184 protein-coding genes, 2 tRNA genes, 3 rRNA genes and 3 pseudogenes (2 of these 192 running past the window's edge) are annotated in these 230,686 nt (G+C 60.5%); 90 read left to right on the forward strand and 102 right to left on the reverse strand.

Annotated features, from left to right (window positions below; translation table 11 throughout):
- A protein-coding gene (gene tal / locus CLAC_RS06095; RefSeq protein WP_053412144.1) for a transaldolase crosses the window boundary here: on the reverse strand, window positions 1-263 show its start. The gene continues 859 nt to the left of window position 1, outside the view; the window shows 263 of its 1,122 coding nt (coding positions 1-263); it begins with the start codon at window positions 261-263; the stop codon falls past the left edge of the window.
- A gap of 23 nt (window positions 264-286) precedes the next feature.
- Window positions 287-2,386, reverse strand: a complete 2,100-nt coding sequence (tkt, locus tag CLAC_RS06100; RefSeq protein WP_053412145.1) for a transketolase — start codon at window positions 2,384-2,386, stop codon at window positions 287-289.
- 300 nt (window positions 2,387-2,686) lie between these two features.
- Between tkt and CLAC_RS06105 the strand changes: the two genes are divergently transcribed.
- On the forward strand, window positions 2,687-3,604 hold the full coding sequence (locus CLAC_RS06105; protein ID WP_211255395.1) for a heme o synthase: 918 nt from the start codon (window positions 2,687-2,689) through the stop codon (window positions 3,602-3,604).
- 308 nt (window positions 3,605-3,912) lie between these two features.
- Here CLAC_RS06105 and CLAC_RS06110 read toward each other — a convergent pair whose 3' ends face one another.
- The 4 genes from CLAC_RS06110 to mptB all read right to left on the reverse strand — a co-directional run bounded on the left by CLAC_RS06110 (window position 3,913) and on the right by mptB (window position 8,593).
- Entirely contained in the window at window positions 3,913-4,929 is a 1,017-nt protein-coding gene (locus CLAC_RS06110) for a COX15/CtaA family protein (protein WP_053412146.1), read from the reverse strand.
- A gap of 75 nt (window positions 4,930-5,004) precedes the next feature.
- Window positions 5,005-5,817, reverse strand: coding sequence for an ABC-2 transporter permease (locus CLAC_RS06115; RefSeq protein WP_053412147.1), 813 nt, complete (start codon window positions 5,815-5,817; stop codon window positions 5,005-5,007).
- Window positions 5,818-6,780 (reverse strand): ABC transporter ATP-binding protein, encoded by a 963-nt coding sequence (locus CLAC_RS06120; protein WP_053412148.1) that lies wholly within the window; start codon window positions 6,778-6,780, stop codon window positions 5,818-5,820.
- A 25-nt stretch (window positions 6,781-6,805) separates the two neighbouring features.
- On the reverse strand, window positions 6,806-8,593 hold the full coding sequence (gene mptB / locus CLAC_RS06125; RefSeq protein WP_053412149.1) for a polyprenol phosphomannose-dependent alpha 1,6 mannosyltransferase MptB: 1,788 nt from the start codon (window positions 8,591-8,593) through the stop codon (window positions 6,806-6,808).
- A gap of 159 nt (window positions 8,594-8,752) precedes the next feature.
- On the opposite strand from mptB, the gene CLAC_RS06130 reads away from it, so the two are divergent.
- From CLAC_RS06130 to CLAC_RS06160, 7 genes are all read left to right on the forward strand, one after another.
- Complete coding sequence (locus CLAC_RS06130) at window positions 8,753-9,439, forward strand: helix-turn-helix transcriptional regulator (RefSeq protein ID WP_053412150.1); 687 nt, start codon at window positions 8,753-8,755, stop codon at window positions 9,437-9,439.
- Window positions 9,436-10,902 (forward strand): Fe-S cluster assembly protein SufB, encoded by a 1,467-nt coding sequence (gene sufB, locus CLAC_RS06135; RefSeq protein WP_053412151.1) that lies wholly within the window; start codon window positions 9,436-9,438, stop codon window positions 10,900-10,902. Before CLAC_RS06130 ends, sufB begins: the two co-directional genes overlap by 4 nt.
- A 5-nt stretch (window positions 10,903-10,907) precedes the next feature.
- Window positions 10,908-12,095, forward strand: a complete 1,188-nt coding sequence (gene sufD / locus CLAC_RS06140; RefSeq protein ID WP_053412152.1) for a Fe-S cluster assembly protein SufD — start codon at window positions 10,908-10,910, stop codon at window positions 12,093-12,095.
- A gap of 82 nt (window positions 12,096-12,177) precedes the next feature.
- Window positions 12,178-12,939 (forward strand): Fe-S cluster assembly ATPase SufC, encoded by a 762-nt coding sequence (gene sufC, locus CLAC_RS06145; RefSeq protein WP_053412153.1) that lies wholly within the window; start codon window positions 12,178-12,180, stop codon window positions 12,937-12,939.
- Window positions 12,932-14,188 (forward strand): cysteine desulfurase, encoded by a 1,257-nt coding sequence (locus tag CLAC_RS06150; RefSeq protein WP_053412154.1) that lies wholly within the window; start codon window positions 12,932-12,934, stop codon window positions 14,186-14,188. The genes sufC and CLAC_RS06150 overlap by 8 nt, the downstream gene beginning before the upstream one ends.
- A 46-nt stretch (window positions 14,189-14,234) precedes the next feature.
- Window positions 14,235-14,750, forward strand: a complete 516-nt coding sequence (sufU, locus tag CLAC_RS06155; RefSeq protein WP_053412155.1) for a Fe-S cluster assembly sulfur transfer protein SufU — start codon at window positions 14,235-14,237, stop codon at window positions 14,748-14,750.
- Entirely contained in the window at window positions 14,743-15,174 is a 432-nt protein-coding gene (locus CLAC_RS06160) for a metal-sulfur cluster assembly factor (RefSeq protein WP_053412156.1), read from the forward strand. Before sufU ends, CLAC_RS06160 begins: the two co-directional genes overlap by 8 nt.
- A gap of 98 nt (window positions 15,175-15,272) precedes the next feature.
- Here CLAC_RS06160 and CLAC_RS06165 read toward each other — a convergent pair whose 3' ends face one another.
- Both CLAC_RS06165 and CLAC_RS06170 read right to left on the reverse strand, forming a co-directional pair.
- Window positions 15,273-16,736: an amino acid permease gene (locus tag CLAC_RS06165; protein ID WP_053412157.1), complete on the reverse strand. Its 1,464-nt coding sequence runs from the start codon at window positions 16,734-16,736 to the stop codon at window positions 15,273-15,275.
- Window positions 16,737-16,815: 79 nt separating this feature from the next.
- Window positions 16,816-18,036 carry a lycopene cyclase family protein gene (locus tag CLAC_RS06170; RefSeq protein ID WP_053412158.1) on the reverse strand — a complete coding sequence of 407 codons (1,221 nt, stop codon included), beginning with the start codon at window positions 18,034-18,036 and terminating at the stop codon, window positions 16,816-16,818.
- Window positions 18,037-18,056: 20 nt separating this feature from the next.
- Between CLAC_RS06170 and CLAC_RS06175 the strand changes: the two genes are divergently transcribed.
- Window positions 18,057-19,688 (forward strand): ABC-F family ATP-binding cassette domain-containing protein, encoded by a 1,632-nt coding sequence (locus CLAC_RS06175; RefSeq protein WP_053413308.1) that lies wholly within the window; start codon window positions 18,057-18,059, stop codon window positions 19,686-19,688.
- Window positions 19,689-19,720: 32 nt separating this feature from the next.
- Here CLAC_RS06175 and CLAC_RS06180 read toward each other — a convergent pair whose 3' ends face one another.
- The 6 genes from CLAC_RS06180 to acnA form a co-directional block, all read right to left on the reverse strand.
- Window positions 19,721-20,464: a response regulator transcription factor gene (locus CLAC_RS06180; protein WP_082313164.1), complete on the reverse strand. Its 744-nt coding sequence runs from the start codon at window positions 20,462-20,464 to the stop codon at window positions 19,721-19,723.
- Window positions 20,464-22,713 (reverse strand): sensor histidine kinase, encoded by a 2,250-nt coding sequence (locus CLAC_RS06185; protein ID WP_245621815.1) that lies wholly within the window; start codon window positions 22,711-22,713, stop codon window positions 20,464-20,466. Before CLAC_RS06185 ends, CLAC_RS06180 begins: the two co-directional genes overlap by 1 nt.
- 34 nt (window positions 22,714-22,747) lie before the next feature.
- Window positions 22,748-23,515, reverse strand: a complete 768-nt coding sequence (locus tag CLAC_RS06190; protein ID WP_082313166.1) for a glutamine amidotransferase — start codon at window positions 23,513-23,515, stop codon at window positions 22,748-22,750.
- Window positions 23,508-24,263: a glutamine amidotransferase-related protein gene (locus CLAC_RS06195; protein ID WP_053412160.1), complete on the reverse strand. Its 756-nt coding sequence runs from the start codon at window positions 24,261-24,263 to the stop codon at window positions 23,508-23,510. The genes CLAC_RS06190 and CLAC_RS06195 overlap by 8 nt, the downstream gene beginning before the upstream one ends.
- Window positions 24,264-24,370: 107 nt before the next feature.
- Window positions 24,371-24,940: a TetR/AcrR family transcriptional regulator gene (locus CLAC_RS06200; protein ID WP_053412161.1), complete on the reverse strand. Its 570-nt coding sequence runs from the start codon at window positions 24,938-24,940 to the stop codon at window positions 24,371-24,373.
- Window positions 24,941-25,087: 147 nt separating this feature from the next.
- Complete coding sequence (gene acnA / locus CLAC_RS06205) at window positions 25,088-27,871, reverse strand: aconitate hydratase AcnA (protein ID WP_053413311.1); 2,784 nt, start codon at window positions 27,869-27,871, stop codon at window positions 25,088-25,090.
- A gap of 413 nt (window positions 27,872-28,284) precedes the next feature.
- On the opposite strand from acnA, the gene CLAC_RS06210 reads away from it, so the two are divergent.
- The 6 genes from CLAC_RS06210 (at window position 28,285) to CLAC_RS06235 (ending at window position 35,062) form a co-directional block, all read left to right on the forward strand.
- Entirely contained in the window at window positions 28,285-28,782 is a 498-nt protein-coding gene (locus CLAC_RS06210; protein WP_053412162.1) for an Rv1476 family membrane protein, read from the forward strand.
- Between the two features lie 485 nt (window positions 28,783-29,267).
- Window positions 29,268-30,938 carry a DIP1281 family NlpC/P60 protein gene (locus tag CLAC_RS06215; RefSeq protein WP_156324785.1) on the forward strand — a complete coding sequence of 557 codons (1,671 nt, stop codon included), beginning with the start codon at window positions 29,268-29,270 and terminating at the stop codon, window positions 30,936-30,938.
- 127 nt (window positions 30,939-31,065) lie between these two features.
- A complete protein-coding gene (locus CLAC_RS06220) occupies window positions 31,066-32,034 on the forward strand; it encodes an AAA family ATPase (RefSeq protein ID WP_156324877.1) in 969 nt (322 codons plus the stop codon).
- A 12-nt stretch (window positions 32,035-32,046) separates the two neighbouring features.
- Window positions 32,047-32,943: a DUF58 domain-containing protein gene (locus tag CLAC_RS06225; protein ID WP_082313168.1), complete on the forward strand. Its 897-nt coding sequence runs from the start codon at window positions 32,047-32,049 to the stop codon at window positions 32,941-32,943.
- 13 nt (window positions 32,944-32,956) lie between these two features.
- Window positions 32,957-33,949 carry a VWA domain-containing protein gene (locus CLAC_RS06230; RefSeq protein WP_053412164.1) on the forward strand — a complete coding sequence of 331 codons (993 nt, stop codon included), beginning with the start codon at window positions 32,957-32,959 and terminating at the stop codon, window positions 33,947-33,949.
- A gap of 48 nt (window positions 33,950-33,997) precedes the next feature.
- A complete protein-coding gene (locus CLAC_RS06235; protein WP_053412165.1) occupies window positions 33,998-35,062 on the forward strand; it encodes a ferrochelatase in 1,065 nt (354 codons plus the stop codon).
- Here the strand turns inward: CLAC_RS06235 and CLAC_RS06240 are convergent.
- A complete protein-coding gene (locus tag CLAC_RS06240) occupies window positions 35,059-35,889 on the reverse strand; it encodes a hypothetical protein (RefSeq protein ID WP_053412166.1) in 831 nt (276 codons plus the stop codon). The two genes, CLAC_RS06235 and CLAC_RS06240, sit on opposite strands and share 4 nt — an antisense overlap.
- A 35-nt stretch (window positions 35,890-35,924) precedes the next feature.
- Between CLAC_RS06240 and CLAC_RS06245 the strand changes: the two genes are divergently transcribed.
- Genes CLAC_RS06245 through CLAC_RS06255 form a run of 3 tightly spaced genes read left to right on the forward strand, consistent with a single transcriptional unit; the run spans window position 35,925 to window position 38,570 of the window.
- Entirely contained in the window at window positions 35,925-36,779 is an 855-nt protein-coding gene (locus CLAC_RS06245) for a DUF3097 domain-containing protein (protein ID WP_053412167.1), read from the forward strand.
- Window positions 36,780-36,794: 15 nt separating this feature from the next.
- A complete protein-coding gene (locus CLAC_RS06250; protein WP_053412168.1) occupies window positions 36,795-37,232 on the forward strand; it encodes an NfeD family protein in 438 nt (145 codons plus the stop codon).
- A 42-nt stretch (window positions 37,233-37,274) separates the two neighbouring features.
- Entirely contained in the window at window positions 37,275-38,570 is a 1,296-nt protein-coding gene (locus tag CLAC_RS06255) for an SPFH domain-containing protein (protein ID WP_082313170.1), read from the forward strand.
- A gap of 43 nt (window positions 38,571-38,613) precedes the next feature.
- Here CLAC_RS06255 and CLAC_RS06260 read toward each other — a convergent pair whose 3' ends face one another.
- A complete protein-coding gene (locus tag CLAC_RS06260) occupies window positions 38,614-39,186 on the reverse strand; it encodes a hypothetical protein (RefSeq protein WP_053412169.1) in 573 nt (190 codons plus the stop codon).
- A 16-nt stretch (window positions 39,187-39,202) separates the two neighbouring features.
- On the reverse strand, window positions 39,203-39,940 hold the full coding sequence (locus CLAC_RS06265) for a TVP38/TMEM64 family protein (RefSeq protein ID WP_245621816.1): 738 nt from the start codon (window positions 39,938-39,940) through the stop codon (window positions 39,203-39,205).
- 302 nt (window positions 39,941-40,242) lie between these two features.
- Here CLAC_RS06265 and CLAC_RS06270 point away from each other — a divergent pair, with 302 nt between their 5' ends.
- From CLAC_RS06270 to meaB, 3 genes are all read left to right on the forward strand, one after another.
- Complete coding sequence (locus CLAC_RS06270; protein WP_053412171.1) at window positions 40,243-42,135, forward strand: methylmalonyl-CoA mutase family protein; 1,893 nt, start codon at window positions 40,243-40,245, stop codon at window positions 42,133-42,135.
- Window positions 42,136-42,143: 8 nt separating this feature from the next.
- The gene (scpA, locus tag CLAC_RS06275; RefSeq protein WP_053412172.1) at window positions 42,144-44,363 is read left to right on the forward strand and encodes a methylmalonyl-CoA mutase; all 2,220 of its coding nucleotides are present in this window, start codon (window positions 42,144-42,146) and stop codon (window positions 44,361-44,363) included.
- A gap of 62 nt (window positions 44,364-44,425) precedes the next feature.
- Window positions 44,426-45,529 (forward strand): methylmalonyl Co-A mutase-associated GTPase MeaB, encoded by a 1,104-nt coding sequence (gene meaB, locus CLAC_RS06280; protein ID WP_053412173.1) that lies wholly within the window; start codon window positions 44,426-44,428, stop codon window positions 45,527-45,529.
- 145 nt (window positions 45,530-45,674) lie between these two features.
- Here meaB and CLAC_RS06285 read toward each other — a convergent pair whose 3' ends face one another.
- Window positions 45,675-46,010, reverse strand: coding sequence for an ArsR/SmtB family transcription factor (locus CLAC_RS06285; RefSeq protein WP_053412174.1), 336 nt, complete (start codon window positions 46,008-46,010; stop codon window positions 45,675-45,677).
- Between the two features lie 229 nt (window positions 46,011-46,239).
- Here CLAC_RS06285 and cls point away from each other — a divergent pair, with 229 nt between their 5' ends.
- Entirely contained in the window at window positions 46,240-47,736 is a 1,497-nt protein-coding gene (cls, locus tag CLAC_RS06290; RefSeq protein ID WP_156324786.1) for a cardiolipin synthase, read from the forward strand.
- Window positions 47,737-48,030: 294 nt separating this feature from the next.
- On the opposite strand, the gene CLAC_RS06295 is transcribed toward cls, so the two are convergent.
- Window positions 48,031-48,116 (reverse strand) — tRNA-Leu (locus tag CLAC_RS06295).
- A gap of 192 nt (window positions 48,117-48,308) precedes the next feature.
- Between CLAC_RS06295 and CLAC_RS06300 the strand changes: the two genes are divergently transcribed.
- The gene (locus CLAC_RS06300; RefSeq protein WP_053412176.1) at window positions 48,309-48,866 is read left to right on the forward strand and encodes a YbhB/YbcL family Raf kinase inhibitor-like protein; all 558 of its coding nucleotides are present in this window, start codon (window positions 48,309-48,311) and stop codon (window positions 48,864-48,866) included.
- Between the two features lie 35 nt (window positions 48,867-48,901).
- On the opposite strand, the gene CLAC_RS06305 is transcribed toward CLAC_RS06300, so the two are convergent.
- The 3 genes from CLAC_RS06305 to CLAC_RS06315 all read right to left on the reverse strand — a co-directional run bounded on the left by CLAC_RS06305 (window position 48,902) and on the right by CLAC_RS06315 (window position 52,218).
- Window positions 48,902-50,002: a quinone-dependent dihydroorotate dehydrogenase gene (locus CLAC_RS06305; protein ID WP_053412177.1), complete on the reverse strand. Its 1,101-nt coding sequence runs from the start codon at window positions 50,000-50,002 to the stop codon at window positions 48,902-48,904.
- Window positions 50,003-51,175 (reverse strand): YncE family protein, encoded by a 1,173-nt coding sequence (locus tag CLAC_RS06310; protein WP_211255341.1) that lies wholly within the window; start codon window positions 51,173-51,175, stop codon window positions 50,003-50,005. It abuts the gene before it with no gap.
- 107 nt (window positions 51,176-51,282) lie between these two features.
- Window positions 51,283-52,218, reverse strand: a complete 936-nt coding sequence (locus tag CLAC_RS06315; protein WP_053413314.1) for an aldo/keto reductase — start codon at window positions 52,216-52,218, stop codon at window positions 51,283-51,285.
- Between the two features lie 111 nt (window positions 52,219-52,329).
- Between CLAC_RS06315 and CLAC_RS06320 the strand changes: the two genes are divergently transcribed.
- The 4 genes from CLAC_RS06320 to metH all read left to right on the forward strand — a co-directional run bounded on the left by CLAC_RS06320 (window position 52,330) and on the right by metH (window position 58,697).
- On the forward strand, window positions 52,330-53,199 hold the full coding sequence (locus tag CLAC_RS06320; RefSeq protein ID WP_053412179.1) for an undecaprenyl-diphosphate phosphatase: 870 nt from the start codon (window positions 52,330-52,332) through the stop codon (window positions 53,197-53,199).
- Window positions 53,200-53,212: 13 nt separating this feature from the next.
- Window positions 53,213-54,544 carry a cysteine--1-D-myo-inosityl 2-amino-2-deoxy-alpha-D-glucopyranoside ligase gene (mshC, locus tag CLAC_RS06325; RefSeq protein WP_053412180.1) on the forward strand — a complete coding sequence of 444 codons (1,332 nt, stop codon included), beginning with the start codon at window positions 53,213-53,215 and terminating at the stop codon, window positions 54,542-54,544.
- Entirely contained in the window at window positions 54,541-54,975 is a 435-nt protein-coding gene (locus CLAC_RS06330; RefSeq protein ID WP_053412181.1) for a hypothetical protein, read from the forward strand. The genes mshC and CLAC_RS06330 overlap by 4 nt, the downstream gene beginning before the upstream one ends.
- A gap of 62 nt (window positions 54,976-55,037) precedes the next feature.
- A complete protein-coding gene (gene metH, locus CLAC_RS06335; RefSeq protein ID WP_053412182.1) occupies window positions 55,038-58,697 on the forward strand; it encodes a methionine synthase in 3,660 nt (1,219 codons plus the stop codon).
- Between the two features lie 112 nt (window positions 58,698-58,809).
- Here the strand turns inward: metH and CLAC_RS06340 are convergent, their stop codons facing one another.
- Complete coding sequence (locus CLAC_RS06340) at window positions 58,810-59,742, reverse strand: thioesterase family protein (protein WP_245621817.1); 933 nt, start codon at window positions 59,740-59,742, stop codon at window positions 58,810-58,812.
- A gap of 140 nt (window positions 59,743-59,882) precedes the next feature.
- On the opposite strand from CLAC_RS06340, the gene CLAC_RS06345 reads away from it, so the two are divergent.
- The 5 genes from CLAC_RS06345 (at window position 59,883) to CLAC_RS06365 (ending at window position 64,754) form a co-directional block, all read left to right on the forward strand.
- Window positions 59,883-60,602: an HAD family hydrolase gene (locus tag CLAC_RS06345; protein ID WP_082313176.1), complete on the forward strand. Its 720-nt coding sequence runs from the start codon at window positions 59,883-59,885 to the stop codon at window positions 60,600-60,602.
- Window positions 60,589-60,852, forward strand: coding sequence for a phosphoribosyl-ATP diphosphatase (locus CLAC_RS06350; RefSeq protein ID WP_053412184.1), 264 nt, complete (start codon window positions 60,589-60,591; stop codon window positions 60,850-60,852). Before CLAC_RS06345 ends, CLAC_RS06350 begins: the two co-directional genes overlap by 14 nt.
- Before the next feature lie 14 nt (window positions 60,853-60,866).
- On the forward strand, window positions 60,867-61,712 hold the full coding sequence (gene hisG, locus CLAC_RS06355; RefSeq protein WP_053412185.1) for an ATP phosphoribosyltransferase: 846 nt from the start codon (window positions 60,867-60,869) through the stop codon (window positions 61,710-61,712).
- A 228-nt stretch (window positions 61,713-61,940) separates the two neighbouring features.
- Entirely contained in the window at window positions 61,941-63,398 is a 1,458-nt protein-coding gene (aspA, locus tag CLAC_RS06360) for an aspartate ammonia-lyase (protein ID WP_053412186.1), read from the forward strand.
- A 42-nt stretch (window positions 63,399-63,440) separates the two neighbouring features.
- On the forward strand, window positions 63,441-64,754 hold the full coding sequence (locus CLAC_RS06365) for an anaerobic C4-dicarboxylate transporter (protein WP_053413316.1): 1,314 nt from the start codon (window positions 63,441-63,443) through the stop codon (window positions 64,752-64,754).
- Between the two features lie 210 nt (window positions 64,755-64,964).
- On the opposite strand, the gene CLAC_RS06370 is transcribed toward CLAC_RS06365, so the two are convergent.
- On the reverse strand, window positions 64,965-65,867 hold the full coding sequence (locus CLAC_RS06370; RefSeq protein WP_053412187.1) for a RecB family exonuclease: 903 nt from the start codon (window positions 65,865-65,867) through the stop codon (window positions 64,965-64,967).
- Window positions 65,868-65,923: 56 nt separating this feature from the next.
- On the opposite strand from CLAC_RS06370, the gene CLAC_RS06375 reads away from it, so the two are divergent.
- The 17 genes from CLAC_RS06375 to CLAC_RS06455 all read left to right on the forward strand — a co-directional run bounded on the left by CLAC_RS06375 (window position 65,924) and on the right by CLAC_RS06455 (window position 86,931).
- A complete protein-coding gene (locus tag CLAC_RS06375; RefSeq protein ID WP_053412188.1) occupies window positions 65,924-66,766 on the forward strand; it encodes a tRNA (adenine-N1)-methyltransferase in 843 nt (280 codons plus the stop codon).
- 132 nt (window positions 66,767-66,898) lie between these two features.
- Complete coding sequence (gene arc, locus CLAC_RS06380) at window positions 66,899-68,476, forward strand: proteasome ATPase (protein WP_053412189.1); 1,578 nt, start codon at window positions 66,899-66,901, stop codon at window positions 68,474-68,476.
- Complete coding sequence (dop, locus tag CLAC_RS06385; protein WP_082313178.1) at window positions 68,469-70,070, forward strand: depupylase/deamidase Dop; 1,602 nt, start codon at window positions 68,469-68,471, stop codon at window positions 70,068-70,070. Before arc ends, dop begins: the two co-directional genes overlap by 8 nt.
- Window positions 70,071-70,127: 57 nt before the next feature.
- Window positions 70,128-70,322 carry a ubiquitin-like protein Pup gene (locus CLAC_RS06390; RefSeq protein ID WP_053412190.1) on the forward strand — a complete coding sequence of 65 codons (195 nt, stop codon included), beginning with the start codon at window positions 70,128-70,130 and terminating at the stop codon, window positions 70,320-70,322.
- A gap of 3 nt (window positions 70,323-70,325) precedes the next feature.
- Window positions 70,326-71,816, forward strand: a complete 1,491-nt coding sequence (gene pafA, locus CLAC_RS06395; RefSeq protein ID WP_053412191.1) for a Pup--protein ligase — start codon at window positions 70,326-70,328, stop codon at window positions 71,814-71,816.
- 29 nt (window positions 71,817-71,845) lie between these two features.
- Window positions 71,846-72,901 carry a helix-turn-helix transcriptional regulator gene (locus CLAC_RS06400; protein WP_053412192.1) on the forward strand — a complete coding sequence of 352 codons (1,056 nt, stop codon included), beginning with the start codon at window positions 71,846-71,848 and terminating at the stop codon, window positions 72,899-72,901.
- On the forward strand, window positions 72,891-73,907 hold the full coding sequence (locus tag CLAC_RS06405; protein WP_053412193.1) for a WYL domain-containing protein: 1,017 nt from the start codon (window positions 72,891-72,893) through the stop codon (window positions 73,905-73,907). The genes CLAC_RS06400 and CLAC_RS06405 overlap by 11 nt, the downstream gene beginning before the upstream one ends.
- Before the next feature lie 29 nt (window positions 73,908-73,936).
- Window positions 73,937-74,275 carry a Sec-independent protein translocase subunit TatA gene (gene tatA / locus CLAC_RS06410; RefSeq protein ID WP_053412194.1) on the forward strand — a complete coding sequence of 113 codons (339 nt, stop codon included), beginning with the start codon at window positions 73,937-73,939 and terminating at the stop codon, window positions 74,273-74,275.
- A 99-nt stretch (window positions 74,276-74,374) separates the two neighbouring features.
- Window positions 74,375-75,487, forward strand: coding sequence for a twin-arginine translocase subunit TatC (tatC, locus tag CLAC_RS06415; RefSeq protein WP_053412195.1), 1,113 nt, complete (start codon window positions 74,375-74,377; stop codon window positions 75,485-75,487).
- Window positions 75,488-75,511: 24 nt separating this feature from the next.
- Window positions 75,512-78,277: a DEAD/DEAH box helicase gene (locus CLAC_RS06420; RefSeq protein ID WP_053412196.1), complete on the forward strand. Its 2,766-nt coding sequence runs from the start codon at window positions 75,512-75,514 to the stop codon at window positions 78,275-78,277.
- Between the two features lie 220 nt (window positions 78,278-78,497).
- A complete protein-coding gene (locus CLAC_RS06425; RefSeq protein WP_053412197.1) occupies window positions 78,498-80,228 on the forward strand; it encodes an AMP-binding protein in 1,731 nt (576 codons plus the stop codon).
- Between the two features lie 38 nt (window positions 80,229-80,266).
- Window positions 80,267-82,066: a GMC family oxidoreductase gene (locus CLAC_RS06430; RefSeq protein ID WP_053412198.1), complete on the forward strand. Its 1,800-nt coding sequence runs from the start codon at window positions 80,267-80,269 to the stop codon at window positions 82,064-82,066.
- A gap of 3 nt (window positions 82,067-82,069) precedes the next feature.
- Window positions 82,070-83,224: a M24 family metallopeptidase gene (locus tag CLAC_RS06435; protein WP_053412199.1), complete on the forward strand. Its 1,155-nt coding sequence runs from the start codon at window positions 82,070-82,072 to the stop codon at window positions 83,222-83,224.
- A 30-nt stretch (window positions 83,225-83,254) separates the two neighbouring features.
- The gene (locus CLAC_RS06440) at window positions 83,255-84,019 is read left to right on the forward strand and encodes an SDR family NAD(P)-dependent oxidoreductase (RefSeq protein WP_053412200.1); all 765 of its coding nucleotides are present in this window, start codon (window positions 83,255-83,257) and stop codon (window positions 84,017-84,019) included.
- Complete coding sequence (gene cbiT, locus CLAC_RS06445; RefSeq protein WP_245621818.1) at window positions 83,938-85,335, forward strand: precorrin-6Y C5,15-methyltransferase (decarboxylating) subunit CbiT; 1,398 nt, start codon at window positions 83,938-83,940, stop codon at window positions 85,333-85,335. Before CLAC_RS06440 ends, cbiT begins: the two co-directional genes overlap by 82 nt.
- A gap of 94 nt (window positions 85,336-85,429) precedes the next feature.
- Window positions 85,430-86,203: a precorrin-4 C(11)-methyltransferase gene (gene cobM, locus CLAC_RS06450; protein ID WP_053412202.1), complete on the forward strand. Its 774-nt coding sequence runs from the start codon at window positions 85,430-85,432 to the stop codon at window positions 86,201-86,203.
- Window positions 86,191-86,931: a cobalt-precorrin-6A reductase gene (locus CLAC_RS06455; RefSeq protein WP_053412203.1), complete on the forward strand. Its 741-nt coding sequence runs from the start codon at window positions 86,191-86,193 to the stop codon at window positions 86,929-86,931. The genes cobM and CLAC_RS06455 overlap by 13 nt, the downstream gene beginning before the upstream one ends.
- A gap of 63 nt (window positions 86,932-86,994) precedes the next feature.
- On the opposite strand, the gene cobJ is transcribed toward CLAC_RS06455, so the two are convergent.
- The 3 genes from cobJ to CLAC_RS06470 are packed head-to-tail and all read right to left on the reverse strand — an operon-like array spanning window position 86,995 to window position 90,470.
- Window positions 86,995-88,617, reverse strand: coding sequence for a precorrin-3B C(17)-methyltransferase (cobJ, locus tag CLAC_RS06460; protein ID WP_245621819.1), 1,623 nt, complete (start codon window positions 88,615-88,617; stop codon window positions 86,995-86,997).
- A complete protein-coding gene (locus CLAC_RS06465; RefSeq protein WP_053412204.1) occupies window positions 88,618-89,268 on the reverse strand; it encodes a precorrin-8X methylmutase in 651 nt (216 codons plus the stop codon). It abuts the gene before it with no gap.
- 26 nt (window positions 89,269-89,294) lie between these two features.
- Window positions 89,295-90,470 carry a precorrin-3B synthase gene (locus tag CLAC_RS06470; RefSeq protein WP_053413319.1) on the reverse strand — a complete coding sequence of 392 codons (1,176 nt, stop codon included), beginning with the start codon at window positions 90,468-90,470 and terminating at the stop codon, window positions 89,295-89,297.
- Between the two features lie 296 nt (window positions 90,471-90,766).
- Between CLAC_RS06470 and CLAC_RS06475 the strand changes: the two genes are divergently transcribed.
- From CLAC_RS06475 to CLAC_RS06500, 6 genes are all read left to right on the forward strand, one after another.
- On the forward strand, window positions 90,767-92,353 hold the full coding sequence (locus CLAC_RS06475) for a lipase family protein (RefSeq protein WP_053412205.1): 1,587 nt from the start codon (window positions 90,767-90,769) through the stop codon (window positions 92,351-92,353).
- Between the two features lie 442 nt (window positions 92,354-92,795).
- On the forward strand, window positions 92,796-94,085 hold the full coding sequence (locus CLAC_RS06480; protein ID WP_245621820.1) for a lipase family protein: 1,290 nt from the start codon (window positions 92,796-92,798) through the stop codon (window positions 94,083-94,085).
- 187 nt (window positions 94,086-94,272) lie between these two features.
- Window positions 94,273-97,920 (forward strand): cobaltochelatase subunit CobN, encoded by a 3,648-nt coding sequence (cobN, locus tag CLAC_RS06485; protein ID WP_053413320.1) that lies wholly within the window; start codon window positions 94,273-94,275, stop codon window positions 97,918-97,920.
- A 49-nt stretch (window positions 97,921-97,969) separates the two neighbouring features.
- The gene (locus tag CLAC_RS06490) at window positions 97,970-98,629 is read left to right on the forward strand and encodes an FxsA family protein (protein WP_053412207.1); all 660 of its coding nucleotides are present in this window, start codon (window positions 97,970-97,972) and stop codon (window positions 98,627-98,629) included.
- Window positions 98,630-98,631: 2 nt separating this feature from the next.
- Window positions 98,632-100,236 carry an apolipoprotein N-acyltransferase gene (gene lnt / locus CLAC_RS06495; RefSeq protein WP_053412208.1) on the forward strand — a complete coding sequence of 535 codons (1,605 nt, stop codon included), beginning with the start codon at window positions 98,632-98,634 and terminating at the stop codon, window positions 100,234-100,236.
- 12 nt (window positions 100,237-100,248) lie between these two features.
- A complete protein-coding gene (locus tag CLAC_RS06500; protein WP_053412209.1) occupies window positions 100,249-101,064 on the forward strand; it encodes a polyprenol monophosphomannose synthase in 816 nt (271 codons plus the stop codon).
- On the opposite strand, the gene CLAC_RS06505 is transcribed toward CLAC_RS06500, so the two are convergent.
- Together CLAC_RS06505 and CLAC_RS06510 are read right to left on the reverse strand one after the other, a co-directional pair.
- A complete protein-coding gene (locus CLAC_RS06505; protein WP_053412210.1) occupies window positions 101,030-101,986 on the reverse strand; it encodes a CPBP family intramembrane glutamic endopeptidase in 957 nt (318 codons plus the stop codon). The two genes, CLAC_RS06500 and CLAC_RS06505, sit on opposite strands and share 35 nt — an antisense overlap.
- 58 nt (window positions 101,987-102,044) lie before the next feature.
- Window positions 102,045-102,440, reverse strand: coding sequence for an RNA polymerase-binding protein RbpA (locus CLAC_RS06510; RefSeq protein ID WP_053412211.1), 396 nt, complete (start codon window positions 102,438-102,440; stop codon window positions 102,045-102,047).
- A 99-nt stretch (window positions 102,441-102,539) separates the two neighbouring features.
- On the opposite strand from CLAC_RS06510, the gene CLAC_RS06515 reads away from it, so the two are divergent.
- From CLAC_RS06515 to CLAC_RS06535, 5 genes are all read left to right on the forward strand, one after another.
- Window positions 102,540-102,902, forward strand: a complete 363-nt coding sequence (locus CLAC_RS06515; RefSeq protein ID WP_082313182.1) for a hypothetical protein — start codon at window positions 102,540-102,542, stop codon at window positions 102,900-102,902.
- A gap of 27 nt (window positions 102,903-102,929) precedes the next feature.
- Window positions 102,930-103,628 carry a YceI family protein gene (locus CLAC_RS06520; RefSeq protein ID WP_053412213.1) on the forward strand — a complete coding sequence of 233 codons (699 nt, stop codon included), beginning with the start codon at window positions 102,930-102,932 and terminating at the stop codon, window positions 103,626-103,628.
- Window positions 103,629-103,755: 127 nt separating this feature from the next.
- Window positions 103,756-103,977, forward strand: coding sequence for a hypothetical protein (locus tag CLAC_RS06525; protein ID WP_053412214.1), 222 nt, complete (start codon window positions 103,756-103,758; stop codon window positions 103,975-103,977).
- Window positions 103,978-104,387: 410 nt separating this feature from the next.
- Entirely contained in the window at window positions 104,388-105,743 is a 1,356-nt protein-coding gene (locus CLAC_RS06530; protein WP_053412215.1) for a hemolysin family protein, read from the forward strand.
- Between the two features lie 5 nt (window positions 105,744-105,748).
- Window positions 105,749-106,864, forward strand: a complete 1,116-nt coding sequence (locus CLAC_RS06535) for a hemolysin family protein (protein WP_053412216.1) — start codon at window positions 105,749-105,751, stop codon at window positions 106,862-106,864.
- Window positions 106,865-106,872: 8 nt separating this feature from the next.
- On the opposite strand, the gene tpx is transcribed toward CLAC_RS06535, so the two are convergent.
- Window positions 106,873-107,370, reverse strand: a complete 498-nt coding sequence (tpx, locus tag CLAC_RS06540; protein WP_053412217.1) for a thiol peroxidase — start codon at window positions 107,368-107,370, stop codon at window positions 106,873-106,875.
- A gap of 131 nt (window positions 107,371-107,501) precedes the next feature.
- Here tpx and CLAC_RS06545 point away from each other — a divergent pair, with 131 nt between their 5' ends.
- Entirely contained in the window at window positions 107,502-107,786 is a 285-nt protein-coding gene (locus CLAC_RS06545; RefSeq protein WP_082313184.1) for an Lrp/AsnC family transcriptional regulator, read from the forward strand.
- Between the two features lie 46 nt (window positions 107,787-107,832).
- Here the strand turns inward: CLAC_RS06545 and CLAC_RS06550 are convergent, their stop codons facing one another.
- Both CLAC_RS06550 and CLAC_RS06555 read right to left on the reverse strand, forming a co-directional pair.
- Complete coding sequence (locus CLAC_RS06550) at window positions 107,833-109,554, reverse strand: FAD-binding dehydrogenase (RefSeq protein ID WP_053412218.1); 1,722 nt, start codon at window positions 109,552-109,554, stop codon at window positions 107,833-107,835.
- A gap of 79 nt (window positions 109,555-109,633) precedes the next feature.
- A complete protein-coding gene (locus tag CLAC_RS06555) occupies window positions 109,634-110,965 on the reverse strand; it encodes a class I SAM-dependent methyltransferase (RefSeq protein ID WP_053412219.1) in 1,332 nt (443 codons plus the stop codon).
- A 224-nt stretch (window positions 110,966-111,189) separates the two neighbouring features.
- Between CLAC_RS06555 and CLAC_RS06560 the strand changes: the two genes are divergently transcribed.
- On the forward strand, window positions 111,190-112,605 hold the full coding sequence (locus CLAC_RS06560) for an NAD(P)/FAD-dependent oxidoreductase (RefSeq protein ID WP_053412220.1): 1,416 nt from the start codon (window positions 111,190-111,192) through the stop codon (window positions 112,603-112,605).
- A gap of 38 nt (window positions 112,606-112,643) precedes the next feature.
- Here the strand turns inward: CLAC_RS06560 and CLAC_RS06565 are convergent, their stop codons facing one another.
- Window positions 112,644-113,195, reverse strand: coding sequence for a PaaI family thioesterase (locus tag CLAC_RS06565; RefSeq protein WP_053412221.1), 552 nt, complete (start codon window positions 113,193-113,195; stop codon window positions 112,644-112,646).
- A 112-nt stretch (window positions 113,196-113,307) separates the two neighbouring features.
- On the opposite strand from CLAC_RS06565, the gene gndA reads away from it, so the two are divergent.
- The 7 genes from gndA (at window position 113,308) to CLAC_RS06600 (ending at window position 123,255) form a co-directional block, all read left to right on the forward strand.
- On the forward strand, window positions 113,308-114,759 hold the full coding sequence (gndA, locus tag CLAC_RS06570; protein WP_053412222.1) for an NADP-dependent phosphogluconate dehydrogenase: 1,452 nt from the start codon (window positions 113,308-113,310) through the stop codon (window positions 114,757-114,759).
- A 167-nt stretch (window positions 114,760-114,926) separates the two neighbouring features.
- On the forward strand, window positions 114,927-116,552 hold the full coding sequence (locus CLAC_RS06575; RefSeq protein WP_053412223.1) for a bifunctional hydroxymethylpyrimidine kinase/phosphomethylpyrimidine kinase: 1,626 nt from the start codon (window positions 114,927-114,929) through the stop codon (window positions 116,550-116,552).
- 62 nt (window positions 116,553-116,614) lie between these two features.
- Window positions 116,615-117,961, forward strand: coding sequence for a DEAD/DEAH box helicase (locus CLAC_RS06580; protein WP_053412224.1), 1,347 nt, complete (start codon window positions 116,615-116,617; stop codon window positions 117,959-117,961).
- 2 nt (window positions 117,962-117,963) lie between these two features.
- Window positions 117,964-119,349, forward strand: coding sequence for a hemolysin family protein (locus CLAC_RS06585; protein ID WP_053412225.1), 1,386 nt, complete (start codon window positions 117,964-117,966; stop codon window positions 119,347-119,349).
- Entirely contained in the window at window positions 119,346-120,632 is a 1,287-nt protein-coding gene (locus tag CLAC_RS06590; RefSeq protein ID WP_082313186.1) for a hemolysin family protein, read from the forward strand. Before CLAC_RS06585 ends, CLAC_RS06590 begins: the two co-directional genes overlap by 4 nt.
- Window positions 120,633-121,556: a hypothetical protein gene (locus CLAC_RS06595; RefSeq protein ID WP_053412226.1), complete on the forward strand. Its 924-nt coding sequence runs from the start codon at window positions 120,633-120,635 to the stop codon at window positions 121,554-121,556.
- 88 nt (window positions 121,557-121,644) lie between these two features.
- Window positions 121,645-123,255: a vWA domain-containing protein gene (locus tag CLAC_RS06600; RefSeq protein ID WP_053412227.1), complete on the forward strand. Its 1,611-nt coding sequence runs from the start codon at window positions 121,645-121,647 to the stop codon at window positions 123,253-123,255.
- Between the two features lie 133 nt (window positions 123,256-123,388).
- On the opposite strand, the gene CLAC_RS06605 is transcribed toward CLAC_RS06600, so the two are convergent.
- From CLAC_RS06605 to secA2, 5 genes are all read right to left on the reverse strand, one after another.
- The gene (locus CLAC_RS06605) at window positions 123,389-123,886 is read right to left on the reverse strand and encodes a MerR family transcriptional regulator (protein ID WP_245622023.1); all 498 of its coding nucleotides are present in this window, start codon (window positions 123,884-123,886) and stop codon (window positions 123,389-123,391) included.
- A gap of 381 nt (window positions 123,887-124,267) precedes the next feature.
- A complete protein-coding gene (locus CLAC_RS06610; RefSeq protein ID WP_156324787.1) occupies window positions 124,268-124,846 on the reverse strand; it encodes a bifunctional nuclease family protein in 579 nt (192 codons plus the stop codon).
- Window positions 124,847-124,849: 3 nt separating this feature from the next.
- The gene (gene ftsR / locus CLAC_RS06615) at window positions 124,850-125,608 is read right to left on the reverse strand and encodes a transcriptional regulator FtsR (RefSeq protein WP_053412229.1); all 759 of its coding nucleotides are present in this window, start codon (window positions 125,606-125,608) and stop codon (window positions 124,850-124,852) included.
- A gap of 126 nt (window positions 125,609-125,734) precedes the next feature.
- Entirely contained in the window at window positions 125,735-126,160 is a 426-nt protein-coding gene (gene odhI, locus CLAC_RS06620) for an oxoglutarate dehydrogenase inhibitor Odhl (RefSeq protein ID WP_053412230.1), read from the reverse strand.
- A gap of 256 nt (window positions 126,161-126,416) precedes the next feature.
- Complete coding sequence (gene secA2, locus CLAC_RS06625) at window positions 126,417-128,696, reverse strand: accessory Sec system translocase SecA2 (RefSeq protein WP_053412231.1); 2,280 nt, start codon at window positions 128,694-128,696, stop codon at window positions 126,417-126,419.
- Between the two features lie 167 nt (window positions 128,697-128,863).
- Here secA2 and rraA point away from each other — a divergent pair, with 167 nt between their 5' ends.
- The gene (gene rraA, locus CLAC_RS06630) at window positions 128,864-129,337 is read left to right on the forward strand and encodes a ribonuclease E activity regulator RraA (protein WP_053412232.1); all 474 of its coding nucleotides are present in this window, start codon (window positions 128,864-128,866) and stop codon (window positions 129,335-129,337) included.
- 6 nt (window positions 129,338-129,343) lie between these two features.
- On the opposite strand, the gene CLAC_RS06635 is transcribed toward rraA, so the two are convergent.
- The 4 genes from CLAC_RS06635 to CLAC_RS13140 all read right to left on the reverse strand — a co-directional run bounded on the left by CLAC_RS06635 (window position 129,344) and on the right by CLAC_RS13140 (window position 131,968).
- On the reverse strand, window positions 129,344-130,072 hold the full coding sequence (locus CLAC_RS06635; RefSeq protein ID WP_082313540.1) for a superoxide dismutase family protein: 729 nt from the start codon (window positions 130,070-130,072) through the stop codon (window positions 129,344-129,346).
- Between the two features lie 127 nt (window positions 130,073-130,199).
- Window positions 130,200-130,793 carry a DM13 domain-containing protein gene (locus tag CLAC_RS06640; protein ID WP_053412233.1) on the reverse strand — a complete coding sequence of 198 codons (594 nt, stop codon included), beginning with the start codon at window positions 130,791-130,793 and terminating at the stop codon, window positions 130,200-130,202.
- Between the two features lie 406 nt (window positions 130,794-131,199).
- Entirely contained in the window at window positions 131,200-131,592 is a 393-nt protein-coding gene (locus CLAC_RS06645; RefSeq protein WP_245621822.1) for an integrase core domain-containing protein, read from the reverse strand.
- Window positions 131,552-131,968 (reverse strand): IS3 family transposase, encoded by a 417-nt coding sequence (locus CLAC_RS13140; RefSeq protein ID WP_156324788.1) that lies wholly within the window; start codon window positions 131,966-131,968, stop codon window positions 131,552-131,554. The genes CLAC_RS06645 and CLAC_RS13140 overlap by 41 nt, the downstream gene beginning before the upstream one ends.
- A gap of 547 nt (window positions 131,969-132,515) precedes the next feature.
- Here CLAC_RS13140 and CLAC_RS12635 point away from each other — a divergent pair.
- Window positions 132,516-132,674, forward strand: a pseudogene (locus CLAC_RS12635) (IS1249 family transposase); the annotation flags it as partial.
- 275 nt (window positions 132,675-132,949) lie between these two features.
- On the opposite strand, the gene CLAC_RS06650 reads toward CLAC_RS12635, so the two are convergent.
- From CLAC_RS06650 to CLAC_RS06695, 9 genes and pseudogenes are all read right to left on the reverse strand, one after another.
- Window positions 132,950-134,359, reverse strand: a complete 1,410-nt coding sequence (locus tag CLAC_RS06650) for a hypothetical protein (RefSeq protein ID WP_156324789.1) — start codon at window positions 134,357-134,359, stop codon at window positions 132,950-132,952.
- Window positions 134,360-134,564: 205 nt separating this feature from the next.
- Window positions 134,565-135,790, reverse strand: a pseudogene (locus CLAC_RS06655) (IS3 family transposase).
- Between the two features lie 212 nt (window positions 135,791-136,002).
- Window positions 136,003-136,211: pseudogene (locus tag CLAC_RS13145) on the reverse strand (hypothetical protein).
- A 92-nt stretch (window positions 136,212-136,303) separates the two neighbouring features.
- A tRNA-Pro gene (locus CLAC_RS06670) sits at window positions 136,304-136,377 on the reverse strand.
- Between the two features lie 64 nt (window positions 136,378-136,441).
- Entirely contained in the window at window positions 136,442-137,401 is a 960-nt protein-coding gene (locus CLAC_RS06675; RefSeq protein ID WP_053412236.1) for a PASTA domain-containing protein, read from the reverse strand.
- 125 nt (window positions 137,402-137,526) lie between these two features.
- On the reverse strand, window positions 137,527-139,830 hold the full coding sequence (gene der / locus CLAC_RS06680) for a bifunctional cytidylate kinase/GTPase Der (protein ID WP_053413325.1): 2,304 nt from the start codon (window positions 139,828-139,830) through the stop codon (window positions 137,527-137,529).
- 69 nt (window positions 139,831-139,899) lie between these two features.
- The gene (locus CLAC_RS06685; RefSeq protein WP_053412237.1) at window positions 139,900-140,889 is read right to left on the reverse strand and encodes a pseudouridine synthase; all 990 of its coding nucleotides are present in this window, start codon (window positions 140,887-140,889) and stop codon (window positions 139,900-139,902) included.
- Window positions 140,890-141,204: 315 nt separating this feature from the next.
- Complete coding sequence (bioD, locus tag CLAC_RS06690; protein ID WP_053412238.1) at window positions 141,205-141,906, reverse strand: dethiobiotin synthase; 702 nt, start codon at window positions 141,904-141,906, stop codon at window positions 141,205-141,207.
- 33 nt (window positions 141,907-141,939) lie between these two features.
- Window positions 141,940-143,277 (reverse strand): adenosylmethionine--8-amino-7-oxononanoate transaminase, encoded by a 1,338-nt coding sequence (locus CLAC_RS06695; protein WP_082313192.1) that lies wholly within the window; start codon window positions 143,275-143,277, stop codon window positions 141,940-141,942.
- Window positions 143,278-143,476: 199 nt separating this feature from the next.
- Here CLAC_RS06695 and CLAC_RS06700 point away from each other — a divergent pair, with 199 nt between their 5' ends.
- Window positions 143,477-144,964, forward strand: coding sequence for a peptide MFS transporter (locus tag CLAC_RS06700; RefSeq protein ID WP_053412239.1), 1,488 nt, complete (start codon window positions 143,477-143,479; stop codon window positions 144,962-144,964).
- Window positions 144,965-145,019: 55 nt separating this feature from the next.
- On the opposite strand, the gene scpB is transcribed toward CLAC_RS06700, so the two are convergent.
- The 8 genes from scpB to CLAC_RS06740 all read right to left on the reverse strand — a co-directional run bounded on the left by scpB (window position 145,020) and on the right by CLAC_RS06740 (window position 154,949).
- The gene (gene scpB / locus CLAC_RS06705) at window positions 145,020-145,616 is read right to left on the reverse strand and encodes an SMC-Scp complex subunit ScpB (RefSeq protein ID WP_425388815.1); all 597 of its coding nucleotides are present in this window, start codon (window positions 145,614-145,616) and stop codon (window positions 145,020-145,022) included.
- 51 nt (window positions 145,617-145,667) lie between these two features.
- Window positions 145,668-146,477 (reverse strand): segregation and condensation protein A, encoded by an 810-nt coding sequence (locus tag CLAC_RS06710; protein ID WP_425388816.1) that lies wholly within the window; start codon window positions 146,475-146,477, stop codon window positions 145,668-145,670.
- Between the two features lie 147 nt (window positions 146,478-146,624).
- On the reverse strand, window positions 146,625-147,500 hold the full coding sequence (locus CLAC_RS06715) for a ParA family protein (RefSeq protein WP_156324878.1): 876 nt from the start codon (window positions 147,498-147,500) through the stop codon (window positions 146,625-146,627).
- A gap of 68 nt (window positions 147,501-147,568) precedes the next feature.
- The gene (locus CLAC_RS06720; RefSeq protein ID WP_053412241.1) at window positions 147,569-148,501 is read right to left on the reverse strand and encodes a site-specific tyrosine recombinase XerD; all 933 of its coding nucleotides are present in this window, start codon (window positions 148,499-148,501) and stop codon (window positions 147,569-147,571) included.
- Between the two features lie 22 nt (window positions 148,502-148,523).
- Complete coding sequence (locus CLAC_RS06725) at window positions 148,524-149,231, reverse strand: NUDIX domain-containing protein (RefSeq protein ID WP_053412242.1); 708 nt, start codon at window positions 149,229-149,231, stop codon at window positions 148,524-148,526.
- A gap of 56 nt (window positions 149,232-149,287) precedes the next feature.
- Entirely contained in the window at window positions 149,288-150,922 is a 1,635-nt protein-coding gene (locus CLAC_RS06730) for a CTP synthase (RefSeq protein WP_053412243.1), read from the reverse strand.
- A gap of 356 nt (window positions 150,923-151,278) precedes the next feature.
- Window positions 151,279-153,057, reverse strand: a complete 1,779-nt coding sequence (locus CLAC_RS06735) for an ABC transporter ATP-binding protein (protein ID WP_245621823.1) — start codon at window positions 153,055-153,057, stop codon at window positions 151,279-151,281.
- Between the two features lie 14 nt (window positions 153,058-153,071).
- Window positions 153,072-154,949, reverse strand: a complete 1,878-nt coding sequence (locus CLAC_RS06740) for an ABC transporter ATP-binding protein (RefSeq protein WP_053412245.1) — start codon at window positions 154,947-154,949, stop codon at window positions 153,072-153,074.
- A 292-nt stretch (window positions 154,950-155,241) separates the two neighbouring features.
- Here CLAC_RS06740 and CLAC_RS06745 point away from each other — a divergent pair, with 292 nt between their 5' ends.
- From CLAC_RS06745 to CLAC_RS06760, 4 genes are all read left to right on the forward strand, one after another.
- Entirely contained in the window at window positions 155,242-156,768 is a 1,527-nt protein-coding gene (locus CLAC_RS06745) for an ABC transporter substrate-binding protein (protein ID WP_053412246.1), read from the forward strand.
- Window positions 156,769-156,845: 77 nt separating this feature from the next.
- Window positions 156,846-157,691, forward strand: coding sequence for an ABC transporter permease (locus CLAC_RS06750; RefSeq protein ID WP_245621824.1), 846 nt, complete (start codon window positions 156,846-156,848; stop codon window positions 157,689-157,691).
- Window positions 157,688-158,515 carry an ABC transporter permease subunit gene (locus CLAC_RS06755; protein ID WP_053412247.1) on the forward strand — a complete coding sequence of 276 codons (828 nt, stop codon included), beginning with the start codon at window positions 157,688-157,690 and terminating at the stop codon, window positions 158,513-158,515. Before CLAC_RS06750 ends, CLAC_RS06755 begins: the two co-directional genes overlap by 4 nt.
- A complete protein-coding gene (locus CLAC_RS06760; RefSeq protein WP_053412248.1) occupies window positions 158,512-159,906 on the forward strand; it encodes an ABC transporter ATP-binding protein in 1,395 nt (464 codons plus the stop codon). The genes CLAC_RS06755 and CLAC_RS06760 overlap by 4 nt, the downstream gene beginning before the upstream one ends.
- Before the next feature lie 58 nt (window positions 159,907-159,964).
- Here the strand turns inward: CLAC_RS06760 and CLAC_RS06765 are convergent, their stop codons facing one another.
- Window positions 159,965-161,263, reverse strand: coding sequence for an MFS transporter (locus CLAC_RS06765; RefSeq protein WP_211255343.1), 1,299 nt, complete (start codon window positions 161,261-161,263; stop codon window positions 159,965-159,967).
- Window positions 161,260-162,921, reverse strand: a complete 1,662-nt coding sequence (locus CLAC_RS06770; protein ID WP_082313198.1) for a glycoside hydrolase family 1 protein — start codon at window positions 162,919-162,921, stop codon at window positions 161,260-161,262. The genes CLAC_RS06765 and CLAC_RS06770 overlap by 4 nt, the downstream gene beginning before the upstream one ends.
- A 136-nt stretch (window positions 162,922-163,057) precedes the next feature.
- Between CLAC_RS06770 and CLAC_RS06775 the strand changes: the two genes are divergently transcribed.
- The 3 genes from CLAC_RS06775 to CLAC_RS06780 all read left to right on the forward strand — a co-directional run bounded on the left by CLAC_RS06775 (window position 163,058) and on the right by CLAC_RS06780 (window position 166,859).
- Window positions 163,058-163,837: an LURP-one-related family protein gene (locus tag CLAC_RS06775; protein ID WP_169750328.1), complete on the forward strand. Its 780-nt coding sequence runs from the start codon at window positions 163,058-163,060 to the stop codon at window positions 163,835-163,837.
- A 113-nt stretch (window positions 163,838-163,950) separates the two neighbouring features.
- Window positions 163,951-164,169, forward strand: coding sequence for a restriction endonuclease (locus tag CLAC_RS13150; RefSeq protein ID WP_425388817.1), 219 nt, complete (start codon window positions 163,951-163,953; stop codon window positions 164,167-164,169).
- 263 nt (window positions 164,170-164,432) lie between these two features.
- Complete coding sequence (locus tag CLAC_RS06780) at window positions 164,433-166,859, forward strand: DUF262 domain-containing protein (RefSeq protein WP_053412251.1); 2,427 nt, start codon at window positions 164,433-164,435, stop codon at window positions 166,857-166,859.
- A gap of 134 nt (window positions 166,860-166,993) precedes the next feature.
- Here the strand turns inward: CLAC_RS06780 and CLAC_RS06785 are convergent, their stop codons facing one another.
- A complete protein-coding gene (locus tag CLAC_RS06785; RefSeq protein ID WP_053412252.1) occupies window positions 166,994-168,049 on the reverse strand; it encodes a ParA family protein in 1,056 nt (351 codons plus the stop codon).
- A gap of 299 nt (window positions 168,050-168,348) precedes the next feature.
- On the opposite strand from CLAC_RS06785, the gene CLAC_RS06790 reads away from it, so the two are divergent.
- Complete coding sequence (locus CLAC_RS06790) at window positions 168,349-169,620, forward strand: ATP-binding protein (protein WP_053412253.1); 1,272 nt, start codon at window positions 168,349-168,351, stop codon at window positions 169,618-169,620.
- 20 nt (window positions 169,621-169,640) lie between these two features.
- Here the strand turns inward: CLAC_RS06790 and CLAC_RS12320 are convergent, their stop codons facing one another.
- Both CLAC_RS12320 and CLAC_RS06795 read right to left on the reverse strand, forming a co-directional pair.
- Complete coding sequence (locus CLAC_RS12320; protein ID WP_245621825.1) at window positions 169,641-170,087, reverse strand: hypothetical protein; 447 nt, start codon at window positions 170,085-170,087, stop codon at window positions 169,641-169,643.
- Window positions 170,088-170,233: 146 nt separating this feature from the next.
- Window positions 170,234-175,192 carry a DEAD/DEAH box helicase gene (locus CLAC_RS06795; RefSeq protein WP_053412254.1) on the reverse strand — a complete coding sequence of 1,653 codons (4,959 nt, stop codon included), beginning with the start codon at window positions 175,190-175,192 and terminating at the stop codon, window positions 170,234-170,236.
- A gap of 262 nt (window positions 175,193-175,454) precedes the next feature.
- Between CLAC_RS06795 and CLAC_RS06800 the strand changes: the two genes are divergently transcribed.
- Window positions 175,455-176,732 carry an ATP-binding protein gene (locus CLAC_RS06800; protein WP_053412255.1) on the forward strand — a complete coding sequence of 426 codons (1,278 nt, stop codon included), beginning with the start codon at window positions 175,455-175,457 and terminating at the stop codon, window positions 176,730-176,732.
- Here the strand turns inward: CLAC_RS06800 and CLAC_RS06805 are convergent.
- From CLAC_RS06805 to CLAC_RS06880, 16 genes are all read right to left on the reverse strand, one after another.
- Complete coding sequence (locus tag CLAC_RS06805) at window positions 176,713-177,624, reverse strand: copper transporter (RefSeq protein ID WP_053412256.1); 912 nt, start codon at window positions 177,622-177,624, stop codon at window positions 176,713-176,715. The two genes, CLAC_RS06800 and CLAC_RS06805, sit on opposite strands and share 20 nt — an antisense overlap.
- A 23-nt stretch (window positions 177,625-177,647) precedes the next feature.
- The gene (steA, locus tag CLAC_RS06810) at window positions 177,648-178,832 is read right to left on the reverse strand and encodes a putative cytokinetic ring protein SteA (RefSeq protein WP_053413331.1); all 1,185 of its coding nucleotides are present in this window, start codon (window positions 178,830-178,832) and stop codon (window positions 177,648-177,650) included.
- 25 nt (window positions 178,833-178,857) lie between these two features.
- A complete protein-coding gene (gene recN, locus CLAC_RS06815; protein WP_053412257.1) occupies window positions 178,858-180,669 on the reverse strand; it encodes a DNA repair protein RecN in 1,812 nt (603 codons plus the stop codon).
- Between the two features lie 9 nt (window positions 180,670-180,678).
- Window positions 180,679-181,623 carry an NAD kinase gene (locus CLAC_RS06820; protein ID WP_053412258.1) on the reverse strand — a complete coding sequence of 315 codons (945 nt, stop codon included), beginning with the start codon at window positions 181,621-181,623 and terminating at the stop codon, window positions 180,679-180,681.
- Complete coding sequence (locus CLAC_RS06825) at window positions 181,620-182,462, reverse strand: TlyA family RNA methyltransferase (protein ID WP_053412259.1); 843 nt, start codon at window positions 182,460-182,462, stop codon at window positions 181,620-181,622. Before CLAC_RS06825 ends, CLAC_RS06820 begins: the two co-directional genes overlap by 4 nt.
- Window positions 182,463-182,660, reverse strand: a complete 198-nt coding sequence (locus CLAC_RS06830; protein ID WP_053412260.1) for a hypothetical protein — start codon at window positions 182,658-182,660, stop codon at window positions 182,463-182,465.
- Window positions 182,661-183,701 (reverse strand): HAD-IIA family hydrolase, encoded by a 1,041-nt coding sequence (locus tag CLAC_RS06835; protein ID WP_053412261.1) that lies wholly within the window; start codon window positions 183,699-183,701, stop codon window positions 182,661-182,663.
- A gap of 143 nt (window positions 183,702-183,844) precedes the next feature.
- Window positions 183,845-184,951 (reverse strand): tetratricopeptide repeat protein, encoded by a 1,107-nt coding sequence (locus CLAC_RS06840; RefSeq protein WP_053412262.1) that lies wholly within the window; start codon window positions 184,949-184,951, stop codon window positions 183,845-183,847.
- A 148-nt stretch (window positions 184,952-185,099) separates the two neighbouring features.
- Complete coding sequence (locus CLAC_RS06845; RefSeq protein ID WP_053412263.1) at window positions 185,100-185,960, reverse strand: ribonuclease H family protein; 861 nt, start codon at window positions 185,958-185,960, stop codon at window positions 185,100-185,102.
- A 99-nt stretch (window positions 185,961-186,059) separates the two neighbouring features.
- Window positions 186,060-186,818, reverse strand: a complete 759-nt coding sequence (locus tag CLAC_RS06850) for an iron ABC transporter ATP-binding protein (RefSeq protein ID WP_053412264.1) — start codon at window positions 186,816-186,818, stop codon at window positions 186,060-186,062.
- The gene (locus tag CLAC_RS06855; protein ID WP_053412265.1) at window positions 186,815-187,858 is read right to left on the reverse strand and encodes an iron chelate uptake ABC transporter family permease subunit; all 1,044 of its coding nucleotides are present in this window, start codon (window positions 187,856-187,858) and stop codon (window positions 186,815-186,817) included. Before CLAC_RS06855 ends, CLAC_RS06850 begins: the two co-directional genes overlap by 4 nt.
- Window positions 187,851-188,798, reverse strand: coding sequence for an ABC transporter permease (locus tag CLAC_RS06860; RefSeq protein WP_053412266.1), 948 nt, complete (start codon window positions 188,796-188,798; stop codon window positions 187,851-187,853). Before CLAC_RS06860 ends, CLAC_RS06855 begins: the two co-directional genes overlap by 8 nt.
- Window positions 188,799-188,841: 43 nt before the next feature.
- A complete protein-coding gene (locus CLAC_RS06865) occupies window positions 188,842-189,858 on the reverse strand; it encodes a siderophore ABC transporter substrate-binding protein (RefSeq protein ID WP_053412267.1) in 1,017 nt (338 codons plus the stop codon).
- 629 nt (window positions 189,859-190,487) lie between these two features.
- Window positions 190,488-190,604, reverse strand: a 5S ribosomal RNA gene (gene rrf / locus CLAC_RS06870).
- 99 nt (window positions 190,605-190,703) lie between these two features.
- Window positions 190,704-193,791, reverse strand: a 23S ribosomal RNA gene (locus CLAC_RS06875).
- Between the two features lie 381 nt (window positions 193,792-194,172).
- A 16S ribosomal RNA gene (locus CLAC_RS06880) occupies window positions 194,173-195,690 on the reverse strand.
- Together the 16S, 23S and 5S rRNA genes form the textbook arrangement of a ribosomal RNA operon.
- Before the next feature lie 167 nt (window positions 195,691-195,857).
- Here CLAC_RS06880 and CLAC_RS12640 point away from each other — a divergent pair.
- From CLAC_RS12640 to CLAC_RS13035, 5 genes are all read left to right on the forward strand, one after another.
- Window positions 195,858-196,271 carry a hypothetical protein gene (locus CLAC_RS12640; protein ID WP_156324791.1) on the forward strand — a complete coding sequence of 138 codons (414 nt, stop codon included), beginning with the start codon at window positions 195,858-195,860 and terminating at the stop codon, window positions 196,269-196,271.
- Between the two features lie 326 nt (window positions 196,272-196,597).
- A complete protein-coding gene (gene eat, locus CLAC_RS06885) occupies window positions 196,598-198,031 on the forward strand; it encodes an ethanolamine permease (RefSeq protein WP_053412268.1) in 1,434 nt (477 codons plus the stop codon).
- A 17-nt stretch (window positions 198,032-198,048) separates the two neighbouring features.
- Window positions 198,049-199,485, forward strand: coding sequence for an ethanolamine ammonia-lyase subunit EutB (gene eutB / locus CLAC_RS06890; protein WP_082313202.1), 1,437 nt, complete (start codon window positions 198,049-198,051; stop codon window positions 199,483-199,485).
- A gap of 89 nt (window positions 199,486-199,574) precedes the next feature.
- Window positions 199,575-200,354: an ethanolamine ammonia-lyase subunit EutC gene (gene eutC, locus CLAC_RS06895; protein WP_053413332.1), complete on the forward strand. Its 780-nt coding sequence runs from the start codon at window positions 199,575-199,577 to the stop codon at window positions 200,352-200,354.
- A gap of 447 nt (window positions 200,355-200,801) precedes the next feature.
- The gene (locus CLAC_RS13035; protein ID WP_082313204.1) at window positions 200,802-201,389 is read left to right on the forward strand and encodes a YdcF family protein; all 588 of its coding nucleotides are present in this window, start codon (window positions 200,802-200,804) and stop codon (window positions 201,387-201,389) included.
- Window positions 201,390-201,691: 302 nt separating this feature from the next.
- On the opposite strand, the gene tyrS is transcribed toward CLAC_RS13035, so the two are convergent.
- The 19 genes from tyrS to CLAC_RS06990 form a co-directional block, all read right to left on the reverse strand.
- A complete protein-coding gene (tyrS, locus tag CLAC_RS06900) occupies window positions 201,692-202,960 on the reverse strand; it encodes a tyrosine--tRNA ligase (RefSeq protein WP_053412269.1) in 1,269 nt (422 codons plus the stop codon).
- An 88-nt stretch (window positions 202,961-203,048) separates the two neighbouring features.
- Window positions 203,049-203,696 carry a DNA-3-methyladenine glycosylase gene (locus tag CLAC_RS06905; RefSeq protein WP_053412270.1) on the reverse strand — a complete coding sequence of 216 codons (648 nt, stop codon included), beginning with the start codon at window positions 203,694-203,696 and terminating at the stop codon, window positions 203,049-203,051.
- Window positions 203,696-203,869: a Trm112 family protein gene (locus CLAC_RS06910; RefSeq protein ID WP_053412271.1), complete on the reverse strand. Its 174-nt coding sequence runs from the start codon at window positions 203,867-203,869 to the stop codon at window positions 203,696-203,698. Before CLAC_RS06910 ends, CLAC_RS06905 begins: the two co-directional genes overlap by 1 nt.
- 40 nt (window positions 203,870-203,909) lie before the next feature.
- Entirely contained in the window at window positions 203,910-205,361 is a 1,452-nt protein-coding gene (argH, locus tag CLAC_RS06915) for an argininosuccinate lyase (RefSeq protein WP_053412272.1), read from the reverse strand.
- Between the two features lie 35 nt (window positions 205,362-205,396).
- Window positions 205,397-206,596, reverse strand: coding sequence for an argininosuccinate synthase (locus CLAC_RS06920; protein ID WP_053412273.1), 1,200 nt, complete (start codon window positions 206,594-206,596; stop codon window positions 205,397-205,399).
- A gap of 48 nt (window positions 206,597-206,644) precedes the next feature.
- The gene (locus CLAC_RS06925; RefSeq protein WP_053412274.1) at window positions 206,645-207,127 is read right to left on the reverse strand and encodes an arginine repressor; all 483 of its coding nucleotides are present in this window, start codon (window positions 207,125-207,127) and stop codon (window positions 206,645-206,647) included.
- Window positions 207,128-207,131: 4 nt separating this feature from the next.
- Window positions 207,132-208,085, reverse strand: coding sequence for an ornithine carbamoyltransferase (argF, locus tag CLAC_RS06930; protein WP_053412275.1), 954 nt, complete (start codon window positions 208,083-208,085; stop codon window positions 207,132-207,134).
- 37 nt (window positions 208,086-208,122) lie between these two features.
- Window positions 208,123-209,331, reverse strand: a complete 1,209-nt coding sequence (locus tag CLAC_RS06935; RefSeq protein ID WP_053412276.1) for an acetylornithine transaminase — start codon at window positions 209,329-209,331, stop codon at window positions 208,123-208,125.
- Window positions 209,332-209,422: 91 nt separating this feature from the next.
- Entirely contained in the window at window positions 209,423-210,316 is an 894-nt protein-coding gene (gene argB, locus CLAC_RS06940; RefSeq protein ID WP_053412277.1) for an acetylglutamate kinase, read from the reverse strand.
- Window positions 210,317-210,324: 8 nt separating this feature from the next.
- A complete protein-coding gene (argJ, locus tag CLAC_RS06945; RefSeq protein WP_053412278.1) occupies window positions 210,325-211,533 on the reverse strand; it encodes a bifunctional glutamate N-acetyltransferase/amino-acid acetyltransferase ArgJ in 1,209 nt (402 codons plus the stop codon).
- On the reverse strand, window positions 211,530-212,573 hold the full coding sequence (gene argC, locus CLAC_RS06950) for an N-acetyl-gamma-glutamyl-phosphate reductase (protein ID WP_053412279.1): 1,044 nt from the start codon (window positions 212,571-212,573) through the stop codon (window positions 211,530-211,532). The genes argJ and argC overlap by 4 nt, the downstream gene beginning before the upstream one ends.
- Before the next feature lie 112 nt (window positions 212,574-212,685).
- Complete coding sequence (locus CLAC_RS06955) at window positions 212,686-213,522, reverse strand: S1 family peptidase (protein ID WP_053412280.1); 837 nt, start codon at window positions 213,520-213,522, stop codon at window positions 212,686-212,688.
- Window positions 213,523-213,771: 249 nt separating this feature from the next.
- A complete protein-coding gene (pheT, locus tag CLAC_RS06960) occupies window positions 213,772-216,264 on the reverse strand; it encodes a phenylalanine--tRNA ligase subunit beta (RefSeq protein ID WP_053412281.1) in 2,493 nt (830 codons plus the stop codon).
- Between the two features lie 34 nt (window positions 216,265-216,298).
- Window positions 216,299-217,360: a phenylalanine--tRNA ligase subunit alpha gene (gene pheS, locus CLAC_RS06965; protein ID WP_053412282.1), complete on the reverse strand. Its 1,062-nt coding sequence runs from the start codon at window positions 217,358-217,360 to the stop codon at window positions 216,299-216,301.
- Between the two features lie 127 nt (window positions 217,361-217,487).
- Window positions 217,488-218,324 carry a TrmH family RNA methyltransferase gene (locus tag CLAC_RS06970; protein ID WP_053412283.1) on the reverse strand — a complete coding sequence of 279 codons (837 nt, stop codon included), beginning with the start codon at window positions 218,322-218,324 and terminating at the stop codon, window positions 217,488-217,490.
- A 176-nt stretch (window positions 218,325-218,500) separates the two neighbouring features.
- The gene (rplT, locus tag CLAC_RS06975; RefSeq protein WP_053412284.1) at window positions 218,501-218,878 is read right to left on the reverse strand and encodes a 50S ribosomal protein L20; all 378 of its coding nucleotides are present in this window, start codon (window positions 218,876-218,878) and stop codon (window positions 218,501-218,503) included.
- A 129-nt stretch (window positions 218,879-219,007) separates the two neighbouring features.
- On the reverse strand, window positions 219,008-219,202 hold the full coding sequence (gene rpmI, locus CLAC_RS06980) for a 50S ribosomal protein L35 (RefSeq protein WP_053412285.1): 195 nt from the start codon (window positions 219,200-219,202) through the stop codon (window positions 219,008-219,010).
- A 76-nt stretch (window positions 219,203-219,278) separates the two neighbouring features.
- Window positions 219,279-219,830, reverse strand: a complete 552-nt coding sequence (infC, locus tag CLAC_RS06985; RefSeq protein WP_205570533.1) for a translation initiation factor IF-3 — start codon at window positions 219,828-219,830, stop codon at window positions 219,279-219,281.
- Window positions 219,831-220,188: 358 nt separating this feature from the next.
- On the reverse strand, window positions 220,189-220,419 hold the full coding sequence (locus tag CLAC_RS06990) for a hypothetical protein (protein ID WP_053412286.1): 231 nt from the start codon (window positions 220,417-220,419) through the stop codon (window positions 220,189-220,191).
- Window positions 220,420-220,779: 360 nt separating this feature from the next.
- Between CLAC_RS06990 and CLAC_RS06995 the strand changes: the two genes are divergently transcribed.
- The gene (locus tag CLAC_RS06995; RefSeq protein ID WP_053412287.1) at window positions 220,780-222,279 is read left to right on the forward strand and encodes a DUF2339 domain-containing protein; all 1,500 of its coding nucleotides are present in this window, start codon (window positions 220,780-220,782) and stop codon (window positions 222,277-222,279) included.
- On the opposite strand, the gene uvrA is transcribed toward CLAC_RS06995, so the two are convergent.
- Window positions 222,253-225,111, reverse strand: a complete 2,859-nt coding sequence (gene uvrA / locus CLAC_RS07000) for an excinuclease ABC subunit UvrA (protein WP_053413334.1) — start codon at window positions 225,109-225,111, stop codon at window positions 222,253-222,255. The two genes, CLAC_RS06995 and uvrA, sit on opposite strands and share 27 nt — an antisense overlap.
- Window positions 225,112-225,215: 104 nt before the next feature.
- On the opposite strand from uvrA, the gene CLAC_RS07005 reads away from it, so the two are divergent.
- The 3 genes from CLAC_RS07005 to CLAC_RS07015 all read left to right on the forward strand — a co-directional run bounded on the left by CLAC_RS07005 (window position 225,216) and on the right by CLAC_RS07015 (window position 229,431).
- On the forward strand, window positions 225,216-225,935 hold the full coding sequence (locus tag CLAC_RS07005) for an MBL fold metallo-hydrolase (RefSeq protein WP_053412288.1): 720 nt from the start codon (window positions 225,216-225,218) through the stop codon (window positions 225,933-225,935).
- 138 nt (window positions 225,936-226,073) lie between these two features.
- Window positions 226,074-226,976, forward strand: coding sequence for a DoxX family protein (locus CLAC_RS07010; RefSeq protein WP_053412289.1), 903 nt, complete (start codon window positions 226,074-226,076; stop codon window positions 226,974-226,976).
- Between the two features lie 82 nt (window positions 226,977-227,058).
- Window positions 227,059-229,431 carry a HelD family protein gene (locus CLAC_RS07015; RefSeq protein WP_245621826.1) on the forward strand — a complete coding sequence of 791 codons (2,373 nt, stop codon included), beginning with the start codon at window positions 227,059-227,061 and terminating at the stop codon, window positions 229,429-229,431.
- Between the two features lie 178 nt (window positions 229,432-229,609).
- Here the strand turns inward: CLAC_RS07015 and CLAC_RS07020 are convergent, their stop codons facing one another.
- Complete coding sequence (locus CLAC_RS07020) at window positions 229,610-230,050, reverse strand: universal stress protein (RefSeq protein WP_053413336.1); 441 nt, start codon at window positions 230,048-230,050, stop codon at window positions 229,610-229,612.
- Between the two features lie 60 nt (window positions 230,051-230,110).
- A protein-coding gene (gene uvrB / locus CLAC_RS07025) for an excinuclease ABC subunit UvrB (protein WP_053412290.1) crosses the window boundary here: on the reverse strand, window positions 230,111-230,686 show its 3' end. 1,584 nt of this gene lie beyond the right edge of the window; only the last 576 of its 2,160 coding nucleotides appear in the window; its start codon lies beyond the right edge, outside the window; its stop codon occupies window positions 230,111-230,113.

Here is a 230,686-nt window from a genome sequence, read left to right on the forward strand (position 1 = left end):
TCGCGGACATCGTCGATGGCCATCGAGAAGACAGCCTCTGCCGGAGACGCGCCGGCGGCCGTAAGCTCCGCCAGCTGCGGGTCGTAGTCCTCGCCCGATGTCATGGCGGAGGAGAAAATCGCCGGGTTCGTCGTAACACCGACGACGTGGAGGTCCTCGATGAGGTTTTTCAGGTCGCCGGAGGACAGTCGCTGGCGCGACAGGTCGTCGAGCCATGCGGAGGTTCCGACTTCGGCGAGTTTTGCCATCGTAGAGTTAGCCATTGCGTTTTACCGCCTTCCTGCTACTACTTAGCAGCTTCGATCGATTCCTTCGCAGCAGCCACTACCGCATCGGCAGTGATGCCGAACTTCGCGAACAGCTCCTGGTAGGGAGCCGAAGCACCGAAGTGCTCGAGAGAGACAGCGCGGCCAGCATCGCCAATGTGGCGGTACCACGGCATCGCAACGCCGGCCTCGACGGAGACGCGGGCGCGGACCGACTTCGGCAGAACAGACTCGCGGTATGCCTCATCCTGCTGCTCGAACCAGTCGAGGCAGGGCACGGAGACGACTCGCGCGCTGACACCTTCACCGCGCAGCTTCTCGGCAGCCTCGACCGCCAGGTGAACCTCGGAGCCGGTACCCATCAGGATAACGTCCGGGGTTTCCTTCTCGCCGTCGGAAAGCACGTAGGCACCTCGACGAACGCCTTCGGAGGCCTTTTCCTTCGTGCCCTCCAGAACTGGGATGTTCTGCCGAGTAAGAGCAAGTGCCTTCGGGCCCTTGTCCGCTGCCAGGGCTGCGGCCCATGCTGCTGCGGTCTCATTCGCGTCGGCCGGGCGCAGGGTCGACATCTCCGGAATGGCGCGCAGCGAGGCGAGCTGTTCGACGGGCTGGTGGGTCGGGCCGTCCTCGCCGAGACCAATGGAGTCGTGAGTCCAGACGTAAATCGGGGACAGGCCCATCAGCGCCGCCAGGCGAACTGCCGGGCGCATGTAATCGGAGAAGATTAGGAAGGTTCCGCCGTACGGACGGGTGCCACCGTGGAGCATGATGCCGTTGAGAATCGAGCCCATAGCGTGCTCGCGAATCCCGAAGTGCAGGTTACGACCGTACGGGTCGGTGCTCCAGGTACCGGTGGTGATTGACTTCGGGCCGAAGGATGCCTCACCCTTCAGGACAGTGTTGTTCGAGCCGGCCAGGTCGGCCGAACCGCCCCACAGTTCGGGGAGAGCCTTGCCGAGGACCTGCAGCGCAGCCTCAGAGGCCTTACGAGTTGCAACACCCTTCGCGTCCGGCTCCCAGGTCGGCAGCTCCGCATCGAAGCCCTCGGGCAGCTCGCCAGCAGTCAGACGGTCCAGCAGGGTTTTCCGCTCCGGGTTGGCCTTGGCCCACTCGTCGAACTTCTGCTGCCACTGCGCGTGGGCCTGCTCACCGCGGGCGAGGAGCTCACGGGTGTGCTTTACGACCTCCTCATCCACGTCGAAGTGCTTGTCCGCCGCGAAGCCGAGGGCTTCCTTGATGCCGACGATTTCGTCTGCTCCGAGTGCGGAACCGTGCGAAGCGCCGGTGCCCATCTTCGTCGGGGACGGGTAGGCGATGACGGTGCGAACTCGAATGAAGGTCGGTCGCTCGGTGTCCTTCTTTGCCTCCTCGACTGCCGCCTCGAGTGCGGCGACGTCCTCGCCGCTTTCAACCTCGATGACCTGCCAGCCGTAAGAGCGGTAGCGGTCAGCCACATTCTCGGTGAAAGCGATGGTGGTGTCGTCCTCGATGGAGATGCCGTTGTCATCCCAGAAGACGATGAGATTGCCGAGCTGCTGGGTACCGGCCAGCGAGGATGCCTCAGCAGTCACGCCTTCCTCAATATCGCCGTCGGAGGCGATTACGTAGACGTAGTGATCGAAGGGGGACTCACCGGCCGGGGCCTCCGGGTCGAACAGGCCGCGCTCCCGTCGGGAAGCCATGGCGAATCCCACTGCGGAGGCCAGGCCCTGGCCAAGCGGGCCGGTGGTGATCTCGACACCGTCGGTGTGGCCGTACTCAGGGTGCCCCGGGGTCAGGGCACCCCAGGTACGCAGAGCCTTCAGGTCGTCTAGCTCGAGGCCGAAGCCGCCGAGGTAGAGCTGGATGTACTGGGTCAGAGAGGAGTGACCGCAGGAAAGAATGAAGCGGTCGCGCCCGATCCACTTGGTGTCCTTCGGATCGTGGCGCATCACGCGCTGGTACAACGTGTAGGCGAGGGGAGCCAGGCTCATCGCAGTACCGGGGTGACCGGAACCGGCTTTTTCGACGGCGTCGGCGGCGAGAACGCGAGCAGTATCAACTGCCTTGGTGTCCAGGTCCGACCAATCGGAAGGGTAGTTGCGCGCAACGCGTGCTTGGTGCTCAGTCGAAAGTGTCACGTGTATGACTCCTGTTTTCTCAATTGGAGAATTAAAGATCTCTTCCATACTAACGAGGTTTCGTCGCCGTATGCGGACGATTGCGATTCCGGACTCATTCGCGTGTCAGCCCCGGAAGGGTCGGCACCCCGGAAGCCCAATACACGGTGTGGGGTATAGGTGCCGTTATGATGAACGGTAAAATTATTGCCGACCCCTGAGAAAAAGTCGAAATGAATTGCCGGGAACTATTTGCGGCACTCATCCGATTGCTAGCTGTCCGGGGGTTTGTTCTTGTCACGTGAAAGGGACATTGTTTTGCTGGAAACAGTAAAGGCGTACATTGCACTGACGAAGCCTAGAGTCATTGAACTCTTGCTCGTTGCGGCAATTCCCGCGATGCTTCAGGCTGATCGTGGCAACGTTCATGTGGGACTAATCCTTCTGACGCTCATCGGCGGTTGGCTAGGTGCCGCATCGGCTCACACCTACAACATGGTCATCGACTACGACATCGACCAGAAGATGCGCCGCACTCGTCGCCGTCCACTGGCGCGACACAAGGTAACTAAACCTGCGGCCGCGACTTTTGCAACCGTTTTGATGGTCGTCTCGTTTTTGTGGCTGTGGCTGCTGTGCAATTCGCTTCTCGCCGCAGTTTTCGTCCTCATCACTATCGCGTTTTACATCTTCGTCTATACGCTTTGGCTTAAGCGACGCACTGATCAGAACGTAATCTGGGGCGGTGCCGCGGGCTGCATGCCAGTCGTTGTCGGCTGGGCAGTGATAACCGGAAACAACCCCGAGATTACCGGGCTCGCTCACTGGTGGCAGGCAGTTATCCTGTTCATGCTCATTTTCTTCTGGACGCCTCCGCACACCTGGGCTCTCGGTCTTCGCTACAAGGAGGACTACAAGGCGGCTGGCGTGCCCATGATGCCGGTGATTAAGCCCGCCATCGTCGTAACCAATCGCATCATCTGGTACACAGTTGCAACTGTTCTCACGACCCTCGCGCTGGTGCCGTTTGCGGGCTGGATTTACCTCGTCGGCGCAGTCGCCTCTGGTATCTGGTTCCTCTGGGGCGCAATCGATCTCCACCGCCACGTAAAGGCAGGCGGCAAGATTAAGCCAATGAAGTTATTCTTCATGTCGAACAATTACCTTTCGATTGTGTGCGTGGCACTGTCAGCTGATGCGATCCTCGGCCTGCAGACAGTCTCGAGCATGCTGTCTTAAAGCCGCTTTGAGGCCCATAGTTCAGGCTAGGAGCCTCAGGCTATCGCGCTTTCCTCCCAGCCTCCGGTTCACCTGCTGTTCCGGGGTTGTTTCATGCTTTACTACGCCGCCTGATTGGGAGAGCAGGAAACCTTGCTCGAACCCCAACGCCGGGGCGGGCGGATTGCTGGCCAGTACTCCACGGCCCAAATCACCCCTGCGCACTTACGGACTTGGATACAAAAATGGGACGCAGCCTTCAAGGGAAGTGCTACGCCCCGGCTGACGACAATCGCCACTAGGGGACTGCGTCGGTATCAGCCCGGCCCCTAGGCCTTGGCTGCAACAGGCTGCTGAGCATTGGCCTTGGATGCTATCTCAGCGTCGCCCGCAAGCGAGCCCGTAACCGTCGCAGAGCCGCCGACGTAGCGGTAACCGAGCTGGAAGAGGATTGCCGTTAGCGCCGTGCAAATGCCAGAGCCGGCTACGTGAACCGGAACGAGCGACTCTGGCACGCCGGACCAGTACTGAACCATGCCGACGCAGGCCTGAAGCAGAATGAAAACGATCAACGGCACGACAACGTTGCGTACCGACGAGAACGCTTCGGTCGCAAGCAAACCGAAGAGAAGTCCAACTACGAGACCGAGATAGAGGTACAGGGAGCCCGCGTGAATGTGCGCTAGATCAACAATCGGCAGCTGCAGGCGGTCAGTAGCTGTGACTGTGGCATCGCCCGCATGCGGGCCAGCGCCCGTGACCATCGTTCCAGTGATAAGCGTCATCGTCAGCGCGAGACCCGTCGCGCCAGAGAGCAACCTGAGGTAGCGAGGGTACATGCGGGTCGGAGTGCCGTCATCCGGCTCAGCGACCTTGACGAACAGCATTCCCGCGAGCCATACCAACACCATCGAGGGCAGGAAGTGCAGCGCTACGGCGTACCACTTCAAATCGACCCACACCGAGATGCCGCCGATGACAGCCTGGACGATGACACCCAGCCCATTGAGCAAGGCGAGGGTCTTAATCTCCTGACGACGCCCGGCACGAACTACTGACAGGTAGAGGGCCAGGGTTAGGGCGACCAGCACGAAAGTCAGCAGACGATTGCCGAACTCAATCACCTGGTGCAGCATTTCAGCTTCACCGGGGACCGGGACGAAGCTGCCGGGGTGGCACTGCGGCCACGAGGCGCAACCCAGGCCGGAACCGGTTACTCGGACAACGGAGCCGGTGACCGCGATAGCGGCCTGCGCAATGAGGACGGACAGGGCGTAGACCTTTTGTCGTCCAATTGGCGACACCGGCAAAAACGATAGGGGTAGAGTTCGATCCACATTGTTCACAAAGGAAAATTCTACCCTTTAAGAATGTAAATAGGGCTTGCCACTAATCCTGCTTGATGGCATGAGGCAGTGGGATTAGTCACTCTTCATATCGAATTGGAACCAGCGAGTCGCCAAAAACGCCGCAATGATGCCCCACCCGAGGAGCACCACAACGGCGGACCACGCCACGGTTACAGAAAGGGCGCTGGCGATGACATCGGCAAGCGCGACGGAGGGGAGCAGGGAGAGGAAGAATCCACCGAGACTACCTGTCTCGGGGCCCACACCAGCAAGTGTGGCGGTGCCGACGAATACGAACCAAACCAGATTCGCCAACCCCAGAATCATCTCAGCGCTCAAGGTACCGCCCATCAGCAGCCCCAGGGAGGTAAAAACGAAGGTGCCGAGCAGCATCCCGAAGTAGGCGAAAACCCACCCGCCGAATGAGAGCTGAGCGCCAAGTGCCAGCCCCACTGCGCTGAACAGGAGATACTGGAGCGTTACAGTGAAGCACACCGCCACGACCTTGCCAGCGATGATGCCCCATGGAGGAACGGCGGAGGCACCAATTCTCTTTAGCGCCCCGTAGCGGCGATCAAACCCCACCGCGATTGCCTGACCTGTAAAGCCTGCCGACATGACTGAGATCGCCAAAACCATGGGGAAGACGCGATCTAGAGGGTTGGGATCCGGCAGGATCGGAATGAGCGTAAATCCAATCAGCATCGCCAAGGGGATGATGATAGTCAGCAGCATCTGCTCGCCGTGCCGCCAGAAAAGTGCGGTTTCCAGTCGCGCCTGCGAGAAAATCAGTTTCGTCGTCTCGGCCCGCTGGGGCGCCGGCGCGAAGGTGCCGACCGGAAATCTCGACTCGCGCGCTTGCGAAGAACTTGCCGTCGTTGCCATCTAATTCCTCATCTCCCTGCCCGTAACGTCCAAGAACACGTCCTCCAGCGACCTGGAGTCCTGCGCCATTGACGTAATTAGAACGTCGGCTTCAGCGCAGGCATCGGCGAAAAGTGCAATGCCGCGAGGCGTCTGCTTCCCGCTCAGCTCGTAGACGCCACCCGAGTGCGGAGCTATACGCAGATCCATCTCCGCCTGCTCGAAGCGACGGTTGATCAATTGCACAGGTATTTCTCCGCGCACCGAAATCTTCATCCCGCGAGCATCACTTTGGCTTATTGGCCCGCTTGCCGACGTTATTTCCTCGGTGGGGCCGGCTGCCACGACCCGGCCTCGGTCGATGATTGCAACATCGTCCGCTAGTGATTCGGCCTCGTCCATCAGGTGAGTGGTCAGAACTACTGTGACACCGTCACGGCGCAGCGAAGACACGAGATCCCAGACGGCGAGCCGGGACTGCGCGTCGAGCCCTGCGGTGGGCTCGTCGAGGAAGATTAGTTCAGGCCGACCGACAAGGGCGCAGGCGAGCGAAAGGCGCTGCTGTTGCCCGCCGGAGAGTCGGCGATAGTTAGTCTTGCGGTGGCGCTGGAGTCCCACCACCTCCAAAAGCCAATCAACGTCGAGCGGATTCGCGGAGTAACTCGCGACCAGGTTTAGCATTTCGCCCACTCGGACACCGGGGTAGGCACCGCCTCCCTGGAGCATAATTCCGATTCGGCTGCGCAGCTCGGTGGTCTGAGTAACCGGGTCGAGCCCGAGGATCCGAATTTCACCGCCATCGGGCTTGATAAACCCCTCGCACATTTCCACGGTCGTGGTTTTGCCAGCGCCATTTGGCCCCAATAGCGCTAGAACGCGCCCGCGTTCGAGGGAGAGTGAAAGATCGGAGACGGCCTTTACGTCGCCGTAGCTCTTGCTGACGCTGCGCAGCAGGAGCGCCGGAGAATCTGCAGCTTTAATCACGATAGGAGAGTCTAACCTTAGAGTTTTAGTGAAGTCTAAAAACCTTCGAGCGCGTTGAATACGCGACGATGACAAACATAACCGCCACGAAAAACAGCAGCGCCACCAGATAAATCTGTGCAACCGTCGCCGGAGGCAGTCCGAGCCCGCGGGGGAGAATCACGAAGCTGAAAATAGCGGAGTATACGACTACCGCGGTACGGAACTGCCCCCTGTTCGCCCACGCGGACAGCGGAACAATCGCCCACAGCAGGTACCACGGATGAACTACGGGGAACAAAATGACCAGGGCGAACATAGACAGACCGTATCCGCCAAGCGGATGAATACGGCCCCGGAAGGTCGCCAGGAGCATGCGTAACATCCACAGGCCGACCAAAACGACGCCGATGCCTCTGGTGAATACCAACGCCGAATCGGAAATATCCCCCAGCCCCAAGAGGCGCCCGAAGAAACCCGAAACGATGCCGAGGAGCGTAGTCAACGACATCCAACTGCGAACCGTTGCTGCGCCGCCCTGGGCGGTAATCCAACCAAACCCGAGGCCAGTGCCGACCGACACCACCACCGCTGTTGTGGCCGCTACTGTCGCAGTGACTACCGCAGACTTGACGACGGCCACCCAGGACGAACCGAACTTGCGGGCCAACCACATACCAGCGAAACCGAGCGCAACAAATCCCGTCACCTTCACCATTCCGGCCAGCGAAATCAGAACAATACCCGCAATGTAGAAAGCCCAGGCGCGTCGCGGGGTGACGGAAGATCCGTCGGCAAGCGAATTGGAAGAGGAGTGCAGACGACCGGACTCCGGAAGACTGTCCGGTTTAGCGGCCTGCGCGGGGCCATGAATGGCTCGCAGGCACAGCTCCATTCCGCTGAGCAGCAGGGCAAGAAGAAGTGCCTCGTTGTGAATCCCACCGACCAGATGCAGCAGCACCAGCGGGTTGAGGATGCCGAGCCACAGGGTGAACTGAGGACTTACCCCACAGCGCCTGCCCAAATGCACCAGCGCCCATGCGACTACAAAAAGCGAGGCTATTGCGACGAACCGGTGCAGGAAAACCGACGCAATAACCCCATCACCTGTGAGCTTCGCGATTACCCAGGCGAAGGACAGGGCAGTAGGCCCATAGGGGCTGGGCGAGTGCGACCAGATAAGCGGAACCGAGCGCGCCAGAGGATCGTTCGGGCCCAGCAAGTCGACAGGCCCTGCGGAGTAGGGGTCCAGGCCCCGTTCTACGATTGCTGCCTGGGCTAGGTAGGAGTAAATGTCCTGGGTGAACAGGGGAGCAGTGAAGACTATGGGCAAAACCCACGCGGCAAACGCCCGCATCAGCATTGGGGTATTGACCGTGGTGACTCTCGAGCGGGCACCCGCGAACACGAAAGCGCCTACCCCCAGCCAGGCAGTCACCAGCATTCCTATGCCAACAAAAGTGACAATCGTCGACGCCACCAACATGCGCCCAAGGAATGACCCGAGCGGAGTCTCCCAGAAAGCGTTACCGACGACGGGGGTAGCCCCGGAGCCGATACCGGCAATGAGAATAAAAATTGAGCCGACCGTGCCGAGCCAACGCAGCCACGTAAACCTACGCAGCTCACGATAGTTGGCGCGATGACGCAGCGGCTGCTCGGTGCCTCGATGCAGCGAGGCCGATCTGGAACCAGCCAGGCCTACTCTCGGGAGAGCATCGCGCGCCCAGAACACGCCTTCGGACAGGAAGGCGCGCAGGGAAGATGGGCGGGACTGATTCACATCGTCAGATAGTACCGTTTCGACACGCCGAGAGGGCGTTCTAATCAGCATCGTTGCATTGATACTTAAATTCGTTGGACATTAAGGGCCAATTACGACACAATTATGTTGTCTAAAACAGCGATTCTCCGATGGGAAGTTTTCCGTCGCTGTCCAACTAGACACTCTCGTTAATTCCAGCAGTCCAGTCGCAGGAGGTGACTCACCCTCATGTCTGAGCCTCGGCTAGCAGCAAATGACGGTGATACTCGCCAGCGCATTCTTCAGCTGCTCTTGGAACACAATCCAGCATCGGCAACGCTGATCGCCGAAACGCTGGGCCTTTCAGCAGCAGGTGTCCGCCGGCACATCGACATTCTCGTCGACGAAGGCCTTGCAGAAACCGCTCCCGCCCCTTCAACCGGCCCACGTGGTAGGGGGCGGCCGGCGAAGTCCTATCGGCTCACCGACCGAGGTCGAGCCCGATTCGGCCACGCCTATGACCACCTGGCAACGGCGGCTCTCACAGCGCTTCGAGAAGCGGGCGGCGAAAAGGCAGTGACTGCCTTCGCCAAGCAGCGCATCGACGACATCCTCCACGGGATCACCCCGGTCGGGGATGCCGCCGAAACCCAGGATGTGGTCCGTGCGGTTGTCCAGGCCTTCCGGCGGGCCGGATATGCGGCGACTATTAACGAAAACACTGGCGGGGTGCAGATTTGCCAGCATCATTGCCCCATTAGTCACGTCGCCTCCGACTTCCCGGAGCTATGTGCAGCAGAGCATGAGGCCGTGAGTAAATTATTGGGACAGCACACCCAACCGTTAGCGACGATCGCCGACGGCAACGGAATCTGCACCACAAACATCCCATTGACCCCTGTAATCAAAGCGCCACAAGAAAGGAGCGGACAATGACCCTCGCCCATGAGAACTCCACCGACGTGGCTGAATCCACGAAGGCCGCCACTCCGCAGACCGACGAAGAAATTATCGAGTCCATCGGTGCCTACCAGTTCGGCTGGCACGACTCGGACGCTGCGGGTGCAGCCGCCACCCGTGGCCTGTCCGAAGCCGTCGTCCGCGATATCTCCGCAAAGAAGAACGAGCCGGAGTGGATGCTTCAGCGACGTCTGAAGGCCCTTGAGATCTTCGACCGTAAGCCGCTGCCGACCTGGGGCGCGGATCTTTCCGGGATCGATTTCGACAATATTAAATACTTCGTCCGCTCCACCGAGCAGCAGGCCCAGACCTGGGAGGACCTTCCGGAGGACATCAAGAACACCTACGACAAGCTGGGCATCCCCGAGGCCGAGAAGCAGCGTCTGGTCGCGGGTGTCGCAGCACAGTATGAGTCCGAGGTTGTTTACCACCAGATTCGCGAGGACCTAGAGTCTCAGGGTGTCATCTTTCTCGACACCGACACCGCCCTGAAGGAGCATCCGGAGCTGTTCAAGGAGTACTTCGGTACCGTCATCCCATCCGGTGACAACAAGTTCTCGGCGCTCAACACCGCCGTCTGGTCCGGCGGCTCGTTCATTTACGTCCCCAAGGGGGTCCACGTGGACATCCCTCTGCAGGCGTACTTCCGTATCAACACGGAAAACATGGGACAGTTCGAGCGCACCCTCATCATCGTCGACGAGGACGCCTACGTTCACTACGTCGAGGGCTGTACCGCTCCGATTTACAAGTCCGACTCGCTGCACTCCGCGGTCGTTGAGATCATCGTGAAAAAGGGCGGTCGCTGTCGCTATACCACAATTCAAAACTGGTCTAACAACGTCTACAACTTGGTCACCAAGCGCACGAAATGCGAAGAGGGTGCGACCATGGAGTGGGTCGACGGCAACATCGGTTCCAAGGTCACCATGAAATACCCGGCAGTGTGGATGACCGGCCCGCACGCTAAGGGCGAGGTTCTCTCCGTGGCAATGGCCGGCGAGGGCCAATTCCAGGACACCGGAGCGAAGATGGTTCACATGGCGCCGCACACCAGCTCCAACATCGTCTCCAAGTCCGTGGCCCGCAACGGCGGCCGCGCGGCCTACCGCGGCCTGGTCCAGGTCAACAAGGGAGCCAAGCACTCTCATTCCAACGTCGAGTGTGACGCTCTCCTCGTCGACAACAACTCCCGCTCTGATACCTACCCGTACGTGGATGTCCGCGAAGACGACGTCACGCTGGGCCACGAGGCAACCGTTTCCAAGGTCTCCGACGATCAGCTCTTCTACCTGATGAGCCGCGGTATTGAAGAGGACGACGCCATGGCGATGGTCGTACGCGGCTTCGTCGAACCCATCGCTAAGGAACTCCCGATGGAATACGCACTCGAGCTCAACCGCCTCATTGAACTGCAGATGGAAGGTTCGGTCGGTTAACCCCAATGACTACTACTCTCAACGAAAATCAAGCTGCCCATAACCGCCGTGTGCTCGCCAACAAGGGCGACATCTTCTCCTCGTTCAACGTCGAGGACTTCGCTATCCCGCACGGTCGCGACGAGGAATGGAAGTTCGCTCCACTGCGCAAAATGCGTGGTCTCCACAACGGCAAAGCCGGGGATCCGGTTGCAGCTAGCATTGCTGTCGACGCCGCAGGTCGCGAGGGCGTTAAGGTTGACGTCGTAAAGCGAGGCGACTCCAAGCTCGGCCGCGCTGGCGTGCCGACGGACCGTGTGGCGGCGCAGGCCTTCTCCGGCTTCGAGGACGCAACTGTGGTGACCTTTGAGAAGGACACGGCATCGGAGGAGCCGGTTGTCATCAACATCGACGGCCCGGGCGAGGACAAGGTTGCCTACGGCCACATCGTCATTGATGTCCAGAACCACGCTGAGGCAGTCTGCGTGCTGAACTACCGCGGCAGCGGCACCTTCGCCGACAACGTTGAATTCCTCGTCGGCGATGGCGCACGTCTGGCGGTCGTGACCATGATCAACTGGAACAACGACGCAGTACACGGCTCCGGACACCACGCCAAGATTGGCCGCGACGCGACTTTGCGCCACACCGTCGCTACCTTCGGTGGAGAGGTTGTCCGAGTTGTCCCGCGTGTAGCCTTCACCGCGCCGGGTGGAGACGCGGACCTGCTGGGCGTCTACTTCGCAGATGCCGGCCAGTACTTCGAAAACCGCCTGCTCGTCGACCACGCAGTTCCCAACTGCCGCTCCAATGTGATGTACAAGGGCGCGCTGCAGGGCGAGCCAAATGTCGCTCATCGTGAAGCTCGCACGGCTTGGGTCGGTGACGTCCTCATTCGCGCAGAGGCTAACGGTACCGACACCTACGAGCTGAACCGAAACCTGCTGCTGACCGAGGGGGCACGCGCTGACGCCGTGCCGAACCTCGAGATTGAAACCGGCGAGATTGCCGGAGCAGGCCACGCTGCGACTGTCGGCCGCTTTGACGAGGATCAGCTCTTCTACCTGCTTTCCCGCGGTATTCCGGAGCTTGCAGCCCGTCGCCTGGTCGTCCGTGGCTTTTTCAGCGAGGTCATTAACCAGGTTCCGGTCGCCTCCGTCCGCGAAAAGCTCGAGGAGCTCGTCGACGAAGAGCTCGACACCGCAGGCTTCTAACCCTTATATATCTCGACTCCAACGGGCCCGGCTAGCACGTCGGAACCGGGGGACTAACACCTAAAAAGGACTAGTTTTTACAATGAGCACTTTGGAAATCCGCAACCTGCACGCGCAGGTGCTGCCTACCGACGAGACCTCCAAGCCGAAGGAGATTCTCAAGGGTGTCAACCTGAAGATCAACTCGGGCGAGACCCACGCAGTCATGGGCCCGAACGGCTCTGGCAAGTCCACGCTGAGCTACACCATCGCTGGCCACCCGCGCTACGAAGTAACCGAGGGCGAAATCCTGCTCGACGGCGTTAACATCCTCGACATGGAGGTCGACGAGCGCGCCCGTGCCGGCCTATTTCTGGCCATGCAGTACCCGGTCGAGGTAACCGGCGTGTCCATGTCCAACTTCCTGCGCTCCGCGGCCACCGCGGTTCGTGGCGAGGCTCCGAAGTTGCGCCACTGGGTCAAGGAAGTCCGCGAGGCTATGTCCGACCTGGGCATCGATCCTTCCTTCTCCGAGCGCAGCGTCAACGAGGGTTTCTCCGGCGGTGAGAAGAAGCGCCACGAGATTCTCCAGCTCGACCTGCTGAAGCCGAAGTTCGCGATTCTCGACGAGACTGACTCCGGACTCGATGTCGATGCTCTGCGTGTCGTGTCCGAGGGCATCAACCGCTACCAGGATGAAAACAACGGCGGCATCCTGATCATCACCCACTACCAGCGCATCCTGAACTACGTGAAGCCGGACTTCGTCCACGTCTTCCACGACGGTCACTTCATCACCTCTGGTGGCCCGGAGCTGGCGGATGACCTGGAAGAGCACGGCTACGACAAGTACATCAATGCTTAATCGGGACAACCTGCTCAATCCGTCGCTCCGCGAGGATTTTCCGATCCTTTCCCGGACGGTACGAGAGGGCAAAAAGCTGGTCTACCTCGACTCTGGCGCTACTTCTCAGCGCCCGCAACAGGTCATCGATGCAGAGGTCGAGTTTCTGACTCACCACAACGCACCAGTCCACCGCGGCGCGTATCAAATCGCGGAGGAAGCTACCGACGCATACGAGGATGCTCGCGAAGCAATTGCTGGCTTCATCGGCGCGGACTTCGACGAGATTGTCTTCACCAAGAACGCCACCGAGGCTCTCAACATGGTGGCGTACACCCTCGGGGACGATCGCGCCGGCAAATACCAGATCGGCGAAGGCGACGAAATCGTCGTCACGGAGCTAGAACATCACGCCAACCTCGTTCCTTGGCAGGAGCTCGCACGCCGCACCGGTGCAACCCTGCGTTGGTACGGAGTAACCGATGACGGCCGCATCGATCTCGATTCTCTCGAGCTTAGCGACAAAACCAAGGTCGTGGCCTTTACGCACCAGTCCAACGTCACCGGCGCTGTCGCCGATGTCAAAGAGATGGTGCGCAGGGCTCACGCTGTCGGAGCGCTCATAGTACTCGACGCTTGCCAGTCCGTTCCCCACATGCCCATCGATGTCAAAGAACTTGACGTAGACTTCCTGGCATTCTCCGGCCATAAGATGCTGGGGCCAAGTGGCGTGGGTGCCCTCTACGGCCGCGCTGAGCTGCTCGATGCTCTGCCTCCGTTCCTGACCGGCGGCTCGATGATCGAGGTCGTCACCATGGAGCGCACCACCTTCGCCACTCCTCCGCAGCGCTTCGAAGCCGGTACCATGATGACCTCGCAGGTTGTCGGGCTTGGTGCCGCGGTTAAGTACCTGCAGGGCCTCGGCATGGACAACGTCGTCAAGCACGAGCACGAGCTGACCGCTCTGGCGCTGGAGAAGCTCCAGGAAATTCCGGGCGTATCCATCATCGGCCCGACAACGGCCAGCAACCGCGGTAGTGCCATCTCCTTCAAGGTTGAAGGCATCCATCCGCATGATCTAGGCCAGGTCCTCGACGACCAGGGCGTGTGCATCCGAGTGGGCCACCACTGCGCGTGGCCGATTCACCAGATTCTCAATGCCCAGTCGACTGCCCGCGCCTCCTTCTACGTCTACAACACGCCTGAGGAAGTGCAAGCGCTTGCCGACGCCATTCGCCACGCCCAGAAGTTCTTCGGTGTCGCGGAATAATTTAACGCTGGCAAATGTATTAAGGAAATGTAGAAAGGAGTAGGGCATGAAGCTCGAGCAAATGTACCAGGAAGTAATCCTGGATCATTACAAGCATCCGCAGCATTCGGGTTTGCGCGAACCGTTCAATACCGAGGTTCATCATGTCAATCCCTCCTGCGGCGATGAGCTCACTCTCCGCGTCACTCTCAGCGATGATCTCAAGGTTGTCGACGATGTTTCCTACCACGCCGTGGGATGCTCGATATCTCAGGCTTCGACGTCAGTGATGGCCGAGGAAATCGTTGGTAAACCGGTGGAAGAAGCCATGGAAAAGCTCGCTGAGTTCGAACGCATGGTCACCTCCCGCGGCAAGATTGAGGGCGATGAAGATCTCATTGGCGACGGCATCGCCTTTGCCGGCGTATCCAAGTACCCGGCCCGCGTCAAATGCGCGCTTTTGGGTTGGAAGGCGTTCCAAGCAGCGACTACGGAGGCGCTGGCTGACGCCGCGAACGGTTCAGGAGAAGGAACCGCGACAGTAACTATTCCATCCGACGAGGAAGGACACGACCATGACTGATCCCCTTTCCCCTGAGGAGACTTCGCCCGATCAGGTCGGTGCCGTTGCGGACCCGGAGGCGAATAATCAGTTGACGGTCCCGGAGCCGCCGGAGCAGACTGAGGCGGATAATCTCTTGGCTATCAAGGTCGAAGAGGCGATGTACGAGGTTGTCGACCCAGAGCTGGGTGTCAACGTCGTTGACCTGGGATTGGTCTACGATATCTGGATTGAAGAGGGCGATATCGCCTGCATCTTCATGACGCTGACTTCGCCTGCGTGTCCGTTGACGGATATGCTCACCGATCAGACCGCGGCCGAGGTGGCAAACGTTGAAGGTATCCGGGACTTCAAGTTGACCTGGGTTTGGTCGCCGGCTTGGGGCCCCCACATGATTACCGAAGATGGCCGAGACCAGATGCGCGCTCTTGGGTTCTCGGTCTAGGGCGTTCGAGTACGCTCTGCCGAGAGCGAGCACTAAAACTAAAAGGCCCGACCTGCGGGATGCTGCAGGTCGGGCCTTTTCATGCCTTCGACGGTGGTCTACTCGCGGCTCATATCGGCAGTGGCGGGGTCGACTGCCTTCGAACCGGTTAGCTGCTTGTGCACTAACCACAGCAGCAGGAATACGGGGATGCCCAGGTAGGGACTCAAGATGGCGAAGAGGTTTTCGCCGGTGCGAATCGGGTCGAGGGCCTGGCCCGCGACGACGAAGAAGCACATAAAAAGCGCCAAGACTGCGCCTGCTGGGAAGAAGTTCGCCTTGTAGGGCAGCGAGTCCAGCGGAATGTTTTGGGCCTTCAGGCACTTGCGGAAGCGATAGTGACTGTAGGAAATACCAATCCAGGTGATGAATCCCGCGAGTGCGGAAAGCGTCAGTAGGAAGGTGTAGGCGGCGCCGTCGCCGACCAGGGAGGTGATGAAGCCCGCCATGCCGACGATGGTCGTCGCGATGAGTGCACGCATCGGAATGCCGTGGCCGGAGAGTTTGCCGAAGTAGCGGGGCGCGTGTCCCTGCCGCGCCAGCGAGAAGAGCATGCGAGTGGACACATAGAGCCCGGAGTTGCCCGCGGAGAGCACGGAGGTGAGGATGACCGCGTTCATTAGGCCCGCGGCAATCGCGATGCCCGCCCGGTCGAAGACCAGGGTGAATGGGGAGACCGCGATGTTGTCCTCCGCGGAGTTCAGCAGGTTCGGATCGGTGTAGGCGATGAGGAAACCGATAACGGCAATAGCGCCGATGTAGAAGAGCAGAATACGCCAGAAGATGGTTCGGATCGCGCGCGGGATGGTGCGCTCCGGGTCCTCCGCTTCACCTGCAGCAACACCGACCATCTCAGTTCCCTGGAAAGAGTAGCCAGCGACAACGAACACTGCCAGTAGGCCAAGACCGCCGTCGACGAAGGGGGCATCGCCCGTGGTCCAGTTTTCGAAACCGGGGGAGGGGCCGCCGAGGATGCCGAAGATCATCGCAACGCCAAGGACGAGGAACACAATGACTGTGACGACTTTGATGGTCGCAAACCAGAACTCGCCCTCGCCGAATACGCGGGCGGATAGGGCGTTGAGCAGGAAGAGCACTGCCAAAAAGCCGGCGGACCAGACTATCGACGGCACGTCGGGGAACCAGTAGCGCATCACCAGCGCTGCGGCGACCAGCTCGGCTGCGACGGTAATTGCCCAGTTGAACCAGTAGTTCCAGCCCATCGCGAAGCCGAAGGAGTCTGAGACGTAGCGGCGGCCGTACTCCTGGAAGGATCCCGCCACGGGGAGGTATGCAGCCATTTCGCCGAGCGACTGCATAACCAGCCATACCATGATGCCGATGAGGGCATACGCTGCGAGGGCGCCACCCGGGCCCGCCTGCGAAATGGTCGCGCCGGAGGCGACGAATAGGCCGGTACCAATGGCACCGCCGATTGCAATCATATTGAGGTGACGAGCGCGCAGCCTGCGCTGCAGTTTATGCTCGTGCGAGGCCGTAGCCTCCTGAGTTGTCGAAGTCATTCATCAATCATAAAGTCTTCCACCTCGCGATTCATAAAGCCCCACAGGGGGTCTAGTTAAGGTTTTCACCAGGCCTCGTTTACTTCTCGCGTAACCTTCTCCATAAAGGTGCCCTCCAGGCGGCGCACCCCTGTAGGAAACCCAGAATCAACACCCCAAGCAACCTGGGATTCCGTTTCCATAGAGGAACCGCTACCCCCAGCATGGCTCTCATCGTCGCGCTCCACGTGGTACCCGTCAGGTAGGCAAAAATGTGCCGCTCGTGGAGACTGAAAAACGCGGCGAAGAACTCCAGCGTCTCTGCCCGGTTAAAGTGCAGCAGGGCAGCCAGCCCTCGCTCCCTCAGCCGCAGCAGCCAAATTCTGCTTACCGACGCCGCGAACACCTCCTGCTTTCCACACCGCGCTTCGCGCTCCAGGGCGGTAAGAAATGAGTCCACACCGTCTAAAACGGGCCCCACCGAGTACCCCGTTGCCGGGTGCATCCAACCTCCTGCGAAGCCAAATGACACATCAATTAGCGACTGCGCTGTGGGGCGGCGCAACCGGCATCGAGTTGCCAAGCACTGTGAGCGGTCTTTCATACTCAGCAGAGGGAAAGACACGACCTCCTCCTGTACGGCCGCCCGGGAATCGACGCCGAGGTCCTCTAAACGTCGTGACTGCCTTCGCCTCAGCAAATCCAACAGGTACTTCTCGTCCGCAGTTCTGCTGTCTTTCTTGAGCGGTACCGCTGTAGCGAGGATGGTCTCTTCGATGAGGAATCTCCCGCGCCCAAGCGGGATCCGGTAGGAAAAGCTAGCGGGACCCCTGTCATCGCCGACTTGCCGGAAATCCATAAGCACGGGCTCCGCGACACCCTCCGGTAGGTCGCCGACCTCAAAGATATGGCCTATAGCCAACTGCCGCGCCTGACCTTCCGGACCATAGGCGGCAGCCGCCTCGCCGGTGGCAGTCACCGCGGCCTTGCCAACGCAGTCCGCCGTCGTCGCCTTGCGCTTCACGACTTCGAACCCTCCGAGGTTCGCGAGGCAATCGTTGTCGATGACGCAGTACTTTCGGCCGAGTCGGACCGAGGCGCCGTCGGCAAGCACAACGGTGGGGAAGAAGTCCGCGGCGATCAGGCTCTGCGGTGCCCAACCGGGTATCTGGTGGGCCCATAGGCCGATGGTCGAGGGAAGCGTGCCCCCGGCCGGGTCGAAGGCGGTGACATCCCAGCCGCGGGCGGCCGCGCGGTGGGCCAGGATTCGGCCGGCGGGCCCCAGGCCGATGACGGTGGCGGAGAGGGGAGCAGAGATCATAAATGGTAGGCTACTCGTTCGTGATTGTTACCCATGACCTTGAAGTCCGCGTCGGCGCCCGCACTCTTCTCACCGCCGATGGCGAACACCTGCGTGTACAGCCGGGCGACCGCATTGGCCTGGTTGGACGCAATGGCGCGGGTAAGACGACAACCATGCGCATCCTCTCCGGGGAAAACGAACCCTACGGTGGCTCCGTCACCAGGTCCGGCCCCATCGGATACCTCCCGCAGGACTCCCGCGAGGGCAATATCGACCAGACTGCGCGCGACCGAGTGCTCTCGGCCCGCGGACTAGACCAGATTCGCCGCAGCATGGACCGACAGCAGGAAATCATGGAGACCACCCTGGATGACTCCAAGCGCGACGCCGCGATCCGGAAGTTTTCGCGACTCGAGGAGCGATACCACGACCTCGGCGGATACGAGGCAAACGCCGAAGCTGCGCGCATCTGTGACGCCCTCGGTCTGCCTGAGCGTGTATTGGACCAACCGCTGAAAACCCTCTCCGGAGGTCAGCGCCGCCGCGTTGAGCTGGCGCAGATCCTTTTTGCGGCCTCGGAAGGCTCGGGAAAGTCACAGACGACCCTGCTGCTGGACGAGCCGACCAACCACCTTGATGCCGATTCGATTACCTGGCTGCGCGATTTCCTGCGCAAGCACGAGGGCGGCCTGATTATGATCTCCCACGATGTCGAGTTGCTCGAAGCCGTGTGCAACAAGGTCTGGTTCCTCGACGCGGTCCGCGCCGAGGCGGACGTGTACAACATGGGATGGAAGAACTACCTCTCCGCGCGCGCGACCGACGAGGCCCGCCGACGCCGCGAATTCGCCAATGCGGAGAAGAAGGCCAGCGCACTGCGCAAGCAGGCCGAGAAGTTGGGTGCCAAGGCCACCAAGGCGAAGGCCGCCAAGCAGATGGTCGCTCGAGCCGACCGAATGATGAACAGCCTCGACGAGGTGCGTCTGGAAGACAAGGTCGCCCATATTTCCTTCCCGGAACCGGCGCCGTGCGGCAAGACCCCGCTCAACGCCAAGGGGCTGACCAAGATGTACGGCTCCCTCGAGGTGTTCGCCGGCGTCGACCTGGCAATCGACAAGGGCTCGCGCGTGGTCGTGCTTGGCTTCAACGGCGCAGGAAAGACGACTCTCCTGAAGCTGCTAGCCGGTGTCGAACGCACCGATGGAGAGGGCGGCATCGTCTCTGGGCACGGACTGAGGATCGGCTACTTCGCACAGGAGCACGACACCATCGATCCGGATAAGACCGTTTGGGAAAACACCGTCTACGCTTGCCCCGACGTCAACGAGCCGGAGCTGCGCAGCCTGCTCGGCGCGTTCATGTTCTCCGGCGACAAGCTGGAGCAACCCGCCGGAACACTCTCAGGCGGTGAGAAAACCCGCCTAGCACTGGCCACCCTGGTCAGCTCGCGTGCAAACGTGCTGCTTCTCGACGAGCCCACCAACAACCTGGACCCGATGTCCCGCGAGCAGGTGCTCGACGCACTGAAGACATACACGGGAGCCGTCGTCCTGGTCACGCACGACCCGGGAGCAGTAAAGGCCCTCGAACCGGAGCGCGTCATCGTGCTTCCCGACGGAACAGAGGACCTGTGGAGCGACGACTATATGGAAATCGTCGAGCTCGCCTAGTTTAAGCCTTAGCCGCAGCTTAAGAGCTTGCTCTACCCGACGTCCATCGGTCCCGGCAGGTAGCCATCCTGTTGGGCCAGGCGGTAGATTTCCGACTTGTTCAGGCTGTGCTCCGCACGGCCTGCCGCCGCGTATTTTGCCCGGATTCGACCTAGGTAATCGAGAACCGTGTTCGGGGTCAGACCCGTCATGGTGGCCACGCGCTTAGTAGGTTCGCCTGAGGCATAGAGCTCCAAAACCTCTCGCTGACGCTCGGACAGGTCAACCGAGTCCAATAACGGATCTGAGTCGACGACCGAGGCCCACTCAGTGGTCAGCGCCCCCTTGCCCGAAGCCGCCAGCCGCACCGCGGAGAGGATTGTCTCTGGTGACTCCGATTTTTGAACCACGCCCATGACTCCGGTGCGCACCGCCTTGCGCACCAGATAGGGGCTTTCGGCAGAGGAAAGAATGAGCACGTGATCGGTTACCAATTCCAGAGAAAGGACGTTTTGCGCCGGGTCGGACTGATCTGCCAGGCGAAGGTCGAGCACGACGGCATCGAGACGATCATCATTAGCGGTCGCAGCCAGCAGTTCCGGGACTGTCCCGAAGCACCCCACCAGATCCATGTCCTCGGCACTGCCAAGAAGAGCCTTTAATCCCTGAAGAGTCAGGGCGTGATCGTCGATTGCAGCGACGCGGAGTTTCCGCTCATCCTGGCCGCTGTTCACCGTAACGTCCGTATCGCCGACGCTTCCGATTTCCGCAGCCACGTCCTCAGTGAAATCTCGCATTAAATCTTCTCTCCAGCGCTATTAAACCTTTGGACCCCATTTTTATCCGAAATGGAAGCAAACGCACGCCTGCCGGGGGGAAGAAGTCGAATTGTGACCTGCCCCTCCTCCGCGTCATCAATAACTTGAAGGAACTCGGGGAGTAACTTTTGAACGGCCGCATCCTCGTCGATGAGCGGAAAGTCGCGCACATCGGACGTTGAGCTATTTCGAGGCTCGTGGCGCCGATCATCCATAAGGCGCACCTTAACCCCGCGGGCCCGAGCCTCCCAAACGCTCTGGTGCAGCGCCGGATTATTCAGGCGGGGGGAGCGCAGGACGTCCCGCAGCTTTCCCTCCGTCAGCCGGGCCCGCTGTTGCAGACGTTGCGTCGGAGTCTCCATAGCGTTTGCCGCCAGGAATACCGGGCCAACCTGATTTTCCAGCCACTCGTAGTTATTCTGCATGCTGCGCTCCAGCTCCTTGGCTGCAGCAGCCTCAAACAGGGCTCGGTTGTACTCCTGTATAGAGCCAGGAACATTACGTGTCAGGAAGCCGACCATAATCGCCGTGAGCACACCTGCGACTACAATTACCGACCTGACCAGGAGATCGATTCCGGTTACGTGATGGTTCGGAATCACCCCGAACACATGCAGCGACTGCACGAGAACAAACGCCATAGCCACCGACAAAACTGCGGCGAGGGGACGACCTCGAATAGCGAACATCGCTGCCAATAGCGCCACGATGTTGAAGTGCCACAGGTACGACCACTCAATCAAGTTGGGCATCGGCTGGAATACGCCGACAACAGCCAGCCAGACTAAAGCAGTGGAAACAAAAACTGTGCGTCCCAGCGGTAGTTGATCGTATCGTCCGAACATCAAAACAGCGGACAAAATAGCAAAGATGGCGAGGCTGATCTGCCCAGAGGGGAAAAGGAGCTGATCATTACTCGTCAGAACAATCACCATAATTGCCAATAGCGCAACATAGAACTGCCACGAGTAGACGATGGACATTCCCATCAAGTTGTAGACCGACGCCGCCTCAGGCATCTCCCGTTGTTCGACTTCGTCGGCAACTGGGGAGGTGTTACCTCGCCAGGACAGCACCGCCGTAGTACCTTGGCCCGGGGCCGACACGACTTTTGCTTCTCCACCGCGTAGGGAGTCGACGCGGCCCTTGACGCTCAGCCGCACACCGGCACGGTGCGGATCGATACTCTGGGCGTCAAATCCGATACCGTCATCCGTGAACCGGATGTGGACCTCACCCGGAAGAATATCCACGGAGCAGGACTTTTTCGCGTCGTCACCTGCGTGTTTCTGTGAATTCGTAGCTACCTCGGACACTGCAAGAAGCAGAGTGTTGGCAACCTCTCCCGGGATATACACCGGCTTAGACGGGTCGGCTAGGTTCACTGCGACTTCGGTATCATTCGAGACCTTAGTTACCTGCTCCGCTACACGACGGCCGAAGCGTGTTCCGTCGACATAGTCCCGGGGCGAAAAGAACTGTCCCGTCTGCGCATCGAGCGAGAAACTTACATTCATTCCCTTCCCGATAGCGCTGAGCGCCGCAAGGACGTAATCGTGCACGTAGGCGGTGAACGTGCCCATAGCCTCGCCTTGGACCCGGATTCGTTCGGCGCGTTCCGTGACTTTTCGTGACTGCGAATAGGTATCGTCAATCAGCTTCGCGACGGGCCGTGCGGAACCCGAAAAGATAACAAACGGAAAGGTATTGACGAGGTTAAAGCCGACGTCGGCAAGCATATCCAGCCAGAAGGTGTGGCCGAGGAACCAGGAATTCAAAACCGCGATGAGCCCAGGGACGAAAGCCATAATCGACAAGCTGATTCGCAGCGGGACAGTCATTGCGAAGGCGACCAGCGCAAGTCCCGCGAACGGACTGAACCAGAGTGCATTTCCGACGGGAGTGCGTTGTACATCGTCGTAAGTGAAAGCGAACGCTAGCAGGACCAGCATGATGTACATGGGGAACTGCAGCGCGGAGATAAGGGCCCTGCGGGTGTTTAGCGCAAAGGCAACCAGCAGCAAGACATCGCTCAGGACGAAGGCAAAAACGGATGCGAAAGGAAACCAGTGCGTGAAGAAAGCTGAAGGCGGAATGGATCGAAAGACCGATTCAATCTGCCACAGGAGACCAGTTATCGAAATGATTAGCGCACCGGCCCGCAAAACAGCCAACTCAATCGAGGGCATCATAGGGCTGCTGATGCGGGCCTTATCCGAACTACTCACCACAGACGGAAACCCCTCGAAATCTCTCAGTTAGTCAGACTCTTCTCGCGACATGAATCCGTGCAAAATTTCGCAGGATTTGGCCACTGCGCTTAACATCCAGACGTCGCGCAGCCTCCACTGCGGCACTATCCGAACCTGGTTGGTAATAACCTTGGTTCGAGTATATGCGCAGGCGCTGCGCGAAGGTGTCAGCATCCAGTTCCGGATGAAACTGTGTTGCGTAGGCATTGGCACCGATACGGAACATCTGAACGGGGCAATTGTCGCCCGTTGCTAGCAACGTTGCATCGGCCGGAAGCTGGTCAATTGCTTCCTTGTGTCCTACTATTCCGTGGAACGTCGTGGGCAGTCCTTCAAGTATCGGGTCGACCGTGCCTTCCGCAGTCTTCTTAATTGTGATGACGTCGGCCTCTTCACCGTGCCGACGAGATACCGAGCCGGAGCCAGCCATACCCAGTAGGCCAACCCCGTAACAGGCACCCAGAAATGGGAAGTCCCGATCGAGCACCTCCGCCAAAACATCGTCGAACCAGGACTCGACTCGCTTTTGAAGGCCGCTTTTAATCTCATCCGAGGAATTAAACGGGCCTCCGCCGACGATAATGCCGGAGTAATCATCCAGAGACAGTGCCGAAGGAAGGCCCTTTTCGAGTCGGATCTGGTGCAGCTTCGCAGGAGCGATACCGGCAGTTCCGGCGAAGGAGAGGTGCTCCGCGTGCGCCGCCACGTCCTCCCCCCTGGTGGACAGGAGCAAGAACGGCTTCGTCGAATCAGCACGGATAACCGCGGGGTCAGGCATTGTGAAACGCCTTCTCCCGCGCGTTGAAGATCTCTAACGCATAGTCGACAAATCGGGGAATTATAAGTGCGACCCCAGACAAGTCTGCGGCCTCAATCGTCCGCTTGATCTCCTCGACTTCCTCCGGCAGGAAATAGCCATCGTTGGCGTAAAAGGACATCCTTCGCAGAAGCCCAGCTGCGTTCATTTCGGGATGGAACTGAGTAACCCAGTTTCGAGAACCAATTGAATACATCTGAACCGGGCAGGTAGGACCACTCGCCAGCAGACTCGCGTGGCGGGGAAGAATTGCAACGGACTCCTTGTGCCCAGTCAATGCCCCAAAGCATGGAGGAAGTACTTGAGCGACGGGGTCCAATTGCGCGGCGTTGGTGAGCTCGACACGGGAAACGCCGGCCTTTTCACCAAAATCCCTATTTACTAGGCCGCCGAAAGTGAAAGCGGTATAGCTGGCTCCGTAGCAGGTAAATAGCGCTGGTACCGAACTGGTTAAGACCTGATATAGCAGGTCGTGCGAGTGCTTCTGCAAATCAGAATGCTCCAGGTCGGTGACATTAAAGGGACTGCCACCAACAAAGACACCCGCGTACTCGCCAAGATTCGGAAGGACAGTGTCCGGGCGCGCCACGGTGAGAAGATCTAACTCTTCCTTCTCCAGCCCCGAGGCTTCGAGGAAGTCGAGATATTCAGCCCGCCCTGCACCGTCTGCGGGGCGCAGCGCGACCAATAAGAACTTTCCCGTCTTCATAACTAGACAGCTTAGTCCATTTAGTCGCCATTTAACTAAATACGCTTTACGACGGCACTGAAAAACCCGCTGCGCAAGAAGCAGCAGCGGGCTAGGAGCGATAGCGATTATTTAGTGTTGCGACGAACGCTATCTTCGACAAGATCCAGGACAATATCCAATTCTTCAACAGAGCGGCCAGATGCTAACCGGACGATAATGCCATCCAGAATTAGCTCCAGAAACAACTGCATAGTTCGGACAGAGTAATCGCCTCGCAGGGAACCGCTTGACGACGTTTGAAGGAGCCTTTGCTGGACCGCTTCATCCAAACGGTCCTGGTGTTCAAGCCATTTGAATCGAAACTCCGCGTCCGAGCGAAGTTTTCGGGCAATCTCCAAACGAGTTCCCAGCCATTCGTGCTTGTCAGGGTGAGCGACGATGTCTCGCATCACCTCGACTAGTCCGGAACTTTCTGCGATCTCAGCCATGGAAGCCGCATCGTCCTCAGCGAGGGCGAGAAACAGCCCCTCTTTAGACCCGAAGTGATGGAATATCGCCCCGCGCGATTTCCCGGTGGCAGTTTCCAGACGCGAAACAGTTGCGCCCTCGTATCCGAACTCCGAAAAGCACTGCCTGGCTCCGTCGAGAATCTCGTGCCGCCGCAGTGCCAAAGCTTGGTCGCTGACTTTAGGCATAGAAACTCCCTACTCAAGTAACGCGCGCCTGCCCCCGATGCGAAAGGCCGGGGAACCGGTGTGCCCAGCGGAGAATTCTCCCCTAAGACGTTCGGCTCCCCGGCCTTGAAATCGCTGCAGAGGTCAGCGCACGTTTTCCAAGGAAACTTAGCCCTTGATCATGTTGCGCAGAACGAACTGCAGAATGCCGCCGTGACGGTAGTAGTCGGCCTCACCGGGGGTATCGATGCGGACAACAGCGTCGAAGTCGAAGGACTCGCCCGACTCCTTGGTGACGGTGACCTTGACGGTCTTCGGGGTGGTGCCGTTGTTCAGCTCCTCCAGACCCTCGATATCGAAGGTCTCAGTGCCGTCGATGCCCAGGGACTTCCAGGACTCGCCCTCCGGGAACTGCAGCGGAACGACGCCCATACCAATCAGGTTCGAACGGTGGATACGCTCGAAGGACTCAGCGAAGACAGCCTTGACGCCGAGCAACAGGGTTCCCTTAGCAGCCCAGTCACGAGACGAGCCGGTGCCGTACTCCTTACCACCGATGACGACCAGCGGGGTGCCGGCAGCCTTGTAGTTCTGAGCAGCATCGTAGATGAAGGACTGCGGGCCGCCCTCCTGGGTGAAGTCGCGGGTGTAGCCACCGGAAACGCCGTCAAGCAGCTGGTTCTGCAGGCGGATGTTAGCGAAGGTACCGCGGACCATAACCTCGTGGTTACCACGGCGAGCACCGAGGGAGTTGTAATCCTTGCGTGCGACGCCCATGGAATCGAGGTACTGAGCAGCAGGGGTGCCCGGCTTAATAGAGGATGCAGGGGAAATGTGGTCAGTGGTGACCGAGTCTCCCAGAGCAGCCAGGACACGGGCGCCCTTGATATCGGAGACAGCCTCCGGCTCCATGCCCATCTCATCGAAGTACGGTGCCTTGCGGATGTAGGAGGAAGCGTCGTCCCATGCGAAGGTCTTGCCCTCCGGAGTCGGCAGGTTCTGCCAACGCTCGTCGCCAGCGAAGACATCCTTGTAGTCCTCGTCGTACAGCTCGGAGGAGATGGAGGCCTGGATGGTCTCCTCGATTTCCTCAGTGGACGGCCAGATGTCCTTTAGGAAGACATCGTTGCCTTCGGCATCCTGACCAAGAGCGTCGGTCTCGAAGTCGAAGTCCATGGTGCCAGCAATCGCGTAAGCGATAACCAGAATCGGGGAAGCCAGGTAGTTCATCTTAACGTCGGGGGAGATGCGACCCTCGAAGTTACGGTTACCGGACAGGACTGCGGTAGCGGCCAGGTCAGCCTCGTTGATGGCGGCAGAAACCTCAGCGGGCAGCGGGCCGGAGTTACCGATACAGGTAGCACAGCCGAAACCGGCAAGGTAGAAGCCGAGGCCCTCGAGGTCCTTCCAGAGATCAGCACGCTTGAAGTAGCCGTTGACGACCTGGGAGCCCGGAGCACAAATGGTCTTGACCCACGGCTTTGCGGACAGGCCCTTTTCCAGTGCCTTGCGGGCCAGCAGGCCAGCGCCGACCATAACGGACGGGTTCGACGTATTGGTGCAGGAGGTGATCGAAGCGATCGCGACCATACCGTGGTCGAGGGTGTACTCGCCGCCCTTCGGGGAAGTGACGGTAATCGGGGAGGACGGACGGCCCTCAGCGCCCTCGGCTGCGGATTCACCGTTGCCCGGACGGGACTCGTTGTAGTCAGCAGCCAGCTCGGAATCAGCGGCGGAAGCCTTGACCGGCTCCTTGACCTCACCGTCAGAGTAGTTATGCAGATCCTTGCGGAACTGCTCCTTAGCGGACGACAGCTCGATGCGGTCCTGCGGACGCTTCGGGCCAGCAATGGAGGGAACGACGGTGGACAGATCCAGCTCGAGGTACTCGGAGTACTCAGCCTCCGGAGTGTTCTCGTCCAGCCACATGCCCTGAGCCTTGGCGTAAGCCTCGACGAGCTCCAGAGTCTTCTCATCACGGCCGGTCAGCGCCAGGTACTTGACGGTCTCCTGGTCGATCGGGAACATTGCGGCGGTCGAGCCGAATTCCGGCGACATGTTACCGATGGTGGCGCGGTTAGCCAGCGGGAGCTTCGCGACACCTGCGCCGTAGAATTCGACGAACTTGCCGACAACGCCGTGCTGGCGAAGCATATCGGTGACGGTAAGAACGACGTCGGTAGCGGTCACGCCCGGCTTGATATCGCCGGTCAGCTTAAAGCCGACAACGCGCGGAATCAGCATGGAAATCGGCTGGCCGAGCATTGCTGCCTCAGCCTCAATACCGCCGACACCCCAGCCCAGGACACCCAGGCCGTTTTCCATGGTGGTGTGAGAGTCAGTACCAACACAGGTGTCCGGGTAGGTCAGACCATCGTTGTCGAAGACAACGCGAGCCAAGTACTCGATGTTGACCTGGTGAACAATACCGGTTCCCGGAGGAACAACACGGAAGTTAGAGAATGCTCCGGTACCCCAACGCAGTAGCTTGTAGCGCTCTTCGTTGCGCTGGTACTCAATCTCGACGTTCTTAGCAAGGGCATCCTCGCTACCAAAAGCCTCGATGATGACGGAGTGGTCGATGACCATCTCAGCCGGGTTCAAGGGGTTAACCTGGTCCGGGTCGCCGCCCAGGGTCTTAACAGCCTCACGCATGGTGGCAAGGTCAACAACACAGGCAACACCGGTGAAGTCCTGCATGATGACGCGAGCAGGGGTGAACTGAATCTCGATCGACGGGTCGGCCGACGGAACCCAGTTCGCAATAGCCTTGATGTGATCCTCGGTGATGTTTGCGCCATCCTCGTTGCGCAGCAGGTTCTCGCCGAGAACCTTCAACGAGTAGGGCAGCTTCTCCATGCCAGGCACAGCGTCGAGGGCGAAGTAGTCGTAAGACTTACCGCCGACCTCAAGCTTGCGCTTTGCATTGAAGGAGTTCTTGCTTTCAGCCACAGTCAGCTCCATTTCTCTTCGGGTGAGTAAACGCCATGTTACGGAGAAATACCGGCACTCGAATTCGGCACTCCGATGGGCGCAGGTGCGAGCACGTCGCCCCCTAGTACTCCATTAAAGCAACGAACCACTAGTTTTGGCCCTTACGCGGCTCAACGCGCAGACCCGGAGGGCGTGTCCTCGTCCTTAGAAACCACCTTAACAGTACAAGCGTTCTGCAGGACACAACAGATTGCGGCGCGCCGACCTTTGCTACCCCCGTTTGCCAGAAAAACGGTGCAATATAAAGAGGCACGCTCGGAACTCCGCGTACACCCATGGCCCATAAGCCGACTCAAGCAATTCACGAAAGATGGGTTACGGATTCTAACCGAGCCTCCAGACCACCATCCGGAAGGCCCACACTTAAAGCAATGGCTAAGGAATACACGCTCGAAACAATGCCGCTTGACAAGGCTATTGAACTCCTACAGAACGAGGATGTTGTCACTTCTAACGGTCAGCTAAAAGACGCCCTACAGACGGTATTGAACGAACATCCAGCAGCTAAGAAGAGCGATATCAATATCCTCGCCTACGACAACTTCGACATAAATGCCGACTACTTTTCTATGGCGCGCCAGATAGCACACGACCTCGGCGGCACCGCGATCATCCGGACGCCCAATTTCGTCTCTGTCGCCTCCGAGGATTTTCCGCGCGCGGCTATAGCCGAGGGAGAACAAGACTACCTCGAGCATGTTCGAGAGCCGGTGGTATCACTCAACGCACTTTTGGACGACCTGGGCTCATATTCCGTGCCGTGGACGATTTACAGCCTTATCGTCGGCGCCGTCATAATCGCAATCTTTTTCGCGTTGACCGCCTACTGGATGAAAAGACCTGCGACCAAGATGACTGAAAGTCGATAGTTCCAGAAAAAGAAACGAGCCAAGTAGACCTCCGCGCCCCTGAATTTTAGGGGCAAATCCACTCGATGCCCGGTCAAGCAATGACGCTTGACCGGGCATTCTTGCGCATAATTTTAACAATGACCAAGTGGTAGCGACATGCCGAGAAAAGTCATAAGTGTGACATATTTCACACGATGAATTACGAAATCCAAATCCGCAGGCTGGGCGGTATAACGAATTGGTCACGAAGCGCTTCACTCGTGTTGAAACTGTTACTTATGTTTTATTAGGTGTTCATGGGCCGTAATGTTCTGCATGAAGTTAACTGAGGTCTCAAGTTACCTGGGTTGACTAATGAAAGAGCGCAATTGATCAACCGGCAGCATTAGAGGGCTCAGTCCCGAGATGTTTGCCGACACCGAAGAGACAGCGATGGGGAAGTCGTTGGCTCGACGGCGAGAGCAGTTGCGCGCCAATATAGACAGTTTTCTAGGAGTCAAGTGGTGTCGCGAAATCAGAAGTTCCGTGCATCCCATTGGACACGCCCCATCGCTGGCGTCATGATTGCGGGTCTCGTTGCGACCAACTCGCAGGTCGCCGCGGCGCAGCCAATTAATCCGAGCAATGCCCAGATTCGACAGGCCGAAGACGCAGCCGCGCACGCCACTAACGTTCTTCAGGCGCTGGTCGCCAATGTCACCCAACACGAGCGTCAAGTTTCAGACCTTGAACTCCGCATGGGCACGCTGCGTGAATCCGTTAACAAGGCAATGGTCGACCTTGAAGCTGCACGTAACGCCGCAGATCAGGCTCGCGCAGCTGTCGACGAGGCTCGAAACCAGCTTCACCGTGCTCACAGCGATCTCCGCAACGCGCAGAAGCAGTTTAATGAGCTAGCCCGTTCGATTATGCGCCAGGGATCTTCGCAGAGCACGTTCTTCGAAGGTGCACGCGATGTAGCAGAGGCGCTTAACCGCCAGGCAGCTATCCGTCGTGAGGCAGAGAAGCAGCAGAAGACGGTCGACAACATGGATAAGGCCCGCACTGAGGCTGCAAACCAGGAGTCGTCGCTACGGGATAAAAAGGCTCAGGCTGAATCGGCCGAAAACACCGCACAGCAGCGTCACACTGAAGCAGAGTCTGCTTACACGGACGCTAACCAAGAGCTGCAGAAAGAGCAGGAGCAGTACCAGAAGGCTCAGGTTGAACGTGAAGCTGCCAAAGCCGCATTGGAAGCAGCTCGAGGCGCTGTCAACGATCTGAACCAGAAGCGCGCCGAGTACGAATCCGACAAGGCCCGCAAGGAAGCCGAGGACGCTGCCGCTAAGAAGGCCGCTAACGAGGCCGCCGCGAAGGCGCGTCAGGAAGCGCAGACTCGCGCGTCCGAGTCGTCCTCTGATTCCGACACCGGTTCGAGTCAGTCCAGCAGCGCGCAGGCTGGCACAACTCAGTCCGGCACTGCGCAGTCCAGCGGTTCTCAGGGCTCTTCGGGCTCTTCCGACTCCTCCAGCAATAGCAGCTCCGCTCAGGGCTCCTCGTCGTCCTCGTCTTCGTCTTCCTCCGGAGCCGGCACCGAAAACTCCGAACAGTCCACGGGCTCAGCGGGTTCCACGGGATCGACCGGCTCGAGTAGCGAGGAAAACGCAGCGGAGGAGGAGTCGTCGGCAAGCTCCTCTAGCTCTGCGGCCGGTACCCCGGCGCAGACGGCAACCCCGAGCAACCCCGAAACAGGTCAGGCCTCCACGGGCTCCTCGAGCGCGAAGATCGAGGCAGTCATTTCCCGTGCAATGGGTCAGCTCGGCGTTCCGTACGCATGGGGCGGCGGCAACGCCAATGGTCCGACCAAGGGCATCCGTGACGGCGGTGTCGCCGACGCGCACGGAGACTACAACAAGGTTGGTTTCGACTGCTCAGGCCTGACTATCTACGCTTTCGCTGCAATTGGTATTGACCTTCCGCACTACACGGGCTACCAGTACCAGCGCGGCACGCACTACCCGGTGTCCCAGATGAAGCGCGGTGACCTGCTGTTCTGGGGACCCAACGGTCACGGGCATGTCGCCATTTACCTTGGCGATGGGCAGATGATTGAGGCTCCACAGTCCGGTTCTGTGGTCAAGATTTCGCCGGTCCGCTATAACGGAATGACGCCGAACGTCGTCCGACTGGTCTAGCCGAATTAGCTGCCTGCCGTTACCAATGGCCGCGATTGCCCATTGATTTTTTCTCCGGCTGGCAGCACTCTCATTTTCCAAAGAAGGTTCTCACGTGACTCACGCAAACGCTCCTGTCGACGCCGAAATGCACGCCACTGTGGAAAGGGCGTACGCCGAACTCGGCAAGGTAGTCGTCGGACAGGAGCACCTGTGCAAGCAGCTCTTCATCGCGATGCTCGCCGGGGGTCACGTCCTTCTTGAAGGAGTCCCGGGCGTTGCCAAAACACTCGCCGTATCCACCTTTGCCAAGGTCATGGGCGGGTCCTACTCGCGCATCCAGTTCACTCCGGACCTGGTTCCGTCCGACATTGTCGGCACGCGGATCTTCCGCCAGGACACCTCGGAGTTTCTCCTCGAGCACGGCCCTGTAATGGCCAATATCGTCCTCGCGGACGAAATCAACCGCGCCCCGGCCAAGGTGCAGTCCGCTCTGCTGGAAGTGATGGCGGAGCACCAGGTATCAATCGCTGGCAATACCAGTCCCGTGCCGGAGCCGTTCCTCGTCCTCGCAACTCAGAACCCCATTGAAAACCAGGGTGTTTACCCGCTTCCTGAGGCGCAGCGGGACCGATTCCTGTTCAAGATACTCGTGGGGTACCCGAGTCCCTCTGAAGAACGCGAAATTGTCTACCGAATGGGTGCCACGCCGCCAGTTGCGCAGCAGGTTCTCTCTCCCGAACAGGTTCGGGATATGCAGCGGGCCACTCGCGAAGTATTTGTGCACCACAGCCTAATTGACTACGTGGTCGCGGTCGTCGAGCTCACCCGATCTCCGTCGCGTGCAGATCTGAAAGACGTGGACCGCTGGCTAGCCTATGGCGCTTCGCCTCGCGCGACGCTCGGAACGATTGCGGCGGCACGCGCCCACGCTCTGTTCTCCGGCCGAGACTACGTCGTACCCAACGATGTAGTCTCGGTGCTCCCGGATGTTCTACGCCACCGACTGGTCCTTAGCTACGAGGGCCTTGCGGATGGCATAACCCCCGAGCACGTCATCGACCAGGTTCTGTCTCGCGTCCGGCTGCCGCAGTCCGCTGAGGAACAACAGTCTTAAAGAAGCAATCCCATGGCTAAAAGCAATCCCGCGCAGACGCAGAGTGCGGAGACTCCCGGCCAAGAGGCGACTGCAAGGGACCTAAAACGAGTCCTCGCCTACATCGAGTTGACTGTTCAGCGTCGGCTTAACGGCCTGCTCCGTGGAAATTTCCTTTCCTCCTACAATGGCCCCGGTTCGCAGCCCGATGCCGCGCGCGAGTACGTGATCGGTGACGACGTCCGAAGGATGGATTGGGCCGTCACTGCTCGAACTTCAGTCGCCCACGTTCGCACGGAGGAGGCTGAGCGCGAGCTCGAATGCTGGGTAGTAGCGGAACCCGCCGCCCGCCTCGCCACCGGGGTATCCGGCACCACCAAACGGCATTTGCTCACCGCAGCGACTGGAGCAGTCGCGATGCTCAACGACGCCCCTGGTTCGCGCACCGGCCTGATAGCCGGTCCTGTCCAGATAGCCCCAGGGGCGGGGCGTGCTCATAATCTGCAGCTGCTGCACCGCCTGGCAAATGCTCACGGGGAAAATACACTTGCTACGGATATAGACATCGCGATGACGCGTTCCCCACGTCCGGGATTGCTGGTCATAATTTCCGATTTTCTCGGACCACTAGATTGGGGCGACGCTCTCAAGGTAGCCGCAGCGCAGACTGACATTCTCGCCATCAGGTTGGTGGACCCGGCCGACGAGGAACTACCCGGCACGGGCCCCGTCGTGCTGGCTGACTCCGCTACCCGCAAGACTGTCGAGTTGAATATCAACACCGAGACTCGCAAACAATACGCAATGGAAGCGGCCAAGCACCACCGCAAGGTACTGGACCAGTTGCGCTCGGTGCGGGCTAAGGTAGTGACTCTGCGTACAGACGGGGACTGGGTCCTTGACTTCGCACGGCAAATAGGTAGGAACTAGCAGGTAGGCTTCGATGGATTTCCTGAATTCAATCTTTGCTCACCCCACCTGGCTGGCTGCTCTAGCTCTTCCCGCGTTGGGCGCCGTGTTCTATTGGCTGAGCACGCGTAACCGCGCGCGGCGGGCTATAGCTTTCGGCAACTTTGCCATCGTCGGAAAGCTCGCGTCGGGCGTGAGAGGTTGGGTGAGCCATGCGGCGGTCGCGCTCGCTCTAGTGTCCCTGACCCTAGTGATCATTGGTCTCGCTGGGCCTATCTCGGAGACGAAGGTAGCTCGGAACAGGGCGACCGTAATGATGGTTGTGGATGTCTCACTTTCCATGTCTGCGACCGACGTGACTCCAGATCGTATCTCCGCAGCGAAGGCTGCGGGACGCGAATTTATCGAGAATCTTCCAGACAATCTCAATATCGGGTTGGTGACTTTTTCGGGTCGCGCCCAAACTCCGGTGAGCCCAACCACGGACCACGACACCGTCATCCGTGCGCTCGACGGGGCCCAACTGGACCAGGCAACAGCTACCGGCGATGCGATTGCCGCAGCGTTGGACTCGATCAAGCAGCTGACCGAGTCCATTAAGGGAGAGGCAGAGGGCACACCGCCGGCGACAATAGTCCTGCTTTCCGACGGCAAGCAAACGGTCCCGCAGGAGTTGGACGATCCGCGCGGTGCTTTTACGGCCGCGGATGAGGCGGCGAAAGCTGGCATACCAATCAGCACTATCTCATTTGGTACGCAAGATGGCATCATCACCGTCCAGGGCGAACCGATTCCGGTACCGAACGACGATGAGTCCCTCCGCGAGATTGCGCGCAAGACCGAGGGACAGTTCTACAGTGCCGCTTCTCTTGAGCAACTTCGCGACGCCTACACTGCGCTCGAGGACGACATTGGATACGAACTAAAGAGGGCCGAGAACCCAAGGCCGTTTCTCATTGCGGCTTTCTTCGCGCTGACGGCGACTATCACAGCACACCTCGTCGCCAATCGCACAATTCCCCAGTAAAAGTCGGTCTCAGTGTCACTTAAGTATCGGGGGATAGACTCAGGCACTATGTCCTCCCAAAACTACGATGCGATTATGGTGCTGTCCTTTGGCGGCCCCGAGAAGATGGAAGATGTTCGCCCCTTCCTGGAAAACGTCACCCGTGGCCGCGGAATCCCACCCGAGCGGCTCGATGAGGTCGGGGAGCACTATTCCCACTTCAACGGAAAGTCCCCGCTCAACAACCTCAACCGGGAGATTATCCGCAACCTGGAGACCGCACTGAAGGTGAAGGGAATCGCTCTTCCCGTCTACTTCGGCAACCGCAATTGGCACCCGATGGCGGAGGACACCGCTTTGCAGATGGCGGCAGACGGCGTGAAAAATGCCCTCGTGTTCGCAACTAGCGCCTGGTCCGGCTATTCCGGTTGCCGCCAGTACCACGAGGACATCGCACGGATTCGCGAGCACCTAGGAGACAGTGCATTTAACCTCGAGAAACTCCGCGGTTTTCACGACCACCCCCTTTTCATCGGTGCCTATGTCGCCGCTGTCCGGCAATCTTTGGTGAAGATCCCGGCCGCACGCAGGGACCGCGCGCGCCTGGTATTTACCGCGCACTCGATTCCGGTCTCAGCGGATGAGGCCTCGGGGCCGGCAGATGCTGGCGGAAACCTCTATTCCCGTCAGGTCCACGAATCCGCGCGGCTTATTGCGGAGCAGCTCGGAATCGTTGACTACGACGTCGTCTGGCAGTCACGCTCGGGTCCCGCACACGTGCCGTGGCTGGAGCCGGATATCGTCGACCATGTGGAGGACCTCGTGGCCAGGGGAGTAGATGCGGCAGTGGTCTGCCCCGTGGGCTTCATTTCCGACCATGTCGAGGTGGCGTGGGATCTCGACTCGGAGCTTCAGGACGAGATGGCGCACCACGACATCGTCATCGAGCGCGTCGCTACGCCGGGCCCCACCCAGACGTTTACCGACATGATTGTCGAGCTCATCGAGGAAAAGCTGCGCGGCGCAACCCCACGACGGCTGGGAGAGGCACCACTACTCGGTAACTCCTGCAACGGTTCCCCCTGCGCGCTAGACTGTTGCGTCCCACAGCGTCCGCGGCAAGTGAACAGCTAGCGAGTCCAATCCCGGACCGCGTATTCGACAGCGCTCATCCTCGCCTGGCGTATCTTCTTCCACAGCGGGATGAGCTGGGGGTCGAATGCGCTGCCGCCGACGCCGGATTCGCTGCCCTGCGCAATCGCCAGGATAGAGGAGACCCGGTCCGCCCTCGCCAAAACGCCGAGCGCACGCCTCGGCACTGCGTCCGGGACAAAGGCCATGTCAAGGTGGTCGTCGAGCAACCCGACCATCAGTCGCGGGTCGGTCCTCCCGCTGGCCGCCGGAGAGTGCCCTTTCGGCAGCGCAGCAATTGTCGCTGCCGCCTCTCGTGCGGCATCCGCCAACTGCAGGTCAGCCTCGCCCGGACTCAGGTATGCCGGCTCCGGCAGGTGCCCCTCCAGAGTAAACCAGAGCCAAGAATCGTCTTCCTTCACTAGGACGTGGTGGAACCCGGGCTCCGCATCCGCGACCACGATTGCACCGCCCGCCGCCGCAGTGGCCGTCGCCGCTTCAGTTCCCGCCGTCAGAAGCGGGGCATCACCGGGACCGCCGAGTACCAGCCGCACCAGTGCCCGCGGGTCCTCCGCCCAGTCGCCGCCTTCTGTCGCCGCCTTCAGCAGGCGCATCATTTCGCTGAGCCCCAATGGTTTATCGACGTCCACGGCATCGGGTACAACGGCGTCGGCAAGCACGAGCGACCCGGGTGTCGAGGAGGGCCCACCAAGGCTTTTCAAGGCATCCGTGGTGTGGTCGTAGCCTTCGTTTCCGGTGAGCCAGGCACCCAGCCAGAGGGCGATGTGCTGGGTTGGGGTCCAGACTTGATCGAGAACTCGTCGTTGCATAGTCCACTCAGATTAACCTGTTAATCTCTAATCTCATGAGTTTCAACGACCCCTACCGCAATCAGGACGTACTCGGCGGAGCCCGCGGCCACCGCAGGCGCATTCCTCAGCCAGCTCCGGAAGTCGAGGCGCGCAATGGAGTCGTTGTGGAGGCCTCGTACGATGGATTCGTCGGTGCGATCATCGGGCTGGAGAAGACGTTCGACGGCTGGTGCGTCCGTCTGGAGGATCGCAGGGGCGTAGCCAGGCTTTTCCCGATGAATGAACGCGGATTCATGATCGACGGGAAGCCGGTAACCCTCGTGCGTCCTAAGGCAAAGCCTGTGCCGGCGTCAAAGAATCTTTCGGCGTCCGGTTCGCGCAAGGTGGAAAACGTGCAGGCCAAGGTTGCGCTGCCCAGCCGCATCTGGGTCGAAGGTGTCCACGACGCGGCGATTGTAGAGAAGGTATGGGGCCACGACCTGAGGGTTGAAGGAGTGGTCGTCGAGTATTTGGAGGGCCTGGATAACCTGGCGGAGAAGCTCGCGGAATTTCGTCCGGGCCCGCAGCGTCGCGTCGGGGTGCTGGCAGACCACCTGGTAGAAGGGTCAAAAGAATCCCGTATGACGCAGCAGCTCGGGCCACACGTGATGGTAACCGGGCATCCTTTCATCGACGTTTGGCAAGCGGTAAAACCGGCAGCGGTCGGGATTAAGGCGTGGCCGACGGTTCCCTATGGGGAGGATTGGAAGACCGGAATCTGCGAGCGCCTCGGCTGGGGCTCTGATCCAAAAGAAGGATGGCGAAGGGTCTACAGCGCGGTCCATACTTACCGCGATCTGGAATCGGATCTAATCGGGGCCGTAGAGCGACTAGTTGACTTCGTAACTGAGCCACACCTTCAGTACTAAAGGTAGGGTGGAGGCGTGATTCCTCTCCTGTGGCTCGGCGCATCTCTACTCTTGGCCCTCGGCGAAATTATCGTGGCGGATTTGTCACTGCTGATGTTGGCCGGAGGCGCACTCGCTGCGGCAGGGTCCAGCCAGCTCGGAGCGCCTCTTTGGGTGGATGTTGCCGTGTTCGCGGTAGTCTCCGTCGCCCTCGTGCTCACTGTCCGCCCTATGCTCCGGCGACGCATGGCCGTAGGGGACAAATCGAGCGAGCTGGAGTCACGTCCAGAGCTACTGCCGGGCAAAGACGCCGTTGTCATCGAGGATGTGTCAGCGTCGGCAGGCCTTATCAAGGTCGGCGGAGACCTCTGGAGTGCCCGCGCACTCGTTCCGGGTGAGAATTTCGCTGCGCAGCAGCGGGTCACAATCGTGGAGATTTCTGGAAACACAGCAGTCGTCGACAAGACAATTTAATCTACCAACCCAGCACGAACGAGACTAGAAACGAGGTTCCTCATGGCAGGATTATTCGTCCTCGGTGTCATCGTCCTAATCGTCATTGTCCTGGTGCTCAAGGCAATCGTCCTTGTTCCGCAGGGGGAGGCGGCTATCGTCGAAAGACTCGGCCGATACACCCAGACGCTAAACAGCGGTCTGAACTTCATCATTCCGATTATTGACCGCGTTCGTGAAAAGGTTGACACCCGCGAACGAATGGTGACCTTTCCTCCGCAAGCGGTGATTACGGAGGATAACCTGACCGTCGCAATCGATACCGTCGTGACCTTCCAGGTAAATGAGCCGGAGCGCGCGATTTATGGCATCGCCGACTACATCTTCGGCATCGAGCAGATTACTACGGCTACGCTACGCGACGTCGTCGGTGGCCTGACACTGGAAGAGACTTTGACATCGCGCGACTACATCAACCGTAGGCTGCGCGGCGAACTGGACGAGGCCACAGCAAAGTGGGGTCTGCGAATCGCCCGCGTGGAGCTGAAGGCCATCGAACCGCCGCCGTCGATTCAGCAGTCCATGGAAAAGCAGATGAAGGCCGACCGCGAAAAGCGCGCTATGATTCTGACGGCCGAAGGTACCCGGGAAGCGGAGATTAAGACCGCGGAAGGTCGAAAGCAGGCACAGATTCTCGCGGCAGAGGGCGACAAGCACGCAGCAATTCTGGCGGCGGAGGCTGAACGCCAGGCTACTATTCTCCGTGCCGAAGGTGCTCGCGCGGCGAAATACCTGGAGGCCCAGGGCGATGCCCGTGCAATCCAGAAGGTCAATGCCGCAGTCAAGGCTTCGCAGCTGACTCCCGAGCTTTTGGCCTGGCAGTACCTGGAGAAGCTCCCCGAGCTCGCCAACAAGGACGGCAACACCGTCTGGATGGTTCCCTCCCAGTTTGGCGACAGCCTGGAGGCATTCGCCCGGGCATTCGGACAAAAGGATGTCGACGGGGTGTTCCGCTACGAACCTCCAGCCGTCAGCCGGGAGACGAAGGAAGAGGCAGACCAGGGCCGCGACGAGGACTGGTTCGACATGTCGACTAACCCGGAGCTGGCCCGCGCCGTCGCTGCCGCAAACGAGGTGGCGAACCGCCCAATCGAAGACCCCATCACTGCGGCCGCGAATTCAAAGTCGGCCAAGCAGAAGCCGTCAGAGTCCGCTCCTGCGTCTCAGGCTCGAACCTCCAATCTCGACGACGACGTTGCAGAGATTGAGGCCGCCCAGCCTGCAGACAGCGACATCACGAGCCAGCTAACGGGCCAAAACGGCATCGTGCCCCAGCAACGAGACCCTCACCAGCAGTAACGCGAGCTAGCCACCCCGGCCCAAAGGCCGCGGGAGCGCTTTTTCAGAGTCTGCCGGAATCCTCGAGTAGGTGAACTACCAGGGACCACCCGGCCGATTCTGCATGCCAGCCGGCTGCGGCTAGCCGCTGGTTAATTGCCTGCTTCGAAATCCCCAATTCCTGCGCGGCCTCAACCTGGGTGTAGCCCGCACGCACGAGCTGAGTCGCCTCCCGGCCTTCGGGCGAGCGTCGCGAGATGACGTGGTGGAGCAGGGTAAATGCCGCCTCGATATCCTCGGCACAAGACTTCCCGCGAGGGTTATCGCTTCGGATGCGGGTTTTAACTGTTCCGGCCTTGCCGCCTTTTCCGACTACCGCGCGAGCCGCAACGGCTGCTTCTTCAACATCGCCGCGGGTACAAATCCCAATTCCAATCGCCCAATCGCCGGCGGACAACAAAGCGAGCACAAGGGTAGTGACTCCAACCGCAGTTTCTGGAGCAGCCTTCAGCTCTTCGATACCGGCGACCTCCACAGCGCCGACGCCGTCCAAGCCAGAAAGCGCTTGGGCTGACATGCGAACATGCTCAGCACGACGAGTGGATCGACCACGATAGCGAGCGAAAACTGCGAACATATCGTACAGTCTAGCCCTACTCCTTGACGTTTCGTTCAACGACACTGCGGGTCGCCTCGCTTGCCGACGAAGTGGCCTTTGGCTGTTCAACGACCGGGAATTTGGCATCGACAACAAGTCCCGCGATACCCAAGACAACAAGCAGTGCCGTTGCCACCGCGAAGCGGATATCGAACCCGGATAGCAGGGCGTCGCCAAGCAAAACTACGGCGAGGGTGTTCGGCGCGGAGCCGACGGCGGTCGCGAAGGTGTAGGGGGCGAGCCTGATTGAGGACAGGCCGCACGCGTAGTTAAGAAAAGAAAACGGCACGCCCGCGATCATTCGCAGCGAGAGGACTGTTAGCCAACCACGCTGCTCGAGACGATGATCTAGGTTTAGCAGACGTCGATTGGTCAGATACTGCCTAAACCAGTCCCGAGCGAGGAATCGGACCACCAACAGCGAGATTGCCGCCGCCAGGGTGGTTGCGGAAATTGCCAAGAGAAAACCGGCAATGGGACCGAATAAAAGCCCCGAAGCGAGAGTGAAAGCCGTGCGGGGAATGGGGAACTGCGTCAGAGCGACGTAAATGGCGAAGTAGACGAGAGGAAACCACGCGCCGGCGTCGTCCGACCATTGGCGGATTGTCTCCACAGTCGGAACGTCATAGAACAGCACCATGGCCAAGCCGCCTAATCCCAAGACGGCAATCAGCATCTTCTTGATCGGCGCAGACTTGTTTGACGCAGACGCTGCTGTTAGGTCACTCTTCACCCATTTGAGGTTACCGTCGAATACCGGATGCCGTATGACCTGCGGTTAGGCGTGGCGCGCCGGTCGCGCAGGCGTGGCGCGGAGAACACCACTAGCCATCTTCACTACGATGGGGAATAAGGTCGCTATGCCTTTCTTGTGCGAAAACTAGTGACCCTTATCGATTATTGGAGGAAGCCAACACTCCCGATGTTTCTGCAGGTGCTCACCGCAATCGAGTTTGTCGCAGCCGATTGCGAAGAGCGCCCATGGAGGGAAACTAGGCGAGCAAGGCTTAATACATGTAAGGGAGAAGGTCTGTCGTGACTGACCGAACGGCCCCCGAATCGCCTTCAACGCTGCCACCGAACTTCGAAGAGCTGCAATCTTCGTGGTACAAGGCCGTAGCAAAGGTGTTCGCTAGGGTACGCAAGCAAGACATCGCAGATGTACCACTTGACGTGTGGAAGCGTCTGATCAAGACCACCTACGACGGTGTTGAGGTTCGCCCGCTGTACACGCGCGCCGACGAGTCAGGGGAAGCACCGGCTCCGGGCCAGTTCCCGTTCACGCGCGGCGCTAAGGTGACCGACGACAACAACGATGGTTGGGGGGTTCGTGAAACCTTCGGTCGTCAGTACGCTGGCGAAGATGCCCTCGACACGAAGGTTGTTAACGAGACCCTGCTCTCCGCCCTGGAAAACGGCACCACGGATCTCCGCCTGGACTTCACAGGCTCGCTGTCCGCGGAGGATGTTCCTGCGCTGTTTAGCAACGTCTACGTCGATCTGGCCCCGATTGCGATTCACGCAGGTAAAGATCTCGGAGCAGTAGTCGAGGCCCTAGACGGCTACGTAGCTTCTGCTGCACCGGCTAATCCGGACAACGTCGCCATTGAGTACGGCGCGGCCCCGCTCACCTCTGCTTTCGCGGGCACCGATGACGTTTCCCTCGAGGAGGCTGTCGCACTGGCCACAAAGGCAGCCAAGCAGCGCGGCGATGTTCGTGCGCTTCTGGTTGACGGCGTAGCGCTTTCCAACCTTGGTGCAAGCAACATCCAAGAGATCGGCTACAGCCTCGCAGCAGGTGTCGCGTACCTGCGCGCTCTGACCGAGGCAGGTCTGTCGGTTGAGGAAGCCTTGGGGCAGATTTCCTTCCGCTTCGCAGCTACGGACGACCAGTTCGACACGATTGCAAAATTCCGCGCAGCCCGCACTCTGTGGGCCCGCGTTGCCGAGGTCCTCGGAGCCCCCGAGGCTGGCCGCGTCCCAATGCACGCCGTTACCGCTCCGGTGATGTTTAGCCAGCGTGACCCGTGGGTTAACATGCTGCGCGTCACCGTTGCAGCTTTTGCTGCGGGCGTCGGCGGAGCTACCTCCGTTGAGGTTCTCCCATTCGACTACGCCATCGAGGGCGGTCAGCCGAACGTTTCCCAGACTTTCAAGACCCGCATTGCTCGTAACACCAACCTCCTGCTGATTGAGGAGTCCCACCTGGGTTACGTCGCAGACCCGGCGGGCGGCTCTTACTTCATCGAGGAGCTGACCACTGAGCTGTGTGACAAGGCTTGGGAGATCTTCACCAAGGCCGAGGGTGCTGGCGGGTTCGCAGAGCACCAGTCTGAGATTCAGGCGGCGCTCGACGCAACCTGGGAGGCGCGTCGTGCGGATATTGCACACCGTCGCACTAAGGTCACCGCGATCAACGAGTTCCCGAACCTGCTGGAGGCTCCTCTCGCGCCGGAGTCCCGCGGCACCAACGACAAGGTTCGGCGATGGGCGAGCGACTTCGAGGCGCTGCGTAACCGCTCCGATGATTTCCTCGCTGAAAACGGCCGCCGCCCGCTGATTGGTATGCTGCCGCTCGGCCCGCTGGCAAAGCACAACATCCGTACCGGTTTCACCTCTAACCTGCTGGCATCCGGCGGTATTGAGGTCGTCAACCCGGGCCAGGTCGTCCCCGGCGAACAGACATTCACCGAAGCAGTCAAGGCTTCCCCGATTGTCGTGCTGTGCGCGGCCGACGGCGAGTACGCAGCCTCCGGCGCCGCCGCTGTAGAGGCTGCCCGCGCTGCAGGCGCTAAGGAAGTCCTGGTCGCCGGCTCTGAGAAGAGCTTCGCCGATGCCGAGGAGGGCGCACGCCCCGACGGCTACCTCAACATGAATATCGACGCCGTCGCAGAACTGTCCCGACTGCTCAATGAACTGGGAGCGTGAAAGAAGAAATGACCACTATCCCAAATTTCGCTGAAATCTCCCGCACCACCGACGACGCAGCAGCTGCCACAAACAAGGCTGCCGCTGTAGAGGCCGGGGAAGTCTGGACCATCCCGGAGGGCATTGATGTCAAGCGTGTCTATGAACGTGCCGACCGCGACTCTGCAGCATCCGAGGGGCACCCTGTTGATTCCTTCCCAGGTATCGCACCGTTCATGCGTGGACCGTACCCGACGATGTACACCAACCAGCCGTGGACGATTCGCCAGTACGCCGGCTTCTCCACTGCGGCTGAGTCCAACGCCTTCTACCGCCGTAACCTAGCCGCTGGCCAGAAGGGTCTGTCGGTTGCATTCGACCTGGCTACCCACCGCGGCTACGATTCCGATAACCCTCGCGTAACCGGTGATGTCGGTATGGCCGGTGTGGCTATCGACTCCATCTACGACATGCGCGAGCTCTTCCAGGGCATTGACCTGGGTGGTGTCTCCGTGTCCATGACCATGAACGGCGCCGTTCTGCCGATTCTGGCCATGTACATTGTGACCGCAGAGGAGCAGGGCGTCGCGCCGGAACAGCTGCGCGGTACGATCCAGAACGACATCCTCAAGGAGTTCATGGTTCGTAACACGTACATCTACCCGCCGAAGCCGTCTATGCGAATCATCTCCTCGATTTTCGAGTTCACCTCGGCACGCATGCCGCTGTTCAACTCGATTTCGATCTCCGGCTACCACATCCAGGAAGCCGGTGCGACCGCAGACCTCGAGCTCGCCTACACGCTTGCCGACGGCGTGGAGTACATCCGCGCGGGTATTGATGCGGGCCTGGATGTCGACAAGTTCGCTCCGCGACTGTCGTTCTTCTGGGGCATTTCGATGAACACGTTTACCGAGATCGCCAAGCTGCGCGCCGGCCGTATCCTCTGGTCCGAGCTGGTGGGCAAGTTCGCGCCGAAGAACCCGAAGTCTCAGTCTTTGCGTACGCACTCGCAGACCTCCGGCTGGTCCCTGACCGCCCAGGACGTCTACAACAACGTTGCGCGTACCTGCATCGAGGCTATGGCCGCGACCCAGGGCCACACCCAGTCGCTGCACACCAACGCCCTCGACGAGGCACTAGCGCTGCCGACCGACTTCTCCGCGCGTATTGCTCGTAACACTCAGCTGCTGCTGCAGCAGGAATCCAACACTACGCGTCCGGTCGACCCATGGGCGGGTTCTTACTACATCGAGTGGCTGACCAACGAGCTGGTTAAGCGTGCCCGTAAACACATCGAAGAGGTCGAAGAGGCCGGCGGCATGGCTCAGGCAACCATCGAGGGTATTCCGAAACTGCGCATCGAGGAGGCCGCCGCCCGTACTCAGGCGCGTATCGACTCCGGCCGACAGGCGCTCATCGGCGTCAACAAGTACCAGGTCGAGGAAGATGAGGCCATTGAGGTCCTCAAGGTCGAGAACTCCCGCGTCCGCCAGGAGCAGATCGACAAGCTCCACCGCCTGCGCCACGAGCGCGACGAGGAAGAAGTCCAGCGTTGCCTCGCTGCGCTGACCGATGCCTGCCGCAACCCCGGTGACCCGGGCGATCTGGACAAGAACCTGCTGAAGCTGGCCGTCGATTGTGCCCGCGCGATGGCCTCTATCGGCGAGATTTCCGATGCCATGGAAGAGGTCTTCGGTCGTCACCAGGCCGAGATTCGCACCCTGTCCGGTGTTTACAAGGACGAAGTAGGCAAGGAGGGTACCGTGTCCAACGTTTCCAAGGCCATCGCGATGGCTGACAAGTTTGAGGAGCAGGAAGGTCGCCGTCCGCGTATCTACCTGGCCAAGATGGGCCAGGACGGTCACGACCGCGGCCAGAAGGTTATCGCTTCCGCCTACGCTGACCTCGGCATGGACGTCGACGTGGGACCGCTGTTCCAGACCCCGGAGGAGGCCGCCAAGTCAGCTGTCGACTCCGACGTCCACGTCGTGGGCGTGTCCTCGCTGGCCGCTGGCCACCTGACGCTCGTTCCCGCACTGCGCGACGAACTGAAGAAGCTGGGCCGTGAGGACATCATGATTGTCGTCGGCGGTGTCATCCCGCCGGGCGATTTCCAGGAACTCTACGATTTCGGCGCCGCGGCGATTTACCCGCCGGGTACCGTCATCGCTGATGCGGCAATCGACATGCTGGAGAAGCTCTCCGCTGAACTCGGCATCGACGTTTCCGTCTCGGAAGAGTCCTAAACACCTTTTCTAACGCGCCGCGCCGAGAACATCGGCGTGGCGCGTTGCCGAAAGAAGTAGCAATGAACGACTTTCTTGAAGAAAATCTAGGCACACTGGTTACCACCGCTGGAACCGTCATCGACGGCAAGACCGCGGTCGCCCCCGAGGTGATTCGCAAAGCCCGTCGCCGAATCGATGTCGACGACCTTTTCGATGGCGTCCGCGCCGGTAATCGAACGAAACTCGCACGCGCCATTACGCTGCTCGAGTCATCGGCGCCTGCGCACAAGGTGCTTGCTCAGGAACTTCTGGTCAAATTGCTGCCTTTCTCGGGAAAGGCCATGCGCGTCGGTCTTACCGGCGTTCCCGGCGTTGGTAAATCCACGACCATCGAGACCCTCGGCCTGCACCTCATCGAGCAGGGGCACCGGGTCGCAGTGCTCGCAATCGACCCATCCTCCACTAAGTCGAGGGGCTCCATTCTTGGAGATAAGACTCGAATGGCCCAACTCTCCGCGCGAGATGAAGCGTTCATTCGTCCGTCCCCATCCGCGGGCACGCTTGGCGGCGTGGCGAAAGCCACCCGTGAAGCCATGGTGGTGCTAGAGGCCGCTGGCTTCGACATCGTGATTGTGGAGACCGTTGGTGTCGGCCAATCGGAGGTAGCCGTTGCTCAAATGGTCGACACCTTCGCATTCCTGGCGCTGGCAGGTGCCGGAGATCAGCTCCAGGGCATCAAGAAGGGCGTCCTGGAGATGGCCGACGTCATCACCATCAACAAGGCCGACGGCCAAAATCTGAGGCCGGCCAAGCGCGCTGCACGTGACTTGACCACGGCGATGAAGATGGTTCGCCAACAGGATCAAGTTTGGACCCCTCCTGTCCTGACCATGTCAGCCCTCGAGCACGACGGCGTAGACAAGTTCTGGCAGGCCATCGAAGACCACGTACACGCTATGCACGAGGCGAAGCTCTTCGACGAAAACCGCGCCAACCAGCAGATCAAGTGGATGTGGTCGATGGTCCACGAGACCCTCCTGCAGCGACTTAACACCAATGCTGAAGTGAAGTCCGAGAGTGACCTGGTGGAAAAGCAGCTCCGCTCCGGGCAGCTGACTCCAACGCTTGCTGCAGAAAGGATTATGAAAGCATTCGACCAGTCCATGTCCTCTCGCAAGGAGTAGGCGAAAATCCTGATGGGGTAGCGGGCTGCCCTACAAACGACCGCGCCTCGCGCCAGCCAACCGGTTTACCGATTGGGGCGCGGGGCGTCGTCGTGAAGCGGGCTAGGCAAGGGGCGGGGAGTGAGACTGCCCTTTCCTAGGAACCTTACGACTGGGCGCGGTGGTGCGGCGGCTGATCGTAGAGGGTGTGCTCCGCAAAGTGCAGGGCGTTGATGACGAGGCTGGTGAGGTGCTCGTCCGGCTGGCTGTAGAAGCAGGAGGTGCCCTCCTTGCGGGTCTGCACCATATTCGCCATCCGTAACTTGGCCAAATGCTGCGAAACCGCAGGGACCGGGCGGCCAAGTTCCTCGGCGATAGCGCCAACAGACATTTCCCCATCATGGAGAAGTGCGAGAATGGACAGGCGTGTTTTATCCGCCATGAGCCTCAGGACGCCTGCCGCAACGTCTAGTTCATTGCTGCTGGGCGCGTTGACAATCATGTAAAGGCCGCTTCCTTTCGTTTCAGCGTTGCCCACGCGATTTATTCGCTTGAAATGAGATTACTAGGAAATATTCTCGATTGCGTAAGCGGCTAACTACATACCCAACCGAATATTCAATGCACCCAACTCTATAGCGAATGCATTTGATTTTCAACAACGAGTATAAAACGCCCTAACTAAGAGCCGTTTGAGCACAGGCCCGGCCAGGTTCAGTACTATCAAATCCATGGAATGGATCTTGGGCGCCTACTCGTGGATGGTGCAGGATTTGACCTGGTGGCAGATCAGCTTGTTTATCCTCGACTACTCGATCAAGTTTGTCGCCATCGGCTGGGTTCCCGAGAACCGTAATCCCTCGGCCTCGACGGCATGGCTCCTCGTTATTCTGCTGATCCCTTTCCTCGGCCTGCCACTATTCCTGCTGCTCGGCTCTCAGCACATCACCGGGCGCAGGCACGAGGTTCAGGCGCTGGCGCACGACCTAATCCGTGAGCGCACCGCCCATCTTCCCGATGTGCCTGACGACGTCACCATTGCCGACGACGTCATCGGCACCTTTAAACTATCCCGGCTACTGACGGGTATGCCCGCAGTGTCGAGCACCGAGATGGGGCTTTTCACCGACTTCGATTCGGCAATCCGGCGGATGATCGAGGTCATCGACGGGGCGAAAAAATCGGTGCACGTCCAGTCCTATATTTTCGCGCTCGACAACCGGACCGAGCCCTTCGTGGAGGCGCTCGAGCGCGCTCACAATAGGGGAGTAGAGGTCAAGGTGCTGGTCGACCCGATCGGCTCGTGGAAGTACCCCGGTTACTACAAGCTCAAAAAACGCCTCAATCGCTCGGGCATTCCCTGGCACCCGATGCTGCCGGTGAGCCTCGTGAAGCTAACTTGGCGTCGCCTTGACCTGCGAAACCACCGCAAGCTGATAGTCATTGATGCCAAGACTGTGTTCATGGGGTCTCAAAACTTGATTGAGCCCGAGTACCAGCGGCCGAAGAACCACCGAATTGGGCGCGAGTGGGTCGACACCTGGATGGAACTTGCCGGTGATGTCGCACTGGCCTTTGACGCCGTCTTCGCCGTCGACTGGACCAGCGAAATTTACGACACTCCGGAGGCCCCCGCGGCCGAGCACATCGAGATTCCTAATGACGACACTAAAGGGAAGAACATTGTCCAGGTGCTTCCCTCTGGCCCCGGCTTTACCACCGAGCCCAACCTGCGCGTGTTCAATAATATGATTTACCAGGCGCATAAGCGTCTTCTCGTCGTTAGCCCGTACTTCGTCCCCGACGAGTCCTTGCTCATGGCGCTCACATCAGCCGCTTACGGCGGCATCGACGTGCAGCTGTTCGTCAACGAAAAGTCAGACCAGTTCATGGTGGGGCACGCCCAGCAGTCCTACTACCACGCGCTTTTAGAAGCCGGCGTCAAAATCTACCGCTACCCGGCGCCTAAGGTCCTCCATTCCAAGTACATGGTCATTGATGATCAAATGGCCATGTTTGGCTCCTCAAACCTAGACATGCGCTCTTTCGGCCTGAACTACGAGGTGACCTTGATTACTGCGAAGGGATCGATTGTCGACAAGCTCGTCTCGCTTGCCGACGCCTACCGCGACGTCTCCTCTCCGCTATCCAAGGAGGAGTGGAGCAAGCGTTCCTTCCGCCAGCGCTACCTGGACTCCGTATTCCGGCTCACCTCGGCGCTGCAGTAGGTGCGCTGGGAGGGGAGCTACATTGAGCCCGTTGTATCAGCCACTTATGAGCTCTGCTACTTACAGCCCCGCCACTTGTGGCAGAGATATTCACTTGTGAGCGCGCTGTAGCGCAACCACAAGTAAATATTGCACCAACAAGTCGGGCCCGGCCCCAAGTTCAGCGTTAGAGCCGGGCACGGGCCTCGACCAAGTTGAAGCGGGGCATAGGCCTGCGTCAGTGCCAATGGTATCCAGCGCATGAGGAAACCCCGGGTTGGTTGAACTTCCTCAACCAACCCAGGGTTTGAACTGTGTCCGGAGGGGGACTTGAACCCCCACGCCCGTTAATAGGGCACTAGCACCTCAAGCTAGCGCGTCTGCCATTCCGCCACCCGGACTGGGTGTCTTTAGCACTTCCGTGCTGACCTGGGATACTGTACCGCGTTTGCACAAAAGAACACAAATTAGCAGGTCAAAACACAATTCCAATGGCGTAATTCCACGTTTGACGGAAAACATTCTCCCCAGCGCGGCGTGAGTACATCGAAAACTTCATGCGAGCACTTCGAAAAGCGGGCACACTGGAGTACATGACTTCCAACAATCAGAACAACACAAACGCACCGGCATTCCCAGGACCGGATCCGTACGAGCCCCTCAAGGATCTCCCGGCGTTCGAGTTGTCCTCTCCGGACATCCAGGACGGTAGTTTGATCGGCGAGAAGTTCCGCGCGCCTTCCAATGTCTCCCCGCAGCTCGATTGGAAGGGGATGCCGGAGGGCACCAAGTCTATCGCCGTCACGTGCTTCGACCCGGACGCGCCGACCGCATCCGGATTCTGGCATTGGGCCGTCTTCAACATCCCGGCCACCGCATCCGGGCTGCCACAGGGCGCTGGCAACGAAAGCGGCGACGGGCTGCCAGAAGGGGCAATACAGCTCGCCGGTGATTCGGGTATGAAGGGGCACTACGGTGCCAATCCGCCCGCGGGGCATGCTCCACACCGCTACATGTACGCGGTCCATGCTGTGGACGTCGAGAAGCTAGATGTCCCAGAAGACGCGACGCCGACCGTGCTCGGTTTTAATCTCTACTTCCACTCGCTGGCGCGCGCCATCATCACGCCGTGGTGGGAGAACAAGGACTAGAGGCCGTTTAGGCCGGGCACTTGCGGGCCAGGCCCCTAGTCCTTCCAGGGGAGACCGCAGCCGACGGTCTCCGCAATAGATGTGAATCCCTGGGCCCGGATTTGTTTCGCAAGCCCCAAGTGGATGTCGCGAATCCAGTCCGGGCCACCATAAATCAGCGGAGTGTAACCCTGCAGGAGGGAAGCACCAGAGGCGATCCGCTCCCACGCCTGCTGAGGCGTTTCAATGCCGCCCACGCTAATCAGAGCAAGTTTGCCGCCCACACGACCGTGAAGCAGCTTGAGGACTTCGAGCGAACGCCGAGCCACCGGCGCGCCGGACACACCGCCGGCCCCCATGGCGGCGACTTCGTCTGCGGGTGTCGTCAAGCCTTCGCGAGAAATAGTGGTGTTAGTGGCCACGATGCCGGCGAGTCCCAGCTCAACAGCGAGGTCCGCCACCGCAAGCACGTCCTCATCGGAGAGATCCGGCGCAATCTTAACCAGGACCGGCGACGTAGTCTCGTCGAGGACTGTGGCGAGGATGGGGCGGAGGGTCTCGGCGGCCTGCAGATCACGAAGCCCCGGCGTGTTGGGCGAAGAGACGTTAACTACGACGTAGTCTGCAAGGTTTCCCAGCTCACGAGCGGAGGCACGGTAGTCCGCCTCGGCTTCCTCCAGCGGTGTGACCTTAGTCTTGCCGACATTGATCCCAATAACGTCTTCGCTGCGGCGCGCGCGGAGGTTCTCGGCAACGGCGACGGCCCCGGGATTGTTGAAGCCCATGCGGTTCAAGATGGCGCGGTCCGCCTTGAGCCGGAACAGCCTTGGCTGATCGTTACCCGGCTGCGCATGTGCGGTGACAGTTCCCAGCTCGGCGTACCCGAAACCAATTGGCCCCCAGCAATCAGGGGCGGTGGCGGCCTTATCGAACCCCGCGGCCAAACCCAAGGGGCGCGGAAAGTCCACTCCAAAAACAGTTTGGCGCAGCACCGGATCGTCAACGACAAGAAGCTTCGCCAGCGCGCGCTGGAGACGCTGCGATTTCTGCAGGCCACTCAGCGTAGTGGTCATCGCCTCATGAATCCGCTCCGGGGAAACGGTAAACATTGCCTTCAGCGCCAGCTGATAAGCCTTTGCGCGAACGCTCGATGCCATTTACTTCTGACCTCCCTGCTGGTCGGCGCCCTGCTTAGGGGCAGAGTTGTCTTCGCCAGTGGGGAGGTTATTAGCGGGCTCCCGGACAGCCAGGTCATCACCGCGCTGCTTCGACTCAGCAGCGTAGTCCTCGATTGCCTTATCGATGTCCGAGGGTTCCAGCAGCTGCGCGCCCTGTCCGGTCGCAGAGAACACCTCGACAGCGCCGTTTTCGGCAACTACCAGTGACTGCGGGTCTGCAACCGTATCAATCTCGGCCATCCTCACCGGGGTGCCAGAGCTGACATCGTACGCGGTCAGCTTATTTACCTTCGTCGAAGCGACCCAGATTAAATCTCTGGAATCGTCGACTGCCACGGCCCACGGCGACTCCGGCACCGGCGCGGCCTGATGCAGGCGGATAATGTCCGTCATCGTATAGACGAGCAGCTGATTGCCCTTGGTGTCCGCCGCAGCGATGTACTTTGTACCGGCCGCTGCCTTGCCGACGCCGATGCCAGCACGCAGGCCACTTCCCGTGCGGGTCTCGTCGAGCTTTAGCTCATGGACGGAGGTCTCCGGCCGGTTGACTTCCATCAGCCGCGTGGCGGGGCCGTCGCCGACCGGCGGCACCGCAACCAGCTGAGAGCCCTCTCGAGAAGCTCCAAAGGTTTCCGAAAGCTCGCCATCCGCACCGAAGACATCGACCTGGTCGGAGTCAGAACGGTGACCGATAATCCGGCCGCCCGGCAACCCTACCGCCGAGGAGTATCCCGTGCCGCGACCGACGACAGCCGCAACGGTTCCCTCTGGGGACAGCACGTGAATACCGTCGGAACAGGGCAAAAGCGCGGTATTGCCACCGGGGGCCAGAAGCCCGCACTGATTTTTTAGAACCACCGACTTTGCCGCCGGGTTATTCAACGGCCCGGCAAAAATCTTCCCCTGAGCCTTTGAAATCACCTGATCGCCGGCCAGAACCGCGTCAGTGATGTTCTCATCGATCTTTTTCAGCTTGCCTTTGAGGCCGCCCGTCATCGCGGGCGACGCGGCCGGCGCAGGGGAGGCGTTGCCCATTCCCTCCTTGACCTCACTGCCCTCAACGGACGATGAGCAACCGGAAAGCGCTAGGGCGCCTGCAGAAACTCCAGCTACGAGCGAATGTAGGACACGTCGGCGACTGTAGAAACTCACACCTATGAAACTACCATCCCGTAGAAAAGACACATCGAATACGTGCAACTGTCCCCAGGGCACTCCAGCACCGGCGTCTGGCAGTCGCCGATTCCTACGCTGCAGTGTTAAAGGGAGACGTCGTCAAGCGCATTGCAGATCTGAGTGGGAAGGGTGAGCTCCTCAGCTGCGAGGTTTTCGCGGAGCTGGGCCCTATCGCGCGCGCCGACGAGGATAGAGGTGACACCGGGCCGGTCCCTAGCCCACGCGACCGCGGCAGCCGCAACGCTCACACCGAGCCCCTTCGCAGCAGTGGCGAGCGCACCGACGACGGTGACCCCACGTTCGTCCAGGTAATCCTGTACCTCAGCGTCTGCGTGCTCAGAAGCTGCGCGGGAATCTTCAGGGATGACGCGCTGATACTTCGCGGTTAAAACGCCCTGGGCGAGGGGCGCGCCTCCGATGAATCCCATCCGCAGGTGCTCGCAGGCCGGCAGCAACTCCGCCTCGGGACCGCGCTGCAGCAGCGAGTACTCGTGCTGGGCGCATACAGGTGCAATGCGGTCGGAGGCAGCATGGGTAACCGCGGCCTGCCAGCCGTGATATCCCCGCAGACCCACGTAGCGAACCTTACCCATCCGAACGGCGTACTCGAGGGTGTCCGCGACTTCTTCCGGAGGGGTCAGCCCATCCCAATACCCGGGCGACCACAGGTCGATGTGATCGGCTCCAAGGCGCCGCAGAGTCTCGTCCAGGTCAGCCTGAAGGGTCTTGCGAGAACAGTCCACGCGCCGGCCGACAGGCAGCTCCGGGTGCACACCGGAGGCTACCGACACCACCAGCTGGTCCGCCAGGCCCTTGCGTTTAATTAGACGACCGAGCATCTCTGCGACCGTGTTGCCACCATGCAGGGGAGAGGCATCGACGAGAGTTCCGCCCGCATCGACAAACTCGGTGAGTATCCGAGCTGCCTCATCGAGGCTGGTTCCCGCACCCCACGTAGCGGTACCGAGTCCTAGCGCCGATACCCGCAGTCCACTGTCGCCAAGAATTCTTCGTCGCACCATTTCACTCTAAAACACGTCCGCCGCTAGCAACCGAATGTGACCGAAGAGTCGGAAAGATAGCTCGCTTCTCGGGCGCCGGGCGGAGTAGCGTAGACGGCCGTGACTACAATGACGACGCTTTCCGCCGCCGCGCCCGATGCCTCAATCGGCATCACCTGGGCGCAGACAATCATCCTGTCGATCGTTCAGGGACTGACCGAATTCCTCCCGGTCAGCTCCTCCGGGCACCTTCGTATCATCTCCCAGTTACTCTGGGGCAAGGATGCGGGCGCGTCCTTTACCGCCGTGGTGCAGTTGGGCACCGAGTTGGCGGTCCTCGTCTTCTTCGCTAAGGACATCTGGCGCATCCTGACTGGCTGGTTCGCCGGCCTATTTAACAAGGAGGCGCGCGGCTTCGATTACCGCATGGGCTGGATGGTCATCGTCGGCACCTTGCCGATCGCCATCATCGGAGTTCTCGCCAAGGACGCCATCCGCGATAACCTGCGCAACCTCTGGATCACTGCGACCGTTCTGATTCTGTTCTCCTTCGTGTTCATCGCCGCCGAGAAGTACGGCCGTCGCAAGCGTGACTTCGAGGAACTGACCATGAAAGACGCGATCATCATGGGTCTCGCGCAGTGTCTGGCCCTAATCCCGGGCGTGTCTCGCTCCGGCGGTACCGTCTCCGCAGGTCTCTTCCTGAACCTCGACCGCGAGGTGGCCACCCGCTTCTCCTTCCTGCTGGCCATCCCTGCAGTCTTCGCAGCCGGAATTTTTTCGCTTCCCGACGCGTTTGACCCTGCAGCGGGGCAGGCCGCTTCCGGAGCACAGCTCCTAGTCGGCACGGCGATTGCTTTCGTCGTCGGCTACGCATCGATTGCATGGCTGCTGAAGTTCGTTGCGCACCATTCCTTCTCCTGGTTCGCCGCCTACCGTATCCCTGTTGGTTTGATTGTTATGGCGCTGCTCGGCTTTGGCGTTATGAGCGCGGTCTAGTTAGGTATTTTGTATGTATTCGTGGCCCGATCCAGAAGTTTCCAGCCTCGGGGATTCCCGCTTTTCCGCCCTCCTAGCTAAGCGTGGGCGGGGCCCCGTGCCGCTGCGTCTCTACGACACGGCGGATCAGAAGGTCGGCGAGGTGCACGCCGGACCGGAGGCGAAGATGTACGTCTGTGGCATCACGCCGTACGACGCCACTCATCTCGGCCACGCCGCGACCTATTTGACCTTCGATCTGATTTATCGCCAGCTGCTGGACAACGGTCACACAGTGCATTACGTCCAGAACATCACCGATGTCGACGACCCATTGTTTGAGCGCGCCGAGCGCGACGGGGTCGACTGGCGAGAGCTGGGAACAGACCAAATCAATCTCTTCCGCTCCGACATGGAAAACCTCTCGGTCATCCCGCCGCGCGATTACGTCGGCGCTATGGAGGCCATCGATGAAGTCGTTGAGATGGTCCAGAAGCTTCTGGAAAATGGTGCCGCATATCAGCTGACCGGCGACGAGTACCCGGACATTTACTTCCGCAAGAATGCGACGGGCAACTTCGGCTACGAATCCAACTACACCGCCGAACAGATGACCGAGTTCTTCGCCGAGCGCGGCGGCGACCCGGACCGCCCGGGCAAAGAGGACCCGCTGGACGCCCTTCTCTGGCGCGCGGCCCGTCCGGGCGAGCCCTCCTGGGAAGCCCCGTTCGGCGCCGGCCGCCCCGGTTGGCACATCGAATGCTCCGCTATCGCTCTCAATCGCCTGGGCGGGGGATTCGACATTCAGGGCGGGGGCTCCGATCTGGCATTTCCACACCACGAGTTTTCGGCGGCACACGCCGAGGCCGCACTCGACGGCTGTTCCCGTATGGCGGGGCACTATGTTCACGCTGGCATGATTGCTCTCGACGGCGTGAAGATGTCCAAGTCGCTCGGCAACCTCGTCTTCGTCTCGAAGCTGGTCGCCGCAGGCACCGATCCCAGCGCAATCCGCCTGGGCGTGTTCGCCTCTCACTACCGCAGTGACCGCGACTGGTCGGACGAGGTCCTGGACGAGGCCAACCAGCGCCTCGAGACGTGGCGCCGAGCATGCTGCGCCGCCGGTTCCTCCGAAGCCGAACTCGCCGCCGCGGCTGACCTGGTCGGCGCTGTCCGCCTCGCGCTTGCCGACGATCTGGACACCCCGGCGGTCCTAGCCGCCATCGACACCTGGGCAGATGCGGCTTTGACCACTACCGAAACCTCCGATTACGCGGTCAGTGCACAGGCAGAGGGCTCCCTTGCGTCCGGCAATCTCGTCTCCGCCGCGCTCGACGCGCTGCTGGGCGTTAAGATTCACCCGTGACTTCCAACGAGAACTCTGGCACGAATCCAAAGACGGCCGCAGCCGCAACCAAGGACTACATCGACCAGCTGATTGCCGACTTGCGCATCTTCGCCACCGGCGAGTATCTACGCCCTGAGGAGCGCGAGTTTTGGGAGCCGCTTTTCGACGTCTCCGTCGTCGACGAACTGGAAACCGCGCTGCGCACCGCTGTCGCCAACGTGGACCGAGCGGCGGTTGAGGCCGAGGGAGACGTCGGCAAGCGAAATGAATTAGCGGCGGGCGCGACCAGTGACTGTCTGGCCGAGATTTCGCGGATTGAGCACGCGCAGGGCGGCTCGATTTTCGACGAGGAGCTCGAACAGATTGTGAGCATTCTGAACAAGGCAGCTTCAACGATCGGAGTTAGCGATATTGAACTTACGGTGGAGGATTATTTCACCGTGGCCTAGCCGCTGAGGCAGTAGCAACTCGATGTAAATAAATCAGCATAAATAGACTAAGGTGTCTACTCATGACTGATCAGCATTCTTCCGAGTTCCTTACGGCACTGTCCGAGCGCGTCCTCATCGGCGACGGCGCCATGGGTACCCAGCTGCAGTCCTTCGACCTCGATGTGGACAAGGACTTCCTGGGCTATGAAGGATGCAACGAGATCCTCAACGACACTCGCCCCGACATCCTCGAAATGATTCACCGGCGCTACTTCGAGGCGGGCGCGGACCTGGTGGAGACCAACACCTTCGGATGCAACCTGCCGAACCTGGCGGATTACGACATTGAGGACCGCATCCAGGAACTCGCCCACAAGGGCACGGCCATCGCCCGCAAAGTCGCAGACGAAATGGGGCCGGGCCGCGAGGGAATGCGCCGCTTCGTACTCGGCTCGCTGGGGCCCGGCACGAAGCTCCCCTCGCTGGGGCACGCTCCCTACGCGCAGCTTCGCGACGCCTACGTCGAGGCAGGACTGGGCATGCTCTCCGGCGGGGCCGACGCGTTTTTGATTGAGACCTGCCAGGACTTGCTGCAGGTCAAGGCTGCGATTAACGGAGTCAAGGAGGCGATGCACCAGGCCGAGAAGTCTATCCCGATTGTCGTCCACGTGACGGTGGAGACCACCGGAACGATGCTGATGGGCTCCGAGATTGGCGCCGCTCTGGCCGCTTTAGAGCCGATGGGCATCGACATGATTGGCCTAAACTGTGCAACCGGCCCGGACGAGATGAGTGAGCACTTACGCTATCTTTCGGCGCACGCATCCATCCCGGTGTCCGTCATGCCGAACGCGGGTCTACCCGTGCTGGGTAAGAACGGCGCGACCTACCCGCTAACGGCCCCGGAGCTGGGGCAGGCGCTGCGGAACTTCGTCGAGGAATACGGCCTTTCGATGGTCGGCGGCTGCTGTGGCACCACACCGGAGCACATTACTGCGGTTCGCGACGCGATTACGGGCGCAGGGGAGTACGAGGAACAGGGTGCCGCGGTGCAGGCTACGCGCCCATACCAGACCCCGGATGCCCGGCCTATCGACGAGGTCGCGTCCCTCTACGCCGCAACCCCGCTGACCCAGCCGACGGGTATCACCATGATCGGCGAGCGCACCAACGCAAACGGTTCCAAGGCGTTCCGCGGGGCAATGCTCGACGCCGACTGGGAGAAGTGCCTCAACATCGCCCGCGGCCAGGTGACCGACGGCGCCCACATGATCGACCTGTGCGTCGACTACGTCGGCCGCGACGGCCGCGACGACATGGCGACGCTTGCCTCCCAGGTCGCCACCAGCGTCACGCTGCCGATTATGCTTGACTCCACCGAGCCAGAGGTGCTGCGCACCGGCCTGGAGCACCTGGGCGGACGCTGTGCGGTCAACTCCGTCAACTTCGAGGACGGAGACGGGCCAGATTCCCGCTATCAGAAGATTATGCGCCTTGTTGTCGAGCACGGTGCGGCCGTTGTTGCACTGTCCATCGACGAAGAAGGACAGGCGCGTACCACCGACAAGAAGGTCGAGATTGCGGAGCGTCTCATCGCCGACATCACCGGCACTTGGGGCCTGCGTGAGCAGGACATTATCGTCGACTGTCTGACTTTCCCAATTTCCACCGGCCAGGAGGAGACCCGTCGCGATGGCATCGAGACAATCAACGCTATCCGCGAGCTCAAGGCCCGTCACCCCGATGTGCACACCACTCTCGGCCTGTCCAACATCTCCTTCGGTCTGAACCCGGCCGCGCGCCAGGTGCTGAACTCGGTGTTCCTCAATGAGTGCATCGAGGCGGGCCTGGACTCTGCGATTGCGCACAGTTCTAAGATTTTGCCGATGAACAAGATCGAGGACCGCCAGCGCGAGGTCGCGCTCGACATGGTCTACGACCGCCGCCGCCCCGAGGGGCACCCGGACGGCGCCTACGACCCGTTGCAGGTATTCATGGACCTCTTCGAGGGTGTCTCCGCCGCCGACGCCAAGGATGCCCGTGCGGAGAAGCTGGCCGCGATGCCTCTGTTCGACCGGCTCGCCCAGCGCATTATCGACGGCGAGCGCACCGGCATCGAGGCCGATCTTGACGAGGGCATGAAGGAAAAGGAGCCTCTGGCAATCGTCAACGAGGATCTTCTGCGCGGCATGCAGACCGTCGGCGAGCTCTTCGGTTCCGGCCAGATGCAGCTCCCCTTCGTGCTGCAGTCTGCGGAGACGATGAAGACGGCCGTCGGTTACCTCGAGAAGTTCATGGACGCCGAGGATGGCTCCGGTTCGAAGGGCTCGATTGTGCTCGCGACCGTGAAGGGCGACGTCCACGATATCGGCAAGAACCTGGTTGAGATTATTTTGTCCAATAACGGCTACACCGTGCACAATCTTGGCATCAAGCAGCCGATTTCGACGATTCTTTCCGCTGCGAAGGAGCTGGATGTCGATGCAATCGGCATGTCCGGCCTGCTGGTGAAGTCAACGGTAATCATGAAGGAGAACCTGGAGGAGCTCAACTCCTCCGGAGACGCCCAGCGTTTCCCGATTCTCCTCGGCGGCGCGGCTCTGACCCGCTCTTACGTCGAGGACGATCTGACCGAGATTTATCAGGGCGACGTCTTCTACGGCAAGGATGCCTTCGAGGGCCTGCGCATCATGGACGATCTGATGAAGGCCAAGCGCGGCGAGCTACCGGACGAGGATTCCCCCGAGGCCATCGCCGCCCGTGAGAAGAAGGAAGCCCGGCGCGCCCGACGCGAGCGTTCCAAGCGAATTGCCGCGGAGCGTGCGGCCAAGGCAGCGGCCGAGGCTCCCGAAGTCCCCGAGCGTTCCGACGTCGCCGTCGACGTTCCCGTGGCTACTCCGCCGTTTTGGGGTACGCGCATCGTCAAGGGGGTCGCGGTCAACGACTACCTGACTACGCTCGACGAGCGAGCCCTGTTCATGGGCCAGTGGGGGTTGCGTGGCACCCGCGGCGGCGAGGGCCCGTCTTATGAAGAGCTTGTCGAGTCGGACGGTCGCCCGCGCCTGCGCGCGTGGCTGCAGCGCCTGCGTGCCGAGAACATCCTGCAGCACTCAGCGGTCGTCTACGGCTACTTCCCGGCCGTATCCGAGGGTGACACCGTACACGTTCTGCCGGTCCCGGAGGAGGGGCAACAGCCCGATCCCACCGCAGAGCCCATCGTTTCCTGGACCTTCCCCCGCCAGCAGCGCGGTCGCTTCCTGTGCATCGCTGACTTCGTGCGCTCGCGCGATATGGCAATCGAGAAGGGACAGACCGACGTTTTGCCGTTCCAATTGGTGACCATGGGCCAACCAATCGCCGATTTCGCCAACGCGATTTACGCCAAGAATGAATACCGCGACTACCTCGAAGTTCACGGAATCGGCGTTCAGCTGACCGAGGCCCTGGCGGAGTTTTGGCACCAGCGAATTCGCTCTGAACTCGCATTCTCCGACGGCACGACCGCCGGCTCGGAGGACTCCAACGACACTAAGGACTTCTTCGACCTGAAGTACCGGGGTGCGCGTTACTCCTTCGGCTACGGTTCCTGCCCAGATCTGACTTTCCGAAAGGGCATGATCGACCTGCTGCGCCCCGAGCGCATCGGTGTTGAGCTCTCCGAGGAGTTGCAGCTACACCCTGAGCAGTCGACTGACGCGTTCGTGCTGTACCACCCGGAGGCGAAGTATTTTAACGTCTAGGTCTTCTTTGAAGGCAGGTTGAAACAGGCACGGGTTACCCCGGCATGAAACCCCGCTACGGATACTCGGCATCGGGGCACGCACCGCGGGGCGGCACTGGGGCTGCCCCTGCCTAACCGGACTGTGGCCTGACCAGCAAGGTCTGCATGCTGCGTCCCACGGGACCGCGGGCGTCGTAGAGTTCGCCCGCGGTCATGCCGATTCCGTCCGGACCGATGGAGCCGCGAGCCGCTATTCCCAGCCAGCCCGCACCGGTGTCGTCGGATGCGTCCGCTCCGGTCGTCGTCGCCAGCTCGGGCAGCCTGTGCAAATGCACGACCAGGTCGGTGTTCATAAACGCCCATTCGTGCGGGCTGAGGGTGGCCCCGATTCCGTTAGCGGTATCCGCGACCTGCATTAGACGCTCGACAGCCGTCGGCTCTTCGCCCTCAACGATTGGATGGGGCGCGCGTACCCAGTGCAACCGCGTGCCCGCAGCTCCGATGGGCTCGCCCGCGCGTGCCTCGATGGATTCGATGTATCCACCGGTCCATTCGTCGGTGAGCGGAATCGACTCGGCAACTGCATCTCCGGGACCCGGGACTTCATCATCGAAGGCGCGCTCGACCTGCGTAGTATCCGACGTGGCCATTCGCCAGGCAGATGCAGAAGCAACAGGGCGCCAGGAGCCCTTGACGTCGGCAAGCAGCTCGGCCTCTACCTTGCAGATTTGGCGGCCCGGGCGGGAGACCCATGAGCGCGCCCGCAGCTCTGTGTAGGGAACAGCCGAGAGCAGATCCACGGCGATTCGAGTGGTGCGCATGCCTTCTTGCCCGCCATCGTGACGCTCGAGCATACGGGTGAGTAGAGCCGATGGGGGAGCACCGTGCTGAAACGGACCCCACGCGCCGTGCGTGAAGCTGGTGGGGAGGAAGCGCTCGTAGGAGATGCCGTCCGACTCAATGTTTCCGAGCGGAATAAAGTAGGCGACCGGATTATCTACTGCGTCCCGTAGGGCCTCGTCTGACCGCGCTCCGTAGCTTGGTGCCTCGTTGTTGATCGCCAAAGTTCTCCTCCTGTTATTTCCGCCCCGGATGAGGGCCCGATACTCGCCAATTATTTTTGTAATAAAAACTCTATCGTGTGGCGCATATCGCCCGCTGGCTTTATCGCGAAAAGCCCGCTGAAGTGGCATAGTCGCTGAATGTGAAAGCACTACTGTGGGACATGGACGGAAGCCTAATCAACACCGAGCCGCTGTGGGAGATTGCCACCTACGACGTCTCTGAGTTCCTCGGTCGCCGCCTCACCCCTCAGCTGCGCGCGCAATGCGTCGGCAACACGCTGCGCAACACTCTCACCATCGCCGCCACTCACGCTGAGCGCACGCTTGACGACGAGCTCTTCACCACGGCCTCGGAATTTCTTGAGGGGAGATTTTCGGAACTAGTCCGTAAACGCGGGGTTGAGTGGCGTCCGGGGGTACCCGAAATTCTGGCCGAGGCCGCAGCTGCGAACGTGCCCGTGGTGCTGGTCACGAATACACGCCGCCACGTGGCCCAACCCTGCATTGATGCGATGGGGCCGGAGAAGTTTACCGCGACCGTTTGCAGCGATGAGGTGGCCCACGGTAAGCCAGAACCCGACCCCTACCTGCGCGGCGCAATGCTGGCAGGTTGGGAGCCCGGGCAGTGCCTTGCCATCGAAGATTCCGCGACGGGCGTGCGTGCAGCGCTCGCCGCCGGGTGTCGCACGCTGTGGAATCCCATGCCGGACGTGGCGCCGACGAACGACGAAATTGCCCGACTCTCACCCCCTGCACTATTCGTTTCGGGCAATTTCGACACCGCAAATCTGGACTTTTTGCGGGCTGCTTTCGCTAGTGACTCGGCGACATGGAACAATAGACCGAGTGAAGAACTTTGATGACCTGTATGCAGAACTGAAAGAGAAGGCACAGTCCCGCCCGGAGGGGTCGGGAACTGTCGAGGCGCTGGATGCAGGTGTCCACTTTCAGGGCAAGAAAATCGTCGAGGAGGCCGGCGAGGTTTGGCTGGCCGCTGAGTACGAGTCCGATGAGTCTCTGGCCGAAGAGATCTCACAGCTAATGTACTGGCTGCAGGTGGTCATGGTCGGCCGCGGGCTAACCCCCGAGGACATCTACAAGTACCTGTAGGAGTGTTAAGACACATGCTGCGCATTGCCGTCCCGAACAAGGGATCCCTTTCCGAAGCCGCCGTCGAAATTCTTAAGGAGGCCGGCTACCCGGGTCGCGGAGATTCCAAGCGCCTGACAATTCATGACGAGGCCAACGACATCGAGTTTTTCTTCCTCCGGCCGAAAGACATTCCGATTTACGTCGGCAATGGTCACCTGGATTTGGGCATCACCGGCCGCGACCTCGCGGCGGATTCACTCGCGCCAGTAGCCGAGGTGCTCCAGCTCGGCTTCGGCCCGTCTACCTTCCGCTACGCAGCTCCCGCCGATGAGGAGTGGAGTGTCGAGGATCTCGAAGGTAAGCGCATTGCCACCTCGTACCCGAACCTCGTTCGCGAAGACCTCAAAGACCGTGGAATCTCGGCGACTGTTATCCGCCTCGATGGCGCTGTGGAGATTTCGATTCGCCTCGGCGTAGCAGACGTTATTGCCGATGTCGTCTCGACGGGCCGCACGCTGCGCAAGCAGGGCCTCAAGCCTTTTGGCGAGGCACTGATTACGTCCGAGGCGGTCGTCGTCGGGCGCGATGGGGTGGAGGTCAGTGACGAGCAACAGGTATTCCTGCGCCGTATGACCGGCATTTTGCATGCCAAGACCTACCTGATGATTGACTACAACATCCGAGCCTCGCAGCTGGACAAGGCAACCGAGCTGACGCCAGGCCTTTCCGGGCCTACCGTCTCTCCGTTGGCCCACGAGGACTGGGTCGCGGTACGCGCGCTCGTGCCGAAGTCTGAGGCGAATCCCCTCATGGACGAGCTCGCCAAGATTGGCGCTGAGGCTATCCTCGCTTCGGATATCCGTATCGCGCGTATCTAATTGCGGATACTCATGCCGGTTACTTCACTCCGGTGACATAATCCACATAAACTTACCCAAACCCGCAGATCACGCATCTCGACGGGTTTGGGTTTTTCCGTACCATGGCGAGTGAAAACCCAAGAAGGGAAACAGTGTTACCAATTATTGTTTCCCATCAGCGGGCAACCCAAACCCGCACACTCGTACGGTCTTTTCCGGCCGTGTACTAGGAGGTACTGAGAAAGCATGTCCACTACCCGCACTGAGATTGATTTGCTCGGCTCCATGGAGGTTCCGAGCGACGCCTACTACGGTGTCCACACCCTCCGGGCAATTGACAACTACAAAATCTCCGGAAAGACCATCAACGATGTGCCCGAGTTCATCAAGGGCATGGTCATGGTGAAGAAGGCAACCGCAATCGCCAACCAGCGCGTCCACACCATCCCGGGCGATGTTGCAGAAGCAATCATCAAGGCTTGTGACGAGATTCTGGAAAATGGCCGCTGCATGGACCAGTTCCCAATTGATGTGTTCCAGGGCGGTGCCGGCACTAGCGTCAACATGAACACCAACGAGGTTGTAGCAAACCTCGCCCTGGAAATCATGGGCTTTGAAAAGGGCCGCTACGATGTGATCAACCCGAACGACGATGTCAACCAGTGCCAGTCCACCAACGATGCGTACCCGACCGGCTTCCGCATGGCAGTCCACATGGCGCTGATTGAGCTGCAGAAGCACTTCGACGCCCTCGTCGAGGCTCTCCATGCTAAGGGCGACGAGTTCAACGACATCATCACCATGGGTCGCACGCAGCTCCAGGACGCGGTCCCAATGACCCTGGGCCAGGCATTCCACGCCTTCGCTAACAATCTGGAAGAGGAGCAGGAGTCCCTGACCCGTGCCTCGGATCGCCTGCTGGAAATTAACCTGGGCGCTACGGCAATCGGCACGGGAGTCAATGCGCCTTCCGGCTACCGGGAGGCAGTCACGCAAGCACTGCGCGAGGTCAGTGGGTTCAATGTCACCTCTGCGAAGGACTTAATTGAAGCCACCAGCGATACCGGTGCATACGTCAGCGTTCACGCATCGCTAAAGCGCACCGCGATGAAGCTGTCCAAGATGTGCAACGACCTCCGCCTGCTTGCCTCAGGCCCGCGCGCCGGCCTGAACGAAATCAATCTTCCGGAGCGCGCCGCTGGCTCGTCGATTATGCCGGCTAAGGTCAACCCGGTCATCCCGGAGGTCGTCAACCAGGCTTGCTTCAAGGTTTTCGGCAACGATGTAACCCTGACTTGGGCAGCGGAGGCCGGTCAGCTCCAGCTCAACGTGATGGAGCCAGTCATTGGCGAATGCATCTTCGAGACTATCTCGCTGCTGCAGCACGCCACCGACACGCTGAAGGATAAGTGCATCGTCGATATCACTGCGAACCCCGAGGTCTGCCGTGGGTACGTGGAAAATTCCATTGGCATCGTCACCTACCTCAACCCAGTGATTGGCCACCACGAGGGCGATGTAGTGGGCAAAGAAGCCGCACGCACCGGCCGCTCCATCCGCGAAATCATCCTGGAACGCGGCCTGATGGAGGAAGATGAGCTAGATAAGTTGCTCAGCACCGAAAACCTCATGCACCCGGAGTACCGAGGTAAGCGCTACATCGCTGGCGAGACTCGTTTGGACGAGATTGGCGAGCCAAAGTAAGAGCATTATTCCAGGTAAAACTGCCGCAGACTTGGAGTAATGATGCTTGTTGCTGCCCAAATCTTAATCGTTCTAGGAGCGATTGTTCTAGGTGCGCGCCTCGGTTCAATCGCCATCGGATTCGCCGGTGGCCTGGGCGTACTTTTGCTCGGCATGACCGGTATACCGGTCACCCGAGAGGACATACCCTTCGATGTCATCGGAATCATCATGGCGGTAATCGCCGCCATCGCCGCGATGCAGAAGGCCGGTGGCATGGACTATCTCGTCCACGTCGCCGAGCGGCTGCTGCGCCGCAATCCTCGACACATCACGTACTGGGCTCCGATTGTCACCTACCTGATGACGCTTCTAGCCGGCACCGGTCACACCGCCTTCTCCACGCTGCCCGTCATTGCCGAGGTAGCGAAGGAAGGCGGGGTGCGACCTTCCCGGCCGTTGTCTATTGCAGTCGCGTCTTCACAGATGGCAATTACGGCTTCGCCTATTTCGGCTGCCGTCGTCCTCATGGCTTCTCTGCTAGAGCCCAAAGGCGTGGGCTATCTAACGCTTTTGGCCGTCGTTATCCCTTCGACCTTCCTAGCAATTTTGCCCACTGCATTCCTCACGAATTACCTCGGCAAGGAACTTGCCGACGACGAGGTGTACCAGGAACGCCTGGCCAAGGGACTCGTCGCAAAGCCCAGTGGCAAGCTGAGCGAGTACACACCGACCAAATCGAGCAAATGGTCGGTCGGCATTTTCCTGTTCTCGATTCTGTCAGTGATGGTCTATGCGACTATCAGCACCGAGCAGGTCGGGCTTATCAGCGATCCGACTATTCCTCGCAACGAGGCGATCATGGCAATTATGCTGACCGCCGCAACCGCAATAGTGCTGGTATGCAAGCTCGACGCCGCAGCGATCTTGAACACTCCGGTGTTTAAATCCGGCATGTCGGCAAGCGTCTGTGTGCTCGGCGTGGCGTGGCTGGGAACCACGATTATCAACCACTACATCGACCAGATTAAGTCCGCATCCGGTGACCTACTGAGCCAAATGCCGTGGATGCTCGCGGTCGTGCTTTTCTTCGCTGCAGCGCTTCTGTACTCGCAGGCAGCGACTACAAAGGCGATCATGCCCGCGGCACTGGCCGTCGGTGTGGCACCGCTGACGGCAGTCGCATCTTTTACTGCGGTTTCAGCGTTGTTCGTACTGCCGACTTACCCGACTTTGCTCGCGGCCGTCGAGATGGATGACACCGGCACCACGAGGATTGGCAAGTACGTGTTCAACCACTCGTTCATCATCCCGGGAACACTATGTATCGCGCTTGCCGTCGTGTTTGGTTTCGCGTTCGGAGCTGTCCTGCTGTAAGGAGTTGACCGAAGGAAACCGACGAAGGAGATGGTACGTCGTAACGAGGCTTGGGAGCCGGTTGAGTTGAGGCCTTTAGTCACTGGTTGGCGTGCGATCATGATGTGGGCGCGCTATAGCGCAGCATCAACATGATTCCGCGCCAACAAGTGGTAAGGACAGACCCACAACGCGCCAACAAGTGGCGAAACCAGCCTGCAGGCAAACCCGCTAATCTCCGACAGCTCCCGGCCAGCCCGGATACTCGGGAGTCGTTCCACCATAAGCAGGGCAAAGCTCCTGGAAGGAGCACCAACCGCAGAGTTTGGACTTCTTCGGAACGAAGTCGCCGTGCTCGCCATCGCGAACGATTTGCTGCCACAACCCCGCGATCTCTGCCTGGAAGCTCTCCAGCTCCGCCGCAGAAGGGCTCAGCACCAGGTCATCAGCGACCTTCAAATACATCAGCCGCAGTTGCTCGGGAATCTTGCCCGTTAGACGCCACCACACCAACGCATAGAAACGCATCTGGAACAGCGCTTCATCCCTGAAGCGCGGGGATGGCTTCTTGCCGGTCTTGTAGTCGACAATGCGAACCTCACCGGTGGGGGCGATATCCACGCGGTCAATAAAGCCACGCATCGGAACCGATACTGGCAGCGAGGAATCCTTCGTCCGGTCCAGCACCAGCTGCACGAACTTTTCCATTTCGGCGGCATCGAAGCCGGCCGGATTTTCCATCATGAAGTAGCCCTTGAGCAGACCTCGGCACTCCACCAGGAAATCGTAGAGGTCGTCCTCAGGCACCAGGTCAAACATCTGGTCGTCCTCCGCGCACATTACAGCCCAGGTCGGCTTCAGCCGTTTCACGGCCGCGGGGTAGGTGCGCTGCTCGCGTGGCCACGAATACATCTCTTCCAGCACCGCATGCACCAGGGTTCCCTTGACCTGCGCGACCGTCGACGGCTCCGGGATCTTGTCGATTGCCCGGAATCGGTATTTCAGCGGGCACTGCCGGTAGTCGTTCGCGCGAGAGGGAGACAGGGCCAGCTTCGAGGGTTTTTTCGCTGGCTGAGTGTCGGCCTGGCTCCCCGTATTCTGGTCTGACTTAGCGGATTGGGAATTGTCGGGCATACTAGCCAGGTTAGATGACCTCGACTCTTAAATAATCACAAGGAGCCAAAAAGCCCATGGCACTGAGCGGACCATTCCAGGTCGGCGACCGAGTCCAGTTGACCGACTCGAAGAACCGCCACTTCACCGTCATCCTCGAGGAGGGAGGCAAGTTCTTCACCCACCGCGGTGAAATCCTTCACGACGACCTGATCGGCGCACACGAGGGCACTACGGTCACGTCAGGCCAGGGCACGGTCTACCTCGCCCAGCGCCACCTGCTGGTCGATTACATCCTTTCCATGCCCCGTGGCGCGGCCGTGATTTATCCGAAGGACGCGGCCCAGATCATCGTCGAGGGGGATATCTTCCCGGGCGCCCGCGTCCTGGAGGCCGGTGCTGGCTCCGGTGCGCTCAGCCTGAACCTGCTGCGCGCGATCGGGCCCGACGGCAAGCTCATTTCCTACGAGGTCCGCGAGGACCATATCGAGCACGCCGAGCGCAACGTCATCGACTTCATGGGTGCTAAGCCGGACAATTGGGACCTGCGCCTGGGCGATCTCAACGAGGCCACCGAGGAGTCGCTGGGCGGCCCGGTCGACCGCGTCATCCTGGATATGCTCGCCCCCTGGGAGTGCTTGGATACCGTGTCGAAGGTCCTTCAACCCGGCGGCGTCCTCATGGTCTATGTCGCCACCGTCCCGCAGCTAATGAAGGTCATGGAGGGCATCCGCGAGCAGAAGTGCTACACCGAGCCGCGCGCCTGGGAGTCCCTCGTCCGCGACTGGAACGTCAAGGACCTCTCGGTCCGCCCGGCTCACCGCATGCAGGCTCATACGGCCTTCCTCGTGTGGGCCCGCAGGCTTGCCGACGGCACTGTGCCCCCTCGTCCACAGCGCCGTAACCAGAAAAAGCTCTAGGTTTTTGATCCGGGCCGTGGCGAGCGTCGTAAAGCGAAGAAGCGGCCCTTCGGGGTAAGTGCAGGGCGCGTCGGCGGGCTTTGCGCGGGTTGTCAGCGCCCGGGTCGGGGGGCGGTGGGTAGTCTGTAAAGCATGACAACACCCGCCGACAAGATCCGCGACCTGGAGCAAAAGAACTACAACCTGGGCATTAGAAATAATCGCTTGGTTGAGCTGCTGCGCGATTCCCGCAACAAGCTGGAGCTGCTGCGGGAGGACATGGAGCAGATGCTTCAGCCGCCCAGTACGTACGGCATTTTCCTCGAGGCGGGTCCAGAGCAGGGCACCGCGGAGGTGTTTACCGGCAATCGTCGGATGCGACTGAGGGTGCAGCCTGAGATTGACGTGCATCAACTGGCGCCCGGCGCGCAAGTGCGTCTGAATGAGGGCTCAATCATTGTGGAAGATTGCGGCTATCCGGTCAGCGGTGACCTGGCGAATGTACGCGAGGTGCTGCCGGATAAGAAGCGCGTGCTGGCCTCGGATACCCACGGCGAGGAGTTCGTGGTGTCGCTGGCGGGCTCACTGGCGCCGAAGCCGGGTGACTCTGTGATGATTGACCGCAAGTCGGGCTATGCGTTCGAGGTGATTCCAAAGTCCGAGGTGGAGAACCTGGTTCTGGAAGAGGTACCGGATGTCACCTACACGGACATTGGTGGCCTGGATAGCCAGATTGAACAGATTCACGACGCAGTGGAAATGCCCTTCCTGCAGCCGGAGCTGTTCGAACAGTACGACCTGCGCCCGCCGAAGGGCGTGCTCCTCTATGGTCCTCCCGGCAATGGTAAGACGCTGATTGCGAAGGCAGTGGCGAATTCGCTGGCCCGCAAGATTGCGCTGAACCGGGGCAAATCGGAAGCAGAAGCCTCGCGGGCACAGTCGTACTTCTTGAATGTCAAGGGCCCGGAGTTGCTGAATAAGTTCGTGGGCGAGACGGAGCGGCAGATTCGCCTGATTTTCGACCGCGCCCGCGACATTGCGGAGGAGGGCAAGCCGGTCATCGTATTCTTCGACGAGATGGACTCGATTTTCCGCACCCGTGGCTCGGGCATTAGCTCGGATATGGAAAACACCGTGGTCCCGCAGCTGCTCAGCGAGCTCGACGGCGTGGAGGGGCTGGAGAACGTCATCGTCATTGGTGCTACCAACCGCGAGGAGATGATTGACCCCGCGATTTTGCGCCCGGGCCGCCTGGATGTGAAGATCCGCATCGAGCGACCGAACGAGGCCGCGGCGAAGGATATCTTCGGCAAGTACCTGACGTCGGCGCTGCCGTACCACGCGGCCGAGGTCGACAAGTGCGGCGGGGTAGAGGCCACTGTGTCCCACCTGATCGACAGCGTTGTGGAGCGGATGTACCAGGCAAGCCCGGAAAACGAGTACGTGCGCGTACACTACGTCGACGGCACCGTGGAGACGATGTACTACCGTGATTTCAACTCGGGCGCGATGATTTCCAACATCGTCGACCGTGCGAAGAAGGCCGCGATTAAGTCCGTCATCGCTGGCGGCGAAGGCGGTATCCGCGAGGAGCACCTGCTCGCCGCGGTCGCCGAGGAGTTCGCGCAGAACGAGGATCTGCCGAACACTTCCAACCCGGATGAGTGGGCGCGCATTTCCGGTCGCCCGACCTCGCGCGTTATCTCCGTGGAGGTGGTCCGCCATGTCTAACGCTAATTCGCAAGTCTCACAGCAAGGCCCACAACAGGGACTACAGCAGGGGTCCAAACGCTACTTCGGCACCGAGGTCGAATACGGAATCTCCTGCCCGGACGACCCGAACGTCAGCCCAATTCTGACTTCGACGCAGGCGGTCATCGCCTTCGCCCACGCGCAGGAGGAGAGCCTATCGGGCCGCATCCGCTGGGACTACGCCCCCGAGTCACCACTGCGCGATAGCCGCGGGTTCGATTTGCGCCGTTACCACCAGGCCCCCGTAATCGACCCGAACGCAGTGGGCGCCGCGAACTTGCTGGTCCAAAACGGCGCGCGTTTCTACGTCGACCACGCGCACCCGGAGTACTCGGCACCGGAGACGTCGTCGGCACTGGAGGCGGTCATCGCCGACCGCGCCGGTGACGAAATCATGCTGCGGGCGGTCCAGCTCGCCGCAGCCGCCACCGACGACGAAGGTAACCCGGGCCCAAACCTAAAAATCTACCGCAATAACGTCGACGGCAAGGGCGCCTCCTACGGCACCCACGAGAACTACCTATTCTCCCGCGACACCGAATTCGACGATATCGTCGCGGGTCTCACACCGTTCTTCGTGACCCGCCAGGTATTCACCGGTGCCGGTCGCGTCGGACTGGGGCAGAAGGGGCAGACTCCGGGATTCCAGATTTCCCAGCGCGCCGACTACATCGAAACAGAAGTCTCCCTGGAGACCACGCTCAACCGCGGCATCATTAACACCCGCGACGAGCCGCACGCCTCCGAGGCTTTCCGACGCCTCCACGTCATCATCGGTGATGCGAACATGAGTGAGGTCGCCACCTTCCTCAAGATTGGCACCACGGGCCTAGTGCTCGACGCCATCGAGGACGGCGTACGTTTTGACGACCTGAAACTGCGCAACCCGGTCGAGGCGGTCCACCAGGTCTCCCGTGATTTGACCTGCACCGAGAAACTGCAGCTGGATGACCATGTCACCTGGATGTCCGCCGTCGAGATCCAGTACGAGTACTTGCGCCGGGTCGAGGGCTACGACGCCGATGGTGCCGTCGTCAAGCGCTGGCGAGAAGTCCTCGACCTGCTTTCCGACGATCCCCGCAAGGCCGGCCACCTGCTGGATTGGGTGGCAAAGTTCAACCTCATGGAGGGGCTGCGGGCGCGGATGGGCGCCGGTTGGGACCACCCGAAGCTAGCGCTGATTGATATCCAGTACTCGGACATCGATCCGGCGCGCGGGCTCTACCACGCGCTGGTACGCCGCGGCTCGATGGAGCGGTTGACCACTGACGACCAGATTGCACATGCGGTGGAATTCGCGCCTGAGTCGACGCGGGCTTATTTGCGGGGCGGGATTATCAGGCGCTTCGGCAAAGACGTCATCGCGGGTAGCTGGACGAGCCTCATCGTGGACGTCTCCGGGGTCTACCGAGAAACCCGCGACGTGGAGGCACCCGGCGTTGAGCTGGTGCGCATCACTTTAGACGAGGTCGACCGCCTCACGCGCGACGAGTGCGGCGAGGTTTTGGAGTCTGCGGGAACCATCGTCGAGGTCGTCGAGCACCTGCGCGGGCTCGGCGCGGTCGGTCAGTAGTCGCGGTCGGCCAGTAGCATAGACGTGAAAAACAACTGGAATTAAAGGAGCACACTAATGGCAGGCAACACCCAGGTATTCGGCGGCGGATCCGGCGGCGGAGAAGGCGAGGAATTCGACGAGCTCTCCGGTGGCGGTCAGGCCCAGGAGCACGTCGCGGCAGCCGACGACCTGCTCGACGAGATCGACGGCCTCCTCGAGAACAACGCCGAGGAGTTCGTCCGCTCCTACGTCCAGAAGGGCGGCCAGTAAGACGTGTCAGAGCAGCAGGGGACAGCACAGCAGGCCCTGACCAGACGTATTACCGGTATTGAGACAGAATTCGGCATCACGCTGACGCTCAACGGTTCGCGCCGGCTCGGGCCCGACGAGATTGCGCGGTACATGTTCCGCCCGGTCATCGCGAAGTACGGGGCAACGAACATCTTTACCCCGAACGCCGGCCGCCTCTACCTGGATGTGGGCAGCCACCCGGAGTTCGCCACCGCTGAGTGCGATAGCGTCTCCCAGCTAGTCGCCCACGACCGCGCGGGCGAGGTCATCCTGGACCGGCTCGCCGTCACCGCCGAGGCCGCGCTTGCCGACGAGGGCATCGGCGGCAAACTGTACCTGCTGAAAAATAACGTGGACACTGTGGGCAATTCCTACGGTTGCCACGAAAACTACCTGGTCGGCCGCGAGTTGGGCCTGAAGTCCCTGTCGAAGCTGCTGCTGCCGTTCCTTGTCACTCGCCAGCTGATTTGTGGTGCGGGCAAGATTTTCCTGCCGTACCCAACCTCGCCGTACCACAACGATCCGGTGCAGTACTGCTTTTCGCAGCGCGCCGATCACGTGTGGGAAGGCGTGTCCAGCGCGACGACGCGGTCGCGCCCGATTATCAATACGCGCGATGAACCACACGCGGACTCCAACCGATTCCGCCGCTTGCACGTGATTGTGGGCGACTCAAATATGAGCGAGACGACCACCGCGCTGAAGATTGGCTCCACGCAGCTGGTGCTCGAGATGATCGAGGCCGGGGTGGAGCTGCCGGACTTCGAGGTCGCCAACGAGATTAAGTCGATCCGTGCGGTCAGCCGCGACATGACCGGGCGCGCCGAGATTCCGCTGAGAGACGGCGGGACCGCCACAGCCCTCGAGATCCAGTACGCATTCCTGACAGCCGCGAAGAAGTGGCTCGAGGTTCGCGAGGAGACCACCGACAACGCCGACAAGGGTATCTCGGGTGCTGGAACCCCGAACGCGGAGATGGCGCGCATTGTCGAGCTGTGGGAGCGCACGCTGACCGCCGTGGACTCCGGCGACTGGAGCCTCATCGAGCGCGACATCGACTGGGCGATTAAGTACTCGCTGATCAAGCGCTACCTTGACCGCGGTCTTACCCTGGAGAACCCGAAGCTGGCCCAGATCGACCTGGCCTACCACGACATTCGTCCGGGACGCGGCATCTTCCGCGCGCTGGAGGCACGTGGTGCGGTATCCCGCTGGATCACCGATGCCGACATCGAAGCCGCCGTGGATCGCGCCCCGCAGACTACTCGCGCAAAGCTGCGCGGTGATTTTCTCGCCGCGGCTCATTGCGAGGCGGCCCACGCAGCGGGCCTTAAGACCGTCGTCGACTGGACACACTTGAAAATCGCCGGCGACAACCCGCAGTCGGTCATGCTGGGTGACCCCTTCGCCACCGACAACTCGGAGGTCACCGAGATGATCGCCACCCTGAGTGAAGGCTCTCAGGAGGGCTAGGCCACCTCTTCAGAAAGGATTTATACGCTGTGACACAATCGCCCAGTGGCCCCCTCCAGCCTTCCCCGAATTCACCGGGGTCGACGGAGGATTCTCGCCTGATCCATCTCCTTCTTTCGCTTGCCGACGAGCCCCAGGGTCGCCGCTTCGAATGGATCCTCGGCAACGTCGCCGGGTACATGCGTCAAAAATCCGAAACAGCCGAGCGTTACCTGCGCCGCGACATAAATGTGCTTCGCGACCTGGGGATGAGCATCGAGGAGTCCGGAAGTGGAAAATCCCGTACCTTGAGGTTGCGACACGAGCACTGGGCCCAGACTGACCCTGGACTCTCCGACGATGAGTTGGCAGTGCTGTTCGAGGCCGCAAATGCGGTATTCACTAGCGACGAATTGCACGCCGCCGCATTGACCGGGTGGAGTAAAATTGCGTCGTTAAGCAGGCGAGAGAAGGTGGCCAAGCCCGGCGAGTCGATGGTGATATCCGATAAGCTGGAGCTCAATCGCGCGCAGCTGGCAACGCTCCTCGGAGCCCTGACCCCGCCCCGGACTACCGTCGAGTTTTGGTACTCGCGCCAATATGGTGTGGCGGACGAGCGCAGGACGCTTGAACCTTGGAGAATCATCAACATTCGGGGACGCTTCTACCTGCTGGGGTACGACCCGGAGCGAGTAGGGGCGAGGCTGTTCAGATTTAGCCGCATCAGCGAGGTGGTCGACACCCGCTCTGGCGCCACCATCCCGATTCCAAAGGACGATCTGCAGGAGATGGCGGAGAGGATGCTCGTCCGCAACGCGGAAACTTTCTCCGCTGTGGTGCGGATTCGCGAGGGTTCCTGCCGCGATGTGGTTTCCCGCTCCCGCCCGCTGGGAGGTGGCAGATACGAACTCGACCCCCTGACAGTCGACGAGATTGTGCGACTGGGGCTGACCAATGCGCCTGATCTTGTCGTCGAGTCCCCGAAGAAGGCGCGAGACAAGATTGTCCAGCGGCTTCGCGAAGTGATTGCCCTGCACAAAGTCGGCGACGATCGCCGGAAATTGGGCACCGACGAGTCGATGGGCGGTAATAGCGATGGCTCCTAAAAATTCTTTGAAGTCCTTGGGCAAAAACGTCACCATCGAGGAGTTCCTCGCGGTCGTCCCTTATTTCGCGCGGTCCCGCTCGATTATGGAGGCTGCGATGGAGCTTTCGATTCCGGCGAATCGGATCCTCGAGATTTTGGACCAACTGGCCCTGATGGATGTTCCGGGAACGTATGGCACGCCGGCCTTCAGAATCAAAGAATCGGGAGCGTTCGATAAGCAGCTTCTCTCAAGCGTCGGGTTGTTGTCGACGCCGCTGAAACTATCCGCGCTGGAGGCTACGACGCTGCTCCTCGTGATGGAGTCCATCGAGGCATCCTCCGACGGCGAAGGCTCTGCTGTGGCGCGATCTGCCGCAGACAAGCTGCGCAGGGTAGTGCGGGGAACGACTGCTATTGTGGACACCGTTGCTGAATCAGCGCTACACAGCTTCGCCTACGCGGCCGCCGTGCGAGAGGCTCTGCGCGAGAAAAAGGCGCTGAAAATCCAGTACCGCAATGCCTCCGGAGTGGAATCGCAGCGTGTCATTGACGTCCTGGCGACGATGAAAGTCGAGCAAACCACCTACCTTAAAGCGGTAGACCGCGACGATGAGAAGCAATCGGTCAAAAGCTTCCGAGCCGACCGCATTGTCGCAGCGGAGGTGACGGATCAGTCTGCCGGCTACTACCCGGACGTGTCCGTCGACCCGAGAGACCCCCATGCTTTCGGCGCTGACGAAGACGAAAATCGTTGGGCACGCGCGAAAATCGCCGCAGAGGCCACGTGGATTGCCGACTACGAGCCGGTGTACTTCCTCGAGGAAGCGGGCGATGCCTCCACCGGGACAGACGCTGATTCGCCCGAATTCTTCGCTGCCGATATTCCCATGTCGAATACGGATGCGACTGTTGCTTTTGTTTTGCGCAGGTCTCCGAGCGTGACCGTCATCGAACCGGTAGAGTTACGAAATGCTGTTGTCGAACGGGCCAGCGCCGCGTTGGCGGAGTATGGTCTAGACAGCTAACCGAAATCATCTGAAAGGTCTCTAAGCGAATGCCAAACCTAGGCCCTTGGGAAATCATTGCAATCCTGGTCGTCGTCGTCCTTTTGTTCGGCGCGAAGAAGCTCCCGGACGCCGCTCGTTCGCTCGGCCGCTCCATGCGCATCTTCAAGTCTGAGGTCAAGGAAATGCGCAACGATGATGAGCAGCGCGAGCAGGCCGCTATCCAGCAGGCCCCGCAGGCACAGCCGGCTCAGCCGATTCAGCCGCAGCAGTACACCGAGTACCCCCAGGCTCCGCAGGCACAGCCGGTTCAGCAGCCTGCGCCCCAGGCCCAGCCGCAGCAGTACCCGCAGCCTGGCCAGAACAATCCTGGCCAGCCGCAGCAGTAAGCGAAGGCCGGTTGAAGCGTGACTTCAGCTAATCCCACTTCATCACGTCCTCGGGTTCAAAGGCGGGCGCGAAAGCGCAAGCGCAACCCTGAGGGCGTGATGACTATTGTCCAGCATATTCAGGAGCTGAGGTATCGCCTCATGCTCGCATTCGCCGGTATCGCCGTCGGCACCGTGCTTGGATTCATCTGGTACCAGGCGTCCTTCAAGATTGGCCCTGTGCCAATCCCGTTTACGTCCTCGAGCGTCGGACCTATGTCGTTCATGTCCTTGGGCGAGATTCTGAAGGATCCGTACTGTGCCCTGCCTCCCGAAATGCGCCTGGGCGGGGAGACCGGCGAATGCCGCCTACTGGCGACTAGTCCGTTCGAGATGTTCCTGCTCCGAATGAAGGTCGGCGCTCTGGCGGGTCTGGTGCTTTCATCTCCTTGGTGGCTGTACCAAATCTGGGCCTTCGTCACCCCTGGCCTGGTCCGGAAGGAAAAGCGCACCACACTGGCGGTAGCCTTCGTCGCGGGCATCCTGTTCGTGCTCGGTGCTGTGCTGGCTTACGTCGTCGTCGCCGTTGGCCTCCAGTTCCTGATGCAGATCGGCGATTCCGCACAGATTTCCGCGCTCACCGGCTCTGAGTATTTCGGTTTTATTCTCGCTCTCATCATCATTTTCGGAGTTAGCTTCGAGCTTCCCCTCTTCGTCGTGATGTTGAACATGGCTGGGGTAGTTTCCTACGAGATGATCAAGGACAAGCGCAGAATCATCATCCTGCTGCTATTCATCTTCTCTGCGTTTATGACTCCTGGCCAGGAGCCGTACTCGATGGTCGCTATGGCAGTCGCCCTAACTCTGCTGATGGAGTTGGCCATCCAGTTTTGCCGCCTCAATGACCGCCGCCGCAAGCGCGAGCGCCCGGATTGGCTGGACGTGGACGATGAGCAGGGCTCCGGTCCAATTTCCGCGCCGGGAGCAATCGGCGAATACGGCGGAATCGACGCCCCCGGCTCTATTCAGGCGCCGTCGTCTGTAGGCGTTTCGCCCAGCGGTTCGATGCAGGCGAGTGCGGCCCCGGTGGCGAGCCCCGCGCCGGTCGCGTCGGCACGCCCGCAGACGCGGCCGACCCGCAATTCGCGCCCTCCGAGCCCCAAGCCGGAAGCCCCGGCACCGACAACGGACTTCCGCTCGAGGCCGGTCAGCGACTTCGATGATGTTCTCTAGGGCTGTTTATGACACCCTAGAGGCATGACTCTTCTCGGCGATTTCGTCAGCCACCAGGATTTTGCCCTGGACGACTTTCAGCTCCGCGCCTGCCAGGCAATTGAGGCAGGGCGGGGCGTTGTCGTCTGTGCGCCCACGGGTGCAGGCAAGACAATTGTAGGAGAGTTCGCGATTCACGCTGCGCTGGCCGGCGGGGGAAAGTGCTTCTACACCACGCCGATTAAGGCGCTGAGTAATCAGAAGTATCACGACCTCGTAGCAGACTACGGCGCCGAGCGCGTCGGCCTTCTCACCGGCGATACCTCTATCAACGGCAACGCGGACATCGTGGTGATGACCACCGAGGTCCTGCGCAATATGATCTACGCGGACTCGCCGACGCTGCGCGAGCTCACCCACGTGGTCATGGATGAGATCCACTACTTGGCCGACCGCGAGCGCGGTGCCGTGTGGGAGGAGGTCATCCTGAACCTCGACCAGTCCGTCTCTGTGATTGGGCTGTCGGCGACCGTGTCGAATTCTGAGGAGTTCGGCCGCTGGCTCTCCACCGTCCGCGGCGATACCGAGGTTATTGTCACCGATCTGCGCCCGGTGCCGCTGCACCAGCACATGATGGTCGCTGGCCGCCTCTATCCGCTGTTTGAGCCGGAGTCTCACCAGGTCAACCGGGATCTGCTCGAGGCTTGCCGACGCGCCGAGCTCGGCTTCGGCGATGCCGGGTCCAAGGAGCGTTACCAGTACAAAAAGGGCCGCGGTCGCGGGGAGGCTGGGGCACGGCCTCAGAAGAAGTTCCGCCCTGCCCGGCGCGCCGACGTAATCCGGATGCTGGGTTCGCTGGACATGCTCCCGGCGATTGTGTTTATTTTCTCTCGCGCGGGCTGCGAGGGCGCGCTGGCGCAGGTGGGGGCGACCCGAGCGGAGCTGACCAGTCAGGAGGAGCAGCAGCGCATCGCGGAGATCATCGACGCGGGCGTGGCGCACATTCCCGAAGACGACCTGAAGGTTCTGGGTTTCCTGCGCTGGCGCCGTATCCTCATTCGCGGTTTTGCGGCGCACCACGCGGGCATGCTGCCTGCATTCCGTCACATTGTGGAGGAGCTTTTCAACGAGGGCCTGGTCAAGGTTGTGTTCGCCACTGAGACCTTGGCGCTCGGCATCAATATGCCTGCGCGCACGGTGGTGCTGGAAAAGTTGGTCAAGTACAACGGCGAGGCCCACGTCGACCTGACGCCGGGGCAGTACACCCAGATGACGGGTCGCGCTGGCCGCCGCGGTATCGATGTTGTCGGCAACGCGGTGGTGCAGTGGGCGCCGGCGATGGATCCGAAGGCGGTTGCTGGGCTGGCGTCGACCCGTACCTACCCGTTGATTTCGACTTTCGCTCCGAGCTACAACATGAGCGTCAACCTGCTGCAGACGCTTAGCTACGCGGACTCGAAGAATGTGATGGAGCGCTCGTTCGCCCAGTTCCAGGCCGACGGTGACATCGTGGGCGATGCCGCGGAGTTGGCAAAGGCGAAGCAGAAGGCCGAGGCCCTGCGAAACGAGCTGCTGGGGCGCGGGCGCGGCAGTGCAGACGCCAACGGGGCGCAGTCTGGCGGGGCGCAGTCCGAGTCGGACTCGGAGAAGTTGTCGCAGATGCTCGAATACCTCGACATCCGAAATAAGCTCTCGGCGGAGGAGAAAAATGCCAAGCGCCGCAATATCGAGGACCGCCATACCGAGACAGTTACTGTGCTGCGCAGGCTCCGCCGCGGCGAGGTCCTGCCGGTTCCCGTAGGCAAGAAGGTGCAGCTGGCGGTGGTGTACCGGGAGGATAACTCCCCGTCGAATCCGCGCCCGAGCGTGATTAGTGTCGGCGGTTACGTCGGCCGCATCGAGGCTGAAATCTTCCCGTCCGCGCCGGAGACCGTCGGCTCGATTAAACTGCCCCGCGATGCTAACCGTCACCCGAAGCGCGCGCTGGGGCTGGTCCGCGCCGAGATTGGGCGTAAGGGACTGAAAGGCCCCAAGCGTCTGCGCCGTCGTAGCGCGGGCAAGTCACCTGCGGTGAAGGCACTGCGCCAGCAGCTGCGCGCCCACCCGATGCACGGGGATCCGGCGGTGGAGTCCATGGCTCGGCACGCGGATACGCTCCGGCGGGCGGAGGCGGAGGTTGCGGCGCTGCAAAAGCGCGTGGACTCGGCCTCCGATACGCTGGCTCGAACCTTCGACAGGATGCTGCAGCTTCTCGCCGAGATGGACTACGTCGAGTGGGAGGATGGCCAGGACCCGACTATCACAGAGGAGGGCCAGCGCCTGGCGAGGATTCACAGCGGCTCCGACCTTCTCGCCGCGCAGTGCCTGCGCCGTGGAATCTGGGACGGGCTCGACCCAGCCGAGCTAGCCGGCGCGGTGTCCAGCTTGGTCTTTGAAAACCGCAAGTCAGTGAAGGGGAGCGACGAGGTGCCCACCCAGCCGCTTGCCGACGCCCTCGGCCACACATTCCGGATCTGGGAGGAGCTCTCGGCCGACGAGAGGCGTTACCGCCTTCCCGTGACCGAGCTACCGGATATTGCCTTTGCCACGGCCATTCATCAGTGGACCGCAGGTGCGCCGCTCGGATATTGCCTGCAGGCTGCGGCGGAGTCGGGCGCCGAGTTGACACCGGGCGATTTCGTGCGCTGGTGCCGGCAGGTCATCGACTTGCTCGAGCAGGTCAAGCAGACCGGATACTCGGACGAGATCAGGGCGTGTGCCGCAGAGTCCGTGCAGGCGATTCGCAGGGGCGTTGTAGCGCTTAGCAACTAACGTCCTTGATTAATACGGGTAGAAAAGCGGGGTAGCCGATTGGCCACTCCGCTTCTCGGCATGGCGCTAAACGCCGCATTTCGCAGCTATGTGAACACAAACACACCGTTATAACTTGTGTTGATATAAAAAGCGAGCTTAGTTTACTGTGAAAGAGTTTTAATTATATTTTCAACATTTATCCCTAATTAATAGTGTTTCCATTTGGAGTATTACGCTCATGCCTAAAGCTGCAAACCCACTCGATCCGCAGACCGGCCGCCGCAACCGCCTCGTCACACAGACGCTGGCCCAGGACGTAACCAATTTCCTACAGGCGTTCCGTCCTCTCCAAAAGTCCGGCATTTACCCGGACCGCCCATCCGGCCAAACACGGCCGATCATGCACTGCATTAAACGATGGGGAATGTCTCAAGCGATGACGGTCGAAATGAACTGCATTCGCACCCCGGATTCAATTGCCCTGGTCGATGATCTGGGCGAGCGCACATACAAGGAGCTGCGCGACGATGTCTGGGCCTTCGCGAAGGGGCTGCACAAGCGCGGTATCGGCCCAAAGGACACCATCGCCATCATGGCCCGCAACGGCCGCGGCATTATGTACCCGTTCATCGCATGCGGCTACCTGGGCGCCCGGATGATGATTATCAATCCGGCGTCCTCTGGCCGCCAGGTGACTTCCATGCTCTCCGAGTACGGTGCCGATGCGCTGGTGATGGATGACGAGTTCGCGGGTTCCTTCGAAATTCCCGACGGCATCGTGACCGTCATTGGCTACGGGGAGTCCGAGGGCTTCGAGACCATGCAGCAGCTCATCGACGAGGACGCTGACATCGCGATGCCCGAGAAGGCTCGGCCGCAGCCTATGGTTTTGATGTCCTCGGGCACGACTGGTCTGCCCAAGGGCGTCCAGGTTCGCACCCCGAAGACCCCGCGCATTCTGGGCGGAATTGTCGACCGCATCCCGTGGCGCCCGTTCACCACGGTCCAGCTCACCGCTTCCATGTTCCACGGCTGGGGCCTGATCAACGTCAACATAGCCCTGGGAACGCGCTCGACGATCATCGCCCACCGCATCTACGACCCGGTTCAGGCCGTCGACGATGCGCTTAAGTACAATGTCGACGGGATTGTGTCCTCCGGCGTATTCCTCAAGAGCTTCGTCGACGAGTTCGAAAAGCGCGGAAACGCCAAGCTGCCCAACCTGCGTTTTGTTGTCGCCGCCGGCAATATCCTGCCGCAGTACGTCTACGAGCGGATTACCGACAACTTCGGCGAGGTGATGTACAACTTCTACGGCACCTCTGAGAACAACCAGATCTCCATCGCAACGCCGTCCGACCTGCGCGCCAAGCCAGGAACCGTTGGTCGTCCAAACCTGGGCACGACCGTCAAGATTCTCAACGAGGACGGCAGCGAGGTACCCGTCGGCAAGCCCGGCCTGGTCCACTCAGCGTGCAGCCTGACCTTCCTCGGATACCTGAGCCCGAAGGACAAGGCCACCGTGCGCAGCAACACCCTGTCCACGGGCGACCTCGGCTACATCGACGAGGATGGGTTCCTCTTCGTCTACGGCCGCGCCGATGACATGGTCATCCGCGGCGGCGAGAACGTCTACCCGAAGGAAGCGGAGGACGTCATCGCCCGCATTCCGGGAGTCGACCAGGTTCACGTGCGTGGCGAGCAAAACGGAAAGGTCATCGCAGACGTTGACGCCTGGATTGTGCGCACCTCCGACGAGGCGGGAGCCCAGCTGACCGAGGACACCGTTAAAAAGACCGTCCTGGAGCTTCTGGCAGCCCACAACGTCCCGGACAACGTCTTCTTCGTCGACGAGTTGCCCTGGAATGACGCTGGCAAGGTTGTCCGCGCGAAGCTTCCGCACCCCAGCGAATTCGACAAGTCGGGCCCCGGCGCCAACCCCTCCGCCGGAATCGACGGCCAGAAATAGACACCTACCAGCACCGAGAGTTTACCCAGCCTAAGCCCATGTCTGTCATCAAAAGCCTAAAGAGCAAATCCAAAGCGGAGTCGGACGTTATCGTCATCGGCTCCGGTTTCGGCGGCGCTGTATCCGCACTGCGCCTGACCGAAAAGGGATACCGAGTCACCGTCCTAGAGGCGGGCCGCAGGGTCTCGGATTCCGATTTCCCCGACTCCAACTGGGATCTCAAGAAATACCTTTGGGCACCGAAGCTGGGCTTCTACGGCATCCAGCGCATCCACCCGCTTTCCGACGTGCTGGTTCTCGCCGGTGCGGGAGTCGGCGGCGGGTCGCTGAATTACGCATGCACGCTCTACCGTCCGTCGACGCCGTACTTCCAGCATGCGCAGTGGAAGTCGATCACGGACTGGGAAGCAGAATTGACCCCGTTCTACGACCAAGCTGAACGCATGATGGGCGTATCGCTGAACCCTTCGTTTACGCCGTCGGACCGCGTCGTGAAGCATGTTGCTGAGACCATGGGCAAGGGCGATACTTTCCGTCGCACCCCGGTCGGCGTCTTCTTCGGAGACCGCAAGGAGGGTTCGCCGTCGCCGAAGGGAACGCCGGAAGCGGTTGCGGACCCGTACTTCGGTGGAGTCGGCCCGGCGCGCGTGCCCTGCACCGAGTGCGGCGAGTGCATGACGGGCTGCCGGCACAACTCGAAGAACACGCTGGTCAAGAACTACCTCTACCTGGCGGAAAAAGCCGGCGCCAAAATCCAGCCGCTGACTACCGTGACGGGAATCGAGCAGGACGTCGACGGCACCTGGCTGGTGCACACGAAGCCTTCCGACGCTCTCGCACTGGAGGGCATCCTCAAGGCGAAGACCCTGCGCGCGGGCCACGTAATCCTGGCCGCCGGAGCATGGGGAACCCAGAACCTCCTGCACAAGGCGAACGAGGACGGCACCCTGCCGAACCTCAGCGCCCGGGTTGGACACCTGACCCGAACGAACTCCGAGGCCATTCTGGGCGCATCAACCAAGACCATCGACCCTGAGTCCGACTTTTCCAAGGGTGTGGCGATCACATCCTCGTTCTTCCCGGACGAGCAGACCCACATCGAGCCGTGCCGCTACGGCAAGGGTTCGAACGCCATGGCGCTGCTGCAGATGGTGCAGACCAATGGCGGTTCCAAGATTCCCCGCTTCGTACAGGCACTGTGGAAGATTGTCACGCACCCGAAGGAAGCCAAACGACTCTACGAACTGGAGGGATGGTCGCAGCGAACCATCATCCTGCTGGTCATGCAGGATGTCGATAATTCGCTGACTACCTTCATGCGCAAGGTCGGCCCGTTCCGCTGGCTGACATCGAAGCAGGGAACCGGCCTGCCGAACCCGAAGTGGATTCCGGCGGGCAACGTCTCGACGAACATCGCCGCCGAGAAGATGTCGCAGGGAAATGGCGGCCGCGCTATCGCCGGAGGCTCCATTAGCGAGCTGCTCAACAAACCGACGACAGCACACTTCATCGGTGGCGCTGTCATCAGCGAGAAGCCGTCGGAAGGCGTCATTGATCCCTACCAGCGAGTGTGGGGCCATCCGACCCTGTCGGTGCACGACGGCGCGGCCCTAGCGGCGAACCCGGGAGTCAATCCGGCGCTGTCGATTCTGGCGCTGGCCGAGCGCGCCTGTGCGCTGTGGCCGAATAAGGGCGAGGCCGATACCCGGCCCTCCCAGACCGAGCGTTACCGGGTCGTGTCCCCGGTCGAACCGAAGACTCCGGTGGTGCCCGCCACCGCTTCCGCCGCATACTCGATTGCTCCTACGCCGCTCGGGATGCCCCGAGTAAAGTCGTAGGGTATGAGCGACAACCTCTTTGCATCCGACGTCTACCAGCAGCGCCTGAACCGTACGTGCGCGCTCCTCGCCGAGCGCGGTTTGGGCGCTGCCATTTTCGGCACAGGAGCAGACCTTCAGTACCTCATCGGTTCTGAGGTCTCCTCGCACGAGCGCTTGACCGCATTAGTGGTCAATGCCTCGGGCAAGGTCACTTTGGTGCTCCCCGCCGTCGAGCGCGGCGACCTGGCTGCCTGCGCCATCGGGGAGCTCAACGCCGAGGTGGTCATGTGGGAAGACGGCGAGGATGCCCATGAGATTGTCGCAAAACTCGTCGCCGGGGCTGAGGTGCTCGGCATCGGCGCTTCACTCACCGCAGACCACCTAATCGCGCTGCAGGATCTCACCGGAGCCAAGACAGTACTGGCGAACACGGTGCTCAAGGAGCTATTCATGCGCAAGGATGCCGCGGAAGTCGAGCAACTGCGCCTGGCCGGTGCCGCCATTGACCGCGTCCACGATCGCGTCCCCGCGATGCTGCGCGCCGGGCGCACCGAGCGCGAGGTGGCCGACGAAATCTCGGCAGCCATTATCGACGAGGGGCATGTGGCCGTGGACTTCGTCATCGTCGGCTCCGCTGAAAACGGGGCGAACCCGCACCATGACTTCTCCGACCGTGTCATCGAGGACGGCGACATTGTGGTCGTGGACATCGGAGGCACGCTGCCTGTCGGGTATCACTCGGATTGCACCCGCACCTACGTCGTCGGTAAGCCGAGCGAGAAGGCGACTGCCGCCTGGGCGGCTCTGCGTAAGGCCCAGGAGGCCGCAGTCGCTGCGGTGCGCCCGGGTGTGACGGCCGCGGAAATCGACGGAATTGCGCGCCAACATCTCACCGATGCGGGGTACGGAGAGTGCTTCATCCACCGCACGGGCCATGGGATTGGGCTGTCTACACACGAGGAGCCATTCATCATGGCCGCAAATGACCTGCCTTTGGAGCCTGGGATGGCTTTTTCCGTTGAGCCCGGCGTGTACCTTCCGGGCGAGTTCGGTATGCGCTTAGAGGACATCATCGTCGTCACCGACGAGGGCGGAGAGTCCGTCAACCACGGCCCGCACGAGCTGATTCCGGCACAGTCTGGTTCAGCGCAGCCCGGCGCCACACAGGCCAGTTAGACAAGCGCTCACTACAGTCGAGGGGAAACTATGGGACACGTTCTGATTCTGGGTGCAACCAGCGAGATTGGCGGTGAAGTCGCAGCGCGCCTGGCCAATCACAACATCGTCACTCTGGCTGCGCGCCGCACGGACGCGCTCGATGGCATCGCCAGCCGGCTTATCGACGGCGGCGCCGTCGCGGTACACCGACTATTCTTCGAGGCCGACGACCTCGCCGCGCACCGCTCATTCGTCGAGAAGGCATGGGCAAACGGCCCCATCGACACGGTCGTCGTCGCTTTCGGAATCCTCGGCAACCAGGACGAATGCGAAGCCTCCGGAACGGCGGCGGCCGCCACGATCCACACCGACTTCACCGCGCAGGCATCGATCATCACCGAGATAGTCGCCCGCATGGAGGCGGGCATCGCCTCCGGTGACTTGAAACCGCGCGATGGAATCGCTGCGCGCATCATGGCGTTTTCGTCCATCGCCGGTGCCCGCGTGCGCCGCGCGAACTACGTCTACGGCTCGGCGAAGGCCGGTCTCGACGGATTCCTCCAGGGGCTCCAGGACAAGCTCCACGGCTCCCAGATTCAGTTGACCATCGTCCGGCCCGGGTTCGTCATCGGACGCATGACCGAAGGCATGAAGCCTGCTCCAATGTCGTCTCGCCCCGACGAAGTCGCCGAGGCCGCAGTTACCGCTCTCGACGGGCGTAAGGCGCACGTGTGGATTCCCCGCAAACTCGCGCTTTTGGCCTGGGCGACCTCCTTCACGCCTCGATGGATTTGGAGGAGGATGCCGCGGTGAGCAACCTCGACGGTGACTATTCCTCGCCCCCTTTTGCGCGCCTGCGCGTCGTGGGTATCGGCTGCGACGGAGTAGCAGGTTTAAGCCCCCGCGCAGTAAAGGTACTGCGTTCCGCCCGGAAGATTTTCGGCTCGCCGCGCCAGCTTTCCCTGCTTGACGACGGTGCCCTGATCCCCCCGGGTGCCCCGCCAGCACACCTGCCAACCCAGGACCAGGACGCACGGACCCCCGAGCTCACCGCGTGGCCGAAGAAGTTTTGGCAGGACTGGGTCCAAACTCTCTCCGCCGTCGATCCTGCGGTGGACGTCATCCTGGCCAGCGGCGATCCGATGTTCCACGGAATCGGGGCCTCGCTCGTCCGCGAGCTCGGCCGCGGCGCCGTGGAGGTCATCCCTGCGCCCTCGTCGGCGTCCTTGGCGTGCGCTCATTTGGGCTGGCCGCTCCATGAGACGCCGGTGGTGTCTTTGGTGACCGGACGCCCCGGCATGGAAGGTGCCGCCCGCGTCGTTCCGGTAGCGGATACGGGCAAACCGTTTTTGGTGCTGTGCCGAAGCGCAGCCTCGGTAAAGGACGTGTCCCACGTTCTCGCGGATCGCCCAGATACCAAGCTGACCGCTTTGACAAACCTCGGAGGCTCACACGCCACGGGGCTTCCGGAATCGGTCGTGCGGGGCAGCGTTGCCTCGCCGCCGGAGCCCGCCGGAGATTTGACTGTGCTGGCGGTGGAGCCGTCGGCAAGCATTCGGAGCGGACATGCCTTGCGCGGCTGGCTGAGCGATGATGACTTCGACAGCGACGGGCAGCTGACTAAGGCACCGATCCGGCAGATGACGGTCGCCGCGCTCGACCCGCGGCCCGGCGCGCTGCTGTGGGATATCGGGGGCGGCACGGGCTCGATCGCGATTGAGTGGGCACGACATGGCGGGATGTCCGAAGTATTCGAGCAAAAGGCCGAGCGCGTCGAGCGGATTCGTCACAATGCCCAGGCTCTGAGCGGCAACGTTGTGGTGTTCCAAGGCTCTGCTCCTAAGGTTCTGGAGGAAAGCTCTGCAACCCCGGAGGCAATCTTCATCGGAGGAGGGCTGACCGCCCAGGGCATGATTGACCGCTGCTGGAACGCTCTGGCGCCCGGCGGGCGAATCGTCGCCAACACGGTGACGCTGGAGTCCGAGGCCCTGCTGTGGGAAGCGCGCCGTCGCTTTGGCGGCACCGTCACGCGAATCAGTGTCGAGCGGGCGGGCGCGGTGGGACGTTTCACCGCATGGCGGCCCGCATTGCCAGTGGTGCAATGGGTTGCGGACAAGCCCGCCGAGTGATGGCGGAGGCAGGTTCGTAGAATCAACGTTTAGATAGCCACAACTTTTTCAACCGTAGTTTTCAAAAATCTTTTACAAGGACTAGTGAGCAGCTTTGACCGTTTACTTCATCGGCGCCGGCCCTGGCGCTGCCGACCTGCTGACGCTTCGCGCTGACCGGCTGATTCGTTCCTGCCCGGTGTGTCTCTACGCGGGCTCGATTGTGCCACCCGAGGTTTTGGACAACTGCCCGGAGGGCGCGGAGGTCATCAACACCGCTCGCATGCCGCTGGACACCATCGTCGAGAAGATTGCGAAGGCCCACGCGGAGGGCAAGGACGTCGCGCGCTTGCAGTCCGGCGATCCTTCCGTGTGGTCGGCCCTGGCTGAGCAGGTCCGCAGGCTCAGCCAGCGCGGCATCGATTACGAGATTGTCCCCGGCGTGGCGTCGTTTTCCGCAGCCGCGGCTGCGCTTGGCCATGAGCTGACGGTCCCCACTGTCGGCCAATCCGTGGTGCTCACCCGCATTTCGGGTCGCGCCTCCGCGATGCCGGAAGGGGAGACGCTGGAGAACTTCGGCCGCACTGGCGCGACCCTGTGCATTCACCTGGCCGCGCACGATATCGATCGCGTCGTCGCCGAGCTGACGCCATACTACGGCGAGCATGGGCCGGTGGCTGTGGTCGCGTTCGCCTCTCGCCCGGAGGAGGTCATCCTCCGCGGCACCTTGGCGGATATCGCAGACCAGGTCAAGCAGGCCGGTGTTACCCGCACTGCAGTCATTATCGTGGGCAAGGTCCTGACCGCCGAGGCGTTCCCGGATAGCTTCCTCTACAGCGATGACCGCCCCCGCGACGAACACGGACGGACGATTCCATGCGTGCACTAATCCTGGGAGGAACCGGCGAGGCCCGAGCCCTGGCAAAGAAGCTGGTAGACGCCGGATGGTTCGTCACCTCATCGCTGGCCGGGCGAGTCTCCGAGCCGAAGTTGCCGGTAGGCAGCGTGCGTATCGGCGGTTTTGGCGGCCCCGCCGGGCTCGCCAAGTGGCTGATTTCGGATGCCACCGAGGTCATCATTGATGCGACCCACCCATTCGCGGAGAAAATCAGCGAGTCAGCTGCCGAGGCAGCGCGTGCCACAGGCCTGCCGCTTATCGCGCTGCACCGGCCCGCGTGGGAGCAGCAGAAGGGCGACAATTGGATTGAGGTTGGCTCGATGGAGGAGGCGGTCCGCGTGGTCGCAGATAGGTTCTCCAGTCCGTTCCTCACCATCGGCCGGCAGCAGCTGGCCGCGTTCGCCGGAGACTCCAACGGGCGCTACCTCATCCGCTGTGTGGAAAAGCCGCCCCCTCCGCTGCCTAAAAACCGCAAGGTCGTGCTCAGCCGTGGGCCCTACGATGTTGCAGGCGAGCGCAAGATCATGCGCGACTACGCCGTTGACTGCGTCGTGACCAAGAACTCCGGCGGGGCGGCGACTTACGCCAAAATCGAGGCCGCCCGGGACCTGCGGAAGCCCGTCGTTATGGTGCAGCGCCCGAAACTCCCGGGCGCCGACATCGCTATCGTCGCGACAGATGTCGACGAGGCCTACAACGCGGTCATCCGACGCGGCTAGGTCGGAAGCGGGCCCAAAAGGGCGGGTGCCCGCCCCGACGATAGGGCGCTAGGCGCTAGGCCGCTAGGCCAGCAGCTCGCCCGTGCCGCTGGTTCCGCCCTCGCCGTAGTGCCGCGCGGTGTAGACGCGCGTCGTGCCCGCAGCCTTGTAGGCCACGGTAGATGTCGACCCCATAATGACCATTGTGCGCATATCCACGATGTCCGGGTCGAACTCCGCGAGCGTGGTTACCGTGACGCTTTCCTGATCGGATCCGACGGCGCGGGCGACAATTACCGGGGTCTTCGGGTCGCGGTACTCGAGCATCAGCGCGCGCAGCTCCCGAATCTGCCACCTGCGTGACCTCGATGCGGGGTTGTACACCGCGAACGCCATGTCGGCGCCCGCCACAGCCCGCAGCCTCTTCTCGACGACATCCCACGGCTTCAGCCGATCCGACAAACTCAGCATCGCAAAGTCGTGCCCCAGCGGGGCTCCCACCCGGCTGGCGACGGCCTGTGCCGCGGTCATGCCCGGCACAATGCGGACGGGAATGTCGCGCCACAGGGCATCGTCGGCCACTTCCAGAACCGCCGCCGCCATGGCGAATACTCCCGGGTCGCCCGAACTGACGACGGCTACACGGCCGCCCTTACGAGCGAGATCCAGCGCCATGGTGGCGCGCTCGGCCTCGACGCGGTTATCAGAAAGGTGGCGGCGCTGCCCAACGCGCTCCGGCACGCGGTTGACATAGGTGGAGTAGCCGACGATATCCGTGGCCTTCGCCAGCTCCTCGGAGACCTCCGGTGTCGTCCACCTCTCCGCGCCCGGCCCGAGACCGACTACGACGACCTCGCCGACTCGATTATCGGTAGCCTCCTGCTTTTCGGACGATTCGAAACACGTCGTCACCGCTGCGTCGGCCCCGTACGACAGGCTCGCTTTCGAGCCGTAAACAGCCGAGGAGACCACTGCCACGGCAAAGTAGGGAACCGAGTCCGGGTTGGCGTCGGCAAGCGGGTAGGAGCTGGAGCCCTCCATGGTGGCGCGCTCGACGACCCAAGCGCGGTCGAGCATGCCAGCCTCCTCCACCGCGGAGCGCACGGCCTCGACGTGACGCCCCAGCTTCATAAACACCGCGCAGTCGGTGGCGTGCAGAGCGGCCTTGATGCGCTCGGAATCCGCGGTGGCGGGGAGGACGGAGAGGATTTCGGTGGCCTCCGCCAGCGGCCGAGCGATTTCAGCGGCGGCTGCGTTGATGCTGGCCACTCCCGGAACAATGGTGGCGGGGAAGTGGCTGGCGAGCACGTGGTGCAGGTGCTGGTAGGAGCTGTAGAGCATGGGATCACCCAGCGAGAGCACTGCGACACTGCGCCCCTCGGAGAGATGCTCGGACAAGCGCGCGGTGGCCTCGGCGTAGAAGCGGGCGAGCTGATTGGCGTAGTTGGCGGGGTTGCCCACAGTCACGGGGTAGCGCAGCTGCTCCTCGATGGCCGGCTGCGGCCGCGATTCAATCAGACGTGCGGCGATCGCACGAGCTGTCGAGCGACCGTGCGTGCCGGAATGGTAGGCGATTACGTCGGCAGTACGAATGAGCTCGGCTCCCCGGAGGGTGATGAGTCCCTCGTCGCCCGGGCCAAGGCCCACCCCGTAAAGGTGACCGGGCTCGGCCGTGTAGTCCATCGACGGTTCATTTGCAACGGTCATTTACAAAATCTCCTGGGCAGTTGCGATGGCGTTAATGGCGGCACAGGTAATTGCGGAGCCACCGCGGCGTCCGGTAACGGTGATGTACTTCAACTCGGGATTCTCCGCACCCGATTCAATAGTCGCCTGCTTGCTCTCCGCCGCGCCGACGAAGCCGACCGGCATCGCAAGAATCGCAGCAGGCATGGGAAAATCGCCCTCATTGATGCGGTTGAGAAGGTGAAACAGAGCGGTGGGAGCATTGCCAATAGCGACGACCGCCCCCTCCAGACGGGACTTCCACAGCTCAACTGCAGCGGCGGTGCGGGTGGTGCCGAGCTTCCGCGCCAGCTCCGGAACCTGGGGATCGCGCAGCAGGCAGACGACATCGTTATCCGCGGGCAGGCGCTTGCGGGTAACACCGGAGGCAATCATGTTGACGTCGGTAAAAATTGGTGCGCCGGCCTGCAGTGCGCGCCGGGCGGACGCTACCGCGCCGGGGGAGAAGACAATATCCTTTGCCAGGTCCGTCTGCCCCGCGGCGTGAATCATCCGGACTGCGACCGTTTCCTCGTCGGAGTCGAATCGCCCCAGGTCACTTTCCGCCCGGATGATAGAAAAGGAGTTACGGTAGATGTCCGCACCGTCGGTGTTGTATTCGAAGCGCTTCATAGCACTCAAGAATAGTCGCCTGCGAACTAGTCGACTGACGTGACCTCGTACTCCCCGTCACCGGTAGCCAGGTAGTCGATATAGCCTCCTTTTGGCTTGCCACAGCGTCGCTCGCATCCGGAGAAATGGATGCGCCCCTCCGGCAGACGCCCCTGCGCAATCGCGTGAGACGCGTCCCCGCGGGTATCGGCGAGAGACTTCGGGCAACCGGGGCGGCCGGTGCACGCAGTTACTCGCAGCCAGGTGGATTTGCGATCGAAGATCAGGCCGTTAGGCGCCATGACCTTGACCACCTGCTCCGCCACCTCCTCTTCTAGGTCGTGGAGAATCAGCGAGTACCACGGCGTGATGTGCACAGGAACCTGGGTGTGCGCGATGGCGCGGGCCAGGCGAGCGGGAAGAACTCCGAAGCGAAGTCCCGCTGCGAGACTAACTCGCCCGTCCGGCTGATCAATCCAACCAATCTGTTTCGAAAGCCCGGCGGTCGCATCGAAAGATTCCGCGGGTGTGGGATCGGTCAGCTCGGCCCGGGAACCCAGCTCGTCTGCGACGGCGGCACGAAGCTTCTCAGCGGCCCCAGCTTCAGCGACGCGCCACGCGGTGTCGCGGGTCTGATTCCAGATGAGCGCGGTGGCGATTAACGCATCGACAACATCGCCGCGGGAGATAATCAGTCCGGAGGTTTCACCGCCGAGAATCAGCTCAAACTTATCCTCGTCGTGAGCGACAACGCCGAAGTCCGGGCGCTCGCCCAGGACGTCTCCGCGACCGTCGTCAAACGCGATGAGGGTACGCCCGGGAAGCGATGCCAAATCGGGCTGGACAATGAGCGCCGTGTCGAAAGCCGCGACCAGATCGTTGACATCGGCTTTACCGCCCACGCGGCCACTCAGCGGAGACTGGATGATGTTACGCACTCGGTCATGCGCCGGGGAGGGGACCAGCTTTCCCTCTTCGGCGGCGTCTGCGAAGGCTCCGACATGGTGGATTCCGCGGATTTGGACGTTTCCCCGCGATGTGAAGTGGATATCGCCATCACCGAAGTTCTCGGCAAGGTCGGCCAATACCGCAAATCCGGGGGCAGGCAAAAGGCCACCTGGGAAGCGAAGTCGGCCAATGGCACCATCAGCGGCAAGGTGGACCTTGCGAGTTCCGGGACAGCCGTCCTGTCGCGTCCGGGCTCCAGTTTCTGTTGCAGTCATATTTTCAAGAATACGCAAGTCAGTGACCTGTGACAGGAGCCGCCGAAGTGATTCTTCTCCCTATTGGCCGCCAGGTGTGGGCCAAATAGCCACCCCCATTAGAATTAAGGCAATTCGACCAAAAGGATAATACAGTGCAACCATCCTTATGGATGATTTTATAATAGCAAAAGAATGAAAAACTAAACGACAGATAATTCAATGTCTTAATTGTTTTAAATTCTCAATAAAACTCTGATATTTCTAATTCATCGCCATTCAAAGCGTTTAAGACCCAACGATAGGATCACGCCTTCATGACACGCAAACACCGCCACGTCCGCCGCGCAGTGGGCGCCACCTTGGCAGCGTTCACCACACTTTCCCTGTGCTCTGTCACGCCAGCCACCGCAGCGCCGGCCCTTCTGCCGGCAGCGACAAACGGAGTGCCAAACATTTCTTCGCTTCTAACCCCGCTGATTCCTAATAGCGGTGGGGAAGCCACAACGGCTCCGACGAATAACGAGGGATCTGCCCTCTCGCTTACGCCGAATATTCCGAAACTGCCCGGAATCGAGCTCCCAACCCCTGGGGCAAGCTCCCCGAAGGCCACAAAGAACGGTGGCAATTCAGATACCCCTGACGATGGCACACTGCAGAGGCTGCTTGACAAGTCTCCGCTACTAAAGGCCACCAACCGCCCGACACCCAACCCAATCGCCGGAACGCTGGTCTCCAAGGAGCCGACACAGCTGATTATCGACAATCAGGAATGGACATCGAAGGCGTACCGCATCAAGTACAACTCGACCGACTCCCTGTCACGACCGTCCGTCGATTCCGGTGTCTATGTGGAACCGATTGCCCCGTGGACTGGCGACGGCCCACGCCCGGTCATCGCCATCGCTCCGGGCACTCAGGGTGCCGGCCCACAGTGTGACCCCTCGACTTCAATGCACGTCGGGCCAAGCGTGTCGTTCGGACCTACCGATGTCGTCGCACCGTACGAAATTCCAGCCCTGATTGAGCACCTGCGTCGTGGTGCCGCAGTTGTGATGATTGACCATCACCGCAATCCCGAGGGACACCAGGAGTACGTGGATAACATCACCGCGGGACAAACAATGCTCGACGCAGCGAAGGTCGGCACTGAGATTTCCGGAAACAAAAACGCACCGGTTGGACTATACGGGTACTCTCAGGGCGGTTCCGCCGCTGCCGCAGCAGCCGAGAGGGCTTCCTTCTACGCCCCGGAACTCAACATCTCCGCAGCCGCCGCAGGAGGCGTCCCCTCAGACCTCGAAGTAGTACTCAATCAGGTTGACGGAACGTCGCTGACCGCGGTATCAGCGCTCGGACTGACATCTATTTTGGACAAGGATCCGGAACTGCGCGACTACCTTTACTCGCGGGAGATGACCCCACAGGCCGCTAAGGATATGGAGACCATTCACAACCTTTGTGCCGGAGGCGATATCTTCGGATTCGCCTACCGCAACACCACTGCATGGACAAAAGACGGCTCTAGCCTGGCTGACCTGATCAAGAAGTATCCGGCATTTGCTCAAGAGTTGGAGCGGCAGAAGATTGGGGAATTCACACCCCACATGCCAACGCTGCTATACAACGGCACCAACGATGACATCATTCCAGTCGAACAAGCTCGCACAGTCCGCGACAAGTGGCTCGCCCAGGGAGCCGATCTCAAATACTTCGAGGACCCGCTTCCGACCATCCCTGGAAGGACAGGAGCCAACCATATCGCCACACTGTTTGGAAATCTCCGCCCAGCCGCCGACTTCCTCTGGAAGCACCTTCCACGCCAAAAGAAGTTGCTACCCCTGCCGACAGTCGATTCCCCCAATACCTCAGACATTTCTTCATCAATGACCAGGCAGCGCTAGCGCCACATAAACAAAAACGCCCACTCGCATAGATGCCATGCGAGTGGGCGTTTTTGTTTTGAACTTACTAGCCGGGCAGCTGAAGTGAGCCGGATGAAAGTTTCTTTTCAAAACTTTTCTCAAAACACCTAATTTTTCATACAAAACTTTATATTCTCTCAAAGAAAAGTTTTTCGTCATCGAGGAGGTCCCAATGACCAGTCGTCGCAGTGGCGTGCACGCGCACTCCAAGCGCCATTTAGCTCAGCATTCGCCACGAAGGTCTCGTACTGCGCTAGCTACTGTAGGTCTATGCATTTTCTCTCTCGTCACGCCGGCGACTGTAGCAGTTCCCACAGCCGCTGCACAGCCACTGGGAGATTCGGAATGGCCTGGTCTGTCGCCACAAAGTATTACGACGGATAACGCCCCCAGGGTTAAAGAGATTCCCGGTTTTGGGCACGTGCCTAACGCCAATCTTCCATCGCTGATTGGGGGAAAGGCGCCTGAGTACAACTCAGGAGAGGGCAAACAATTAACCACTGAACAAGCCCGCATTGCGGCTGCCTCCCCGCTAAATTCTCTCCCACTGTCGCCTGCGCGCGCATCGGGGGCGGGATCGCTGGTCGACAGCGAGGAAGCGCAGCTGATGGTGGATCACAAGCTGTGGAACGCCGACGCGCACCGCTACCATTACAACTCCACGGATTCGATGGGCAACGCTAGCGTGGATTCCGCGATTGTCGTGGTCCCAAAAACTCCATGGCAGGGAGAGGGGCCAAGGCCTGTTGTGGCCATCGCTCCAGGCACCCAGGGCTCTGACCCTAGCTGCGACCCGTCGGTGTCCATGCAAACTGGCCCCAAGGTTCGCATTGGGCCCCTGGATATCGTCGCCCCTTATGAGGCGATCCCACTGGTGGCGCACCTCAAACGCGGTGCCGCCGTTGTCATGATCGATCACCACCGTAACGCTCAGGGCAATCAGGAATACGTGGACAACATCTCATCCGCGCAGTCCCTTCTTGATGCGACCGTTGCAGCACGTCAGCTCGGTGTCGCCCACGATGCACCGGTGGGTATTTACGGCTATTCCCAGGGAGGATCAGCCGCAGCTGCCGCAGCAGAGCGCGCTGGAAGTTACGCTCCGGAACTCGATATCCGTGCGACCTCCGCAGGAGGACCGCCGTCTAATCTCACGGACGTTTTAGATACCATCAATGGAACCAAGCTGACTGCGGCGATTGCTCTGGCCGTCAACTCAGTCCTGGATAAAGACCTGGAACTAAAGCGCGTCATCGAGGAAGAAATGAGCGAGGACGGCCGTAACCTTCTCGACACAGTGGGGCAATATTGCGTGGTGGGGCTGACTCTCCACCACGGTCTCGAGACTACGGACCAGTACACCGCTGACAAGGTAAAGCTGGCAACTATCATTGACCGTTTCGAGCCAATCAAGAAGGAGCTCGAAAGACAGCGCGTCGGCAATTTCGTTCCGTCTGCTCCTGTTTTCCTGTACTCGGGCGCTAACGACGACACCATTCCAATCGAGCAAGTACGACAGTTGCGCGATGCCTGGACAAACCTTGGTTTCACCGAATTGACCTACCTCGAGGATGAGACTCCCTCAATCATTAAGAAGAGCGGAGCAAACCATGTGCTCGGCATGCTAAACAATCTGGAAAAAGCCACCGATTTTATCTGGGAGCATTTCCCAGAGCAGCCGAGCGGTACAGTCCCGGGCCTGGGCGACTAAAGTATGTGTTTAGCAATCTGAACACCAGCCGAATTCGTTTCGCGGATAGCACACGAATGGCATGCGAGAAGCAGGTGAAAGCCCTCACGGTCGCGCCACTGTAAAAGTCAGACCTCGCTGTTGGTGTTTCGGTTTACCCGCCGTCTATTGGGGACGCGATGTTCCCCAGGAAGTGACTGAACACACCGTGATCTTGCTCCTGTCCACCTCGGACACCGACCTGCTTTCCGCCCGCGCCGCCAGTCAGGCCTCCGCCGATGTCGCCTATCGCTGGGCTAATCCCGCCCGACTGCTTGACGACGACCTCCCGCGTCTCGCCGAAGACGCCGATGTTGTGGTCATTCGACTCTTGGGAGGTCGCCGCGCGTGGGAGAGCGGCGTTGATTACTTCGTAGGCTCGGGAATTCCGACCGTGCTGGTCTCAGGCGAGCAGGCACCGGATGCCGAGCTGACCGAGTACTCTACAGTCCCAGCTGGTGTCGCCACACAGACCCATATCTATTTGGCAGAAGGTGGGGCCAAGAACCTCGGCACCCTACATAACTTCCTCTCCGACACGCTACTTCTTACCGGCCTCGGCTTCGAGGAGCCCGAGCGCATGCCAGCGTGGGGTCACCTGGAGCGCACATCCAAGCTCGATACCGCTGCCCGCGGCACTGTCGGCATCGTTTATTACCGCGCCCAGCATTTGGCAGGCAATACCCGCTACATTGAGGCCCTGGCCGATGCGGTGGAGGCACGTGGGTACGTCGCCAAGCCAATCTTTGCGGCCTCCCTGCGCACGGCGAGCGAGGAGCTGCTCGACGAGTTCCGCACCTGCGACGCACTGATTACGACGGTGCTAGCTGCGGGCGGTAACCGTCCCGCACTCGCGCAGGCTGGCCAGGATGATGACGGCTGGGATGTCGCGGCGCTCGCCGACCTCAACATCCCGATTATCCAGGGTCTGGCCTTGACCTCCTCGCGTGACGCGTGGGAGGCCAACGACGAGGGCCTCTCGCCGCTGGATGTCGCCACGCAGGTTGCGGTTCCCGAGTTCGACGGCCGCATCATCTCGGTGGCGTTTTCCTTCAAGGAGATTGACTCCGACGAGCTGATTTCCTATGTCCCGGACCTCGAGCGCTGCGACCGCCTTGCGGGGATCGCCACCCGCCACGCCGCGCTTCGCCACATCGCTAACGCCGACAAGCGCGTGGCCCTGATGCTATCGGCTTACCCGACCAAACACGCGCGCATCGGTAACGCCGTCGGCCTGGACACCCCGGCCTCGACTCTGAAGGTCCTCCATGCGCTTGCCGACGCCGGCTACGACCTCGGCGACACCACGGCGATTCCGGGCTACGCCAGCGGCGAGAATGGTACGGACGAGCCGGATAAGTTGATGCACGCGATCATCGACGCCGGTGGCCAGGATCCGGATTGGCTGACCGAAGAGGTCATGGAGGCTGCCGACCTGCGCCTTCCGGCTGCCACGTACCAGGAGTTCTTCGCCACCTTGCCCGGCGAGCTCCGCGAGGACATGGAGGACAAGTGGGGTGCGGCCCCGGGCACGCTCTACGTCAATCCTTCTACGCAGGAGATCTATATTGCGGGCCTGACGTTTGGCAACGTCGTGGTTATGGTGCAGCCGCCGCGCGGCTTCGGCGACAACCCGGTCGGTATCTACCACGACCCGGACCTGCCCCCGACGCACCATTACTTGGCCTGCTATCGCTACCTGTCCCTGCCGCGTGAGCACGGCGGCTTCGGCGCTGACGCCGTGGTGCACATGGGCAAGCATGGCAACATGGAGTGGCTGCCCGGCAAGACCGTAGGCCTGTCGGCCTCCTGTGGTCCGGACGCCGCGATTGGCGACCTGCCGCTGATTTACCCGTTCCTGGTCAACGACCCGGGCGAGGGCACGCAGGCCAAGCGCCGCGCGCACGCGACCCTGGTCGACCACCTCATCCCGCCGATGGCCCGCGCCGAATCCTACGGCGACATCACGCGCCTGGAGCAGTTGCTGGATGAGCACCAGAACATCTCCGCGATGGACCCGGCGAAGCTGCCGGCCATCCGCCAGGAGATCTGGACGCTGCTGACCGCCGCCAAGATGGACCGCGATCTCGGCTGGGAGCAGCGCCCCGACGAGGAAGTCTTCGACGACATGCTGATGCACGTCGACGGCTGGCTCTGCGAGATTAAGGACGTCGCCATCCGCGGCGGCCTGCATATCCTGGGCCAGGAGCCGGAAGGGGAGTCCCTGATAGGCACCGTCACCACGATGCTGCGCGCCCGCCATCTCTGGGGCGGCAAGCAGACTCTGCCAGGTCTTCGAGAGGCGCTCGGCCTGACCGAGGACGGCACAGACGAACGCCACAGCGTCGATCTCATCGACGCCGTCGCCACTGCACTGGTCACCGAGCTGATTACGCGCGCCGACGAGCCCGTCGCCGCCATTACCGCCGAGGTCCTCGACCGCGAAGAATTCTCCGAGCTCTCCGCCCCGGGTGGCCTGGACCAGGTAGTTGAACTGCTGCAGTTTACCCGTGATGAAATCTTGCCGCGCCTGGCCGGAACCAGCGAAGAAATCCCGCGCATTCTACAAGCGCTGGGTGGCCAGTTCGTCCCGGCGGGTCCCTCCGGCTCGCCTCTACGCGGCCTGGTCAACGTCCTTCCCACGGCCCGCAACTTCTACTCGGTTGACCCGAAGGCCATCCCGTCGCGCCTGGCGTGGGAAACCGGCGTGAACCTCGCCGACGGCCTTATCGAGCGCTATCGCGCCGACCACGGCGACTACCCGAAGTCGGTTGGTCTGTCCGTCTGGGGCACCTCCGCTATGCGCACCTCCGGCGATGACATCGCCGAAGTCCTCGCCCTGATCGGGGTGCGCCCGGTGTGGGACGAGGCCTCCCGCCGCATTGTGGGGCTCGAGCCAATCTCACTGGAGGAGCTCGGCCGCCCTCGCATCGACGTCACCGTGCGAATCTCCGGCTTCTTCCGCGACGCGTTCCCTCACGTCATCGATCTTCTCGACGACGCCTTCGGCCTCGTCGCAAAGCTGGAGGAGTCAGATGAGGACAACTACGTGCGCGCGCACGCGTCAGCAGATGCGCAGGAGCGCCCGCGCCGCATCTTCGGTTCCAAGCCCGGCACCTACGGCGCTGGGCTGCTGCAGCTGATTGATTCCGGCTCCTGGCGCGACGACGCCGACCTAGCCAAGGTCTACACCACCTGGGGTGGCTATGCCTACGGTCGCGGAGTCGACGGGGTAGAGGCCGCCGAGGACATGAAGACCGCCTACCGACGAATCCAGGTTGCCGCGAAAAACGCCGACACTCGCGAGCACGACATTGCCGATTCCGATGATTACTTCCAGTTCCACGGCGGCATGATCGCCACCGTGCGCGCGCTGACGGGCTCCGATCCGGAAGCCTACGTCGGTGATTCCACACGCCCCGACGCGGTGCGCACCCGCACCCTGCACGAGGAGACTCGCCGCGTGTTCCGCGCCCGCGTGGTCAATCCGCGCTGGATGCAAGCGATGCGTAATCACGGCTACAAGGGTGCGTTCGAGATGGCGGCGACCGTCGACTATCTCTTCGGCTACGACGCCACCGCGGGCGTTATGGACGACTGGATGTACGAGACGCTTACCGACGAATACGTTGCGAACCCGGACAACCGTGAGTTCTTCGACAAGTCCAATCCGTGGGCGCTGCACGATATCTCGGAGCGTCTGATGGAGGCTGCTGACCGCGGCCTGTGGGAGAACCCTGATCAGGAGCGCCTGGACCTGCTGCGCCAGACCTACCTGGAGACCGAAGGTGACCTGGAGGAGCGCGCGGACCGTTAATCGCTAAGGGCGAACGACCGAGTCCGCCGCGCCTTGTAGTCTGGTGAACATGAGTCGTGTTCTCCCGATTATCTATCTCGCGGTCGAGATTGCAGCCTTCATCGCCCTCGGGCGATGGATTGGCTTCGGCTGGGCCGTTCTTGTGGTGGCCGCACTGTTTGTCCTCGGTGTGATTTTCGCCGCCGTCGAGTTCAAGCGTATTTATCAGAAGTGGCTGCGCCGTACCTCCGTCACGCTGACGGAGTATGGCCAGTCTGATCCGCAGGAGGCTCTGAAGCGGTCGGCTGCCGGTGCCGGTACCTTTTTCGTGGACTCGGCAATCCTTCTAGTCGGATCGATTTTGCTGGCCCTGCCGGGTGTGGTGACCACCTTCGCGGGATTCCTCATGGTGCTCCCTCCGGTTCGCTGGGCTATTCGTAAGACTGGTTCCGCGTCAGTGCTGGGCTGGTTCCATAAGCAGGGCAGCCGCAGCATGACTATCGTGTCTCAGTACGGCGCGAACGGCTCAGCCGCTGGTGCCACAGGTGCCGCCGGAACTGCTGGTGGGTTCCCGGGTTTTCCGAATTTCTCCGACTTCAACTCCGCTGATTTCCCGCGCGACCGAGTAGTCCCGCCGGCCCCCGATAACGCCTGGGATGACAATCACGACAATCACCGTGACCAAGGCCCCGAGGGCACTGACGGACGTCCCGGGGAGAACTCTCAGTAGAGATGCCACGAATTCTTCTTCCCGCGCTGGCCGCGGTCGCCGGTGCTCTCCAATTCCTCAGCTATGAGCCGACCGGCTGGTGGTTCGCCGCTTGGGCCGGGCTCGCGCTGTTTTTCTTCGCACTGCTGCGCACGCCCACGTGGCGGATGAGCCTGCTGGTCGGCTTCGCCTGGGGCACTTCCACCGCGCTGTTCTCGCTACCGTGGATTGGATCCTTCGTAGGTTATTTCCCGTACGTCGCGCTCAGCGTCGTCCTCGGTCTGTTGTCCATGCCCGCATCCTGGGCAATCTGGCGCGTGGGTCACTCCAACTTGCCGATGGGGCTTCGCCTACCCGGCATGGCCGCGCTGCTGGTGGCGGGGGAGGCGCTCCTGCAGCGCTGGCCCTTCGGCGGCTTCCCATGGCTGCGCGTGGCGTGGGGGCAGGTCGACGGGCCTTTGGCGCCGGCCGTGGCGTTGGGCGGCACTGCCGCAGTGTCCTTCCTGACCGCGCTTGTAGCAGTCGGCCTGGTCGCGTTGGCCGGAAAGAAGCTTCTCGCAGGTATTAGCCTTATGGCCTGCGCGCTTGTGGCGGGGTCGGCTCTGCCTTTGCTGCAGCCGGTTCCGGAGGCGTCTGCCGACGCGCAGACCCGCGTCGCTGTAATCCAGGGCAATGTCCCACGTTTGGGCCTGGGGTTTAACGCTCAGCGCCGCGCTGTCCTGCAAAACCACGCCGACGCAACCGCCGAACTTGCAGAGCAGGTCCGAGATGGCAAGGCCGAACAGCCCGACGTCGTGGTCTGGCCCGAGAATTCCTCCGATGTGAGCCCGTTTACCGATTCGCAGGCCGCCCGCATTATTGACGAGGCCGCGGTCAATATCGGCGCACCCATCGTCGTCGGCACTTTCACCTACGACAATGGCACGCAGAACACAATGGTCATCTGGGACCCGAAGCAAGGCCCGACCGACCGACACGAAAAGATCTACCTCCAGCCTTTCGGCGAAACCATGCCGTTTCGAGACCTGCTCCGCCACGTCTCCGCGATGGTGGACCGTGCCGGAAACATGACTCCAGGCGACGGTAACGCTGTAGTGACGACATCTCCGAAAGCCACCGGTGGCACCTCTAGCTCCGCCGATGCCCAGACCACGGGCGCCCTAACCTCGGGTGCGTCGCCGCTAAAGACGGTGAAGCTGGGGCTCGCGACCTGCTACGAGGTCGTCTTCGACGGCGCCTACCGAAACGCGGTCGACCACGGGGCAACGATGCTGGCCACTCCCACTAACAATGCCACCTTTGGGTTCACGGATATGACCTACCAACAGCTCGCCATGAGCCGCATGCGCGCCATGGAGTTCCAGCGCTCGACGTTGGTCGCTGCAACGAGTGGTGTCAGCGCGATTATCGACGCGCACGGAGACGTCGTAAAGCAGAGCGAAATCTTCGAACGAAAGGTGCTCACTGCGACGCTGCCGCAGTACGAGCACAAGACCATCGCGGCACGGTTCGGCCTATGGATTGAGGTTGCGATAGTCGCGTTCGGTATTGTTTGTTTAGTTGGTGCATTTTTGCGCCATCAACCCCGAGTTTGCCGAATCCGGAAGCAATCGGAAGTCATCCACTAAGGAGAATCACGAGTGACTGCCCTGAACGAGTCCACGCTGGTTGTCATCCCGACCTTCAACGAGCGGGAGAACCTCCCCGGCGTCATCGCGCGACTGCGCGCCGCCGAGCCGAAGGTTCACATCTTGGTGGTAGACGATTCCTCGCCGGACGGCACGGGCGAGCTCGCCGATGAAATCGCGGCGGCCGACACCGCAGATAACGGTGGGGAAGAGCACATCTTTGTCATGCACCGCGAAGGCAAGGGCGGCCTGTGGGGCGCCTACCGCGCGGGCTTCGCATGGGGTCTCGAACGCAACTATCAGGTACTCTGCGAGATGGATGCCGACGGCTCCCACGCGCCTGAGCAGTTCCACCTACTCCTGGAAAAGCTGGAGGCCGGCGCCGACCTGGTGATTGGCTCTCGCTACGTTCCGGGTGGAAAGACCGTCAACTGGCCGATGACCCGCCAGATTCTTTCGCGCGGCGGCAATATCTACATCTCGCTGGCGCTCGGCGCGGGTATCTCCGACATCACCGCTGGCTACCGCGCTTACCGACGTGAAGTGCTGGAAACCCTCGATCTGGAGAATATCGGCAAGGCTGCTTACCTTTTCCAGACCGAGCTTGCTTGGGAGGCGGTCCAGGCCGGTTTCGCGGTCGAGGAGGTTCCGATTACCTTCACAGAGCGCGAGCATGGCGAGTCCAAGATGGACAGCAGCTTCGTCAAGCAGTCACTGCTGCAGGTTACGAAGTGGGGTGCGAAGCACCGCGCTAACCAGGTCAAGGATATCGCCACGGAGTTCGGCCGACTGGCTAAGCACGAAGTCGAGCAGCGGTTCCGAAAGTAGCCCCGCGGCGCCAATACGGCGCCACTACGTTGCCGGTTTTCCGGGCTTGTCGTCCCAGGATGACAGAAACGATGATAAGCACAATCGGCACGATAATGCTGGCCTCGACGCCGAAGGCACCGCCAGAGATGAGTTCCGGCCCCGTCGCATGCGTGACGAGCAGGCCGGAACTTTCGTTTCCGGACACTGGGATTCCGTAGACGATTCCCTGCACGGCATTCCATGCGACGTGGATGCCGATGCAGATCCACAGGTTGCGCGTGAGCATATAGACGATGGGGAAGAGCAACCCCGCGGAGGCCGCGATAGAGACCACACTCAGCAACGTCGCGTTGGTGTTACCGGCGTGGGCGAGGCCGAATAGCGCGCCGCTGAGGATTACCGCGCCCCAGGAGCCAATCAGCTCCTCCGCGAGCCGGAAGAGCACGCCGCGGGTGACGATCTCTTCGAAAATTCCCGCAAAGACAGCAATCTGGACCAAAACGTTTGGCCAGTCTTCAGGGTATCCCGTTCCATCGAAGGAGATTCCGCCGAGAATCCAGATGAAGCCGACGATGACGCTAAACAGGACGGCACCCACAACTAGGCCAACTACCGCGCCGACGACAGCCCCACGGGTCAGCTCGGTGACGGGCCGCTTCTCCGCAATTCGAACTGTGAGGTAGTAGGCGAGTACTACAGCGATGAGAACCGGAATCATGCCAATGCTGTTTTCCGTCTGCGTCGGCTGTCCGTCTGGGCCCGGTTCCATTGTTGGCAGCGGTAAGCGCAATATCAGCGTGAACAGCGCAAAAAGTACAAAAAAGTACAGCAACCGCATAAGCGGGTGCTGTACCCATTGGCGCTTTTTCTGCCCAGAGTCTCCGACTTGCCCTGCCTGAGTTTCCACCGGGGTTACAGATTTCTCGGAAGCGTCTGTCATGGCTCCCCAGTGTACCCAGGACTCGAAACTCGGACCGAGCCGGAGACTCAAACGCGAGTTAGGCGTTCTGAGCTGCCTCGGCCTCTTCTGCTTCCTTCTGGGCCTTTAGCAGACGGGCTGCGTTACGACGGCGCTTGCGTAGCAGCTCAACGCGCTCTTCGAGGAGAACATCGAGCTCATCGATCGAACGGCGCTCGCGCAGCATATCCCAGTGGGTACGCGGCGGCTTGACCGGCTTCGCCTCGGTACCTTCGCCCTCGATGAGCTTGCCAACCTGGCCGTTTTTGCACAGCCACTCGCCGGGAAGCTCCGCGTCGTCCGCGAACGGAACCTCGAAGACCTCACCGCTTTCAGTCTGGTACTTCACCATCATTCGTGGTGCGAGGTCGTGATCGCGATCCGTCTCGTAAGAAACGGCACCCATGCGGCTGCCACGAAGAACTCGATCTGCCATGTGGAACGTGCCCCCTTCGGTATAGATAGCCCTTTGACTTAAAAAGCTAGACCACTCATTATAACGACTATTCATCTACTCGTGCCATAATCGTCACTTGTGACGGATAAGACGATTGCCCATTGCCAGTGGTGCGGCCGCGAAATGGAGGTCTCCGCCCGCGGGCGGCGCCGCAAGTTTTGCAGCCAGGCCTGCCGTCAGAGGTCATACGAAAAGCGCGCCGGCGTGGCCAAAGGCGCGTCAATTCCCATCGCCGCTCGCCTCGATTCATCTCCGGGCAAGGCCGCATGCACAGGCAAGGGGAGTGTCGAGCAGCGGATCGGGGATGGGCTCTTCGAAGTCCGCTGCCTCGCCGAAGACCTCAACCAAGCGCTTGCCGACGACATGGGCGCCGACGTTCTCGGTCAGATTGCAGCGGAACTAATAGTGAAAACTAGCGAAGTCGAGCGCCTGCTTCCATAGGATTTTAAAAGGGTTAAGATAGTCCGTATGAATTCTGGCGCCCGGAAATCCGTCATAACGCTAATCGCTGTTGCAGTCGTTGCACTCGCTATCGTCATCGTCGGCCCGGTTTTGTACCGGGTTTTTACACACGAAGGTGTTCGCACCGGTGATTTCGATGCGGAGCAGCTAAAGCCGGCGTCAACCTCGGCGGAGGGCGATTGGAAAATTATCGGCGGGGATGACTCGAAGAATACTTCGGTGGGGTTCACCTTCAACGAGGTTCTTCCGGGCAGCCGCCGCACAACTTCCGCATCGACCCACAATGTCACGGGTGATATGACTGTCAAGGGCAAAAACCTCGAAGAGGCAACGATTGTAGTTGACATGGCAACACTCAATAGTGATATTGAGGTACGCGATGTCAACGTGCGCAACAAGATCCTCAACGTCGACCAGTATCCCGAGGCCAAATTCGAACTAACCAAGCCTCTGGACATTTCGAGCATCCCAGACTCAGGCAAGCGAGTTCCAATCGAGATTCCCGGACGGCTGACCATCCGCGGCGTAAGCAACGACGTCACCGTGCCAATGCAGGCAGCGCGCACGGATGACCTAGTCTTGCTGTCGGGCAATCTGAAGATTAACCGCGAGGACTACAACGTGCTTTCCCCAGAGTTCGTTGCCGCGAAGATTGCCGACGAGGGCGAGTTAAACCTGCGAATCGTCGCACGAAAGCAGCAGTAATTTTTCGTCCATTCGATTCACGCCCCGGCCAGTGGTTTTAACTACACATTTTCGTCACTGTGACATAATGGTGTGATTCAACAGAACCTTCAAACCAAGCCGCCAAGAGTGCAGATTGGGGACGTTTATGAACACTTACGAGGCAATGCTCCTTGCGCGAAAGTTGCGCATGGTCTTACTTATCGCGTTCATCACATTCGTCGCATACAAGGGCGTGTGGTGGCTCGTCGCCGTCGGAGTATTTCTAATCGGCATGACACTATGGCAAAACAAGCGCTTGCGCGAAGAGATCGCAGTGCGCAATGCCGAGGAGACAACATCGGCGAATCACGACGAGCCGAAGCATTAAAAAAACAACAGGCGCTTGCAAACCAGACCGAAGACGCCAGGCACGCACAGTATAGTTGCGCGCAGCTCTGCAAACCGACTCGGCTAATTAATCATTAATCCATGCAGGCCACACGGCCACTATTGATATTTGGCCGATAATATACATTATGACATTCTGGCCGTAGGGCTTCGCTTCCCGTCGGGTTCCGTCGCGCTCGAGGTTGTTAGCCCGGGAACCATCTCCATTACCCCAAAGCCTGAGAAGTCATATAGAAAACCTGCTTCGGAATCGACGATTGAATGTTTGACCTATAACATCGTGGACATGCCTGAACACTCAGACGATCATCAGCCCTCCGAGGAATACCGAAGTTTGGTTTTCCCCAATTCCAGCGAAGTCAGCAATGCCAGCGTCGTCGGTGATGCCGGGTGCTAGTTTCGGCCCTCATCGTCCTCATCGTATTTCTTCTCCTTGTACTGGCTAACGCCATCTTCGTTGCAGTCGAGTTTTCCTATCTGACTGTTAACCGCAATGACGTCCAGCGGGCCGCCGAATCCGGCTCGCGCTCGGCACAGCTGGTTGACCGCGCACTATCGCGCACATCCACGAACCTCTCTGGGGCGCAGCTGGGTATCACCGTCACCAGCCTGGTTGCGGGTTTTCTCACGGGGCCATCACTCGGTGTCCTCCTCGGTGCCGCATTCGGCGCGACGGGCGCATCCCCTGCACTCCTCACCGCGGCCGGCACAACAGGCGCATTCATCATCGCGACCTTTACCCAGATGGTATTCGGCGAATTGGTGCCCAAGAACTGGGCGATCGCCCAGCCACAGCGCGTCGCTAACCTGGTCGTACGCCCGCAGAACCTGTTTATGATCGGTTTCGGCTGGCTCGTGTGGCTTCTTAACGGTTCAGCAAACTGGATTCTGAAGAAGTTGGGCTTCGAGACCGAGGAGGAAGTCGCCAGCGCGCGTACGGCCGAGGAACTCCGCGCCGTTGTCACGCGATCTGGCGATGAGGGCACTATCGATCCACACACGGCCGAGCTGGTGGCCCGCTCGATTGAGTTCGGCAACCGAACCGCGGCGGATGTCATGACTCCCCGACCACAGGTGATTTTCGTCTCTGACCAGTCTGTTTCCGATATGTTGGCGATCGTCGCGGAGTCCGGGCATGCGCGTTTTCCCGTGATGGGTGACGGCGTCGACGACATCCGCGGCGTCATCCACTACACGGATTTGCTCTCTGTGGAGTTCGACAAGCGCGCCTCAACACCAGCAGCGAGCCTCGCCAAGGAGGTACTCGTGGTCAATGACTCGACCACGCTCGATCCGCTTATGCGGCGCCTGCGCGAAAACGTGCACCAATTCGCCGTGGTCGTCGACGAATACGGCGGAACCGACGGCATTGTCACACTCGAAGACCTGGTCGAGGAAATCATCGGCGAGATTGACGACGAGCAGGATGACCGTTCCAAGCTCTTCTCGCGACTAGGCTCGGATACCGTTATTATCTCCGGCCTGATGCGCCCTGACGAACTGGGTGACATCCTAGACCTGATCCTGCCGGAGGGCGAAGAATCCGACACCATCGGCGGCTTCATCACCGAACAGCTCGACCGAATGCCGCGCTTTGGAGATACGGTCACAGTCGAAGCGACCGATCACGAAAACAAGGACGACCAGGACCTGCCCACCGTGGCTCGAGTCGTCTTCCGAGTCGAGCGTATGGCCCGACACCGTGTCGGCCGGATCCGCGTTCACGTCGACAGGCAGGAGGTCTAACCGCTATGTCCACTCCAACATCACTCATCGCCCTCCTTGTCCTGCTTGCCCTGAACGCCTACTTTGTCGCAGCGGAGTTCGCGATGGTCTCGGCACGCCGCGACCAGGTCGAACCCGAGGCCGTCGACGGCTCGGTCGGTGCCAAGTACGCACTGCGCGGCATCGAAAACGTATCCATCTCTCTGGCCGCTACGCAATTGGGCATCACCGCCTGTTCCCTCCTAATCGGCGCGGTCGGCGAACCCGCCATTGCCCACCTCTTCGAACCCTACGTCGTCGAGCTAGGGCTCCCAGAGGGCGCGGCCCACGTCGTTGCGCTAGCGTTCGCCCTGCTCATCGTAACCTTCCTTCATATGGTTGTCGGGGAGATGGTGCCGAAGAACATCGCAATCTCCTCACCCACTCCCACCGCGAAGTTCGTGGCTATCCCCCTGCACTTCACAGTGCTTTTGCTGCGCCCGGTGATCTGGGCGATGAACACCACCGCGAATTTCGTGGTGCGCAAGGTATTCGGCGCCACGCCAAAGGACGAGGTCGATTCCTCCTTCACCTCTAGCCAGGTCCAGGACTTCGTCGCCGAGTCCGGCCGCCAGGGCCTACTCGACAACGACGAACTCGCCCTGCTCCACAAAGCCCTCGGCTTCGAGCACCTCACCGCCGCCGACGTGGTTATGCGGCCGGAGTCGCTTGTCACTGTCGCCCCCTCCGCGACCGTGGCCGAGGTCGAGGCTCTGTGCGCCTCCACCCAGTTCTCCCGCTTCCCCGTCCTGTCCGGCCCACTTCCCGACGGCCTGCAGGGCTACATCCACGTCAAGGATCTTCTCTCGCTTGCCGACGACGCCCGCGACCGACCAATCCCAGCCGAGCTCGTGCGCGAACCGGCCATCGTCCGGGCCGATGAAAAACTGCAAAAGGTAGTTCGCATCATGCAGCGCGAGCAGGCCCACTTTGCCCTGGTCACGGGAATGGGCGAGGGCTCTGGCGTGGGATCAGGCGCGGGCACCGGGGCCAGTGCGGAGTCGAGTGAAGACAAGAAAAACGCGGTTGCCGTGCTCGGCATCATCGCGTTGGAAGACGTGCTCGAAGAACTCGTCGGCGAAGTCCGAGAGGCAACCGCGTAAAGCGAAAATTACTTCACAGCTGCGAGCGCGGCCTCGTAGTCGGGCTCGGTGGTGATTTCGTCGACAAGCTGGGTGTAGACAACATTGCCCTGCTCGTCGGCGACGACCACAGCGCGGGCCAGCAGGCCTGCCAGCGGGCCGTCCTCCTGAACCACGCCGAAGGCCTCGCCGAAGCCGTGGCGGAAGTCGGAGGCTGCCTCTACGTTCTCAATGCCCTCTGCGGCGCAAAAGCGGCCCAGGGCAAAAGGCAGATCGCGGGAGACGTTGAGCACGACGGTGTTGTCGAGGCTCGCGGCATCCTCGTTGAAGTGGCGAACGGAGGCGGCGCAGACACCCGTGTCCACCGACGGGAAGATGTTAAATACGATTTTCTTTCCTTCGAAGTCGCTGTTCGACTTCGTGGAGAGGTCGCCAGCGGTGACCTCAAAGTTCGGGAGCTTCTGCCCCACTGCCGGCAGCTCGCCGGAGACATTTACTGGATTCGACTGAAATGCTGTTTGTGCCATAGTCCCGTTTTACAGTGATTCCGAGCACTCCTCCAGGTGCGACTGCAGGAGAAGTAGAATTGTGACGAAAAAGAAATGCGCGGCTCGAAACTTCGGCGGCGCATTTTCCCCAACGGAAAGGCAGTCTGATTATGACCATGACCACCGCGATTGTTTCCATCGATGTCGAGTCGAAGCTGATTCCGGAGGCCGCGGAGAAAATCGTCAACATCGAAGGCGTCACCGAGGTCTACTCGGTGACCGGCGATTGGGACTTGGTCGTGGTAGTCCGTGTGCAGGATCACGACGAGCTGGCGGAGATCATCCCGAACCTCATCAGCAAGGTTGACGGCGTGATTCGCACGCAGACTCAGCTGGCGTTTCGCACCTACTCCCGCCACGATCTGGAAAGCGCGTTCTCCATCGGTCTCGAGTAAGCCTCAGCTCTCGCCCCCCCCCCCTTCACGCCCCTAGCCTCGCTGCTTAGCGGCTCTCGCGCGCCATCGCCCGGCCCGCCTGGCGGCCACTGAAGATGCAACCGCCGAGGAAGGTCCCTTCCAGGGCATTGTTTCCGTGGACACCACCGCCGCCAAAGCCGGAGGCTTCACCTGCGGCGTAGAGTCCCTCGAACACGCTCCCGTCGGCACGCATGGCCTGGCCGTCGAGGTTGGTCTCGATGCCACCTAGGGTCTTGCGGGTCAGCATCCTCAGGCGGATAGCAATTAGGGGACCATTCTTCGGGTCGAGAATCGGGCTCGGCGCCACCGAGCGAATGATTTTGTCGCCGAGGAAGTTTCGCGCCACGTTGACGTAGTTGACCTGGTAGTCCTTGGCGTAGGGGTTGGCAGTCTGCAGGTCGCGCAGGTGAATCTGGCGGCGCAGATCCTCGAGATTGATGGTCGGCGCGTCAGGCGTCTCGCCCGAGCCAGCCGCGCCCGTGACACGGTTCATGCCCTCGACGAGTTCCTCGAGGGTATCGGCCACGACCCAGTCCTCGCCGTGGTCCATGAACGCCTGAATCGGCGCCGCGACACCGGAGGTCACCTTGCCCACCAGCTTCTTGATGTCCTTGTCGGTAATATCCGGGTTCTGCTCAGAGCCGGAGAAAATGAACTCCTTGGACACTATGTTCTTATTCAGCACGAACCACGAGTAGGTATGGCCGGTGGCGAGGATGTGCTTCATCGTTCCGACGGTGTCCGCACCCGGGATGTACGGCGCGGGCAGGCGTTTGCCCTCCGCGTCGAACCACAGCGCCGAGGGGCCCGGGATGATACGGATGCCGTGATTCGGCCAGATGGGATTCCAGTTCATCATGCCCTCGGTGTAATGCCACATGCGATCACGGTTGACCAGGTTCGCGCCAGCGGTCTCCGCGATTTCGATTCCGCGACCATCGACGTGGGCGGGCACGCCGCAGACCATGTCCTCGGGCATCTCTCCAAGTCGCTCGACCGGCCAGCACTTGCGCACCGCGTCGAGGTTGCCGCCGACGCCTCCCGTCGCGATGCATACCGCCGCCCCGCGGATCTCAAAGCCCTCTCCAGTCTCCTCGCGTGACGACGCCTCTCCCCTCGGCAGCCCATCACACTCGACGAGCACCTTGCCTCGCACGCCGACGGCGCGGCCGTCTTTCACAACGATCTCGTCGACGCGGTGGCGATGCCGATACTCAACCAGCCCGGCCTTTGCGGCCTTCGCCAGCGGCTCCGCGAATACCCGAACAATCTCGGGCCCGGTTCCCCAGGTCAGGTGGAATCGAGGAACCGAGTTGCCGTGCCCGTCGGCGCGCCCCTCGCCGCGCTCAGCCCATCCGACGACCGGCAGGAATTTCACTCCCAGGCCCCGGAGGTAGTCACGCTTCTCCCCTGCCGCGAAGTCCAGATACGCCTTGGCCCACTTGCGGCCCCAGAAGTCCTCTTCGCGGTCGTACTGCGCGGAGTTGAACCAATCCTGCTCGGCCAGCTCGCGATTGTCCTTGACACCGAGACGACGCTGCTCCGGCGAATCGACCAGGAAGATGCCGCCGAGAGACCAGAACGCCTGCCCGCCCAGGTTGTTGGCGTTTTCCTGGTCAACCAGGATGACTTTTCTCCCAGCTTGTGTCGCCTCGTATGCGGCGACCAAACCTGCCAGGCCGGCACCGACGATAACGACGCTGTTGGACTCGTGTGCGGGCGCGGCGTCCCGATTGATCTCGCTCATACTTTAGTTTTGTAACAGTTGAGCGACCGTCACCGAAGCATTTTTAGAAAAATAGTATTGAATTGCTAATGAACTTTCTTTAGCGCCCTCGCCGGGGCGCGTGGATCAACTCCACCTGCACCATAGTCAACCGTCCTGACTCGACGAGCGCCTCCAACAGCGCCAACGAGTAGTCCCAGAGCCTGCGAAACACGCGGTCGTAGCCAATTCCGGCCGCTACCCTGGCGTTGCCGGCGAAGACGCTGCGCTGCAGACGAAGGGTGGTCGCATAATGTGCGGGAATGTACTCCTCCGCGGCTACCCGCAAACCAGTTTCCCGGTCGACGACGCGCCGGAACTGTTCCATTGTCACGAAGTTCAGCTGCGGCCACACATAAGCACGAATCAGCTCGACGCTCCTGTGTGCAGCTTCGTCGAATTTTTCTGTAGCGATTGCCAACTGCGCGACGATGGTGCCACGTTCGACCAGAATCCGCTCTGCACTGCGCAGCCACCGTACCATTCCGGCCTCACCGAAGGTCTCGAGCCGCTCCACGTTGATAACGGCCTCGTAGTCCGAGGTGAACTCACGCGGCGACGGGATGCTCCTACCCACCTGTTCAACACGCACTGCGCCACTGAGCCCCGCTTCCGAGGCTCGTTGCATCACCGACTCGGTGTGGTCGTCCGACACCGTAATCACGTCAGCACCCGCACCGCGCTCAGCCGCCCTCAGCGCAATCTCTCCGCCTGCCGACGGCCATTCGGCAACCCGGTCGCCTGCACGAACTCGTGCCATATCAAGCAAATGGTCAATACAGCGCAACTGCGCGGCCGGCAGGTCGGCCCGCACCACGTTGCGAGGCGCGTCGACGTAAGTGACGTCAACCGCCCACTTAGCCGGTATTCCCGAACGCCCCGCGCCCTTGCCGTTGTTTGGGATTTCCTCGCGGGAGGTCGTCCTCACGCCAGAGGCAAAGAGGCCGGAACCGCCGAAGATGAGGTCGCCGGCAAACAGCTGCAAAAGAGAGGTAGGTAATTCGCCGCCGTCGTCCGAGCCGTCGGAAAGCGAACGGGGTCGGGTAAGCCTGCGCAGACCTCGGGCGAAGGACCCCTCGGGGCCGACTTCGAGACCCGAATCCAGTAGAAGCGAGAGTAGATTCGGGAGTTCTTCGCTGCTCCACTCCCCGGCGAGGAAGGCCTCACCAAGCCCCAGCCAGTCACCTTCTGCAACGCGCGCGTAGAAGGTGGAGTCGGCAATGTGCATGCGTACGCCGGATTCCCCGCCGAGAGCGATGCCGTAGCGCTCGCATAGTCGCTCGAAGGACTTCTCGGACAGCTGGGCGCGGCGGCCGAGCAATTTTCCCTCGGGGATTCGGGCGATGCGCGGCCAACGCTGTGCATCAATTGCCAGCCGGTCTGCTGAATTCACCCTGCCCTCGCTTCCTCGAGAAAACGCGCATTATGTAATGCGCAGAGTACTCGTCATTTTTATTGCGACTATCAACTGTTTTGTCGCGTTCTCACCGCCAGCACACTACATCGTGAAGTGCCCAAATAGGCGGCGGCGCACCGTGGGCACTAATATGTTCGGGTACCGGCTTAGAACCGATTCAAAGACAATTTGAAGTTTTTATGTCTGTGAGGAGAAAACACATGACCGAGACACCGTACCGCCCGCACTCCGGCCGCCCCCACGTGGTGATTGTCGGGTCGGGCTTCGGTGGCCTGTTTGCGGCTAGGAAGTTGAAGGGCGCCGAGGTCGACGTCACCCTCATCGACCGCACGAACCACCACCTGTTCCAGCCTCTTCTCTATCAGGTAGCAACGGGCATTCTGTCCGAGGGCGAGATTGCACCGTCGACCCGCACCATCTTCGACGGCGTGCAGAACATCCGCGTTGTTAAAGGCGATGTCACTGACATTGATGTTGAGAAGCAGGTTGTCACCTCCGAGCTGGGCCACAGCGTCAGCAAGTGGGAATACGATCACCTCCTCGTCGCCGCCGGCGCGGGACAGTCCTACTTCGGCAACGATCACTTCGCCGAGTTTGCCCCGGGCATGAAGAACATCGACGACGCCCTGGAGATTCGCGCCCGCATCATCGGTGCCTTCGAGCGCGCTGAGCTCGCTACCGACCCGGCTGAACGCGAGCGCCTGCTGACCTTCGTCGTCGTCGGCGCGGGCCCGACCGGTGTTGAGCTGGCCGGCCAGCTGGCCGAGCTCGCCAACCGCACCCTCGCATCGTCTTACCGCAGCTACAATCCGCACGCTGCCCGCGTCGTGCTACTCGACGGCGCACCGCAGGTGCTTCCTCCGTTCGGTAAGCGACTGGGCCGTAAGGCTCAGAAGTCCCTCGAGAAGATGGGTGTCGTCGTCAAACTCGGCGCTATGGTCACCGACGTCAACGACGAGGGCGTCACCTTCAAGAACATGAAGGAAGGCACCGAGGAGTTCATCCCGTCGTACTGCAAGATCTGGTCCGCCGGCGTTTCCGCTTCTTCCCTGGGCAAGATGCTGGCCGAGCAGACCGGCGCCGAGACTGACCGCGCCGGCCGCGTCGTCGTCAACGAGGACATGACCGTCGGTAAGTACAAAAACGTTTACGCCGTTGGCGATATGTCTAACCGCGAGAACCTGCCGGGCGTGGCACAGGTTGCAATCCAGGGCGGCGAGTACGTCGCTGAGAACATTGCTGCCGAGGCTGATGGTCGCGACATCAACGCACGCGCACCCTTTGAGTACTTCGATAAGGGCTCGATGGCGACCGTCTCCCGCTTCTCCGCTGTGGTGAAGATGGGCAAGGTCGAGGTCCACGGCTTCATCGGTTGGGCACTGTGGCTGGCCGTTCACCTGATGTTCCTGGTCGGCTTCCGCAACCGCCTGGTCTCCGTGGTCAGCTGGGGCCTGAACGTACTCAACCGCGACCGCTGGCAGATGGTTTCCACCCGCCAACAGATGTACGCCCGCAACGCCATCGATCGTCTCTCTGAGCTGACCGAGGGCGACGCGGAGACGGATCTCCCGATGGAGATCCGCGATACCCGTCGCGAGAAGCGCAAGATTAAGTAATCCGCGCTCTCAACACGATTTCGGCCCGGACTTACCTTCTAGGATTCGCTCAGCACAGCGACACGGAGGTTGGTCCGGGCCAAAGTTTTGCCATCCGACTGGCGAACATGGTGTATCTGCCACACCTGCATGCTGCGCCCCAGATGCACGGGCGTTCCAGTGGACACGATGACGTCGCCCGCGCGAGCAGACCGGTAGAAATCGGTATTATTGTTCACGCCCACCACAGCAGGCTTTGCCCCAGCAGCGATGTAGCCTGCCACTGAGCCCACCGTCTCACCGAGGGAGCAGTAAACGCCGCCATTAGCTAACCCCCAGGGCTGCAAATGCGTTTCACCGACGGTGAGTTGGGCCACGACACACTGAGGGCCCACCTCTGTAAAGACAGTGCCAAGTAGGATGTCGTAACCGCCTAGGCCATGATCCACTACGGCGGTGTTGAGCGACGCGACCTCATCCGGAGATAAGGGACCGTTGGTCGCCTGACGCACCAGGCGCAAGTATTCGCGAAGCCCCTCTTTCTTGGAGTTGATGGATTCTTCCGCGCCGCCATTGGCAGTTGTTTTCCGCTCGCTCGCAGTTTCGCTCATGCCCACATTTTGCCAGCAGGATTCGGCGGGTATGCATACTTCAGAAAAAAATGAGCCAGTTACATAAGTATTCTGCAGCCGAAGAACAACAAATACGCAATCAACCTCTAATATGGTGCCCATGACCAATAACAAAGAACTCGCACAGATTGGTGTCGTCGGCCTCGCGGTTATGGGCTCGAACATCGCCCGCAACTTCGCCAGCAAAGGCCACACCGTCGCGGTATTTAACCGCAGCCCGGAGAAGACCCATGCGCTCATTGAGCAGCATGGCCCCGACGGCAGCTTCATCCCGTCGGAGACCATTGAGGAGTTCGTCGCTTCCCTGGAGCGCCCGCGCCGCGCGCTGATTATGGTTCAGGCTGGTCCCGCCACCGACGCCGTTATCGAGCAGCTTGCCGACGCCATGGAGCCCGGCGACATCATCATTGATGGCGGTAACTCCCTCTACACCGACACGATTCGCCGCGAGAAGGCCATTCGCGCCCGCGGCCTGCACTTCGTCGGCTCTGGTATCTCCGGCGGCGAGGAGGGCGCGCTGAACGGCCCGTCCATCATGCCGGGCGGCACCAAGGAGTCCTACGAGTCTCTCGGCCCACTGCTGGAATCCATTTCTGCTCATGTCGACGGCGTTCCCTGCTGCACCCACATCTCCTCGGATGGCGCGGGCCACTTCGTCAAGATGGTCCACAACGGTATCGAGTACGCCGACATGCAGGTCATCGGCGAGGCCTACCAGCTGCTTCGCGATGCCGCCGGAATGACCCCGGCCGAAATCGCCGACGTCTTCCGCGAGTGGAACAAGGGCGACCTGGACTCCTACTTGGTCGAGATCACCGCAGAGGTCCTTTCCCAGGTCGACGCCGAGACCGGCAAGCCGCTTGTCGATGTCATTGTTGACGCCGCCGGTCAGAAGGGCACCGGACGCTGGACTGCGAAGGCAGCCCTGGATCTGGGCATCCCCGTCACAGGAATTGGCGAGGCCGTGTTCGCCCGTGCACTTTCGTCGTCGCTGGCACAGCGCGAAGCTGCTCGCAACCTTCCGTCGGGAACCCTGGCGGAGCCGCCGGCGGACCGCGAGGCTTTCGTCGAGCGCGTGCGCAAGGCGCTGTACGCATCGAAGATCATCGCTTACTCCCAGGGCTTCGACGAGATTAACGCTGGCGCCAAGGAGTACGGCTGGGATATCGACCGCGGTGCGCTGGCGACCATCTGGCGCGGCGGCTGCATCATCCGCGCTCGCTTCCTCAACCGCATCAAGGAGGCGTACGACCGCAACCCGGAGCTGCCCGCCCTGGTTCTGGACGAGTACTTCCAGCAGCAGGTTACCGAGTGTCTTGACGCTTGGCGCGATGTCGTCGTCACCGCAGCACAGCTGGGCATCCCGGCACCGGTATTCTCCTCCTCCCTGGCCTACTACGACGGCCTGCGCGCGGAGCGACTGCCGGCCGCCCTGGTTCAGGGGCAGCGCGACTTCTTCGGAGCGCACACCTACCGCCGCGTGGACAAAGAAGGTTCCTTCCATACGCTGTGGTCCGGCGACCGCACGGAAGTAGAGCTCTAGAAGCTTTCTCTGCCACCCCATAAATGAGGAATTTTCTACATACTGGCTAGTTTCTTTTGTTCACTTTGAATAAACAAACCAACACGGGGACTAAAATTATTAGGAAATTCTCAGCCTTTAGGTGTGTCACATCTAGAGGCTTGTCTACCCCTCGGAAGGACTCTTTCATGGCGAATACCCACGAGTTTGTTCCTCGCATCCTATCTATTGCCGGCACCGACCCCTCGGGTGGTGCAGGGATGCAAGCAGATTTAAAGTCCATCGCTGCGGCGGGGGGCTATGGAATGGGTGTAGTCACTGCCCTGGTAGCACAGAATACGCAGGGCGTTCGCTCTGTACATACTCCCGATACTGCCTTTCTGAAGGAACAGCTTGCTGCCGTCGTCGATGACGTGGAGATTGACGCGGTCAAGATTGGCATGCTCGGTTCTCGCGAAATCGTTGAGGTTATCACCGAATGGGTTCGTGAAAATAAGCCTCAAAATGTCGTACTGGACCCAGTCATCATTGCGACCTCCGGGGATCGCCTACTCGACGATGATGCATTAAGTGCTCTCCAGGAGTTGATATCTCAGGTCGATATCATCACCCCGAATGTTCCGGAGTTAGCTTTGCTAGCAGGTCAATCACCTGCCTGCGACTACGAGGAGCTTCTGGCGCAGGCGAGCGCCTTGGCAGAGGAACGCCACATTACAGTTATTGCCAAAACGGGGCACCTGTCGGGAGACGAAGCCGGCAATGCCATTGCATTTCCGGACGGTACTAGCGCATTTGCGTCCTGTCCTCGAATTGACACTAAAAACACCCACGGAACGGGATGCTCCCTGTCATCTGCACTGGCAACCCGTATCGGCGCCGGGAACAGCCTTGCGGATGCCCTGAATTGGACTACCCGTTGGTTAAACGAATCTATCCGATACGCGGACGAATTAAACGTAGGCCATGGCCGTGGGCCGATTGATCACGGTCACCGAGCTCGACGGATGGAGAGGGCCGCGATGGTGCGACCTCCACTGCTGACCGGTCATTTCGCGGAGCGCGTCGACCTTCCGGAGACTAATCTTTCGGTTTCGACCTCGGACTCGACACCTGCGGTGGAAGAGCTGCAGCTGAAGTCCTTCTTTGGCCAAGAGATGTCGATTCCTCCTGCGGGACCGCATACCGCTAAATTGTGGGACCTAATCTCCGACGTCATTGAAGATATCGATGAGTTTCCTTCTTTATCTGCCTTGGGCTCTGGCAATCTGGATAACAACTCGGCCAGACTTCTTCTCACCCAGGAGATTTGGTACCTGCGAAATATTTTCCCGGCAATGTCGATGTTGAGCATTAGGGCGACCGAGCCTCAAGACCAGATTCTTTGGTCCAGTATCGCTCAAGACTGCCTTGTTCGCTGCCTCGACCTCAACGATGAGAGTCTTGGGCTACCTCATGCGGACATCGAAAAAATCGATCCGACTGGCCCCTCACGTGCTCTTCTGGATGCCCATTTAAGCGCTTCTGCGTTCAACAGCTACGCGGTTGCAGCATCAACTATGGTCGCCGAATTATGGATTGTCGCCGAGTTAATGCTGAAAACACCAGATAGGCCAGAGGTCGTTTCTTCGGCGGAAGCGTGGATCGATACTTACTCTGATGATGCTTTCCTCGATAGCGCCCAGCTGGCAGTCGTGGCGTTGGAGCGTGCCCTTTCTGAGGTCTCCAGGGCCGAACAGCTCAAGGCTCGCGCAGTGTTCCGCCGCGCCGCCGAGCACGAGCGTGACTACTTCGCGCAGCTCGACCGCTCCTGGTAGAGCGCGAATTGCCGACAGCCCCCTTCGCATCGAAATGCGGGGCTACCGGTATTCTGACTACCATGCCTCTTCCAGCAGCATCCGGCTCTCCGCGCAGTTCCGCCCCAGGTTCGTCGAGAACTTTCGACCAGTTGGGAACCCCGGAGTCAATCGTCAGGATTCTCCGGTCCCAGTCGATTGTTACCCCGACCCCAGTCCAGGTCGCCTCGCTGCCAGATGCCTTCGCTGGCACTGATGTCTCCTGCCAGGCACCGACAGGGTCTGGTAAGACCCTCGCGTTCGGAATTCCCCTGGTCGCCAAACTCGCCGAGTCCGGCGCATCGAAGCCCGGTCGGCCCCGTGCGCTCGTTATTACCCCGACTCGCGAGCTGGCGGACCAGATTGCCGATGTGATTGCAGATTTGGGCGCCGCCGCTGGTCTCCGCGTTCTCAGCCTGGTCGGTGGGGAGACTCTCCGCGCCCAGCAGACGCTGCTCGCCGCCCCGGTTGACATCGCAGTGGTCACCCCCGGACGCGCCCACGACCTGCGCCGCCGCAAGATGCTTTCGCTCGAAGACGTCCAGGCCATTGTTGTCGACGAGGCGGACATGCTCGCTGAGCTGGGCTTTTTGCCCGACGTCCGCGGCCTGGTCAGGGCCTGCCCCGACTCCGCCCAGCGCTTCGTCTTCTCCGCCACGCTTAACGACGATGCCGCAGCCCTCATTCGCGACCGTCGCCCCAGCAGCGCCAAGGTGTCCACCCATCGGATTACCGCATCCCGCGTGACGGTGAAGAACATGCGCCATCTGCTGCTTCGGGTCGACGACAACGATGCCGCAGACGAGGTCGTCGCCTGGATCGCATCGCGCCAGGATCAGTGCGTTATCTTCGCGAATTCGAAGGCGCGCGTAGTTCAGCTGGCAAAGTTCCTGCAGTACTACGACATCAGCCTCGGTTTCCTCCACGGTGACCGCGGCCAGGCCACTCGCCGCGCAGTCCTCGAGGCATTCTCCAAGGGGGACATCAACGTACTTGTCGCCACCGACGTGGCCGCGCGTGGCATTGACATCGACTCTCTCGACCTCGTGGTTCATGCCGACCCACCGCTAGACGCCGCAACCTACGTCCACAGGTCTGGCCGCACGGCACGTGCCGGCAAGTCCGGCACTGTAGCAATGGTCGTGCGTGACCGCCAGGTCGACGATGTACGCCAGTTGCTCGATCAGGCCGGGGTTGACGCCGAGGAGCTTCGCGCAGCTCCGGGGTTGCCTAAGTTCGTCAAGGCGCTGGGCGCAAGGCGTCCCCGCCGGGCGAGGGCTTCGTCAGATGCCCCTGGGAATCGCGGGGCTCGCGGGGCGGCGAGGGGGTCGTCGGCAAGCGGGAAGAAATCACGAGTGCACCGCCCCAAGCGGACTAAGAAGAAGAGGTAGACGTGGATATCCTTCTCAATGTCGTCGCGGTCCTCGGCTTCATCGCACTGACCGCTGGCACGGGACTGTTCGTGGCTTTCGAGTTTGCACTGACGGGGCTGGAACGCTCCACAATCGACGCGGACCGAGAGTCTTCGGCGGATGCGGCGGCCGACTCCGTGCAGCACGCGCACAATAAGCTCTCCTTCCACCTGTCGGGCGCCCAGCTGGGCATTACGCTGACCACGCTGGCTACAGGTTTCCTCACAGAGCCCGTCCTGGCCGGCTACTTCACACCGATGCTGTCCTGGGTCGGACTGGGGGAAGCCGCAGCCCGTCCTACCGCCCTGATCCTGGCGCTGATTGTCGCCACGGCCCTGTCGATGGTCTACGGCGAGCTGGTTCCAAAGAACATCGCCATCACGGAGCCGCTGGCTGTTGCCCGCGTTACAGCTCGCCCCGTGATGGTGTTCAACTGGGTTTTCCACTACTTCATTCAAGCGCTCAACGCGACGGCGAACTGGCTGGTCAAGAAGCTGGGCATCGAGCCTGCCGATGAGCTAGCCTCGGCGCGGTCTCCGCAGGAGCTGGAGGCCCTGGTTCGCAATTCCGCAGAGCAGGGCGCGCTGGATGAGTCGAAGGCCGTGATCTTGGAATCCTCACTGCGTTTTGGGGAGACCTCCGCGGAGGATTTGATGACGCCGCGCTCTACTATCGTCTCGCTCGATGTCGACGACACTGCCCTGCATCTTTTGGCAATCGCGCTGGAGTCCGGGCACTCGCGCTTCCCGGTCACGGACGGCGACCTCGACGCGACCGTCGGTGTGGTCCACGTCAAGGATGCGTTTGCTGTCCCAGCTGCGAACCGTGCGAAGACCACGATGCGTCAGCTCGCCCGCCCCGTGCCGACGCTCCCGCAGTCGCTGGATGGCGACGCGGTGCTCGAGGCGGTTCGCTCTGCGGGCTCGCAGATTGCGCTGGTCGCCGACGAGTACGGCGGAACGGCCGGCATTGTCACGATTGAAGATGTCGTTGAGGAGATTCTCGGTGAGGTCTGGGACGAATACGACGATGCCGAGGCGGAGCAGGAGGTAAAGCGGGTCATCGAGGGCTGGGACTGCTCGGGGCTCGTGCGTACGGACGAATTGCCGCACAAGGTCGGCTATTTCGCGCCCGATGGCGGCTACGAGACGCTCGGCGGACTCATCATGTTCGCACTCGGAAGGATTCCGGAGACGGCCGACATCGTCCTGCTGCCCGAGACCGAACGCGACTTCATGGACGAGTTCGAGTCCGGAATCGGCGGGCGTTGGTACGCCCGCATCCTTGCAATGGACGGCCGCCGCGTCGACCGAGCCCTGCTTATCCCGGTGACTAACGAGCGAGCAAAGGAGATGTTCAACCTATGAGCGACTGGTTTGGAATCGCGCTGACGTTCTTCCTCCTGCTCCTTAACGCGTTCTTCGTCGGTGCGGAGTTCTCTCTCATCGCGGCCAGGCGAGATCGCCTGGAGGCGTTGCTTGCCCAGGGCAAGAAGCGCGCCCGCACGGTTATCGATGCCTCGGAGCACCTGTCGATGATGCTCGCCGCAGCGCAGCTGGGCATTACTATTGCCTCGCTGCTGCTCGGTAAGGTCTCCGAGCCCGCGATTGCCCACGTTCTCGAGGTGCCTTTCCATGCGCTCGGGGTTCCGGACGGACTGCTCCACCCAATCAGCTTCGCAATCGCACTGCTACTCGTTTCCGTGCTGCACATCATGCTCGGCGAGATGGTGCCGAAGAATATCTCGCTGGCCGGTCCGGAGACGGTCGCCATGCTGCTGATTCCGGCACACATGCTCTTCTTTAAAATCACGAAGCCCCTGCTGGTCCTGTTCAACTGGATCGCGAGGATAACTCTCCGGGCTTTCGGTCTCGAGCAAAAAGACGAGCTCGACTCCACCGTCAACTCGACCGAGCTGGCATCGATGATTGCAGAGTCGCGCCAGGAGGGACTGCTCGACAGCGAGGAGCATGTGCGCCTGCGCCGGGCTCTGGCCTCCGCGACGCGTACGGTACAGGAGGTGTTGATCCCCCTCGAGAATGTACGCAGCATCCCCACCGCCCCGACCGTCGGCGATCTCGAATCCGCGGTGGCCGAGACCGGATACTCTCGCTTCCCCGTTATCGGCGGTGCTTCCTCCTCGAGTTGCGAGGGCGGCGACACTAGCGCGTTCCGCGGCTACGTCCACGTCAAGGACGTCCTCGATCGCGTCATGGACCCGGCCTCCGGCCCGGAGACGCCTATCCCCGACGAGGAGCTGCGCGTCCTGATTGAGCTGCCCTGCGACGCGACCCTCGACGAGGCTCTCCGAATTATGCGTCGCAAGCGCGCCCACATGGCGGTAGCCGTGCGCCGCCCAACTGCTGGCGCCTCTAGTTCTTCGGCCGCTGCCGCTTCCGCGGAAGCCTCCCAGCACGTCGGCATCGTCGCTCTCGAGGACCTCATCGAGGAGCAGGTCGGAGTCGTCCGAGACTGGACACACGAGGTCGGCACATTAAAGTCGCAGTTCCCAACCGCAATGGCAACCGCTCACGGGGCCGCCACGCAGTCCGCCGCGACGAAGGCCGCCATGGCGAAGACCGCCGCGGTCGCCGCAGCCGCTAAAGCGCAGAAGACCGCGAAACAGGGCAAGCCGCAGGGGCGAATCTAAATGAGCCCCATCAACACCGGCCGCGCCTTCGACCGTGCGACTCTCCCACCCGAGCAGTGGCGCGCCCGCAAGCAGGCCCACGAGCAGCGCGTAGACCGGCTCACCGCCGCACACCTATCCCGCCGCAGCCGCGGCCAACGCCACCCGGTTTGGGACTTCATGTTCGAGTACTACCCCGTCACCCCGGGCAAGCTCCGCCACTGGTCGCCGGGGTTCGGCGCAGTGCTTGCCGACGCCCACGCCTCCACATTCCCGTACCTGAAGTACTTCACCGAATCCGCGGCGGGTGAAAGGTTGGTGTTTGATACCGAGGCATACGTCGGAAAGCGGGGAAAATCCGTGTCCTATATCCGGCGGCTCCTCGACGCGACCAGGCGCAACCCCACGCATTTCGACTGCTTCGGCCTGCATGAGTGGGCGATGGTGTACCGGCAGGATGAGCATCGGCACCCCGAGGCGCTGCGGCTCGGGCAGGAGGGCACCGACGAGGTCGTGGAGGCGCACACGGTCAGGTGTACGCATTTCGACGCGTTCCGTTTCTTCACGCCCAAGGCCGTCCCTCTAAACGAATTTTCTCCGACGAGGCAGACGCAACCGGAGTGTGAACAGGCCGGATGCCTGCACGCGAACATGGACTTGTACAAGTGGGCGACCAAGTTGGGCGAGGCCGTTCCGGGCGAGTTGTGGCTGGATGCCTTCGAGCTAGCGTGCGCGGCCCGCGAGCTGGACATGAGGGCGGCCCCCTACGACTTGGCCGGCTGGGGTTTCGAACCGATTCGCATCGAGACTGCACAGGGAAAGGCCGAGTATGTCCGCAGGCAGCGCGAATTGAGCAGTCGCGCCCAGCAGCTACGTGACGCCCTGATCGCGGTCGCGGACGAAGTGCTGGCCACGTCTAACCTAGGGCAGAGTGCTGGCGGCTAGTGCTACCCAGCGCTGACAGTGAGTAGACTTATCAACATCCTAGTGACGACCCCGAATCGGCTTTAGGCCGAGGAAGAGAGCAATTCGCATGCCTAGGCACTCGACTGGCGAGAATAACTACCGCGTCGCCAAGGGGCCATTTTTCGTCGTGATTGCGGTCATTGTCATCGCGGCGGCCATCTTTGCATGGGTTAACCTGCGCAATAGCAATAACGCGAGCATAGACGCGGAGCGCGCCCAGTGTTCTAAGGGCGACTTCACACTGACTGTGACGACCGACCCCGCGGCCGTCGGCGACGTGCAGAAGCTAGTCCAGGCCTACGGAGAGTCGAAGCCGGTGCTGAAAGACTTCTGCATCCGTCCGCAGATTACGGTCTCCGGGTCGCAGGAGGTTGTCGATGCAGTCGCCCGTTCTGCCGGTTCTGCCCCGTCGGATACCGCCGCCAACGTACCTGGCGTGTGGGTTCCCGCGGACACCTCCTTCGTCCGCGCGGCCGAGGCTACCGGAAAGATTAAGGTTGAGGATCCGAGCGCGTGGCTGCGTCCGATTGAAGGCGGCATTGCTGTGAAGGAGGACCGCGCCAAGGAACTAGAGGGGTCGACCTGGCAGGACTTGGCGAAGCTGCGCATCGCCGCGGCCGGAGGCTCCGATGCCGCCTTGTCCGCGATGGTCAGCGACGCACTCGGCGGAGGCCCCGAAGCCGCGCGCATGCGCGGCGACGCCGGCGGCAACTATACCTCCAATACCCTACTGACGCTGCTGACCCAGGACACTCCTGATTTTGACGCAGTGGTGGCGACCGAGCCCATGCTCGCCATGGCCGGTGAGGGCCTCAGCCTGGTCAAGCCCCAGGACGCTCCTGTGCTCCAGGCTCCAATCATCGCTTTCGGATCGGGCGGCCCCATCGACGAAATGACCGCACGCGCCGCCGAGGACTTCAGCGACTTCGCCAGCAGTCACGGAGCCGACGGCCCAGCCTTGGACGATTCTGCCCTGTCCGCCGGGGCTGAGGAGAACTTTAAAATCCTCTCCGCGATGAAGACCGATCCCTTCGCTCTTCCTCCCGCTCCCGGCCAGCAGGGCCAGCCTGGCGCCGGCTCACCGCAGTCGGCCCAGGCGTCCGCCCCGACCGGGTCCAATCTCCTACTTTTCGACGTTTCGGACGGCATCGATGCACCGGCCTTGGTTTCTGCAGCACAGCCCGAGATTGAAGCTGTTACCGCCGCCGGTGAAGGCACTGGTGCCCGCGTAGCTGTTTGGGACTACTCCATGCGCGGCGAAGCCCCCGAGGGCAATTTGCGGCGGAACGTCGAGTTCATCGAGGGCAATGGTGTCGATGCCAGCAAGGGGGCTCTCAAAGGCTTGACCAGCGGCGGGCAGCCCTGGATGTGGCCTGCATTGATTCAGGCTTACCAGTACGCCACCGACGCGTTTTCCCCGGACGTTCCGAATCGGGTTGTAGTTGTCACCCGCGGCGGAGATGAATCCGGTCGACCAGCAGCCGAGGTGCTTGAGGAGCTGCGGACGCTGGTCGACCCGGCCCGCCCGGTCAAGGTCGACATCGTTGTTCTCCCCGGGGGCAACAGCGCCGATCCTCTTCTTGCCGAGGCAGCTTCGATGACCGGTGGCGCCGTTCACGTTGCGGCGGACGAGGGCGAGGGGCTGCGCTCGCAAATTGCGGCTGCCATGTCGAGTTAGTTTCCTGCCGCGGAGGGCAGGTATTCGGAAACTAAATAGGCGCTGTGGCAATGCTTAACTCCCGTCGCATTGCCACAGCGCCTTTTTTGGCGTGTGCCGATAAAACCGCTGAGGGTTAGGCTAGTTGAAGCTCTTAGGAAATACGGCGACGGCGGCGTTCCGCCAGCTCGTCGACCGGAGCTGCGACATCTGCCCCATCGATGCGCTCCGAGGGGAAGGAAGCAATCGAGCCGGCGAGCTCCTTAAGGATGCCTGGAACTGCGATGCCAAATACGCCCTGGCCACCGTTGAGCAGGTCGATGACCTCTTCGTTGGAGCGGCACTGGTAAACCGTGCGGCCGTCGGAAACGAGCGTAATGTTAGCGAGGTCATCCACGCCGAGGTCGCGCAGGCGATCGACCGCCAGGCGGATGTTCTGCAGGGAGATGCCTGTATCGAGCAGACCGCGAACAATCTTCAGAACGAGGATGTCACGGAAGGAGTACAAGCGCTGCGTGCCGGAGCCCTTAGCGGTGCGAATCGACGGTTCGACAAGCTTGGTACGTGCCCAGTAGTCGAGCTGGCGGTAAGAGATGCCCGCTACCTGGCATGCGATGGGAACTCGGTAGCCCACCTCTTCGTCAGGGCCCATGTCGAACAGGGATTCCTGGACGCCGCGCGGCTGATGCTTCTCAGCTGCGTGCAGCTCATTGTCGCCAAAGAGCGAATCGCTGTTGTTGTCGACCATAAAAATTCTCCCGTGGTAGTTTCACTGCCGTTATTTATCTTTCGCCAAGGTTAATCGGCTGTCAATACAACAAAGCTCGACACGCCGAAGCCCTAAACCTAAAGTTAAAGTTTAAACTTTGGCTCGACAGTTGCCCCAGTTCACCACAGCTTTTTACAGCTTTAACAATTTTTTCAAAAATCTAGGCCCAACAAGAAAACCCCCATTGTGGGGGTGATTTATCTTTATCATGGAAAACATCAACCACAATTCGCCACTGGTTTCACACCAATAACGCGGTCGGGATTAGTTTTCGCTATCTCCAGACTCTCCCGAATCCCGCGGGTTCCTATCTTCCTCGGGCTTCTGCGCGAAGTAGTCCGCATCGATAGTGTCCAAGAACTCGGCGAACTCCTCTACCGAGGCCTCCATCGAGCTCGCTTCCTCATCGTCGGTAAGCGAACCGCCGTTAGTGGCGACGAGGCGCGCGGGGACTGCGACCGAGTCGACGACATCCCGCGCGACGTAGAGCGGAATTTCAAGGAGGTCAGCGATGAGGATGAGATCCGAAGGGCGCATGTCCACCTCGATGTCGCCCTCGAATACGAGAGAAGCGATGAAAACTCCCTCATGAACGCCTGTGATCTGCCCGCGGAGAGCGTGTTGGCCGGCGAGCTCGATGCCGTCTACAAAGACCTCGTGCATGCCGGGGCGACGCTGAGAGCTACGCGAGTCCCGCGCTGCGAAGAGAGCGGCTTCCGCCACACCAATCCAGATGGGGACGATGCGGTTATCTGCTTCGTCATGCAGAAGCAGCACCGGGTCATCCTCTGGAGGGTGCGCCATCCAGTCCAGGAACTTGACTTCGACGAGGTTTGAACCCAACTTCTACTTACCCAGTTCGTTGTTAACCTGGCGCTTGACCAGGGTTCCGTGCAGTGTGACCAGCAGCGCAGTCATCTCGCGGCCCATCTCGACGGCCTTCTGCTGGCCGGAGGCAGCGCGGGACTTGCGCATCGGGCTAGCAGCCAGCGCGACCAGATCGGCTTCACGAGTGGCTGCTGTTCGGACCGTCTTCAGATGACGGGCATCCAGACCGAACTCGGAGAGCTTCACCGCGGTCTCGGCGACCAGCAGGTCATCGCCGTCGAACATGTCCATCGTGTCCGGGGTCAAAAGCCCAACACGAACCAGCTCCGAGACGAAGTCCACCGCGCAGCCGGCGCGCTCCGCCAGCTCAGCGCGTGAAAGAGAAACGACAGCGGCCTCGCGGAACTGATCCGCGGTGACCAGCGGCGTAACCGATGCCAGGCCATCGCCCGCGGCATTACCCGCATCAATTTCGTCGAGCTGCTCCTTGATGACCTTCAGCGGCAGGTAATTATCGCGTTGAACAGTCAGGATATAGCGCAGCCGGTCGATATCCGACTGGCTGTAGCGGCGGTAGCCCGAAGAACTGCGAGACGGGCACAGCAGCCCCTCCGACTCTAGGAAGCGAATCTTCGACAGCGTGACATCCGGAAACTCAACCTTGACTTCCTTCAGCACAGCGCCGATGGTCTTCTTCTTACCCGTCGAACGCACCTGCGGTGCTGCGCTTGCCGACGCAGTCACCTGCGTCATCGCGGATTCGTGTACTGCTGCCACTGTGTGAACGCCTTCTCGTAAAAATGTACGGGTACCGGGGCTTTTCCGAAGCCCGCTACCCGCCAATAATTTTCTGGGCCGGGGCCGTTGTCTAGTAAAACACCCCCGGCGACTAGATACTAGTGCTTACCTACCGATGAGGAATACGAGGCGGAACTTACCGACCTGAACCTCGTCACCATTAGAGAGAACTGCGGAGTTCTTCGGCTCACGGTTAACGTAGGTGCCGTTGAGCGATCCCACGTCGACGACCTCAAACTGATCGCCGTCCTTGCGGAACTCCGCGTGACGACGGGACACGGTGACATCGTCGAGGAAGATGTCGCTGTCCGGGTGACGACCAGCCGTGGTAACAGCCTGGTCCAGCAGGAAACGGGAACCAGCGTTCGGTCCACGCTTAACAACGAGAAGAGCAGAGCCGGACGGCAGCCCCTCAACACCGGAGACAGCAGAGTCCTGACCTGCGCCGGATTCCATCTCCTTCAGCAAATCAGCACGGAAGACCGAGGTGGTCTCGACCGATGCCTCTGGCTGGCCGTTGTTGTTAGTCATAACTTTCCCTCCGGATAATCTAGGGCGATTTCCTGTTACTTGTTAAATAATAGCGCCCCGCCGAGCCCTTGTGTTGCCGAGTGCTCAAATCTGGCACCTTCAGCACATGTGACTGGCATTGGGTCGCGCTATCGGTGATATGCGCAAATGCAATGTCCGCACTTCCGTGAACTGGGACTTCCGCAGGGCATTAGCAGTTGTAAAAATAATCAAACTGTTATCTGCCGGGTCACCCAGTTCGGGTCACCCAACCGGATCACCTAAACAGTGCTGCCACCGATCCGACTACGGAGCCGGAACCGCTGGCGAGCGGGTTGTCGTTGACCATGTACGTCCAGGTGGAGCTGGGGCGTGCGAGGCCGGCGTCGGCAAGCTGGGCCCCTGTCTCATCGATGGTGACCTCTTTAAAGGTGCCCACGGAGGCGTCGACAGCCTCGTTGACCAGTTGTTTGAAAGCCCCAATGGCGGCGCGGTGGAACTCGTCGATTGGGCTCTCCTTGGCCAGCGCGCGCAGGTGAATGGACTCGCGCAGGTCGTTGAGGTCGGCCAAATGGTCGGACCAGCCTCGGTCGAGGTGGAAGAGCATAATCTCGCGGGCGGCGCGTTCGGCGGCGTCCTTGCTAACGGAACTCGCCACCTCTTCCGCGCGGGCCGACGCGCGCGACGACAGCTCCTGCCACGCAGCATCGGTAGTCAGCAGCTTCTCGCGTCGCTCGTCGAGTATCTCCCGCTGATCGCCAATTAGCTTGTTGTACTTCCACGTCGTCGCGTGGATGGACAACATGGTCGCCTCGGTGACGCGCTGCGCCCGGTCGATGAACTGGTGGGCCTTCTTATCATGGACGCGACCATCGTCGTCCGGTTGGACACTCAGTGCCTCGCCAGCGGCCCCCTCGGCAATTACCGGGTCGTCCAATGCCACGAAGAACACCGAAGAGCCGGGGTCACCCTGACGCCCGGCGCGACCGCGCAGCTGATTGTCCAGGCGGTCCGTGCGATGCTTGCCCAGGCCGATGACACAAAGCCCTCCCCGCTCGACGACCTCATCGCGCTGGGATTCGTCGGCGCCGCCCAAGCGAATGTCGGTGCCTCGCCCGGCCATCTGGGTGGACACGGTGACGTGCCCCAGTGCGCCGGCGTCGGCGATGATTTCCGCCTCGGCCTCGTCGTTCTTCGCGTTGAGCACGGCCGATTCCACGCCGCGCAGCACCAGGGCATCGGCCAGCTGCTCCGACTCCGCGACGTCGCGCGTGCCAATCAGGATGGGGCGGCCGGTCTGGTTCAGTGCCACGACCTCGTCCACAAGCGCCTCTAGGGCGTCTGCGGTGGTTGCGTAGATGCGATCGGGTTCGTCTTCACGAATACAGGGCACGTTCGGCTCAATCACGGAGACGTGAAGGCCGTAGAACTCGCGGAACTGGTCGCCCGCGGATGTCGCCGTGCCGGTCATGCCCGCCACGATGTCGTAGCGCCCGACCAGCTGCTGGATCGTCATGGAGTCCAGGATGCGGCCGCCTTCGGACACCTGCAGCCCCTCCTTCGCTTCGACTGCCGCCTGGAGACCGTCGGGCCAGCGCTGTAGCTCCGCGACGCGGCCGCGGGAGGCGTCAATCAGCGCGACCTTGCCGTCGCGGACGATGTAGTCGACGTCACGCTGCAGCAGCTCGTGGGCGTGCAGCGCCACATTGACCTGCACCAGCGTCGTGCCGATGTGCCCTTCGTCGTATAGCGATTCGATTCCCAGCAGTCGCTCCACTCGCGCGGATCCGCGGTCGGTGAGGAATACGTTCCGGCGCCCCTCGTCGACCGTGTAGTCCTCCCCCGCGCGCAGATGCCGCACCACATCCGTAATCTGCCCCGTGGGGGCCTTGCCCGGTTCGCTGCCCGCGAGCACGAGTGGGACCAGGGCTTCGTCGACAAGCACGGAGTCGGCCTCGTCGATGATGGCAACGCCCGCCGGCGCCTGCACCCGGTCTGCGATGCTCGGCGCGCAGCGGTCGCGCAGCACGTCGAAGCCCAGCTCGTTGACCGCGGCAAACACCACATCAGCTGCATACGCTTGCCGACGCTGATCCGGGCTATCCTGTGGAGCAATCGCCGCAGCAGTAGCGCCGAGGAATGTGAAAATCGGGCCCATCCAGGCTGCGTCTCGACCGGCAAGGTAAGAGTTGACGGTCACGGAGTGCACGCGGTGCCCGCGCAGTACGAAACCGGCGGCGGCCAAGGCACCTGACAGCGTTTTGCCCTCACCTGTCGCCATCTGGACGACATCGCCCTCTAACAGCCGCAGCGCGCCTTGGAGCTGCACGTCGAAGGGGCGCATACCGATGGCGCGAGAGGACACCTCGCGAAGCGACGCCAGCAGCTCCGGGGCGTTGTCCTTATGTTCGCGGGCGTAGGCGACCAGGTCGGCGTCGGAAAGCGAAGTGAGCTTTGGTTCGAGCTCCGCGGCCTGCGTGACCAGGCCGACACTGCGTTTCTGGTCGCGCCCTTGCTTTCCGCCGAGGGCCTTCCAGAACCAATTCATGCCAGCCATTTTCTACCTTTCCATTACAAGCGCGTAGTGGGCGACCACTCGCTCAAGCCTAATCAATAATCACCCTAACGGGTGCTTTTCACAGTGTTCGCCCGCGCTGACAGCGGCGGTTTGCGACAATGAAACCTCACGTGAAACGACCGCTTTCAGAAGGGAATACCCGTTCCATGACCATCGAGTTCATCCCCACCGCCGATCTTGTCGATGAAATCGGCGCCGATGTGCGCTCCTGCGACACCCAGTTCCGCAACCTCGGCGGCCGGGTGGAGTTCTGCGGAAAGATCTCCACGGTCAAGTGTTTCCAGGACAACGCGCTTTTAAAGAAGGTCCTCTCCGAGCCTTCCGACGGCGGCGTCCTGGTCATCGACGGCGACGCCTCCGTGCACACGGCGCTGGTAGGCGACGTTATCGCGGGGCTCGGTAAGGACAACGGTTGGGCCGGAGTGGTCGTCAACGGCGCGATTCGTGACTCCAAGCTGATTGGCGAGATGGAGTTCGGCTGCAAGGCGCTGGGCACGAACCCCCGCAAGTCCACCAAGACCGGCGAGGGCGAGCGCGATGTCGTCGTCTCTTTCGGCGGCATCGACTTCGTCCCCGGCGAGACCCTGTACGCGGACTCCGACGGAATCGTGGTGCGCTAGGAGCTACTAGCGCTGGATGATGCCGCAGGCCACACGGCTGCCCGCATCGCCCGTGGACAGCGTGTCCTTATCCGGACCCTCGGGCGCGTAACGCTCAGGGATATTGGCGTGATTATCAGCGTCCTCGTGAATGATCAAGGATGTTCCCTCGCCCGCGAAGAGGCCGTCCTTGGTCAGACGATCTGTAGTCACGGTCATGTGGGCCGTGCCATCCTCGCCGACGAGCAGCGAGGGCAGGTCGCCGCTAGCGGGCGTACCGTGGCTGTGGCTGTGGCCGTTGCTGTGGCCGTCGGCAGGCATACCCTGGCCATCAAGGTGCAGGTGACCACCGGCGCTTAAAAAGTCACCCTTCTTTTCCGGCTTGCCCGGCGCGGAGCTGTCTGCCTCGCATTTAGCGACATTGTGTACGTGGAATCCGTGGAAGCCCGGCGTCAAGTTCTTCGCGTCAACGGTGATAGTCATCTCCTTGCCCTCACCCGGCGCGAACGTCGCGGTTCCGACCTCGCCGCCGTTGGCATCCTTCAGCGCGGCGGTGGCAATTGTTTCGCTTGCCGACGACTCCCCGGTCATCGCCGTCTTCGTCTCCTGAGCGGCGTCATTGCCTGTCGAACAGGCAGCGAGCAGCGCCACCGGGACAGCCGCAACTGCGACTGCTGCGGTGGCTACTTTATTGGTCACTGCGCGGCGGCCGAAGATTGTGCGCGCCTGGTGTTGCGCGTGTTGCTGTTGCTGCATGTGTTGCTGCTGTGCGAACATCTCGCCTCTCCCCCGGTCCGGGTTCTTCGCTGGCATTACTTCCCTACTTTCGTGGTCGTTGTTGCTGGTCTTTCGCTGGACTCTCGCTATTTCGCGCTATGTTGCGCTACTTTGCGCTAAGTGCAGCAGCGCCGAAGGATACGTTGAAGTCATCGCACCACAGCACTACTGAGGTCCAATCGTCGACGTTGATATTCGACGGCAAGTCGTAGACCTGGTTGCCGACGTTACCTTTAATCTGGCCGAGGTCAACGTGCTCGTGCTCGCCCGCGACGAACCAGCCGGCTTGGCCCTCGATGACCGGAGCCTTGCTCAACCACACGTGCACGTCCGGACCGTTGGAGGTGTTCAGGTCGGACAGCACCAGTTGCGACTTGCCCGTCGCCGAGTCCTTCACAATCGAGGCGGTGCCGGTCGTCGAGTGCTCATGTGAGATGAAGGTGCCCTGAGCGATCAGTGCGGGGCCGTTGGCCGCATTCTTGCCGGAGTCCATCGCGTCCATCGCGTCGGTCTTTTCCATTTTCCCGCTCTGCTCCGGTGCCATGGCGCTGGTGGTGCTAGTGGTGGCTACGACATCCGGAATAGCGTCGTCGACGCGCTGGTCGATGAACAGCAGCCACGGCTTGAACAACAATGCCGCACCCAGTAGTAACGCAACAGCTACGAGTGCGCCATTGCGGAAGCCTGTCTTCTTCCACACAGGCCGGGTTTGATTGCTCTTGGATGTCCCCTCTTCCCTCGCGGATGTTATTGTGCTGGAAACTGGGTTGGTTGGGTTGTTTGAGCTGTTCGGGATGCTTGGAGTGTTTTTGTTGTTTGCTTCGCTTGCATTCATGATTCTTTCCAATCGCTAGTACCGCCAGCAGCTACGTCTGACGAAGTGCTATTCCCGAACATTCTTGCCGGGACTTTCATAGGTGCATACGAAACTTGGTTTCCATATGGATTGGAAAAACAATCAGAATGTGTGGCGCATCACAATTGCGGCCGTCCTCCATCCCCTCAAGCACTCCCTCCCCTCTCTCCCTCTCTTGTTAGGGCGGGATCATGTTGTAGGCGCGTTATAGCGCAACATCAACATGATTGAAGTTCCCCGGGTTTTGTTCCTAGGCATTTGCCTTGATTTCTATTTTTCCCTGTGGCCGGTTCTGATTCCAAAATTCGGTTTCCACCTCGGTTGGGGTGCGGTATCCCAAGCTTTGGTGGAGCCTATCTTCGTTCCACCACGACACCCACTCAAACGTGGCAATTTCCACCTCGACAACATCATCCCACCTGCGAGTATGGATTAGCTCGTTGTTGTAAGAGTCGTTAACGTTTTCAGCCAGTGCATTGTCATAGGAATCCCCGACAGTTCCGGTAGAAGCGGCAATCCCGTGCCCAGCAAGTCGCTCGTTGTAGACAACGCTGACATACTGCAAGCCGTGATCCGAATAGTGAATGAGCCCTGTTGTTTGTTCAGCACACACGATCGCCTGGTTGAGCGCTTGCAGTGGCAACGCTTGAAGTCCGCATCGAGTCCGATAGCGCCCACCCAACTATCCGTCGGGAGTAAACGTCGGAAATAAAAGCCGCGTACACAAAGCCTTTCTTCGTGCGCACGTAGGTAATGTCTGCCACCCATAGCTTGCTCGGGCCCTGGGCTGTGAATTCACGCTCGACCAAGTCAGGGCGCAGATCAGGCACGTAAGGCTTACGGGTTGTGATAGGTGATCTGCCTTTGCCTTTGCCAGACACACCGGCCAGGCGCATCAGGCGAGCAGTTTGTTCACGACCGATATCAATTCCGTCACGGCGAAAAGCATGCCACATTTTCCGCACACCGTAGACACTGTAATTATCCCGATGAACAGAACTAATGCGTTCAATCAGCACAGTATCGCGAAGGCGACGAGCACTTCAATCCACGGGCCTTAGACTGGCGATACCCACGCGAGGTGATCAACCCACCAGCTCGGTTATTTTTCAACATCTTACAGATGAACTCGACAGAGAAACTACTCCGGTATTCATCGATAACCCGGATCATATCCTTTCGTTTGGGGTCGAGTTCCGACGCGAAAAAGCTAAGGCAGCTTTTAAAAGTTCATTAGTGTCGCGTAGCTCTTGATTTTCACGGCGTCGCCTGGCGTTTTCGGCGGCCAAATCTTCAGGCACGAGTTCTGGGACGTTTCCTGCACGGCGGGCCTGCTGCATCCATTGACGAGCTGTGTGCCATCAAACCCCCAGCTTTCAGGCTACTTACCTGGAACGCGGGGAGCATCGACATATTTTCCGCCAAGATGCGATCCTCCACAAGACGAACCACACGGCCCCTTCGCATCCTGATCAAACTTCCTCGGCATGTTCGAAGATTTTCCCATCAACTCAAACGGAACAAAAACTGGGACACTTCAATTCCGCAATTTGCGGGCAAGCTCACAGGCAGTGCAATTTCGGACAAAACCAACTTGCCAAAGCCACAAATCTTGTCTTAGAAGACCACAACAAAGCCGACCTGAAAACAGGCCGACCAGGCTTCTATGACAACCCTATCCCAACCGAGTACAACCAGTCGATAGGAATCCGGAAAGGCCCATGAAATAAGAAGAAGTGTGCCCAACAGGCGACGCGCCGATCGGACACACTTTTTGTATCTTAGCCCGGAAACTACGGTGATTACTTGTTGCACAGCGTTAACGCACACAACCGGACGGCTCGCAAAGGACTCTGCGGGCTTCATCGGAGCCGCCACGTCCTAGTTCACGAATCGGAATTCGATTATCTGGGCTCTGAGAACGCATGGTGTCGACTTCTTCTGGGGCACGTAGAGAGTCAGCCCCGTATCGAAAAGTTAGAACAGTGAGACGACTTGTATTAGTTTTCTGCAGTAGCCCGATAGACTAAGCGACTTTCATTGTCCCGAGTCTCTGTAACCTCGAGATTTTTAATTCGCATCGACTCATTTTCAATGTTCAGACGACCGTTTTTCACCTGAGTGTCCTTGGGCAAAGGTACGATAATATGATTCTCCTTAGTGATTACGGAGAAATCTTGGAAATCTGCACTGCCACCCTTTGATTGGTACGAAGCGAAGAATCCAGTAGTGATTTCCTTTCCACGGTGTCGGATAAAGTTTTTCCCTCCATAACTCCCCTTTACCTTACTGGTATCGACAATCAGGTACGGAATCGTTTTATCAGCCTCTGCGTTATCTATAGGTTCTATAGCTTTTGCAAGGTCATCATTGGTGGCCTTCAAATCTTCTTTGACTGATTTCTCCACTTGAGGATTAGGATTCTCTTCTAGTGGATTAATTTCGCCGAGAAGCGCGTCGGCAGGAGTCTTATTGCTTCGGAGGAAATGTTCCTTCCAATCAGGCTTTTTGACGTCCAGCAGTATTCCTGCGACGTACCCAATCTCGTAGCTCTCGACATCTGCTGCGCCGAAGACTGTATCTCGCTGAATCAGCTTTTTTTCTTCATCCCGACGTTGCTCGGAAGTGATGTTTTTCGTTTCGATCGTTGCGAGGTTCTCCACGTAACGAGCGTGACCTTCAGCAATATCTGTCCATGCAACTGCTTTATACTCTTCCGGGAACTCCGTCTTCCACTGGTTGTGCCAATAGGCAGCGCGACGCAGGAATTTATCTGATTCTCCCTCGTTATCAACGGCCTGAACTAGGTTATGGTAAATCATCTGCCGCAGTAGACGAGGGCGCGTCTGCAGCGGGTAGTCCTGGGCGCGTCCTTCGCCTTCAGATTCCGGAGCCAAATCCTCCTGGTGATAGAAGTGCACAAGCTCATGCGAAGCGAAGCGATACAGCTCTGAAGCATCAGCATCTTTTTCGCGAGTTTCTTTACTGGTAGAAAGAAGGATAGCGCTCCGGCCCTCCAGAGATCCTGGGCTGTAGCCGCCCGGCATGGGGGCTGTTAGTCCCTCAACTTCTTTTTCACTGACTTGGCGGGCGCCATTCGTATCTACGGCCCATACTCGTTGAGCTTTATTTGATTCATCCAAATCGAAGACTACGGCTACATGTTTAGTGTAGTCAGCACCAGGCCAGACCTTATCAATCGCAGGCCAGTGCTTATTGACTTTCGCAGCCAAAGCCTTGATATGTGGTGCTACTTCAACTGATGGAACTTTCGAGAATGCGGAATTGGATTTGTGCGCTGCAGCTGTGTTGTCGGTTGATTGCGTTGAGCATCCTGCGATCAATGAGCCGAGGAGGAGGGGGGTGACTACCGCTACAATAGGACGGCTTAAAAAACGGCGCGTTGACATCAAGCGACCTCTTTTCACACGCGTGTAAATCTATGTTCATGAGGCTGTACTAGCCTCTGACATAGAGGGTAAGACCTCGAATTATGACCAGCATCTAAACGCCCTTAGATTTCAATGTGAACTCAAAACTAATTTAATGTAACCATGTTATGAATTGCTAGAATCTATGGAACACTGAAGCGTTCTGGGTTTAGTTCCGCTTCTTTTACGACCCCGTGTTGATGGTTTCGGTGAGATAGTACTCGGTTTCTACTTCTTGCGGGGTGGCGTAGTCCAATGCTTGATGAAGACGCTTGGTATTCCACCAGTGAACCCACCGCAAGGTGGCCAGTTCAACTTCTCCTACTGATGTCCACGGGCCTTGTGCGTGGATGAGTTCAGCCTTGTAGAGCCCGTTGACGGTTTCAGCCAGAGCGTTGTCATAAAAATCGCCAACTGTTCCCACACTCGGTCGGATCCCGGATTGCGCCAATGCCGTGGAGTACTTCAACGACACATACTGACTTCCCCTATCACTGTGGTGGATCAGCTGGTTTCCATGGATTCGACCAGCAGTAGTAAGAGCATGCTCTAAAGCTTCCATAGGAAGTGCATCTGTACGCATCGTAGAGCGTGTGGCAACGCCGACAATCTTCCGATTGAATACATCAATAACAAACGCGGTGTACGCGAATCCCGAAAGGGTGCGTACGTAAGTGATATCAGCTACCCACAGCCTCCCAGGAGCCTAGGCAAGGAAATTTCGCTGAACCAAATCTGGGCGATGATCCGGGACTTTCGCACGGATCGTTGTCACCGGATTACGCCCACGACGCCGGCCGCTCACACCTGCTAGTTTCATCAAACGTGCGGTCTTGTCTCGTCCAATTCGGTAGCCTTGACGGTTCATCGCGTGCCACATTTTGCGGATGCCGTAGACCGAGAAGTTCTCTGCATGCACGCGTTGAATTTCTGGAACCAGCAAGCTATCACTCAAGGCTCTAGCACTGGGAATGCGTATCCTGGCTTTCCGGTAACCGCGGGAAGTGATGAAACCACGATCTGTCTGTGAAAGAATGCGGCAGATGGCCTCGACCCCAAACTGCTCCTTGTAAGCGTCAATGTAGGAGATCATCTGGTCGTGGGTCGGTCGAGTTCCGCCGCGAAAAAAGCCGATGCTGTCTTAAGAATCCCGTTGGCTCGTTTAAGCTCGCGGTTTTCCCGACGTAGCCGCTTGAGTTCTTCTTCCATTGATTCCCCGCCTGCTGGCTCGGCTGCATAACGAGTTAAGAGGCTATCGCGGTACCAGGCTCGTAACGTGTGGTGGGATACACCAAGGAGTTCGCCGACTTCCTCGTAGGCGCGTTGCAGTGAACAGGACTCCAGGCGCACCATTTCAACGATCTGATGGACCGCCTTCTCCTTGAACTCGACAGAATACTTCTTGGGCATAGTGTTCAATCCTTCCCTAGTTGAGGTAGGAACTAAACCCAGGACGCTTCATTTCCTTTCGTTTTGGGTCGAGTTCTGACGCGAAAAGCTAAGGCAGCTGTTAAAAGTTCATTGGTGTCGCGTAGCTCTTGATTTTCACGGCGTAGCCTGGCGTTTTCGGCGGCCAAGTCTTCAGGCACGGGTTCTGGGATGTTTCCTGCACTGCGGGCCTGCTAAGTCCATTGACGAGCTGTGCGCCATCACCCCCAGCTTTCGGGCTACTTACCTGGCAGGCGGCTTGCATCGACATATTTTCCGCCAAGATGCGATCCTCCACAAGACGAACCACACGGCCCCTTCGCATCCTGGTCAAATTTCCTCGGCATGTTCGAAGATTTGCCACCACGACACCCCGCCACCACGCCCCCCCCCTCTCAACCATCCGCAACCGACCAAAACCAGCACCCCGCCCCAAGAAACAGTAAAGGCCAGGAACCCGAGCCTTAAACTCGAACTCCCAGCCTTATAAAACTGTCGGGCTGACCGGATTTGAACCGACGACCCCTTCACCCCCAGTGAAGTGCGCTACCAAACTGCGCTACAGCCCGTGTGCACCAGAGTGCAACGGAAACCAGATTACATCATTGGCGTTTAAACCAACGAATCCCCCGCTTATTGCAGGTAAATCGTCACCGGGGTGTCCATCGTGACCATCGCGCCCTCCGCGGGATCGATAGACGCCACCTTCCCCAGAATCGCCGCCGCAGAGTTGGTCGGATTGCCCTCGGCGTCGACCACCTTGATGTTGTTGAAGCCGTTGGTGCGCAGCTCAATTTCCACGGTCGCGGGGCTCTTACCTGCAACATCGACCGGAATGTTGCCGATGCCCGACGTGTTATCACCGAACCCCGGAATCGCGGGCGGCGCCTGCCTCAACCGGTCCAGCTCTTCCTGCAGACGATCGCGCGTCTCTCCGATGGTGCCGCTCGGGTCGAGGCTCTCTAGTGGGCTAGAAGTCTCCGTGCTTTCCGACGTCGACGGCGACGTCGTCGTGCTACTCGACGTTGTCGTACTCGACATCGGCGCCGGAGTCTGGGCGTTGTCCGAGCCTCCGGAGGTGAAGTTCATCACCAGCGCTACCAGCGCAACGATGACGACTAACGCCACCACCGCGACGATGGCCAGCGACTTTCCGATTCCGGAACCGCCAGAGTCCCGCTCGCCCCGGTCGCGACCACCACGACCATCACGGTCGTCATAGCCGCCCTGGCCATTACCGTAGCCACCAGCGTCGGCGCCGGCCGCTGCGTCGCCCGCACCGTAGCCGGAGTTTTGGTTGGTGTTGGAGTAGCCGCGTTCTTCGTCGGTAAGCGGAGCCCAGTACTGGCCGCTGCCCTGGCCTCCTTGGCTTCCCTGCTGGTTCTGGGCCGGGCGCGGAGTGTCGAAGCGTGTCTCGGCTGTGGCATCAGGGTAGCTGTTGTCTGCGAAGTCCGCGTCGGGGTTGTAGCCCTGCCCACGCCCGCGGCCGGCGCCCGCGCCTGAGTTCGGGCGCGGGATGTAGCGTGTCGAGGAGTCGTCCCCGTAAGCGTCGCGGGCGTACGGGTCCTGGGGGTTGTTGTTGCGGCCACTCATTTTTGGTGCTCCTACTCCTCGTGGGGTTCGGGACTGGCAACTTTTTCAGTAGCTTTCCAACGTGCCAGCAAAAAGCCCTCGAAGCAACCGCGTAGGTCACATCGAGGGCTTTGTTCTCTGTGGGCTTACTTGCGCTTGCGCTTCTCACGCACTCGCACGGCGATCCGCACCGGCGAGCCTTCGAAACCGAATTCCTCGCGGAGCTTGCGCTCCAGGAAGCGGCGGTAGCCGTGCTCCAGGAATCCGGTGGTAAACAGCACAATCACCGGTGGGCGTGACGACGCCTGGGTCGCGAACAGCACGCGCGGCTGGCGGCCACCGCGCAGTGGCGGCGGGTTCTGCTGCATGATCGCGCGCAGCCAGGTGTTCAACCGGCCGGTGGAGATGCGCTTGTCCCAGGACTCCAGCGCCTCCAGCATCGCGGGCTCCAGCTTCTGGACTGCGCGACCGGTCTTGGCGGAGATGTTCACGCGGCGCGCCCATGGCACGTGCGAAAGCTGCAGGTCAATCTCGCGCTCGAGAAGCTCGCGGCGGTCCTCGTCCATCAGGTCCCACTTGTTGTAGGCCACCACCAGGGCTCGACCGGAGTCGATAATCATGCGCAACACGCGCTGATCCTGCTCGGCGATTGGCTCGGAGGCGTCCACCAGGAAGATGCAGACCTCAGCGTTGTCGATAGTCGAGCGGGTGCGCAGCGAGGCGTAGAACTCATGCCCCTTGGCGGACTTGGTCTTCTTGCGGATACCCGCAGTATCGACGAAGCGCCAGAGCTGCTCGTCCATCTGCACCAAGGAGTCGACCGGGTCGACGGTCGTGCCGGCGACATCGCTGACGACGGCGCGCTCCTCGCCGGAGAGCTTGTTCAGCAGCGAGGACTTGCCCACGTTCGGCTTGCCAATCAGCGCCACGCGGCGCGGCCCCGTCGGCAGCGACTTCGCGCGCGGGACCTCCGGGAAGGAGGCGACGACCTGGTCCATCACGTCGGCGTTGCCGCGCCCGTGCAGCGCCGAGGTCGGGTGCGGCTCACCGAGGCCCAGGGCCCAGAACTCGGCGACGTCGCCCAGCTGGGAGTCGGACTCGAACTTGTTGGCCGCGAGGATGACCGGTTGCTCGGCTCGCTGCAGGCGCCGCGCCATGACCTCCTCAGTGGCGGTGATGCCGACGGTAGTGTCGACGACCATGACGATGACGTCGGCGGTCTCCATCGCAACCTCGGCCTGGCGCGCAATCGCCGCGTGCATTCCCTTGGCATCCGGGTCCCAGCCGCCGGTGTCCTGCACCCAGAATCGGCGCCCGCCCCAGTCGCCCAGGTAGGAGATGCGGTCTCGCGTGACGCCGGGGAAGTCCTCCACCACCGCTTCACGACGACCAATAAACCGGTTGACCATCGTGGACTTGCCCACGTTCGGACGCCCCACAATAGCGACGGTCGGAAGTGCTTCTTCTTCCTCGTCGGAGACGCCGAGAGCGGCGAAAGCCTCCTCCAGCTCCTCCCAGTCCTCTTGGCTGTCGAGCTGGCCAGCCTCGGCGCGCTCGATAGCCTCAGCGATGACGGTTTCGTGGTCGGCCAGGGTGCGGTCGATTATCTCGTCCGTGCTGGCGTGGGCACCCTCCGTGCCCGGCGCGTTATCGGAGTCGACGTTGGCGACCAGGTCACCGTAGCTAGAGTCCTGGCCCGCGCCGAGGTTGCCTGCGCCGTATTCCTCGTTGTCTACGTCGTCCCAGTCCATTGTCGAGCCCGGGTAGCCGGCCTCCACGACGTCGAGGACATTTTCAACTACCTCGTCGATGTCCATCTCCGAGGTGTCCAGGATGAACGCGTCCTCGGCAGGCTTCAGCGGCGAGGTCGCCCGGCTGCTATCGAGTTCGTCGCGGCGGACGACGTCGGCAAGCACGGTGTCGAAGTTGACCTCGCGGCCGGCGGCGACGTCTTGGTCGAAGCGGCGCTGAGCGCGAACCTCGGCGGAGGCGGTCATGAAGATCTTGGCGGGAACGTCCGGCAGGACGACGGTTCCGATGTCGCGGCCTTCGACGACGCAGCGGCCGGCGGCGTCGGCAAGCTGGCGCTGGAGGGCGACCAGGTTCTCGCGCACGGCGGGAATCGCGGAGACGGCGCTGACGTTGCGGGTGACCTCGGCGCCGCGAATCTCGGCGGAGACGTCCTCGCCGTTAAGGATGACGGCGGTGGAGGTCGGGTCGTCGGAGACTTCCATCGGCAGGGCCGAGGTGGCCTCTACAACGGCGTCGGTGTCTGCCGGGTCGATACCCTGGCGCAGCACCCACAGGGTGGCGACGCGGTACATCGCGCCGGTGTCCAAGTACTTCGCGTCCAGCTCCTGGGCTACCTTGCGGGAGACGGTGGACTTGCCGGTTCCGGAGGGGCCGTCGATGGCGACGAGCAGCGCCTCGCCGTGAAAGTTCTCGCTCATGGGCGCTCCTTGGGGGTCAATGTTGTCGGTGTCGTAGAACGAGGTCGAATTGGTGCGTGCGTCGGCCATTTACATCCCCACAGCGTTGTAGAGGGAGGTCAGCTCCGCGCGGTTGAGCGCACGCAGCGCACCCGGGGTCTGCTCGCCCAGCTGGACGGTGTGAATCTTGGTGCGTACCAGGCGCTCGACGGGGAATCCTGCGGTCTTGAGCATACGGCGGACGATGTGCTTGCGCCCCTCGTGCAGCTCGATGCGGACGATGGAGCGGCCCTGCCAGACGTCGATGATCTGGGCCATATCGGCCTTGGCGATGCCGTCGTCGAGCTCGATGCCCTTCTCCAGCTCGCGCATGACCTTCGCGTCGACCTCGCCGACGACGGTGGCCATGTAGGTCTTGGTGACCTCGTAGCTCGGGTGCATCAGGCGGTTGGCCAGCTCGCCGTCGTTGGTCAGCAGCAGCAGGCCCTCGGTAGCGGCGTCGAGGCGGCCGACGTGGAAGAGGCGCTGGCCGGAGCTGATCTTCTCGCCGATGATGTCGCCGACGCAGGGGCGGCCCATGTCATCGTGCATGGTCGACTGCACGCCGCGCGGCTTGTTCAGGATGAAGTACTGCATGTCCTCGTTGACGATCACGCGGGAGCCATCGACGCGGATCACCGCGGTGTTCGGGTCGACGCGGACGCCCTGGCGGGTGACGATCTTGCCGTCGACCTCCACGCGGCCTTCGTCGATGAGCTTTTCCGCCATACGGCGCGATGCGACACCGGCCTGCGCGAGCACCTTCTGCAGGCGCAGGCCCTCGCCGGACTGGTCGTGCCCGTGTCCGTGCTTGCCCGGGCCGCGACGGCCTCCAGCGACGTGCTGGTGGCGCGCCGGGCGGGCGTTGGAGACGTAGACATCCTTCGCGTGGACGTTGGAAACCTCGACGTTTTCGCCGCCCGAGCGGCGGTTGCGTGCGCGCTGGGCGTTGTTCGCGCGGTTCGAGTGCGAGTGATTGTTGCTGGAGCGGTTGCGTCCGTTGCGGTCCGGTGTACCTTCTCGGCGAGCGGGTTTAGCCACGATTCTTTACTTCCTTCGACTGCCATCTATCGGCGTTGGAGAATGATTTTCGCTGTAGAGAACAAGCGTCCGCGACGCTCTCACTTCCCGTCGCTCTCGTCATACCCGTCCCTCGCCCGTCCGGTCTCACGGCCGTGAAATGCAAAACGCGGCCATTGCGGCCGCGGGGACTTAAAGAAATGCCTTCCAAGAGGATGTAAAAGAGAAAGCCTCGCGCCTTGTCGTGTGCCAATCCTAGCACAGGCAGGAGCTTTGTCTGGAAAACGCAGGAATCCCCACGCCGCTAGGCCCCGGAAACCCGCCCCTTAGAGTCGCCTACAGTTTCGCAATCCACTCGCGCAACGCCGCCTCTTCGAACCAGCCGGGTGCCTGCGCCTCGAAGGTCTCGCGGTCTAGCTCACCCGCGCCGTCGGCCGCCGAGCCCAGCAGCGGCAGGCCTGTAATGCGCGGCAGCTGCTCAAGATTTGTCTCGATAATCGGGTCGGTCTGCGCGGGCAGCTTGCCGCCGAGAAGCGCAGTGACTTCCACGCCGCGCCCCCGCGCGACCTCGACCGTGAGCTCCGCCTCGTTCAGGCAGCCCAAATCCAGCCTGGTCACCACCACCATTTGATGCCCCGGAAGGTGCCCCGCGAGCTCCGGCAGCGCCCAGTCCTCGCCGAGCCGCACGAGCAGCCCGCCCGCGCCCTCGACCAGCACCACACGGTTGGACCCGGCGGCGTCGATAAGCCTGATCTTCTCCGCGATCTCGCCGACCTCCGGAAGCCGCATGCCCGCCCGCTGCGCCGCGGCGACCGGCGCCATCGGCTCGGGGTAACGCTCGAATCCATGCAGGTTGGTCTCCCCCGTCAGATCCCTGACCGTGTCCAGGTCACCGCCGTCTTTTCCGGGAACGCCGGTCTGAATTGGCTTGACGACGTGCACCTCTTTACCGGCCCCTCTAAGAGCTGTGGCGAGGGCCGCCGTTGCAATTGTTTTTCCAATGTCGGTGCCGGTGCCGGTGACCAGGACGACAGTCATGGGTGTTTCTCCTTGTGGGCTTCGCGGTTTCGTTTAGGGGTGGGTGCGCGTTTCCTCGGCGCGGACTATCGCGGCGATGGCGGTACAGATGCGGTCGACCTCGTCGTCGGTGCAGATGTACGGCGGCATGGTGTAGACCAGCTTGCCGAAGGGGCGCAGCCATACGCCCGCATCCACGGCGGCCTTGGTAGCCAGTGCCATGTCGACGAGCCGACGCATCTCCACCACGCCGATGGCGCCAAGAACTCGGACATCGGCGACGGCGTCGCTGGTCGCCAGCGGCTCCAGCTGCCGGAACAGTCGTTTTTCAATGCGCGGCACGTCGCTGCGCCAGGCACCTTCCTCGATGAGGTCCAGCTGTGCCGAGGCCACCGCGCACGCCAGCGGGTTGCCCATGAACGTCGGGCCGTGCATGAGACCGCCGCCAGCGCCGGAGGAGATGGCACGGGCAACTTCGGCCGTAGTGAGGGTTGCGGCGAAGCTCATGAACCCGCCGGTTAAGGCCTTGCCGACGCACATGATGTCCGGCACGATGCCTGCCGCCTGTGTCGTAAACAGGTCTCCGGCGCGGCCGAATCCGGTGGCGATCTCGTCGGCAATCAGGAGGATTCCGCGCCTGTCACAGAGCTCGCGGAGTCCGACTAGCAGCTCGTGGTCATGGAAGCGCATTCCGCCTGCACCCTGGACGACGGGTTCGACGATGACGCCGGCGACAGAGTCGTCGATAAGCGAATCGAAGTGGGCGAGGTAGGCGGCGCGAGTCTCGGCGGAAGAACCGCGCGGGGGTGGGACATCGGCGAAGACCTGCGGCGACCACTGCCCTGCCCACAGTGAATGCATACCGCCTTCGGGGTCGCAGACGCTCATTGGGGCGCGAGTGTCGCCGTGATAGCCGCCGCGCCAGGTGGCCAGGCGTGTGCGCTCCGGGTGGCCGATCGCCTGGCTGTACTGCAGCGCCATCTTGATGGCGACCTCGACGGAGACCGAGCCGGAGTCCGAGAAGAACACCGCGTCGAAGCCGGGACCCGCGAGACGCAGGAGCTTCTGCGCCAGCTCGATGGCCGGGCGGTGCGTCAGCCCGCCGAACATGACGTGCGACATCTTCGCGGCCTGCCGGGTTGCGGCCTCGACCAGCTTCGGGTGGCTGTGGCCGTGGCAGGCGGCCCACCAGCTGCTCATGCCGTCTATGAGCTCGCGGCCGTCGGCGAGGCGAAGGTAGACACCGTGGGCTTCCTCGACGAGCTGCGGGGAGACCGGAGCGGGGATTGGCCCATAGGGGTGCCAGATGTGCTCGGCGTCGAATTGGGCGAGGGTTGCCGGAGTCGGCGACTCGGGGCTTGCTGCGTTTGTTTGGGCGGCGGGGCGATTCACAACCACCAACGTTATCGCACGTCAGCAGTTGACTTGAACGGCGTTCGTGGGCACGGCCCTGTTTGGAGGTAACACCAGAGGAGACCGACCACAAAGACGCCTTCCAAAAACACCACTCGAACACTGTCCAGGGGGTAATTTCCGGCGCAAAAACGCCACCGGTTTCGCCCTGGTTCCAAGAGTTGGTTATCTAGTATTCATGCACAAACTTGAACAGTGTTCGCAGAGCGCCGAGAGCACCCCACAGAACCCGCGCGTCGCCATCCCCGCGCTAGTCGGAGTCGAGACATGGGAGCGATTTAGCTACTACGGCATGCAGGCCATCATGGCCTTCTACCTCTACGACACGGCCGTCAACGGCGGCCTCGGACTCGCGACCGGCACCGCAACCGCGCTCATGGGTGCCTACGGCAGCCTGGTCTACCTCTCCACCATCGGCGGAGGCTGGATCGGCGACCGTGTCCTCGGTGCCGAGAAGACACTGCTCTCCGGCGCGTGGCTGCTGGTCGCCGGACACCTATGCCTCTCCCTAGTACCGGGCGCGCCGGGCGTAGCGCTCGGACTCGTGCTGGTCGCGGTCGGCTCCGGCGCGCTGAAGACCTCGGCGCTGACAATGCTCGGGCACGTCCGCAATCCCGATGACCGCCGCCGCGACTCCGACTTCCAGCTGTTCTACCTGGGAATTAACGTCGGCGCACTGGCCGGCCCGCTGCTTACCGGCTGGCTCGCCGACCGCGCGGGGTATCACCTCGGCTTCGGCGCCGCCGCCGCACTCATGATCGCCGGGCTCACCCACTACTACCTGCACCGACGCAAGCTTCACGACGGCTGGGATACCCGCATCGTTGCCCTCGTCGAAAAGCCGACGGTTCCTGCGACGTGGCGGGCGCTTGGTCTCGCTGCGGCGGCCGTGGCGGCCGTAGTTGCGGCGCTGGTCGGCGCGGTCGTGGCCGGTGCGCTGGCACTGGAGAGCCTGGCGACGGTCATGCTGGTTCTGACAATCGCGACCACCGTCGGCATGTTCGCGACAATGCTTCTCGACCGGGGACTGGGCCCCCATGAGCGCCGGCGCGTCCTGGCGTTCGTGCCGCTGTTTATCGTGTCCGTGGCGTTCTGGGCGATCTTGAACCAGACCTTCGGCGCACTGGCGGTCTATTCGGATGTGCGCGTCGACCGTATAATCGGCGACTTCGAGGTGCCCGCGGCGTGGGCGCAGTCGCTGAATCCGGTGTTTATCCTGGTTCTTTCCGTGCCGATGGCGCTGCTGCGCACGAAACTTGGCGCGCGTATGCCGAAGGCCCCGACGCAAATCATCGCGGGCACCGCAGTGGCGGGACTCGGCGCATGGACGCTGCTGCTACACACATCCACGCCCGCGGGTGCCGTGCCGATTGTCGCGCTGGTGCTAGCCTACGGCGTGATTACCTTCGGTGAGCTGCACGTCGGGCCTGTCGGGATGTCAACCGCGACGGCGCTGGCCCCGGCGAAGTACGCCACACGTTTTTCGGCGCTGTTCTTCATGACCATGGCGATCGGTACTGCGCTGGCCGGCGTGATGTCGACCAGCTACGATCCCACCAGCGCGGCGTCAGAGCACAGTTATTTCCTCACCATGGGTGCATTCGCCGTCGGAGCATCGGCGCTTGCGGCCGTGGCGCTGCCGTGGATTAGCCGAGTGGCGCGTTAGCGCGGAAAACGCGGCGAATCCGCAATACGTCAGCGCTGTAGGTCAGCGCGACGCACTAGCTGAGCGGCTCGTCAATCAGGTCGACCTCCGGCAGCAGCGGCGCGAGATCTGGCAGCTGCTCCAACGACTCGATTCCAAGCAGCTCAAGGAACAGGGCCGTCGTCACATAGAGGTGCGCGCCGGTGGCGGGGTCTTCGCCGGACTCGGCAATCAGGCCGCGGGCGACCAGCGTGCGCATCACTCCATCAACGTTGACGCCGCGCACGCCCGAAACCTGCGCACGCGTGGCGGGCTGGCGATACGCAACGACGGCCAGAGTCTCCATCGCCGCGCGCGAGAGCTTCGACTGCGAGCCGTCCAGCAGGAAGCGCTCCACGGCGCTCGCATGTGCCGGCGCGGTATAGAATCGCCAGCCCTCGCCGGTCTCGCGCAGCTCAATTCCGGAACGGCGGGCGCTCAGCTCGTTTTCGAGTTCGCGGAGCACGTCGCGCACGTCGGCCACCGGGACGTCCAACGCCCGAGCCATGTCTTCGGCGGCAACCGGCGTGTCCACGACCAGCAAGATCGCTTCGACGCCCGCGCGCAGCGGGTCGATCGGGCTCTGCGCAATAGGATTCTGCGCTATAGGGCTCTGAGAACTCGGTTCCGCAATCTCACTCACGTTCCCTAGGGTACGGTGCCGCACCAGCGAAGTGCCACACCCCTACTCCCAGTTCGCCGCCGCAACCACGGCCGGGTCCACATCCAGCCCGGTCCAGGCCACGCGGATTTCCTCGAGTGCCTCTTCCTGCTCGGCGTCGATCGCCTTGGCTCGGTAGAGCTCCAGCAGCGCCAGGAAACGGCCCACGACCTCCATCGACACTCGACATTCCGAGGTCAGCTGCGTAAACGTCAGCCAGCTTCCCTCGCCGGCCAGCCGCAGCGAGTCCAGGATCTTGCCCGCCTGCTCCGGCACCGACACCGCCACGCCGTGGATATGCCCCACGCCGACTTGCTCTGGTGGTTTGGGGCGCATCACCACGGCCGCAAACTCCGCGAACTGCCCGACCGTCATGCCCAGTCGCACCGGCGGCAGCAGCTCTTCGAACTGCTTATCCGGGCCCACTGCGCGCGGGTATCGCCTCGGCGCGGTCTTCTGCCACTCGGCGAACTGATCCGCGACCTTGCCGTAGGCCTGGTACTGCAACAGTCGCGCAAACAGCAGGTCGCGCGCCTCCAGAAGTTCCAGATCCTCTTCGTCATCGACGTCGCCGCGCGGCAGCAGTCGCGCGGTCTTCAGGTCTAGCAGGGTCGCCGCGACCACCAGGAACTCGGTGATCTCGTCCAAGTCGTGCACCGCGTCGAGGCTGCGCGTATACGCGACAAATTCGTCCGTCACCGCCGCCAGCGCAACCTCGGTGACGTCCATCTTCTTACTGCCGATCAGCTGCAGCAGCAGGTCAAACGGCCCGTTGAAGTTCGCCAGCGCCACCCGGAAGCCGGTGATCTCCTCCTGCACGCCGGTCTCGCCCACTTCGCTTGCCGACGCGCCCTCCGTCCCCGCCTCCTGCACGGCCTGGGCGTGGGAGGGGGCGTCGTGGCCCGGGCCGTCGTTAAGCGGACCCGGCGGGACAGACGAGCCGGGCGTAGTGACTTCAGTGTCAGTCACGGCGGCTCCGCACTACTTGCGGCCCTTGCGCTCGATGACCTCGCGGGCGAGGTTGCGGTACTGGGCGGCCGCGGGCGAGGTCGGCGCCCACTGCGTGATGGGCTCGCCGGCGACGGAGGTCTCCGGGAAGCGGACGGTGCGAGTGATGACGGTGTCGAAGACCTGGTCGCCGAAAACCTCGATGAGGCGCTCCATGACCTCCTTTGCGTGGCGGGTGCGGCGGTCGAACATGGTCACCAGGATGCCGCTGACTTCGAGGTTGAAGTTCAGGCGGTCGCGCACCTTGGAGACAGTGTCGGTCAGCAGGGCCAGGCCGCGCAGAGAGAAGTACTCCGCCACCATCGGGATGATGACGCCCTGCGCGATGGTCAGGGCGTTGACGGTCAGCAGGCCCAGCGAGGGCTGGCAGTCGACGATGATGAAGTCGTAGTCGTTCATCACCGGGCGCAGGGCGCGGCCGAGGGCCTGCTCGCGGCCGACCTCATTGACAAGCTGGATTTCGGCTGCCGACAGGTCTATGTTCGCGGGCACCAGATCCAGGCCGGACACGGAGGTGTGATGGATGGCGTCGCGGACGTCCGTGGTGTCGTCGACGATCAGGTTGTAGACGGTGAGGTCCAGCTCCTCGTGCGGGACGCCGAGACCGGCGGACAGTGCGCCTTGAGGGTCCAAGTCAACCAAGAGGACTTTACGGCCGAACTCCGCGATAGCCGCGCCGAGGTTGATCGTGGACGTGGTCTTGCCCACGCCGCCCTTCTGATTGCACATAGCCAGGATGACGGCCGGGCCGTGGGTCGACAGAGGCTCGGGGATGGGCAGCTCGCGCACCGGACGCCCGGTCAGGCCGAGCTCGACTCGGTCGGCCTCGAACAATCCTTCACCAGCCACGGTCAACCCCTCTTCCTTGAACATCTTCTGGTCTAACCCTTGCGTTCTTTCACACTTTACCGCGCCCGTTACGCGCGCGGGTGCGCACCCGCCCAAACGCGCCGCATGTTCTCCGCCGTGATCATGGTGTAGATCTGCGTGGTGGTCACCGACGCGTGGCCGAGCAGCTCCTGGACCACGCGGACGTCGGCGCCGCCCTCGATCAGGTGCGTGCCAAAACTGTGCCGCAGCGTGTGCGGGGAGATCTTCACCGCCAGCCCGGCCCGTTCCCCAAGCTCCGCGAGCGTATTTCCCGCCGACTGCCGCGACAGCCTCCGCCCCAGCGAGTTAATAAACAGCGCCGGCCCGGAGTTCGCCCGCACCCAGGCGGGCCGCCCTCGCGTGAGCCACTTGTCCAGTGCCGCCATCGCCGGCGAGCCGACCGGCACGATGCGTTCCTTATCTCCCTTGCCACGCAGCAACACGAGGTTGGTCTCCCGGTCGACATCGTCGATGTCGAGGCCCGTGACCTCGCTGACGCGCGCGCCCGTCGAGTACAGAAACTCCACCAGCGCCCGGTTGCGCAGGTCGGTTACCGTGGCGGTCTCTCCGTCGGGGATGGAGTCAATCAGGGCGGTCACGTCCGGAATGCTCAGCGCCTTCGGGTAGCGCGAGGGCTGCTTCGGCGGCGCCACACGCCGCGCCACGTCCACATCGAGCGCGCCTTCGCCCACTGCAAACTTGTGGAAGCTGCGCACTGCCGACAGCGCCCGCGTCACCGATGTCGCCGCCAGCCGAGGTCTTCCCGCCGCCTTGTCCCCCTGCGAAAGATAGGCCAGGAAACCCGCGACGTCCTGCTCTGTCACCGCGGCGAGATCAGAGCGCCCGATGCCCGCCAGGTACTCCCGGTACTTGGCCAGGTCCCGCTCGTAGGAGGCAAGCGTATTGGCCGACAACCCCTTCTCGACCGCGAGGAAGGTCAGAAAGGCGTCGGCAAGCGAGTTCACGGTGTGCGCAGGCATGAGGTGCAGGTTAGCGGACGGGTCAGTCGACCTCGCCCGCGGGGGCGACAAGCTGCGTGCGGACGCGCTTTAAGTCCGCGCCCGCACCCAGCTGTTCCTCGCGGCGCCTGGCAAGCCGGGTCGGTCGCATTTCGAAAGGCTCGTCCGCCGAGCGCGGCGTCACCCCGTGGAGCAGCACCTGCGCGGCCAGCGAAATCCCGGAAATCGCGATAGCGTTTTGCACCTCACCGCGCATGACGCGCCCCATCGCCTCATCGATGGGAACCCACTGCTGGGTCATGTCGGCTTCCTCGTCATCCGCTTCAGGCTTGACGACGGTCCGCAGGTCGCGAGCGATATAGATACGCACGGCTTCCTCGGCGAATCCCGGCGAGGTGAACATATCGGTCAGGACGCCCCAGCGGGCCGCCTCAAGTCCTGCTTCCTCGACAAGTTCGCGCTGGGCCGCGGCGAGCGGGTCCTCGTCGGAGAAGTCCAGCAGGCCCGCGGGCAGTTCGATGAGACGGCGGCCTGCGGCCTGGCGCCATTGTGTAAGCAGGCAAATGCGGCCGTCCTCGTCGGCTGCGACGACCGCGACGGCGCCGAAGTGCTCGACGATCTCGCGGTTGGCGATGCGGCCGCCCGGCATCCGGACCTTGTCGCGGCGCACCGCCATGATCGGAGCTTCGAGGAGAATCTCTGTGGAGACAGCCTCGAAGTCGTGGGTACCTTGCTCTGCCTGCTTGCTCATGGGTTCTACACTACCGCCGTGGCGCCGCCGGGAATCCGGCAGCGCTCGCTGCGCCTCTACTTCTTGCGTTCGAGGGCAGCGGCGATCAGGCCGTCGAAAAGCGGGTGCGGGTTGGTCGGGCGGGACTTTAGCTCCGGGTGCGCCTGGGTGGCCACGAGGTACGGGTGGGTCTCCTTCGGGTACTCGACGAACTCGACGAGCTTGCCGTCGGGCGAGGTGCCGGAGATGACCAGGCCGGCCTCGGCGATCTTGTCGCGGTAGGCGTTGTTGACTTCGTAGCGGTGGCGGTGGCGCTCGGTGACGTCCGTGGTGCCGTAGAGGCTGGCGACGACGGAGCCTTCCAGCAGCTTCGCTGGGTAGGAGCCCAAGCGCATGGAGCCGCCCAAGTCAGCCTCACCGGAAACCGCGCGGAGCTGCTCTTCCATGGTGGCGATGACCGGCTCGGCGGCGTTCTCATCGAACTCGGTGGAGGACGCGCCTTCGACGCCTGCAGTACGGGCGGCCTCGATGACGATGCACTGCATGCCCAGGCAGATACCCAGCAGCGGAGTGCCGGTCTTTTTGGCGTAGCGGATCGTGGCGATCTTGCCCTCGATGCCGCGGCCGCCGAAGCCACCTGGGATGATGATGGCGTCGACGCCGCTCATGTTCTTCTTCAGGCCCGCTTCGGTCTCGCAGTCGTCGGAACCGACCCAGCGAATGTTGGTCTTGACTCGGTGCGCGAAGCCCGCCGCGCGGATGGCCTCCGCGACGGAAAGGTAGGCGTCCGGCAGGTCGATGTACTTACCGACGAGCGCCACCGTAATCTCGCCTACAGGGTTGTGTACGCGGTCGAGAAGGTCTCCCCACACTGACCAGTCCATGTCGCGGAAAGGCAGGCCGAGGCGACGAATGATGAAAGTGTCCAGGTGCTCTTCGTAGAGGACCTTCGGGATGTCGTAGATGCTCGGTGCATCCGGGCAGGACACGACGCCCTCACGGTCGATATCGCACATCAGGGCGATTTTGCTCTTGAGGCTGTCGCCAACTTCTCGGTCACAGCGCAAGACAACGGAATCCGGGACCAGACCAATCGACCGCAGCTCAGCGACGGAGTGCTGAGTGGGCTTGGTCTTTAGCTCCTTCGACGGGCCGAGATATGGCACCAGGGAGACGTGGAGGTAGAAGATGTTTTCGCGACCTACATCGTGGCGGACCTGGCGGGCAGCCTCTAGGAAGGGCTGTGACTCGATATCGCCGACGGTGCCGCCAATCTCGGTGATAACAACGTCCGGCTTCTCTCCGTTCGCGTCCGGGTTACCCATAGCAACGATGCGGGACTTAATCTCGTCCGTGATGTGTGGGATGACCTGCACAGTCTGGCCGAGGAACTCGCCGCGACGCTCCTTGGCAATGACCGAGGAGTACACCTTGCCGGTGGTGACATTGCCGCCAGCGGAGAGGTTGCGGTCCAGGAAGCGCTCGTAGTGGCCGAGATCCAAGTCGGTCTCCGCGCCGTCTTCGGTCACGAAGACTTCACCGTGCTGGAAGGGATTCATGGTGCCCGGATCCACGTTCAGGTATGGATCGAGCTTCTGCATGGTCACTTTCAGACCACGAGAGGTAAGCAGGCGGCCAAGCGATGCCGCAGTCAGGCCTTTTCCGAGGGAGGAGGCAACTCCTCCAGTAACGATGATGTATTTCGTAACCACGGAACCTCAGAATAACAAGCACGGGGACGCCGGTGCAATACAAAATGGTGAGCGTTTTTTCACAATGGCGGTGTAGGATTACGCATTTGGGGAGTGCTGCGGGGTGGTTGACGCCTCAGGTCTGACGCGTTCGTGCCCCGAATCTAGCAGTACAACTGCGTACCTCCACAAACAAATGCCTTTGGATGCTGGTCACCAAGATATCTCCGTTCTATGTCTGGCTGCTTGTTCGACAAACGCCTCAGATCAGCGCGAACCGGAAAAAATTGCTGAGACCGTCACCACCAGGCACTTCTTTGTACATTGCTCCTCATGTGATGCTTTCCCATCTCAGCTGGACGAAATGTCCGTCGCCGTTATAGCGCCCAATCCTCCAACTGTGCAGCCTTAGCCCATAGGCGCGAATACACTCCCTCATGCACGAGCAATTCTTTATGCCTGCCCGATTCAACGACCCGCCCGTCATCAAGGACAACAATGCGATCTGCCGCAGCAATTGTCGCCAGTTTATGCGCGACGACAACGGTCGTTCGCCCCTTACACAGAGCCTGAATTCCGCGGTGCACCGCAGCCTCATTAACAGGGTCAAGTGCCGAGGTCGCTTCATCAAGCAGGACTATCGGCGCGTCTTTGACAGCAGCGCGAGCAATGGACAAACGCTGACGTTGCCCACCCGATAGCCCTGCACCATCCTCCCCGAGGACGGTGTCATAGCCGTCGGGAAGCGAGGAGATGAACTCGTGTGCGCAGGCAGTACGGGCGGCGCGCTCGATTTCAGACCTGCTCGCACCGGGCTTTGCCGCGGCAATATTATCCGCGATGGTGCCCGGGAACAGGTGGACATCCTGGAATACAACGGTAACCAAATCGCTGCGATCGGCGGCTGCGATGTCCTTCAGGTCGACGCCTCCAATGCAGATAGAGCCAGAGGAGGGATCGTCGAAACGCGAGATCAAACTCAGGACCGTCGATTTTCCAGAGCCAGACGGCCCGACAATCGCGGTCATCTCCCCCGCGCGTGCGTGAAAATTGACACCCCGTAAAGCCAGGTGTCCAGGCTCGCGCTCAGTTACCGAGGAGTCTCCGGTGCCCTGTGCGGATACCTCATTATCCCGCACTGGGTAGGCGTAGTCGACAGCGCGTAGCTCGACATCGAAAAGTTGCGGAGTCCGCGCGGGCTGCTCCGGCTCGGGTAGTTGCTCGATGTCGGTGACATCCTGTACCCGCCGAAGCGCGGCCTGTGCCATTTGCCAAGATTCGTTAGTGGAAAGAAGCCCCTGAACGGGCTGATAGACGCTGAGGACCACAACCAACACGACGCCAACAAGTGCGATGGATGTCGCCGAGGTCGCTACAGCCCAACCACTGGTCACAGCCACCAGAGGAATACCAAGAGTAAGAATCAAGCCCGCCAAGGTCGACGGCACGATAAGGCGATGAACCATCTCCACGGAGATAGAGCGAAACTCTTCCAGCGCACGGCTATACCACTGCTCGGTGCGCTCACGTGTGGAGTACACCCTCAGCGCTGGCATCGCTGTGACCAGGTCAATCATACGCGCTGCGGCGTTGGCCTGGGCGGCCTGGCGTCTATCCGCCAATGCAGCCAGCCTCTTACTCGACCACGACATCACCGGAATCATCGCGAAAATTGGGAGTGCAATCGCCGCGGCCAAAATGGGATCGTTGATTCCCACTGCAACAACCACCAGGAGCGGAATCCCAAGAGCCTGTCCAAGCCTTGGCAGCCCCTCCGTGAGAAAGTCTTCTATCAATTGCAAGTCGGTGCTCAGTAGCGCAGCCACATCGCCCCGCGAGCGATTCCCTAGCGCGTTGACAGGGATTTGCCGAAGATGACGCAAAAGTTCAAGGCGCATGTTCGCTACGGCCCGATAAGATGCCAGCCACGAAAGTCGGGCCGCCGCCCAACCCGCAATGAGCTGCACCAGCAGCGATACCGCGCAAGCGATTGCAGTGCGTGTGGCAATCTCCGGGCTAATTTGCGTGCCCTCGATGATTTTTGCCACCAGATTCATCGCCGAGCCAAAAGAGATGCCCAATGCCAGGGACTGAACAAGTCGCAAAATTACCCCGCCGATGACTGCCTTTCGAGCAGGCCCGAGCAATGTAAACATTGTCTTTAACTGTTTCATCGCGTTGCCCCCTCCCGCTCCTCATGGTCAGCCCCGGAATCCGCGCCGTTCCACAAGCGGGCGTAGTAGCCGTCTGTCTCCAGTAGCTCTTCGTGCGTTCCGGACTCGACAATCTTGCCCTTATCCATCACGTTGATGCAGTCCGCGTGCCGGATGGTGCCAAGCCTGTGCGCAATGACGATCACCGTCCGCCCTCGCGCCAAGCGGGCCAGTCCCTTCTGAATGAGTTCTTCGTTCTCCGGGTCTGTCGCTGCCGTGGCCTCATCGAGAATCAGAATCGGCCGGTCCGCCACGAAGGCTCGCGCAATTGCCAGTCGCTGTCGCTGGCCGCCGGAGAGCCCCGATCCTCCCTCACCTAGGACGGTGTCCAGGCCGTCGGGAAGCGTATCGATAAATTCATCGGCTGCGGCGGCGTGAAGGGCTGCTCTTAATTGATCTTCAGGCACTTCGGGCCGCGCCAGTGTCACATTTTCGCGAATCGTGCCCGCCATGAGATGTGGTTTCTGAAATACCGCCGCAATCTGCGAGTGAAGGTCGGCCTCTTTCAGCGTTGAGATGTCCACTCCACCGATGCTGATTCGCCCGGAGTCTGGAGTGTAGAAGCCGGCAATAAGTTCTCCGACGGTCGATTTTCCCGCGCCACTCAGCCCTACCAGCGCTGTAACTTTTCCCGCCTGGGCGGTAAAAGACACATCTTCGAGCGCGGGCTTTCCCGCATCGTAGGAAAAGCTCACGTGCTCTACTCTCACTTCGCTTGCCGACGTCTCCTGCATCACCGTCGATGTAGTGCAGTTTGCAACTTCACTGCCAGAACCAAGCTCGCTGTCAAATGCGGATTTTTCTGTATTGCCGTGGTTTCCGGCAAGTTGATGCTCAATTTCCACGGCGCCGTTGGACAGCATCGGCAGTGCCACTAGACGGTAGAACAACGTGACCAGCGGCACTGGATAGGTGGGCCCGAGGACAAGGAAGAGCAAGACTGTGGGCACATCCACCGAGCTAGTCGCAAGCAGCCATGCGGCTGTCGGGGCAATGACTGCAATGGAGCTAGCGACCAAGGTGGAAAATGGTGCGCCCCAGGTGACAAAGGCGCGCCCCCAATCCGATTGAAGTTTCGCATTGAGCCGGACCGCATCGCTGGTGCGCTTATGCTCATCGCCAGTGCGGTTGAAGACGCGAATGACCGGCATCGCGGTAAGAAAATCGACGATGGCAGCCCCCATCGCACCATTAGCTGCAACCCACTGCCCCATCCGATGGCCATTTGACCTCATGGCATGAAGCATGGTCGCGAAAGCCAGGGGAACTAGTACAACCGTGGCGGTCGCCAACCGCCAATCGACTATGAAAAGCCATAGCGTGACACTTAGCCATACTGTCAGAGCAGCTGCGGCCTCGGGCACAGCGTGGGCGATGAAGAGCTCGAGCTTTTCACAGTGATCGAGCGCTATTGTTTTTGCCCGTGCGGAGTGGATTCGAGCAACATCTCCGACGCTCATTGAATTCCAGGTTCTGCCAAGCTTAAGGCGAATCTCCGCGATGACGTCGAAGGCGACCAGGTGGGCCAGGCCAGTTGAAACTGCGAAAAACACCGCTTTGAGCCCAACAGCTACTAGACAGACCAACGCTACCGACAGAATCGTCTTCGCCGATGCTGCGGCACCTGTACGGAACGGGCTTTCGGCCTGCACGATAGCGGTCACGGCTTTCCACATCGCCCATGCCGGTACGACCTCTGCGATTCCCGCGACAATGCCGCACGCCACGGCCAACGCAAGCAGCGGACCACGGCCGCCGAGATGCTTCCTCAGCAGTCGGGGCGCCGACGCATAATCGGGCCTGCTTGCAGCTGTGCCCGATGATTGGCCTGTCATTAATTTTCTCCTCACATCAGGTATGGCTTGAGCACAATAACCGGCCCAAAGGTTTGACCGCGGGGCATCTCAACAATCGCCGCAGTTATTTCGCGCTTGCATCTTTAAGCAATTGACAACTGTTTTCATTTACGCACATAATTCATAGAGAATAAGCGCACTACCTGCAGCTCCGCAAGAAAAGATCAGTCGAAAACGGCGCTCATGTAGCACTTCTTCTTAGGACACTTTCATTTCCAAATCTTGACCATCAGTGTTCTCCCTCGACCAACGAACCACATAAGGACCACACATGCGCCGTAGAGAATTCTTGAAGTTTCTAGCCACCGCAACCACCGTTGCAGTAGCAACACCAGTCGTTGCCGCGTGTTCTTCGTCGACGGAGTCCGGCAAGGCGTCGGCAGGCGCGGATGGTAAGGCGCTGGATACGTTGCGCATTGCAGCCCTCGGTGGCCCCGGCGAGAATCTCAATATCTCGGAGGCCATGTCCACCGCGACCTGGGCGGCGCTCTATGCGGTGTATGAATCCCTGGTCATCGCCGGCGCGGATCAGCCTACGATGCAGCTTGCCGCCAGTGCGACGCCGAATGCGGACGCAACGGTGTGGACTATCAAAATCCGCGAAGGCGCCACCTTTTCCGACGGTTCTCCGGTCACCGCCGAGGACGTGCTCGCATCGATCAAGCATGTTAAGGACAATCCGATGCACGGCATGTCCTATGCCGACGTCAACCTTGACGCATCCAAGGCGACCGACACCGCCACTGTCGAGATTGCGCTCGACCGCCCGCGCGCAGATTTCGTTGCCTCCGTACTGGGCCTAAACAGCCTGGTGTACAAGGCTGGCGACCCATCAAAGGGGGTTGGCTCCGGGCCCTATGTCGTCGAATCGGGCGACTCCGGTCAGGGCTGGAAGTTCACGGCAAACGAGCACTACCCTGCCGATATGCGAGTTTCTGACTCCCTCGAGATTCAGGTAATCGCCGATGCGCAGGCCCGTTTGCGTGCCGTTGAGTCCGGCGCGGTCGATTTGGCTATGGATCTTCCCGCCACCGCGAAGCGCAGCCTCCGCGGGGCTGAGGTGTGGAGTCCCGGTGCCGCCGACTCCAAAGGCCTGCTTTTCATCCTCAACACCAAGGTCGCCCCTTTCAACGACCCCGAGGTACGACGCGCAATGAAGATGGCTCTAGACCGCTCCGCGCTTGCCGACGCCGCCCTAGACGGCACTGGTACTCCCGGCGCCGATGTTCCCGGACTGGGGTTTGCGGACTATCCGGAGTCTCTGCCAGAGGCCAAGTTTGATAAGGAAGCCGCCCGAAAGGTTTTCCAGGACAAGGGTGTAAAGAAGTTGACCCTAGTGACGGCCGATTTTACTCCGGGCATGAACGACGGTGCTGACCTAGCTGCCCGACAGTTGAAGGACCTTGGCGTTGACGTGAAGGTGGAAAAGCGCGATCCCACCACCTACTACTCCGATATGGACGCTCTAAAGAAGCTCCCGTTCTTCGCCTCCTACTTTGTCAATAGGTCGCTGACCTCGGCATTGCCCTTCCTGACCGGCTCGCAGGCGATGCTCAATCTTTCTGGGTTTGGCACCGGCGGGGATTGGGACCAGCGCCTGGAGAAACTGCAGGCGGAAACCGACGCCGATGCTCGGGCCGAGCAGCTGAAGAGTCTTGCTCGTACGATGCAGGAAGATGGCGGCGAGTTGCTGTGGGCCTACGCAAACGAAATCCATGGTCGTGCTGCGGGTGTGCCTGATATGCCGGTGTCCCAGTCTGTCCCGGTGGCGGTTTCTCTGCCCCCGGCAAGCAAATAAGCGTGGTGCACGTCGGCAAGCGGATGGCGCGGTGGTTGGCAGTACTGCTGTGTGCAGCGCTTGGGAGCTTCATTGTCATGGATCTGCTCCCCGGTGATGCAGCCACGGTCATCGCTCGCACCTCGGATCAGGCGCGTGTCGACGCGCTTCGCACCGACCTGGGCCTTGATCGGCCGCTGCTTGCTCGGTTGTGGGATTGGTTTTCGGGGCTATTCTTCTTCGGCGATGGTGGCATGCTCTTTTCCTCGCACCGCACTGTGTGGGAAGCCTCGGCGGTCGCCACCAGAAACTCGGCATATCTGGTCGCGGTAGCCCTGCCGTTGCTGCTGTGTATTGGCGTGGGCGCTGGTATTTTCGCAGGGCTCGCGCCTTCATCCTGGCGTGACACGATTACCTCCTTCGCAGCCCAGTCCACCCTGGCAACCCCGGATTTTGCCATTACCGCACTGTTATTGGCGGTCTTCGCCGGAGCGCTGCGGCTTGCACCAGCGGTATCGCTGGTGCCTCCAGGTGGCACCCCTGCGGATAATCCGGAGGCACTCATCATTCCCGCGCTGGCGGTGGCTGTCATCGGCGGTGCGTGGTTACAACGGCTAGTCCGCGCAGCGATTGTCGATGCTCGGGCTCTGCCGCATGTTCGGGCCGCAGAGCTCGCCGGTATGCATCCGGTGTCAGTGCTGCGCCTGCATACTTTGCCGGCTGCCGCTGGCCAAATTGCGCAGGCCTGCGCCGGAACCATTCCCTATGTGGTGGCGGGCACGGTCGTCGTGGAAAATGTCGTGGGCTTTCCAGGAATCGGCACCGCAGTAACTCGCTTCGTTGCGACTCGAGAGACCGTCGCCGTGGCGACGCTGACGACCGTTTTCGCCGCGATTACGGTTGCTTCTTTCGCGTTGGCTGATTTTCTGGGGAGGCGTCGATGATGCAGAAGTCCACAGTGCGCCGTATCAGTTCTCTGGCCCTTTTGGTTGCCGTTTTGGCCGTGTGGCTTTTTGTAATTGCGGCGGCGCTTGCCGGTGGCGCCCTCATCGATCTTTTCGGGCTACCGGACCCCACGGCCCCTATGGCAAGGTCCTTCGATACGCCTTCTGCCGAGCATCCGCTTGGTACTGATCATCTTGGGCGCGATGTCGCGTCGCGAATGTTAATCGGCAACGCGGCCCTAGTTTTGCCGCCAGCTCTTGCCGCCGCGGCTGCCAGCGCCGTCGGCCTGCTACTTGCCGTGTTGTCCGCGGTGAACCACAGAGCTTTCGCGATAATTCGATTCTTCGGAGATACCATTTTGGCCATTCCGGCAATTCTCATTATTTTGGCGACGGTCACGGCAATACCCGAAGGGTTTACTGCCGCGGCTGTGACGGCCTTTGCCTTGTCGGTGCCCATGTCAACCCGCTACTTCTACCCTGCTGTATCGGCCGCACTGAGTTCGGGATATGTGGAATATGCCCGTGCCACAGGCGCCTCCCTGTGGCAGGTGTCCGTTCACGACATTCTTCCAGTACTGCGTCGCCCGCTAATCGCAGATTTCAGTATTCGCTTCGTGGCAGTAGTCTTTCTCACTGCTACCGCAAGCTTTCTCACCGGAGCCACAAGCGGAGCTGACTCGACGTGGGCAGCCATGGTCGGCGCGGAGCTGCGCGGTGTGGATCTGAACCCATGGGCCGTCGTCATGCCCACACTCGCCATTATTGTGCTCACTGCATCTCCTGCACTGCTTCTCGAGCTTCAAGCAGGAGGTCAACGATGACAGCAGGCGTAGACATCACTGTTGAGAACCTCCACATCGCCGCCCTTACTCGCAGCGACAGACCCCAGCGGCCCATCCTTTCCGGTATCAACTTCCACGTGGCAAGCGGCGAATCCCTAGCCATCATGGGACCTTCCGGCGCGGGCAAAACAACGCTGGTCAAAGCGATGTTGGGAGACCTCGGACACGAACTTGAGGTAACGCGCGGCAGAGTCGCTATCGATGGCCACCTGCCACTGTCGATGCGTGGAGGTGCCCTTCGGGCCTTCCGACGCCAATGCGCCTATGTTGACCAGGATCCGGGTGCTACTCTTCCTCCGCGCTGGAGCGTTCGCCGAATCCTGCGCCAGCGCGCCGGGCTCACGGACGACGAGGCCCTTGTCCTTCTCAGCGATTTCGGGATTGCTGACATCGGTGGCATTCTCGATCGAACGCCCACCCAGCTCTCCGGCGGGCAAAGGCGTCGCCTGGGCATCGCCGCAGGGATCGCTGGCCAGCCAAAACTTTTGCTTATCGACGAACCCACTGCCGGCGTGGATGCAACCGCGGCGAAAGTGGTGCTGGACAGTCTCAAGGTGGCACAAAGACGATCAGGCGCGACATGTGTGGTAATCACCCACGATAGGAAGGTTGCCGAGGAATTGGCTAACCGCGCCATTTTCATCGGCGATGATGCCACGGGCCAAGATGTGGGTGAGCCCCGACCCTTCACCGCCCAGGCCGAAGACCGGGCCGGCGCCGACACACTTCTGAGTATTGAAAACCTCACCCTCTCCCACGGTGCCCAGGAGATTCTCACCGATTTCAACCTGAGCATCCGCCGCGGTGAGGTCGTTGGGATATCGGGGCCATCGGGACGAGGTAAAACAACGCTGCTTAGGGCGATCCTGGGATTGCATCCCATTTCCCAGGGGACGATTAGCGGAGTCGATCCGCACAGCGTGGGCTGGATCCCCCAGGAGTCCGAGCTGTCAATCAACCCGGCAGTGCCGGTTGCAACCATCTTGCGTCGGGCAGCCAAGCGTGCTGCGGAACATACTGCAGCGCGCACTACGAAGGGTTCTGTGGATCTTTCAGAGATTTCTTCGGTCTTGCACGCATTAGATTTGCCGGACTTCCTCGACTTGTCACCGCGACTCCAGGTACAGCATCTTCGTCGCTGTAAGGCCGACCAGCTCTCCGGTGGGCAACGCCAGCGGATAAACGTCGCACGGGCCTTGCTGAGAAATCCACGGCTACTTGTCGCCGACGAGCCAACTTCCGCGCTCGACAGGGCAAACGCCCTCCGCGTAGTCTCGCTGTTGAAGTCCAGCTCACCGCAGCGTGCAACGATTATTGCCAGCCACGATCCGGACGTTCTGGCAGCCTGCGACCGGGTGATAGGGCTTTAAGTGCAGTAGAAAGCCCGGTGCTGAAACAGTGAACACCGAATAAATCAGTACTCGCCACCTAGCGCACCGTTTTGATGTGGGTAACCAAAACCGCTCCAGCGCACGCAATCACGGCTGCGAAGATATACAACGTGGCATATCCAGCCGCGTAGTTGTCGAAGGCCTTCACCAGAGGTGCCGCAAGAAGCGGTGCGAACGCTTGCGGTGCCGCCGCCGCGATATTGATGACTCCAAGGTCTCGAGCCGCGTCACCGGTGGGCGGCAGGACCTGGGTGGTCAAAGCGAAATCCACTGATACGTAGATGCCATAGCCGATGCCCAGCAGGATTGATCCGGCAATCGCGCCTACCCAGGTTTGCGTTATGGCCAGCACGCCTGCGGAGACAGCCATGATGATGCCCGACAGCACTACGAAGGGCTTTCGCCTGCCTAAGCGGTCAGAGGCCACGCCGGCCACCAGCGTCGTTGCGATAGTGACCAGCGCATAGAGCCCGGAGAGAACAAATACTCCAAACTCGGGATTGCGATAGTGCACCGCATCGGTGAGGTAGTACAGCAGGTACAAGGTACCCAGAGCATTAGACAAGTTAATGAGGAACCGGTTGACCCATGCCCAGGCGAAGTCCGGGTATTGGCGTGGCGAGACCCAAAAGCGGCGCGCGAACCTGCCCCAATGGAATGGCTCCGGTTGCTGCCGCAGAAACCGGTCCTTGTTGGCGAACAAGTACGGCACGACGAATGCGACCAAAAGTGCGGCGCACACGAAATACCCTGCGGCAATCCCGTGAATGGATGCGGCAACGGCTGCACCTGCGACAATTCCGACGGTCTGGCCGATGCCGAGCCACCCTCCCATTTGACCGCGGTATTCCACAGCGACGTGGTCATTTACCGTGGCAGTAATTGCCGCGTACATGGCGTTGAGCGCTGCCTGAACCAGGGCCCATGCCACAACCATGCCCCATACCGTGGTCGCGAAGGCCAGGAGTATAAGGGCTGCTGCACCGAGGATGGTGCCCCACCAGACCCAGGGCAGCCGCCTGCCATAGCGGGAGGTGGTGCGGTCCGACAAAGCTCCGAAAATGGGGCTGCCGATTGCGCTGACTGCAGCGCCTACTCCGGTGACGAGGGAGAGCACGTATTCCTTGTGGCTCGGCGCCACCGCGGCGGCTTGGAGCCCGAGAAGCACCTGAATCGGGCCGAACCATGCCGTGTAGACGCCAAGGTTTGCCAGCGTCACAGAAAGACGCCAGTTCCAATTGGGTTTGACCAGCGGCGCGTCGTCGGGGATATTCGACGCGAAAAACCCTAGCCCTCGCCTGTGCCGCGAGCCTGCGTAGAGCTGGTTCTCGCTCACTCGTCGGCCTCCGGCCCATGGCCGACCGCGTTAGCCAGCGCCGCGTACCAGTGGAAGGAATCCTTTGGCGCGCGCCGTCGTTCGGGGTCGGAGTAATCGATATGGATCAGCCCGAAGCGTTGGCGCAGGCCGTCTGCCCATTCCCAGTTATCCATTAGGGACCACACGTAGTAGCCACGAACATCGACGCCTTGTGCCCTGGCTTCAGCGACGGCCCGAATGTGGCCCTCCAGGTAATCAATGCGCGCAGTGTCGCGGACTCGCGCGACTGTCTGTCCTTCCTCCTGGCCTTCGGCGGTCTCCTCCACCTCGTCCGGCGATGACATGCCACTTTCGGTGATGACCAACGGCGGCAGCTCCTGGCCGTATCGCTGCTGCAGGTCGACGAGGGTCATCGTCAGGCCCTGCGGGTAGATTGCCCAATCGAAACCGGTGCGCTCCTGTGTGGGGAGGGATTCGATCTCAAAGGGGATGCCTTCCGGAAGGTTGAACTGCTCTGCCCCATCGACGCTTGTCGGCTCTTCCTTTTCGCTTGCCGACGCCTCCGTCGCCAACGATGCCGTTTCATTTTCGGCGTCTTCATCTCGAGCACGCACTACGGCAGGTTCGTAGTAGTTGACTCCGTAGAAGTCCAGCGGCTCGCAGGCCGACGTCACCTCTGCTGCCATGGATTCGGCGACCTCGGCGCCAACCTCGCTAGCAATTACGGACAGAAGTTGCTCGGGGTATGTGCCACGGAGCATGGCATCGGAGTAAAAGAGGTTATAGACCTCGTGGTAGAGGCCCGCCATCTGCACGTCGAGGGGGTTGTTCGGGTCCGCCGGTAGGACCGGGCAATGATTGGTGGCGCAACCGATAGAGGTCGCACCTTGGTCACGAAGGGCTCGGACGGCGGCACCGTGGGCCAGGTTGAGGGCATGACCGACCCCGAGCGCCTGGTAGCCGAGGGCTAGGCCCGGCGCGTGTATCCCGATAGCGTGTCCTAGCAGTGTGTGCACATTTGGCTCGTTGATGGGGATCCAGTGCGTGACCAGGTCGTCGTAAAGCTCGCAGGTGGCGGAGGCGTACTCGGCGAAGCGCTTGATGACCTCCGGGTTTTGCCATCCTCCGATGTCCTGCAGGGGCTGGGGCAAATCCCAGTGATAGAGAGTGACCATCGGGTTGATTCCGGCGGTACGGAGGCCCTCGAGAAGATTTTTGTAGAAGTCGACGCCTTGACGGTTAGGTCCTGCCCCAACCGTTCCGTCGGGGAAAAGCCGAGACCAGGACAGCGACAGGCGGTAGTTTTTGAGGCCGGCCTTGCCCATAAGCGCGATGTCCTCGCGCCAGTGGTGGAAGTGGTCGGAGGTGGTGTCGCCGGTGGTCGAATCAATAATCTTTCCCGACGTGTGGGCGAAAGTATCCCAAATGCTCGGGCCCCGACCGCCGTTCTGTGCGCCGCCTTCAATCTGGTAGGAGGCCGTGGAGGTGCCGAAAGCGAAATCACGAGGGAGGTTCAACTGCGCGGCAAGAGCGCGTACCTCTGCGCCAGCGCTGGGAGGAATGATCAGCGAGTTGGCGGCTGTGTTGGTATTCGCGTTGATGTTTGTGTTGGTGTTTGTAGCGCCCGTTTCAGACGGCTGTGAGCTGTGGTTGTTCAGACTGTCGAAATGCGTCATTCCCCTAAAATACACAGTCGTTTTGGTAGGAAAGTATCTTTTTCGGGAGATTTGACGCTAATTCCTACAGCCCTTCGCAATAGCCGCGAAGCTTCGCTGCTATTAGGGCGCGGCGTTATTGTAGAAGCTGCTGTCAGTGAAGACACCGAAGGTGCGATTCATTGGGCTTTTGCTATGGAGCTTCCACTCGCCACATTGTTTTGCTCCCGATACAGTGAGCGCCATGGAGTCTTACTGGGATAACCACAAGTCCTTCTGGGATGAACACGAGGACAATCAATCCGAGCAGCCTTTGCGCGAGGAAGACCGGCTACAGCCACGGCTTCAACAAGGACTATTAACCCACGACAGGCTTCACATTCAAAAGATTCGTAGTGTCGCCTCAGACGGGTTCGACATTTTCGATAGTCAGGGAACTACTGTCGCAAAAGTCTCCACGACCAGCAGCCTCACGGACCGAATCTTCACCGACAATTGTCCACTCATAGTTGAAGATCCTGTCGGAAGGCCTGTGCTGCGTATTGATAATTCGAAGGAGTTCTACCGCGACCACTACCACGTGCTCTACTTCGACAAATCTGTAAGCGACGTCGAATGCAGCCCGGAGTGGATGGTGGATATTACGAGCAAACCCGCAATCATGCGGAAAAACCCAACCATTACACTCCTCGGGGAACTTGAAGACGCAGATGTGCAGATCAAAGGAGACTTCTGGTCTTATAACGCAAGGCTCCTCATCAATGACGTCACAATGGCGCGTATCTCGCGGATCAAATCGACGCTCAAGGATATTCTCGCAGGAAATCAACAGTACGTACTGCGACTCAAGGAAGACCTATCGCCAAAACAGCGCGCAGCTTTCATCGGAATCGCGCTCACAATGGATGTGATTTCGAAAAAGGCGCGGAGCTCGTAAGCGGGCTTGGTGATGGATTCGCTTCCTTGTAGCACTCAGGGTGCTTGCCGACAGGAATAAACGTGCTTTGCGTGCAATACAACAACATGCAGCCGATTACATGTCGTTGCCAGATGAGGTACGCGCCGAGAGAATTGCATCGGGCGATTTACGCTACGCGAACACCAACAAGGTCGGCGAGCCCGAAGTTCAAAAAATTCATTGGCTCGCTCGATTCCCGCGGCGCCAACCAAGGCGTGTTCATCACGACCTCCAGCTTTCAACCCGCCGCTGAGAAGACTATCCCCGATACCGCCACGGCAAAATCGTGCTTATTGACGGCATCAAGCTGACCTCCCTAATGCTTGCTTACGGGGTTGCCGTTCACAAAGAACAGGGAGTTCACACTCCACGAAATTGACGAAGATTTTTGAAGCCAATATCTAACCGGTTTGCTCGCAGGCGTTAGAAGTCTGCGTAGGACACTTCTAGCGTCGCTGCCATCAGTTTACGACGTCCCTGCGGATATCTACATCGTTCTTTCCTGCGAAACTCTGCACTTAAACAGTCGCCGAGACACATTCAGCATGTAAATTTTGAGGCAATACAAGCCTTAGTGCGTGACGAAAACCAGGAGCCGAAGTTTATGCAGGGCGAAGTTAAACCAATCCTGACGGTGTACGACAGCATCAGCCGAAAGCTCATCATCCCGGTTTACCAGCGAAACTACGACTGGAAAATCGAGCAATGTGAGCGGCTTTACGACGACTTAGTAGCCCTGAACCGCGAAGATCGGGAAAGCCACTTCTTTGGTGCTCTCGTTGCGGATAGTCGAGATGCCTTCCGCTGGGTGATCATCGATGGGCAGCAGCGCATTACGACCACAAGTCTCCTACTTTTAGCCCTGAAGCATTCTTTAGATTGTGGAGTTATCCAGTCCAACGACTCTGAGCTATCTAGCAATATTCAGACTCTATTGTTGGAATCCGAAGATAAAAACAGCCGGGCTAAGTTCAAGCTCAAGCCAGTCAAAAACGACGCCGCAGCCTACCAAAAGCTTTTTAATGATCAGGCTCCTATCGAGGATTCCAACATTACGCGCAACTACCGCTACTTCTGTGACCGCATTGCACAGGGAGAACTATCCGGGGACGAGCTCTGGAGGGCAGTTAATGGTCTGCATGCGATGATTCTCACATTGGGCAAAGACGACGATCCTCAACGAATTTTTGAAAGCCTAAATTCGACAGGACTGGCTCTGTCCGAGGCCGACAAGATTCGAAACCTTGTTTTGATGGGTGCTGCCCCTGAGCGCCAAGAAATGCTCTACGAAAACTACTGGAATGAAATCGAGGAATCTGTCGACTATCTAACTGACTGGTTCATCCGTCATTACCTAACCACTCGCACGCGTAAGACTCCTCGCCAGGACGCCGTCTACGAAGCATTTCGCACATATCAGAAAGGCAAAGATGTCGAGCAGGTTTTGTCGGATATGCATAGTTTAGCGAATCATGCTCATGACCTAACGCACTCAACCACAGGTGTTCCAGCAGCAGACCGAAGACTGAGAAAATTCAATATTCTTCGCCGCGATGTAACTCTACCTTTTCTAATTTCGGTTCTTGGGGAGTATCGAAACGGAAGTATCACTGATGCTGAGCTCACTAAAATTATCAAAATCGTAGATAGTTACGTTTTCCGTCGGTTCATTTGTGGCATACAGACCAATTCAATGAATAAGACCTTTTCCACGCTTTTTGCAGAAGCATCACGCCTCCGCGGTGACGCTTCATTGGTCGATGCCGTGACCTACTTACTAACTCGACGCTCCGAAGGGTCAACCAGATTTCCAACAGATGCGGAATTCAAACACGAATTCGGTACCCGCAACTTGTACAAAATCACTCCACAAAACCGAAACTACCTGTACGAATGCCTTGAAAACCTCGACTCCAACGACACTCGAGATATTGCCGGCGCCTTGGAAGACAAAACCATCAGCGTGGAACACATCATGCCCCAGACTCTCACTGCCGATTGGATAGCAGAGCTTGGCGACGGAGCCGAGCAGATTCATGACACGTGGCTAAACCGCATCGGCAACTTGACAATTACCGGTTACAACTCGCTGTACTCGAATCGTCCATACAAGGAGAAGCGCGAAACGGAGAATGGCTTCATCGACTCGCCTTATTCACTAAACAAAGTGATGAAAAATAGCCCTGCGTGGGGTTTGCAGCAGCTCGAGAACCGCACGCAGCAGCTCACCGACGCAGCACTCTCCTACTGGCCAAGGCCAGTTACGTCCTTCAAACCGAAGGTCGATCCTCTCCCCACCGAACCTTTAGGCGAAGATACCTCGTTTAATGGACGGAGCGTCGTATCTTTCGAGTACCGGGGAACTCGGAAAACTGTCGATTCGTGGATTACTGCAACACTGGAAATTGTGCAGATGATTTACCTTGAGCATAAAGATGCGGTTCGTAAGTATGCTGCCGAGGCTCGCTTCTGGTCAATTGCGGATTCGTCTCCTCGATACCACGCAGAAATTGCTCCAAACCTGCATGTCCTTGTCTCTGGTGAAACGGACCCCCGTATCAGCATGCTTCGAGGTCTCTTCGATGCCCTTGGCCTTGATAAAAATGAGCTCGTCTTCACCCTACGTAGGGCGCCAAGCAAGAAAGGATCCTCGACGGAGATTTCACCGTTCGCAACGTTCACCATGTTCGAACCTCAGGTCGAGGAACTAACCAGCGAAGGCACAACAGAAGAGGATGCTGCCCAGGTCCTAGCCGATCTTTCCGCTGCAGCAGTTGATTTACGGCAAGGGGAGTCTAACCCACTTAACAATCTGAGCGTTAGTCAGATCTCGGACTCTGATTTCATTGCAACAGCATCAGTTAACGACTTGCTGTGGACCTTGGACAAATTCCAGGAACTCGACAGGCTAGTTCCGGGAATGGGAATGCTGGCACATCTCAAGGACGGGACTCTTCTAAAGATTCTCCAAACAGTAAGACAGATGGAGGAACCGCAGTAGTCACTAGGCCTCGACAATCCCTTCGACTTTTCCAACGATGAGTCCGGGGAATCGGAAGTGCTCAGAGAGCTCGATAACTTCTCAAGTCTTACCGGTGTTTTCACACCACCTTGACTTGGAAATTTGTCTAGCCTCTACCTCTCCATCTTCTCCAGCACCAGCGCCGCAACCTCGTCGATTTTCGCCGCGTATCCGCTGCGCTGATTCAGCTGGCTGCCGCGCACGCCATCCTTCGACTGCAAATCAGCAATCGGCGCGTGCACGTCCTGCGCGGTGGCAGGCATAGAGTGCATGTGCGGTACGTGCCCCAGCAGGTACCGCTCGCTGCGCCGCCCGAGACTGTCATCGATGCGGCGAGCCTCATGCTCGAACTTCCCGCGAAAGCACTCGAAAGCGCCGACCAGCTGTTCTTGCCCGTTGGCACGTTTCTTCACGTACTCAAGTGTCGTGTAGCCCAGATACTGCAGGCCGCGCCCGTCGTACCCGTGGAGCCTTAGCTTCCGAGTCTTCGCCGATATATCCGACGAGTAGCTGCGCCATTGTGCGAGGTTGCCCTCGGAAATCTCGCTGTATTCGGTGACCCAGTCGCTGAACCACTTGGCCAGGTTGCCGAAGGCATGGAAGCTAAACAGATCCGTCGAGGTCGGAGTGACAAAGGCGTCACAACCAAGAAGCACCGTACGGTTGAACGGTCCGAGCGACGGTCCGACATCGAAAAAGATGTAGTCGTACCGGTCCTCATCCTCCATCGCCACTGCCAGCTGCCCTGCCCAGTGGATCCTGCGGAAGTCTCCCGTCTTCTTAGCTAACGACGATTGCCACGCGTCACTCATGACATCCTCGATATTCGACAAGGCCGGGTGTCCGGGCAACACGTCGACCCCGAAGCGCGTCGAGCGCACCGGGCGGATATCCGTCTCAATCAGCGTTTCGCCTTCGCGAAGCGGGATAAACATCGCGTACACGGTATTCGCCAAAGATTCGCGCTCAGCCTGCTCATCGTTGCTGCTGTTCAGATAGATTTTCTCATGCTGTTCTTCAGTCAGCATGAGCTGTGTGGCGTTGCACTGCGGGTCGCAGTCGACATAGAGGACTCGCTTGCCTTGGCGAGCGAAATAGTGGGCAACGTTGGTAGAGAGGGTCGTCTTCCCCACTCCGCCCTTGTTGTTGAAGAAACTCAGTGTGCGCATCAAACATCCCGGTTAGGCGAAAACAGACTGGCTGATTCTATCCGAGATGAAGGGTATTCACGAAAGTACGCGAAAAGACTGCCCCACCCCTCTTCGACAGGATGTATGCCCAGCTTTTGCCGCTACATAGTCGCCGACGCACCACGCCCATACTCTGCCCGAAAGGCAGAGAGAGAATCTGACTGGCAACTCACCGATAAATCAGCGGTTACATGTAAGATAAATCGGCGGTTAGAAGGTCGATAAACCGACTGCCAACTCTTCGATTAATCGGCGGCCATCGTGTTACCATCGAGGTCATGGCGATACACTACGAGGCTACCGACGCCCGCTACCTACCTCGTTACATCGACATCGAATTGGACGAATTATCATCTGCCGGTGCAATCGCAATCGATGGCCCTAAAGCCGTGGGAAAGTCCGAAACTGCGACGAGACGAGCCAATCGCACTTTTTACCTCGACCGCGATAATGAGCGAGAATTGCTCCAAGCGAATATGGATGCGCTCCTAGTAGACGAAGACACCCTTTGTATCGACGAATGGCAGCATCTCCCTTCAGTATGGGATGCGGTTAGGAGAAATGTCGATAAGCACGTCAATACCCGCTATCTGCTCACCGGTAGCGCTACCCCACTGGAAGGTGTCGATCCCCACTCGGGTGCCGGGCGCGTCATCAGTCTAAGAATGCGTCCCCTTGCGCTCTCCGAACGGGAAGGCACAACCCCCTCAGTGCGGATCGCCGATCTATTCAGCGGCGCGGCTGAAGTTTTCGGCACCACTATCTTTTCGTTGAACGACTACGCTACTGCTGTCTGCGAAACCGGATTACCCGGTATCTACAGGCAATCCCCTAGGCTGAGGCGTCAACTCATCGATGCCTATATTCAGAGAGTCATCGACCGCGATGTCCCGGACCAAGGCCTTATGGTTCGCAAACCGGAATCACTTAGGGCGTGGTGGGCAGCTTATGCAGCAGCATCCTCCACGACGACGTCGTACACGAAGATTCTGAACGCAGCTTCCCCCGGAGAGTCATCGAAAATTTCCAAAGACGCTGCCCTAGGCTACCGCGATATCCTCGCTAAACTTTGGCTTCTAGATCCGGTCCCTGCGTGGTTTCCAAACCGTTCTCCGTTCAAGAAGCTTACGGCAACGCCTAAGCACCAGATTTTCGATCCCGGTATCGCCGCAGCACTCCTCGGCCTGACACCCGAAATGTTGGTGTCCCAGGAGCCTGGATCGTGGGAACTGTTTGGGCAGCTTTTTGAATCGCTTGTCACCTTGACGGTGCGCGCAGCAGGCCAGGTCGCCGAGGCTAAGGTTTCTCACCTTCGCACTCAGGGTGGTGCGCAGGAAGTCGATTTGATCCTGGAGCGATACGACGGCAAGGTTGTCGCCTTCGAGGTCAAGCTGAAACCGACACCGACCGACAGGGACCTTCGTCACCTCCATTGGCTCGGCCAGCAAATTGGCCCACGCCTCGTGGATAAGGTCGTAGTTACGACTGGAACAGATGCTTATCGACGCCCCGACGGCGTCGCCGTGGTACCACTAGCACTACTGGGGTAAGAGCAGTATGAACCCGCTAATCAAACCGCAGCAAGTCCTGTCTTCCAAGTCCATTGCCACCTCTGACCAACCTGGTCTGTGAATTCCATAGCTTGCACTGCGTGAGTTTTGGCTTTGAGAAGTGGCTGGTAACCACGCAATTCGCGAATTGATTCTGGATAGCTAATCGTCGGAGAGCCACTATTCGTCCGACAGCTCTCTAGAAAATATTGACCCGGTGGCAAAGTCGCAATATTGACTCGAAGCGGCGTCGAATTACTGATTAGTCGGATGTCAACGTTGTAGAAGACAGCAGTGTCGGCTCCCGTGTTGGAAAGGATGATGCCCCACCTAGCGGAATCTTCTTTTGTCTCCTTCACCCACCACGCCTGCATGTTGCTTGCGATACGGCGCTGATCTCGCATTTCCTCGCGCTTTTCAGCTTCTCGTGCGTGCAATTCTGCCTGTTCTGCGGCCTCAAGCGCCAAACGATTGGATTCTCGAATGTGATCCGCTGACTCGGCTGCGGTTTCTTCTGCTAAGTCGTTTGCTTGTCTAGCCTATCTTCAAGGCCTGCCACGCTGCGAAAGCGGCGAGCACTGACCCCACGGCAGTAATAGCCTGAACAATCAAATTAGCGATTTCCATTATCTAACCTCTCCACAATCCGCACAGTCTCCATCGCAACGCGCACAACACGACCAATCAAATCCACAATGTAGCGCGGATTGCCCACCTCATCAGCCCAATCATTCGGATCATTCACAATCCCAGAGGCCTTATCCTTCTTCACCTGATAGCGGTCAATCAACCACGCCACCGCGCTTCGTGAGCCCAACATGTACTCATCAGCCTCCGCAGGAATCCCCGCCACGGTCACCTTCTTGTTGTAAATCAACTTCGTGACATCATTGACGTTCTTGCCAGTCTCCGGGTCCTTCCGCTTAGCCCACTTCATCTTCAGCACACGCCAGGTCTCACGGTCAGACTCATCGCCCTTGACGTCGACTTCCAACGGCCATGGCTCCACCGACTCGTACCCGACATGCAGCGTCATCAGCTCCTTGCCGGCCGATGCGAACTTATCGAACTCCTCCCGCGAGGACGGGGTCTCAATATGCGGCAACATCTTCTTCAAATCCGCCCCGTACTTCGTGCGATAGGCCGGGTCATGCAACTTGCCGTAGACAAAGTGGAAAATGTCATCACCAGTGACATCGCCGCCCAGCGCCCCACGGTAGATCGCCTTGATCTCATCGGTGATGTTGTCCACGCGCACATAGCCGTCGACGACTTCACCAATCTCACCGTAGACACTGGCCTCCCCTTGCTTGCCGACGGTAGCCTCACCGAAGAGTCCACCATCCTCGGCATCGACCGGGGCCCATGTGAAGCGGGGGAAGAACTGGCCCGTATCTAGCACATGCAGGTTAGGCAATAGATCTGTGGCAATGAGACCAAAATCGTAGTGAGATGCGGAACCGGTCAGAACGAAGCCGATGTTGTGGTGCGCCGGAGTCGGAAACATCGACGGTAACTGGCCTTGTACTTCATTAAGCGAATTATTGAAGTAGATATTTTGTCTACTAAATGGCCGGTAAAGCATTTGCCGGAAACTCCGACTATCAACACAGAGTCTCTCTCGCCTTGAGGCTTGCTGGCGTAGTCCTCGTGACCAGCTAATTTTCTGTGTCGAGCTCAGTTCTGGACTTTGACGCAGAAACTCAGATACGCCCTTTTCATTCGAGAATTCTTCGGTCGTTTCTAATCGTTGAACTGCTGAATTGTAGGTTTTCAACAGCAATTCAACTGAGTCGTGCAATTGACTACCCGAATAACCTATCACCCAAGAATCTCGACTCGTCCCCACTCCATTCGAATAGGTGCTGAAAAAGAGAGCGCGTTGAGTCTTCTTCTTGTCACTAAGTTTCGGCCACGTTTCGTACTCTTCTGACCTCTGACTTAGCCAATCTCCGAAACGGTTCGGCACAATCGACTTCCACTCCATTGACGCCACGGTGGAGGCCTTCACAATCCCCAGCTTCTCCTCCGCCGATAGGTAGTCACCAATATCGCGGTAATGCAGATCAAAATCAGACTTGCCCGGATCCTTCACACCAATCGTTATAGCCACAGTATTACGCGAGCCTGAACCGAAGACCTTGCCGCCTTCCTTCCTCGACTGCTCACCCGCCGTGCGCTGATTACCCCGCAGGTTAAACACGTACAGATCCGTGAAATCCTCCGCCATGGATAGGCGCACACCATCACCGGTGTTGCCGTCAATCCAACCACCGTTAGACACAAACGCCACCACACCTTGCTCACCAATACGGTCGGTGGCCCACCGGAACGCACGCAGATACGAGTCATAGAGTGAATTCTTCAGCTGAGCCGTCGACCGCGCCGCATAGGTCTGTCCAATCCGCGCATCCAACGTCGGGTACTTCAGATTCGCATTCAAATCATTGGCAGACTTCTGCCCTGCCGAATACGGGGGATTGCCAATCACCACATTGATCGGCGCCGCCTTCTGTCGCTCAATCACCTCATTATTGCTGCGGAAGACATTCAAATCAGGAATATCGCCCTCCTCATGAATCTGGAAAGTATCCGCCAACGCAATATTCGAAAACGGCACATACTCCGGCTCCGGGGCGCCATCACGCAACGCAGCCTCCGCCACCAAGGCGTTGTAGGTCGTCTCAATATTGACCGCCGACACATAATAGGCCAGCAGCATAATCTCCGTCGCGAAAAGTTCACTGGCGTACTTGCGGGCCAAATCGTCAGGCTTGATTAGACCCGACTGCAACAGACGCACCGTAAACGTGCTCGTTCCCGCAAACGGATCCAAAATACACACGCCCTCATCCGTCAAACCCCGCCCGAAATGCTCACGGGAAACATCATCAGCAGCACGCAAAATAAAGTCCACAATCTCCACCGGCGTATACACAATGCCCAGCGCCTCGGACTGCTTGCGGAAGGCTTTACGGAAAAACCGCTCGTAGACCTCCTTAATCACCTGCTGCTTACCAGAAGCAGAAGTCACCTCAGACGCACGAACACGCACTGATTCGTAGAACTTCTCCAATGAATCAGTCTCAGTATCCAGATTCGCACCCGAAAGCGCCGCGACCATCGTCTCCATCACCCGCGCCACAGGGTTATGAGTAATGAAGTCATGGTTATCGAACAGCGCGTTAAACACCGGCGCAGTAATCAAATGCTGCGACAACATCGAAATCGCATCGTCTTCTGTGATGCCGTCGTTTAGGTTGTTGCGCAGGCCCTCGACGAAACTGTCGAACTCACCGCGCAAGGAAGCGTCGGCACCGTCGACAAGCGCCTTGATACGCGTGATCTGGTTTTCGGCGATGGTGGCAACATCATCAGCCCAATCCTCCCAATAGGTCCGCGTGCCAACCTTATCCACCAACTTGGTGTACATCGCCTCCTCCCACGCCTCCAAGGAGAACAACGCCAACTGCTGCGTGATGTCCTTCGAGTCGTCGAAAGCATCCGGGTTCTTCACCGAATCCTTCTCGGCATCCTCAAGCTTCTTGCGAGGGTTCGTGACCGTATCAACCTCAATCGGCAACTCCTTCACATCACCCTCATTCAGCGCAATGGAATTGACCTTCGCATTAAAACGATCATCATGCGCACGCAAGGCGTTGAGAATCTGCCAGACAACCTTAAACCGCGTGTTGTCATTCAAGGCTTGGGCGGGAGAGACATCCGGGGCGACCGCCACGGGCAAAATAATGTAGCCATAATCCTTACCCGCAGACTTGCGCATCACACGGCCAACAGACTGGACCACATCCACCATGGAATTGCGCGGATTGAAGAAAATCACCGCATCCAACGCCGGCACATCCACACCCTCCGACAAACACCGAGCATTGGTCAAGATACGAGTCTCATCCTCCACGGCAGGCGACTCCAACCACGACAAGCGCGTACCACGCTCCAAGGCATTCATCCCACCATCAACATGCTGCGCCGCTACAGCCAGATCCACATTATGCAGCGACACATCACTCAGCACCGCATGCTCCTTAAGCAGTTCTTGATGGGTGGCCACCAACGCCGGGAACGACTCCGCAATCTGGGTCGAGGTCTTAATATCCTTCGCAAACGCCACCGCACGCCGCATCGCAGCAGCACCCTCATCAAAACCGCCCTTCTTGCCCTGCAAGGCACCAGAACGCTTCGCCAGACCATTCCACGCACCAATCATCGCCGAGGCAAGAGTCAAATTAATCTGGTTATTCTCACTACGCGCCATCGCCTCCGCAGCTACGGACTCATCGACCGTCATGACCAGCACCTTGTAATCGGTCAGCAGCCCCTTATCCACCGCCTCACCAAAGCCCAGACGGTAAAACTCCGAGCCATAGATGCCCTCATCATCCATCGACGCCAGCTCCGCCGAATGCTCGGCCGCTTTGCCCTTGACCGCCTCATCGAATAGTCGCGGGGTCGCCGTCATATACAAGCGCTTGGCCGCCTTGATGTAGGCGGCATCATGAATCTTGGTGAAATTGCTAGCCTCCTCACCAGCCAATGTCACACCGGTGGTGCGATGTGCCTCATCACAAATCACCAAATCAAACTCATCCAACCCCGCCTGCTGTGCTGCATGCACCGCCGGCAGCGACTGATAGGTCGAAAACACAATATTCAACCCCTTCGCACGCTTACCAGAGGCAAACCGCTGTGCGATCTCCACACCATCAGTCGACACCGGGACTTCCAAGTCATAGGTGGCGATGTCCTCGGCCTTGCGCGAGACCTTCGAATCCGAACACACCGCAAAGGTCCGCATATCCAGCCGCGCCTGCGCCGTCCACTCCTTCAGAGTCTGCGACAGCAGCGAAATCGACGGCACCAAAAACAGGATGCGGGCTTTGCCGCCGCGTTCTTCTGCCACCCGCTCCGCCAGGCGCAGAGCAGTAAAGGTCTTGCCCGTACCACATGCCATAATCAGCTTGCCGCGGTCGTGCGTGGCAAAGCCCTCCATAGCCTTATCAATCGCCGCCTGCTGATGCGGACGCGGAGAGAACGTCTCCCGCTGAGAAAGATTGATCTGAATCTCCGAGCCAGGAAAGGCAACATCCCAGTTAATCGGCGATTCCGCAATCGCCGCGACACCAATACGCGACGTGGGTATAATCTGATCGGCCAGAGCAGCCTCAGCATGCGAGGACCACCGATCAGTCGTGGAGATAATCATCCGCGATGCGAAATGCCGCGGCCCGTCCTCGGTGGCGAAAGAATGCCCCGAGGCCTCAAAGAAAGAATCCAGATTCGCCTTATCAATCCGAGTAGTCGGCAGATAAAACTTGCACTGGATCGCAGTCCACGACCCGTCGTCAATGCGGCGGGCAACAAGATCAATACCGGTGTCGGGTTTACCACCGTTGTAGCGCCAGTCCGACCAACGGTAGACCTCATCAAACTGGGCCCTCAACGTCGGGTCAGTGCGGAAGTAATTGACCATCAGCTTCTCAAAAGCGATGCCATACTTCGCCTTCGGCTGGTTTTCCCGCAGCTGTTCGAGGACCTCAGAAAACTTAGACATAAAGAATATTCTGCACTAAAAGTCTTCGGGTTAGGTGCAGGACATTCATCCCGGAACATTTCGGCACGTAGCAGCATTCGCTTTGCGGTGTCCACCGCAAAGCGCTAGATTACGCCACCAGAATCGACTGATCTATGCCACCAGAGTGAACTAGTTATTGCCACCATTCTTCATCGAGTATCGACACCAATCTACATCAGGGCTAGCCACCATCTTTCATTACAACTAGACCACCCTCACATCACCACCTAGAATGAGCTGCATGGACCAGCTCTTATCTCGGAACTCGGCGCTACTTCTGGCAGAACTAACGGAACATTTCCCTGCTGTCGAAGTACTGGGTGCTCGCCAGGTGGGAAAATCAACACTCACTAAACAGGTTTCGGATGACCTCGCCCGTGCAGGTACAAATGTCCTGAGTTTCACAATGGATGACCCGGAAACTCGGAGCGTCGCGGCAAGCGACCCTCGAGGCTTCCTTAGCCAGAATCCTGCGGGGATGATGGTGATTGATGAATTTCAGCGTGTCCCCGAGCTAATCTTGCCGCTAAAAGCAGAAATTGATCGCCTTCGTCGCCCCGGCCGTTTCCTCATCACGGGTAGTTCGAAGATGACCACCGGAGAGGCAGCAGCCGATAGCCTGGCAGGTCGGGTGACAAGCCTGCAGATAAGGGGCTTTAGCCAGGGAGAACTCCTCGGGGTCAAGGAAGATTTCGTCGCACGAGTTTTAGCTGACTTCGCACCTGCCAATGAGGCCTCCGCACTTACCCGAAGCGACTACGTCGATATCATCTGGCGTGGTTCTATGCCTGAGGCACAGCAACTTTCGGACCGAATGAGACAAACATGGATGAAGTCTTACATCAGTCGTTTGCTGTCGCGCGATATACAGGAGCTGGCTAAGATTCGGCAGCCCGAGCAAGTTATGGCATTGCTGCGCGCGTTGGCAGCGGTGCAGGGATCCGAGACAATCGTCGGCAGGCTAGCGAACGACCTGAACATCGCGGCGGGTTCGGCCGCACAGTATCTTCGCCTACTCGAGGGATTGTTCCTCGTCGACCTGCTACCGCCGTGGACTCCAAATTTGCTCAAACGCGAAGTCGGTCGGCACAAGTCTGTAATCAGCGATCCCGGCCTCGGCCTATGGCTCACAGGTGCCAAGCCCGCGATTCTTAAGGACCTAGTTAAGGGCCAATCGTTCGGCGGATTCTTAGAGGCCTTCGTCGCCAGCGAACTGCTGCGCCAGAAAACGTGGGCCTCCGACGATTGGGAGCTATTCCACTACCGCAGCCCCGATGGACGCGAGATTGACCTGGTCATCGAGCTTGACGACGGCCGCGTAATCGCTCTGGAAGTTAAGGCAGCATCCTCGGTAGCACCGGGCGACTACAGACACCTCGCCTGGCTTCGAGAAAAGCTTGGGGACCGCTTCGTTGCAGGATACGTACTTACCACTGATACCCACGGTCGGCTCCTTGGCGACCGACTCGCAGCCCTCCCCGTAGCAGCGCTGTGGAGCCCTACCCCTTCAAATCCCTAACCAGCCCAATCTGGCCTGCAGAATCCGATACTGCACGAACTCGTCCAACCATATTGGATGCGCCGCCACGGGAATCCAGCGTGGCAATCGCGCCTGTGTCGGCGCCGTCAGTCGCCACTACAACGTGTCCGTTCGCACCGCTCTGCCCCAGGCCCTCGGCCAGCGCAGTCGCCAGGTCTGCGACGATGGTCGCGCCGAACTCGGCGTCCTCCTTCGAAGCGCCGGAACCGTCACCGCCAGCCCCCTTCACCGTGCCGTGCTCCCCCACAATCACGATGCCAGCGGCCGGGCGCAGCGTGCCCTCCTCGTAGTCGACGAAGCCGGCGCCCTTCAGCGACTCCAACAGCAGCTTTCGGTCGGCAGCACTTGCCTGCTCTCCGCCGTCCTTGCCCAGCTCCAGCACCGGCGCCAGCGCCTGGCCGGCCTGGCGCCCCGGATCACGGCGCTCGGCGTCCAGCTGCACGTTCGTCGGCAGCGAGGTAGCCACGGTGTCCTTTAACTCATCCGCACCGGAGGCCGACAGGAACTTATCGGTCAGCTTCAGCACCCCCGCGTCAGGAGCACCGGCCGCCTTCAAGGTCTCCGCAACCGTTTTGAGCTGCTCATCGGTAGCGTCCGGTGTCGCAATGACGAGGGTGGGAACGTCGGCAAGCGCATCCTTGACCACCTCGCCCACGACAGGCTTGAGGATGCGGTTGGCCTCGTCGGCGCGCGCCTGCTGGGCCTCAGCCTCAGCCTTAGCGGAATCGCGCTCGGAGGCGGCGGCACCACCGAAATCGATACCGGCACCTGCGGGGTTGAGCACGTACGCGCCCAGCGCCGCGCCCACGGCCACGCCGAGAGCCGCTCCCGTCACACCAGCCGTGAACTTACCGCTGCGCCGCTTTGCCATACCCACTCACCCCAAAAACTTAACTACTTAAATAGTCCCTGGAACCACAGAGCAATGGAGTTCCAGGTGTCGATCAGGTTCTCGGCGACAGTGCCGTCACCCGAGGTGCCCGCGATTGCGAAGATCACGGCCAGCGCCACGAAAATCGCGAGGATAGCCCAGGCGATACCGAAACCGCGCCCATTGATCTGGTAGAGATCGGCGACCAGGCGACCGTCGACAAGCTTGTCGCCCACCTTCAGGCGAGACAGCAGAGCCGAGGGAACCCCGCGCTGATCGGCCTCGTGGTAGATGCTGTCCAGCGACTGCGACGCGCCGACGGAGACGACCATGTCGGCCTCGTGATGCGCAGCGAAGACCAACGCCAGGTCGGTCGCGGAATCGGACAGCGCGGGGAAAGTCATCGCGCCGATGCCCAAATCCTGGATGCGCTCCAGGCCCACGGCGTGACCGTCCGGGTCGGCGGGCAGGATGACGCAACCGGCGCTGCGCAGCGCCTCCGAGTTGATGTTCTCCGGATCGCCGATGATGTAATCCGGCTGGTACTTCAGGTCAAACAGCGTGTCCGCGCCGCCGTCCACGCCGATCAGGAGCGGCTCGTACTCGCGGATGAAATTCTTCAGGTCCTCAAGGGTCTCCCGGTGACCCTCGCCAGGGCTGACCACAACGACCTTGCGGCCGCGCAGCGGCTCCGTCTCATCCGGAATGCCCAGGCCATCGATGTAGAGCGGCGACTCCGTCTTCGCGAACTCCACCAGGTTGCCCGACAGGGCCTCCAGGCGGTCGATCATGTTGGAGCGAGCCTCGTCGAAGCTGGCCTCCAGGCCCGCCTCGTCCACGACATCGCCGGCGGCCACGCGGCGGTCGCCATAGAAGAGCTTGCCCTCGTGCAGGCGACCGGCCCTGCCGTCCTTAAGCTTGTCAAAAGCCTCCGCGCCGGCGTTTTCCACCAGCGTGATGTCGGCATCCAGAAGCATGCGCGGGCCGTAATTCGGAACGAAGCCGGTGGTAAAAGCGCCAGCGTTGACCACGGCGGCCACGTTTGCGTCGATAAGCTGCTGCGCCAGCGGGCGCGAAATATCGGGCGCGTCAATAACCACGATATCGCCCGCCGACATGCGCCTCAGCGCGCGGTCGCGGCGGGAGCCATCGCGGACGGTACCAGTAATGCCAGGAAGATCTTTTGCGTTCCGGGAGAACAGACTCATGTGCATTAGTGAAACATAAGTGCTGCTAATTCCCCGCGAAGGCGCGCCGAGCCTGATCCAGAAGATCCTGCGCGTGCGCACGGCCCGAATCGGAATCATCCAAGCCGGCCATCATACGGGCCAGCTCGTCGATGCGCTCGGAGTCGCCGAGGCTGCGCACCTCCGAGGACACCGCGCCAGACTGCGCGTCCTTGCTCACCACCAGGTGCGTGTCCGCGAACGCTGCCACCTGCGGCAGGTGTGTGACCACGATGACCTGATTATTCGCCGCCAACGCCCGTAGCCGCTTGCCGATCTCCACCGCCGCGCGACCGCCGACACCCGCGTCGACCTCGTCGAAGACCATCGTGTGCCCCGACTGCCCCGCCGCCAGCACAACCTCCAGCGCCAGCATGATGCGCGAGAGCTCACCTCCCGACGCGCTCGACGCCAGCGGCCTCGGCTCCGCGCCCGCGTGCGCGCGCAGCATGAATTCGATTGTCTCGACGCCCGCGGGGCCGAAGGTGGGCTTGGGCTTGGCTGCAGGCTTGGCCGCGCCCTTCTCCGTGCCTTTGCCCGCGCCCTCCTCGTGGAACGCCACCACCAGTGAGGTGTGCGGCATGGCCAGGCCTTTGAGTTCCTTCGTAACCGCCTGCTCCAGCTTCTTCGCCGCCGCCTTGCGAGCCTTGGTCAGCTTCGCCGCCGTTGCCGCCAGCTTCTTCTCGGCCGCGGCAATCTGCTCGGCGAGCTTATCCAGCGCCTCGCCCGAGACATCCAGCGTCGCGAGCTTGCGCTCCGCCTTGTCCCGCCACGCCAGCACGCCCTCGATGTCGGGCGCGTACTTGCGCGTCAAATTCTTTATCTCCGCCTGCCGCTGCATCAGCGCGTCCAGGGACTCCGTCTCCTCCGGCAGCGAGGCCAAAAACCCGCCAAGCCCCGCCGAGACCTCGGCCAGCTCACCCGTCAGCGCGCGCAGCTGCTGCGCAAAGCCCTGCAGCTCCTCATCCTCCGAGGCACCCAGCTCTGCCGCCGCCACACCCAGCAGCTCCGCCGCACCGGACTCCTCGTCCCCGCCGCCCGCGCCAGCGCTTGCCGACGACCCGATGGCCTCCAACGCCGCAGGCCCATCAATCGACGCCAGTGCCGTACCGGCGGCATCGCGTAGACCATCCAAGTCCTGGAGCCTGCGAATCTGGGATGCGAGCGTGGCGTCCTCGTCCGGCTCCGGCGACACCGCGTCAATCTCCTCGACGGCAAATGAGAGCTGATCGGCGCGCATGGCAAGCTCCCGGCGCTTCGAGGTCTTCTCCTCCAGTTCCTTCGACAGCGCCCGCCAGATCTTACGCTGCTCGCGATAGGTATCCAGCAGCGGCCCAATTTTCTCCGGGTCCATGCGGTCGATTGCCGCGCGCTGCTCGTCCGCACTGTGCAAGCGCAACTGATCGTTCTGGCCGTGGATGGCAATCAGGCGCGTGGAGATATCCGCCAGCGCCGCAGCGGATGCGGAGCGGCCTCCGACCCACGCCTTGGAACGTCCCTTCGCAGATACCTGGCGCGCCAGCAGGTACTCATCGTTTTCGTCGCGCTCGCCGCCGAGTTCCGCGACGGAGCTGTCGATCAGGGCGGTTTCGGCGTCGGCAAGCCCAGAGGTTCCGACGCGGCCCTCGACCACAGCCCTTTCGGCGCCGGTGCGCACGCGGCCGGCATCGGCGCGCGCGCCGCAGAGCAGCTTCAGGCTGGTGACCACCATGGTCTTGCCGGCGCCGGTCTCGCCGGTCAGGACGGTCAAACCGGGGCTGAATTCGACAGTTGCGTCCGGAATGACGCCGAGGTCGCGGATGGAAATCTCTGTGAGCATTCGGCCCCCTTACTCATTCTCGTTGGCCGGGCCGCGCCATCCGGTCGTCGGCAGGCGGAACTTGTGCACGAGGCGATCTGCGAAAGGCTGCGTGTCCAGGCGGACCCAGCGCACCGGCTGCACCCCGCGGGTAATCTCAATGCGGCTGCCCGGCGGCATCACGATCGGCCGGAAGCCGTCGAGGACCGCGACGGCCTCGGCGGTGTCGGGGTTGGTCTCAATCGCGATGGACGAGTGCGGGGAGATGACCAGCGGGCGGTCGAAAAGCGCGTGGGCGTTGTTCGGCACCACCAGCATGGCGTCGAGCTCCGGCCACAGGACCGGGCCGCCCGCAGAGAAAGCGTAGGCAGTCGAGCCGGTCGGCGTGGAGACAAGCACGCCGTCGCAGCCGTAGGAGGACACCGGGCGGCCGTCGACCTCGAGGACGACATCGAGAACACCGCGGCGGTTTTGGTTTTCGATGCTGACCTCGTTGAGCGCCCATCCCGTGCCGATGACACGGCCTGTGGTGTCGCGGACCGTCGCGCGGATGGTCATCCGATCTTCGATCCACCAGGAGCGCTCAATGACACGGCTGATCGCCTCGGTCATGGACTCCTGTTCCCACTCGGCCAGGAATCCGACATGGCCCATGTTGATGCCGAGCACCGGCAGATCTGCCGAGTGCGCGATATCGGCGGCGCGAAGGAAAGTGCCGTCGCCGCCGAGAACCAGGACCAGCTCACAGCCGGCCGCGGCCTGCGGCGAATGCCAGAAACGCTTGTACTTGCCCAGCACCGGGTGCGCGGCCAGGGCCTCCGGGTTCTTGCCCGCAAGCACGCGGACGCAAATGTCCGCGGCCTCCAGCAGCTCCGCGGCCTCGGCGGCCATCTCCAGGTTGGCGCTGCGGCCGGTGTGCGGGACCAGCAGAATCTCGCGTTGGCCGGCCTTCTTCAGCTCGTCGGTATCGCTCATGGCTTCGGCCCCTCCTTCACTGCCGTGGCGATTGCCTCGGCGACGGCCTCGTCGCCCGAATCTGTGGCGCCGCCGTCCTTGACCAACCACAGGAAAAACTCCACGTTGCCAGACGGCCCCGGCAGCGGGCTTGCGACCGCACCCCGGAAGGATAGGCCCAGCTTGCGAGCGTTATTCGCGACCTCAACCACAACCTCGCGGCGCAGCTCATCGCTGCGCACCACGCCGCCATGGCCCAGGCGCTCTTTGCCGACCTCAAACTGCGGTTTGACCATCGGCAGCAGGTCCGCGCCGTCATCCATGCAGGAGACAATCGCAGGCAATACCAGGTTCAGGGAGATAAACGAAAGGTCGCCCACCATTAGGTTCGCCGTGCCGCCGAGAATCTCCGGCGTCAGATTACGGACGTTCGTGCGGTCGAGCACCACCACGCGCGGGTCATCCTGCAGCCGCCAGACCAGCTGCCCGTAGCCGACATCCACGGCGTAGACCTTCTCCACGTCGCGGCGCAGGCACACGTCGGTGAACCCTCCTGTCGACGCGCCCGCATCCAGCACCGCACGCCCGGAAATATCCAGACCCTGCGCCTCGAACGCCTCTAGAGCGCCCAGCAGCTTGTGCGCGCCGCGCGACGCCCAGTTTTCGTCCTCGTCTACGCCGGTAACGCGAATGGACACGTCGCCTGTCACCGCCGTCGCGGGCTTCGTCGCGGCGAAACCGCCGACCTCCACACGACCGGCCTTGATCATCTGCACCGCAGCCTCGCGAGACCGCGCAATCTTGCGACGCACCAGCTCCGCGTCCAGACGACGCTTCGGAGACCCCTTCGACTTCGCCATCTACTTCCCTCCTCGACGCGCAGAGCTCAGCGCCTCATCCAAAATCTCGTGCGCCCGCTCGAACTGCGCTACGCGGTCTTGCGGAGTCGGCGCAGGCTGCCCCAGCGCCTCGGCCACTGCCGCGCGCACGTCCTCCGGGCTCACCTGGCTCGCCCCCGGCATCGCCGCCGGGGTAGGTCCTGGTTTGGCGTCACTCATCTACAGCCTCCACGCGCTCAGTGCCTCTGCCGCCAGCGCGCCGTCCGCGCGCACCTGGGAAACTGCCGCCGCACGGTCCTTTCCGCTTTCCGACGCCCACACCAACCCGGCGACCGTGAGCAGCGCGGCAACGGCAGCCTGCGCGGGATCGCCCATGCGCGGGTCCTCGGCGTCGCCGCCGGAGAGCACAACCACGGTCGGATCCGAGTCGTCGTAAAGCGCAGTGAAACCAGCCTGCGGGCCCGGGCGGGCGGCGGATTCCTCGCGGTTCAGGGCGGTCATGTCGGCGCCAATGAGGCTCGGGCGGTGCTCCGGGCGCGCTCGGACGACATCCATGTGCGTGGATACGCCCGTGACCACCATGAATGTCTCGAACCTGGCAGCGTTACCGCCGGCGATATCGGTGTCTAGGCGGTCACCAATCGCTACCGGGCGCTTCGAGCCGATTTTCTCGGCGGCTTTCAGGAACATCGGGGGCTTCGGCTTGCCCGCGCTGAGCGGCTCCACGCCGGTGGTCGTGGTGATGGCCGCCGCGATAGAGCCGTTGCCGACGAGGAAGCCTCGCTCGTCGGGAAGCGTGGTGTCCAGGTTAGAGGCGAGATAACGCGCACCCCGGGAGATCGACAGTGCCGCCTCGGAGATCTCGTTCCAGGTCATCTCGCGGTTGAGACCATGGAAGACGGCGGCCGGGGAATCGTCGGCGGAATCAACGACGGTGTATCCGGCGTCGCGGGCCAGCTGCTTGAAAGACTCCGCGCCCAGCACGTAGACGTTAGAACCGGCCGGGATAATGTCCGCAGCCATGGCGATTGCGGCCTGTGCCGAGGTCATTACGTCCTCGGCCTCGACCGTATAGCCCAGCGAATTGAGCTGATCTGCGACGACCTGCGGGGCGCGCGAGGCATTGTTGGTGATAAACACCATCGGCAGGTTAGCCTCCGTCAGTCCTTCCAGCGCGCCCGGGACCGGGGCACCGCCCTCGTAAATTGTTCCGTCGAGATCGAGCAGTGCGGCATCAAAAGCGGAGGCAACAGTTGCCATGAGTGTTTTAAGTCCTTCGTGTGAGAATCCTTCAATCAGGATGCGAGTTTTTCGTTGACGCGGAGCCACGGGACCAGTGGGCGGCGGGTCCGAACCACGGGTACATAGGGCAACCACCGCCGGTCAGGGCTAAAAGCCCCGGCCTAGTCCAGCTCTTCGACGCGCTCGCGGGCGTCGAGCAGCTCGTCCTCGTCAATCTTGGCGCTGCGGGTGAACCAGGTCTTCGCCTCATCAGTGCGGCCGGCGGCAGCCAGGGCATCCGCGTAGGCGTAGAACAGGCGCGCCGCCTCGAAGTCCTCGCGCTCCGGGTCCAGGTTCTGGGTCTCCAGCTCGACGATGGCCTCATCCAGCTCGCCCAGGTCACGGCGGGCACCAGCGATAACGATGGCAAGCTCGGTCTTGGTCTCGGCGTCCAGCTGGCTGGCTTCATCGGAACGGCCCAGCTCAATAGCCTTCTCCGGGCGTCCAAGGCCACGCTCGCAGTCAGCCATTACGGCCAGCAAACCTGGTCCGCCGGAGATACGGCGAGCGGCGCGCAGCTCGGACAGCGCTTCCTTCCACTCGCCCGCGTGGTAAGCGGTGACACCAGCGGTCTCGCGGACAACGCCCACACGGCCAGCGCGGTCCTTCGCGGCACGGGCGTGCGCCAGCGCCTGCTTCGGATCCTCCGCCAGCAGCATCGCAGCCATAATCATGTGGCGTGCGACCTTGTCCGCGTTATCCTTTGCCAGGCTCTTCAGGTCCTGGCGCACGCTGGCATCGAGCTCGTCTGCCCGCACGTCATCCGGAATCGACGGCTCGTTCTTACGGGCCTCGATGCGCTCCTCGCGGAAGCCCGGACGCTGAGGACCAGTCCGGTGCGTACGCTTCTCATCCTGGAAACGACCGCCGCGATTGGAGCGACGACGATCGCCCTGACCACGCTGGCCACCACGGCCACGGCGGTCATCGCGGTTCGGGCGGCCACCTTCGCGACGCTCCCCGAAGCCACCGCGCTCGTTACGGTCGTTGCGATCATTCCGGTCACCCCGGTCATCACGACGGCGGTCGTCACGGCGACGGTCATCCCGGTCATCGCGACGGAAGCCCCTCGCACCCTGGCCACGGCCACCGCGACCGCCGTTGCCGCCATTACCGCCGCGTCCACGACCCTTAAAGCCGCCGTCGCCGCGCCCGTGCGAACGGTTTGCCCCGTGGTTTCCGCGGTTTCCTCGGCTCTCGCCTGAACGGGGACCCTCGTGCTCAGCCATGTAAGTCGGAGCTCCTTATAAATAACGTGATTGAAATGGGAAAAATACGCGCGCAACCGACGCTCGCCGACCACGACTAATTACGCCTATTCAGGCTACCAGCAACACCGGATTCGCCGTCGCTCACCGAACAGACCAAACCTTTAGCCTACCGGCTCAAATGCCAGCCGACCAACTTCAGCTCCGGCTCAAGACTCCACGTCGCCAGCGCGGTCCACCCCTCACCGCGCAGCAGCGCCACCGCCGTAGCCCCAATTACGGTCAGCTCCTCGCTTGCCGACGACAACTCCCCCGCTACCTGCTCCACCGAGACGTTCGTGACGGCGTCGGCAAGCAGAGTACGAAGAGCCCGGTCGCTGCCCTGCTCGGCCCTACGAGCGGCGCGACGGAGAGTGGTCAGCGCCTGCTCGGCGGCGGTGCGCAGCGTTTCGGTGCGACTGTCGACGGCGGGTGAGTCGAAGTCGAAGAGGCTCTGCTGCGAGGACTCGGCAGACCGCGAGGCGGCGGCGGAGGCAGCGGCAGTCGGTGCAACCTGACTAGCGCCCGAGCCGAACCCCGGGCCGTGCGGAACCTTCGTGCCCTTCTGGTACGCGGTTGCGGCGGCGCGGGCACGCTGATCGGCGGCTTCGTTCATATCGTGGCCGGAGTGGCCCTTGACCCATTCCATATCTATTTTTCGGCCGACCAACAATGCGTCGATATCCTGCAGAATATCCACGTTGAGCACCGGCTTTCCATCGCGTTTCTTCCAGCCCTTGCGCTTCCATCCCGGCATCCACTTAGTCACCGAGTTGATCACGTACTGGGAGTCGCACAGGACGTGAAGGTGCTCGTCGGCAAGGTGTGCGGTGGCGCGCAGCAGCTCGGCGAGAGCGGTGAGTTCGCCGCGGTTGTTGGTGCCTTCCTTCCAGCCTCCGGCGGCCCAGCAGTCATCGTCGATGTACCAGCACCAACCTGCAGGCCCCGGGTTGTGGAGGGCGGATCCGTCAACGGCAGCGGTAATAGTCATGGCGGCTAATTTTACCCGAGCGCCTCGCGAGCATCACGCGAGCATCACCAGCCCGTCGGCGCGGGCTTGAGCCCGAGGGCCCGCCCCTTCGGTGACTGTCTAGGACCCGTAGCAGGCAACCGGACCGTGCGGCCCCTCGACGATGTCAATCTGTGTGCCAAAGATGGGACTGAGCACCTCCGAGCGCATCAGCTCGCGGGTCGGGCCGTGCTCGACAATCTGCCCATCCTTCACCGCGCAGATGTGATCCGCGTAGCGGGCTGCAAAGTTAATGTCGTGGAGAACCACCACCATCGTGCGGCCCATCTGACGGACCGCGGTGCGCAGGTGCGCCATAATGTCCACCGAATGCGAGATGTCCAGGTTGTTCAGCGGCTCATCCAGCAGCACGTACTCGGTTTCCTGGCACAGAACCATCGCCACGTAGGCGCGCTGCCGCTGGCCACCCGACAGCTCGTCCAGGTAGCGCCCCTGCAGCGCGCCAAGGTTCAAAAACTCGATGTAGCGGGAGATGATCTCCTCGTCCTCGGCAGTCAGCCGGCCGTGGCTGTACGGGAAACGGCCGAAGCTGACCAGCTGCCGGACGGTCAAGCGTGTGACGAAGTGATTGTCCTGACGCAGGATCGACAGCACCTTCGCCAGGTCCTTCGACTTCGCCGCACCGACGTCGTAAGGCCCCACGTTGATGGTGCCCGAATCGACGCCGAGCAAGCGCCCGATCATCGTCAGCAACGTAGACTTGCCCGCGCCATTGGGACCGATCAGCGCGGTGATGGCATTGTTCGGAAACTCCAGGCTGACGGGCCCAATTTCGACCTCGCTGGTGTAATTCTTACGGACGTTTTCGAGGCGAATCATAGCCGTCCCTTCTTCAAAACAACGTAGAGGAAGATCGAACCGCCAACCAGCTCGATGATTATGGACACCACGCCCTGCGCGTAGAAGACGTGATTGAGAACGAAGTACGCTCCAGCCAAGGTGACGTAACCAATCAGCGCCGCCATCGGCAGTACGAAACGGTGATCAAACGTATCCGCCGCCTGGTACGCGATCGTGGCGACCAGGAAGCCCAGGAACGTCATCGGGCCGACCATCGCCGTCGACACCGCCATTAGCACCGCGACGAACACCAGCACGGTAATCGAGCTGCGCTGGTAGTTCACTCCCAGCGCCGTCGACACGTCGCGGCCCATCGCCATCACGTTCAGCACCCGCGAGTGCCAGACAATCACCGCGATACCCACCACCACAAGTGGAATCGCCACCGGATAAAACTCCGGATCGGCGTTATTGACCGAGCCGAAAAGCCGCGCCGTTAGCAGATCAAACTCCGACGGGGTCAGCAGCCTCTGCATGAACGTCGAAAGCGACGCCAGCCCACCGCCGATCACGATGCCGACCAGCAGCATGCTGTGCATGTCCGCGCCCCGCCCTGTCAGCAGCCACGTGTACAGCACTAGCGACAGCCCCACCATCAGCGCCAGCTGCATCACGAACGCGCTCAGCGACCCGGCCTGCGCCAGCCCCGTCACACCGAAAAAGTAGACCGCCGACGTACTAATCGCGACATAGAGCGCCTCGAACCCCATAATCGATGGCGTAATGATGCGATTATTCGCAATCGATTGGAACGCCACCGTCGCCACCGCCTGAGCACATGCGACGATAGCCATCGCAACGATAGCGTCGGCACGCCTGCGCGCGATCAGCCAGAACCCGTCGGTCCCAAACGGCAGAGGGTTGCCCCACGCCAGCAGTCCGGCCGTGAAAAACGCCGCCGCCACTACGAGAGCCCCGAGGATAATCCAGTAGCGCCTCCTCGCCCGCTCACCGCTAAACGAGGTCGTCACCCGTTTTTCGCTTGCCGACGCTGTGTTGAACGTTGCGTCACTAAACACGGCGCCTCCTGACAATCAAGTAGACGAAGACAACCGCGCCCATGATTCCCAGAATCACGGAAACGGGCACCTCGAAAGGAGCGATGATGATGCGCCCGAGAAGGTCCGCGATGGTTACGACCGCAATGCCGACCAGGCACACCCACGGAAGATTGGAGCGAAGGTCATCGCCGCGGAACATAGAGACGATATTCGGTACCACGAGCCCCAGGAAGGGCAGGTTGCCCACGACCACTGTGACCAGGCCCGTTGCGATTGCAATCAGTCCCGTACCGAAGAACACAATCTGGTTGTAGTTCAGGCCAACGTTAGTTGCAATGTCCTTACCGAGACCCGCGACCGTCAGACGGTCGCTGAAGAGGAACACGACAACCACGATCGCGACGACGAGCCACAGGAACTCGTATTGTCCCTTGTAGATGTCGGTGAACGAGCCCGAGAACCACACGCCCAAAGACTGCAGCATATTCGTCTGCAGCGCGAAAAACGTGGACACGGAACTAACCACCGCGCCGAGCATAATGCCAACAATCGGCACAATCAGGCTTGACTTCAGGCTGACCCGACGCAGGAACAGGAAAAATATCACAGTGCCGATAAACGCAAAGATAATCGCGCCGCCCATCCGCCCCAGTATCGACGCAGACGGAAAAAAGTACATGACAAAGATCAGCCCGAGACCCGCCCACTCTGTAGTACCGGTCGTGGTTGGCTCCACGAACTTGTTGTGAGTGAGCAGCTGCATGACCAGCCCGCACATCGCCATCGCCGCGCCTGAAAGAACCAGCGCGACAGTGCGTGGGATACGGGTAATGCCGAACATCGCCCAGCCATCCTCTGCACCGAGGATGTCGTACTGGCCGACAAAAAGCGAAACCGCCAAAAGGGCCACCACGAAGGCGACCCCGGCGACGAGTTTGACGTCAAAAAGCTTATTCATAGGTGAGGGTGAGGAAACCGCGCTCGAGGAAGGCCGCGGGCGGTTAGGCCTGCTCGAAGGCGTCGGCGAGCGAGTTCAGAATTTCGGTGTAGGTGATGATCGACTCGTTGGTGTAGGTGTCCTCGGGCGCGTAGTAAATCTTGCCCTCCTTCACCGCCTTAACGTTCTTCAACGGAGCGGCTTCCTCGACGACGGACTGCGCGGAGCGGTACTCGGAGGTGCCACGAACAGAGGTGCCGGCATCACGATCGAGAACCATAATGAAGTCCGGGTTTGCCTTAGCGATTGCCTCAACGGAAATCTCATCACCCTGGTGATCGTCAGAGGAATTAGCAACTTCCAAAGCGGGCTTCATGCCGATCATGTCGAACACCGGACCGAAGGTACGGCCTACCGACGGTGCAATGTAGCCCAAGGTGCCGCCCGAAGAGTTCAGGGCCATGACCTTGACATTCGGGTCGTAAGCCTTCTTCGCGCGCTCGAGAGCCTTGTCGAAGTCCGCGATGAGCTGCTTAGCGTCCTCCTCCTTGCCAAAGGCCTTGCCCAGGCCCTCAGCGTGGCGCTTCAGCTCGGCGTCGAGGGGCTGGTCTTTGCGCGGCTCGAACTCGACGATTGCGGAGCTAGGGGCCAGCTTCTTCATGTCCTCGTAGTACTTCGCAAAGCGCTGACCGTTGACAATCAAGTCCGGGTCGGCGGCGGCGACAAGCTCCAGGTTAGGCTCACGGTGGCTACCGAGGTCCTGGATGTCCTTGTTGTCCTTGATACCGGAGACAGTGAACGGAACAATAGGCTTCGGAGCGACTACGACGTTAACGCCCCAATTGTCGAGAATCTCGAAGGAGCGGTTATCGGTGGCGACCACCTTTTCCGCCGGCGAATTGATCTTCTGATCACCGTGGTTATCCGTGACGGTAATCGTGGACTGCGATTCCTGCGAGGCGTTGGACTGGGCTTCATTGCCAGCACCAGAGCCAGTCGAGCACGATGCGAGGACTAGCGACAGGCTTGCTGCAGTAGCAGCAACAATATTGCGGACACGGCCGGAGTTAGTGCGAGCCATTAAAGGCGGTTCCCTTCGGTCGAAGTCGGGTCAAACGGCGGACCGCTGGGCATTGAGGGCGCAGCTTACCCCTGCCCGACTTAGGTAATCGTTACCTAGATAATATTAGGGTTGACTCACCTATTTTCAAAAGAATTTACTTGTGTAAATAACCGAGGTTACACCCGACTGAGCGGGCCGGGGAAGTATTCGGGCTGTTGCGGCTCGCTGTGCTGGGAAGTCGCACAGCGGAACTGTGTTAAGGGTGGCGAGCTCCGCGGAGTGAGCTGGGGATAATCCAGCGGGATGGCAGAAGTAAGTTGGAAATATCGCGTACGTGGCGTTAATAGGCGCTTGGTTAGGCGGACCGTACGTCCGATACTCCGCATGATGGCAACGCTACCGGCTAATAAAGCCACTCAATGACACCGCACCGACGTTATGACACGGCATACCATGGCACAACATCGGCACAATGACACAACATTGACCGAATCGACCAACCATCCCTACTCGCCCCGCCGCTGCGCCGCCGCCCGGCCTGCGCCCCGGCGGAGTCCTCACCAATGCGGGAACACCCCAAATAACAAAAAGGGTGGGGAGGGCCACCAACCACACGGTCAGTAACCCTCCCCACCAAACAAAAACAATGCCGGCAGCGACCTACTCTCCCACACCCTCCCGAGTGCAGTACCATCGGCGCAGGTGGACTTAGCTTCCGGGTTCGGAATGGGACCGGGCGTGACCCCACCGCTAACACCACCGACAAACAACTGGCCAACCCCCACCACAAACACTGGGTAGGCGGTGTCATGCCAGACACTGAACAATAGACGCGAGCAAAACTCTTGATTTCACCAACATTTTTTGTGTTGACGTTCGGCCAATTAGTACCGGTCACCTCCACACATTACTGTGCTTCCAGATCCGGCCTATCAACCCCATCATCTCTAGGGGGCCTCAAAAGAAACCTAATCTTGGAACAGGCTTCCCGCTTAGATGCTTTCAGCGGTTATCCCTTCCGTACGTAGCCAACCAGCCATGCCCCAGGCGGGACAACTGGCACACCAGAGGTACGTCCATCCCGGTCCTCTCGTACTAGGGACAGCGTTCCTCAAGTTTCTACGCGCGCGGCGGATAGAGACCGAACTGTCTCACGACGTTCTAAACCCAGCTCGCGTGCCGCTTTAATGGGCGAACAGCCCAACCCTTGGGACCTACTCCAGCCCCAGGATGCGACGAGCCGACATCGAGGTGCCAAACCATCCCGTCGATATGGACTCTTGGGGAAGATCAGCCTGTTATCCCCGGGGTACCTTTTATCCGTTGAGCGACACCGCTTCCACAAGCCGGTGCCGGATCACTAGTCCCTAGTTTCCTACCTGCTCGACCTGTCAGTCTCACAGTCAAGCTCCCTTGTGCACTTACACTCAACACCTGATTGCCAACCAGGCTGAGGGAACCTTTGGGCGCCTCCGTTACTCTTTGGGAGGCAACCGCCCCAGTTAAACTACCCACCAGGCACTGTCCCCAACCCAGATCATGGGCCAAGGTTAGATGCTCAATACGATCAGAGTGGTATTTCAACAACGACTCCACCACCACTGGCGTGATAGTTTCACAGTCTCCCACCTATCCTACACAAACCGAACCAAACACCAATACCAAGCTATAGTGAAGGTCCCGGGGTCTTTTCGTCCTGCCGCGCGTAACGAGCATCTTTACTCGTACTGCAATTTCGCCGGGTCTGTGGTTGAGACAGCAGGGAAGTCGTTACGCCATTCGTGCAGGTCGGAACTTACCCGACAAGGAATTTCGCTACCTTAGGATGGTTATAGTTACCACCGCCGTTTACTGGGGCTTAAATTCTCCGCTTCGACACCAAAAGTATCTAACAGGTCCTCTTAACCTTCCAGCACCGGGCAGGCGTCAGTCCGTATACATCGACTTATCGTCTTCGCACGGACCTGTGTTTTTAGTAAACAGTCGCTTCCCTCTATTCTCTGCGGCCACCACCAGCTCTACTACGTCGTTCACCAGCAGTGGCCCCCCTTCTCCCGAAGTTACGGGGGCATTTTGCCGAGTTCCTTAACCACAGTTATCCCGATCGCCTTAGTATTCTCTACCTGACCACCTGTGTCGGTTTAGGGTACGGGCCGTCAATTCACATCGCTAGAGGCTTTTCTCGACAGCATAGGATCACCAACTTCCCCGCAAACCGGGTACGCATCACGCCTCACCCATCATGTGGAACGGATTTACCTATCCCACGGGCCACACGCTTACACCACGACAACCATCACGTGGCACGGCTACCTTCCTGCGTCACCCCATCACTTGGCTACTACCAGATCAGGTCCCCAGCATCACACACACCAACCAACCCGAAGGAAGGTAACAGCGCATGATCAGGTGGGTTAGTATCACTGATTCACCATGGGCGCGAAAAAACGGGTACGGGAATATCAACCCGTTGTCCATCGACTACGCCTGTCGGCCTCGCCTTAGGTCCCGACTCACCCTGGGAGGATTAACCTGGCCCAGGAACCCTTAGTCATTCGGCGGAGGAGTTTTCCACTCCTCATTCGCTACTCATGCCTGCATTCTCACTCGCGCACACTCCACATGACGGTTACCCGCACGCTTCACAGCAACTACGCGACGCTCCCCTACCCAACCAACAAAACGTTGATTGCCGCGGCTTCGGCGGTGTACTTGAGCCCCACTACATTGTCGGCGCAGAACCACTCGACCAGTGAGCTATTACGCACTCTTTCAAGGATGGCTGCTTCTAAGCCAACCTCCTGGTTGTCTTCGCGATCCCACATCCTTTTCCACTTAGCACACCCTTAGGGGCCTTAGCCGGCGATCTGGGCTGTTTCCCTCTCGACTACGAAGCTTATCCCCCGCAGTCTCACTGCCGCGCTCTGACCTACCCAGCATTCGGAGTTTGGCTGATGTCGCTAAGATGATAGTCCCGCTAAACCAACCAGTAGCTCTACCTCCAGGAGGAAACACACGACGCTGCACCTAAATGCATTTCGGGGAGAACCAGCTATCACGGAGTTTGATTGGCCTTTCACCCCTACCCACAGCTCATCCCCTCAGTTTTCAACCTAAGTGGGTTCGCGCCTCCACAGAGTCTTACCTCTGCTTCACACTGGCCATGGGTAGATCACCCCGCTTCGGGTCCAGGACATGCCACTAAAAAACACACTAGTTAGTATTCGCTTTCGCTACGACTACCCCACAACACGGGTTAACCTCGCGACATGCCGCTGACTCGCAGGCTCATTCTTCAAAAGGCACGCCATCACCCCAAAAAAAGGCTCTGACGGATTGTAAGCACATGGTTTCAGGTACTATTTCACTCCCCTCCCGGGGTACTTTTCACCATTCCCTCACGGTACTATCCACTATCGGTCATAGCAGGTATTTAGGCTTACCGGGTGGTCCCGGCAGATTCACAGCAGATTCCACGAGCCCGCTGCTACTCGGGAAACACAACAACCACACACCAGAAAGATTTCATCTACCGGGCTCTCACCGTCTACGGCAGGACATTCCAATCCACTTCAACTATCCCCTGATAACGCGGCGCAAGGCTGGCAGACCCCACACATTGCATCCCCACAACACCACACACGCAACCCCTGCCAGGTATCACACGTGACGCGGTTTAGCCTCATCCACGTTCGTTCGCCACTACTAACGGAATCACAATTGTTTTCTCTTCCTACGGGTACTGAGATGTTTCACTTCCCCGCGTAACCACCAACCAGACTATGAATTCATCTGGCAGCGACCGCCCATAACAACGGCCAGGTTTCCCCATTCGGACACCCTCGGATCAACGCTCAGTTGGCAGCTCCCCGAGGCCTATCGCAGCCTCTCACGTCCTTCATCGGCCTACTATGCCAAGGCATCCACCATGCGCCCTTACAACACAACACAAATAACTAAGAACAAATCAAACAATCAAAAAACTGTTTTACTCGAACTTACAGAAAAACAAGATGCTCGCGTCCACTATCCAGTTCTCACACAACACCCACACCAACCACCACCAAGACAAAACCACTCAGCAGGGCCAGCATAGCCACACGGGACAAACCCACACACCACCACAACAACAGCAGCAGCATGCACACAGTGTCATCCCAGACACCCAACAGCGCACCAACACACACACTTCTTACACGATGACAATCACCAACCACGCCAGAACACCAACCTTGGTGCCCTGCAGCAGGATGTATCCACCCTCAAAAACAAAAAACAGCCACCCACACCAACACGATGCGAAAAATGACTAGAGAAAAATAAACTCCTTAGAAAGGAGGTGATCCAGCCGCACCTTCCGGTACGGCTACCTTGTTACGACTTCGTCCCAATCGCCAATCCCACCTTCGACAGCTCCCTCAAAAGTTAGGCCACTGGCTTCGGGTGTTACCGACTTTCATGACGTGACGGGCGGTGTGTACAAGGCCCGGGAACGTATTCACCGCAGCATTGCTGATCTGCGATTACTAGCGACTCCGACTTCACGGGGTCGAGTTGCAGACCCCGATCCGAACTGAGACCGGCTTTAAGGGATTAGCTCACCCTCACAGGCTCGCAACCCACTGTACCGACCATTGTAGCATGTGTGAAGCCCTGGACATAAGGGGCATGATGATTTGACGTCATCCCCACCTTCCTCCGAGTTGACCCCGGCAGTCTCTTACGAGTCCCCACCACAACGTGCTGGCAACATAAGACAAGGGTTGCGCTCGTTGCGGGACTTAACCCAACATCTCACGACACGAGCTGACGACAACCATGCACCACCTGTATACAAGCCACAAGGGAAACCACATCTCTGCGGCGATCCTGTATATGTCAAGCCCAGGTAAGGTTCTTCGCGTTGCATCGAATTAATCCACATGCTCCGCCGCTTGTGCGGGCCCCCGTCAATTCCTTTGAGTTTTAGCCTTGCGGCCGTACTCCCCAGGCGGGGCGCTTAATGCGTTAGCTACGGCACGGATCCCGTGGAAGGAAACCCACACCTAGCGCCCACCGTTTACGGCATGGACTACCAGGGTATCTAATCCTGTTCGCTCCCCATGCTTTCGCTCCTCAGCGTCAGTTACTGCCCAGAGACCCGCCTTCGCCACCGGTGTTCCTCCTGATATCTGCGCATTTCACCGCTACACCAGGAATTCCAGTCTCCCCTACAGTACTCAAGTTATGCCCGTATCGCCTGCACGCCCGGAGTTAAGCCCCGGAATTTCACAGACGACGCGACAAACCACCTACGAGCTCTTTACGCCCAGTAATTCCGGACAACGCTCGCACCCTACGTATTACCGCGGCTGCTGGCACGTAGTTAGCCGGTGCTTCTTCTCCATCTACCGTCAGAAACCCTTCGTCGATGGTGAAAGGAGTTTACAACCCGAAGGCCGTCATCCCCCACGCGGCGTCGCTGCATCAGGCTTTCGCCCATTGTGCAATATTCCCCACTGCTGCCTCCCGTAGGAGTCTGGGCCGTGTCTCAGTCCCAATGTGGCCGTCCACCCTCTCAGGCCGGCTACCCGTCGACGCCTTGGTAGGCCATTACCCCACCAACAAGCTGATAGGCCGCGGGCCCATCCCACACCGAAAAAACTTTCCACCACACCCCTAGAATGTGGTCCTATCCGGTATTAGACCCAGTTTCCCAGGCTTATCCCGAAGTGCAGGGCAGGTCACCCACGTGTTACTCACCCGTTCGCCACTCGTGTACCCCAGCAAGCTGGAGCCTTACCGTTCGACTTGCATGTGTTAAGCACGCCGCCAGCGTTCGTCCTGAGCCAGGATCAAACCCTCCATAAAAACCTTCAAATAAGAAGAACAAAAAAGGCCCAAAAACCTGACAAAAAACTAGAACAAACAAAAACCACCACACCACCACACACAAACGCGCAGCACCATGATGACCTCTGGCAAAAATGATCTAGAAAAAACAGCATCACCGCATCAACCGACGAGGAAAAACTACGATGACACCAAAAACAGTTATTCAACCACTAAACAATGATCAAACACCAACAGTAAACAACCAACGCCTACCATCAGCACAACCACCATCAGCAGAAGCACTCACGAACCCACAACAGGCCCGGAGGCACCCCACCAACAACGCAGCGCACCAAAAAGCACACGATGATCATCACCAAAAAATAAAAAGTAAGTACATCGGCACACTATTGAGTTCTCAAACAACACACACCCACAACCAACCACACCTAAAACAAGGCACAATCGCCGTGAGCAGCAGGAAGAAACAATACCACACCCACCAACCGAACACCAAACAAACGCTCAGTGAACAATCAATGAACAAAAAGGAATGCTTCCCCCACACCAACACCAACCAGAAAACCACCCTCAGTGGCAACCCCCGGTCGCGCTGACTTCGAATACATTACACACACCCCACCAACAAACACCAATCCCCAGGTCAACACACAAAAACACCGTTCTTAAAACGGGCCACCGCAACAACTTCCCCAGAACCCACCCACCAACAAGCCCGTAGCGCCCCACCAACCAACGAATAACAAAGCCAGACATCCAACGTCACCACCGTTAACCAAAAGTTAACGAAAAATACCGCTTGACCACCTTGCAGCCCTACTGGAGCATATGGATTACGTGATTACGTAATCAGGTATCTATATACAGTTATGTTTTCACGGTTGCTCTAGAGATATAAGGCCCCAAGGAGGCGAACCGCGTCATGGACCACAATAAACTCACAACGCTTGCCTCCTCCCAGAGTCAAGCGCCGACATCTCTGCATCAGGTATCGGCCCTTCAAGGCACACATCAAGGTTCAGCAGGTTGGATTCTGCTCGCCAGCCTAGGAGTTTCCTTCGTTATCTCCGGTGACTTCGCCGGATGGCAATTCGGTCTCAAAGCCGGCGGCTTCGGAGGACTTGCAGTTGCTCTCGCCATTGTCGCAGCTCTCTATCTAGCTATGTGCCTCTGCCTCGCCGAGCTCTCCGCCGCAATACCCAGTGCGGGCGGCGGTCATCTTTTCGCAACCGTCGCACTCGGCCGCACGGGCGGGTTCATCACGGCGGCAGCCATCATGATCGAATACGTCATCGCCCCAGCGGCAATCACCACATTCATCGGTGGATATGTGGAGTCGCTCCAACTATTTGGCCTCACAAATGGCTGGCTTGTGTACCTGGCTTGCTACGCCATATTCGTGCTCATTCACCTCGCCGGCGCAGGCGAAGCCTTGAAATTGATGCTCGGTATAACAGGTGCCGCTCTCGTGGCTCTCGTTATCTATTCCTTCACGATGGCACCTCACGTATCCACTGCGAACTTCGCCGACGGTCTTCCGCTATTCCCTCACGGCGCCGGCAGCGTATGGCACGCAATTCCTTTCGCAATCTGGTTCTTTCTCGCAGTCGAGGGCGTGCCAATGGCCGCGGAAGATGCGAAGAACCCGAGCCGCGACATCCCCAAAGCAATCGTCACTGCAATGGCAATCTTGTTCATCGCAGCCTGCGCGATGATGATCCTCGGCCCAGGCGCCGCCGGCACCTCCATATACGCCAACTCCGACAATCCCCTGGTCAGTGGACTTAACTCCATCGGCGCTAACCCATCCATCGTCTACGCAATCAATTGCGCCGCTCTCACCGGACTTGTCGCGTCTTTTTTCTCCATCATGTACGGATATTCGCGGCTCGTGTACTCCATGTCTCGGGAACGGCTAATCCCGCCAATTTTTTCCCGTACTAACCGCAAGAACGTCCCCACATGGGCCACAATCGCCCCGGCAATACTCGGTTTCGGACTGACTCTCATCTTCGATGGCGACTTCCTCATGTCCATCGCTGTATTCGGAGCCGTGATTTCGTACGCCCTGATGATGCTCTCGCACATCGTACTGCGCCGTAACCGACCGAAAATGACGCGACCGTACCGCACCCCCGGAGGCCTCGTCACCTCCACCTTCGCATTCGTGCTCGCCCTCGGCGCCATTGTCGCCCAGGTCGTCGCCAACCCATATGTCGCGGGAATTTCCGCTGCGACACTTGCTGTCCTGGTCGTTGCGCACCTGCTTCATGAGCGTCGTAAAGCGCACTTTACAACGGACATCGGCGCCTCACTCCCCCACCTCCATCAAGACGAAAAGCCCTGCACGTATTAGGGAGAGGAAAACCCACTGTGTACTCACAAACTCTGCACGGACACACCTACCAATTCACAAACCTCGCCGATGTGCTCGCCAAGGCCACGCCGCAGCGCTCCGGTGATGAGCTCGCCGGATGCGCCGCCCGGTCAGAGGCAGCGCGCTCTGCCGCCGGGTGGGTGCTTGCCGACGTCCCGTTGGCGGACCTACTGGAAAACCCCTCGCTGCCATATGAACACGACTGCGTGACCAAGATAATCCTGGACAATCACGATGCTGAAGCATTCCGGCCGCTTGCTTCGATGACGGTCGGCGAGTTCCGCGAATGGCTGCTCGCAGTGTCATACCGCGACGATGCTGCGGAGATTTTGGAGTCCGTTCAATGGGCACTGACTCCCGAGATGGTCGCTGCAGTGTCGAAGCTCATGAGCAACGGAGAACTCATCGCAGTGTCGGCGGCATCGGTAGTCACGAAGGCGTTCCGGAATACGGTCGGCCTTCCGGGAAGAATCGCAACGAGGCTCCAACCAAATCACCCCGCAGATGACGCCACCGGGGTCGCCGCCGCTATCATCGATGGGCTCAGCCTAGGGGCTGGAGATGCCGTGATCGGAATCAACCCGGCTACAGACTCGCCACAGCGCGTTCGCTACTTGTTGCAGCTTATCGACGATGTGCGGAGTCGCTATGAAATCCCTACCCAATCCTGCGTCCTGACTCATGTCACGACCACCGCCGATCTCATTGCCGAAGGGGCCCCGGTCGATCTCGTTTTCCAGTCGATTGCGGGCACCGAGAAAACGCTGAAGAGCTTCGGTGTGACACAAACAATGCTGGAGGAGGCCAATCTGGCGGCGCGTGAGTTGAAACGGGGAACGGTCGGAAACAACGTCATGTACTTCGAGACGGGCCAGGGCTCATGCCTTTCGGCCAATGCGCATCTGACTCCGGCAGGTCAGCCGCTGGATCAACAGACGCTCGAGGCCAGAGCCTATGGACTCGCTCGGCACTACGACCCATTCCTGACCAACACCGTCGTCGGGTTTATCGGCCCCGAATACCTGTATGACGGCAAACAAATTATCCGAGCTGGTCTCGAAGATCTATTCTGCGGAAAGATTCTCGGACTCAACATGGGAGTCGACGTCTGCTACACGAACCACGCAGAAGCGGACTCGAACGATATGGACGTTCTACTCCACCTGCTCATTCAGGCGGCGGCCGGGTTCGTCATCACGGTTCCCGGCGCCGACGACATCATGCTCGGCTACCAGTCCCTGTCCTATCACGATGTCGCAGCTGCCCGAGCGGTTACCGGTCGCAAGCACGCTCCCGAATTTGAAGCATGGCTTTACGATCGTGGCCTAATCGGACGCAATGGCAAGCTCACCAACTCCGGCGAATTCATGGGCGAAGACTTTAATGAACTGGCGAATAAGGCGCACAACATTGCGCTGGTCTCGGCAGATTAGGCCATTCAGCGAGGCCACACCGCACGCACCGGTACTGAAAGTGCATACCGGCGATGGAACGCACGGCACTAGAAGGGACGAGATTGAAAATGAGTAATGAGGTAACGCAGCGCCACGGCGACATTGTCAAAGGTATTGACGATTTGCGCAGTTACACACCAGCACGGGTCGGATTGGGCCGTGCGGGAGCAGCAATGCCAACTCATGAGCGGATGGCGTTGCTCACCGCCCATTCGTCGGCACGCGATGCTGTGCACAGCAGAGTTGATGTGGCGGGACTCAAGGAAGAAATCTCGCATATGAGCGAGTTGGAGTCGCAAACGAGTGACCGGCACGAGTATCTACGGCGCCCTGATCTGGGCAGACGGCCTGGAAATGTCGATCATATCGATTGGTTGAAACACGTTGGTGACGTCGGCTTTGTGATCGTCGACGGGCTGTCGCCGCAGGCAGTCAACGAGCACGCGGCACCGTTGGTCGCGGCATTGGAGACCGAGTTGGCGAAGGCGTTACCGGACAAGCAGATTGCCGCTCCCGTTTTCGCTCATCGAGGACGCGTTGCGTTGGGCGATCATGTCGGAGAGCGGGCCGGGTGGGACACCACGATTGTGATTATTGGTGAGCGGCCGGGACTTTCGGTCCCGAGTTCGCTGGGAATGTATCTGACGTGGAAAGCAAAACCCGGCACGACCGACGAGGCTCGCAACTGCATTTCCAATATTCATCCTCCGCATGGGATTGGGTATTCGGAGGCTGCAGTTGGGGCGGCGCGCCTCGTTTGTGCGTTCTATGAGCGTGGATTCTCTGGATACCAGGTCAAAGCCGTCGAGGGGCCCGGTGATACGGCGATTCAAAGTGCCGGTTCTTAGGTACTGTCGTAGTGCTTTAACGGAATCTATGCGTCAGTTCTATAGAGATGCGGGACCGCTAGATGCTGCTGTGGTCTGCGCAGGCAATCCTCCGTTCACAGACCTAACCCCGCTGACTGGTGAAGAATTCATAAAAATCGAAACTGGCCAGACATTAGATTCACTGCCTAGCGAGCTAAACCTAGTTTCCAACTTTTACTACAGCCAAAAAGGTACACATTACTTATATTTTTAAATAAACCACAAATTTACCATTATCTCCACTTTTCCCAATAGCCCCAACAGTACATTCCATTACATATAAACATAAAGCTAAGCACCCGAAAAGGGTTATATAAAACAAAATTTTCATATTGATTTTGCAGGCACGAGTTTGTGGATAATACGATTCACTAAACGCTTTTTACGCAACACTTTTGTTCACGTTCCCCGAAGGGTTTACTACGTATGTCACGGCTTTCTCGTTTGCTTGCAGCCAGCCTCACTGCTGCCATCGCTCTGTGTATTCCGGCAACCGCTGACGCTTCTCCGTCCGCAGTTTCATTGAACTCATCCACGTTAACTCCCCTGAAAACTTCCCCTCTGGGGCGAGCTGCAGCACATGGAGCGCTCCTTGATCCAAACGTCCCAATCATTGTTCTGGGCGCGCGTCTCAACGCTGGCTCTTGCTCGATGCCTGCTGTACTGGTAGGCCGTATTGACGAAGCAGCAAAGCTAGCTCTAGCACATCCCCTCAACCCGGTCATTGTTTCGGGAGGCGTGACGCAACCAGGCTGCCCAAGCGAAGCTGCTGCTATGAAACAGGCACTAGTCCGCAGTGGAGTGTCCGCCCATCGCATTACGACTGAGAGTACTTCGCAAAGTACCGTTGGCAATGCCGCAGGAACATCGCACTTCGCAAAGAAACTAATTGGCATCGGCCCCCGCACCGGCGTTTTGGTGACATCCGATGCCCACATGCCCAGGGCTCTCGATACCTTCGCTGCCGGGGATAACCAAGCACTGTGGCTGGCTACTACATCGCAAGTGAACTAACCGAGAGGGCCCGTTCTAACACAGCTCCTAATCACCTGTAAGAGCCTCCTACCTTCATTTCTGCCAACGTTTTTAACCGGTGTGGCAGCCGGCGAGCTGCGGGCTGCCATCGATGAACTAGCAGGCAAACGCTCTCCACTCTTTATTTTTGCCATCTTTTTGGAGGAAGTGACCAGATTTTCGACCTTACTTCATCCAAAAAGCTGGCAAATTCGACTGAGCGCGAATCAGATGAATAAATATCGAGTGGGCGCAGGGCAAACAGGGCCCGGCAATGCAAGCTGCTTTTAAACAACCAGCACTTACACGAATTTCACACCGGCGAAGTTCTTCTTACCGCGACGCAGCACAACCCACTTGCCGTGCAGCAGGTCGGCCTCACCGGGCGTCCACTCTTCGTCGGCAATGCGCTCATTGTTCGCGTAGGCACCGCCTTCCTTAATAGTGCGGCGTGCCTCGCCCTTCGATTTCGCCAGGCCCGAGGCGACCAGCAAGTCTACAGCAGTGCGCGGCTCGCCTGACGCGATTTCTGCCACCTCAGTCTCAGAGACAGCGCCGACGAGCGTTGCTTCGTCCAGGTCGGCCAACTCGGCACGCCCGAACAGAGCTTGAGCAGCCAGCTCGACAGCCTTGGTCGCCTCCTCGCCGTGCACCAGGTTGGTCATCTCCTGAGCCAGACGACGCTGAGCCTCACGCTTGAACGGACGCTCCGCAACGGCGACCTCGTACTCCGCGATCTCCTCCTGGGACAGGAAAGTGAACCAGCGCAGGTAATCAATAACTACCGAGTCACCAGCGTTCAGGAAGTACTGGTACCAGGAGTACGGCGAGGTCTTCTCCGCATCCAGCCACAGTTTTCCGCCGCCGGTGGACTTACCGAATTTCTGTCCCTGCGCATCCGTTACCAGCGGCACAGTGAGGCCGTGGACCTTGGCACCGTCGACACGCCTGTTGAGGTCAACGCCCGAAACGATGTTGCCCCACTGGTCACCGCCGCCAATCTGCAGGATGCAGTCGTGGGTGCGGCGCAGCTGCACGTAGTCGTTGGACTGCAGCAGCATGTAGGAAAACTCGGTGTAGGAGATACCGTCGGACTCGAGGCGGCGTTTGACGGTATCGCGATCGAGCATCGTATTCAGCGAGAAGTTCTTGCCCACATCGCGCAAGAAGTCAATGACGGACATGTTCATGGTCCAGTCCGCGTTGTTGACCATCGTCGCCGGGGAATCGCCCTCGAAGTCAATGAAGCGCCGCAGCTGCCCCTTAATCGACTCCAGGTTGTGCTCAATAGTCTCCTGGCTGAGCATCGACCGCTCACCCACATCACGGGGATCGCCAATGAAGCCAGTTGCACCGCCGGCCAGCGCAATCGGGTGGTGCCCTGCCAGCTGGAAACGCCGCAGCATAATCATCGGAACCAGGTGGCCCGCATGCAGCGAGTCTCCCGTCGGGTCGAAACCGCAATATAGAGCAATCGGGTTTTCGCACGCCTCGCGCAGCGCTTCAACATCAGTGGACTGATTAATCAGCCCACGCCACTGTAATTCGTCGATAATGTTCTGCTCAGTCACGTTCTCTATCGTAACGTTTCACCTTCAGCCCCAGGCCATCAGGGGTGTATTCTCTCCGCTTGCCGACGCTCTCAACTACCGGCCCCGACTAGAATTCGGCGAGCGCGGACTTGTGCTTCCGATATGCGGAAACGGAATCGTCCTCGAGACAGAGCCGCCACGGCCGCTCGGCTGCCCGGCGCACACCGACCCGAGGCCCCGAACGAACGCGCTCCTCGGGTAAAGAAGATTCCCGTGGTTGTAGAAATAGACGTCCCGCGCAATCCAAAGCATCGTGGCCGTAATCGGACAAATCAATACCTAGGGCCTGACCTACATTGCCGGGCCCGCGGCCAAGGCCTGAATCGGAGGGCTTTTCACCGCGGCGCCGGCGCACGGCATCAGCTCCGGAGTCGATCCGGACGGAGCGGATTAGTATTCCTCCGCCTTCGCCGTCTTCGGCACAGGTGACGTTGAGGCAAAAGTGAATCCCGTAGGAACGGTAGACGTACCAATGCCCTGCGGGACCGAACATCGCACGGTTGCGCGCGGTCAGTCCCGGGTAGCAATGCGCCGCGGGATCGGGCCAGCGCGAATCCGCCGGGCCGCCGTAGGCCTCAACCTCGGTAATAGTCGCGACAATCCCCTCGGCGGGGACCTCTATACGACAGCCCAGAACCTGCCGCGCCGCCTCAATGGGTGAGACCTGCAGCAGGCTTCGATCAAAAGGCATACGCAACGCGTCGCGCGAGGCCATTAACGGTCCCAGGCAACAGCCTCGTCCGCAAGCATGACGGGGATTCCCTCGTCGATTCGGTAGGCGACCTTCAGGCGCGGGTTGACCAGCACCTGCTCATCCTCGAGGTAGTCGAGGGGGCCCTTGTCTTGCGGGCAGACGAGGATGTCGAGGAGTTTTGCGTCCAGGCTCATACTTTCCTACCTACCTTTTCGATAAAGTTCTGCGCCCTGATCAGGCGTCGGCCGACTTGCGAACCGGAGTCGAGGCCCACTCACGAGCAGCGGCCAAGGTCTCCTCGACGCGGCCCAGCTGCTCCGCAACGCGCACACCGGCGGTGCCACCGCGGGTGTCGCGGGAGGCAACAGCGCCCTCAACGGTGAGAACCTCACGGACCTCGGGGGTCAGGGCCGGGTGCACGCCGGCGAGATCCTCGTCCGTGAGCTGATCCAGGCCGATTCCGCCCTTGGACTCCGCGACGCGGACACACTGGCCGGAGGCCTCGTGAGCATCGCGGAAGGGCACGCCCTTGCGGACCAGCCACTCGGCTAGGTCCGTGGCCAGGGTGTATCCGGCGGGAGCGAGCTCGAGCAGGCGCTCCTCGTGGAAGGTCAGGGTCGCGACCAGACCCGTGAGAGCCGGAAGAAGCAGGTTCAGCTGCTCGACCGAATCGACCAGCGGCTCCTTGTCCTCCTGCAGGTCCCGGTTGTAGGCCAGCGGCTGCGCCTTCAGGGTTGCCATTAAGCCGGAGAGGTTGCCGATAAGCCGGCCGGTCTTGCCGCGGGTAAGCTCCGCGACGTCCGGGTTCTTCTTCTGCGGCATGATGGACGAGCCCGTGGACCAGGCGTCGGCAAGAGTAACGTAGCCGTACTCCGGCGTTGCCCAGTAGATGATTTCCTCAGCCAAACGAGACATGTCCACGGCAATCTGGGCCAGGACGAAGGCGGTCTCGGAGGCGAAGTCGCGCGAGGAAGTGCCGTCAATGGAGTTATCGGCAGCGGAGTCAAAGCCGAGCTCTGCGGCGATGGCCTCCGGATCCAGGTGCAGCGAGGAGCCTGCCAGCGCGCCAGAACCGTACGGGGAAACCGCCAGGCGGCGGTCCAGTTCACGGATGCGATCCAGGTCGCGCAGCAGTGGCTGGGCGTGAGCAAGCAGCTGGTGCGCTAGCAGCACCGGCTGAGCAGCCTGCGAGTGGGTCTTGCCCGGCATGATTGCGGTCGGGTGCGCCTTGGACTGAGCAACCAGTGCATCGATCAGGTCGGAGACGTCCAGAGCGACGTCGCGAACCGCGTCGCGAAGCCACATGCGGAACAGCGTCGCGACCTGGTCATTGCGGGAACGGCCAGCGCGCAGGCGGCCTCCCACCTCAGCGCCGACGCGGTCAATCAGGCCACGCTCCATGGCACCGTGGACATCCTCGTCGGAGGGCTCCGGGCCGAATGCACCCGAGGTGACGTCCTCGCCCAGCTGCTTCAGGCCGGTGATCATGGTCTCGAAATCGGCGTCGCTGAGCAGACCTCGCGCGTGCAGGACACGGGCGTGGGCCTGCGACGCCAGCACGTCGTAAGGCGCGAGAACCCAATCAAAGTGCGTGGACTTGCTCAATGCTGCCATCGCCTCCGACGGGCCACCCGCGAAACGGCCGCCCCACAGCGACCCCTCGTTAGTTCCGTGCTTTTCGACCATAATCAGCCGGCCTTTCCGCTAGTAGTTCCGGTTACTTACAGGTTGAAGTCGCGCTTCGCGGCCATCTTCGAGGACAGGCCGTGCAGCTCGACGAAGCCGCGAGCCAGGGTCTGGTCGAAGGTGTCGCCCTCGTCGTAGGTGGCGAGGTTGAAGTCGTACAGCGAGGTGTTCGAACGGCGGCCGTTGACGTTGCAGTTGCCAGCGTGCATGACCATGCGGATATCGCCGGAAACGCCCTTCTGGGACTCCTCGATGAAGGTGTCCAGAGCACGCTTGAGCGGGGAGAACCACAGGCCGTCGTAGACCAGCTCGGCCCACTTGCCCTCAACCTGGCGCTTGTAGCGAGCCAGCTCACGCTCAACGGTGACGTCCTCCAGAGCGGCGTGCGCGATCATGATAGCGATGGCGCCCGGAGCCTCGTAGATCTCGCGAGACTTGATGCCGACCAGGCGGTCCTCGACCATGTCCAGACGACCGATACCCTGGGCACCGGCGCGGCGGTTCATCTCCTCGATGGCCTCGAGCACCGAAACCGGCTTACCGTCGATCGCGGTCGGCTTGCCGTCCTCGAAGGAGATGATGACCTCATCCGGGGAGTTGAAGTTCAGGGTCGGGTCCTCGGTGTAGGAGTAGACGTCCTTGGTCGGGGCGTTCCACAGGTCCTCGAGGTAGCCGGTCTCGATAGCACGGCCGAAGAGGTTCTGGTCGATGGAGAACGGGGAGGACTTGGACTGCTCGATCGGCAGGCCCTTCTCCTCAGCGAAGGCGATGGCCTTGTCGCGGGTCCATGCGAAGTCACGGGCCGGAGCGATAATCTTCAGGTCCGGCGCGGTGTTGGCAAAGCCGACCTCGAAGCGAACCTGGTCATTGCCCTTACCGGTGCAGCCGTGAGCGACGTGGGTGCCGCCGAATTCCTTGGCAGCCTCAGTCATGTGCTTGACGATCAGCGGACGGGACAGAGCAGAAACCAGCGGGTACTGCTTCATGTAGAGGCCGTTCGCCTTGATAGTCGGCAGGCAGTACTCCTCGGCGAACTCGTCCTTGGCGTCAACAACGACAGCCTCAACGGCTCCGGCGTCGAGAGCGCGCTGACGCACCGACTCCATGTCCTCGCCGCCCTGTCCGACATCGATGGACACCGCGACAACCTCGCCGTCGGTCATGTCCTTCAGGTACGGAATAGCGACGGTGGTGTCGAGGCCACCAGAGTAGGCAAGAATAACCCGGTTGGTCATGGGGTGTAGCGCTCCTTTAATCGGTGCTAATTGAATGTCTTAAATATTTTACTGGTTCGTTCCGGCAGATAAACGCTGGGCTAGATCAGCGCCGGAAAGCGGTTCCCTGGCTAGGCACATTACCGTGTCATCGCCAGCGATTGTGCCAACGATGTCCTTAAGTCCCGCACGATCAATCACGCTGGCCAGGTACTGTGCAGCACCGGGTGGAGTCCGGACCACCGCAATGGATCCGGAGTGGTCGATGGAGACAAGCAGCTCGTCCAAAACTCGCCGCATCCGAGATAGCGCGCCGCTGGTTGCGGCTGCCGCGTCCTCGGCAATCATGTACCGAGAACCTCGGGACTCATCACGGACCTTCCTCGCGCCCAACTCATCGAGATCACGAGACAGCGTCGCCTGCGCAATATCAATGCCCTCGGCAGCTAGAAGCTCCACCAACTGAACTTGGCTGGACACATGGTGCCGAGCAATCAGGTCCGCGATGAGTGCCTGCCGTGCCGTGCGCGATCCGGGCTGTGCTCCAGTCATGGTTCTACTTTTCCGCGCTCGAGTTGTTCACGAGCCAGGTCAGCAGGGCCTTCTGAGCGTGCATGCGGTTTTCGGCCTCATCGAAGACCACCGACTGCGGGCCATCAATGACCTCGGCCGTGACCTCGTTGCCACGGTAAGCAGGCAAGCAGTGCAGGAAGATCGCATCATCGTTGGCCTTGCACATCAGCTCCTTGTTCACCTGGTACGGCAGGAACGGGGTGCGGCGGTCCAGGCCGTCGCTCTCCTGCCCCATGCTGACCCAGGTGTCTGTGATTACCACGTCGGCGCCCGCGATGGCGCTGTCGACGTCAGTGGTGACCTCGACCTTCGCCCCGGTTTCCGCGGCAACTTTCTTCGCACGGTCGACATAAACCCGCTCCGGGAGGAACTCCTCCGGCGCGCAGATTGTCACGTCTAGCCCGGCCGTCGCGAAGCCGACGAGGTAGGAATTCGCCATGTTGTTGGCGCCGTCACCGAAGTACACCGCCTTCTTTCCGCTCAGACCTGCCTGGCCCTCCCCTGGGCACTTGTGTTCAATGATGGTCTGCAGGTCGGCGAGAATCTGGCACGGGTGGAATTCGTCGGAAAGCGCATTGACGACGGGCACCGTTGCAGTTTCCACCATGGCCTCGAGACCAGCCTGGGCGTAGGTGCGCCAGACAATCGCCGAGACGAAACGGCTCAGCACCGCGGCGGTGTCCTGGTAAGTCTCCCCCTTGCCCATCTGCGAGTTGCCGGTCTCAACGACGATGGCGTTGCCGCCAAGCGCCGCGATGCCGGCGTCGAAGGAAAAGCGCGTGCGGGTCGACGTCTTATCGAACAGCACGGCCACCGACTGCGGCCCCTCGAAGGGGCGGTGCGAGTACGGTGCGGCCTTCAGCTCGGCAGCCAGATTCAGAACCTCGGCCTGCTCCTTAGGAGTCAAGTCGTCATCGGCGAGAAAATGTCGAAGCATAATAGGAATCTTTCGGTAGATGTCGCGGTCGGTCTGGTTACTGAGCCTGAGCCTGCTGAGCAATCTGCTCAGCTGCGTCGTTCAAGCAGAGATCAATTAGCTCGACGGCGCGGTTAATCTCCTCGTCGCTGAGAATCAACGGAGGAACAACGCGAATCACATTCGGTTGCGGAGCATTGAGGATGACACCGCGCTCATAGCCCGCGTCCACTGCGGCCTTCGCCAGGTTGTCCGTCAGGACCAGGCCGAGCATAAAACCGCGGCCCCGGACGTGATCGACGTGCTTCAGCGAGGCGAGTTTGCGAGCCAGAACCTTGCCCTTCTCTGCCACACGGTCGACGAGCTTTTCCTCCTCCAGCGTGTTAATCACCGCGAGGCCTGCCGACGCGCAGATGGGGTTGCCGCCAAAAGTGGTGCCGTGCGCGCCCGGCGTAAACAGCTTGGCAGCGCGGCCATTGGCCACAACGGCGCCGAGCGGCAGACCGCCGCCGAGGCCCTTAGCCAACGTCATAACATCCGGAACGATGCCCTCGTGCTGGTGCGCAAACCAACGGCCCGTACGGCCGATGCCGGTCTGAACCTCGTCGACGATCAGCAGAACGTCGAAACGCGAGGTGAGCTCGCGCACTGCGGCGAAGTACCCCTCCGGTGGGGCGACCACGCCGGTCTCGCCCTGGATGGGCTCGAGGATGACGGCGGCCACGCCCAGCGGATCAGACTCGATGGTCTTGGTGAGGAAGTCGATGTCCCCATACGGAACGAACTCGACGCCGGCGGGCATCGGCTCGAAGGGAGCACGCTTATCGGGCTGGCCGGTCATAGCCAGCGCGCCCATGGTGCGGCCGTGGAATCCGTGGTGAGTCGAAATGATACGGCGACGGCCGGTCAAGCGAGCAAGCTTGAATGCGGCCTCGTTCGCCTCGGTGCCCGAGTTGCAGAACATTACGCGGGAGTCCTCGGACTCCCAGCCGGTCAGATCAACCAGCTTGGCGGCGAGATCCAGCGGAGGCTGGGAGGCAAAGATATTGGACACGTGGCCAAGGGTCTGTACCTGGTCGGTCACCGCCTCGACGATTGCCGGGTGGGCATGGCCGAGCGCGTTGACGGCGATGCCGCTGAGCAGGTCGAGGTACTCCTTGCCCTCGGAGTCCACGAACGTCGCCCCATTGCCCTTAGCCACCTCAATGCGAGGCGTGCCGTAGTTGTCCATCATCGTGGACTGCCACTGCTGTTGGAAGTCGCTCATTCTTGTGTGACCTGCCTTCGAAAATTTTGACCTTGATTCTTGCGAGTTACTTATACAGGATGCCCCGGACTCGGGGACGTTCCAGCGAGTTCTAACCCGGCTCCACCATTGTGCCGATACCGCCGGAAGTCATCAGCTCAAGCAACACCGAATGCGGCTGGCGGCCGTCGATAACGTGGGCGGCCGGAACACCCTTTTCCACCGCATTGAGGCAGGATTCCATCTTCGGAATCATCCCCGAATCCAGGGTGGGCATAATCTCGCGCAGCTTCGATACCGAAATCTTTGACACCAGGGAGTCTCGGTCCGGCCAGTTGGTGTAAAGCCCCTCGACATTGGTGAGGATTACCAGGCGGTCCGCATTGATGGCCGAGGCCAGAGCACCTGCCGCGGTGTCGGCGTTGATGTTGTAGACCTCGGTGCCGTCTTCCGACGGCGCGATGGTGGACACCACTGGAATTCGACCGGCGTCGATAAGGTCCATCAGAGTCTCCGACTGGACCGAGGTGATGTTGCCGACCAGTCCGATATCGGTCTCCTTGCCAGCGACGGTGACCGTGCGGCGGGTGCCGGTGAACAGGCCGCCGTCCTCGCCGGAGGTACCGACCGCGTAGGGGCCATAGGCGTTGATTAGGTTCACCAGCTCGCGGCCCACCTGACCGAACAGCACCATGCGCACGATTTCCATGACCTCAGGAGTGGTCACGCGGAACCCGCCGCGGAACTCCCCCTCGAGGCCGAGTCGCCCCAGCATCGAGGAAATTTGCGGACCGCCGCCATGGACGACCACGGGCTTAACGCCGACGGTGCGCAGGAAAACCATGTCCTGAGCGAACGCTTTCTTCAGCTTCAGGTCGGTCATCGCATTTCCGCCGTACTTAACGACGACGATCTTGTCGCGGTAGTGCTGCAGCCACGGCAGGGCCTCGGCAAGAACGTGGGCGCGCTGTTCGTAGGACAGGCCTTCGGTTAGCTCGTGAACCATTGTCGCTCCTAGGACGAGTAGGCCGAGTTGATGTGGACGTAATCGTGCGAGAGGTCCGTGGTACGCACGGTCGCCTCCTCTGCGTTGCCGGTGCCGAGGTCAACCTCGACCGCGATATCGGCACCCGAGAGATCAACCTCGCGGGCATCCGGGGTTCCGCCGGTATCGCGGCAAACAACGTGGCCGTTGAAGGACACCGTGATGTGCTCCGGGTCCATATCCACCGGCGCAGTTCCCACCGCCGCAAGCACGCGACCCCAGTTCGGGTCGGAGCCGAACATCGCGCACTTGAACAGGTTGTCGCGGCCGATAATACGCGCAGCCACCAGGGCCTCCTCTGCCCCGCCGGTGCCGCGCACGGTGATGGAGACGCGCTTGGTCACGCCCTCGGCATCGGACTGCATCTGGCGCGCAATCGAGTCGCACACCGCAAACACGGCCTTGTCCAGCTCTTCCTGGGTCGGGTTAACGCCGGAGGCGCCGCTTGCCATCATGATGACGGTGTCGTTCGTCGAGGTGGAACCGTCGATATCCAGGCGGTTGAAGGTGACCTCGGATGCCTTGGCGATGGCGTCGTGAAGCATCTCGGTGCTCACCTTGGCATCGGTAGTGATTACGCCGAGCATGGTTGCCATGGAAGGGCTAATCATGCCGACCCCCTTGCCCATCGCGCCGACGGTGAAGCCGCCGGTTTCCACCACCGCTTCCTTGATAACCAGGTCCGTGGTGAGAATAGCCTCTGCGGCCGCGTGGGCGGACCCCGCGTCGTCGCCGAGGGCCTCCACCAGCTTCGGGACACCGCCGAGCACGATGTCCATCGGCAGGCGGTCGCCGATAAGGCCTGTCGAGCAGGCGCCCACCTCGGTCACGTCGACGCCGAGAGCGTCAGCAACGGCCTGGCAGACCTCAAGCGCATCGTCGATGCCCGGCTGGCCGTTGCAGGCGTTCGCGTTGCCCGAGTTCAACACAACCGCACTGAGCTTGCCGTCTTCGATGTGCCTCTTCGTTACGGCAACCGGCGCCGCCTGGACACGGTTTCGCGTGAATACCGCCGCAGCAGTCTTCTCCGGCCCCTGGTTAACGACCAGCGCCATGTCCGGCTTGCCGCTGACCTTAATGCCCGCGGTCGTACCCGCCGCTACGAAGCCCTTGGGCGCACAGATGCCCTTACCCGACTCGCCGACGTTCACCGGTCCCTCTTTCTCCGCCTTCATCATGGTGCTACTCCTACCTGTGGAAGTCCTGCAGTTTCATTGAGCCCTGTGACAAGGTTCATGCACTGAACCGCGGCCCCGCCGGTGCCCTTAGTGAGGTTGTCAATCGCTGAGGTCATAAGCAGTCGCCCGGACCGCTGATCTACCTCGACCTGGATCTGGACCAGGTTCGAACCGATTACCGACTGCGTCTGAGGCTGGAGCCCCTCCGCCAGAATCTGCACGAAGGGCTCACTCGCGTAAAACTCGCGGTAGACCTCCCTCGCCGCTTCTTCGCTTAGCGACGCATCCTTCAACGGTGCGGTGATAGTGGTGAGGATTCCCCTCGACGTCGGAGCGAGAACCGGAGTGAAGCTGACCTTCAGGTCTTCGGCGTATACCCCCAGGTTCTGGAGGAACTCCGCAGTGTGGCGGTGCTTGCCAGCGGTATTGTAGGCGCGCAGGTTGCCCATTACCTCGGAGCCCAGCAACGGCACAGCGGCCTTCTTACCCGCCCCCGAGGTACCCGTGATGGAGACGATTGACAAATCGGGCTCGACCAGCCCCTTCGCCACTGAGGGAAGGGCCGCGAGCGTTCCGCCCGTCGGAAAGCAGCCCGGCACTGCGATGCGGCGGGAGTTCTTAATAACCTCGCGGTTTCCCGGTAGCTCCGGGATTCCGTAAGTCCAGGTGCCCGCATGCTCGGAGTCGTAGTAGTGCTCCCACTCAGCTGCGTCCTTCAGGCGGAAGTCGGCGCCGCAGTCGATGATCGCAACATCCTCGCCGAGATCCTTGGCGATGGCGGCCGAGTGTCCATGGGGCAGGCCGAGGAATACGACATCGTGGCCCGATAGAGTGTCGGCATTCGTTGCCTCAATTCGTCGGTCCGCGAGAGGTGCGACGTGCGGCATAATATCGCCCACTCGCGCACCGGCATTCGAGGCCCCGGTCAGGGCGCCGATGGTTAATTCGCCGGACTGATATGCCGGGTGCGACAGTAGAAGCCGGAGGATTTCTCCTCCGGCATAACCGGTCGCACCGGCGATGGCAACAGAAATACTCATGTTGAATATTCAACACTTTTATTCATTCTATTGCAAGATATTCATCAATTTTGTGACTCATGTGATGAATAAATGCTTGTGTAATCACAAGAGATTGCACAATGGACACGGTTTAGACACTGGGTGCCAAACTTGGAGAACTGACATTCGGAATCACCGGCATAGGAGCCGGCACCGTAGGCAGCTCCTCAACGTCAGGTGCCGACGGATCCGGAGCCTGTGCAGGATCAGTACGCAGCACCTCGTCAATCCACGTCTTGAGAGAATTGGTGGAAGTGTAAAGATACTGACCTGTCGACTCCGGATTCACCCCACGATCCACCGAAACCGCAGAAGACAACATTCCAACAAGGCGACCGTCAACAAAGAGAGGCCCGCCCGAGTCCCCCTGCTGCAGGGCCGTCGGCAGAGCGGTACGCGCGAGGATTCCGTCACCGTTAGCACAAAGGTCATAGTTCGTCGGGCAAGCCGACGCCTTTACCGATGCCTTGGGAAGCCGCCCGCTGGCACCTTCGCCAAGGCTCGACCAACCGTAAACAGTGCCAGACACCTCACCCGCGCCAATGCCCGCCCGGTCAATCGACGAGTACGACGACAGGCCTAGATCCTCGCCCACATGCACGAGAGCAACATCCCCGCTCGGGGCGACCTTCCAATCATTTATCTGCACAGTGCGAGCACCTTCACCCTGCCCAACAGTGACACGCCCGGCTTTAAGCGGAACATCCTGAACACAGTGGGCGGCAGTGATAACCCACTGCGAATCCACAGCAGTACCGGTGCACTCAGCGGCACGGAACGCATTGAGGGGAACCACCAGCTTCACCACAGAATCAGCCTCAGGACTAGGTTGCGCATGCTCACCGTTAACAAGTGCGCCTGCCGGTACTGCACCTGCGAATGCCAGCCCGAAAGCGGCAGCGCAGGTGGCCAAAAATCGACGTTTCATAGCAATTCTTTCCAGCTTTAGTCCAAAAGCTTGATCGACAACAGAATTTATAGCCAACATCTAGAAGACTTGACAGTAAAACTACCTATTCACGTTTTCCCACTCCAAGCGCCTTATATACGCAAAAACTAAAACAAAGGGGCTGCACAGATGCGTTCACCGAGCGCAATCCCCTTAAATAAACTTAACCGCCGAGGGTACCCCCTTCGACGGTTAAATAAATTCACTTTATAAGGCTTGGCGTTACCTCTAACCGCGGAGCTCCGCGTGATGACGGCTCTCCGCCAGAGCAATCGCTGCCTCGCGCGCGGCCGATGCCTCCTCTTCCTTCAGAGTGCGGTCGGTTGCCCGGAAACGCAGCGAGAAGGCCAGCGAACGAACTCCAACGCCCATCTGCTCGGAGCGGTACACATCAAAGATACGAATCGACTCGAGGAGCTCACCGGCACCCTCGACCAGCGTCGCCTGGACCTCGGCGGCGGAAATCTCGTCGGAGACGACCAAAGCGACATCCTGGTGAACCGCCGGGAACGGACTGAGAACCGGGGCCGGCAAGTACTCGCTCGCAGGAATTGCGTCCAGGTTCATCTCCATAGCGCAGGTGCGCTCCGGCAGGCCGGCATCCTTGCAGACCTTCGGGTGCAGCTCACCGGCATAGCCGACGACCGTGCCGTCGACAAGCAGCTCGGCGCAGCGGCCCGGGTGCCACGGCAGCTGCTCGGTGTTTCGGACCTCGAGCTCCACGTTCGCGGCGCGAGCCACGGTACGGGCGGCCTCAATAGCATCAGCGACGCCGTAGGCGCGCTCGTCTCCCCACGGGGTGTCGAGAGCGATGCGGCCGCAGGCGACCGTCGCAACATGCAGCGGCTGCTCCGGCAGCGAATCCAGCAGCGCCTTGCGCTCTTTCTCGCTCGGCAGGCCAGCAGTCGACAGCATCGGGGACTTACCGTTGCCACGCTCGATGGAGACCTGCTCGATGCCATACAGCGAGAGATCCACCTGGCCGCGAGCGACGTTGCGCTTCAGAGACTCCAGCATCGCCGGCAGCAGGGTCGAGCCCAGCTGTGCATGATCGGACTCCAGCGGGTTGATGACCTTGACCGTATTGCGGCGCGGGTCATCCGCATCCAGACCCCAAACGTCGAAGACGTCATTGGCGGTGAACGGAGTCGGCAGAATCTCCAGGTAACCGGTGTGAGCCAAGGCGTGACCGACAAAGCGGCGGCGCTGCTGGCGCAGAGTCAGGCCACGACCTGCCGGCGCAACGGGGAGCACCACCGGGATGTCCTCAAGGCCCTCCAGACGCAGGATTTCCTCTACCAGGTCCGCGGACATGGTCAGGTCCGGGCGCCAGGTCGGCGGGGTGACCTTCAGGCGCTCGCCCTCATCGACAACCGAGCAGCCGACCTCCTCGAGGCGGCCAACAATTGTCTCGCGGGAGTATTCAACGCCTGCGACCTCGCTCGCGCGGTTCGCAGCGAAATCAATCACCGGCATGACCTCCACGTTGCCGACCAGGGTGCGGCCTGCGTCAACGGTGCCACCGGCGATGTCCGACAACAGGCGGCACGCCAGGTCCAGTGCCGGCTCCACCAGGGAAGGATCGACGCCGCGCTCGAAGCGTCGGGAAGCCTCAGAGGAAATTTTGTGACGGCGACCACCACGAAAGACGCGCAGCGGGGACCAGATGGCGGCCTCGAAGACGACATCAGTGGTGTCATCGGCAATCTCGGAGGTCAAGCCGCCCATGATGCCGGCGAGAGACTGAATGCCGTCATCGTCACAGATGACGACATCCTCCTCGCCGAGCTTGCGCTCGACATGGTCGAGGGTCTCGAGGGTCTCCCCCGCCTTGGCGTTGCGGATATGCAGGCCACCGGCAATCTTAGAGCCGTCGAAAGCGTGCATCGGCTGGCCCAGCAGGAGCATGACGTAGTTGGTGATATCCGTCGGCAGATTGACGGTGCGCTGACCCGACAGCATCAGGCGGCGGCGCATCCACCACGGGGTCTGCGCTTTCGGGTCAATACCAGTGACTCGGCGCAGGCCGAAACGACGTGCATCGGTGTCGGCGTCGAGAGTAACTGGAAGGCTTTCGCCCTCGACCGGCAGGGCCTCTACCTGCGCCGGATCGGCGAACTTCAGGTTGAAAGCTGAGCAAATCTCGCGGCCCAGGCCACGGGCGGACAGCGCGTAACCGCGGTCCGGAGTGATGTTGACCTCGAACTTCTCATCGTCGAAACCGACGAAGCCCTTAGCCGATGCGCCCAGCTGGCCAGTGCCCGCCGGGAGAGTCAGGATACCCGCGGAGGAATCCGTCAGCCCCAGCTCCGACTCCGAGCACAGCATGCCGTTGGAAATCTTGCCGTAGGTCTTGCGCGCAGCGATCTCGAAACCACCCGGCAGGACACAGCCCGGCAGCGCGACGATTACCTCATCGCCCTCGGCGAAGTTACGCGCACCGCAGATGATGCCCTGCAGCTCACCGGTGCCATTGGCATCGCCGACGTTGACCTGGCAATAGCGGATCGGCTTCTTGAAGCCCTCCAGCTCCTCGACCTGCTCCACACGGCCGAAAACCAGCGGGCCGGTCACCTGCTCCAGCGGCTCGTGCCCCTCGGTCTCGAACCCGACGCGGACAAAGCCGGCATCCAGCTCATCCGGGGTAACGGACCAATCCGGGTTGGTGGCGTTTTCGGGGCCGCGAACAACATCAGTGACCCACGACTGTGGAATGAACATTTAAGAAAAACTCCTCTTTGTGTAGGTCAGCGATCTAGCCGCGGATACCGAACGGCTGGGTGAAACGGACATCGCCCTCGACCATGTCGCGCATATCGGACAGGCCATTGCGGAACTGCAGAGTGCGCTCCAGGCCCATGCCGAACGCAAAGCCCGAGTAGATCTCCGGGTCAATACCGGAGGCACGCAGCACGTTCGGGTTGACCATGCCGCAGCCGCCCCACTCGATCCAGCCGGCGCCGCCCTTCTTGTTCGGGAACCAAACATCCACCTCAGCCGACGGCTCGGTGAACGGGAAGTAGTTCGCGCGCATGCGGGTCTTGGTCTCCGGGCCGAACAGCGCCTTCGCCATATGGTCCAAGGTGCCGCGCAGGTGTCCCATGGTCAGCCCCTTGTCCACGGCGAGGCCCTCCACCTGGTGGAACACCGGGGTGTGTGTCGCATCGAGCTCGTCCGTGCGGAACGTACGACCCGGGCAGATGACGTAAATGGGCAGGTCACGCGACTGCATGGTGCGGACCTGAACCGGGGAGGTGTGGGTACGCAACACCTGCAGAGAGCCGGACGGAGCAATGTGGAAGGTATCCTGCAGCGTACGAGCCGGGTGATCCGGCAGGAAGTTCAGCGCGTCAAAGTTGAAGTATTCCGCCTCAACCTCGGGGCCCTCTGCGACCTCCCAGCCCATGCCGACGAAAATATCGCCAATCTGCTCAGACAGAATTGTAATCGGGTGCATACCGCCGCGCTGACCGCGGACGGTGTCCACCGACACGTCGATGCGCTCTTCCACCAGGCGCCGCGCGTTTTCCTCTTCCTCCAGCACCACAAGACGCTGCGCGTACTGCTTTTCGACGGCACCACGCGCCATGTTGACCCGGCGGCCGGCGTCCTTTCGCTCCGCCTTCGGGATAGACCCCAGGGCACGGCGAGCCTGCGGAATATAGGCCTCATCTCCCAGGTGAGCCTTGCGGGCCGCACCCAACTCTTCCAAGTTCGCAGCTGCGTCAAAGGCAGCAACAGCCGCATCGGCGGCCTTATTCAGCGCCTGCTCTGAAAGATCAATCGGATTCGGCTTTTCGCCCTGTGTGCTACTCACTGTATTGCTCAACCTTGCTCAATCAGTCATCGACATTTTTAGATGAGGATAATCATAGCGGGCGGCCCGGACTCGTTCTTGCACGCACCCTAAGCTTGCCCTCACTGCTACTCCTTAAACGTTCTGCTCAAGCGCCGCGCGCCGATTCCCACAGACACATCGACGCCGCGGTGGCCAGGTTCAGCGACTCGGCCTCACCTCGAATCGGAATGGACACTGAGTGGTTCGCAGCGTCCAAAACCTCGGGCTGCAAACCATGCGCCTCGTTGCCAAATAGCCAAGCAGTCGGCCCTTCTGGCAGCGAGTCTCGACCAAGTACGACTTGACCATCCATGGTCGTGGCCAGCGTCGTAAAGCCAGCCTCGCGCAGGGAGGTGACCACAGCGCCCGCGTCGCGCTCGCGAACGAAGGGGACGTGGAACACAGAACCCGCGGAAGACCGAGACGCTTTCCCCGACAGCGGATCTACGCTATCACCGGCGAGAATAACCCCGCCGAGGCCGAGCGCATCGACCATGCGGATGACAGTGCCGAGGTTGCCAGGGTCCTGGCAATCAAACAACACGGCGACGACCCCGGTGCGCTTCCCCGCAGAGAGAACCGTGTCCAGCTCATGCTGCACCCGCGAAGCCTCGCAGACCGCGAAGAGCCCGGTCGTGGTGACGGTTTCCGCTAAGGAGGAAGCGGCGGAGTCGTCGATTAGAGACACCGAGAAGCCTCCGTCAACTGCGGGGGCTAGGAGCGACTCGAACTCCTCTGCTGCGCGTGGGGTCGCGTAAATTTCAACCGCGGCGTCCGATCTGATTGCCGCGTCCACACTGTTGAAGCCCTCGACGAGGAACCTCCCCGCTTTCCGACGCGCTGCTGCACGGTGCAGCTTCGCAGCGGCGACAATGCGAGGCGTACGTTTGCTAAACGCCTGGTCCTGGCCGCTTGCCTGGGCCAACTCATCTGAGAAACTCATGCGTTCGAATATACCTTGCGCGATTTTGGTAACTGCCGTGGCGTTCGTGCGAGTGTGCCTCGGTCATTGCTGCGGGTACGCAAGCAAAAACCCGCCTTCGCCCCGGGAAAATAGTTTCCCGAAGCGTAAAAGGCGGGGTAAAAGATCGCAAGCGCGGGCGCTAGAGGCCTTTGGCATTAAGCCTTGGCGTTGACGTCCTCCGGCAGGGCCTCCTTAGCGGCCTTGACCAGTGCGGCGAAAGCCGGTGCGTCGTTGACAGCCAGCTCAGCCAGGTTCTTGCGGTCGACCTCGATGCCAGCCAGAGCCAGACCCTGGATGAAACGGTTGTAGGTCATGTCGTTAGCGCGGGCAGCGGCGTTGATGCGCTGGATCCACAGACGACGGAACTGGCCCTTACGGTGACGGCGATCGCGGAACTCGTAGGTCTTGGAGTGGAGCATCTGCTCCTTGGCCTTGCGGTACAGGCGGGAGCGCTGACCACGGTAGCCCTTTGCGGAATCGAGAACTTCGCGACGCTTCTTCTTAGCGTTAACAGACCGCTTCACACGTGCCACGGTGATACTTCCTTTTCGTTGTCTTTAAGAACTAGTGAAATTAAGAGGGTTATCGCTCGGGCTTTTTCTAGGCGTTGTGTCTAGCCACAGTGCCGGCGATAAAACCTAGGTGGGTGTCGGGCTTAGAAATTAAGCCTTGCCCAGCAGGCGCTTGACGCGCTTGACGTCGGACTTTGCAACGTCCTCGGTGCCCTTCAGGCGACGAGTGCGCTTGGACGGCTTGCCCTCCAGGAGGTGGCGGCGGTTAGCCTGCTCGCGGCGCAGCTTGCCGGAGCCGGTAACCTTGATGCGCTTTGCGGTGCCCTTGTGGGTCTTCTGCTTCATATTAAAACTCTCCCCTTAGCGACCTTCCGCCTCTACGACGGAAGGCCTCGTTTACAACCATTTCTGGTCAGGTCGGTTACTTCTTACCCTTGTTCCGAACCGGCCCCAGGACCATAGTCATGTTGCGACCGTCCTGCTTCGGCCGAGCCTCGACGACGCCGTATTCCTCGACATCTGCGGCCAGGCGCTCCAGAAGACGGAAACCCAGTTCTGGACGAGACTGTTCACGGCCACGGAACATAATCGTGACCTTGACCTTGGAACCCTTTTCCAAGAAGCGAACAACGTTGTTCTTCTTGGTTTCGTAGTCGTGGTCGTCGATCTTCGGACGGAACTTCTGCTCCTTGACCACAGTCTGCTGCTGGTTCTTTCGAGCCTCGCGGGCCTTCTGAGCCTGTTCGTACTTGAACTTGCCGTAGTCCATAATCTTTGCGACCGGCGGCTTCGCACGCGGAGCAACCTCAACCAGGTCAAGATCTGCTTCGTATGCCAGCTTGAGTGCATCGCCAGTACGGACGACGCCTACCTGCTCACCGTTCGGTCCGACGAGACGGACTTCGGGTACTCGAATCTCCTCGTTTGTACGAGTGTCAGCGCTGATGTGGCCTCCTAGGTCGAACCTGAACAATCTTCGTTTCAAACCGCGATAGCAAGCGGGAAAGGAAGAAAAGCCACGCGCGTTCGGCGGCGAATTCTCGCAGCACCTTCACGCCTTCCAACCGAGCCATTTTGATACTCCAACCCGGTTAGGGTGGACCCCGGCACAACCGTAATTCTTTGGCGCACCAAGGGTGGGACTTAAATCCTCTTCGCTGCCGAATGACTATTCAAATAGCCATTCTGGCGGTCGTCCCAAGATACTAACACGACCAGGCAGAAACACCAAAACCTTACAACGCGCGATTTTCCAGGTCACCGCACACTGCCTGCAGTCCAGTTCAGCCCGCAAAGACAAACACACTCGGTAGATTAATCTTCCCACAGGATTAGTTTCCCCACAGAAAGTGGCTAAAGTCGTGCCTATGAATAAAAACGCCAACAATCAGGACTTTCCCACCCGCGACTATCCCCGAGATGAAATCGCCGACTCGCTCGCTACTGCACTGGCGGAACTCGAAACTAGCGCCACCAAAGTTGCTCGTCTTGCGAATATTTACCGCCATAACCTGGAACAAACTGTCCCCCTGGATAACACCGAATCCCTTGGGGCTGTTCATACCGGGACTCCACCCACGGACTCGAGGCCTCCAACTCTACATACGCCTATTCCCGAACAGGATCCTCCATCCCTTTCACCCAGCGTTCCACCACCAGCTCCACCATCGGCCCCAGCTGCCCCGCAACCTGCACGGTCTCCCTGGTGGACGAACGAAAAACAAATCGTCCGAATAATTGCGACCTTCGGCGGGCTTATTACCGCCGCAGGCATCGCATTCTTCGTTGCCGTGGCAATCCAAATGGGACTTCTCGGACCAGTTGGCCGAGTCGTCCTAGCATTTGCGCTTGCCGCAGTCTTGGCAGGAGCGTCTAGGTGGGCATACCGTCGTAAAGCATTTCCAGCGGGGGTTACAGCGCTCATGGCGACCTCTTTAGCGACGGCGAGCCTGACCGCGCTATCCATGTGGGCTCTACTCGACTGGATTCCCGCAGGCGTCGCAATCGCTCTAATCCTCGTGTTCACCTGCGGCGGATTCTTTGGCGCCCGATGGGCTCAATCCAGCGCGACCGCGGCCTGGTCCGTCGTTATAGGCGGCGGGCTGATGTGCCTCATCGCAATGAATACTGACGGCAAGTGGGGCGATGTCGGTGCGGCTATTTCGCACCTTGGCCTTCCATTACTCACGATTGCCGGCACCGCCATTTTGTGGAGACAACCGCTGCGTCCGTATGTGGCCGCGTTCTTGCTGGCGGGAAACCTCAGCACTGGCTTCCTCGCAATCTCCGGCGCTCTCGAGGTCGGTTGGCTAGGAATCATTTACACATTGATGTTCATCGCAGGTCAGTTTGGGCCACTGCTTCTCACCGAGATGCCCCATGAGACCCCACTCGAGCATGAAGCACAAGCAACCACGCAATCTGATGGAGTTTCCAACACGAGAAAACCATTCGGAGCATTCACATTCGAAAAGCCGCTCAAACTGGCAATCGTGGCCGCAGTTTCAACACCACTCGTCGTCTCGGCCGCCATGCGCTTCGGAGGACCGATTTTCGTGGGCGGGTGCCTCGTTATAGGGGCGGCGTTCGCGGGCCTGTACCTTACGAAGCCTTCCCTGCGATACTTCGCTCCCGCAGCTTTCGCGACTTCCCCAATTCCCTGGCTATTCTTCGCCTACGACCTACGCATGTACTCGGGCGTGGCGGAAATCAACAGCGACTGGCCGATTATCCCGATCTCCTTGGTATCCGTAGCAGCGACCTGGCTTCTCATCATGTGGCCCGCCCCACGGGTACCCCGCTATACCCTCCTGTGCGCGCAATCAGCGGGAATCGCATGGTTCTTCGCCGCAAATATTGCGCATGCCTATCTCATTCCGACGGCCATGCGTAACGCCGGAGTTGATGTCTCGCTGTCGTGGGCCGAATTCGTGAGCCTGCTGCTACTGCTACTGACGGATATTGGCATGGTCGCTGCAGCCGCCCGACAAAAGGCATCACCTGTACTCGGTCTCGTCGGCCTAGCTGCTGCGGCCCTGCCGTTTATCCACCTTCTCATGTATGTGGGGCTCGGATTCAGCCTTTCCCACATGCTGCTGAGCATCTCTTGGGCGACCATCGCCGGCGTTTTAGTACTCTCGCCCAGATTCCGTCATATACAGGCCCGACTGGCCGCCGGCCTGACCATTGCGGCACTGGCGATCATCAAACTGATCTTCTTCGACATGGCCACGCTCGACGGAATCATCCGCGCCGCGGCGTTCATCGTCTGCGGCCTTATCCTCCTGGCCATGGCTGTGTCCGGAGCAAAGCAGCGCGACCGCGTCCCGTCGCAGAAAACCGAATCTGCGGAAGCCCCTACGGAGGGGCTCCCACAGGACCACTCAATCCACCACTCAACCGACACCGAGAAGAGGCTTTAAGTACTCGCCCGTGTGCGAGCCTTGAGTATCCGCGACCTTCTCGGGAGTCCCCTCGACAACGACAGTGCCACCGCCGGCGCCGCCTTCCGGCCCCATATCGATAATCCAGTCCGCGGACTTGATGACATCCAAGTTGTGCTCAATCACGATGACGGTGTTGCCCTTATCCACCAGCCCCTGCAGCACCAGCATGAGTTTGCGAATGTCCTCGAAATGCAGGCCCGTGGTCGGCTCGTCGAGGATGTAGACAGTACGGCCATTCGAGCGCTTCTGCAGCTCCGCGGCAAGCTTCACGCGCTGAGCCTCACCGCCCGAAAGCGTCGTCGCCGATTGACCAAGACGGACATAACCCAGGCCAACGTCGACAAGCGTATTTAGATAACGGGCGATGGACTGAATGGGCTCGAAGAACTCGGCTGCCTCGGAGATGGGCATGTCCAGCACCTCGGCGATGGTCTTGCCCTTGTATTTAACCTCCAGGGTCTCGCGGTTGTAGCGAGCGCCGTGGCAGACCTCACAGGGGACATACACATCCGGCAGGAAGTTCATCTCGATCTTGATGGTGCCGTCGCCCTTACAGGCCTCGCAGCGACCACCCTTGACATTGAAGCTAAACCTACCCGGTTTGTAGCCTCGGACCTTTGCCTCCTGCGTCTCGGCGAAGAGGTTACGAATCTTGTCGAACACACCCGTGTAGGTCGCGGGATTCGAACGCGGCGTACGGCCAATCGGAGACTGATCGACCTGCACCAGCTTGTCCAACTGGTCCAGACCCTCCACGCGCGAATGCCGACCGGGCACCTGGCGGGCACCATTGAGCTCGTTGCCCATAACCTTCGCCAAAATCTCATTGACCAGCGTCGACTTACCGGAACCGGAAACACCCGTGACGCAGGTGAGAACACCGAGCGGGAACCGGACATCGACCTTCTTCAAGTTGTTCTCGCGGGCGCCCCGCACCGTCACTATCCGGGACTCATCGACCGGGCGCCGCGACTGGGGAACCGTAAGCTGCTTGCGGCCGGAAAGGTACGCACCGGTGATGGACTCCTCACAATCCACGATTCCGGTGGGCTCTCCCTGATAGACGATCTTGCCGCCGTACTCGCCTGCTTTCGGCCCGATGTCCACCAGCCAGTCCGCCTCGCGAATGGTGTCCTCATCGTGTTCGACGACGATCAAAGTATTGCCGAGGTCGCGGAGATTCTTCAGCGTCTTAATCAGACGATTGTTATCGCGTTGGTGCAGGCCGATGGAGGGCTCGTCCAATACGTAGAGAACGCCCGCAAGCCCCGAACCAATCTGCGTTGCCAGACGAATGCGCTGGGCTTCACCGCCCGACAGGGTTCCCGCCGAACGCGACAGGGATAGGTAATCCAGGCCCACGTCCAGCAGGAATTGCAGTCGCGCCTGTACTTCCCGAAGAACCCGGCCCGCAATCATTTCCTCGCGCTTGCCTAGCTTCAGGGAGTTCAGGAACCTGGAGCCGTCACGTACCGACAGCTCGGTCAGCTCCGCGATGTTCTTCTCCCCCTGGTCACCGGTATCCAAGGTCACCGAAAGAATCTCAGGGCGCAGGCGCGCGCCGTTGCACGCCGGGCACGGAACTTCTCGCATGTACCCCTGGAAGCGCTCCTTCTGCGAGTCACTCTCCGCCTGCGACAGCTTTCGGTGCAGGTACGGCATTACGCCCTCGAACGCCGCCGTGTATTGGCGAGTGCGCCCGTAGCGGTTGCGGTAGCGCACCGTCACCTTGTGCTTGGATCCTTGCAGAAGAGCCTTGCGCTGCGCGGCCGTAAGATCCTCAAAAGGCGTGGTGGGGTCAAAACCCATCTCCTGAGCAAGCCCCTCGACCAGTTTCTCGAAGTACTTCTTATTCAGCGTCTGCCGCCACGGGGCGATAGCCTCAACCGCCGGGAGCGACGGGTCCGGTACCACCAGGTCCGGATCGACCTCCAGCTTCGTGCCGATACCATCGCACTCCGGGCAAGCGCCGTACGGAGAGTTAAAGGAAAACGATCGCGGCTCAAGCTCATCGATGGAAATCCTGTGCCCGTTCGGGCAGGCCATCTTTTCGGAGAAACGCTGCGAGCGCCGTGGATCATCATCTTCCAGACCGACCGCGTCGATGACCACAACACCGTCGGCAAGCGCGAGGGCAGTCTCCACCGAATCGGTGAGGCGACGCTTCTGCGATTCCTTGACCTGCAGGCGGTCCACGACCACGTCGATATCGTGCTTGATCTGCTTCTTCAGCTTCGGCGGGTCCGACAGCCTGTGCATCTCACCGTCGACGATGATGCGCGCATAGCCCTCCGAGGCGAGCCGCTCGAAGAGGTCCACGAACTCGCCCTTGCGGGTGCGCACGACGGGCGCCAGAACCTGGAATTTTGTCCCCGCCGGCAGGTCCATCACCTGGTCCACAATCTGCTGCGGAGTCTGCGAGGAAATCACCGCCCCGCACTCAGGGCAGTGCGGGGTGCCGGTTCGTGCATAGAGCAGGCGCAGGTAGTCGTACACCTCCGTAATCGTGCCCACGGTCGACCGCGGGTTGCGGTTCGTCGACTTCTGGTCGATCGACACCGCGGGCGAGAGCCCCTCAATCATCTCCACATCGGGCTTTTCCATCTGCCCCAGGAACATACGAGCATACGAGCTCAGCGACTCCACATAGCGACGCTGCCCCTCGGCGAAGATGGTATCGAAGGCCAGCGAGGACTTACCCGAGCCGGACAGGCCGGTGAACACCACCATCTTGTCCCTGGGGAGATCGATGTCGACGCCACGCAGATTGTGCTCGCGCGCGCCCCTGACCACTAGACGTTCGGCCACAGTGGAAAACCTCAATTCATCGACAATCAACTATCGAACAGTCTACCGCCTTCGCCAAATTTTTTCGCACAAGTGTTCATAACTTTTCTGTACCCTGGGACGTTATGAGCGCAGAAATTGCAATAAGCGACTACAGCAACAACCCGACCCGGGGCGGAGTCGAGAAAATCCGCTTCGGCAATGTCACGATTTTCAAGACTTCCGTCGGCGAGATGGACAACAACGTCTACCTCCTCGTCGACGAGCGCGCGCCCGAGAATTCCCTGCTTATCGACGCCGCGAACAACCCCAATCACCTCCGCGCCCTGGTCGGCCAAGCCGGCGCCAAGGTGACCACGATCCTCACCACGCACTCCCACGAGGACCATATCGTTGCCCTGCCAGACCTCCTCGAGGCCACCGGAGCCCGCCACGTCACCTCGATTATCGACGCTAAGGACATCCCAGTTCCGGCCGAGCAGCTCTACGGCGACGATGAAGTAGTCACATTCGGCCAGGACATTCCGCTGCACACTTTCCTGCTCCGCGGCCACACCCCAGGCGGGCTCTGCCTGTCGCTGTCCGCGGCCGACGCCGGTGTGTCTTCTCAATCGCTTGCCGACGGCACCCCGTCGCATCACCTCTTTGTCGGTGACAGCCTCTTCCCCGGCGGAATCGGTGGGACCAACACCGATGCGGAGTTCCAGAGCCTTCTGGGGGACGTCGTAAAGCGGGTCTTTGAGAGGTTCCCGGACGACACCGTGGTTCACCCGGGACACGGAAAGGACACGACCGTGGGGGTCGAGCGCCCGCACATTTCCACCTGGCGCGAAAGGGGCTGGTAGAAACCGAGAACACCGCAGCGTGAGCACCGGTTTTCGCCCCTCACAGAAATATGCAGCGCCGATTTTCGTCTCGCGCATGCTCAACACTGCGTAGGATTGAATAGAAATAGCAATAGGCCGACCTAGGAGTTGGAATATATGATTCGCAAGTTTGCACGTCCAATGCTGGCTTCCGTGTTCGTCGCCGATGGCGTCGACACCCTGATTAACCAGCAGGATCACCAGGAGGGCGCACGCGAACTCATTGCCCGCGTCCGTTCCGTCACCCCGAACCAGTACAACAAGTTCGTTCCGAAGAACGAGAAGGCATTGGTGCAGGCAATCGCCGGAACCAAGGTCGCCGCTGGATCTCTCTACGCACTCGGCAAGTCCCCGCGTCTGGCCGCTACCGCACTGGTCGCCGCGCAGGTGCCGACTATGCTGGCCCGCCACGCTTTCTGGGAGACCCAGGAGCCGAAGGAAAAGAAGGCACGCCGTACCGGTTTCCTGACCGACATCGGACTGCTCGGTGGCCTCTTCCTCGCCACCGCTGACACCGACGGCAAGCCGGGCCTGGCATGGCGCGCGGAAAAGGCCGGCAAGAAGCTGAACAAACAGGTCCAGGCAGCTCTTCCGACTCGTACCGAGACGGAAAAGCGCACCGAGGAGGTCACTGAGGCTCTCCGCGGTACCGGCGCAAATCTGAAGGAGAAGGCCGGCCTCGTCGCCGACCGCGCAACCGGCGCCGCCACCGATGCCAAGGCCTACGTCGAGGAGAACAAGGACGGCTGGCTCGATCAGGTCACCGACGCCTTCGACACCGCGAAGTCCTACGTCGAGGACAACTTCGAGACCGCCAAGGCCTACGTCGAGGACAACAAGGACGACTGGATCGAGCAGGTCACCGAGAAGGCTTCTGAGCTCACCGACGGCGCTTCTGCCTACGCCGCTGAATTCAGCAAGGATGCCAAGAAGCAGCGCAAGATACTGCGTAAGCGCGCCGACAAGGCCGCAAAGAAGGCGAAGAAGGAAACCAACAAGGCCCTCAAGTCGATTAAGTAGGTTTCGCCTCGAGCGCTAGAATAGAACGCCCCCACGTTTCCAGCGTGCGGGGCGTTTGTCTATTGTTTACAGGAGTATTAGTTTGCCGTCGCGTGATTCCGCGCAGAGCCTTGGAACGAACCAAAGTGCTGTACTCGCCAGCGAGCAGGCCTATCTTGACCTCGCCTTTTCCTTCCTCGACGAGGCGCGTATCCGAGATCAGGAGAACCTCCGCCGCGTCATGTTGCAGGACGATCCGGACCCGCAGGCACGCGTAGAGCGCGAAGTCGAGTATCACCGGCTCCAGGCAAACCTCGACCGCTACCGCACCGCCGAAATTGGATTGGTCTTCGGCCGTATCGACATCGAAGACGACAATCCCGATAACCCCGTCTCTGCGACCGGCTCCGGGTCGGGCGTCGATAAGCGATACATCGGGCGCATGGGGCTGTCCGATGCAGACGATGACTACCGAACCATCATCATGGACTGGCGTGCCGACGGCGCCCGCCCCTTCTACCTCGCCACCACAGCGCAGCCCGAGGGGGTGAGCCTGCGCCGGCACCTTCGTACCCGCGGGCGGACTGTGCGGGCCGTCGACGACGAGTGGCTGGACTCCCCCGCCCCGGGCGCGGAGCAGTCTGGCGAGGGCATCGGCGCGGGCGTCGGAGGCGAATCAGTGCTGCGTGAGGTGCTCGGCAGCGCGCGTACCGGCCACATGCGCGGCATCGTGGAGACGATCCAGCGCGAGCAGGACCTCATCATTCGAGATTCCACCCGTGGCACGCTAGTCGTTCAGGGCGGACCAGGCACGGGTAAGACTGCGGTCGCGCTGCACCGCGTGGCGTGGCTGCTCTACACCTACCGCGACCAGCTGGCGAAGACCGGCGTCCTGATTATCGGACCGAACACGACGTTTTTGGACTACATCTCCCGCGTTCTGCCCAGCCTCGGCGAGACCGGCGTCGTGCTGACCACCATCGGTGATCTCTACCCCGGCGTCCGCGCCAGCTCGAGGCTCGAGCCGCTGGTCACGCAAGAGGTCAAGGGCTCGGCGGAGATGGTCAACATCCTGAAGGAGGCCGTCCGCGCGTATCAGGCGCTGCCCGATGCTGACATCGAATTCCGATTCGACAATATCCCGGTGACCATCACCGCCCGGGACGTCAAGGCCTCGCGGACGAAGGCACGCCGCACCCGCAAGCCACACAATGCCGGGCGAGCGATCTTCCGTGAGCACATGCTCGAGCTGCTCGCGGCTCAGCTGGCTGGGCGCATCGGCGCGGACCCGCTCGGCGGGGAAAATCTCCTGTCCACCACCGACATCGCCGACCTTCGAGACGAGCTTTCCGACGACCCACAGGTCTCCGAAATCCTCGACGAGCTCTGGCCCGTACTGGAGCCCGAGGCGGTGCTCGAGGAATTGCTCCGCGACGCCGACGCAATTGCGGCCGCTGCCTACGAGTACGACGACACCACCCACGCCGCCATACTCCGCAGAGACGACTGGCCCGAGGGCGAATTCTCCGAGGCCGATGCCCCGCTGCTGGACGAGCTCGCGGAGCTTCTCGGTCCGGTCCATGCGGCCGAGGTCGACAGCGAGGAGTGGGAGGCCCGCGTCAGCGAGGCGCAGGACGCCCTGGATACCCTGTCCAGTTCCGCCTCCCAGGACCTCGACGATGGCTTCGATGCCGAGATTCTCTCCGCCTACGACGTCATCGACGCCGAGGCTCTGGCCGAGCGCCACCGCGAGCGGGACATGCGCTCCACCGCAGATCGCGCCGCAGAGGACCGCACCTGGGCGTACGGCCACGTCATCGTCGACGAGGCGCAGGAGCTCTCCGCGATGGCGTGGCGCATGATTCGCCGCCGCAGTCCCAACGGCTGGATGACTCTCGTCGGCGACGTCGCCCAAACCGGTTCGCCCGCCGGCGCCGAAGCGTGGGGCGACGTGCTCGAACCGGTCGTCGGCACGCGCTGGCGGCTGCACGAGCTGACGGTGAACTACCGGACCCCGCAGGAGGTCATGGATCTCGCGGCGACGCTGCTGCCCCACATCGCCCCGGACCTCGAAGCCCCGCGGTCGATTCGCTCTGTCGGACGCACGCCCGTCTTTCTCCCCTCGCTTGCCGACGCCAAGTCCCACCTCGACCGCGTCTCCGAGGAAGGGCGACTGTGGGCAATCATCGCGCCGAGCGCCCGATTGGATTGGGTCCGAGAGCAGGTGGACGTTCTGTGGGGCGCGGCGGAAGCAGCTGCAGCGGGCGAAGCGAGCACCGCTGCGGCGGCCCCTCGCGTCTACGACATCTCCCAGGCGAAGGGACTCGAATTCGATGAGGTCATAGTCGTATGCCCCGACGAGATCGCGGGCGCTTCTCCCCAGGGGCTCCAGGATCTCTACGTCGCACTGACCCGCGCAACGCAGGGCCTGACCGTGGTCCAGGAAGAGCCGCTCTACTGGCTCGACATGGGCTAATGCTCTAACACCGGAGCCCAACCACAAGACAAAAAGCCGGCCCCTGGCCACGGCAGTATCGCTACTGCCGGGAAGGGTGCCGACTTTGAAGTCTCTGGGTAGTTTTCGACGCGGAGCTGACAGTCTAACGCTGCAGCTGCGTCGGTGCCCGCGCCTGCGCCCGGGTAACCCGAAAGGACTAGCTGACGGTGTGGACAATCATAACGTCGCAGTCGGACTGACGAGCGACATCAGCCGGAACCGAGCCGAGGAGGCGGCCGGTCAGGGAGTTAATGCCGCGGTTACCAACAATAAGCAGGTCTGCGCGGTGGTCAGTAACGAGAGACATCAAAGCCTCGACCGGGGAACCGGAGCGGACCTCGGCCTCAACCTTCTTAGCGCCCACGGCTTCAGCGGCCTCCTTAGCTGCAGCGAGGTTCTTCTGAGCCGGATCGTCACCGAGAACCTGGACGGAATCCTGGCGCAGGGTCTTGGACGCATCCTCTGCGGTCTCGTAGTAAGCGCAGCCGATAACCAGGGTGGCGTCGAATGCGGCGGCAATCGAAGCAGCACGCTCTACCGCGAGCAGGGAGGACTTGGAACCGTCGGTACCTACAACAATGGTCTTGTAATCGCTCATGTTTTGACCCTTTACAGTCGATTTGTTTGCCGTTGCAATGCCCACAACAGTAGCAAAAATTTACTCTACTCCGGCCTCAATCATTCCCTTGAGCTCCTTTTTGAGGTCGAAAATCTCATCCCTCAGGCGACCCGCCAACTCGAACTTCAATTCGCGAGCCGCAGCACCCATTTGCTCCGTCAGGTCCGCTATCAGGGATTCCAGCTGCGCGCGAGGCATCTGGCCGCCACCGGAGGCACCTGCACCAGCCGCACCGGCGACGTTGCTTCCGTCGGCACGCGAGGCGAGAAGTGCATCCGCGGCGGCGGAACCGGTCCGACCATTCTGGGTGGAGTCCGCGTCGGCATTGTCGTAGACCTGGTCCAAAATGTCGGCGATCTTCTTGCGCAGAGGCTGCGGGTCGATGCCGTGCTCGGTGTTGTAGGCGATCTGCTTCTCGCGGCGCCGCTCGGTCTCGTCGATGGCGCGCTGCATCGAGTCCGTGATTGTGTCGGCGTACATGTGCACCTCGCCGTCGACGTTTCGGGCCGCGCGTCCGATCGTCTGGATCAGCGAGGTCGTGGAGCGCAGGAAGCCTTCCTTGTCGGCATCCAAGATTGCGACCAGCGATACCTCCGGAAGGTCGAGGCCCTCACG

Origin of the sequence: Corynebacterium lactis RW2-5, assembly GCF_001274895.1 — a bacterium.
GTDB lineage: Bacteria > Actinomycetota > Actinomycetes > Mycobacteriales > Mycobacteriaceae > Corynebacterium > Corynebacterium lactis.

Coding starts and splice junctions, on each gene's coding strand:
- CLAC_RS06425 (WP_053412197.1), top strand. CDS start 78,498: ATGCCTAAAGCTGCAAACCCACTCGATCCGCAGACCGGCCGCCGCAAC.
- CLAC_RS06920 (WP_053412273.1), bottom strand. CDS start 206,596: ATGACCAACCGGGTTATTCTTGCCTACTCTGGTGGCCTCGACACCACC.
- sufU (WP_053412155.1), top strand. CDS start 14,235: ATGAAGCTCGAGCAAATGTACCAGGAAGTAATCCTGGATCATTACAAG.
- sufC (WP_053412153.1), top strand. CDS start 12,178: ATGAGCACTTTGGAAATCCGCAACCTGCACGCGCAGGTGCTGCCTACC.
- CLAC_RS07005 (WP_053412288.1), top strand. CDS start 225,216: ATGAGCGCAGAAATTGCAATAAGCGACTACAGCAACAACCCGACCCGG.
- CLAC_RS06510 (WP_053412211.1), bottom strand. CDS start 102,440: ATGGCAGATCGAGTTCTTCGTGGCAGCCGCATGGGTGCCGTTTCTTAC.
- CLAC_RS06865 (WP_053412267.1), bottom strand. CDS start 189,858: ATGGCTCGCACTAACTCCGGCCGTGTCCGCAATATTGTTGCTGCTACT.
- CLAC_RS06260 (WP_053412169.1), bottom strand. CDS start 39,186: ATGTTCGCAGTTTTCGCTCGCTATCGTGGTCGATCCACTCGTCGTGCT.
- CLAC_RS06970 (WP_053412283.1), bottom strand. CDS start 218,324: ATGAGTTTCTCAGATGAGTTGGCCCAGGCAAGCGGCCAGGACCAGGCG.
- CLAC_RS06740 (WP_053412245.1), bottom strand. CDS start 154,949: ATGACAGGCCAATCATCGGGCACAGCTGCAAGCAGGCCCGATTATGCG.
- tatA (WP_053412194.1), top strand. CDS start 73,937: ATGCCAAACCTAGGCCCTTGGGAAATCATTGCAATCCTGGTCGTCGTC.
- recN (WP_053412257.1), bottom strand. CDS start 180,669: ATGCTCACAGAGATTTCCATCCGCGACCTCGGCGTCATTCCGGACGCA.
- CLAC_RS06180 (WP_082313164.1), bottom strand. CDS start 20,464: ATGCGAGATTTCACTGAGGACGTGGCTGCGGAAATCGGAAGCGTCGGC.
- metH (WP_053412182.1), top strand. CDS start 55,038: ATGACTGATCAGCATTCTTCCGAGTTCCTTACGGCACTGTCCGAGCGC.
- mptB (WP_053412149.1), bottom strand. CDS start 8,593: ATGCTGATTAGAACGCCCTCTCGGCGTGTCGAAACGGTACTATCTGAC.
- pheT (WP_053412281.1), bottom strand. CDS start 216,264: ATGTTCATTCCACAGTCGTGGGTCACTGATGTTGTTCGCGGCCCCGAA.
- CLAC_RS06210 (WP_053412162.1), top strand. CDS start 28,285: ATGGCTAAGGAATACACGCTCGAAACAATGCCGCTTGACAAGGCTATT.
- mshC (WP_053412180.1), top strand. CDS start 53,213: ATGTATTCGTGGCCCGATCCAGAAGTTTCCAGCCTCGGGGATTCCCGC.
- arc (WP_053412189.1), top strand. CDS start 66,899: ATGACAACACCCGCCGACAAGATCCGCGACCTGGAGCAAAAGAACTAC.
- tatC (WP_053412195.1), top strand. CDS start 74,375: ATGACTATTGTCCAGCATATTCAGGAGCTGAGGTATCGCCTCATGCTC.
- odhI (WP_053412230.1), bottom strand. CDS start 126,160: ATGACTAACAACAACGGCCAGCCAGAGGCATCGGTCGAGACCACCTCG.
- CLAC_RS12640 (WP_156324791.1), top strand. CDS start 195,858: ATGACACCAAAAACAGTTATTCAACCACTAAACAATGATCAAACACCA.
- CLAC_RS06230 (WP_053412164.1), top strand. CDS start 32,957: ATGGATTTCCTGAATTCAATCTTTGCTCACCCCACCTGGCTGGCTGCT.
- CLAC_RS06390 (WP_053412190.1), top strand. CDS start 70,128: ATGGCAGGCAACACCCAGGTATTCGGCGGCGGATCCGGCGGCGGAGAA.
- CLAC_RS13150 (WP_425388817.1), top strand. CDS start 163,951: ATGAGGTACGCGCCGAGAGAATTGCATCGGGCGATTTACGCTACGCGA.
- CLAC_RS06435 (WP_053412199.1), top strand. CDS start 82,070: ATGAGCGACAACCTCTTTGCATCCGACGTCTACCAGCAGCGCCTGAAC.
- aspA (WP_053412186.1), top strand. CDS start 61,941: ATGTCCACTACCCGCACTGAGATTGATTTGCTCGGCTCCATGGAGGTT.
- CLAC_RS06675 (WP_053412236.1), bottom strand. CDS start 137,401: ATGAGTGGCCGCAACAACAACCCCCAGGACCCGTACGCCCGCGACGCT.
- CLAC_RS06505 (WP_053412210.1), bottom strand. CDS start 101,986: ATGACAGACGCTTCCGAGAAATCTGTAACCCCGGTGGAAACTCAGGCA.
- CLAC_RS06255 (WP_082313170.1), top strand. CDS start 37,275: ATGGCAGGATTATTCGTCCTCGGTGTCATCGTCCTAATCGTCATTGTC.
- CLAC_RS06465 (WP_053412204.1), bottom strand. CDS start 89,268: ATGAAGCGCTTCGAATACAACACCGACGGTGCGGACATCTACCGTAAC.
- CLAC_RS06475 (WP_053412205.1), top strand. CDS start 90,767: ATGACACGCAAACACCGCCACGTCCGCCGCGCAGTGGGCGCCACCTTG.
- CLAC_RS06300 (WP_053412176.1), top strand. CDS start 48,309: ATGACTTCCAACAATCAGAACAACACAAACGCACCGGCATTCCCAGGA.
- scpA (WP_053412172.1), top strand. CDS start 42,144: ATGACCACTATCCCAAATTTCGCTGAAATCTCCCGCACCACCGACGAC.
- sufB (WP_053412151.1), top strand. CDS start 9,436: ATGACCCTCGCCCATGAGAACTCCACCGACGTGGCTGAATCCACGAAG.
- CLAC_RS06115 (WP_053412147.1), bottom strand. CDS start 5,817: ATGGCAACGACGGCAAGTTCTTCGCAAGCGCGCGAGTCGAGATTTCCG.
- CLAC_RS06225 (WP_082313168.1), top strand. CDS start 32,047: ATGGCTAAAAGCAATCCCGCGCAGACGCAGAGTGCGGAGACTCCCGGC.
- argJ (WP_053412278.1), bottom strand. CDS start 211,533: ATGATGAAGGCGGAGAAAGAGGGACCGGTGAACGTCGGCGAGTCGGGT.
- CLAC_RS06550 (WP_053412218.1), bottom strand. CDS start 109,554: ATGAGCGAGATCAATCGGGACGCCGCGCCCGCACACGAGTCCAACAGC.
- CLAC_RS06150 (WP_053412154.1), top strand. CDS start 12,932: ATGCTTAATCGGGACAACCTGCTCAATCCGTCGCTCCGCGAGGATTTT.
- CLAC_RS06470 (WP_053413319.1), bottom strand. CDS start 90,470: ATGACTGCAACAGAAACTGGAGCCCGGACGCGACAGGACGGCTGTCCC.
- CLAC_RS06820 (WP_053412258.1), bottom strand. CDS start 181,623: ATGAGCGATACCGACGAGCTGAAGAAGGCCGGCCAACGCGAGATTCTG.
- cobJ (WP_245621819.1), bottom strand. CDS start 88,617: ATGACCGTTGCAAATGAACCGTCGATGGACTACACGGCCGAGCCCGGT.
- CLAC_RS06700 (WP_053412239.1), top strand. CDS start 143,477: ATGCACAAACTTGAACAGTGTTCGCAGAGCGCCGAGAGCACCCCACAG.
- CLAC_RS06955 (WP_053412280.1), bottom strand. CDS start 213,522: ATGAAACGTCGATTTTTGGCCACCTGCGCTGCCGCTTTCGGGCTGGCA.
- CLAC_RS06845 (WP_053412263.1), bottom strand. CDS start 185,960: ATGACTATTACCGCTGCCGTTGACGGATCCGCCCTCCACAACCCGGGG.
- meaB (WP_053412173.1), top strand. CDS start 44,426: ATGAACGACTTTCTTGAAGAAAATCTAGGCACACTGGTTACCACCGCT.
- CLAC_RS06755 (WP_053412247.1), top strand. CDS start 157,688: ATGATGCAGAAGTCCACAGTGCGCCGTATCAGTTCTCTGGCCCTTTTG.
- CLAC_RS07020 (WP_053413336.1), bottom strand. CDS start 230,050: ATGAGCGATTACAAGACCATTGTTGTAGGTACCGACGGTTCCAAGTCC.
- tpx (WP_053412217.1), bottom strand. CDS start 107,370: ATGGCACAAACAGCATTTCAGTCGAATCCAGTAAATGTCTCCGGCGAG.
- CLAC_RS06785 (WP_053412252.1), bottom strand. CDS start 168,049: ATGCGCACACTGAGTTTCTTCAACAACAAGGGCGGAGTGGGGAAGACG.
- CLAC_RS06805 (WP_053412256.1), bottom strand. CDS start 177,624: ATGGCAAAGCGGCGCAGCGGTAAGTTCACGGCTGGTGTGACGGGAGCG.
- CLAC_RS06200 (WP_053412161.1), bottom strand. CDS start 24,940: ATGCCTAAAGTCAGCGACCAAGCTTTGGCACTGCGGCGGCACGAGATT.
- CLAC_RS06835 (WP_053412261.1), bottom strand. CDS start 183,701: ATGGCAACTGTTGCCTCCGCTTTTGATGCCGCACTGCTCGATCTCGAC.
- CLAC_RS06455 (WP_053412203.1), top strand. CDS start 86,191: ATGCGTGCACTAATCCTGGGAGGAACCGGCGAGGCCCGAGCCCTGGCA.
- CLAC_RS06605 (WP_245622023.1), bottom strand. CDS start 123,886: ATGGGCCCTGACGAAGAGGTGGGCTACCGAGTTCCCATCGCATGCCAG.
- steA (WP_053413331.1), bottom strand. CDS start 178,832: ATGAGTCTGTTCTCCCGGAACGCAAAAGATCTTCCTGGCATTACTGGT.
- CLAC_RS06990 (WP_053412286.1), bottom strand. CDS start 220,419: ATGAACAGCCCCAAGGGATTCGGTGTTATCCAGGGGGACAGTTTGTTC.
- CLAC_RS06590 (WP_082313186.1), top strand. CDS start 119,346: ATGAGCGACTGGTTTGGAATCGCGCTGACGTTCTTCCTCCTGCTCCTT.
- hisG (WP_053412185.1), top strand. CDS start 60,867: ATGCTGCGCATTGCCGTCCCGAACAAGGGATCCCTTTCCGAAGCCGCC.
- gndA (WP_053412222.1), top strand. CDS start 113,308: ATGGTGCCCATGACCAATAACAAAGAACTCGCACAGATTGGTGTCGTC.
- CLAC_RS06365 (WP_053413316.1), top strand. CDS start 63,441: ATGCTTGTTGCTGCCCAAATCTTAATCGTTCTAGGAGCGATTGTTCTA.
- CLAC_RS06405 (WP_053412193.1), top strand. CDS start 72,891: ATGGCTCCTAAAAATTCTTTGAAGTCCTTGGGCAAAAACGTCACCATC.
- rraA (WP_053412232.1), top strand. CDS start 128,864: ATGACCATCGAGTTCATCCCCACCGCCGATCTTGTCGATGAAATCGGC.
- CLAC_RS06285 (WP_053412174.1), bottom strand. CDS start 46,010: ATGATTGTCAACGCGCCCAGCAGCAATGAACTAGACGTTGCGGCAGGC.
- CLAC_RS06850 (WP_053412264.1), bottom strand. CDS start 186,818: ATGATTCGCCTCGAAAACGTCCGTAAGAATTACACCAGCGAGGTCGAA.
- CLAC_RS06735 (WP_245621823.1), bottom strand. CDS start 153,057: ATGTTTACATTGCTCGGGCCTGCTCGAAAGGCAGTCATCGGCGGGGTA.
- CLAC_RS06925 (WP_053412274.1), bottom strand. CDS start 207,127: ATGACTGGAGCACAGCCCGGATCGCGCACGGCACGGCAGGCACTCATC.
- CLAC_RS06650 (WP_156324789.1), bottom strand. CDS start 134,359: ATGTCAACGCGCCGTTTTTTAAGCCGTCCTATTGTAGCGGTAGTCACC.
- argC (WP_053412279.1), bottom strand. CDS start 212,573: ATGAGTATTTCTGTTGCCATCGCCGGTGCGACCGGTTATGCCGGAGGA.
- CLAC_RS06595 (WP_053412226.1), top strand. CDS start 120,633: ATGAGCCCCATCAACACCGGCCGCGCCTTCGACCGTGCGACTCTCCCA.
- CLAC_RS06790 (WP_053412253.1), top strand. CDS start 168,349: ATGGCGATACACTACGAGGCTACCGACGCCCGCTACCTACCTCGTTAC.
- CLAC_RS06770 (WP_082313198.1), bottom strand. CDS start 162,921: ATGACGCATTTCGACAGTCTGAACAACCACAGCTCACAGCCGTCTGAA.
- CLAC_RS13035 (WP_082313204.1), top strand. CDS start 200,802: ATGTCACGGCTTTCTCGTTTGCTTGCAGCCAGCCTCACTGCTGCCATC.
- CLAC_RS06825 (WP_053412259.1), bottom strand. CDS start 182,462: ATGGCGAAGTCGAAGGGGTCTCCGAAGCGTCGTCTGGACGCGGAGCTG.
- CLAC_RS06320 (WP_053412179.1), top strand. CDS start 52,330: ATGACGACGCTTTCCGCCGCCGCGCCCGATGCCTCAATCGGCATCACC.
- CLAC_RS06370 (WP_053412187.1), bottom strand. CDS start 65,867: ATGCCCGACAATTCCCAATCCGCTAAGTCAGACCAGAATACGGGGAGC.
- cls (WP_156324786.1), top strand. CDS start 46,240: ATGGAATGGATCTTGGGCGCCTACTCGTGGATGGTGCAGGATTTGACC.
- CLAC_RS06305 (WP_053412177.1), bottom strand. CDS start 50,002: ATGGCATCGAGCGTTCGCGCAAAGGCTTATCAGCTGGCGCTGAAGGCA.
- argF (WP_053412275.1), bottom strand. CDS start 208,085: ATGCTTCGACATTTTCTCGCCGATGACGACTTGACTCCTAAGGAGCAG.
- eutC (WP_053413332.1), top strand. CDS start 199,575: ATGAGTAATGAGGTAACGCAGCGCCACGGCGACATTGTCAAAGGTATT.
- CLAC_RS06795 (WP_053412254.1), bottom strand. CDS start 175,192: ATGTCTAAGTTTTCTGAGGTCCTCGAACAGCTGCGGGAAAACCAGCCG.
- secA2 (WP_053412231.1), bottom strand. CDS start 128,696: ATGGCTGGCATGAATTGGTTCTGGAAGGCCCTCGGCGGAAAGCAAGGG.
- CLAC_RS06830 (WP_053412260.1), bottom strand. CDS start 182,660: ATGAGTGACGCCAAACCAGGACCTACCCCGGCGGCGATGCCGGGGGCG.
- CLAC_RS06860 (WP_053412266.1), bottom strand. CDS start 188,798: ATGAATAAGCTTTTTGACGTCAAACTCGTCGCCGGGGTCGCCTTCGTG.
- CLAC_RS06520 (WP_053412213.1), top strand. CDS start 102,930: ATGAATTCTGGCGCCCGGAAATCCGTCATAACGCTAATCGCTGTTGCA.
- CLAC_RS06565 (WP_053412221.1), bottom strand. CDS start 113,195: ATGAGCGAAACTGCGAGCGAGCGGAAAACAACTGCCAATGGCGGCGCG.
- CLAC_RS06375 (WP_053412188.1), top strand. CDS start 65,924: ATGGCACTGAGCGGACCATTCCAGGTCGGCGACCGAGTCCAGTTGACC.
- CLAC_RS06725 (WP_053412242.1), bottom strand. CDS start 149,231: ATGAGCAAGCAGGCAGAGCAAGGTACCCACGACTTCGAGGCTGTCTCC.
- CLAC_RS06130 (WP_053412150.1), top strand. CDS start 8,753: ATGTCTGAGCCTCGGCTAGCAGCAAATGACGGTGATACTCGCCAGCGC.
- CLAC_RS06525 (WP_053412214.1), top strand. CDS start 103,756: ATGAACACTTACGAGGCAATGCTCCTTGCGCGAAAGTTGCGCATGGTC.
- CLAC_RS06800 (WP_053412255.1), top strand. CDS start 175,455: ATGGACCAGCTCTTATCTCGGAACTCGGCGCTACTTCTGGCAGAACTA.
- CLAC_RS06905 (WP_053412270.1), bottom strand. CDS start 203,696: ATGGCCTCGCGCGACGCGTTGCGTATGCCTTTTGATCGAAGCCTGCTG.
- sufD (WP_053412152.1), top strand. CDS start 10,908: ATGACTACTACTCTCAACGAAAATCAAGCTGCCCATAACCGCCGTGTG.
- eat (WP_053412268.1), top strand. CDS start 196,598: ATGGACCACAATAAACTCACAACGCTTGCCTCCTCCCAGAGTCAAGCG.
- CLAC_RS06430 (WP_053412198.1), top strand. CDS start 80,267: ATGTCTGTCATCAAAAGCCTAAAGAGCAAATCCAAAGCGGAGTCGGAC.
- CLAC_RS06160 (WP_053412156.1), top strand. CDS start 14,743: ATGACTGATCCCCTTTCCCCTGAGGAGACTTCGCCCGATCAGGTCGGT.
- CLAC_RS06750 (WP_245621824.1), top strand. CDS start 156,846: ATGGATCTGCTCCCCGGTGATGCAGCCACGGTCATCGCTCGCACCTCG.
- CLAC_RS06490 (WP_053412207.1), top strand. CDS start 97,970: ATGAGTCGTGTTCTCCCGATTATCTATCTCGCGGTCGAGATTGCAGCC.
- CLAC_RS06440 (WP_053412200.1), top strand. CDS start 83,255: ATGGGACACGTTCTGATTCTGGGTGCAACCAGCGAGATTGGCGGTGAA.
- CLAC_RS06545 (WP_082313184.1), top strand. CDS start 107,502: ATGACCATGACCACCGCGATTGTTTCCATCGATGTCGAGTCGAAGCTG.
- CLAC_RS06910 (WP_053412271.1), bottom strand. CDS start 203,869: ATGAGCCTGGACGCAAAACTCCTCGACATCCTCGTCTGCCCGCAAGAC.
- CLAC_RS06635 (WP_082313540.1), bottom strand. CDS start 130,072: ATGCAGCAACAGCAACACGCGCAACACCAGGCGCGCACAATCTTCGGC.
- CLAC_RS06580 (WP_053412224.1), top strand. CDS start 116,615: ATGCCTCTTCCAGCAGCATCCGGCTCTCCGCGCAGTTCCGCCCCAGGT.
- CLAC_RS06995 (WP_053412287.1), top strand. CDS start 220,780: ATGGCGACCTCTTTAGCGACGGCGAGCCTGACCGCGCTATCCATGTGG.
- argH (WP_053412272.1), bottom strand. CDS start 205,361: ATGGTCGAAAAGCACGGAACTAACGAGGGGTCGCTGTGGGGCGGCCGT.
- CLAC_RS06575 (WP_053412223.1), top strand. CDS start 114,927: ATGGCGAATACCCACGAGTTTGTTCCTCGCATCCTATCTATTGCCGGC.
- CLAC_RS07010 (WP_053412289.1), top strand. CDS start 226,074: ATGATTCGCAAGTTTGCACGTCCAATGCTGGCTTCCGTGTTCGTCGCC.
- CLAC_RS06245 (WP_053412167.1), top strand. CDS start 35,925: ATGAGTTTCAACGACCCCTACCGCAATCAGGACGTACTCGGCGGAGCC.
- CLAC_RS06165 (WP_053412157.1), bottom strand. CDS start 16,736: ATGACTTCGACAACTCAGGAGGCTACGGCCTCGCACGAGCATAAACTG.
- lnt (WP_053412208.1), top strand. CDS start 98,632: ATGCCACGAATTCTTCTTCCCGCGCTGGCCGCGGTCGCCGGTGCTCTC.
- CLAC_RS06745 (WP_053412246.1), top strand. CDS start 155,242: ATGCGCCGTAGAGAATTCTTGAAGTTTCTAGCCACCGCAACCACCGTT.
- rpmI (WP_053412285.1), bottom strand. CDS start 219,202: ATGAAGCAGAAGACCCACAAGGGCACCGCAAAGCGCATCAAGGTTACC.
- CLAC_RS06760 (WP_053412248.1), top strand. CDS start 158,512: ATGACAGCAGGCGTAGACATCACTGTTGAGAACCTCCACATCGCCGCC.
- bioD (WP_053412238.1), bottom strand. CDS start 141,906: ATGACTGTCGTCCTGGTCACCGGCACCGGCACCGACATTGGAAAAACA.
- CLAC_RS06600 (WP_053412227.1), top strand. CDS start 121,645: ATGCCTAGGCACTCGACTGGCGAGAATAACTACCGCGTCGCCAAGGGG.
- CLAC_RS06240 (WP_053412166.1), bottom strand. CDS start 35,889: ATGCAACGACGAGTTCTCGATCAAGTCTGGACCCCAACCCAGCACATC.
- CLAC_RS06420 (WP_053412196.1), top strand. CDS start 75,512: ATGACTCTTCTCGGCGATTTCGTCAGCCACCAGGATTTTGCCCTGGAC.
- CLAC_RS06190 (WP_082313166.1), bottom strand. CDS start 23,515: ATGCCTGACCCCGCGGTTATCCGTGCTGATTCGACGAAGCCGTTCTTG.
- CLAC_RS06535 (WP_053412216.1), top strand. CDS start 105,749: ATGTCCACTCCAACATCACTCATCGCCCTCCTTGTCCTGCTTGCCCTG.
- CLAC_RS06840 (WP_053412262.1), bottom strand. CDS start 184,951: ATGGCTGAGCACGAGGGTCCCCGTTCAGGCGAGAGCCGAGGAAACCGC.
- CLAC_RS06720 (WP_053412241.1), bottom strand. CDS start 148,501: ATGCCTGCGCACACCGTGAACTCGCTTGCCGACGCCTTTCTGACCTTC.
- CLAC_RS06220 (WP_156324877.1), top strand. CDS start 31,066: ATGCACGCCACTGTGGAAAGGGCGTACGCCGAACTCGGCAAGGTAGTC.
- CLAC_RS06195 (WP_053412160.1), bottom strand. CDS start 24,263: ATGAAGACGGGAAAGTTCTTATTGGTCGCGCTGCGCCCCGCAGACGGT.
- CLAC_RS06170 (WP_053412158.1), bottom strand. CDS start 18,036: ATGATCTCTGCTCCCCTCTCCGCCACCGTCATCGGCCTGGGGCCCGCC.
- CLAC_RS06935 (WP_053412276.1), bottom strand. CDS start 209,331: ATGAGCGACTTCCAACAGCAGTGGCAGTCCACGATGATGGACAACTAC.
- argB (WP_053412277.1), bottom strand. CDS start 210,316: ATGGTTCACGAGCTAACCGAAGGCCTGTCCTACGAACAGCGCGCCCAC.
- der (WP_053413325.1), bottom strand. CDS start 139,830: ATGAGCGAGAACTTTCACGGCGAGGCGCTGCTCGTCGCCATCGACGGC.
- CLAC_RS06560 (WP_053412220.1), top strand. CDS start 111,190: ATGACCGAGACACCGTACCGCCCGCACTCCGGCCGCCCCCACGTGGTG.
- CLAC_RS06235 (WP_053412165.1), top strand. CDS start 33,998: ATGTCCTCCCAAAACTACGATGCGATTATGGTGCTGTCCTTTGGCGGC.
- dop (WP_082313178.1), top strand. CDS start 68,469: ATGTCTAACGCTAATTCGCAAGTCTCACAGCAAGGCCCACAACAGGGA.